Source organism: Polaromonas sp. P1_F8, assembly GCF_056405635.1.
In genome coordinates this window covers 1,296,591-1,521,307 of the sequence record NZ_JBFUBS010000001.1, presented here as the reverse complement: position 1 = coordinate 1,521,307, position 224,717 = coordinate 1,296,591, and the positions used below count along the sequence as shown (strand labels likewise).

The 224,717-nt window shown below is 62.2% G+C and carries 209 protein-coding genes, 4 tRNA genes and 2 pseudogenes (2 of these 215 cut by a window edge); 124 read left to right on the top strand and 91 right to left on the bottom strand.

All coding sequences use genetic code 11. The annotated features are described in order from the left end of the window. Positions 1-486, top strand: the 3' portion of a protein-coding gene (locus AC1D1J_RS07210) for a tartrate dehydrogenase (protein ID WP_457279828.1). 603 nt of this gene lie to the left of the window's left edge; the window shows 486 of its 1,089 coding nt (coding positions 604-1,089); its start codon lies off the left edge, out of view; its stop codon occupies positions 484-486. A 79-nt stretch (positions 487-565) separates the two neighbouring features. Next, positions 566-1,546, top strand: a complete 981-nt coding sequence (locus AC1D1J_RS07205) for a tripartite tricarboxylate transporter substrate binding protein (protein WP_477665499.1) — start codon at positions 566-568, stop codon at positions 1,544-1,546. An 89-nt stretch (positions 1,547-1,635) separates the two neighbouring features. On the opposite strand, the gene AC1D1J_RS07200 is transcribed toward AC1D1J_RS07205, so the two are convergent. Continuing rightward, positions 1,636-1,971 carry a DMT family transporter gene (locus AC1D1J_RS07200; RefSeq protein WP_477694268.1) on the bottom strand — a complete coding sequence of 112 codons (336 nt, stop codon included), beginning with the start codon at positions 1,969-1,971 and terminating at the stop codon, positions 1,636-1,638. Between the two features lie 127 nt (positions 1,972-2,098). Here AC1D1J_RS07200 and AC1D1J_RS07195 point away from each other — a divergent pair, with 127 nt between their 5' ends. Continuing rightward, entirely contained in the window at positions 2,099-3,457 is a 1,359-nt protein-coding gene (locus tag AC1D1J_RS07195) for a glycerate kinase type-2 family protein (protein ID WP_477694267.1), read from the top strand. 64 nt (positions 3,458-3,521) lie between these two features. On the opposite strand, the gene AC1D1J_RS07190 is transcribed toward AC1D1J_RS07195, so the two are convergent. The 3 genes from AC1D1J_RS07190 to AC1D1J_RS07180 form a co-directional block, all read right to left on the bottom strand. Then, complete coding sequence (locus tag AC1D1J_RS07190) at positions 3,522-5,039, bottom strand: amidase (protein WP_477694266.1); 1,518 nt, start codon at positions 5,037-5,039, stop codon at positions 3,522-3,524. A 289-nt stretch (positions 5,040-5,328) separates the two neighbouring features. After that, complete coding sequence (locus AC1D1J_RS07185) at positions 5,329-6,327, bottom strand: Bug family tripartite tricarboxylate transporter substrate binding protein (protein ID WP_477694265.1); 999 nt, start codon at positions 6,325-6,327, stop codon at positions 5,329-5,331. An 85-nt stretch (positions 6,328-6,412) separates the two neighbouring features. Beyond that, positions 6,413-7,546 (bottom strand): NAD(P)/FAD-dependent oxidoreductase, encoded by a 1,134-nt coding sequence (locus tag AC1D1J_RS07180; RefSeq protein ID WP_477694264.1) that lies wholly within the window; start codon positions 7,544-7,546, stop codon positions 6,413-6,415. 75 nt (positions 7,547-7,621) lie between these two features. Here AC1D1J_RS07180 and AC1D1J_RS07175 point away from each other — a divergent pair, with 75 nt between their 5' ends. After that, positions 7,622-8,233: a helix-turn-helix domain-containing protein gene (locus AC1D1J_RS07175; protein ID WP_477694263.1), complete on the top strand. Its 612-nt coding sequence runs from the start codon at positions 7,622-7,624 to the stop codon at positions 8,231-8,233. Positions 8,234-8,336: 103 nt separating this feature from the next. Here the strand turns inward: AC1D1J_RS07175 and rtcR are convergent. After that, positions 8,337-9,848 (bottom strand): annotated as a pseudogene (gene rtcR, locus AC1D1J_RS07170) (RNA repair transcriptional activator RtcR); the annotation flags it as partial. Positions 9,849-10,597: 749 nt separating this feature from the next. Here rtcR and AC1D1J_RS07165 point away from each other — a divergent pair. From AC1D1J_RS07165 to AC1D1J_RS07140, 6 genes are all read left to right on the top strand, one after another. After that, positions 10,598-11,749, top strand: coding sequence for a slipin family protein (locus AC1D1J_RS07165; protein WP_477688377.1), 1,152 nt, complete (start codon positions 10,598-10,600; stop codon positions 11,747-11,749). A gap of 210 nt (positions 11,750-11,959) precedes the next feature. Then, complete coding sequence (locus AC1D1J_RS07160; RefSeq protein WP_477694262.1) at positions 11,960-12,763, top strand: hypothetical protein; 804 nt, start codon at positions 11,960-11,962, stop codon at positions 12,761-12,763. Between the two features lie 40 nt (positions 12,764-12,803). Beyond that, positions 12,804-14,036, top strand: coding sequence for an RtcB family protein (locus tag AC1D1J_RS07155; protein WP_477694261.1), 1,233 nt, complete (start codon positions 12,804-12,806; stop codon positions 14,034-14,036). Continuing rightward, entirely contained in the window at positions 14,023-14,664 is a 642-nt protein-coding gene (locus tag AC1D1J_RS07150) for a hypothetical protein (RefSeq protein ID WP_477694260.1), read from the top strand. The genes AC1D1J_RS07155 and AC1D1J_RS07150 overlap by 14 nt, the downstream gene beginning before the upstream one ends. Before the next feature lie 16 nt (positions 14,665-14,680). Next, the gene (gene rtcA / locus AC1D1J_RS07145) at positions 14,681-15,739 is read left to right on the top strand and encodes an RNA 3'-terminal phosphate cyclase (protein ID WP_477688372.1); all 1,059 of its coding nucleotides are present in this window, start codon (positions 14,681-14,683) and stop codon (positions 15,737-15,739) included. A 120-nt stretch (positions 15,740-15,859) separates the two neighbouring features. Then, positions 15,860-16,792: a hypothetical protein gene (locus AC1D1J_RS07140; protein ID WP_477694259.1), complete on the top strand. Its 933-nt coding sequence runs from the start codon at positions 15,860-15,862 to the stop codon at positions 16,790-16,792. A gap of 26 nt (positions 16,793-16,818) precedes the next feature. Here AC1D1J_RS07140 and AC1D1J_RS07135 read toward each other — a convergent pair whose 3' ends face one another. Genes AC1D1J_RS07135 through AC1D1J_RS07115 form a run of 5 tightly spaced genes read right to left on the bottom strand, consistent with a single transcriptional unit; the run spans position 16,819 to position 20,984 of the window. Further along, entirely contained in the window at positions 16,819-17,445 is a 627-nt protein-coding gene (locus AC1D1J_RS07135) for a hypothetical protein (RefSeq protein WP_477694258.1), read from the bottom strand. After that, the gene (locus AC1D1J_RS07130; protein WP_477694257.1) at positions 17,442-18,074 is read right to left on the bottom strand and encodes an SCO family protein; all 633 of its coding nucleotides are present in this window, start codon (positions 18,072-18,074) and stop codon (positions 17,442-17,444) included. The genes AC1D1J_RS07135 and AC1D1J_RS07130 overlap by 4 nt, the downstream gene beginning before the upstream one ends. 35 nt (positions 18,075-18,109) lie before the next feature. After that, positions 18,110-18,709, bottom strand: coding sequence for a c-type cytochrome (locus AC1D1J_RS07125; RefSeq protein WP_477689171.1), 600 nt, complete (start codon positions 18,707-18,709; stop codon positions 18,110-18,112). A gap of 18 nt (positions 18,710-18,727) precedes the next feature. Then, complete coding sequence (locus AC1D1J_RS07120) at positions 18,728-19,330, bottom strand: cbb3-type cytochrome c oxidase subunit II (RefSeq protein WP_457279844.1); 603 nt, start codon at positions 19,328-19,330, stop codon at positions 18,728-18,730. Next, complete coding sequence (locus tag AC1D1J_RS07115; RefSeq protein ID WP_477694256.1) at positions 19,320-20,984, bottom strand: cbb3-type cytochrome c oxidase subunit I; 1,665 nt, start codon at positions 20,982-20,984, stop codon at positions 19,320-19,322. Before AC1D1J_RS07115 ends, AC1D1J_RS07120 begins: the two co-directional genes overlap by 11 nt. Positions 20,985-21,368: 384 nt before the next feature. On the opposite strand from AC1D1J_RS07115, the gene AC1D1J_RS07110 reads away from it, so the two are divergent. Further along, entirely contained in the window at positions 21,369-22,631 is a 1,263-nt protein-coding gene (locus AC1D1J_RS07110) for an Nramp family divalent metal transporter (RefSeq protein WP_477668127.1), read from the top strand. Here AC1D1J_RS07110 and soxR read toward each other — a convergent pair. Further along, the gene (soxR, locus tag AC1D1J_RS07105) at positions 22,628-23,104 is read right to left on the bottom strand and encodes a redox-sensitive transcriptional activator SoxR (protein WP_477694255.1); all 477 of its coding nucleotides are present in this window, start codon (positions 23,102-23,104) and stop codon (positions 22,628-22,630) included. The two genes, AC1D1J_RS07110 and soxR, sit on opposite strands and share 4 nt — an antisense overlap. Positions 23,105-23,204: 100 nt before the next feature. Between soxR and AC1D1J_RS07100 the strand changes: the two genes are divergently transcribed. Both AC1D1J_RS07100 and AC1D1J_RS07095 read left to right on the top strand, forming a co-directional pair. Continuing rightward, a complete protein-coding gene (locus AC1D1J_RS07100) occupies positions 23,205-23,543 on the top strand; it encodes an antibiotic biosynthesis monooxygenase (RefSeq protein ID WP_477665506.1) in 339 nt (112 codons plus the stop codon). Positions 23,544-23,715: 172 nt separating this feature from the next. After that, on the top strand, positions 23,716-24,057 hold the full coding sequence (locus AC1D1J_RS07095; protein WP_477668125.1) for a hypothetical protein: 342 nt from the start codon (positions 23,716-23,718) through the stop codon (positions 24,055-24,057). A gap of 62 nt (positions 24,058-24,119) precedes the next feature. Here the strand turns inward: AC1D1J_RS07095 and xdhB are convergent, their stop codons facing one another. Continuing rightward, positions 24,120-26,534 carry a xanthine dehydrogenase molybdopterin binding subunit gene (gene xdhB, locus AC1D1J_RS07090; protein WP_477694254.1) on the bottom strand — a complete coding sequence of 805 codons (2,415 nt, stop codon included), beginning with the start codon at positions 26,532-26,534 and terminating at the stop codon, positions 24,120-24,122. After that, on the bottom strand, positions 26,531-28,201 hold the full coding sequence (locus tag AC1D1J_RS07085; RefSeq protein WP_477694253.1) for a xanthine dehydrogenase small subunit: 1,671 nt from the start codon (positions 28,199-28,201) through the stop codon (positions 26,531-26,533). Before AC1D1J_RS07085 ends, xdhB begins: the two co-directional genes overlap by 4 nt. A gap of 70 nt (positions 28,202-28,271) precedes the next feature. On the opposite strand from AC1D1J_RS07085, the gene AC1D1J_RS07080 reads away from it, so the two are divergent. From AC1D1J_RS07080 to AC1D1J_RS07050, 7 genes are all read left to right on the top strand, one after another. Beyond that, positions 28,272-29,204: a LysR family transcriptional regulator gene (locus AC1D1J_RS07080; RefSeq protein ID WP_477665507.1), complete on the top strand. Its 933-nt coding sequence runs from the start codon at positions 28,272-28,274 to the stop codon at positions 29,202-29,204. Positions 29,205-29,280: 76 nt separating this feature from the next. Then, positions 29,281-30,864, top strand: coding sequence for an ABC transporter ATP-binding protein (locus AC1D1J_RS07075; RefSeq protein ID WP_477688363.1), 1,584 nt, complete (start codon positions 29,281-29,283; stop codon positions 30,862-30,864). Next, on the top strand, positions 30,861-31,970 hold the full coding sequence (locus AC1D1J_RS07070; RefSeq protein WP_477688362.1) for an ABC transporter permease: 1,110 nt from the start codon (positions 30,861-30,863) through the stop codon (positions 31,968-31,970). Before AC1D1J_RS07075 ends, AC1D1J_RS07070 begins: the two co-directional genes overlap by 4 nt. Further along, positions 31,970-32,890, top strand: a complete 921-nt coding sequence (locus AC1D1J_RS07065) for an ABC transporter permease (RefSeq protein ID WP_477673529.1) — start codon at positions 31,970-31,972, stop codon at positions 32,888-32,890. The genes AC1D1J_RS07070 and AC1D1J_RS07065 overlap by 1 nt, the downstream gene beginning before the upstream one ends. A gap of 100 nt (positions 32,891-32,990) precedes the next feature. Beyond that, on the top strand, positions 32,991-34,139 hold the full coding sequence (locus AC1D1J_RS07060) for a BMP family ABC transporter substrate-binding protein (protein WP_477694252.1): 1,149 nt from the start codon (positions 32,991-32,993) through the stop codon (positions 34,137-34,139). A 108-nt stretch (positions 34,140-34,247) separates the two neighbouring features. Then, positions 34,248-35,300: an adenosine deaminase gene (locus tag AC1D1J_RS07055; protein ID WP_477694251.1), complete on the top strand. Its 1,053-nt coding sequence runs from the start codon at positions 34,248-34,250 to the stop codon at positions 35,298-35,300. 58 nt (positions 35,301-35,358) lie between these two features. Next, a complete protein-coding gene (locus AC1D1J_RS07050; protein ID WP_477688360.1) occupies positions 35,359-36,645 on the top strand; it encodes a YbfB/YjiJ family MFS transporter in 1,287 nt (428 codons plus the stop codon). Between the two features lie 12 nt (positions 36,646-36,657). On the opposite strand, the gene AC1D1J_RS07045 is transcribed toward AC1D1J_RS07050, so the two are convergent. Continuing rightward, complete coding sequence (locus AC1D1J_RS07045; RefSeq protein WP_477694250.1) at positions 36,658-37,062, bottom strand: tautomerase family protein; 405 nt, start codon at positions 37,060-37,062, stop codon at positions 36,658-36,660. A gap of 133 nt (positions 37,063-37,195) precedes the next feature. Here AC1D1J_RS07045 and AC1D1J_RS07040 point away from each other — a divergent pair, with 133 nt between their 5' ends. The 4 genes from AC1D1J_RS07040 to guaD all read left to right on the top strand — a co-directional run bounded on the left by AC1D1J_RS07040 (position 37,196) and on the right by guaD (position 40,752). Further along, positions 37,196-38,080 (top strand): LysR substrate-binding domain-containing protein, encoded by an 885-nt coding sequence (locus AC1D1J_RS07040; RefSeq protein WP_477694249.1) that lies wholly within the window; start codon positions 37,196-37,198, stop codon positions 38,078-38,080. A gap of 260 nt (positions 38,081-38,340) precedes the next feature. Further along, on the top strand, positions 38,341-38,976 hold the full coding sequence (queE, locus tag AC1D1J_RS07035) for a 7-carboxy-7-deazaguanine synthase (RefSeq protein WP_477694248.1): 636 nt from the start codon (positions 38,341-38,343) through the stop codon (positions 38,974-38,976). A 23-nt stretch (positions 38,977-38,999) separates the two neighbouring features. Then, positions 39,000-39,362: a 6-pyruvoyl trahydropterin synthase family protein gene (locus AC1D1J_RS07030; protein WP_477689434.1), complete on the top strand. Its 363-nt coding sequence runs from the start codon at positions 39,000-39,002 to the stop codon at positions 39,360-39,362. Positions 39,363-39,468: 106 nt separating this feature from the next. Continuing rightward, a complete protein-coding gene (gene guaD, locus AC1D1J_RS07025) occupies positions 39,469-40,752 on the top strand; it encodes a guanine deaminase (RefSeq protein WP_477694247.1) in 1,284 nt (427 codons plus the stop codon). Positions 40,753-40,792: 40 nt separating this feature from the next. Here guaD and AC1D1J_RS07020 read toward each other — a convergent pair whose 3' ends face one another. Continuing rightward, entirely contained in the window at positions 40,793-43,009 is a 2,217-nt protein-coding gene (locus AC1D1J_RS07020; RefSeq protein ID WP_477694246.1) for a PAS domain-containing protein, read from the bottom strand. 295 nt (positions 43,010-43,304) lie between these two features. Here AC1D1J_RS07020 and dcd point away from each other — a divergent pair, with 295 nt between their 5' ends. Then, on the top strand, positions 43,305-43,877 hold the full coding sequence (gene dcd, locus AC1D1J_RS07015) for a dCTP deaminase (RefSeq protein ID WP_457279872.1): 573 nt from the start codon (positions 43,305-43,307) through the stop codon (positions 43,875-43,877). Between the two features lie 74 nt (positions 43,878-43,951). Here dcd and AC1D1J_RS07010 read toward each other — a convergent pair whose 3' ends face one another. Together AC1D1J_RS07010 and AC1D1J_RS07005 are read right to left on the bottom strand one after the other, a co-directional pair. Next, positions 43,952-44,848 (bottom strand): alpha/beta hydrolase, encoded by an 897-nt coding sequence (locus AC1D1J_RS07010; protein WP_477694245.1) that lies wholly within the window; start codon positions 44,846-44,848, stop codon positions 43,952-43,954. 115 nt (positions 44,849-44,963) lie between these two features. Beyond that, positions 44,964-45,386: a universal stress protein gene (locus AC1D1J_RS07005; protein WP_477688354.1), complete on the bottom strand. Its 423-nt coding sequence runs from the start codon at positions 45,384-45,386 to the stop codon at positions 44,964-44,966. A gap of 193 nt (positions 45,387-45,579) precedes the next feature. On the opposite strand from AC1D1J_RS07005, the gene AC1D1J_RS07000 reads away from it, so the two are divergent. Then, the gene (locus AC1D1J_RS07000; RefSeq protein WP_477688353.1) at positions 45,580-46,053 is read left to right on the top strand and encodes a hypothetical protein; all 474 of its coding nucleotides are present in this window, start codon (positions 45,580-45,582) and stop codon (positions 46,051-46,053) included. Positions 46,054-46,061: 8 nt separating this feature from the next. Here AC1D1J_RS07000 and AC1D1J_RS06995 read toward each other — a convergent pair whose 3' ends face one another. Further along, positions 46,062-46,967 carry a delta(1)-pyrroline-2-carboxylate reductase family protein gene (locus AC1D1J_RS06995; RefSeq protein WP_477694244.1) on the bottom strand — a complete coding sequence of 302 codons (906 nt, stop codon included), beginning with the start codon at positions 46,965-46,967 and terminating at the stop codon, positions 46,062-46,064. Between the two features lie 177 nt (positions 46,968-47,144). Between AC1D1J_RS06995 and AC1D1J_RS06990 the strand changes: the two genes are divergently transcribed. Together AC1D1J_RS06990 and AC1D1J_RS06985 are read left to right on the top strand one after the other, a co-directional pair. After that, positions 47,145-47,561: a hypothetical protein gene (locus tag AC1D1J_RS06990; protein WP_477688351.1), complete on the top strand. Its 417-nt coding sequence runs from the start codon at positions 47,145-47,147 to the stop codon at positions 47,559-47,561. A gap of 52 nt (positions 47,562-47,613) precedes the next feature. Next, complete coding sequence (locus tag AC1D1J_RS06985) at positions 47,614-47,889, top strand: hypothetical protein (RefSeq protein ID WP_477694243.1); 276 nt, start codon at positions 47,614-47,616, stop codon at positions 47,887-47,889. On the opposite strand, the gene pcp is transcribed toward AC1D1J_RS06985, so the two are convergent. Beyond that, a complete protein-coding gene (gene pcp / locus AC1D1J_RS06980) occupies positions 47,882-48,562 on the bottom strand; it encodes a pyroglutamyl-peptidase I (protein WP_477694242.1) in 681 nt (226 codons plus the stop codon). The genes AC1D1J_RS06985 and pcp overlap by 8 nt on opposite strands. A 148-nt stretch (positions 48,563-48,710) precedes the next feature. Then, positions 48,711-49,433, bottom strand: coding sequence for a DUF4136 domain-containing protein (locus AC1D1J_RS06975; protein ID WP_477694241.1), 723 nt, complete (start codon positions 49,431-49,433; stop codon positions 48,711-48,713). 153 nt (positions 49,434-49,586) lie between these two features. Here AC1D1J_RS06975 and ypfJ point away from each other — a divergent pair, with 153 nt between their 5' ends. From ypfJ to AC1D1J_RS06960, 3 genes are all read left to right on the top strand, one after another. Next, positions 49,587-50,462: a KPN_02809 family neutral zinc metallopeptidase gene (ypfJ, locus tag AC1D1J_RS06970; RefSeq protein ID WP_477688347.1), complete on the top strand. Its 876-nt coding sequence runs from the start codon at positions 49,587-49,589 to the stop codon at positions 50,460-50,462. A gap of 360 nt (positions 50,463-50,822) precedes the next feature. Then, positions 50,823-52,268, top strand: coding sequence for a DEAD/DEAH box helicase (locus AC1D1J_RS06965; RefSeq protein WP_477694240.1), 1,446 nt, complete (start codon positions 50,823-50,825; stop codon positions 52,266-52,268). A 182-nt stretch (positions 52,269-52,450) separates the two neighbouring features. Beyond that, the gene (locus AC1D1J_RS06960; RefSeq protein ID WP_477688345.1) at positions 52,451-53,371 is read left to right on the top strand and encodes a YihY/virulence factor BrkB family protein; all 921 of its coding nucleotides are present in this window, start codon (positions 52,451-52,453) and stop codon (positions 53,369-53,371) included. Here AC1D1J_RS06960 and AC1D1J_RS06955 read toward each other — a convergent pair. Then, on the bottom strand, positions 53,368-54,234 hold the full coding sequence (locus AC1D1J_RS06955; RefSeq protein WP_477694239.1) for a symmetrical bis(5'-nucleosyl)-tetraphosphatase: 867 nt from the start codon (positions 54,232-54,234) through the stop codon (positions 53,368-53,370). The genes AC1D1J_RS06960 and AC1D1J_RS06955 overlap by 4 nt on opposite strands. A gap of 23 nt (positions 54,235-54,257) precedes the next feature. On the opposite strand from AC1D1J_RS06955, the gene AC1D1J_RS06950 reads away from it, so the two are divergent. Together AC1D1J_RS06950 and AC1D1J_RS06945 are read left to right on the top strand one after the other, a co-directional pair. Continuing rightward, positions 54,258-55,595 (top strand): hemolysin family protein, encoded by a 1,338-nt coding sequence (locus AC1D1J_RS06950; RefSeq protein WP_477694238.1) that lies wholly within the window; start codon positions 54,258-54,260, stop codon positions 55,593-55,595. A gap of 173 nt (positions 55,596-55,768) precedes the next feature. Continuing rightward, entirely contained in the window at positions 55,769-56,611 is an 843-nt protein-coding gene (locus tag AC1D1J_RS06945) for a DUF2726 domain-containing protein (RefSeq protein ID WP_477694237.1), read from the top strand. 41 nt (positions 56,612-56,652) lie between these two features. Here AC1D1J_RS06945 and AC1D1J_RS06940 read toward each other — a convergent pair whose 3' ends face one another. The 9 genes and pseudogenes from AC1D1J_RS06940 to AC1D1J_RS06900 form a co-directional block, all read right to left on the bottom strand. Next, complete coding sequence (locus tag AC1D1J_RS06940) at positions 56,653-57,558, bottom strand: amino acid ABC transporter substrate-binding protein (RefSeq protein ID WP_477688341.1); 906 nt, start codon at positions 57,556-57,558, stop codon at positions 56,653-56,655. A 197-nt stretch (positions 57,559-57,755) separates the two neighbouring features. Then, positions 57,756-59,846: an O-linked N-acetylglucosamine transferase family protein gene (locus AC1D1J_RS06935; RefSeq protein WP_477694236.1), complete on the bottom strand. Its 2,091-nt coding sequence runs from the start codon at positions 59,844-59,846 to the stop codon at positions 57,756-57,758. Between the two features lie 379 nt (positions 59,847-60,225). Further along, positions 60,226-60,489 (bottom strand): annotated as a pseudogene (locus AC1D1J_RS06930) (IS21 family transposase); the annotation flags it as partial. Positions 60,490-60,964: 475 nt separating this feature from the next. Next, positions 60,965-61,040, bottom strand: a tRNA-Thr gene (locus AC1D1J_RS06925). Positions 61,041-61,063: 23 nt separating this feature from the next. Beyond that, on the bottom strand, positions 61,064-62,071 hold the full coding sequence (locus AC1D1J_RS06920; RefSeq protein WP_477694235.1) for a class 1 fructose-bisphosphatase: 1,008 nt from the start codon (positions 62,069-62,071) through the stop codon (positions 61,064-61,066). A gap of 60 nt (positions 62,072-62,131) precedes the next feature. Next, a complete protein-coding gene (locus AC1D1J_RS06915) occupies positions 62,132-62,989 on the bottom strand; it encodes a tetratricopeptide repeat protein (RefSeq protein ID WP_477694234.1) in 858 nt (285 codons plus the stop codon). A gap of 18 nt (positions 62,990-63,007) precedes the next feature. Then, positions 63,008-65,731 carry an aminopeptidase N gene (gene pepN / locus AC1D1J_RS06910; protein ID WP_477694233.1) on the bottom strand — a complete coding sequence of 908 codons (2,724 nt, stop codon included), beginning with the start codon at positions 65,729-65,731 and terminating at the stop codon, positions 63,008-63,010. Between the two features lie 68 nt (positions 65,732-65,799). Then, a protein-coding gene (gene prfB / locus AC1D1J_RS06905; protein ID WP_477694232.1) for a peptide chain release factor 2 occupies positions 65,800-66,904 on the bottom strand; the annotation gives its coding sequence in 2 pieces (ribosomal slippage) (positions 65,800-66,822 and positions 66,824-66,904; 1,104 coding nt in all). 74 nt (positions 66,905-66,978) lie between these two features. Next, positions 66,979-67,914, bottom strand: a complete 936-nt coding sequence (locus tag AC1D1J_RS06900; RefSeq protein WP_477694231.1) for an alpha/beta fold hydrolase — start codon at positions 67,912-67,914, stop codon at positions 66,979-66,981. A gap of 8 nt (positions 67,915-67,922) precedes the next feature. Between AC1D1J_RS06900 and AC1D1J_RS06895 the strand changes: the two genes are divergently transcribed. Further along, on the top strand, positions 67,923-69,731 hold the full coding sequence (locus AC1D1J_RS06895; protein WP_477694230.1) for an acetate--CoA ligase: 1,809 nt from the start codon (positions 67,923-67,925) through the stop codon (positions 69,729-69,731). 141 nt (positions 69,732-69,872) lie between these two features. Here AC1D1J_RS06895 and AC1D1J_RS06890 read toward each other — a convergent pair whose 3' ends face one another. After that, on the bottom strand, positions 69,873-70,538 hold the full coding sequence (locus AC1D1J_RS06890) for a YiaD family glycine zipper/OmpA-like lipoprotein (RefSeq protein WP_477688333.1): 666 nt from the start codon (positions 70,536-70,538) through the stop codon (positions 69,873-69,875). Between the two features lie 272 nt (positions 70,539-70,810). Between AC1D1J_RS06890 and AC1D1J_RS06885 the strand changes: the two genes are divergently transcribed. Genes AC1D1J_RS06885 through plsY form a run of 3 tightly spaced genes read left to right on the top strand, consistent with a single transcriptional unit; the run spans position 70,811 to position 73,087 of the window. Then, positions 70,811-71,872, top strand: coding sequence for an aldo/keto reductase (locus AC1D1J_RS06885; protein ID WP_477694229.1), 1,062 nt, complete (start codon positions 70,811-70,813; stop codon positions 71,870-71,872). A gap of 27 nt (positions 71,873-71,899) precedes the next feature. Next, entirely contained in the window at positions 71,900-72,412 is a 513-nt protein-coding gene (locus AC1D1J_RS06880) for an aminoacyl-tRNA deacylase (protein ID WP_477694228.1), read from the top strand. A gap of 36 nt (positions 72,413-72,448) precedes the next feature. Further along, a complete protein-coding gene (plsY, locus tag AC1D1J_RS06875; RefSeq protein WP_477688409.1) occupies positions 72,449-73,087 on the top strand; it encodes a glycerol-3-phosphate 1-O-acyltransferase PlsY in 639 nt (212 codons plus the stop codon). Positions 73,088-73,114: 27 nt separating this feature from the next. On the opposite strand, the gene AC1D1J_RS06870 is transcribed toward plsY, so the two are convergent. Next, on the bottom strand, positions 73,115-73,792 hold the full coding sequence (locus AC1D1J_RS06870; protein WP_477694227.1) for a retropepsin-like aspartic protease family protein: 678 nt from the start codon (positions 73,790-73,792) through the stop codon (positions 73,115-73,117). Between the two features lie 7 nt (positions 73,793-73,799). Next, a complete protein-coding gene (locus tag AC1D1J_RS06865; RefSeq protein WP_477688329.1) occupies positions 73,800-74,285 on the bottom strand; it encodes a YajQ family cyclic di-GMP-binding protein in 486 nt (161 codons plus the stop codon). 45 nt (positions 74,286-74,330) lie between these two features. On the opposite strand from AC1D1J_RS06865, the gene murB reads away from it, so the two are divergent. The 7 genes from murB to AC1D1J_RS06830 all read left to right on the top strand — a co-directional run bounded on the left by murB (position 74,331) and on the right by AC1D1J_RS06830 (position 86,532). Continuing rightward, the gene (gene murB / locus AC1D1J_RS06860) at positions 74,331-75,395 is read left to right on the top strand and encodes a UDP-N-acetylmuramate dehydrogenase (protein ID WP_477694226.1); all 1,065 of its coding nucleotides are present in this window, start codon (positions 74,331-74,333) and stop codon (positions 75,393-75,395) included. Next, positions 75,395-76,252 (top strand): glycine-rich domain-containing protein, encoded by an 858-nt coding sequence (locus AC1D1J_RS06855; RefSeq protein WP_477694225.1) that lies wholly within the window; start codon positions 75,395-75,397, stop codon positions 76,250-76,252. Before murB ends, AC1D1J_RS06855 begins: the two co-directional genes overlap by 1 nt. A gap of 310 nt (positions 76,253-76,562) precedes the next feature. Continuing rightward, positions 76,563-78,140, top strand: a complete 1,578-nt coding sequence (locus AC1D1J_RS06850; protein WP_477694224.1) for a class I SAM-dependent DNA methyltransferase — start codon at positions 76,563-76,565, stop codon at positions 78,138-78,140. Beyond that, entirely contained in the window at positions 78,130-79,440 is a 1,311-nt protein-coding gene (locus AC1D1J_RS06845) for a restriction endonuclease subunit S (RefSeq protein WP_477694223.1), read from the top strand. The genes AC1D1J_RS06850 and AC1D1J_RS06845 overlap by 11 nt, the downstream gene beginning before the upstream one ends. Beyond that, entirely contained in the window at positions 79,437-81,992 is a 2,556-nt protein-coding gene (locus tag AC1D1J_RS06840; protein ID WP_477694222.1) for an AAA family ATPase, read from the top strand. Before AC1D1J_RS06845 ends, AC1D1J_RS06840 begins: the two co-directional genes overlap by 4 nt. 5 nt (positions 81,993-81,997) lie before the next feature. Then, positions 81,998-83,311 (top strand): McrC family protein, encoded by a 1,314-nt coding sequence (locus AC1D1J_RS06835; RefSeq protein WP_477694482.1) that lies wholly within the window; start codon positions 81,998-82,000, stop codon positions 83,309-83,311. 32 nt (positions 83,312-83,343) lie between these two features. Beyond that, the gene (locus AC1D1J_RS06830; RefSeq protein ID WP_477694221.1) at positions 83,344-86,532 is read left to right on the top strand and encodes a type I restriction endonuclease subunit R; all 3,189 of its coding nucleotides are present in this window, start codon (positions 83,344-83,346) and stop codon (positions 86,530-86,532) included. A 9-nt stretch (positions 86,533-86,541) separates the two neighbouring features. Here AC1D1J_RS06830 and argG read toward each other — a convergent pair whose 3' ends face one another. Beyond that, the gene (gene argG / locus AC1D1J_RS06825) at positions 86,542-87,873 is read right to left on the bottom strand and encodes an argininosuccinate synthase (RefSeq protein ID WP_457279903.1); all 1,332 of its coding nucleotides are present in this window, start codon (positions 87,871-87,873) and stop codon (positions 86,542-86,544) included. Positions 87,874-87,971: 98 nt separating this feature from the next. Then, entirely contained in the window at positions 87,972-88,298 is a 327-nt protein-coding gene (gene ppnP / locus AC1D1J_RS06820) for a pyrimidine/purine nucleoside phosphorylase (RefSeq protein WP_477650163.1), read from the bottom strand. A gap of 220 nt (positions 88,299-88,518) precedes the next feature. Here ppnP and AC1D1J_RS06815 point away from each other — a divergent pair, with 220 nt between their 5' ends. Together AC1D1J_RS06815 and AC1D1J_RS06810 are read left to right on the top strand one after the other, a co-directional pair. After that, positions 88,519-89,094, top strand: a complete 576-nt coding sequence (locus AC1D1J_RS06815) for an RNA polymerase sigma factor (protein ID WP_477694220.1) — start codon at positions 88,519-88,521, stop codon at positions 89,092-89,094. After that, a complete protein-coding gene (locus AC1D1J_RS06810) occupies positions 89,094-89,864 on the top strand; it encodes an anti-sigma factor (RefSeq protein ID WP_477694219.1) in 771 nt (256 codons plus the stop codon). Before AC1D1J_RS06815 ends, AC1D1J_RS06810 begins: the two co-directional genes overlap by 1 nt. Positions 89,865-89,941: 77 nt before the next feature. Here AC1D1J_RS06810 and AC1D1J_RS06805 read toward each other — a convergent pair whose 3' ends face one another. After that, the gene (locus AC1D1J_RS06805) at positions 89,942-90,646 is read right to left on the bottom strand and encodes a glycine zipper 2TM domain-containing protein (protein ID WP_477694218.1); all 705 of its coding nucleotides are present in this window, start codon (positions 90,644-90,646) and stop codon (positions 89,942-89,944) included. A gap of 216 nt (positions 90,647-90,862) precedes the next feature. Next, positions 90,863-91,207 carry an ArsC family reductase gene (locus AC1D1J_RS06800; protein ID WP_477694217.1) on the bottom strand — a complete coding sequence of 115 codons (345 nt, stop codon included), beginning with the start codon at positions 91,205-91,207 and terminating at the stop codon, positions 90,863-90,865. A gap of 189 nt (positions 91,208-91,396) precedes the next feature. Between AC1D1J_RS06800 and pip the strand changes: the two genes are divergently transcribed. From pip to AC1D1J_RS06750, 10 genes are all read left to right on the top strand, one after another. Beyond that, positions 91,397-92,368 carry a prolyl aminopeptidase gene (gene pip, locus AC1D1J_RS06795; protein WP_477694216.1) on the top strand — a complete coding sequence of 324 codons (972 nt, stop codon included), beginning with the start codon at positions 91,397-91,399 and terminating at the stop codon, positions 92,366-92,368. Between the two features lie 138 nt (positions 92,369-92,506). Further along, on the top strand, positions 92,507-93,814 hold the full coding sequence (gene folC, locus AC1D1J_RS06790; RefSeq protein ID WP_477694215.1) for a bifunctional tetrahydrofolate synthase/dihydrofolate synthase: 1,308 nt from the start codon (positions 92,507-92,509) through the stop codon (positions 93,812-93,814). A gap of 91 nt (positions 93,815-93,905) precedes the next feature. Beyond that, positions 93,906-94,697, top strand: coding sequence for an SPOR domain-containing protein (locus AC1D1J_RS06785; protein WP_477694214.1), 792 nt, complete (start codon positions 93,906-93,908; stop codon positions 94,695-94,697). A 19-nt stretch (positions 94,698-94,716) separates the two neighbouring features. Then, positions 94,717-95,202, top strand: a complete 486-nt coding sequence (locus tag AC1D1J_RS06780) for a CvpA family protein (protein WP_477665548.1) — start codon at positions 94,717-94,719, stop codon at positions 95,200-95,202. Between the two features lie 34 nt (positions 95,203-95,236). After that, positions 95,237-96,757: an amidophosphoribosyltransferase gene (purF, locus tag AC1D1J_RS06775; protein ID WP_457279913.1), complete on the top strand. Its 1,521-nt coding sequence runs from the start codon at positions 95,237-95,239 to the stop codon at positions 96,755-96,757. 2 nt (positions 96,758-96,759) lie between these two features. Continuing rightward, the gene (locus AC1D1J_RS06770; RefSeq protein WP_457279914.1) at positions 96,760-97,974 is read left to right on the top strand and encodes an O-succinylhomoserine sulfhydrylase; all 1,215 of its coding nucleotides are present in this window, start codon (positions 96,760-96,762) and stop codon (positions 97,972-97,974) included. A 16-nt stretch (positions 97,975-97,990) separates the two neighbouring features. Then, positions 97,991-99,385 (top strand): glutamate--tRNA ligase, encoded by a 1,395-nt coding sequence (gene gltX / locus AC1D1J_RS06765; protein ID WP_477694213.1) that lies wholly within the window; start codon positions 97,991-97,993, stop codon positions 99,383-99,385. A gap of 74 nt (positions 99,386-99,459) precedes the next feature. Beyond that, a tRNA-Ala gene (locus AC1D1J_RS06760) sits at positions 99,460-99,535 on the top strand. 83 nt (positions 99,536-99,618) lie between these two features. After that, positions 99,619-99,694, top strand: a tRNA-Glu gene (locus AC1D1J_RS06755). A gap of 104 nt (positions 99,695-99,798) precedes the next feature. Next, positions 99,799-99,875: transfer RNA gene (locus AC1D1J_RS06750), tRNA-Asp, on the top strand. Between the two features lie 123 nt (positions 99,876-99,998). Here the strand turns inward: AC1D1J_RS06750 and AC1D1J_RS06745 are convergent. Together AC1D1J_RS06745 and AC1D1J_RS06740 are read right to left on the bottom strand one after the other, a co-directional pair. After that, positions 99,999-101,129, bottom strand: a complete 1,131-nt coding sequence (locus AC1D1J_RS06745) for an ABC transporter substrate-binding protein (RefSeq protein WP_477694481.1) — start codon at positions 101,127-101,129, stop codon at positions 99,999-100,001. A 137-nt stretch (positions 101,130-101,266) separates the two neighbouring features. Beyond that, positions 101,267-102,253, bottom strand: a complete 987-nt coding sequence (locus tag AC1D1J_RS06740) for a Bug family tripartite tricarboxylate transporter substrate binding protein (protein ID WP_477694480.1) — start codon at positions 102,251-102,253, stop codon at positions 101,267-101,269. 264 nt (positions 102,254-102,517) lie between these two features. Between AC1D1J_RS06740 and AC1D1J_RS06735 the strand changes: the two genes are divergently transcribed. The 11 genes from AC1D1J_RS06735 to AC1D1J_RS06685 all read left to right on the top strand — a co-directional run bounded on the left by AC1D1J_RS06735 (position 102,518) and on the right by AC1D1J_RS06685 (position 115,468). Next, positions 102,518-103,018, top strand: coding sequence for an Lrp/AsnC family transcriptional regulator (locus tag AC1D1J_RS06735; RefSeq protein ID WP_477694479.1), 501 nt, complete (start codon positions 102,518-102,520; stop codon positions 103,016-103,018). Between the two features lie 300 nt (positions 103,019-103,318). Then, the gene (locus AC1D1J_RS06730; protein ID WP_477694212.1) at positions 103,319-103,897 is read left to right on the top strand and encodes a sigma-70 family RNA polymerase sigma factor; all 579 of its coding nucleotides are present in this window, start codon (positions 103,319-103,321) and stop codon (positions 103,895-103,897) included. 99 nt (positions 103,898-103,996) lie between these two features. Beyond that, positions 103,997-105,064, top strand: a complete 1,068-nt coding sequence (locus AC1D1J_RS06725) for a FecR family protein (RefSeq protein ID WP_477694211.1) — start codon at positions 103,997-103,999, stop codon at positions 105,062-105,064. A 126-nt stretch (positions 105,065-105,190) separates the two neighbouring features. Continuing rightward, entirely contained in the window at positions 105,191-107,584 is a 2,394-nt protein-coding gene (locus AC1D1J_RS06720) for a TonB-dependent siderophore receptor (protein WP_477694210.1), read from the top strand. A 92-nt stretch (positions 107,585-107,676) separates the two neighbouring features. After that, a complete protein-coding gene (locus AC1D1J_RS06715) occupies positions 107,677-108,990 on the top strand; it encodes a lysine N(6)-hydroxylase/L-ornithine N(5)-oxygenase family protein (protein ID WP_477685067.1) in 1,314 nt (437 codons plus the stop codon). A gap of 21 nt (positions 108,991-109,011) precedes the next feature. Beyond that, the gene (locus AC1D1J_RS06710; RefSeq protein ID WP_477694209.1) at positions 109,012-110,250 is read left to right on the top strand and encodes an MFS transporter; all 1,239 of its coding nucleotides are present in this window, start codon (positions 109,012-109,014) and stop codon (positions 110,248-110,250) included. Next, on the top strand, positions 110,240-110,845 hold the full coding sequence (locus tag AC1D1J_RS06705) for a GNAT family N-acetyltransferase (RefSeq protein ID WP_477685069.1): 606 nt from the start codon (positions 110,240-110,242) through the stop codon (positions 110,843-110,845). Before AC1D1J_RS06710 ends, AC1D1J_RS06705 begins: the two co-directional genes overlap by 11 nt. Then, positions 110,842-112,725, top strand: a complete 1,884-nt coding sequence (locus AC1D1J_RS06700) for an IucA/IucC family protein (RefSeq protein WP_477694208.1) — start codon at positions 110,842-110,844, stop codon at positions 112,723-112,725. The genes AC1D1J_RS06705 and AC1D1J_RS06700 overlap by 4 nt, the downstream gene beginning before the upstream one ends. Next, positions 112,722-113,546 carry a siderophore ferric iron reductase gene (locus AC1D1J_RS06695; protein ID WP_477685071.1) on the top strand — a complete coding sequence of 275 codons (825 nt, stop codon included), beginning with the start codon at positions 112,722-112,724 and terminating at the stop codon, positions 113,544-113,546. Before AC1D1J_RS06700 ends, AC1D1J_RS06695 begins: the two co-directional genes overlap by 4 nt. A gap of 75 nt (positions 113,547-113,621) precedes the next feature. Further along, positions 113,622-114,776 (top strand): aromatic ring-hydroxylating oxygenase subunit alpha, encoded by a 1,155-nt coding sequence (locus tag AC1D1J_RS06690; protein WP_477694207.1) that lies wholly within the window; start codon positions 113,622-113,624, stop codon positions 114,774-114,776. 32 nt (positions 114,777-114,808) lie between these two features. After that, positions 114,809-115,468, top strand: a complete 660-nt coding sequence (locus AC1D1J_RS06685; RefSeq protein ID WP_477672843.1) for a DUF1345 domain-containing protein — start codon at positions 114,809-114,811, stop codon at positions 115,466-115,468. A gap of 46 nt (positions 115,469-115,514) precedes the next feature. Here AC1D1J_RS06685 and AC1D1J_RS06680 read toward each other — a convergent pair whose 3' ends face one another. From AC1D1J_RS06680 to AC1D1J_RS06665, 4 genes are all read right to left on the bottom strand, one after another. Then, positions 115,515-115,679: a hypothetical protein gene (locus AC1D1J_RS06680; RefSeq protein WP_477685073.1), complete on the bottom strand. Its 165-nt coding sequence runs from the start codon at positions 115,677-115,679 to the stop codon at positions 115,515-115,517. Next, positions 115,676-116,629: a DMT family transporter gene (locus AC1D1J_RS06675; protein ID WP_477694206.1), complete on the bottom strand. Its 954-nt coding sequence runs from the start codon at positions 116,627-116,629 to the stop codon at positions 115,676-115,678. Before AC1D1J_RS06675 ends, AC1D1J_RS06680 begins: the two co-directional genes overlap by 4 nt. Continuing rightward, positions 116,626-117,147 carry a methylated-DNA--[protein]-cysteine S-methyltransferase gene (locus tag AC1D1J_RS06670; protein WP_477685075.1) on the bottom strand — a complete coding sequence of 174 codons (522 nt, stop codon included), beginning with the start codon at positions 117,145-117,147 and terminating at the stop codon, positions 116,626-116,628. Before AC1D1J_RS06670 ends, AC1D1J_RS06675 begins: the two co-directional genes overlap by 4 nt. 215 nt (positions 117,148-117,362) lie before the next feature. Next, complete coding sequence (locus AC1D1J_RS06665; protein WP_477694205.1) at positions 117,363-118,871, bottom strand: DNA-3-methyladenine glycosylase 2 family protein; 1,509 nt, start codon at positions 118,869-118,871, stop codon at positions 117,363-117,365. A 224-nt stretch (positions 118,872-119,095) separates the two neighbouring features. On the opposite strand from AC1D1J_RS06665, the gene AC1D1J_RS06660 reads away from it, so the two are divergent. The 3 genes from AC1D1J_RS06660 to AC1D1J_RS06650 all read left to right on the top strand — a co-directional run bounded on the left by AC1D1J_RS06660 (position 119,096) and on the right by AC1D1J_RS06650 (position 123,234). After that, positions 119,096-120,481, top strand: a complete 1,386-nt coding sequence (locus AC1D1J_RS06660) for a phosphomannomutase/phosphoglucomutase (protein ID WP_477694204.1) — start codon at positions 119,096-119,098, stop codon at positions 120,479-120,481. Between the two features lie 318 nt (positions 120,482-120,799). Further along, positions 120,800-121,858: a lipopolysaccharide heptosyltransferase I gene (gene waaC, locus AC1D1J_RS06655; protein WP_477694203.1), complete on the top strand. Its 1,059-nt coding sequence runs from the start codon at positions 120,800-120,802 to the stop codon at positions 121,856-121,858. Beyond that, positions 121,855-123,234: a 3-deoxy-D-manno-octulosonic acid transferase gene (locus AC1D1J_RS06650; protein WP_477694202.1), complete on the top strand. Its 1,380-nt coding sequence runs from the start codon at positions 121,855-121,857 to the stop codon at positions 123,232-123,234. Before waaC ends, AC1D1J_RS06650 begins: the two co-directional genes overlap by 4 nt. Here AC1D1J_RS06650 and AC1D1J_RS06645 read toward each other — a convergent pair. The 10 genes from AC1D1J_RS06645 to AC1D1J_RS06600 form a co-directional block, all read right to left on the bottom strand. Then, entirely contained in the window at positions 123,231-123,674 is a 444-nt protein-coding gene (locus AC1D1J_RS06645; RefSeq protein WP_477685080.1) for a hypothetical protein, read from the bottom strand. The two genes, AC1D1J_RS06650 and AC1D1J_RS06645, sit on opposite strands and share 4 nt — an antisense overlap. Before the next feature lie 77 nt (positions 123,675-123,751). Then, positions 123,752-124,774 (bottom strand): cupin-like domain-containing protein, encoded by a 1,023-nt coding sequence (locus tag AC1D1J_RS06640; protein WP_477685081.1) that lies wholly within the window; start codon positions 124,772-124,774, stop codon positions 123,752-123,754. Between the two features lie 56 nt (positions 124,775-124,830). Then, positions 124,831-126,192, bottom strand: a complete 1,362-nt coding sequence (locus AC1D1J_RS06635) for a TolC family outer membrane protein (protein ID WP_477685082.1) — start codon at positions 126,190-126,192, stop codon at positions 124,831-124,833. 55 nt (positions 126,193-126,247) lie between these two features. Further along, positions 126,248-126,610: a rhodanese-like domain-containing protein gene (locus tag AC1D1J_RS06630; protein ID WP_477665565.1), complete on the bottom strand. Its 363-nt coding sequence runs from the start codon at positions 126,608-126,610 to the stop codon at positions 126,248-126,250. Positions 126,611-126,673: 63 nt separating this feature from the next. Then, positions 126,674-127,357, bottom strand: coding sequence for a protein-L-isoaspartate O-methyltransferase family protein (locus AC1D1J_RS06625; protein ID WP_477694201.1), 684 nt, complete (start codon positions 127,355-127,357; stop codon positions 126,674-126,676). Positions 127,358-127,419: 62 nt separating this feature from the next. Beyond that, a complete protein-coding gene (locus AC1D1J_RS06620; RefSeq protein ID WP_477694200.1) occupies positions 127,420-130,650 on the bottom strand; it encodes an efflux RND transporter permease subunit in 3,231 nt (1,076 codons plus the stop codon). 12 nt (positions 130,651-130,662) lie between these two features. Next, the gene (locus tag AC1D1J_RS06615) at positions 130,663-131,856 is read right to left on the bottom strand and encodes an efflux RND transporter periplasmic adaptor subunit (protein ID WP_477694199.1); all 1,194 of its coding nucleotides are present in this window, start codon (positions 131,854-131,856) and stop codon (positions 130,663-130,665) included. Beyond that, on the bottom strand, positions 131,853-132,554 hold the full coding sequence (locus tag AC1D1J_RS06610) for a TetR/AcrR family transcriptional regulator (RefSeq protein ID WP_477694198.1): 702 nt from the start codon (positions 132,552-132,554) through the stop codon (positions 131,853-131,855). Before AC1D1J_RS06610 ends, AC1D1J_RS06615 begins: the two co-directional genes overlap by 4 nt. Positions 132,555-132,730: 176 nt before the next feature. Next, a complete protein-coding gene (locus AC1D1J_RS06605) occupies positions 132,731-133,507 on the bottom strand; it encodes a YdcF family protein (protein ID WP_477694197.1) in 777 nt (258 codons plus the stop codon). A 74-nt stretch (positions 133,508-133,581) separates the two neighbouring features. Continuing rightward, positions 133,582-134,778, bottom strand: a complete 1,197-nt coding sequence (locus AC1D1J_RS06600) for an acyl-CoA dehydrogenase (protein WP_477685088.1) — start codon at positions 134,776-134,778, stop codon at positions 133,582-133,584. A gap of 138 nt (positions 134,779-134,916) precedes the next feature. On the opposite strand from AC1D1J_RS06600, the gene AC1D1J_RS06595 reads away from it, so the two are divergent. From AC1D1J_RS06595 to msrA, 3 genes are all read left to right on the top strand, one after another. Then, complete coding sequence (locus tag AC1D1J_RS06595) at positions 134,917-135,810, top strand: LysR family transcriptional regulator (RefSeq protein ID WP_477685089.1); 894 nt, start codon at positions 134,917-134,919, stop codon at positions 135,808-135,810. A gap of 134 nt (positions 135,811-135,944) precedes the next feature. Next, on the top strand, positions 135,945-136,223 hold the full coding sequence (locus AC1D1J_RS06590) for a hypothetical protein (protein ID WP_477685090.1): 279 nt from the start codon (positions 135,945-135,947) through the stop codon (positions 136,221-136,223). A 118-nt stretch (positions 136,224-136,341) separates the two neighbouring features. Then, positions 136,342-136,884, top strand: a complete 543-nt coding sequence (msrA, locus tag AC1D1J_RS06585) for a peptide-methionine (S)-S-oxide reductase MsrA (protein WP_477685091.1) — start codon at positions 136,342-136,344, stop codon at positions 136,882-136,884. Between the two features lie 314 nt (positions 136,885-137,198). Here the strand turns inward: msrA and AC1D1J_RS06580 are convergent, their stop codons facing one another. Beyond that, complete coding sequence (locus AC1D1J_RS06580) at positions 137,199-138,176, bottom strand: succinylglutamate desuccinylase/aspartoacylase family protein (RefSeq protein WP_477694196.1); 978 nt, start codon at positions 138,174-138,176, stop codon at positions 137,199-137,201. Positions 138,177-138,323: 147 nt separating this feature from the next. On the opposite strand from AC1D1J_RS06580, the gene AC1D1J_RS06575 reads away from it, so the two are divergent. The 3 genes from AC1D1J_RS06575 to AC1D1J_RS06565 all read left to right on the top strand — a co-directional run bounded on the left by AC1D1J_RS06575 (position 138,324) and on the right by AC1D1J_RS06565 (position 142,743). Then, entirely contained in the window at positions 138,324-142,082 is a 3,759-nt protein-coding gene (locus AC1D1J_RS06575) for a DUF2339 domain-containing protein (RefSeq protein WP_477694195.1), read from the top strand. Between the two features lie 143 nt (positions 142,083-142,225). Next, entirely contained in the window at positions 142,226-142,531 is a 306-nt protein-coding gene (locus AC1D1J_RS06570) for a hypothetical protein (protein ID WP_477694194.1), read from the top strand. A 38-nt stretch (positions 142,532-142,569) separates the two neighbouring features. After that, positions 142,570-142,743, top strand: a complete 174-nt coding sequence (locus tag AC1D1J_RS06565; protein ID WP_477694193.1) for a hypothetical protein — start codon at positions 142,570-142,572, stop codon at positions 142,741-142,743. A 36-nt stretch (positions 142,744-142,779) separates the two neighbouring features. Here AC1D1J_RS06565 and AC1D1J_RS06560 read toward each other — a convergent pair whose 3' ends face one another. After that, a complete protein-coding gene (locus AC1D1J_RS06560) occupies positions 142,780-143,361 on the bottom strand; it encodes a TetR/AcrR family transcriptional regulator (protein WP_477694192.1) in 582 nt (193 codons plus the stop codon). 102 nt (positions 143,362-143,463) lie between these two features. Between AC1D1J_RS06560 and AC1D1J_RS06555 the strand changes: the two genes are divergently transcribed. From AC1D1J_RS06555 to AC1D1J_RS06540, 4 genes are all read left to right on the top strand, one after another. After that, complete coding sequence (locus tag AC1D1J_RS06555) at positions 143,464-144,645, top strand: FAD-dependent oxidoreductase (RefSeq protein WP_477685097.1); 1,182 nt, start codon at positions 143,464-143,466, stop codon at positions 144,643-144,645. 92 nt (positions 144,646-144,737) lie between these two features. Next, positions 144,738-145,007, top strand: a complete 270-nt coding sequence (locus AC1D1J_RS06550; RefSeq protein WP_477685098.1) for a hypothetical protein — start codon at positions 144,738-144,740, stop codon at positions 145,005-145,007. A gap of 85 nt (positions 145,008-145,092) precedes the next feature. After that, positions 145,093-145,389, top strand: a complete 297-nt coding sequence (locus AC1D1J_RS06545) for a hypothetical protein (RefSeq protein ID WP_477694191.1) — start codon at positions 145,093-145,095, stop codon at positions 145,387-145,389. 35 nt (positions 145,390-145,424) lie between these two features. Beyond that, positions 145,425-145,829 carry a hypothetical protein gene (locus AC1D1J_RS06540; protein WP_477694190.1) on the top strand — a complete coding sequence of 135 codons (405 nt, stop codon included), beginning with the start codon at positions 145,425-145,427 and terminating at the stop codon, positions 145,827-145,829. Between the two features lie 49 nt (positions 145,830-145,878). On the opposite strand, the gene AC1D1J_RS06535 is transcribed toward AC1D1J_RS06540, so the two are convergent. Genes AC1D1J_RS06535 through AC1D1J_RS06520 form a run of 4 tightly spaced genes read right to left on the bottom strand, consistent with a single transcriptional unit; the run spans position 145,879 to position 148,662 of the window. Continuing rightward, a complete protein-coding gene (locus tag AC1D1J_RS06535; RefSeq protein ID WP_477694189.1) occupies positions 145,879-146,793 on the bottom strand; it encodes a metal ABC transporter substrate-binding protein in 915 nt (304 codons plus the stop codon). Positions 146,794-146,822: 29 nt separating this feature from the next. Then, complete coding sequence (locus AC1D1J_RS06530; protein ID WP_477694478.1) at positions 146,823-147,728, bottom strand: metal ABC transporter permease; 906 nt, start codon at positions 147,726-147,728, stop codon at positions 146,823-146,825. Next, positions 147,728-148,513, bottom strand: a complete 786-nt coding sequence (locus AC1D1J_RS06525) for a metal ABC transporter ATP-binding protein (protein ID WP_477694188.1) — start codon at positions 148,511-148,513, stop codon at positions 147,728-147,730. The genes AC1D1J_RS06530 and AC1D1J_RS06525 overlap by 1 nt, the downstream gene beginning before the upstream one ends. Further along, positions 148,507-148,662, bottom strand: coding sequence for a hypothetical protein (locus AC1D1J_RS06520; RefSeq protein ID WP_477694187.1), 156 nt, complete (start codon positions 148,660-148,662; stop codon positions 148,507-148,509). The genes AC1D1J_RS06525 and AC1D1J_RS06520 overlap by 7 nt, the downstream gene beginning before the upstream one ends. Before the next feature lie 176 nt (positions 148,663-148,838). Between AC1D1J_RS06520 and AC1D1J_RS06515 the strand changes: the two genes are divergently transcribed. From AC1D1J_RS06515 to AC1D1J_RS06475, 9 genes are all read left to right on the top strand, one after another. Next, a complete protein-coding gene (locus AC1D1J_RS06515) occupies positions 148,839-149,399 on the top strand; it encodes a Fur family transcriptional regulator (protein WP_477694186.1) in 561 nt (186 codons plus the stop codon). Then, complete coding sequence (locus AC1D1J_RS06510; protein ID WP_477694185.1) at positions 149,396-150,052, top strand: ATP-binding cassette domain-containing protein; 657 nt, start codon at positions 149,396-149,398, stop codon at positions 150,050-150,052. The genes AC1D1J_RS06515 and AC1D1J_RS06510 overlap by 4 nt, the downstream gene beginning before the upstream one ends. After that, positions 150,049-151,266, top strand: coding sequence for an ABC transporter permease (locus AC1D1J_RS06505; RefSeq protein WP_477694184.1), 1,218 nt, complete (start codon positions 150,049-150,051; stop codon positions 151,264-151,266). Before AC1D1J_RS06510 ends, AC1D1J_RS06505 begins: the two co-directional genes overlap by 4 nt. Before the next feature lie 6 nt (positions 151,267-151,272). Next, positions 151,273-151,557, top strand: a complete 285-nt coding sequence (locus tag AC1D1J_RS06500; protein WP_477668039.1) for a hypothetical protein — start codon at positions 151,273-151,275, stop codon at positions 151,555-151,557. Between the two features lie 69 nt (positions 151,558-151,626). Further along, entirely contained in the window at positions 151,627-152,208 is a 582-nt protein-coding gene (locus tag AC1D1J_RS06495; RefSeq protein ID WP_477685106.1) for a DUF3299 domain-containing protein, read from the top strand. A gap of 108 nt (positions 152,209-152,316) precedes the next feature. Next, the gene (locus AC1D1J_RS06490) at positions 152,317-153,279 is read left to right on the top strand and encodes an AEC family transporter (protein WP_477685107.1); all 963 of its coding nucleotides are present in this window, start codon (positions 152,317-152,319) and stop codon (positions 153,277-153,279) included. A 21-nt stretch (positions 153,280-153,300) separates the two neighbouring features. Beyond that, a complete protein-coding gene (locus tag AC1D1J_RS06485; protein WP_457279960.1) occupies positions 153,301-153,663 on the top strand; it encodes a DMT family protein in 363 nt (120 codons plus the stop codon). 170 nt (positions 153,664-153,833) lie between these two features. Further along, positions 153,834-154,481 (top strand): DUF47 domain-containing protein, encoded by a 648-nt coding sequence (locus AC1D1J_RS06480; protein WP_477659753.1) that lies wholly within the window; start codon positions 153,834-153,836, stop codon positions 154,479-154,481. 17 nt (positions 154,482-154,498) lie between these two features. Further along, positions 154,499-155,536, top strand: a complete 1,038-nt coding sequence (locus AC1D1J_RS06475; RefSeq protein ID WP_477646378.1) for an inorganic phosphate transporter — start codon at positions 154,499-154,501, stop codon at positions 155,534-155,536. 272 nt (positions 155,537-155,808) lie between these two features. Here AC1D1J_RS06475 and AC1D1J_RS06470 read toward each other — a convergent pair whose 3' ends face one another. Together AC1D1J_RS06470 and AC1D1J_RS06465 are read right to left on the bottom strand one after the other, a co-directional pair. Next, the gene (locus AC1D1J_RS06470; protein WP_477685108.1) at positions 155,809-156,285 is read right to left on the bottom strand and encodes a hypothetical protein; all 477 of its coding nucleotides are present in this window, start codon (positions 156,283-156,285) and stop codon (positions 155,809-155,811) included. A 7-nt stretch (positions 156,286-156,292) separates the two neighbouring features. Then, entirely contained in the window at positions 156,293-156,829 is a 537-nt protein-coding gene (locus tag AC1D1J_RS06465) for an N-acetyltransferase family protein (RefSeq protein ID WP_477685109.1), read from the bottom strand. Between the two features lie 186 nt (positions 156,830-157,015). On the opposite strand from AC1D1J_RS06465, the gene rpsP reads away from it, so the two are divergent. From rpsP to hisC, 7 genes are all read left to right on the top strand, one after another. Further along, a complete protein-coding gene (gene rpsP, locus AC1D1J_RS06460; protein WP_477685110.1) occupies positions 157,016-157,276 on the top strand; it encodes a 30S ribosomal protein S16 in 261 nt (86 codons plus the stop codon). Positions 157,277-157,301: 25 nt separating this feature from the next. Next, positions 157,302-157,910, top strand: coding sequence for a ribosome maturation factor RimM (gene rimM / locus AC1D1J_RS06455; protein ID WP_477694183.1), 609 nt, complete (start codon positions 157,302-157,304; stop codon positions 157,908-157,910). A gap of 58 nt (positions 157,911-157,968) precedes the next feature. Next, the gene (gene trmD, locus AC1D1J_RS06450) at positions 157,969-158,748 is read left to right on the top strand and encodes a tRNA (guanosine(37)-N1)-methyltransferase TrmD (protein ID WP_477694182.1); all 780 of its coding nucleotides are present in this window, start codon (positions 157,969-157,971) and stop codon (positions 158,746-158,748) included. Positions 158,749-158,891: 143 nt separating this feature from the next. Beyond that, positions 158,892-159,257, top strand: a complete 366-nt coding sequence (rplS, locus tag AC1D1J_RS06445) for a 50S ribosomal protein L19 (protein ID WP_077595343.1) — start codon at positions 158,892-158,894, stop codon at positions 159,255-159,257. A 66-nt stretch (positions 159,258-159,323) separates the two neighbouring features. Continuing rightward, positions 159,324-160,031 carry a CoA pyrophosphatase gene (locus tag AC1D1J_RS06440; protein ID WP_477694181.1) on the top strand — a complete coding sequence of 236 codons (708 nt, stop codon included), beginning with the start codon at positions 159,324-159,326 and terminating at the stop codon, positions 160,029-160,031. A 241-nt stretch (positions 160,032-160,272) separates the two neighbouring features. Continuing rightward, a complete protein-coding gene (locus AC1D1J_RS06435) occupies positions 160,273-161,301 on the top strand; it encodes a CobD/CbiB family protein (protein ID WP_457279969.1) in 1,029 nt (342 codons plus the stop codon). After that, positions 161,298-162,392 carry a histidinol-phosphate transaminase gene (gene hisC, locus AC1D1J_RS06430; protein WP_477694180.1) on the top strand — a complete coding sequence of 365 codons (1,095 nt, stop codon included), beginning with the start codon at positions 161,298-161,300 and terminating at the stop codon, positions 162,390-162,392. Before AC1D1J_RS06435 ends, hisC begins: the two co-directional genes overlap by 4 nt. Before the next feature lie 36 nt (positions 162,393-162,428). Here the strand turns inward: hisC and rsgA are convergent, their stop codons facing one another. The 3 genes from rsgA to AC1D1J_RS06415 are packed head-to-tail and all read right to left on the bottom strand — an operon-like array spanning position 162,429 to position 165,015. Further along, positions 162,429-163,412 carry a ribosome small subunit-dependent GTPase A gene (rsgA, locus tag AC1D1J_RS06425; RefSeq protein WP_477694179.1) on the bottom strand — a complete coding sequence of 328 codons (984 nt, stop codon included), beginning with the start codon at positions 163,410-163,412 and terminating at the stop codon, positions 162,429-162,431. Further along, positions 163,409-163,729 carry a 4a-hydroxytetrahydrobiopterin dehydratase gene (locus tag AC1D1J_RS06420; RefSeq protein WP_436157846.1) on the bottom strand — a complete coding sequence of 107 codons (321 nt, stop codon included), beginning with the start codon at positions 163,727-163,729 and terminating at the stop codon, positions 163,409-163,411. The genes rsgA and AC1D1J_RS06420 overlap by 4 nt, the downstream gene beginning before the upstream one ends. After that, positions 163,726-165,015, bottom strand: coding sequence for a M48 family metallopeptidase (locus AC1D1J_RS06415; RefSeq protein WP_477694178.1), 1,290 nt, complete (start codon positions 165,013-165,015; stop codon positions 163,726-163,728). Before AC1D1J_RS06415 ends, AC1D1J_RS06420 begins: the two co-directional genes overlap by 4 nt. Before the next feature lie 35 nt (positions 165,016-165,050). Here AC1D1J_RS06415 and orn point away from each other — a divergent pair, with 35 nt between their 5' ends. Then, complete coding sequence (orn, locus tag AC1D1J_RS06410) at positions 165,051-165,614, top strand: oligoribonuclease (RefSeq protein WP_457279974.1); 564 nt, start codon at positions 165,051-165,053, stop codon at positions 165,612-165,614. 380 nt (positions 165,615-165,994) lie between these two features. After that, positions 165,995-167,938 (top strand): DEAD/DEAH box helicase, encoded by a 1,944-nt coding sequence (locus AC1D1J_RS06405; protein ID WP_477694177.1) that lies wholly within the window; start codon positions 165,995-165,997, stop codon positions 167,936-167,938. Between the two features lie 202 nt (positions 167,939-168,140). Here the strand turns inward: AC1D1J_RS06405 and AC1D1J_RS06400 are convergent, their stop codons facing one another. From AC1D1J_RS06400 to AC1D1J_RS06385, 4 genes are all read right to left on the bottom strand, one after another. Further along, positions 168,141-169,037: an NAD(P)-dependent oxidoreductase gene (locus AC1D1J_RS06400; protein ID WP_477694176.1), complete on the bottom strand. Its 897-nt coding sequence runs from the start codon at positions 169,035-169,037 to the stop codon at positions 168,141-168,143. Between the two features lie 69 nt (positions 169,038-169,106). Continuing rightward, complete coding sequence (locus tag AC1D1J_RS06395) at positions 169,107-170,465, bottom strand: NAD(P)H-dependent oxidoreductase (protein ID WP_477694175.1); 1,359 nt, start codon at positions 170,463-170,465, stop codon at positions 169,107-169,109. A 4-nt stretch (positions 170,466-170,469) separates the two neighbouring features. Next, on the bottom strand, positions 170,470-171,351 hold the full coding sequence (locus AC1D1J_RS06390; protein WP_477685121.1) for a phytanoyl-CoA dioxygenase family protein: 882 nt from the start codon (positions 171,349-171,351) through the stop codon (positions 170,470-170,472). A gap of 30 nt (positions 171,352-171,381) precedes the next feature. Then, positions 171,382-172,068, bottom strand: coding sequence for a GntR family transcriptional regulator (locus AC1D1J_RS06385; protein ID WP_477685122.1), 687 nt, complete (start codon positions 172,066-172,068; stop codon positions 171,382-171,384). A gap of 136 nt (positions 172,069-172,204) precedes the next feature. Between AC1D1J_RS06385 and AC1D1J_RS06380 the strand changes: the two genes are divergently transcribed. Continuing rightward, positions 172,205-173,095, top strand: a complete 891-nt coding sequence (locus AC1D1J_RS06380) for an alpha/beta hydrolase (protein ID WP_477685123.1) — start codon at positions 172,205-172,207, stop codon at positions 173,093-173,095. A 9-nt stretch (positions 173,096-173,104) separates the two neighbouring features. Here the strand turns inward: AC1D1J_RS06380 and AC1D1J_RS06375 are convergent, their stop codons facing one another. From AC1D1J_RS06375 to AC1D1J_RS06360, 4 genes are all read right to left on the bottom strand, one after another. Continuing rightward, positions 173,105-173,494, bottom strand: coding sequence for a tautomerase family protein (locus AC1D1J_RS06375; protein WP_477646360.1), 390 nt, complete (start codon positions 173,492-173,494; stop codon positions 173,105-173,107). 73 nt (positions 173,495-173,567) lie between these two features. Further along, positions 173,568-174,545 (bottom strand): GMP reductase, encoded by a 978-nt coding sequence (locus AC1D1J_RS06370; protein ID WP_477694174.1) that lies wholly within the window; start codon positions 174,543-174,545, stop codon positions 173,568-173,570. Positions 174,546-174,823: 278 nt separating this feature from the next. After that, positions 174,824-177,829, bottom strand: coding sequence for a VIT domain-containing protein (locus AC1D1J_RS06365; RefSeq protein WP_477694173.1), 3,006 nt, complete (start codon positions 177,827-177,829; stop codon positions 174,824-174,826). A 78-nt stretch (positions 177,830-177,907) separates the two neighbouring features. After that, a complete protein-coding gene (locus AC1D1J_RS06360; protein WP_477694172.1) occupies positions 177,908-178,633 on the bottom strand; it encodes a hypothetical protein in 726 nt (241 codons plus the stop codon). A 233-nt stretch (positions 178,634-178,866) separates the two neighbouring features. On the opposite strand from AC1D1J_RS06360, the gene AC1D1J_RS06355 reads away from it, so the two are divergent. The 3 genes from AC1D1J_RS06355 to AC1D1J_RS06345 all read left to right on the top strand — a co-directional run bounded on the left by AC1D1J_RS06355 (position 178,867) and on the right by AC1D1J_RS06345 (position 183,354). After that, the gene (locus AC1D1J_RS06355; RefSeq protein ID WP_477694171.1) at positions 178,867-180,216 is read left to right on the top strand and encodes an NAD(P)/FAD-dependent oxidoreductase; all 1,350 of its coding nucleotides are present in this window, start codon (positions 178,867-178,869) and stop codon (positions 180,214-180,216) included. A gap of 254 nt (positions 180,217-180,470) precedes the next feature. Continuing rightward, complete coding sequence (locus AC1D1J_RS06350) at positions 180,471-182,903, top strand: UvrD-helicase domain-containing protein (RefSeq protein WP_477694170.1); 2,433 nt, start codon at positions 180,471-180,473, stop codon at positions 182,901-182,903. Positions 182,904-182,952: 49 nt separating this feature from the next. Next, entirely contained in the window at positions 182,953-183,354 is a 402-nt protein-coding gene (locus tag AC1D1J_RS06345; RefSeq protein WP_477694169.1) for a hypothetical protein, read from the top strand. Here the strand turns inward: AC1D1J_RS06345 and AC1D1J_RS06340 are convergent. Further along, positions 183,347-184,504: an ABC transporter substrate-binding protein gene (locus AC1D1J_RS06340; RefSeq protein WP_477694168.1), complete on the bottom strand. Its 1,158-nt coding sequence runs from the start codon at positions 184,502-184,504 to the stop codon at positions 183,347-183,349. The genes AC1D1J_RS06345 and AC1D1J_RS06340 overlap by 8 nt on opposite strands. A gap of 185 nt (positions 184,505-184,689) precedes the next feature. On the opposite strand from AC1D1J_RS06340, the gene AC1D1J_RS06335 reads away from it, so the two are divergent. Further along, positions 184,690-185,526 carry an IclR family transcriptional regulator gene (locus AC1D1J_RS06335; protein WP_477694167.1) on the top strand — a complete coding sequence of 279 codons (837 nt, stop codon included), beginning with the start codon at positions 184,690-184,692 and terminating at the stop codon, positions 185,524-185,526. A gap of 21 nt (positions 185,527-185,547) precedes the next feature. Here AC1D1J_RS06335 and AC1D1J_RS06330 read toward each other — a convergent pair whose 3' ends face one another. From AC1D1J_RS06330 to AC1D1J_RS06315, 4 genes are all read right to left on the bottom strand, one after another. After that, positions 185,548-186,267 carry a FecR family protein gene (locus AC1D1J_RS06330; RefSeq protein WP_457279991.1) on the bottom strand — a complete coding sequence of 240 codons (720 nt, stop codon included), beginning with the start codon at positions 186,265-186,267 and terminating at the stop codon, positions 185,548-185,550. After that, positions 186,264-187,100, bottom strand: coding sequence for a BPSS1780 family membrane protein (locus tag AC1D1J_RS06325; RefSeq protein ID WP_477694166.1), 837 nt, complete (start codon positions 187,098-187,100; stop codon positions 186,264-186,266). The genes AC1D1J_RS06330 and AC1D1J_RS06325 overlap by 4 nt, the downstream gene beginning before the upstream one ends. 137 nt (positions 187,101-187,237) lie before the next feature. Beyond that, positions 187,238-188,188 (bottom strand): homoserine kinase, encoded by a 951-nt coding sequence (locus tag AC1D1J_RS06320; RefSeq protein WP_477694165.1) that lies wholly within the window; start codon positions 188,186-188,188, stop codon positions 187,238-187,240. A gap of 50 nt (positions 188,189-188,238) precedes the next feature. After that, the gene (locus AC1D1J_RS06315; RefSeq protein ID WP_457279994.1) at positions 188,239-188,586 is read right to left on the bottom strand and encodes a hypothetical protein; all 348 of its coding nucleotides are present in this window, start codon (positions 188,584-188,586) and stop codon (positions 188,239-188,241) included. A 153-nt stretch (positions 188,587-188,739) separates the two neighbouring features. Between AC1D1J_RS06315 and polA the strand changes: the two genes are divergently transcribed. Beyond that, positions 188,740-191,571, top strand: coding sequence for a DNA polymerase I (polA, locus tag AC1D1J_RS06310; protein WP_477694164.1), 2,832 nt, complete (start codon positions 188,740-188,742; stop codon positions 191,569-191,571). A gap of 4 nt (positions 191,572-191,575) precedes the next feature. Here polA and AC1D1J_RS06305 read toward each other — a convergent pair whose 3' ends face one another. The 4 genes from AC1D1J_RS06305 to AC1D1J_RS06290 all read right to left on the bottom strand — a co-directional run bounded on the left by AC1D1J_RS06305 (position 191,576) and on the right by AC1D1J_RS06290 (position 194,199). Beyond that, on the bottom strand, positions 191,576-192,517 hold the full coding sequence (locus AC1D1J_RS06305; RefSeq protein ID WP_477694163.1) for an SAM-dependent methyltransferase: 942 nt from the start codon (positions 192,515-192,517) through the stop codon (positions 191,576-191,578). Positions 192,518-192,542: 25 nt separating this feature from the next. Then, complete coding sequence (locus AC1D1J_RS06300; RefSeq protein ID WP_477685135.1) at positions 192,543-192,965, bottom strand: hypothetical protein; 423 nt, start codon at positions 192,963-192,965, stop codon at positions 192,543-192,545. 60 nt (positions 192,966-193,025) lie between these two features. Continuing rightward, positions 193,026-193,547: a thiol-disulfide oxidoreductase DCC family protein gene (locus tag AC1D1J_RS06295; RefSeq protein WP_477694162.1), complete on the bottom strand. Its 522-nt coding sequence runs from the start codon at positions 193,545-193,547 to the stop codon at positions 193,026-193,028. A gap of 79 nt (positions 193,548-193,626) precedes the next feature. Then, complete coding sequence (locus tag AC1D1J_RS06290) at positions 193,627-194,199, bottom strand: GbsR/MarR family transcriptional regulator (RefSeq protein ID WP_477685137.1); 573 nt, start codon at positions 194,197-194,199, stop codon at positions 193,627-193,629. Between the two features lie 97 nt (positions 194,200-194,296). On the opposite strand from AC1D1J_RS06290, the gene AC1D1J_RS06285 reads away from it, so the two are divergent. The 8 genes from AC1D1J_RS06285 (at position 194,297) to AC1D1J_RS06250 (ending at position 201,088) form a co-directional block, all read left to right on the top strand. After that, on the top strand, positions 194,297-195,202 hold the full coding sequence (locus AC1D1J_RS06285; protein ID WP_477694161.1) for a helix-turn-helix domain-containing protein: 906 nt from the start codon (positions 194,297-194,299) through the stop codon (positions 195,200-195,202). Between the two features lie 158 nt (positions 195,203-195,360). Next, positions 195,361-196,161: a fumarylacetoacetate hydrolase family protein gene (locus tag AC1D1J_RS06280; RefSeq protein WP_477665594.1), complete on the top strand. Its 801-nt coding sequence runs from the start codon at positions 195,361-195,363 to the stop codon at positions 196,159-196,161. A gap of 143 nt (positions 196,162-196,304) precedes the next feature. Further along, positions 196,305-197,216, top strand: a complete 912-nt coding sequence (locus tag AC1D1J_RS06275) for a dienelactone hydrolase family protein (protein ID WP_477694160.1) — start codon at positions 196,305-196,307, stop codon at positions 197,214-197,216. A gap of 394 nt (positions 197,217-197,610) precedes the next feature. Further along, positions 197,611-198,447, top strand: coding sequence for a ZIP family metal transporter (locus tag AC1D1J_RS06270; protein ID WP_477694159.1), 837 nt, complete (start codon positions 197,611-197,613; stop codon positions 198,445-198,447). A gap of 165 nt (positions 198,448-198,612) precedes the next feature. Further along, positions 198,613-198,837: a hypothetical protein gene (locus AC1D1J_RS06265; protein ID WP_477694158.1), complete on the top strand. Its 225-nt coding sequence runs from the start codon at positions 198,613-198,615 to the stop codon at positions 198,835-198,837. Beyond that, the gene (locus AC1D1J_RS06260; RefSeq protein WP_477694157.1) at positions 198,837-199,022 is read left to right on the top strand and encodes a hypothetical protein; all 186 of its coding nucleotides are present in this window, start codon (positions 198,837-198,839) and stop codon (positions 199,020-199,022) included. Before AC1D1J_RS06265 ends, AC1D1J_RS06260 begins: the two co-directional genes overlap by 1 nt. 228 nt (positions 199,023-199,250) lie before the next feature. Further along, complete coding sequence (locus AC1D1J_RS06255) at positions 199,251-200,513, top strand: FAD-dependent oxidoreductase (RefSeq protein ID WP_477694156.1); 1,263 nt, start codon at positions 199,251-199,253, stop codon at positions 200,511-200,513. A gap of 392 nt (positions 200,514-200,905) precedes the next feature. Beyond that, positions 200,906-201,088: a hypothetical protein gene (locus tag AC1D1J_RS06250; RefSeq protein WP_457280007.1), complete on the top strand. Its 183-nt coding sequence runs from the start codon at positions 200,906-200,908 to the stop codon at positions 201,086-201,088. Positions 201,089-201,218: 130 nt separating this feature from the next. Here AC1D1J_RS06250 and AC1D1J_RS06245 read toward each other — a convergent pair whose 3' ends face one another. The 4 genes from AC1D1J_RS06245 to AC1D1J_RS06230 form a co-directional block, all read right to left on the bottom strand. Beyond that, positions 201,219-201,638 carry a hypothetical protein gene (locus AC1D1J_RS06245; protein ID WP_477685141.1) on the bottom strand — a complete coding sequence of 140 codons (420 nt, stop codon included), beginning with the start codon at positions 201,636-201,638 and terminating at the stop codon, positions 201,219-201,221. A gap of 43 nt (positions 201,639-201,681) precedes the next feature. Then, positions 201,682-202,581: a sulfurtransferase gene (locus AC1D1J_RS06240; RefSeq protein WP_477685142.1), complete on the bottom strand. Its 900-nt coding sequence runs from the start codon at positions 202,579-202,581 to the stop codon at positions 201,682-201,684. A 10-nt stretch (positions 202,582-202,591) separates the two neighbouring features. After that, positions 202,592-203,494, bottom strand: coding sequence for a DMT family transporter (locus AC1D1J_RS06235; protein ID WP_477685143.1), 903 nt, complete (start codon positions 203,492-203,494; stop codon positions 202,592-202,594). A 92-nt stretch (positions 203,495-203,586) separates the two neighbouring features. Then, on the bottom strand, positions 203,587-204,705 hold the full coding sequence (locus tag AC1D1J_RS06230; RefSeq protein WP_477685144.1) for an aromatic ring-hydroxylating oxygenase subunit alpha: 1,119 nt from the start codon (positions 204,703-204,705) through the stop codon (positions 203,587-203,589). Between the two features lie 278 nt (positions 204,706-204,983). Between AC1D1J_RS06230 and AC1D1J_RS06225 the strand changes: the two genes are divergently transcribed. The 6 genes from AC1D1J_RS06225 (at position 204,984) to AC1D1J_RS06200 (ending at position 212,210) form a co-directional block, all read left to right on the top strand. Further along, positions 204,984-205,244 (top strand): exodeoxyribonuclease VII small subunit, encoded by a 261-nt coding sequence (locus AC1D1J_RS06225; RefSeq protein WP_477667991.1) that lies wholly within the window; start codon positions 204,984-204,986, stop codon positions 205,242-205,244. A 69-nt stretch (positions 205,245-205,313) separates the two neighbouring features. Then, complete coding sequence (locus tag AC1D1J_RS06220; RefSeq protein ID WP_477685145.1) at positions 205,314-206,234, top strand: polyprenyl synthetase family protein; 921 nt, start codon at positions 205,314-205,316, stop codon at positions 206,232-206,234. A 65-nt stretch (positions 206,235-206,299) separates the two neighbouring features. Continuing rightward, complete coding sequence (gene dxs / locus AC1D1J_RS06215) at positions 206,300-208,210, top strand: 1-deoxy-D-xylulose-5-phosphate synthase (RefSeq protein ID WP_477694155.1); 1,911 nt, start codon at positions 206,300-206,302, stop codon at positions 208,208-208,210. A gap of 279 nt (positions 208,211-208,489) precedes the next feature. Then, positions 208,490-209,569: a TRAP transporter substrate-binding protein gene (locus AC1D1J_RS06210; RefSeq protein WP_477685147.1), complete on the top strand. Its 1,080-nt coding sequence runs from the start codon at positions 208,490-208,492 to the stop codon at positions 209,567-209,569. Positions 209,570-209,829: 260 nt separating this feature from the next. After that, the gene (locus AC1D1J_RS06205; RefSeq protein WP_457280016.1) at positions 209,830-210,909 is read left to right on the top strand and encodes a TRAP transporter substrate-binding protein; all 1,080 of its coding nucleotides are present in this window, start codon (positions 209,830-209,832) and stop codon (positions 210,907-210,909) included. A 221-nt stretch (positions 210,910-211,130) separates the two neighbouring features. After that, positions 211,131-212,210, top strand: a complete 1,080-nt coding sequence (locus AC1D1J_RS06200; protein WP_477685148.1) for a TRAP transporter substrate-binding protein — start codon at positions 211,131-211,133, stop codon at positions 212,208-212,210. Between the two features lie 265 nt (positions 212,211-212,475). Here the strand turns inward: AC1D1J_RS06200 and AC1D1J_RS06195 are convergent, their stop codons facing one another. The 5 genes from AC1D1J_RS06195 to AC1D1J_RS06175 all read right to left on the bottom strand — a co-directional run bounded on the left by AC1D1J_RS06195 (position 212,476) and on the right by AC1D1J_RS06175 (position 218,327). After that, entirely contained in the window at positions 212,476-212,973 is a 498-nt protein-coding gene (locus AC1D1J_RS06195) for a hypothetical protein (protein ID WP_477694154.1), read from the bottom strand. Between the two features lie 104 nt (positions 212,974-213,077). Further along, positions 213,078-214,619 (bottom strand): TRAP transporter large permease, encoded by a 1,542-nt coding sequence (locus AC1D1J_RS06190; protein WP_457280019.1) that lies wholly within the window; start codon positions 214,617-214,619, stop codon positions 213,078-213,080. A gap of 47 nt (positions 214,620-214,666) precedes the next feature. Further along, positions 214,667-215,206, bottom strand: coding sequence for a TRAP transporter small permease subunit (locus tag AC1D1J_RS06185; RefSeq protein WP_477685150.1), 540 nt, complete (start codon positions 215,204-215,206; stop codon positions 214,667-214,669). A 166-nt stretch (positions 215,207-215,372) separates the two neighbouring features. After that, positions 215,373-216,434, bottom strand: coding sequence for a selenide, water dikinase SelD (selD, locus tag AC1D1J_RS06180; protein ID WP_477685151.1), 1,062 nt, complete (start codon positions 216,432-216,434; stop codon positions 215,373-215,375). A gap of 126 nt (positions 216,435-216,560) precedes the next feature. After that, positions 216,561-218,327 (bottom strand): FimL-related protein, encoded by a 1,767-nt coding sequence (locus AC1D1J_RS06175; protein ID WP_477685152.1) that lies wholly within the window; start codon positions 218,325-218,327, stop codon positions 216,561-216,563. Between the two features lie 392 nt (positions 218,328-218,719). Here AC1D1J_RS06175 and senA point away from each other — a divergent pair, with 392 nt between their 5' ends. Continuing rightward, positions 218,720-219,976 (top strand): selenoneine synthase SenA, encoded by a 1,257-nt coding sequence (gene senA / locus AC1D1J_RS06170; protein WP_477694153.1) that lies wholly within the window; start codon positions 218,720-218,722, stop codon positions 219,974-219,976. Positions 219,977-220,011: 35 nt separating this feature from the next. On the opposite strand, the gene AC1D1J_RS06165 is transcribed toward senA, so the two are convergent. Further along, positions 220,012-221,124 carry a substrate-binding domain-containing protein gene (locus tag AC1D1J_RS06165; protein ID WP_477685154.1) on the bottom strand — a complete coding sequence of 371 codons (1,113 nt, stop codon included), beginning with the start codon at positions 221,122-221,124 and terminating at the stop codon, positions 220,012-220,014. A 167-nt stretch (positions 221,125-221,291) separates the two neighbouring features. Here AC1D1J_RS06165 and AC1D1J_RS06160 point away from each other — a divergent pair, with 167 nt between their 5' ends. The 5 genes from AC1D1J_RS06160 to AC1D1J_RS06140 form a co-directional block, all read left to right on the top strand. Continuing rightward, complete coding sequence (locus tag AC1D1J_RS06160; protein WP_477694152.1) at positions 221,292-222,038, top strand: ABC transporter permease; 747 nt, start codon at positions 221,292-221,294, stop codon at positions 222,036-222,038. After that, positions 222,035-222,724 (top strand): ABC transporter ATP-binding protein, encoded by a 690-nt coding sequence (locus tag AC1D1J_RS06155; protein WP_477694151.1) that lies wholly within the window; start codon positions 222,035-222,037, stop codon positions 222,722-222,724. The genes AC1D1J_RS06160 and AC1D1J_RS06155 overlap by 4 nt, the downstream gene beginning before the upstream one ends. Next, the gene (locus AC1D1J_RS06150) at positions 222,721-223,569 is read left to right on the top strand and encodes an ABC transporter substrate-binding protein (protein WP_477694150.1); all 849 of its coding nucleotides are present in this window, start codon (positions 222,721-222,723) and stop codon (positions 223,567-223,569) included. The genes AC1D1J_RS06155 and AC1D1J_RS06150 overlap by 4 nt, the downstream gene beginning before the upstream one ends. 140 nt (positions 223,570-223,709) lie before the next feature. Further along, on the top strand, positions 223,710-224,483 hold the full coding sequence (locus tag AC1D1J_RS06145) for a molybdate ABC transporter substrate-binding protein (RefSeq protein WP_477694149.1): 774 nt from the start codon (positions 223,710-223,712) through the stop codon (positions 224,481-224,483). A 223-nt stretch (positions 224,484-224,706) separates the two neighbouring features. Then, positions 224,707-224,717, top strand: the 5' end (the start) of a protein-coding gene (locus AC1D1J_RS06140; RefSeq protein ID WP_477685159.1) for a DUF2946 family protein. 370 nt of this gene lie beyond the right edge of the window; 11 of the gene's 381 nt are visible here — the first part of the coding sequence; its start codon is at positions 224,707-224,709; the stop codon falls past the right edge of the window.

Genomic DNA, 224,717 nt, shown 5'->3' with positions numbered 1-224,717 from the left:
GAGATCGCGCTGCAGATCAGCCGGGAGTTTCCGGACGTGACCTGGGACAAGGAACTGGTCGACGCCTGCACTGCCCGCATGGTCAATCGCCCCGCATCGCTCGACACCGTGGTCGCCACCAACCTGCACGCCGATATCCTGAGCGACCTGGCCGCTGCACTGGCTGGCAGCCTGGGCATTGCACCGACCGGCAACATCGACCCCGAGCGCCGCTTTCCGAGCATGTTCGAGCCGATTCACGGCTCGGCCTTCGACATCATGGGAAAAGGCCTGGCGAACCCTATTGGCACTTTCTGGAGTTGTGTCATGCTGCTGGAGCACCTGGGCGAAACCGGTGCGGCCGCGGTGTTGATGGCGGCGATTGAAAAGGCGACCGCGAACGCCGCCCTGCATACGCGCGACCTGGGCGGAAGCGCTACCACGGCGCAGGTCACCGAGGCCGTCTGTGCAGAGGTCGGCAGGCAGCGGCAACTGCAGGCCGCTTGAGCCTTTCAGTGAAAGCCGGTGCAACCAGGCTACGCATGACGGCGAGTTTTCCGCTTCAGAAACATTCAGGAGACACACCATGAAAGTTGAAGTGAAAAAGTGGATAGGCATTTTCTGCATGGTCGCAGTGCCCGCCGCGATGGCGCAGACTGCCGCACCCGCAGCGGGTGTGGTGTGCCCCGACAGGAACGTGCTGTACTGGCAGGCCTTTCCACCGGGTGGTGAGTCGGACCTGTCGGCGCGCCACCAGCAGGTCGTGCTCAAGAAAAAATGCCCGGCCGTCGACACCATCATCCAGTACAAGGCGGGCGCCGGCGGCGGCCTGATGTGGGGCCAGATGAACAGCCTGCCGGGCGACGGCCTCAATGTAGTGGGCATCAACCTGCCGCACATCGTGTTCCAGCCCATCGAGGGCGAGGTGCAGTACAAGACTGCCGACATCGTGCCGGTGTTCTGGTTTCACTACACCCCCGACGTGCTGGTGGTGCCCGAGAAAAGCCCGATCAAAACGTTTGCAGACTTCATCGCCGCAGCCAAAAAAGACCCCGGCAAGCTGAACCTGGGCGGCTCGGGGCTGAACTCCGCCAACCATGCGGCGCATGAGCGGCTCAACGCTGCCTTCGGCGTCAAGAGCACCTACGTGCCCTACAAGGGTACGGGCGACATGTCGATGGCCGTGATCGGCTCGCAGGTCGACGGTGCGATGACCTACACGCCGTTTGCCATCGGCAACAAGGGCAGGGTGCGCCCGCTGGCAGTCGCCATGGAAAAACGCCACCCGATGATGCCCGACGTGCCCACCTTCAGGGAGCTCGGTGTGGACTGGGTGGACGGCGCCTACCGCGGCATTGGCGTGCCCAAATCCACCCCGCTGGAGGCGCGCAGGCGCTTGTCCGACATGTGGGCCGTGCTGAACAACGACCCCGAGATGAAGGAACTCGCCGCCAAAAATGGCTTTGAACTCGTCAGCGTGGGCCTGGACCAGATGGACGGCTTCATGAAGGAGCGCATCCGTATCTACACCGAAGGTGCGAAGCGCCTGGGCCTGGGGAAAAAGTAGCTCCCGGCGCCGGTCGGTTATGGCTTCAACTCCAATGTCGGATCTTTGCCGTGAGATGAAAGTCCTGTCAGGGCCGCAAGACCGGGGCGTCAGTGGAGGCTGGTGGTGTTGGAAAGAAGGTTCAACACCACCACGCCGGCAATGATGAGCGCCATCCCCACCATGCCCCAGAGGTCAATTTTCTGCTGGTGAACGAAGAAACTGGTGATGCTGATCAGCACAATGCCCAGGCCCGACCAGATTGCGTAGGTCACGCCGGTGGGGATGGACTTCATCGTCACCGTGAGGAGATACAGTGCGGTGCCATAACCCGCGATGCTGATCAACGAGGGCACCAGGCGCGTGAAACTGTCGCTGGACTTGAGTGCCGTGGTGGCAATGACTTCGGCAACGATGGCGATGCCCAGGGCGAGGTAACCGTTCATGCTGTTTCTTCTTGGGTGGTGATGGGGCATTCTAGGCAAGCCCTGCCGGGCGCCGCCACGCAAATCCCCCAGCCGTGCCGGGTTACTGCCCGATTACCACGGCACAATCCGGGGTGGAGACATTTCAATGACTGCAGCCAAGACACCTACCCCCGGCACGCCCATCCCGGACGCCGCCACCCAGCCGCGCCAGTTCCTCGAGCACCTGTACGCCGCCGCCGTTGCGCGCGCGCTGCCGCTTGAGAACACCGCACGCTACCTGCCCAAACCGCCCACCCCCGAAAGCGGCGGCCGCACCATCGTGATCGGTGCGGGCAAGGCCGGCGGTTCCATGGCGCAGGCGGTGGAGGCACTGTGGCCCGCTGACGCACCGCTTGAAGGCCTGGTCGTGACCCGCTACCACCACATCCCGCCGCGCCCCGAGGGACTGAAACAGCGCATCGCGATTGTCGAAGCCGCGCACCCGGTGCCGGATGCGGCAGGGCTGGACGCTGCACAGCGCATCCTGGCCATGGTGCAGGGGCTGGGCAAAAACGACCTGGTGCTGTGCCTGATCTCGGGGGGCGGCTCGGCGTTGCTGACCCTGCCCGCTGAAGGCCTGACGCTGGAAGACAAGCAGCGCATCAACAAGGCACTGCTCAACAGCGGCGCCAATATTTCCGAGATGAACTGCGTGCGCAAACATCTCTCGCGCATCAAGGGCGGCCGCCTGGCCGCAGCCTGCGCGCCGGCGCGTGTGGTGACGCTGACCATCAGCGACGTGCCGGGAGACGATCCGTCCATCATCGCCAGCGGCCCGACGGTGCCCGACGCCACCAGTTGCGCCGAGGCGGTGGCCATCCTGCAGCGCTACGGCATTGAAGTGCCCGGCGCCATCATGAGCCTGCTGGAGCAGGGCGCACTCGAAACACCCAAGCCGGGCGATGCGGTCTTCCAACGCCATGAGGTGCACATGATTGCCACGCCGCAGCAAAGCCTGGAGGCCGCCGCCGCAGTAGCGCGCGCAGCCGGCCTGCAGGCGCACATCCTGAGTGACGAGATGGAAGGCGAATCCCGCGAGGTCGGCAAGGTGCATGCGGCGCTGGCCCGCGCCGTCGCATTGAAGGGGCAGCCCTTCAGCAAGCCCTGCGTGATCCTGAGCGGCGGGGAAACCACAGTGACCGTTCGCAAGCAAGCAGAAGGCACGCCGCGCGGCCGCGGAGGCCGTGCCGGCGAATTCTGCATGGGCCTGGCCTTGGCCCTGCAGGGCCAGCCGGGTGTGTATGCACTGGCGGCTGACACCGACGGCATCGACGGTGTGGAAGACAACGCGGGTGCCTATGTAGCGCCCGACACACTGCAGTACGCACTGGCCAAAGGCATGAAGCTGGACCAGTACCTGGACCGCAACGACGCCTACGGCTATTTCGAACCACTGGGCGGTCTGGTCATTCCCGGGCCCACACATACCAACGTCAATGACTTCCGGGCGCTATTGATTTTGTAGCTGCTCGCGCAGGTTCTGCCTGCGCTGCGGGCCTGTTTGGTACATAAAACAGGCAAAAGAATCCTCACACTGCCGTCAAACCACCCGTGCCGGGCGCCGCGCTGATCTCGGGCGGATGCGTGACGATGGATTTGAGTTCCGGCCGTGCCGTCTGCAAAGTTTGCAAATCGGGTTGCGGCCTGCGCAAGGTATCGCTGGCTTCAAAGACCTGTTCCAGCGCCTGGCATGCGGCCAGCAGTTGCGCATCGGCGTGCAGCCGTCCAATCACCTGCAGTCCGAAGGGCATGCCGTGTTCGTCTTTGCCGCAGGGCAGCGCGAGCGCCGGGTTGGTGGCCAGGGTCACCACATAGGTCAGGCCCAGCCAGTGGTAGTAGTTGCGCATGGCCTGGCCGTCGATGTTGCCGGCATACAGCTCCGTCCAGGGAAAGGGCGTGACCGGCGTGACGGGCGCCAGGATGATGTCGTATTGCTCGAAAGCTTTGGCAAAGCGGCGTGAAATGCGTGTTTGTTCCAGGTGCGCCCAGGCGCGGTCCGCCAGCGTGATGGCGGCCGCGATTTCCATGTTGGCGCGTACATTCGGGCCCAGGGTTTCGGGAGCGTTGCGGTAGGTGTCGGCGAATGCCGCTACAAAACTTTCTGCGCGCAGCGTGTCAAAGGCGCGGTCGGCATCGCCCAATTCAAGGTCTATCGGCTCGCAGCTCGCTACCAGCGGCCGGACGGCTTCCACGCGCTGGCGGAACACGCGCCGGATTTCCGGGTCCACGATGCACATGCCAAAGTCTTCCGTGGTGCCCACACGCAAGGTGGAAAGGTCCACCTGCTTCAAGGGCCAGAACGTGGAGGCATCCACCGGGTAGGAAAGCGGGTCGCGTGCGTTCGCGCCCACGCTGGCGGCAAAGAGCAGCGCCGTATCGGCCACGTTGCGCCCCATCGGCCCCAGCACGGAGATGACAGACCAGCCCAGCGGCCGGGCGTCGTTGGCCACCAGTCCGGGCGAAGGCCGCAGGCCGACCACACCGCAGAGCGAAGCCGGGATACGCAGCGAGCCCCCGGTGTCGGAGCCGGTGCAGATCGGCAGCATGCCGGCTGCCAGCGCCGCAGCCGAACCGCCGGAAGAGCCGCCGGCATTGAGCGTGGGGTTGAACGGGTTGCCCGTCGCGCCCCACACCGGGTTGCGTGAGTTGGCGCCGGCGCCCATGTCGGGCACATTGGTCTTGGCCGTGACGATGGCGCCGGCCCCGCGCAGTTTGGCCACCAGCGCGTTGTCTTTGGCCGGCACGTTGCCGCGAAGTCCTATGTTGCCGTAGGTGGTGAGCAGGCCCGCGGTGTCCTGCAGATCCTTCACCCCCAGCGGCAGTCCGTGCAAAGGGCCCAGCGGCCCGCCGCGCATCACTTGCGCTTCGGCTTCGCGTGCACCCTCGCACGCGCGCGTGAAGTCGGTCGCGCAGATCGCGTTAATGGCGGGGTTGAGGCGTTCGATGCGGTCTATGCAGGCGTCCATCAGCTCCACCGGCGATACCTCGCGGCTGGCGATCAGGCTGCGGAGTTCAACGGCGGAGATGTCTGGAAGGGTGGAGTGCATATCAATGTCTTGTGTCGAAGGAAATGGTCATGTTCCGCCGCCGGGCCGCCCCAAGGCGGAACGCGCCCCCTCGGGGGGGCAGCGAAGCACACGAAGTGGCGAGCGTGGGGGCCAGGTCTCGCCGCCGGGCCGCCCCAAGGCGGAACGCGCCCCCTCGGGGGGGCAGCGAAGCACACGAAGTGGCGAGCGTGGGGGCCAGGTCTCGCCGCCGGGCCGCCCCAAGGCGGAACGCGCCCCCTCGGGGGGGGCAGCGAAGCACACGAAGTGGCGAGCGTGGGGGCCGTCATGACTAATCTGTTTTGATCTGGGAGCGTTCGGCCAGCGCCTTCATGCGCGCGATCTCGGCCGTCACCAAGCCGGACCAGTCGGGAACCGCGGTATAGCCGGGTTCGAAGCCGGCGGCCTTGAGCTTGTCCAGTGTTTCGGTGCTGGCCATCACCGTGGCCAGGGCCTTTTCCAGCCGTGCCTTGACGGGCGCCGGCAAGCCCTTGGGCGCCACCACGGCCAGCCAGGCGTTCATGTCGACGGCCGGGTAGCCGGCCTCGGCCATGGTCGGCACATTCGGCAGCAGGGCCGAGCGCTTGTTCATGGCCACGGCCAGCACGCGGATCTTGCCGGACTTGAGTTGCTGCGATGCGGCGACCACGGTGTCGAAAGACACCGGGATTTGGCCGCCGATCAGATCGGTCATCAGGGGGCCGGAGCCTTTGTAGGGCACATGCGTCATCTTCAGGCCCGTGGCCGTATTGAACATCGCGCCGGCGAAGTTGGAACTGGTGCCGTTGCCGAAGCTGCCGTACAGGTATTTGTCCGGATTGGCCTTGGCCGCCGCGACGAACTGGTGCACGTCGGTGGCCGTGACCGACGGGTTCACCAGCATGGCCAGCGCCACCGAGCCCACCATGCCTATCGCCTCAAAGCCCTTGGCCGGGTCATAAGACAGCTTGGGTTGCAGCGCCGGGTTCAGCGTGAAGGTGGAGTTGGAGCTCACGAGCAGGGTGTAGCCATCGGGCTTGGCGTTGGCCACTGCGGCGGCGCCTATGGCGGTGCCGGCGCCCGGCTTGTTTTCAACCACCACGGGCTGGCCCAACTGGTCACCCAGGGCTTTGCCAAGGATGCGCGCCAGCACGTCGGCCGCGCCGCCGGCAGGGAAGGGCGCGACCAGCGTCACCGGACGCTCAGGAAAATCGGCGGCATGGGCGGGTCCAACCATGGCGGCAAGCCCGCAGGAAAAGAAGGCGCTGGCGATCAGCGTGCGGCGCATTGCTTTAAAGGACATGTGTTGCATGGTAGGCCTCGTTGAAGATTGGATCAATCGGAAGTGGGGATGCGGGAGTGTGGGGAAGGGGCGATTCTGAAAGGTGGCCGCAGGATTAACGCAACCGAGCAGGTGACAGCCTGGACGCATCAACGCCTTGCTGGTGCAGCTCTTCAGGCAGCGCCGCCTGGCGGATCAGCGCATCGGCCAGCGCACTTGCACCTGCCGCGCTCTGGATGCCGTAGCCGCCCTGCGCCGCGAGCCAGAAAAAACCGGGGCAGGCGTTGTCATGGCCAATCACCATTTCCCCGTCGGGTACAAAAGAGCGCAGGCCGGCCCATGTACTGGAAGGGCGGCGGATCGTCAGTGTCGACACGCTTTCGATCTGGTGGATACCCATGGCAATGTCCAGCTCTTCAGGAACCACGTCGTGCGGAACCGTCGGATCCGCATTGGCGGGCGAGCCTAGCAGCTGCCCGGCATCGGGCTTGAAGTAGTAGCTTTCATCCACACCCACCACGGCGGGCCAGTGTGAGGCGTCCATGCCCTCGGGCGCCTTGAAGGTAAAGGCGCTGCGCCGGTGCGGCACCAGGCCGATGGGCTGTGCGCCAAACATGGCGGCCAGCTCGTCAGCCCAGGCGCCTGCGGCATTCACCACGGTTTTGGCGCGCAGCGTCTCGCCGTCGCTGAATTGCAGGGTCCAGCGCTGTCCGTCATGCGTGGCCTGTGTCAGTGTGGCGGCGGTTCGCAGCTCTCCGTCGGTACCGGCCTTCTGGCGAAAGCCGCGCAGAAAGCCCTGATGCAGTGCATGCACATCCATGTCCTGCGCACCTGCGTCGTACAGCGCGCCGTGCACCACATCGGGCCGCAAGCAGGGCACATGGGCCAGCGTGGTGCCGGCGTCCAGCGTCACCAGGCCGGGGCAGCTTGCGGACAGTTCCTGGCGGGTGTGCGCCAGTTCTTCTTCCTGGCCGTGCGTGGCAAGGTAAAGCACGCCCCGGGGCTGTATCAGCGCCGGGTGAAACCCTTCCGGCGGCCGTTCGTAAAACCCGCGGCTGGCACGCGTCAGCGCCCGCACCATGGGCGGGCCATAGGTTTCCATGAACATGGCTGCTGACCGGCCGGTGGAGTGAAACCCCGGCTGGGATTCACGTTCGACGAGCGCAACGCTGCGTTGCCCGGCCAGGCGCCAGGCCAAAGATGCGCCCGCAATGCCGGCGCCGAAGATCAGGATGTCAAATTCTCTCATTTGAGAATTCTCACATGCGAGAATCGTGCCTGTCCAGCCCATTTACCGGGATTTTTCGAAAAAAGGGAAAACACCATGCCTGCACGCCCCGCCCGCAACCCTGCCGCCCCCCCCGAGGCGGACCGGGTGCGGCTCGGCCTGAGCCTGCGCGGGCACCGCAAGGTGCGGCGGCTGACGCTCAAGGACCTGTCCGGCCGTTCCGGCGTCGCGCTGTCCACGCTATCCAAGATGGAGCTGGGCCAGATTTCGGTCAGCTATGAAAAGCTGGCCGCCGTGGCGCGGGCGCTGTCGCTGGACGTGGGGCAACTGCTGGACGCGCGGGCCGCGGCGCCTCCGCCGGGCGCGGCGACGCCCGTGGTGGTGTGGTCCGAAGCAGGCGGTGCGCCGGCCTACAGCTCGGGCAACTATGACTACGGCGCGCTGGCCGCGGGTTTTCCGGGCAAGCGCATGACGCCGATGCACGGCCGCATTGTGGCGCGCAGCCGCAGCCAGTTCCCCGATTTCATCCGCCACGCAGGGCAGGAGTTCGTGATTGTGCTGTCGGGCCGCGTGCGCATCGAGTTCGAGACCGGTGAAGTCATCGAAGTGGGGCGCCATGAGTCGGCCTATTTCGACAGCGGCGTGGGCCACATCTACCTTTCACTGGGCCGCAGCGATGCGCAGGTGCTGGTGGTGATGAGCGAATAGGGCTGCCTGGCCTTGTGTCTCGGGTCTGTACCCGGGTTCAGGTCGACAGCTTCTCCCAGGTCAGGTCAAATTTCAGCAGATATTTGCGCAACCGGTCCGCATCGTTCACCACGCTGCGCTGGGTGCGCGATACATTGAAGAGTGCCCGCCCGGCGTCGCTGAGCGAGGCGCTTTTGCGGCAGACCTCAATCACGGCTTGAAGCTGCAGCTGTTCAAAATAGTCAAGTGTGTCCGCGGCGTCTCCCATTAATTCGGTGAGTGAGGCAGCGCCGCCGCTGGCTTCCTGTTCGGTGGCCTGCCATTGCCAGCGTAGCCGCGCGATCTCGGCCTCCACCAGGCTCGCGCCGATGCGGCCGTTGTCGCCCAACGTGGCAAGGCGGGTGATGGATGCGCTCAAGTCGCGAAAATTGCCGGCCCAGATGGCCTCGCCCGATTGTGCAAATCGCAGGTAGGCTGCGCGGGCTTCGGCGGTCATGCGGGTTTTCCTGCCCAGATCTTCGGAGGCGAGCATGAGTTGGTGGTCCATGTTGGGCTCGATATCCTCCCGGCGCTGGCTGAGGCCGGGCAGGGTGTAAGTCCACAGATTGATACGCGCAAAAAGGTCCTCGCGGAAGCGCCCGCGGGCCACTTCCAGACGCAAGTCCTTGTTGGTGCCGGCGATCAGCTGGAAGCTGCTTTCGACTTCTTTGTCGGCGCCTACGGGCAGGAAGCGCTTTTCTTCCACGGCCTTGAGCAGCATGGCCTGCTCGTCCAGGCCCAGCTCGCCAATCTCGTCAAGAAACAGCACGCCCTTGTCGGCGGTGCGCAGCAGGCCGGGACGGTCATTGGCCGCCCCGGTGAACGCCCCTTTCTTGTGGCCGAACAGCGTGGAGCCCGCACCGTCGCCGTGCAGCGTCGCGCAGTTCACGTCGACAAAGCTGCCGCTGACCTGGTGGCGTGACTTTTTGAGCTCGAAGATGCGCCGCGCCAGCATCGACTTGCCCGCGCCGGTCGGTCCGGTCAGCAGGATGGGCGCCTTGCTCTGGATGGCGATGTGTTCGATTTCCTCGATCAACTTGTTGAAGCGGGGGTTGCGTGTGGCGATGCCGCTTTTGAGAAAGGACACTGCATCTTGCTGCGCCACCGCAAGCCGCGTGTTGATCGCGTCATACCGCGAGAGATCCAGGTCAATCAGTTCATAGCTGCCCACACCCTGGCCTTGCCGCCCCCTGGGCGGCGCCGTCTGCAACAGAACGCCGGGAATGAAGCGCGCCTCGACCAGCAGGAACAGGCAGATCTGTGCTACATGGGTGCCGGTGGTGATGTGCGCCCAGTACTCTTCGCGCTCGGTGTCGAAGGCGTAGGCGCGCATCCAGTCATACAGCGCGCCATAGACCTCGCCGAAATCCCAGGGGTTGGCCAGATTCATCTCGACCAGGCGAACCTCGGTGCCGGGCGAGAGCTGAATCACGTCATCGCGCACGCGTTCGGCCAGCGCCTTGTTGCGCACGTCGTGCATCAACTCCAGCCTGTCGACGATCAGGTCCTCATGCTGTGCGATCGACACCGTCGGTCGCCATTTCTCCCAACGCGAAGCACTCAGGCCTGAATCCAGTTGGGTACCCAGGAAACCCATCACCACTTTTCTCTTCATATTTCTAATGTACTAGCTTTAAAGCTAAGTATGGCGAAATTTAAAGAAGGAAAGTTGACCTGTTAACTGCTCTATAGAGGGAAAATAATTAATGAAATCAACAATCTTTTAAGCGCGACCAGCGAGCCGCGCAAGCCTGGCACGTTGCCTGCAATAAAGAAGGTGTCAGATGAGAAAGTTGTTCGCTCACAAGCAGGGGTTTCCGGGAAACCGGGCCCCGCTGGTGCAGGAAGGCCCGGGTTGCCCTAGGTCTCCTGTATGCCGCGGCAACGAATGCGCTGGCACCAAGGCATGTGGTCAAGGGGCGGCTCAGGTAGAGGAGCCGCCCCGACAGGTTCGATTCCTGATGCCTAAATTCTGTAGCTCAGAAGGTAGAGCACCGTGTTTTTAACGCGACTGTCGCGGGTTCGAATCCCGCCTAACGCTGACGTAAAAAATCAGCTTACTTGGAAGTTAGTAGAACGTGCCGCGAGTGGGAAAAGTGGATGCAGGCTGCAACGGGAAACCGCGGCAGTGTGCAGGGCCAGCACCCACCGGCAACAGTTGCCAGTGCGAAGGTACTGCGACACCGGACAGTGAAGACGCCGGACGTGACATCGAGAGATCTCATGGCCAGGCCCCTCACCTGAAAGTGCCTGCACCCCGAGTCCGCGGCTGTTGCTGATGCGGACTATGTTTTTGTTGAATGAAAAAGAACAACGAAGAAAACGAAAAAGAAAACGGAGAAGAAAATGTTTGGAATAAAGCAATACAAGATCAAGAAAAACGAACGCGGCCTGTTGCTGCGCAACGGCGATTTCGAGCGCGTGCTGCAGCCCGGTAAACACTGGGTGTATGCCGGCGCCGACCAGGTCCGGGTGGAAACGTTCGCCATGGAGCAGGCGGCTTTCACGCACGGCCTTGCTGACTACTTCATGGCCAAAGAGCCGGCGGTGGTGGCGCAAGAGTTTGTGCTGGCTGCGCTGTCGGATTCGCAGGCAGGCCTGCGCTATGAGAACGGCTTGCTGGTCGAAGTGCTGGCGCCCGCAACCCGCAAGCTCTACTGGAAGGGCCTGAACGACATCCGTATCGACGTGGTCGATATCGACCAGGGCGTGGCGAACAGCGAAAAGCTGCCCGCCGGCCTCGTGGCCACACTGGGCCAAACGCAATTGCGCCAGCGCCCGGTGAAGGGCCTGGAGGGCGTGCTGCTGGTGCAGGTGCCCGACTTTCACGCCGGTGTGCTGACGCTGGACGGCAAGGTGACCGGGTTGCTCGGCGCCGGTGCGTATGGCTTCTGGCGCTACGGCCGCAAGGTCGAAGTCGAATGCATTGACCTGCGTTCGCAGGCGCTGGAAGTCAGCGGGCAGGAAATCCTCACCCGCGACAAGGTGAGCCTGCGCCTGAACCTGTCGGCTACCTGGCGTTATGACGATCTGCTGAAGGCCTTTGCCCAGTGGGGCAAGCCGTCCGAACAGATCTACCGCGAACTGCAACTGGGCCTGCGCGCGGCCGTAGGGACCCGCACGCTCGACGAGCTGCTGGAGAACAAGGCCGCGCTGGACGAGATCATTGCCGGGCACACCCGTGAACGGCTGGCGGGCGCCGGCCTGAAGCTGGAAAGCCTGGGTGTGAAAGACATCATCCTGCCCGGTGAGATGAAAACCATCTTGTCGCAAGTTGTGGAGGCCGAGAAGGCGGCCCAGGCCAACGCGATTCGCCGTCGTGAAGAAACCGCGGCAACGCGCTCGCTGCTCAACACGGCCAAGATCATGGAAGACAACCCGATTGTCCTGCGCATGAAGGAGCTGGAGACGCTGGAGCGTGTGGCCGAACGCATCGACAAGATCTCCGTATTCGGAGGTCTGGACCAAGTGCTCAACGGGCTTGTGAAGCTGCGTTGAGCGTTATTGAAAAGAGGATAAAGGGCGCGCTGGCACAGAAGGGAGCGCCACTGCCAAAAATGTTGATATTGCCGGCAGGCCGGGTAACACCGGGTGCGGCGGGAAAGCCGGTTGACGGGCAAGGTTGAGGATGCAGGTGCTGGCTCCGATGACGGGTCTGTCACTGGCGCGCGTTTCCAACCGTCAGCTGGGCCACAGGCGTCAAACACCGTGGTCGCCGTATTGATGCGGGTTCGAATCCCGCCGCGTCCACCATTGAAAATAGAGATCATGAAAAATCGAAAATTGACTCCCAAAGAAAAGCGACAGGCAAAGGAATCTGCGGTGCTGACCGCGGAGACCGTTGGCCTGGACCCCGTGCTGTACGCGGCGGCTTTGCGCTATCTTTTTGACCGGCCTGTACCTTCGGCAAACGAGCAAGAGTGGTACTGGAATATCGATGAGCCCGAGTTTGCCGCCACACCACTGGAGTGGACGCGCATCCAGACCGTGCTGTTTGCCAATGCGGGTGCCGACCTGGTTCCGTATAGCAACCAACAAGTGGGCATGGGCCTTAACCATGTGATGAGCAACAACGCGGGAAATATTCCACATATGGCAAACGACCCTTCGGTACCTCTGGCCGACGCCATGCAGATGATGCGGGCCTTTCCTTCCTTGTGGAGGGACTGCATAGGACCGCGACTGGACCCTGCAGAGGCAACGGAAGATGCCAGCGGCGTCACTCGCCTGGACTTTGTGTGCCATATGTGGTTTGACGTGTGGCCGACTTTTTGGAATGCAAAACACATTCCGGAGTGGCGCGACGCCGTGTGGCATGTGTTGTGCGAAATGCTGGATATGCCCTTTCGCGAAGTACAAAGATCCGCATTGCACGGAATTGGCCACACGGTGCATGACCTACAACGCAAGGAAGCTATCGACCAGCGCATTGCGCGCTTTATCACCACCGTGGCTAACGACGCCGAACTGGTGAATTACGCCCGTGCCGCCGCGGACGGTATGGTGCAATGAATTCAGAATAACGAACAAAAATCGAGAAAGAAGAAAAACAATGAACTACCAACAACACGAAGTCACCGGCGGTGTGCCGGTAAAAATGTGGACCAACGGTGTGCCGGTGGAAGCGCAGGCACTCAAGCAGCTGGAGAATTCCGCACGCCTGCCCATTGTGTTCAAGCACGTCGCGGTAATGCCCGACGTGCACTACGGCCTGGGCGCGACCATCGGCAGCGTGATCCCGACCTTCAAGGCGATCATTCCGGCCGCGGTCGGTGTGGATATCGGCTGCGGCATGATGGCCTGCAAGACCACGCTGCGCGCCGAAGACCTGCCCGACAACCTGGGCCCGCTACGCACGGAGATCGAGAAGGCCGTGCCGCACGGCTCGGCGCCCAAGACCTACCGTAGGAACGGTTCGGTGCGCGAGGTGGGTGCCTGGACGAACCCACCCAGCGCGGCTGATGCGGCCTGGGGGCAACTGGTCGATGAATTCGAGGCCATCTGCCTGGACTACCCGCGCCTGAAGAACACCAACAACCACCGCCACATGGGAACGCTGGGCGGTGGCAACCACTTTGTCGAAGTCTGCCTCGACGAAAGCGGCGGGGTGTGGATCATGCTGCACAGCGGTTCGCGCGGGGTGGGTAACGCCATCGGCACGCACTTCATCGAGCTCGCGAAGAAAGACGCCGAGCTGCATCAGCGCAACCTGCCGGACAAAGACCTGGCTTACCTTGAAGAAGGTTCGCAGTACTTTGGCGACTATGTGCGCGGCGTGGGCTGGGCGCAGAAGTTCGCGCGCCTGAACCGCGAGGTGATGATGCAGGCCGCCATCGGCGCGCTGCGCAAGGTGATCAGCAAGCCGTTTGAGACGCACCTGGAGGCGGTGAACTGCCACCACAACTATGTGCAGAAAGAAACGCACTTTGGGCAGGAAGTGTTTGTGACCCGCAAGGGCGCCGTGAGCGCCAAGGCGGGAGAGCTCGGGATCATTCCCGGCAGCATGGGCGCCAAGAGCTTCATCGTGCGCGGCAAGGGCAACCCTGACAGCTTCATGAGTTGCAGCCACGGGGCGGGTCGCACCATGAGCCGCACCCAGGCCAAGAAGCAGTTCACGGTGGACGACCAGATCAAGGCCACCGAAGGTGTTGAGTGCCGCAAGGACGCCGACGTGATCGACGAGATTCCGATGGCCTACAAGGACATCGATGCCGTGATGCTGGCGCAGAGCGACCTGGTGGAAGTGGTTTACACGCTCAAGCAGGTGGTTTGTGTCAAAGGATGAGGGAGGGGGTCAAAAGGACAAGGCTCTGCAGGCATTGTCCGGTCCTGCCCTGACGGCGCTTCGGGAAAAACTTGCCGAAGCTGGTTGCGTATTTGATTTTGCTGTTTACACGCTGGAGAAAGGCATTGATCCTTCTGCGGCGCTGCATCGGTGCGCGCTGGAGCTGCTGTTCGCGGACGTACGGGAGCAATGGTTGGTAAACCACCAGGAGGCCATCAAAAAATTTCCGCAATTTAGTGCGTCGAATTTTCATCAGCTCGACTACGACTGTGCCGCTGCGAGTCCGGAAATTTTGCCGGTGGAAAAAGTACGGGACCTCTTTTCCTGCGCGGCGCATCCAGCCGGTGCGTCTTGTTTGTTTTTGAGTTTTAGTGACCCACCCTACGGTTTCATGAAAGATGCTGACGCGAAGGCGCTGTTTGACCAGTGGTGTCAAATTTTGGGTTTGATACCTGACCATCTTCCTGAGGTGATCGACTGGGTTGGTGACCCCGACCTTGAGCCATCGCGCAGCGAATGGAGTAACTATTTTGAAGCCGGAAAAGAGTGGTGGGGCATCTGGTGCCTGACCATTTGGAATCCCGTTACCCGGACACTGGGTGTCCTGGCCGCCAGCGCCACTGACTGATGAAAGAAGAAGAAAAATGATTGAACTCGATGGCTCGCAAGGCGAAGGCGGCGGGCAGATATTACGCACCGCGCTGGCCCTCAGCTTGGTGACGGGCAAGCCGTTTCGCATGAACAACATCCGTGCGAAGCGGCCCAAGCCCGGCTTGATGCGCCAGCACCTGGCTTGCGTGAACGCGGCTGTGGCTGTGGGCGGCGGTGTGGACCAGACTTCTGCCGTCAATGCTACCGGCCAGGCCGTGCAGATTGGCGAAACCACGTTGCTGTTCACGCCCGGTGAGGTGTGCGCGGGCGACTACGAGTTTGCGGTCGGCTCGGCGGGCAGCTGCATGCTGGTGCTGCAAACCGTGCTGTGGCCGCTGCTCCAGGCCAAGGCGGCTTCGACGCTGCTGCTCAGCGGCGGCACGCACAACCCAATGGCGCCGTCGTGTTCCTTTCTGACCGCGCTGGCGCCTTATTTCGCCGGCAGCGGCGAGGCGCTGTTTGACATTGAACTGCGCCGCCACGGTTTCTACCCGGCGGGAGGCGGGGAGGCGCGCGTGCGCCTGAACCCGCCCGCGCAGGGCTTTTCGGCCATTCACCTCATGGAGCGCGGCGCGTTGCTGGAGGCTTATGCCGAATGCCTGCACGCTGGCCTGCCCAGAGGCGTGGCTGAGCGTGAGCTGGACGTGCTGCGCAAGGGGCTGGGTTGGGAAGAAGGCTGCCTGCGCGACCGCGGGCTGCGCAGTAACGAAGGGCCAGGCAATGCGCTACTGGCTGTCCTGCGCTATGAGCACATCACCGAGGTCTTTGCGGCCTATGGCGAAAAGAGCGTGAGTGCCGAGCAGGTTGCCCGCCGTGTGCTGCAGGAAGTGAAGGATTACCAGGCACACGAGGCGCCGGTAGGCCCGCACCTGGCGGACCAGCTGATGATTCCCCTGGCACTGGCGGGCCTGCAGGGACGGATGGGTCGCTATTGGGCGACGGAGCTGACCGAGCACACCCGCACCAATGCGCGGACCATCGAAGCCTTCCTGCCTGTGAAGTTCTCATGCGAGCCATGCGGTGGCGGAACGGTGATTTCGCTGCAGATGTGATGAATGGCCGGGTCATTCCTGGCCGATGCATGCCAGTATGGAAAGCTGCGGGACGTTGCTGGTGTTGAGTCCGGGACCAGAGAAGCCTTACAGTATGGGCTGGTCGCATGAGGAACCCGCATGTCCAACGGCAAAAATACACTACCATCCGGCGCCCTCGATAGAGCCCAGGTCGAGAACGCGATCGAAAAGGTCAACCGGCAGATCAAGATTCTGCGGGCCTTCAAAATATCGGTGACGCAAACCGGCTGGGATTCGAGCGTGGAGTCCCTGCAAAAGAAAGTCAACACCACCCTGGCCGACAGCTTTGGGGTGGGCACGCCCGAATACCGGCAGTTTGCCGTCGCGATACAGGATTTTCTGCTGGACAAGACTTTCGGCGACCGCTTCACGGAAGACGAACGCCAGCAAAAAGTCAGGCAGGGGATCGATCTGGCCATCATGCGTGTGAATGCGGCCAAGAAGCTGCTGAGCGACTACCTCAATGGCACTGCGGCGCCGATAGTTGAGCCGGTTGCGGAGGCGAAACCAGTGCCGCCGCCCCCACCAGCACCAGCACCGGAGCCGGAGCCGGAGCAGATTTCCACACCTTCACCTTCCATTCCACCGAGGATGCCCATGTCCAAGACCGATCTCCCTTCCTCTTCCGCCACCGCGCCGCAAGCCGTGTCCGGTACCCGCGTGGCTATCCTGGGCCTGGGCGGTGATGCCGTAGGCGATGCGTGCGAGTTCGTGGAGCAGCTGGGCCTGGAGGCGGCAATCCTCGACGCCGTCTCCATTGATCAGCTGGAGGGGCTGCGCAATGTGGCATTTTTGCTGCTCCTGCCGGGCAACAAGTCCGATGCGCCCGCGGCCATGCTGGCCATTGGATTCATGCTGGCCGCACTTGGCCGCAACCGCATAGCCTGCTTGCTGTCCGAAGACGACGCCTTGCCGGATGTCCTGAAGGGCGCCACAAGCATTTCGATCGACGAGGCAGGCCTGTGGCGGCTGCTGCTGGCACGTGAAATGAAGCGGGCAGGCGTGGAGGTGGATCTGAACCTTGCCATGTGAGTGGCGCCCCGGCGACATGAGTGGTGTCAGCGTGCCGTGGGTTTCGTTGCTGCATCGTCAGGCAGCATGGCAGCGTCTCTTTGCATCAAGGCACGGACCAGCCAGGCGAACCATGCACCGGCAATCGCCGCTGCAATCCAGACCAGCATCTGCCCCAGCCGGGCCTGGTCGTCCAGCAGGTAGGCGTTGCAGACCCGTACCGGCGAAGTTTCATACAGGTTGCCCACGACCGCCATCATCGGCAGCACATTGCCCAGAAAGAAACCCTGCACCAGCAGGCCCGCCGCTTGCCAGGACAGGCGCACGGCGGCGCCGCAGGCCAGCAGGGCCAGGCATTTCAGGATTTCGATGCGGCTGTCCACCAGCGCCAGGTCCAGTACGCGGGGGATCATCAGGATCGCGAGCATCATCGCGGCTGCAAACAAACCGCTGATGCCGTGGGCGTTCCACAGCCCCAGGCGTGCCAGCCAGCGTCCCGGCAGTGCTGCGGCGAGCAGATAGCCGGCGAGCGCCAGCAGGGGATACTGCACCAGCATATGAAGTGTCATGCTGGCTTCCAGCCCATGCCGCAGGCCGGGCAAGGCCAGCAGGCAAAGCAGGGCGACAGCCATAACCGCCAGGGTGCCGCGCGAGGGAGGCGCCAGCCTCTTCATGGCGGAGCCGCCTGCGCAAGGTGCTGCGCATAGTCGAGCGCGAGCTGCTGTTCCGCGTAGTCAAAAATGCGAACCAGCCGGCCTTTCTGATCGATGACCAGCAGCGCCGCGTTGTGTTCAAAATCGCCGCGGCCATCAGGAACCACCACGACCTGGAAATCGGCCAGCAGGCGCTGGGTGTCCCGCGGGTCCTGCACACGCACAAAGCGCCATAGCGCCGGGTCGGCGCTCAATCGCGCTGCATAGGCCTGCAGCACGGCGAGGCTGTCGTGACGCCCATCGAAGCTGATTGACAGCAGCTTGACCCTGCCGCCGCGCTCCTGCCTCGCCTGCAATATCTGCTGCATTTGCTGGAAGCTGCTGCCCATCGCCAGGCAGACGGTCTGGCAACGTGTGTAGATGAAATCCACCAGCGTGACGGACTGCCCGTCGGCGAGATGCTGCGACAGTGCCTGAGGGGCGATGCCGGGCCCATCGACGTTGACTGCGGGGGTTGCGACAGGTCGCAGCGCAACTTCGAGCCGACGGGCGCCCTCGGCGGTCCAGACCTGAAAGTCGTGCGTCAGCCACGCGGCAGCGGCATAACCTGCCAGGGCCAGCATGACGCTGAGCAGGGCGGTGCGAAGCATCAGGGCTGGCCCACCACGCTTGCTGCCCCTTCAGCTCAGGAGCTTTTGGCCGCCAGCGCCTTGAGCTCGGCGGCGCCGTTGAACGGTGTGGTGCGCGTGCCGGCCTTGCGTTCGGCTTCAAACAGCTCGGGCTTGATCGCACCCGCCTTGTTGGACCATTCGGCGCGGACGTAGCTTGCCACCGCGGCCAGTTCGGCATCGCTGAGCTGCGCGAACGCCGGCATGGCGCCCTTGAAGGTGTTGCCCATGACGGTGATCTCGCCCGTGACGCCGTGCAGCAGGATGTTGGCCACGGTGCGCTCGTCGCCGGTGACCCATTCGGAGCCGTCCAGCGGTGGAAACACCCCGGGCAGCCCTTTGCCGGTGGCCTGGTGGCAGGCCACGCAGTTGGCGGTGAACAGCTGTTTGCCGTTGGCCGCAGCGCCTGGTGCGGGGCCCGAGAGGTCCGCCAGGGTGCGCTTGTCCCCCAGGTCGGCGCGGCCGAAAGAGCCGGACAGCACGATGTAGCCCGCGCCCCACAGCACCAGGGCCAATGCCCCGACCAGGAAGATCAGCGGGATGGGCTGACTCTTTTCAGAGGGCTCCGCCTGTTCCCGCTCCTGGGCCCGGCTTTCAGATGTCTTGTCGTTCAACATGGGATGACCTTGTGTGGCTCAGGGCTTGGGGGCGGGTGGCAGCACCGGGTAGGTGTGGTTCAGGCCCTGCAGGTACTTGACCAGGTCCAGCGCCTGCGGCGAAGGCACGACCACCTGGCCGATGTTCGGCCCGTAGGCGGGTGGCAGGGCCAGCGGCTGCTCGCCCTCGCTTTCGGCGTCTTTGGCGTCCTTCACCGTGAAAAGATAGGGGTAGGACGGCATGATGGAGCCGGGCACATAGGCGCGCGGCTGGTACAGGTGGCCCAGGTGCCAGTCCTTGCTCGGCTGGCGCGCCCCGATGTTGAAGAGGTCCGGCCCGGTGCGCATGCTGCCCAGCAAATGCGGCCTGTCATAGAAATAATCGCCCGGCACCGAGGCCCGGCCCCAGCCGCGCTCCGCGTCGGGGCCGAAGTTCCGGTCACGCGGCTGCTGGCTGTGGCAATAAACGCAGCCATTGGCAATGTAGACCTCGCGCCCGCGGAGTTGGGCGCTGGTGTAGTTTTTCAGCTCCGGCGGCGGTTTGATGTCGCGTACCTGCATGTAGGGCATCACCACCAGGGCCGCCGTGGCGATGCCCAGGGCCACCATGGCGCCCGATGCCAGCTTGACTTCATTTTCCATGAGTGGCTCCCATTTCAGCGCTGCGTGCGTCGTTGGGCCAGAAGAGGGCGGCGCCCGCGCGGCCCGGCCCGAAGCGAAGCGCCATGGCCAGGAAATGGCCGACGAACACCAGATGGCTGAGTACCATCAGGCCGCCGCCCACGGATCGCCATTTCAGGTAGGGCAGGGTCAGCTCGACGGAAGCCATGAAGGGCTGGGCGGCATCCAGCATCGCCACACCTTGAAGCCAGCCGCCGATGGTGAGCCCGACAAAATATATCGTCACCCCGACAGCCGCCAGCCAGAAATGCAGGGTGATCAGTTTCGGGTACGGCCACTCCCAGTTCAGCACCCGGGGCATCATGAAATAGATGGCGCCGAACAGCACCATGGTGACGAAGGCATAGGCGCCCAGGTGCGCATGGGCCACCGTGAAATGGGTGAAGTGGGTGATCTGGTTGACGCTGCGCAGCGCCTCCAGCGAGCCCTGCAGCGATGAGGCCAGGTACATCAGCCCGCCGAACATCATGAAGCGCAGCGTCGGCGAATAACGCGCCAGGTGCATGCGCCCCTGCAGCGTGGCGCCCATGTTGATGCTGAAGGCGATCACCGGAATCACCATCATGACGCTCTGCACGATCGACAGTGTGATGAGCCAGCCGGGCACCGGGCCGCCGATGAGGTGGTGGCCGCCGACCTGCCCGTAGAAAAATGCCAGCGTCCAGAAGCCCAGCAGCGAGAGGTTGTAGGAGCGTATCGGCCGGCCGATGATTTTGGGCAGGAAGTAATAGATGGCGCCCACGCTCACGGGCGTGAACCACAGGCCCAGCACGTTGTGCCCATACCACCAGTTGGTGGTGGCCTGCTGCACGCCGGTGTGCACGCCGGGCATCTTGCCAACCAGGAAGAGCAGGGCAATCCACAGCAGCGCGGCCGTCATGTACCAGACGCTGACGTACAGGTGCGAGACCTTGCGGTTGACCAGCGTGAACAGCACCGGCAGGATGACGAGGGCAAAGCCGGCGAACATGAAGATCGCGATCTGCCATGGAATTTCCAGGTATTCCATGCCGTCGTTCCAGCCGGTCGCGATGGCGCCTATGCCGCCGGCGATGCCCATGTTGATGAGCGCCCCGCCCAGCATGACCCAGATGGCGCCGTAGAGCCGGGTGCGCAGCAGCCGCGGCAGCAGCCACACGATCATTCCCAGCGCCGCATTGGTGATCCAGCCGTAGAGCACGCCGGTCAGGTGCACGGTGCGTATCCGGCCGAAGGTCAGCCAGGCATAGTCGGTGAGCCAGTCGGGCTCATGCAGCTTGATGGACGACACCAGCCCCGCCATCGAGCCCACGATGAGCCACAGGCAGGCAAAGGTGATGAACATGAACACCGGAAACGCGGTGGAGCGGTCGGACGTGATGCGGTCCAGCAGTTCGGCGGCATCGGCGGCGTGTGTCTTGATGCCGCCTTCCTTCACTACCTTCTGCATTGACGCCTGTGCCGCGTCCTGTAGCGCGGGGTCGTCGACCTGGCCGATCTCGCCGTGCGCGAAGATGACGGAAGCCGCGACAGGGTTTTCTTGCAGCAGACCTTTGCGCAGCGACCAGATGAAGACAAAGAGTCCGATGATGGACAACAGGAAAGCACCCAGAAGGCTGAGGGCGGCGCTGTCCATCATGCAGCTCCCGCAGCCAACGCGCGCGGCATCGTCGGGTTCTCATTGCCCGCGCTCCGGGTTTCCAGAAAAAGCGGTGTCAGCCATCTGAACGACTGAGCCGGTCCGCCGCTTGTGCATGGTGCAACTGTCATGATTTCTCCGGTGTGAAAACCCGCAGACGCCATCTGCTGCCTGGCGCCGGGCGGGTGGGGCCGCGAGAACTTGCCGCAGGTGTTCCATACTACGCCTTTGATGGCTGCCAGCCTGGACGCCAGGCTGTATTCCAGTCATCTGCTACTGTTTTTATAGCTGCTTGCGCCCGTCTATATTGGTTTGCAGCCTGAATCAATGTATTGATATGGCTTAAGACAGGCCTCATCAAGCCGTGTTAGCCTCGCGGCCATGTTGAACCGCATCCCCTCTTTCCTGCGCCACGTCGGCCCAGGCGTTGTCACCGGCGCTGCCGATGACGACCCTTCCGGCATCGCTACCTACACGCAGGCGGGGGCGCAGTTCGGCACCGGGCTGCTGTGGACGGTGTTTTTGTCACTGCCCTTCATGATCGCCATCCAGCTGGTCAGCGCCCGCATAGGTCGTGTCACCGGCAAGGGTGTGGCGGCCAACCTGCGCGAGCACACGCCGCGGGCTTTCCTGATGAGCATGGTGTTTTTGCTGGTCATTGCCAACACCATCAACATCGCCGCCGACATTGCCGCCATGGGCGAGGCGCTGCAGCTGGCTGTGGGCGGCGGCGACCACTTTCATGCGGTGGCCTTCGGCATCATCACCGTACTGCTGCAGGTGTTTGTGCCTTACCGCAAGCTCGCACCCATTTTGAAATGGCTCACGCTCTTTCTCTTTGCCTATGTGATCGCCGTGTTCCTGGTGCAGGTGCAGTGGGCCCAGGTGCTGCATGACCTGGTCGTTCCCAAACTGCAATGGACCTCGGGCTACTGGATGATGATCGTCGCGCTGCTGGGCACCACGATTTCGCCTTACCTGTTTTTCTGGCAGGCCTCGCAGGAGGTCGAAGAGCTGCGCTTGAAGGGCGGCGTGCTGGGCGCTGAAAAGAAGATCCGCCGCGACCTTCGCCGCGTCAAGCGCGACACCTACATCGGCATGTTTTTCTCTAATGCCATCGCCTTTTTCATCATGGTGTTGGGCGGTGCGGTGCTGTATGCGGCCGGTATCCATGATGTGACATCAGCCGCGCAGGCGGCGCAGGCTTTGCGGCCACTGGCCGGCGATTTTGCCTTTGCGCTGTTCGCCGGCGGCATCATCGCCACCGGCCTGCTGGCCGTGCCGGTGCTGGCCTCGTCGGCCGCCTACGCCGTGGCCGAGGCCTTCGGCTGGCCCGAAGGCCTGGAGCGCCACTGGTACGAGGCCAAACGCTTTTACGCCATCATTGTCATCGCCACCATCGTAGGCACGGGCATGGACTTCACCAGCATAGACCCGATGAAAGCGCTTTACTGGAGTGCCGTGATCAACGGCGTGGTGGCCGTGCCCATCATGGCCGGCCTGATGCTGCTGGCCGGCCGGAAATCGGTCATGGGCAATTTCACCTCGGGCCTGAAGACCACGTGGTTCGGCTGGGGCGGTGTGGTGGTGATGGGCTTTGCGGTGGCGATGATGTTGCTGGATCTGATCCGCCCCTTGTTCTAGGCTTCCCGGCGACGAACCCACAAACGCTGCGGCCCCGCGCCCTGCCCGGCGAGCTGGTCATACGGGTTGCGCAGCCGGCATTTGTCAATCGACAGGCAGCCGCAGCCTATGCAGTCGTCCAGGGTGTCGCGCAGTTTTTTGAGCTGGGCCATGCGCTCGTCCAGGTCGGCGCGCCAGGCTGCCGACAGTCGGGCCCAGTCCGCGCGGCTGGGGGCCGCCTTCGCGGGCAGGGTGGCCAGGGCTGCCTCGATGTCGGCCAGCGCAATGCCCACCCGCTGCGCCACACGCACAAAAGCCACGCGTCGCAGCATCTCGCGTGCGTAGCGACGCTGGTTGCCTTCGGTGCGGGTGCTGCTGATCAGCCCCTTGGTTTCATAAAAATGCAGGGTGGACACCGCCACGCCGCTGCGGCGTGCCATGTCGCCGACCGAGAGTGTGGGAAAGATGCCGGCCTGTTCCAGTTCCGTGCCCATGGATTTCCTTGAAAAAATGCTTGACCTAAACTTTACTTGAGGTTTCAGACTCCTCATTTTCAGGCCAATCCGGCCCGCTTATTTCAAAGGAGTTGTTTTCATGTCCAGCGATTTATCAAGCCCCGCTTCCGCCTCCGTGTTCCGCGTCGACAAATTCGTCGTGCCCTCGCAATCGATCTCCGCTTTTGTCGAGCGCATTCACCAGGTCCAGCGCATGCTGGGCGAGCAGCCCGGCTGCCTGCAAAAACATGTGCTGACCCAGACGGGCGACAGCAGCGAGTTCGATGTGGTGACCGTGGTCGAGTGGGCCAATGCCGATGCGGTGGCCGCCGCCCAGACCGTCATGCAAAAGCAGCTCGCCAGCGAGGGCTTTGATATTCAGGCCTTCAGGAAGAAGCTGGGCGTGCGCGGCGACTCGGGGATGTACCGGGAGGCTTGAGCGTCAGGCCGGGTTCTGCCGTAAATGGAATACTGCGGCAACCTGGAGATCGAGGGCCGGTAGGCCTGTGAACGCCGCTATCGGGTATCGCGCTTACCGCGTACCCCTGTTAATCTCCGATAGGATGGCTGTTGTCGCCATCAGCGCGACTACAAATATCGGGGCCATAAGCATGCAGAACGAAAACAGCCAACCGTCGGAAGAAGAGGGCCCACCGGCCATCGCCCTTGTCTTTGCCGGCTTTCTCCTGATCGTCCTGGAGATATTTATGTTGGCATCAGGCGTGGCCGGGTGCTGGGGCGGGTGCAGCCTCGACGTCATCCCCAAAATTGTTTTTCTGTTTTTCCTTGCTGGAGCAGGGCTATGGATGACCTATCTGGTTTTCTCGGCGGGCAGCATCGTTGCCATGCTGTTTATCATTCCCACGAGTCTGGTATCGGGCGGCAGCATGTTGCTGGTCCTCTGGTTGTTCGCTGCCTCGGCAATCAGCCTGGTTGTGAAGGTCTTCAGCTAGGCGCGATGCAGGCGGCCGGGAAGGGTCAGGCTCTCTGCACCCGCCCCAATCCGACCTGCCGATTACCGGCGCCCAAGAGCGCTCAGCACATTCTCAGCCGTCGCCGGAGCGGTCAGCACCACGCGTTCATCCCCGGCCTTCACCGCGCCCACCGCATCGCGCAAAGCCTCATACACACTGATCGCCAGCATCAGCGGCGGTTCGCCCACGGCCTTGCTGCCGAAGACGTTGTCTTCGCGGTTGGGCTCGGGCCACAGATCGATCTTGAAATGCTCGGGTACATCGCCGGTCGCAGGAATCTTGTAGGTGCTGGGCGCGTGCGTGGTCAAAAGGCCCTTGTCGTTCCACACCAGCTGCTCGGTGGTGAGCCAGCCCATGCCCTGCACAAAACCGCCTTCGATCTGGCCGATGTCGATGGCCGGGTTGATGCTGGTGCCCACGTCATGCAGGATGTCGACTTTCAGCACGCGGCTTTCGCCCGTCAGGGTGTCGATGGCGACTTCGGTGCAGGCTGCGCCATAGGCGAAGTAGTAGAAAGGCCGGCCGGTCAGCGTGGCCTTGTCGTAATGGATTTTCGGCGTGCGGTAAAAGCCGTCGCTCCACAGCTGGATGCGGTTGGCGTAGGCCAGCTTCACGACTTCGGTGAACGGCCGTGCGCCAGTGGGTGTGATGACCTCGCCGCCCTCAAAACGAACAGCACCCGCGCCGCAGCGGTCCAGCCCCGCGACAAACTGCGCCAGGTTGTCGCGCACATTGCGCGCTGCGTACTGCGCGGCGCGCGCGTTCAGGTCGGTGCCGGCTGAGGCTGCGGTGGCTGAGGCGTTCGGAATCTTGCTGGTGTCGCTGGCCGTGGCCAGCACCTGCGCAAACGGCACGCCCAGTTCGTCGGCCACGATCTGCGCGACCTTGGTGTTCAGCCCCTGGCCCATCTCGGTGCCGCCGTGGTTCACCTGCACGCTGCCGTCGGTGTACACATGCACCAACGCGCCGGCCTGGTTGAAGAGGGTGGCGGTAAACGAAATGCCGAACTTCACGGGTGTGATGGCGATGCCGCGCTTGATGACCGGGCTTTGAGTGTTCCAGGCAGAAATTTTCTGACGGCGTTGTGAATAAAGCGCGGACAGCTCCAGTTTTGATAGCAGCGGCTCAAGAATGTTGTCCTCGACCTTCATCTGGTAGTGGGTGACGTCACGCTCGCCGATGCCGTAGAGGTTGCGTTTGCGCACGGCCAGCGGGTCCAGGCCCAGCGCGCGCGCGATGTCGCCCATGATGGCTTCAATCACGATCATGCCCTGCGGACCGCCAAAGCCGCGGAAGGCGGTGTTGCTTTGCGTGTTGGTCTTGCAGCGGTAGGACGCTATCTCCACGTCCTCCAGAAAGTAAGCGTTGTCGGCGTGGAAAACCGCGCGGTCGGCCACCGGGCCCGACAGGTCGGCGCTGAAGCCGCAGTTCACCGCCATCATGAGCTTGAGGCCGCTGAGCCGGCCGGTCTCGTCAAAACCCACGTCGTATTCATATGCAAACGGGTGGCGTTTTCCGGTGACCATGAAGTCGTCGTCGCGGTCCAGCCGCAGCTTGACGGGGCAATGCAGCTTGTGGGCAGCGATGGCGGCCCAGACGGCCATCTGGCCTGACTGCGTTTCCTTGCCGCCAAAGCCGCCGCCCATGCGCCGGCATTCGACGCGCACTGCGTGGTTGGCAATGCCCAGTGCGTGCGACACCCAGTGCTGGATCTCGCCGGGATGCTGGGTGCTCGAGTAAACCAGCCATTGCTGCTGTTCCTGCGGCACCACGTAGGCGACCTGGCCTTCGAGGTAGAAATGCTCCTGGCCGCCCACTTCGAGTGTGCCGTGCAGCGTGTGCGCGGCTTTCTTCAGGGCGTGCGCTGCATCGCCGCGTTTCACGAAGACCGGCGGCAGCACGTAACTTTCGGCCTTGAGCGCGTCGTGCACGGTCAACAGTGCGGGCAGAGGCTCGATATTGCACACCACTTTTCGCGCCGCCCGGCGGGCCTGCATGGCGGTGTCAGCCACCACCACGCCGATCACCTGGCCGATGTGCTGCACTGTGCCCTGCGCAAACACCGGCTCGTCGTGCGAGAAATTGCCCAGCACCGGGTCGCCCGGAATGTCGCGCGCCAGTATCACATCGCGCACGCCCGGCATGGCCAGCGCTGCGGCGGTGTCAATGCCCAGCAGCCTGCCGTGCGCCACGGTCGACAAAATGGGCGCCGCATGCAGCGTGCCGCGCACTTCCGGAATGTCGTCGACATAAGTGGCGGCACCGGCGACTTGCGCGCGGGCGCTTTCATGGGGTGTGGAGCGGCCGGCTGCCTGTGTGCCTGCTGGCTTTTGGGCCAGCGATGCTTTTTCCGCAAGGTCCGAGAGGGGCATCTCGCCAGCGTGAGCATTGGCGGCACGCACGTCCGGGTCGGCCACCGCATCGCGGCTGACGGAGATGTCTTTCGCGGCGTTCATGCGGCTTCCTCCAGCCGGAAGCTGGCCAGGTTGATCTGCTGCAGGCCCTGACTTTCCAGCCAGTAACGCTGCAGCAGGTTGCCCAGCACCTGGCTGCGGTAGGCGGCGGAAGCGCGCATGTCTGAAATTGGCGAGAACTCGGCACGCAGCGTTGCGATGGCGTGCCGTACGATGGCCTGCGTCCAGGGTTGGCCCCTCAGCGCCGCCTCCGTCTGGATGGCGCGCACCGGCGTGGCTGCCACACCGCCCGCACCGATGGAAGCAGCGACCACGGTGTTGTTTTCAATCCGCAGGTTGATCGCCAGACAGACGGCGGAAATGTCGTCGTCGTAGCGCTTCGAGATTTTGTAAACCTTCATCGCCTCCAGCGGTTGCGGCCTGGGCACCTTGACCCAGGCCAGTACTTCGTCGGGCGCCATCAGGTTCTTGCGGTAGCCGGTGTAAAGCGCTTCCAGCGGCATTTCGCGGTGGCCGCGCACGCTCATCAGCACGATGTTGGCCCCCAGCGCAATCAGCAAGGGCATGGAGTCGCCGATCGGCGAGCCGTTCGCGATGTTGCCGCCCAGCGTGCCGGAATTGCGTACCGGCAGCCCGGCAAAACGGGCCGCGAAGTTGTGCAGCTGCGGCCGGTCTTTCACCAGCGCTGCGTAGGCGTCGGCCAGAGTCACGGCGGCGCCTATGGCGACGTGCTGCGGGTAGTCTTCAATCCGGCGCAATTCCCGCACCCGGGTGACATCCAGCACTTCGCCAAACTGCATGTGCTGCTTGGTCACCCACAAACCCACGTCTGTGCAGCCGGCCACCAGCTGGGCATGGGGGTGGGCAGCGCGGGCCTGCAGCAAGCCTTTCAGTGTGGTGGGTGATTTGTAAGCCAAATCGGCCTGCAGCCCAAGAGGGGCGGGCGCAAGCAGCTTCAGTTTTTGTAGCAAACCAGCTTCGTCGACTCGCACCGGAGGCAGGCTTCCCATGGTCTGCGCGGCCTCCAGGATGGGCCGGTAGCCGGTGCAGCGGCAGAGGTTGCCCGAGAGTTCTTCCTGTGCGAGCTCCCGCGTGACAGGCTCGCCCTTGCAGACATGGTTCTGGTACATGCCGAACAGGCTCATCACAAAGCCGGGCGTGCAGAAACCGCATTGGCTACCGTGTTTGTCGACCATGGCCTGCTGGGCAGGATGTAGCGCTGGTTCAACCCCTTCTCCCTCGCCAGCAGGGGCCGCGGAACCGGCTTTGCCGGGCCGCAGGCGCAGCGCCCCTGAGGGGCTGGAGCCCGCGGCTTCAAGCCTGCCTGCGCAGGCTTGGACGGGCGACAGAGGCGAAGCGTCTCGCGAGCCGCGGCCTGCAAGGCCTCGCGCATTACACGAAGCCGAAGGCGAAGTGAGAAGCGTGGGGGCAATATCTTCCACGGTCCAGACGGCCAATCCGTCTATCGAATGCGCAAGCCGAATGCAGCTGTTGATGGCGCGGTATTCGACCTTGCCACCAGCCGCTTCCCCCAGCACCACGGTGCAGGCGCCGCAGTCGCCTTCGCCACAACCCTCCTTGGTGCCGGTGCAGGCCAGGTCCTCGCGCAGCAGCTCCAGCAGGGTGCGGCTGGGTGGTACATTGCTGACGGAAACAACTTCACCCCGCCTGACGAAGCGGATGGGTCTGGAAAAAGATGGGACAGCCATGCTTCAGGTTAAAACAGCCTTGCTGCGGCCGGCATACAAAAGTGCATATCAACCGCATGGGTGAAAAGGTATGAAAGACCAGGCGCTTTTCGACAAGATAGACCTCCATCTCATCAGGGTCTTGAACACCGTGCTTACCGAACGCAGCGTATCACGCGCCGCCCTCCGCCTGGGCATGTACCAGCCCGCCGTCAGCGCGGCGCTCAAGCGCCTGCGCACGCTGGCGGGTGACCCTATCCTGGTGCGGTCCGGCTCCGGCATGGTGCCTACGGATGCGGGCCTGCGCATGATCGAGCCCTCGGCCAGCATTTTGCGCGCGGCCGGCATGCTGTTCAGTGACGCGCGGGGGTTTGATCCGGCCACCGCCGAGACCACCTTTCGCCTGGCGGCGAGCGACTACCTGGACCCGTCTTTCCTGCCGCAACTGGTGGCACAGATCAAATCCCAGGCGCCGCTCTGCCATATTGAAATCCACCCGCTGTCCGCTGAATCCGACTACCGCATGCACCTGGCGCAAGGCCAGGCCGACATCGTCATAGGCAACTGGGCCGCACCGCCCGACGACCTGCACATGGCGCGGCTTTTCGGCGACGAAGTGGTGTGCCTGGTCGCCAAAGACCACCCGGCGGTGCGCCGCGGCTGGGATGCCGCGACCTGGCTGGAAGCCGAACACATCGCCCCTACCGCCACGCACCCCGGCGCCAAGGGTGTGATCGACGAGCATCTCGACACCCTGGGCATGGTGCGCAACATCACGGTGCGCTGCCCGCACTTCAGCCTTATGCCGTCCATGGTGGCATCAAGCTTGCTGGTGATGACCACCGGGCGCCAGTACTGCGAACGCTTTGCCAGCCTGTTGCCGGTGAAAATACTGCCTACCCCGATCGCCTTTCCCCGCATGATGTATTACCAGCTCTGGCACGAACGCACGCATGCCTCCAATTCGGCCCGGTGGCTGCGCGAACGTGTCAAGTCCGTGGCCTCAACGCTACGAAAAGAATAGCTGCTTGCGCCCGTCCTGTATGGGCTGCAGCCAGAATTACCTATAAATCGAAGACAAAACCGGATATCCAGAGACAATGACCGCAGCCCCGCCCCAGACTGACAGCCCGCCCGGCCAGCCGCCGCGGCTGCAGCTTTCCGGCATCACCAAAAGCTACCCGGGCGTGGTGGCCAACAGTGGCATTTCGCTGACGGTGCAGCCCGGTGAGATCCACGCCGTGCTCGGTGAAAACGGCGCGGGCAAATCCACGCTGATGAAGATCATTTACGGCTCGGTCAAGCCCGACGCCGGCAGCGTGGAGATGGACGGCAAGCCGGTGGTTGTGCACAACCCGCACGAGGCGCGGGCGCTGGGCATCAGCATGGTGTTCCAGCACTTCAGCCTGTTCGACACGCTGACGGTGGCCGAAAACGTCTGGCTGGGGCTGGACAAACACCTCACGCTGACCGAGGTCTCGCAGCGCATCATGCAGACAACGCAGGCCTATGGCCTGCAACTGGACCCGACGCGCCCCGTGCACACCCTGAGCGTGGGGGAGCGCCAGCGGGTGGAGATTGTCAGGGCGCTGCTCACGCATCCGCGGCTGCTGATTCTGGACGAACCCACGTCGGTGTTGACGCCCCAGGCGGTCGAAAACCTCTTTGTCACGCTGAGGACACTGGCCGCGCAAGGCTGCAGCATTTTGTACATCAGCCACAAGCTGCATGAAATCCGTGCACTGTGCACCGCCTGCACGGTGCTGCGCGGCGGAAAGGTTTCCGGTTTCTGCGATCCGCGCCAGGAGTCCAATGCCTCGCTGAGCCGTCTGATGATTGGTGCCGAGCCGCCCGCGCTGGAGCACCGCGAAGTGCGCGCCGGCGCCGTGGTGCTCGACGTGAAGCGGCTCGACGTGCAAAAAGAGGACCAGTTCGGTGTCGACCTGCACCAGGTCGCGCTGCAGGTGCGGGCCGGGGAAGTTGTGGGCATTGCCGGTGTATCGGGCAACGGCCAGAAAGAATTGCTTTATGCGCTGTCCGGCGAAGACACCCGCGCCGACAGCGATGCAATCACCGTCAAGGGGCGGCTGGTGGGCAAGCTCGGACCAGGCGGGCGGCGCGCGCTGGGCCTGCATTTTGTGCCTGAGGAGCGCCTGGGTCGCGGTGCCGTGCCATCGCTTTCGCTGGCGCGCAACCTCTTGCTCACGCGCAAGGAAGCTGTGGGCAAAGGCGGCTGGCTCGACCGTGGCGCGCTGAAGGCACAGGCCGCCCGCATCATTGCCGACTACAAGGTGAAGTCCGGCGGGCCGCAGGCGGTGGCCAAGTCCCTTTCGGGCGGCAACCTGCAGAAATTCATCATGGGCCGCGAGATTGACGCGCGGCCTGAGCTGCTGATCGTTTCGCAGCCGACCTGGGGTGTTGACGTGGGCGCGGCCACGCAGATACGCGGCGAACTGCTCAAGCTGCGCGATGCCGGCTGTGCGGTGCTGGTGGTGAGCGAAGAACTCGAGGAACTGTTTGACATCTGCGACCGGCTGTACGTGATGGCCAAGGGCCAGCTCTCGCCTTCGCTGCCTCGCGCCGACGCCACGGTGGAACTGGTGGGGCAGTGGATGAGCGGGCTCTGGGCGCCCGGCACACACCCAACAGAAACAACACACACCACGGCGGAGGCCTCGGCATGAAGCTCGAAATCCGTCCCCAGCCGTCTTCCTTCTGGAGCTATGCCTCCCCGGTGCTGGCCCTGCTGATTACCGTGCTGATCGGCGTAGCGCTCTTCGTGGCACTGGGCAAAGACCCGGTCAAGGGCCTGCAGGTGTTTTTCTGGGAGCCCATCAAGTCGCCGTATGCCGTCGGCGAACTGCTGGTCAAGGCCACGCCGCTGCTCATCATCGCGCTGGGGCTGGCCGTGTGTTTTCGCTCCAACGTCTGGAACATCGGCGCCGAAGGCCAGTTCGTCATGGGCGCGATCGCCGCAGGCGGCGTGGCGCTGCTGGCTGAAAAAACCACAGGCCCCTGGATCGTTCCGGCCATCCTGCTGGCAGGCCTGGCGGGCGGCATGGTGTGGGCCGGCATCACCGCCTTGCTGCGCGACCGTTTCAACGCCAATGAAATCCTGGTCAGCCTGATGCTGGTCTATGTGGCCGACATGGTGCTCAATTACCTCGTCTTCGGCCCCTGGAAAGACCCCAACGGCTACAACTTTCCGCAGACCAAAACCTTCGAGGCTGTGACGCAGATCCCGCGGCTCATGCAGGGTTCGCGCGTGAACATCGGCATTGTGCTCGCATTGCTGGGCGTGGCGGGGCTGTGGCTGTTCATGTTCCGCACGCACGCGGGTTTCCGGCATGAGGTCAGCGGCCTCGCACCGGCGGCGGCGCGCTATGGCGGCTTCTCGTCGCGCCGCGCCTTGTGGCTGGCGCTGCTGACATCGGGCGCCGCGGCGGGCCTGGCAGGCGCGCTGGAGGTGGCCGGCCCCATCGGCCAGCTCACGCCGTACGTGCCGGCGGGCTACGGCTTCGCCGCCATCATCGTGGCCTTTGTCGGGCGGCTGCATCCGGTCGGTGTGGTGTTCTCGGCCATCCTGATGAGCATGTTCTATATAGGGGGTGAGCTTGCGCAGTCGCGCCTGGGGCTGCCCAAGTCCATCACCGGCGTGTTCCAGGGCTTGCTGCTGTTCAGCCTGCTGGCCTGTGACACGCTGATCGCATACCGCCTCAAGCTGGCCAGGCCCGTTGCCCTTCCTGTAACCATGCCTTCTTCAACCGACGCCGTGAAAGGAGCCCACTGATGGACTCCACCGCATTGCTCATCGCGGCCACACTGAGCGCCGGCACCGTGCTGGCTATCGCGGCCTTGGGCCTGCTCATCAATGAGAAGGCGGGCATCGTCAACCTGGGCGCCGAAGGCATGATGCTGTGCGCCGCCATTGCCGGCTTTGCCACCGTGGTGCACACCGGCAACAGCTGGCTGGGCTTTGCGGCCGGCATGGCGGCGGGCGCATTCCTGGCCGCGGTTTTCGGTGTGCTGGTGATCTGGCTCAACACCAACCAGTACGCCACAGGCCTGGCGCTCAGCCTGTTCGGCGCGGGTTTTTCGGCCTTTGCCGGCATCAAATACGTGCAAGAGAAACTGCCCGAACAGTCGCAGTACCCGATTCCCTTCCTGGCCGATATTCCGCTCGTGGGCCCGGCGCTGTTCCGCCAGCACCCCATGGTTTACATCGCGATGGCGCTGACGGCCGGGTTGATCTGGTTTTTGTACCGCACGCGCGCTGGCCTGGTGTTGCGCTCGGTGGGTGAAAGCCCCGAGTCGGCGCATGCGCTGGGCTACCCGGTGCGGCGCATCCGGCTGGCGGCCGTGGTGGCCGGCGGTGCGCTGTGCGGGCTGGCGGGCGCCTATGTGTCGGTGGTCTATACGCCGCTGTGGGTGGAGGGCATGATCGCCGGCAAAGGCTGGATCGCGCTGGCGCTCACCACCTTTGCCACCTGGCGCCCGGCACGGGTTTTGCTGGGTGCTTACCTGTTCGGTGGCGTGACCATGCTGCAGTTTCACCTGCAAAGCCTGGGCGTCAACATGCCCACGCAGTTCCTGAGCATGCTGCCCTACCTGTCCACCATCGTGGTGCTGGTCCTGATCTCGCGCAACCCGTTGTGGATTCGCGTCAACATGCCCAGCTCCATCGGCAAGCCTTTTTACCCGGGGGCCTGATGGTGTATTGCCGGCCGATCCGCCGCATAATTGCTTTTTTTCGCCTTTCCGTTCCACTTTTTATTTCAATGTCATTTCCTAAAAACGAAAGCGAGTTCACATGACTGACCTGCAAAAACGTTCCCTGCTCAAGCTGGCGGCCCTGTCGGCCGTGGCGGGGGCAGCCCTGATGGGCTGCGGCAAGAAGGAAGAGCCGGCAGCGGCGCCTGCCGCACCGGCGGCGGCAGCGCCCGCCAAGGTCGAGCCCCTGAAAATCGCTTTTGCCTATGTCGGCCCTGTGGGCGACGGCGGCTGGACCTTCGCGCACGACAACGGCCGCAAGGCCGTGGAGAAAGCCTATGGCGACAAGGTAGTCACCAGCTTTGTCGAAAAAGTACCCGAGTCAGCCGACGCCGAGCGTGTGATCCGCGACATGGCAGCCCAAGGCAACAAGCTGATCTTCGGCACCACCTTCGGCTACATGGAGCCCATGCTCAAGGTAGCAGGCGACACCAAAGACGTGAAGTTCGAGCACGCCACCGGCTACAAGCAGGCCGCCAACATGCGCACCTATGACAGCCGCACTTACGAAGGCGCCTACATGGCCGGCGTGATCGCGGGCAAGATGAGCAAGACCGGCACGCTGGGGGTGGTCGGCTCGGTGCCGATTCCTGAGGTGGTGCGCAACATCAACAGCTTCACGCTGGGCGCGCAGTCGGTCAACCCCAAGGTCAAGACCAAGGTGGTGTGGGTCAATGAGTGGTTTAACCCACCCAAGGAAACCGAGGCTGCCACGGCGCTCATCAACGGCGGCGCCGACGTGCTGTTCCAGAACACTGATTCGTCCGCCGTGCTGCAGACCGCCGAAAAAATGGGCAAACGCGCATTCGGCTGGGATTCGGACATGACCGCTTACGGCCCCAAGGCCCACCTGGCATCGGCCATCATCAACTGGGGCCCGTACTACGTGAAATCCGTGGGTGAGGCCCTTGAAGGCAAGTGGACCGGCAACACGGCTTCGTGGTGGGGCGTCAAGGAAGGCGCCATTGACATTGTGTCGATTGCCGCCGATGTGCCGGATGACACCAAAAAGCGCATCGACGAAGTCAAGGCGGGCCTGAAGGACGGCAGCTTCTCGATCTGGAAAGGCCCGATCACCGACAACACCGGCAAGGAATTGCTGGCCAAGGATGTGGTGGCGGACGACAAATTTCTCGGCGGCCTGAAGACGTACGTCAAGGGTGTCGAAGGCAAGGTTCCCGGCAACTGAGGATAATGGACGCAGCGCCGTGCCTGGGGCAACAGTTCCCGGGCCGGAGCGCTCGCAACGTAGTTTCAAAGCTGCCTTCGGGCAGCTTTTTTTGTTTCTGGAGTTGAGATGACGCCCACACCATTCAATGTAAAACCCGTGTCCGCGGACCGCCTGCCTGAGTTGCTCAAAAGCATGCCCAAGGCCGAGCTGCATATGCACATTGAAGGCTCGCTTGAGCCCGAACTGATCTTTGCGCTGGCCCGCCGCAATGGCGTGAAGATTCCCTACGCCAGCGTTGAAGAATTGCGCAGCGCTTATGCCTTCACCAACCTGCAGAGTTTTCTCGATATCTACTACGCAGGCGCCAGTGTGCTCATCACCGAGCAGGATTTTTACGATATGGCCGAGGCCTACTTGCGCAAAGCTGCCGCTGACAACGTGGTGCACACCGAAATGTTCTTCGACCCGCAAACGCACACGACACGTGGTGTCAGCATGGAAACGGTCGTCAACGGCCTGCACCGCGCCTGCGTGGATGCACAGGCCGGGCTGGGTGTCAGCGCCTCGCTGATCCTGTGCTTTCTGCGCCACCTCAGCGAGGAGGACGCGTTTGAAACGCTGGAGCAGGCCTTGCCGTTTCGCGATAAATTCATCGGCATCGGGCTCGATTCGGGCGAGGTCGGCAACCCGCCCGAAAAATTCGCCCGCGTATTTGCGCGCTGCCGCGAGCTGGGCTTTCACCTGGTGGCCCACGCCGGGGAGGAAGGCCCGCCCGAATACGTCTGGACGGCGCTCGATGTGCTCAAGGTGGAGCGTGTGGACCACGGCGTGCGCTCCAGCCGCGATGCGTCGCTAATGCAACGTCTGGCGAAAGACCGCATTCCGCTGACCGTGTGCCCACTCTCCAACCTCAAGCTCTGCGTATTCCCGGACCTTGCCAGCCACAACCTGCGCGAGCTGCTCGATGCCGGGCTGGTGGCCACCGTCAATTCAGACGACCCAGCCTATTTCGGCGGCTACATGAATGAGAACTTCACGCAGACTTTTGCTGCGACGGGGCTGAATGCGCAGCATGCCTATGTGCTGGCGCGCAACAGCTTTGAGGCAAGTTTCATCGAAGCCTCGGCAAAGTCCCGCTATGTCGACCGCCTCCATCAGGCCTTCGAAACATTTCAATAAGCCTATCAGCGCGTTGCCCCAAGGTACGGCCTGAATTCAACATGACGGAGAACTGTGTATGGCGTTGACGCCAAAAGAAGGGCAAACCCCGGGCGCCCACAATCCCTGGCCCATCGCGCTGGCGGGGCTGGTAGCGTTGGCGGTGGCCATGGGTCTAGGGCGCTTTGCCTTCACGCCGCTGCTGCCGATGATGCTCAACGACGGCGTGGTCGATTTGCCGACGGCCAGCTGGCTGGCCAGCGCCAACTACTTTGGCTACATGCTGGGTGCGATTCTCTGCACGCTGCAGCCCTGGCTGTGGGCGCGCTTCAAGTGGCTGCCGCACCTGGCGTATTCGTCCCTGGTGCGCGCCGGTCTGGTTGCCACAGGCGTGCTGACGCTGGCCATGGGCTGGCATTTTCCGGCTGCATGGCCGCTGCTGCGCTTTGCCGCGGGCGTGACCAGCGCGGTGGTGTTTGTGTTTACTTCGGGCTGGTGCCTCTCGCAGCTGGCCAAGCGTGGCGTGCCCGCGATGGGCGGCATCATCTACGTCGGGCCGGGCGCCGGCATTTTGGTGAGTGGCCTGTTTGCCACTGGCATGGTCGCCTGGCACTGGACGGCCGCCACGGGCTGGATGATTTTCGGCGTGCTGGCGTTTGCGCTGACAGCCTCGGTGTGGCATGTCTTGCGCGGCGGCGATGAACGCCTGATTGCACTGGCGCCGCGCGCTGCTGCCCGGCCGGGTGATGCGCCGCAGCACCACGGCAATGCCGAGATGACCCTGCTCACGCTGGCCTATGGCCTGGCCGGTTTTGGCTACATCATTACCGCCACTTTTTTGCCGGTGATCGCGCGTGCGGCCTTGCCGGGATCGGCCTGGCTGGACATGTTCTGGCCCATCTTCGGCCTGGGCGTCATGGTGGGTGCGCTGCTGGCCACACGCCTGCCGCCGGGCAAAGATTTCCGCCTGTTGCTGGCCGGCTGCTACTTTTTGCAGGCGCTGGGTATTGCCGCCAGCCTCTGGAGCCCCAGCCTCGCGGGCTTTGCCATCGGTAGCCTGATGCTGGGCATACCGTTTACCGCCATCACTTTTTTTGCGATGCAGGAAGTGCGCCGCCTGAAGCCCGCCACAGCCGCCAGTTTCATGGGCCTTCTGACAGCCACCTACGGTGTCGGCCAGATCCTCGGCCCGCCGCTGGTGGCCGTGCTGCTGCGGCGCACACCCAACGCGGGTGCGGGTTTCACGATGTCGCTGGAAATTGCGGCGGCCTCGCTGCTGGTGGGCGCTGTGGTGTATGGGTGGATGGCGAAGGCTTATCCGGTACTGCCTGCGTTGACGGCTGGCGGCGTAGCGGCGCAGAAGTAAGCGCTTCGCTCATCAGTTAGGACCGGGCTGTTGCACCAGCGCCATGGCAAACTTGCCGCCGCCCACCGACCAGTCCGAATAGTCGTTTTCATGCATGAAGATGAAAACGTCATCGGCGGCAACACCGGCGTTGGTCTTTAAATTGCGCGCGATGGCCGCATAGAGTGCTCGCTTCATCGCGTCGCTGCGGCCGCGCCGCATCGTGATCTCGACGACCACCGGCTGCTCTGAACGTGCCATGCCGTTGAAGCTTCGGTTGAAGAAAAACTGCTGCGCATCGTAGCTGCTGACCGAATTAAAAAGCTCGTCTTCAGGCATGCCAATGCTGTCGACCAGCGCCTGGTGAATCCCGTCGACGATGCTTTGCCGTTGCTCGGGGCTGGTGCTGTGGTGGACGCTGGTGCGGACAAAAGGCATGTGATTTTTCCTCAATTTAAATAGACAACGATGAATTGAATTTTTCACCGAGCTAGCGCGAATTCTGGCAATCAATGACCGTCAGGAAAAGCGATTTGTTCGCAAGTCATATGTGCCATAAACTCACATAATGATGAAGCGTCATCTCCCACCCTTGAATGCCCTGCGTGCCTTTGAAGCCGCTGCCCGGCTGGGCCGCATGACGGCTGCGGCCGAGGAGCTGTCGGTGACCCCCGGCGCCATCAGCCGGCAGGTGCGCCAGCTGGAGCAGTCCCTGGGCGTGCCGCTCTTCGAGGGCGCCAAAAACAAGCCACAACTGACCGCTGCCGGCGCTGCGCTGTGGCCGGCACTTGCCGCTGCGCTGGATCAGATGGAAGCCGCCGTGCGTGAAGTGCGCAGCAGCGAGGCCGGAACACTGGACGTTTCCTGCTTCAGCACCTTCACCGTCAAGTGGCTGATTCCGCGTCTCTATGACTTCAATGCGCGCCATCCCGATATCGACGTCCGGCTCAGCGCCGCCGAGCGTGTGACCGGTGTGGACCGTGACCGTTACGACCTCGTCATCACGGTAGACGGGCGGGGCAGCGAAAAATCGGCCACCTTGCTGCCGCTGTTTGTGGAGCGCCTGGGGCCTGTCATGGCGCCTGCGCTCGCCGGTCAGTCGAATGTGCACAAAGCGATCGACCTGGCCCGCTTGCCGCTGCTGCACACCCGAACGCGGCGGGATGCCTGGCAGATGTGGTGCGAGTCGCGCGGCCTTGCCCTTCCTATTCAGGACGGTCCGGAGTTTGAGCACTATTACTTCACGCTGGAGGCGGCAGTGGCTGGCCTGGGCGTTTGCATCGCGCCCTGGCACCTGGTGATGGACGATATCCGCGCGGGGCGGCTGGTGGCGCCGCTGGGCTTTGAGGAAAGCAGCTACCAGTACGTGGCCAGGCGGCGGGCCGGGGCGAATGTGCGGCTGGACAAATTCTGCGATTGGCTGGAAAAACAGGCACACGAAGCTCCCGCGCCCTGAAGCCGCTATTGGCCGGTAAATCCCCCGAAATCCCGCTATTGGCCGCTGGCCGTTAAAATCAGGGCTTGCGTGCTGCCTCGGCGCGCCGGCATTTGCTTTGTTTCCGGGGCCATGTAGAGGACTACCATGTATAAAAACCTCGCGACCCCCGGTCTTTCGGCCTCAGTGGGCGCCTGTTTTATTTCTCCCGCTCAATGTCTCCCTTCGCCCCGGCAACTGCCTGTGGCGCGCTGCGGCCATGACGCTGCGAAAGCCGCGCCATGAGCTACCAGGTCAAGGAAATTTTCTACACGCTGCAGGGCGAGGGCGCCAATGCCGGACGGCCTGCGGTGTTCTGCCGTTTTGCGGGCTGCAACCTGTGGACAGGCCGCGAGCAGGACCGTGCCACGGCCGTCTGCCAGTTTTGCGACACCGATTTTGTCGGCACCAACGGCACGCTGGGCGGCAAGTTCGCTGATGCCGATGCGCTGGCGCAAAAAGTTGAAGCGCAGTGGCCGGCGGGCGACAGTGCGCACCGCTTTGTGGTGATGACAGGCGGCGAGCCCTTGCTGCAGGTTGACGCGGAACTGATTGCCGCGCTGCACGCCCGTGGTTTCCAGATTGCAGTGGAAACCAACGGCACCATCGCCGCGCCGGAAGGCATCGACTGGATCTGCGTGAGTCCCAAGGCCGGCGCACCTTGGGTGCAACGCGCGGGTCAGGAGCTCAAGGTCGTCTGGCCACAGCCAAGTTTCGACCTGGCCGAACTTGAGGCTGCCGACTTCACCCACCGCTACCTGCAGCCCATGGACAACCCCCAGCGCCAGCAGAACACCGAAACCTGCATCCAGCTGTGCATGGCACGCCCGGCCTGGCGCCTGAGCCTGCAGACCCACAAAATCACGGGCATCCGATGAAAAAGCTCCCCACGCCAGAACCCATGCGCTGCGAGATCAGCCAGACTTTCTACTTTGACGCGGCGCACACCCTGAAGCGCGTCATCGAGGCCGACAGCAGCAAGCGCGTGCATGGCCATACCTACAACGCCGAGGTTTTTGTCGCTGGCGAGCCCGACGCGGTCACCGGCATGGTGATGGACCTGGGACTGGTGCGGCGCGAGATCGAGGTGCTGCGCGAGGAACTGGACCACCACCTGCTCGACGACGTGAAAGATCTGGGCCCGCCCACACTCGAAAACCTGTGCCAGTTCATCTTCCGCAAGCTGGACGCACGCCTGCCGGGCCTGACTTCGGTACGTGTCTGGCGCGCTTCGCTGGGCGACGGCTGCCGGGTAAGCCGCTGAACCCGGCTGTCCGGCTGGCAACAAGCCCAAAAATCCTGATAAGCCCTATAGGCCTTATCGGGTTCTGAGTATTCAGCCCGCCGGCGACTGGGTTAATCTTGCAGCCATGAAAGCCTATCGCGCCGCCCTCCTGTACTTTGCCGCGCCTGCGCAGGCCGTTTATGAGGCTGATGGCCTGCTGGTAACCGGGCCCGATGCCGAAGGCCGCCAGGTGGTGCAAGCCGTCGGCAGCTACCACGCGCTGGTTTCCGGGTTTGCCGAGGTGCCCACCGAACACCTGCCGGGCCGCCTCATCGCGCCGGGTTTTGTCGACATGCACGTTCACTATCCGCAGCTGGACGTGATCGGCTCGCCTGCCGAAGGGCTGCTGCCCTGGCTTGAAAACTATACTTTTCCAGAAGAAAAACGCTTCGCAAGCAAGGACCACTGTGCGCAAGCAGCTACGTTTTTCATAGCAGAACTGCTTCGCAACGGGGTCACCACGGCACTGGCCTTCGCGACCTCGCATGTGGAATCCGTCAACGCGCTGTTCGCCGAGGCACAGAAAAACCAGCTGCGCCTCATGACCGGAAAATGCCTGATGGACCAGAATGCCCCGGACGGCGTGCGCGACGAAACGGTGCAAAGCCTGCGGGACACCGAAGCGCTGATCCAGCGCTGGCATGGCGTAGACCGGCTGGGCTACGCCATCACGCCGCGTTTTGTGCCCAGTTGCAGCGAAGCGCAATTGCGCGGCGCCGGCGAGCTGGCCGCGAAATACCCGGACGTGTGGATCCAGTCGCACGTGGCGGAGAACAAGGACGAGATCGCCTGGGTGCGCCAGCTCTATCCGAAGGCGCGCAGCTACCTCAGCGTCTATGAACAGTTCGGACTGCTGCGCCCGCGCGCCGTATATGCGCATTGCATCCACATCGACGACGAAGACCGCGCCCTGATGCGCGGCACCGGCACGGCGGCAGCCGTGAGCCCGACCAGCAACCTGTTTCTGGGCAGCGGCTTTTTTGACTACGAACGCGCAGACCGCATCGGTTTCCCCTATGGCCTGGCCAGCGACGTGGGTGGCGGCACGTCGTTCAGCCCCTTCCACACCATGCTGGCCGCCTACTACGTGGGAAGGGAAGGGCAGACCAAAACCGGCCTGTCGCTCAAGCCGCCGCACCTGTGGTGGCAGCACACGGCGGGTGCGGCGCGTGCACTGGGCCTGGAGGGTATCGTCGGTAACCTGCAGCCCGGTTGCGAAGCCGATTTTGTTGTGCTCAACCTCCAGGCCACCCCGCTGCTGGCGCGAAAGACGGCGCAAGCCGCCAGCCTGGACGAGTTGTTGTTCGCGCTGATTGTGTTGGGTGATGACCGGTTGGTTGAGAAAACGGTCATTTCTCAGGCCATTTAGTGCACCGGTGTCTCGTGAGGGCGGCGCAGTACCAACCAGTTCAATGAACCTGCGCGGTAGCGACGGGAACCTCCAGGATGAACGATGCGCCTTTTCCAGGCCCGTCGCTGTGGACGTGCAAGCTGCCGCCCATTTCCTGCGCGGCCAGAACGCAGCTGTGCAGACCAAAGCCATGCCCGTTTTTGCGGGTGGTGAAGCCGTGGGAGAAAACGCGCGTCAGGTTCTCCGGTGCAATGCCTTCCCCGTTGTCTGTCACCGTGATGCGCAGCATGGGCCCTTCCAGCAAAACGGCATTGAGCGTAATGAACGGGCGCTTGTCGGTAATCGTGCCAAAAGCCTGCTTGGCGTTGCTGATCAGGTTCACCAGCACCTGCAACACGCGTTGCCGATCCAGCAAAAGGGTGGGCAACGTTGCGTATTTTTTTTCAACATCCACTTTGTGGCGTGTCAGTGCATCCGCATTCATGCGCAGTGCGTCGTCCAGCAACTCATCCACCTTTGCGGATTCGACGACACGCGGGGTGCCTGCGTATGATTGCTGGGTCGCGATGACCTGTTTGATATGGTCCACACTGCTGCAAAGTGCGTCGAGTTCTTTAGCGATGGATTCATGCTCTGCCTCCAGTGTCCGCGCCAACTCGCGCAGATAGGCGGGTAACAGCTTGCCCTTGCTGTCCCGCGTCAAAAACTCCCCCAAATCCCCGATGTGGGCGTCCATCAAACCCACAGAGCGGGCGAGCCCCTTGAGCTTGGACGTCCGCAACTGGCTGCCAATCAATTCGGCCGACACGTTGACGCTGTTGAGAACGTTTCCCACGTTGTGCAACACGTTGGTTGCGATCTCTGCCATGCCCGCCAGGCGCGCCGTGGTGAGCAGCTGGGCTTGAACCTCTTCAATTTTTCGTTCCGCTTCCTTCAATTCGGATATGTTTTTCGAAGTTCCGAAGGTTCCGATCAGTGTGCCGTTCCTGTCTCTCCAGGGGCCTTTGGTGGTGAGGTACCAGACGACACGCCCGTCAGGATGAACGGTTTTTTCGCTCTTTTCGAGGATGGGTTTCCCCGTCCGGATAATCTCTTCTTCGTCGTGGCTAAATTCACTCGCCCTGTCCTGGCCGTAAATGTCTGCATCGGTTTTACCAATCACATATTTTTCAAACTCCTCCACACTGGCCAAATGCGGTGGAAGTGCCTCCTCACCCGTGTCCGGATGTGCTGCGCGATAGCGGCTGATCGATAGCCGCAGGAGGTTGTGAACCTCCGAGCGGCTGACTTTTACCAAACGTGATTTCAGATCCTTGAAGAAGATGGAATCTGGTGAGCTCTCCATGAGCGTAGCCAGCAAATCATGGTGGTGCGCCAGCGCTGCTTCAGTCTGCTTCAGGGCAGTAATGTCCTTGGAAATACCGAAGGTACCAATGATGGCTCCGGCGTTGTTGCGCAGCGGCATCTTTGTACTCAGCTTCCAGGATTCACCGCGCCCGTCTTTCCAGGTTTCCTTCTCCACTTTGCCGATGATCGGCTGACCTGTGCGCAGGATTTCCTGTTCATCCTCGTAGGCGGGGCGCGCATGCTCTTCGGAAAAAAAATCGTGATCCGTCTTGCCCACCAGCTCCTCCGGTGATGCCCCAAACTGTAGCGCCTGTGCCTTGCTGCATTTGAGAAAGCGGGACTGCGCATCCTTGAAATAAATGTGATCGGGAGCGTTGTCCAGAAGCGTGCGCAACAAATCCTGCTCGTTGATCTGGGAGGCAGCCGCCGGGTTTCCCTTCTCCGTGGCATCCGCCTCTGGGTGCCCGCCTGGATGAGACCCGGCGAGTTGTTGCAAATGCCACTTCTCTGCCAGGGAATACGCCAATTGGATGACTTCTACAGTATCAAGCGGCGTCTTGAGCACCACCCACCTGCTATTCATGGCTCCCATGGCTGCGAACAGTGCATCAGAAGAAAGATCCAGCCGCTCTGCGCACACCACTATCTGGACTCCCGGATCAAGCGCCCATATTTGAGGTGCTATTTCAAGCGCATTTCCTCCCGCAGTACCAGAAACACCGATAAATGCCAGGACGTAGGGACGCGAAGCCAGAAGCGACTGTTGTACCAGGGCCAGCGCCTCGCGTGCGTTGTGGGCACCATCCAGTTCGAATTTCCCTTGCACATTCTCATCTTCAACAAGCATGTTGTGGAAGGCATCGTGAACGCCGGGACTGCCGTCCAAGACAAGAATACGGTCCTTGTTCTGGGTAGAACTTGTTTTCATAGTGGGGCGCCTCGCATGAACCGGCTTCAGATATGGGACAACGGCACTTCAGCTTGCACCTGTGCCTGTCGTGGGGGCAACGTTACGCGGAATGTGATGTCTTGACCAGCGGCACTTTCCCCGTCCATGCGTCCCTAGCGTTTTATCGGATTGTGGGGCAGCGATAGCCCTCAGCCCGTGCCTTTGCCGACGGGCCCTCTGGTGAGGAAGGGCCGGCTGTCTCCGGATTGGCGGTTAGTGGGGATTGCACTCCAGCCCCAACTTACAATCACAGCCACAACAGGAGCCCCATCCCATGAGCATCAAGAGCGATAAATGGATACGCCGCATGTCCGAGCAGCACGGCATGATCGAACCTTTTGAACCCGGCCAGATCCGCCAGCGGGACGGCCAGAAAATCATCAGCTATGGCACCAGCAGCTACGGCTACGACATTCGCTGCGCGCCTGAATTCAAGGTTTTCACCAACATCCACAGCACGGTGGTGGATCCGAAGAATTTCGACGAAAAAAGTTTTGTCGACTTCCATGGTGACAGCTGCATCATCCCGCCCAACAGCTTTGCGCTGGCCCGCACCATGGAGTACTTCCGCATCCCGCGCAATGTGCTGACCATCTGCCTGGGCAAAAGCACCTATGCGCGCTGCGGCATCATTGTCAACGTCACCCCGTTCGAGCCCGAATGGGAAGGTTATGTAACGCTGGAGTTCTCCAATACCACGCCGCTGCCCGCCAAGATTTACGCGGGTGAGGGCTGCGCGCAGGTGCTGTTCTTCGAGAGCGACAAGGACGATGTCTGCGAGGTCAGCTACAAGGACCGCGGCGGCAAGTACCAGGGGCAGGTTGGGGTGACCTTGCCGAAGGCGTAACGGACATCTACGCGCCTGATTTGGACGGACGCCTGCAAAGGGCGTCCGTTTTTTTGCTTCTGCCCTCCACAGCATCAGGGCTTGGCGACCTGGGGGCGGCTGGCAAAGCCGCTCATGTACTTGATGGCGTCGCCAATGGTGTCGCGCCACACCGGCCATTCATGATCGCCATCGACGACGCGGTACTCCACCAGCTTGGGCTGGTATTCAAACAATTTCTGGAACAGGCCGGCCGAGTGGTAGGCAATGGAAAAGGTGTCATGGTCGCCGCTGTTGATGTACAGGGGCACCACGATTTTTTTGCTTTTGTAGGCTTCCCAGCTGGCGGTGTAGTTCAGGCGGTCCCACGAGGCCTGGTCAAATTTGCCGCCTGCCTGGAACGGCGCCACCTGCATGGCCGAAGAGTGACCCGGGGGTGTTGGTGAATAGATCGCCGGGCTCAACGCCGCGGCGGAAACAAACAGCTCGGGGTACTTGAAAACGGCGTTCACCGTGCCGAAACCGCCGGCGGACAGCCCGGCAATCATGCGGCCTTCACGTGCGGTGATGGTCCTGAAATTGGTGTCGATGTGCGGAATGAGCTCCTTGATGAGCGCGGTCTCGGCCTTGTCCTTGTTGCCGTCCACCCACCAGGTGGAGCCGCCGCCCGGCATCACGATGATGGCCGGCTGGACGCGGCCTTCCCGGACCAGCGTGTCCATGGTCGCCTGGACCTGTCCTTTGACCAGCCAGTCATTGTGGTCGCCGCCGTTGCCGTGCAGCAGAAACAGCACCGGGTAGCGCAGCCGGCCGCTCTCGTAGCCGTCGGGCAGGTAAACGGTGTAGCGGTAGTCTGCGCTCAAGGCCTTTGAGTTCAAGGACCTGACGGTGACCTCGCTGGCAAACGACAGTGGTGCGCCAGCCGCAACAAGCGCCAGTAAAAACCAGCCCAGCAGTTTTCGAATCGATTTGAGCCCCATGCCTGTCTCCATCTTGATCTCCTTGTTGTGTGATGGTGAGTATCCGGCAAATCGCGGACGCATGAACCCGCGCTTTCGCGGCGGCGCCAGCGGATGCCGGGCGGGGACGCAGCCGCAGTGAAGCCTGCTACTTGACCAGCAGCACCGGAATGTCGCACTCGGCAACTACGCGCTGGGCCACGCTGCCGATCAGCGCGCGGCTGAGCAGGCCCTGGCCGTGTGTGCCCATCACGATAAGGTGCACTTTTTCTCGCTTGGCGGCACGCAGTATTTCGGCGGTGGGCGAGCCGACCACGGCGAGGGTTTTAAACGCCATCTTGTGGCGCTGCAGGAAACGCTCGATCGGCGCCAGCACCTTTTGCGATTCTTCGGCGTGGTAGGCGGTGACGTTGGCCGAACCCAGCATGGTCTTGACGCGCCCCGGCACGGGAGCCTGCACATTGATCACCACCACTTCGCCTTCGGCACCGGCGAGTTCATCGTGGTTGACCAGAAAAGCCAGGGCCTTTTTGGTGTATTTGCTGCCATCGGCGGCGAACAGAATCTTCATGGGTGGTTCTCCTGTGTGAAACGAACCAGCGTAACACCCGGGCTGCACCTTGTGTTTTTTCGCGGCTGCCATGAGGGCGAAAAGGCAATGGCCATAAGAGCCAGAAGCCTCTTCATATGGTGCTGAAACATCATGTTACATTTACTGCGGTGCCAAGGTACTGAACAACTAACTATCACTAAGGGAGACTTGAATGTCCGTTCGCTTGTATTCCATCGTTTTCGCTTGTGTGGCCATGACAGGTTGCGCATCTATCACTAATGACACCACCACGCCGGTTCGTTTTGAGGCCTTCAATGCGGCCGGCGTTGAAGTCAAGGACGTGGAGTGCACGCTGGAAAACGACTACGGTCAGCAACTCATCAAGACGCCCGTCACGGCCAACGTGCGCCGCTCGTCCAAAGACCTGCATGTCACATGCACCAAAGCCGGTGAAACCGACGGCCGCGGCGTGGCGATTTCCCGCGCCAATGCGGGCATGGCCGGCAATATCATCTTCGGCGGCGGCATAGGCGCCATCATTGACCACAACAAGGGCACCGCCTACACCTACCCTCAGTGGGTTCAGGTCGTCATGGGCAAGTTGTTGACTTTTGACCGCAAGGCCGACGTTGAGGGGCAGCCCAACAAGGGCGCGGAATTGCCGGCGCCGGTCGCCACCAAGTAAGCGGCTTTTCAGGCCAATGCGGCGCGTGCCGCGGCCAAGTCCCAGCCCGCCCAGCCGCAGCTTTTAAACAGCACCGGCCCGGCGGGTTTTTTGAGGTCCTGGCGGATCACATCGGCCAGTGTGGCGAAGCGGGCCACGTCCAGTCCGGCCTGCAGCAGGTCCCCTGCCTCGTGGATGGCATCAGCCGTGTCGATAAACACCGAACCCTTCGCCGCGAAGTATTGGCATAGCGCGGCGCTCAGTTCCATCATGGCCGGGGTGAAAGCCCCAACGGCGCTGATGAAGCCGTCAGGCCGGGGCAGCGCGCTGAGGACTACGGCGGCAGCCGGCGTGCAGGTAACGGCCAGCGGGCAGTCGGCCAGCGCAGCATCGGCGTCGTGCACCACGCGGGCGTTCAGGCCCAGCGCCTCTGCATGCTGCACCAGGGCCTGGGCGCTGGCGTAGCTGCGCGAAGCGATGCGAAATTCGTGCACGCCCAGGCCTTCGGCATAAGCCTCCAGGTGCGCAAGTCCCTGGACACCGGCACCGACGATGAGCATGGGGCCGTGCGTGTTGGGCGCCAGCCGCTGCGCGGCCAGCAGTGAGACGGCTGCCGTGCGCCGGGCGGTGACGGTGGGCCCGTCGAGCATCAGCCGGCGACTGCCGGTGGCCACGTCAAACACCACAACGTCGCCCTGGATAGTGGGTCGGCCGGTGCCGGCATTGCCAGGCGTGAAGGTGATCAGTTTGGTGATCGCGGTGCGGTCGTCCAGCGCAGGCATCACAAACAGGCTGCCGCCCCCAGGCAGGGGCTGCACCACGCGCGGCGGCACCTGGACGGAACTGTCCTTGAGCAGGTGCGTCAGCTCGCTGACCAGCAATGGGTAAGGCAGGCGGGCGGCGGTCTGGGCGGGGTTGAGCAGGGTGGGCGTCATGGGGCGATGGTAAAGCGAGGAAGGAAGTGGAAGGGCGAGACGAGAGGGTGTCGGTGCGCCGCGTTACGTCGCGTAAAAAAATGAAAGGTTTTTATCCTACATATTCCCGGGAAAAGTGCTGGATGGAAACCGCAAACGCTTCCCTAGGATGAAAACAGGTTCACAGGGAGGCCTGCCATGTTTTCTGACCAGTTGCAAAAATTCGACAAAATGCCTTACAAGACGCTGCTCTGGGTAGCGGCTGGGCTGGTGTTTGTTTGCCAGCTGGCAGCCTTCGCGTTTGTGGCGGACGGGCAAGTTACCAAAGCCAGGATCCGCGACTATCAGCGCCAGGCTGAAGTGCAGGCGATTGCGCAGTGCATCGAAAACACCGCCGGTGCCGCCCGCCAGGGTTGTATCCAGCAGGCCCGCGTCGCGGCCGCCTCAGCCTTGCCGCCCGTCATCACCAGCGCGCAAAAGGGTCAGGCTGTGGCCGATTCATCGGGGGAATCCAGCGGTGTGATGGCCAGCAACGCAGCAGGCGCCACTGTCAGCAGCATGCTGCCAATGCAGCCTGCACAGGGCTTTATGCCGGCGTCCTTCGCCATCCGCTGATTCAGCAATCATCGGAAGGTTTTCCGGCCGGTGCGGTTAGCATGTGGCCACGATGGATTTGTCACGCCTGTTGCGTCTTTACCAGCCGCGAAACCCCCTGTTCTGGCTGATGCTCGTGCTCAACGGGCTGTCTCCTTTGCTGGCCTGGGTGGTGCACAACCGTCCCTTGAATTCCTGGGCCACGGTGCTGGTCACCTGTTTTGCGCTGGGTAACGCCGTGGTTGGCACATTCCTGCTGTGGCGCCTGCTGCGCGATGAGCCTGCCGTGCCCACGCAGAATGCCGGCGCGCAAGACGCTAACCCTAACCCTAACGCTAACGCTAACTGACGGCCCCGGCGCCTTTGATGAGGTCGTGCGGTGTGGCCAGCGCCGCCGCTATGGCCAACCGCAACCCGCGCACGATCTCACCGAGCGGCAAGCTGGGCGCGCCCTGTTCGGGCACATAGGGCACATGGATAAAGCCGCCGCGCGTGCGCCTGAAGCCGCGCTTTGTGGCCAGGGCATGCATGAGCGCATAAAACACATGGTTGCAGACAAAGGTGCCCGCGGTCTGCGATACCTCGGCAGCCACGCCCGCCTCCTGCAGCGCCTGCAGCATGGCCTTGATGGGCAGGCTGCTGAAATAGGCCGCCGGCCCGCCCGCCACTACCGGCGTGTCGACGGGCTGACTACCGATATTGTCTGGAATACGGGCATCGTTGACGTTGATGGCAATGCGCTCCAGCGAAATCGCGCTGCGCCCGCCCGCCTGGCCGACGCAGATCACCAGTACCGGCTTATGCAGCGCGAGCAGCCGGATGAGTTCTGCGATGGAGGCCTGAAACACGGTGGGCAATTGCGCCGCCACCAGGAGGTGGCCGCCTATGCGCTTGCCACCCAGTGCCTGCACCGCCAGCCAGCTGGGGTTGAGGGGCAGGCTGCTGTGTCCGGTGTCGCCGAAGGGGTCGAAGCCGGTGAGCAGGACACGGGGGAGCGAAGAAGCAGAAAGGGCTGTGCGCATGCCGCCATTGTGAAGGACGGCAGTGTTTTGGCTACCCCAACCATCCGGACATTTCCGCGCTGGTTGCCGCGCCCCGGAAAAGGTACCAGCCTTCCGGGGTGGGGTGAAACGGGAGACCGGGCCCCACTCGATTGCTCGGCGGTTGAGCTTACTTTTTGATCACCGCGCCGGTTTCGCTGTCGAACTTCACGACGCGCACCTGGCCGTTCTGACCGGGGAAGTTGTCAAACACCGCGCGAACCAGGTAAGGCACGACCAGCGGAAGGTCGCCGCTGCCGCCTTCGTACACGGCGCGCGACTCGAACACCGTGCGCGGCGGCTTGCCGGGGGGCGTGCGCTGGGTGTCAAGTAACCGCACGCGCAGGCTGTTGGTGTAAATCGTCATGTTGAGCGGCCTGTCGCCTACATAGCGCGGCCCGAAAGGGTCGGGAACCCAGCCGCCTGCGTATACGCGGCCCGCGGCGTCGCGGTAAGGCGGCAGGAAGACAAAGTTGTCCTGGTAAACCGGCTGCAGAAAGGTTTTCTCTTCGCTGCGGCTGCTGGCCGCCACGTCGACATGCAGGCGCCCGGTCTGCCCTTCCGGCGCGCGTTTGAGGCCGCGTTTTTCCAGTTCGGCCTGCACATAGCCCTCATAGGTGGCTTGTTCCAGCTGCCGTGTCGAGTCCACCGGCGTGATGTAGCTGAAGGTAGCGCCTGCCGTATCGACCGGCCACTGGTTGAAGCTGGTCACGCGGGTGGTGATGGGGCTGGCGCAGGCCGTCAGCAGCGCGGCCAGCAGCACCGCAAGCGCCAGGCGTAGCGGGAAAAACATGGAAATGGCGCCGTCCTGGGTGCCGGGGCCCGCGGGCGTTGGATGGGCAAAAGTAGTCATGACGAATGGATACACCAAGGTTCAATTTTGTTCCACGGCGGGGGGCCGCTCAAGTAAAGTCGGCGCATGCGCTGACAGCGGACCGGGCTTTGGGGCAGGTGCCGCAGCGGGCCGGAAAGGCCAGTATGCACGGATGACAGACAGGGAGACACCATGAAGTGGGAAGGCAATCGCGAATCCGACAACGTTGAAGACCGGCGCGACGGCGGTGGCGGGGGAGGTGGCTTCGGCTTTGGGGGCCGCAGCGTCGGCATCGGCACCATCGTGGTGGCGCTGGTGGGCGGCTGGATTTTCGGCATCAACCCGATGACCATCCTGAGCCTGCTCAGCGGCGGCGGATCCCCTGCACAGGTACAACAGGGCCCGGCCCCCAAGCCGCCGGCCGATGACCGTATGGCGAAATTCGTTTCTACCGTCCTGGCAGACACTGAAGATGTCTGGACCGACGTGTTTGCCAAGGGCGGCGGCACTTACCAGAAGCCGCGGCTGGTGCTCTTTCGTGGCGCCACACAAACGGCCTGCGGCCAGGGCCAGGCCGCCATGGGGCCGTTTTACTGTCCGGGCGACCAGAAGGTCTACATCGACCTGGGCTTTTACGAAACCCTCCGTAGCCGGTTGGGAGCACCCGGCGACTTCGCCCAGGCCTATGTGATCGCGCATGAGGTGGGCCATCATGTGCAGAACCTGCTGGGCATCAGTGGCAAGATGGACCAGATGCGTGGCCGCGTCAGCAAGGCCGAATACAACGCCCTGAGCGTTCGCCTTGAGCTCCAGGCCGACTGTTTTGCCGGCGTCTGGGCGCACAACGCACAGAACGCGCGCCAGATACTGGAGCAGGGCGACGTGGAGGAGGCCATGAACGCGGCCGCCAAAATCGGCGACGATGCCCTGCAGCGGGCCGGTGGCGGCGCGGTGGTGCCTGAAAGCTTCACCCACGGCACCAGCGCCCAGCGCCAGCGCTGGTTCGACACCGGCCTGAAAACCGGCAGCATGAAGGCCTGCGACACCTTTAGTGCCCGCAGTATTTAGCCGGCAGTCAACAATTTAGAGTGAAATCGGGCCGTAGCCCTTTACTGACGTGCGCGAGCAGCTATAAAATAAATAGCAATAAAGGGGCATTGCCCCAGTGGCTGCCCTGGCCCAAATGGCCCTGAAAGCGCAGTGGGCCGGCAAAACCGGCATCGGGGCCCAAAGTGCGACAATAGACGGCTGAGGAAGCGCTGCAACAGCCCCATCATGGTCGCTGACCGTGCCACGCCGGGCGGCCTGCCGCGCTCCCTTTCTTGCCAATGGTGCAGCGGTGCCGTTGGCTGCCAGCGCGCCGGTCCGCGATTTCCGGTTCGTACACCCTTCGCAAGACAACCCGCAGAATACCGCCGAGCCATCTTTATGACATCCTCTTTTTCCAATCTTTCGCTGGCAGAACCGCTGGCCCGTGCCGTGGCCGAAATGGGCTACGAAACCATGACCCCCATCCAGGAACAGGCCATCCCGGTCGTCCTGCAGGGTAAAGACGTCATGGGCGCTGCGCAAACCGGCACCGGCAAGACCGCAGCCTTCGCCTTGCCCCTGTTGCAGCGCATGATGAAGCACGAAAACGCCTCGACGTCGCCTGCCCGCCACCCGGTGCGCGCACTGGTGTTGCTGCCCACGCGTGAACTCGCCGTGCAGGTCGCCGAGCAGGTCAAGCTGTATGCCAAATACACCAACCTGAACAGCGCCGTTGTTTTCGGCGGCATGGACATGAAGCCGCAGACGGCCGAACTCAAAAAAGGCGTCGAAGTGCTGGTGGCCACGCCGGGCCGGCTGCTCGACCATATCGAAGCCAAGAACGCTGTACTCAACCAGGTCGAATATGTGGTGCTCGACGAGGCCGACCGCATGCTGGACATCGGCTTTTTGCCCGACCTGCAGCGCATCCTGAGCTACCTGCCCAAGCAGCGCATCACCTTGCTGTTTTCGGCCACTTTTTCGCCTGAAATCAAACGCCTGGCCTCCAGCTACCTGCAGGACCCGGTCACGATTGAAGTGGCGCGCTCCAACGCCACGGCTTCTACCGTCGAGCAGCATTTCTACAGCGTGGGCGCTGACGACAAGCGCCGTGCCCTGCACCAGATCCTGAAACAGCGCGGCATGAAGCAGGCTTTTGTGTTCGTCAACAGCAAGCTCGGTTGCGCACGGCTGGCGCGTTCCCTGGAACGTGAAGGCCTCAAGACCACGGCGCTGCACGGCGACAAGAGCCAGGACGAACGCCTGAAAGCGCTGGAAGCCTTCAAGAAGGGCGAAGTCGACCTGCTGGTTTGCACCGACGTGGCGGCCCGCGGTCTGGACATCAAGGATGTGCCCGCGGTGTTCAACTTCGATGTGCCCTTCAATGCCGAAGATTACGTGCACCGCATCGGCCGTACCGGCCGGGCCGGCGCATCGGGCCTGGCTGTGAGTTTTGTTGCCAGCAGCGACCAGCGCCTGGTGGCTGATATTGAAAAACTGATCAAGACCAAGATCGAACTGGAGCCCATCGAGTTCGAGGAAGACCAGCCCCGCATCAGCGAGCAGGGCCGTATCAATGACGGCCGCCGCATGTACCGCGAAGGTGAAGAAGGCGGCCATGCGCGTGAAGCGCGCCAGCCGCGGGAGCGGCGAGAATACACGCCGCATCGCCAGCCGGCGGCGCCGCGTGACCCGTTCTTCGACCAGCCCTACGAACCAACCGCTGCGCCCGATGCCACGCCCGCCTGGGAAGCCGCCGCCAAGGCCGCCCCCGCGCGCAGCAGTGTGTCGGCCAACATCAAGCCGAAGAAAAAAGTCGCAGCGCTGTTCAAGACAGCCGGTTAAGACAACCGGCTAAGACAATCGGTTAAGGCGCACCGGTCCAGCACCGGTTCATTGCGGGACGCTGAGCAGCGCCCCTACCCGATTTCCGCTACCCAATCTCCATACGCCCGTCGGTTCACGCCTACGGTGCGGGGAGCTGCTGTCCGGTTGGGTCTTTGCTGCGGGTTTCCTAAGCTTTCGGGATGATGGAGAAACCCGATTCGCATGTTCAGGCCCCGCCAGCCTTCGCGCATTTTTCCCTTCAGAAGATTTTCAGGCATCTTTACCGGCCCCTGTGGCAAGCCATCGACCACTGGATTGATGCAGGCGGCATGCGCATGAGCGCGGCCATGTCGTTCTACGGCATCCTCAGCCTGGCGCCGTTGCTGGTGCTGATGGTCGCAGTGCTCGGCTGGTGGCTGGACCGCCGGTATATCGAAACCAGCCTGGTGGATCAGATCCGTAGCGTCATCGGCGCGCAGGGCGCGCAGGTGGTGCAACAGGCACTTTCAAGTGCCCAGGCGCCTTCAGAGGGCATCACGGCTTCGCTGTTTGCTTTTGCGCTGCTGTTGTCGGGTGCGACCGGCGTCTTTGCCGAACTGCAGGATGCATTTGAGCGCCTGTGGCGGCAAGGCAGTGGTGAGCTGCCGCAGCAGAAATGGTGGCACAGCGCTTCTTTGCGGCTGCGAGGTGTGGCCTACATCCTGGCCTTCGGTTTTCTCTTGCTGGTTTCGCTGGCGATCTCGACTTTTCTGAGTCTTCTCTCAGGCTGGGCAGGCGGCTATTTGCCGATTGAGAAAATCGCCTGGGTCCTCAATGAGGTCGTGTCTTTCTGCTTTTGCGTGGTGCTCTTTGTGGCACTCATGAAAATGAGCGTGGGCCCCAAGCCCGCTTTACGCTATCTGGTGATGGGTTCCGCCGCGGGGGCCATCCTGTTTGCGGTCGGCAAGCACCTGATGGCTTTTTATCTTTCGACCGCTGCGATTGTGTCGGCCTATGGCGCGGCGGGCTCACTGGTGGTGATCCTGATGTGGATCTATTTTTCGTCGGCTGTGCTGTTGCTGTCAGCCAGCGTGGCCCGGGCCTGGGCGGACGAGGCAAGTGCCGCGCGGCAACCGGTTTAAGCCGACTTGCCGGCCTTGCCGGGTTTTTGCGCTTCTTCGCATTGCACACTGACCAGTTCAAACTCGCCGGGCGCCGCTCCTAATCTGGCTGCCGTGAGGCAGCCGCCCCACACGCAGCCGGTGTCGAGTGGCAAGGTGTTGTTGCGCAGGGCGGGTGTGCTGTTCTTGCCGCTGGCCAGTGTGGACCAATGGCCAAACGCCACCGGTGTGCCGAGTGTCGCGCGGCCCGGGACATCAAACCAGGGCAGGTGGCCCGCGGGCGCGCTGCCGGGGCCGTCGGTACTGCTGAAGTCCATCACGCCTTCGGGTGTGCAAAAACGCAGGCGCGTGAGCGCGTTCACGATGACCCGCAGCCTGTCGGCGCCCTGCAGGCTGTCGCTCCAGTGATCAGGCGTGTTGCCGTACATGGCCTGCAGAAAGTCCTTGAGATGGCCGCCGCGCAGCACCTGCTCCACCTCTGAGCCCAGCGCCACGGTTTGCGCCGCATTCCATTGCGGCAGCACGCCCGCATGCACCATCAGCCAGCCGTGGCGATGGATGGCCATGGCGCGGTGGCGCAGCCAGTCGAGCAGCGTCTGGCTGTCCTTGGCCTCGAGGATGTCCTGTACGGTGTCGCTGCGGCCCGGCTTGCGCACGCCTTGCCACACAGCCAGCAGGTGCAGGTCGTGGTTACCGAGCAGGCATTGCGCAGCGTCGCCCAATGCCGAGAGGCTGCGCAGCACCTGAAGGGAGCCGGGGCCGCGGTTGACCAGGTCGCCAAGGATGTTGAGGGTGTCGCGGCTCGGGGAGAAGTCGACCTTGTCCAGCAATCGCTGAAAAGGTGCGTGGCAACCCTGCAGGTCGCCGATACAGTAAAGTGACATGTGTTTATTTTGCGCCAGGCCCCATGGACTTTTTCCTGATTGCTTTTCTGACCTTGCTCAACGGTGTGTTTGCCATGTCGGAGATGGCGCTGGCTTCGAGCCGCAAAGCCCGGCTCTCGGCCATGGGCGAATCCGGCGACAAGGGGGCGCAGGCGGCGCTGGGATTGCTGGACAACCCTACGCAGTTTCTTTCGTCGGTGCAGGTCGGCATCACCTCCATCGGCATGCTCAACGGCATTATTGGCGAGGCGGCCTTCAGCAGCGGCCTGGCGGCGTGGATTCAGACCTTCGGCGTGCGGCCGCGCGTCTCCGAGATCACCGCTACCGCGCTGGTAGTGACCGTCATCACCTTCATCACCATCGTCTTTGGCGAGCTGGTGCCCAAACGCATCGGGCAGCTCTACCCGGAAACCGTTGCACGTCTGGTTTCAAGGCCCATGATGTGGGTGGCGACGGGCTTCAAACCCTTCGTCAGGCTGTTGTCCATCAGCACGCAGGCGGTACTCAAGCTGCTGCGGATCGACAACAGCGCCGGCCGGGCCGTCACCGAAGAAGAAATCGCGGCCAGCCTGGAGGAGGGCGTGGACGCCGGCCTGATTGAGGAGCATGAACACCAGATGGTGCAGAACGTGTTTCTGCTGGATGACCGCCTGCTCACTTCACTGATGCTGCCGCGTTCCGACATCGAGTGGCTCGATGCTTCCGACACCATTGCCCAGGCCATCGACAAGGCGGGCGCCACTGGCCACTCGTGGTATCCCGTGTGCCGCGGCAGTCTTGATGACGTGGTGGGCGTGGTCAATGTGGCCAAGCTGCTCGCGCTGCGCGGCCAGATCCAGCCCGCCGCTTCCGGCCAGAGCTCGGGCGCGGTACCCTCGGTGACCGACCGCATAGGCGCTTATGCAGTGCCGGCGGTCTTCGTGCCGGAAACGCTCACGGGCATGGAGTTGCTGGAGCAGTTCCGGGCCCGTTCCACCCGCATTGTGTTTGTAGTCGATGAATACGGGGTTGTGCAGGGCCTCATGACCCCCATGGACATGCTGGAAGCCATTACCGGTGAGTTGCAGCCCGGCGCGCAGATGGACGCATGGGCCACCGAAAGGGAGGACGGCAGCTGGCTCATTGACGGTGTCATGCCTGTCTCTGAACTCAAAGCCCGTCTGGATATCAGGGAGCTGCCCGAGGAAGGCCGGGGCCGCTATAACACGGTGGCCGGCCTGCTTCAAAGCGTTTCGGGGCGGTTGCTGAAAACGGCCGAGCGGGTGGAATGCGCGGGCTGGCGCTTCGAAGTCCTTGACCTTGATGGCAAGCGGATCGACAAGATCCTGGCCAGCCCTATCCCGGTGGAATCCGATATGTAAGTATTTGTGTCTCCTGGTGGGGTGCCCGGGTTGTATCGGTGGAACATATATGTGAAAAAAGGCCGCTTTTAGGTAGATTGGATTCAACATGAGTCGCCTTCACAACACCTTCATACGTAAATAGTTGTAACTTGGCGGTGCTGTGTTTAAACTGAAAAAAAGTTAAGGCACTCATGTTTGATGTTTTTGTGTTGGCGCTCACTGCGACAGCGGTGTCTGCAATGGCGACGGGAGCAGCCTGCCACCATGGTTGGCTGGCGCGTTCCGCGCGCAAAAAAAGGCGCCTTCCCTCGCAATGGCACTTGCAGCCCAGGCCTTTGTTGCTGGAGTCCGAACAGGACGTATGGCATTGGCTTCAGCGGGCCTTTTTTGACCACCATGTCCTGATCAAAGTCCCTGTCATCCGCTTCGTCTCCCCACGGACCGAAGCCGAGGGGCAGCGTTCCTTTGAATTGCTCAAAACCGTTTACTGCACTTTCACTGTATGCGCCGCGGATGGCACCGTCATTGGTTGCCTGGATGTTCCCGGGCCCCGTGGGCTCAAGGCCAGCAACCGTGACCTCAAGCGCAAGCTGTTCGAGGAATGCGGGATTGCCTACGCCGTCGTGCGTGCGAGCAACCTTCCCACCCTGGAAGATGTTCGCGCGGCGTTCCTCGGGGAAATCGACCTGACCGACGACGAACCCGCCGTGCTCGGCGAGCCTCCCCTGGCCTTATCTGTCGAGGTGGATGCGGACGCCGATGCCATGGCCACCGTGCCCGATACCATGCGTGCAGCCAACGGAACACTCCTGGAGGACGCGCCAAAAGTCGCCAGCATGGACATCGCGGCGGCCCGAAGCAGCCTGCAAGCCAAGCTGGAACGCAACCGCAGGATACGGTTCACAAATTTCGACCCGCTCAGCACCGGTTCCGGCATTGTTCATGACAACGCCGACCACAATTTTGCTGTGCAGTGGGAAGACTCTTTCATCACACCGGAAGAGCCGGATACGCCGAACGGCACCAACGCCTGAGCGTTTAAAGCCGCAGCGCTGTTGCGGTCTTCAGGCTTTACTCAATTTGCTTTCGCGGTGTCAAACAATGCCTTCGTTTCCGCCGGCATCACGGTTGTCAGCGGTTTGCCGCCCGGTTTCAGGGGCTTTAAAAACCATTGTTCATACCAGCCTTGCGCTGCACCGCTGCGCATGGATTCCTTGATAGAGGCGTTCACCAGGTCACCCATGACTGCATCCCCCTTGCGGTAGGCAATGGCAATAGGCTCTACCGACAGGCGTTCGGGCAGGATCAGGTAGTCGCCTGCATTGGGCAGGCTCGCCAATTGCGCGGCGAGCGCTACACCGTCGCGGGCGTACCCTGCCACCCAGCCCAGTTGCAACTGTCCGAGGGCGGCATCCGCGTTGACTGCTTTGGCGTGCTGCCACTTCAATGAATGCTGCTGCGCGTAGAGATCCAGTGCGGGAACCACGGTGGTTCCGGCAATGCCCACAATGCTTTTGCCTTGCAGTTGGTCGAGCGCACTGAGTTTGTCCTTGGTGCGCACCGCCACCTGGATGGCTTCGATAAAAATCGGTGTCGAGAAATCCATCCGCGCCCGGCGCTCCGGTGTGTCGGTCACGTTCTCGCACAGCAAATCCACACTGCCTTCAGACAGCAAGCGTGTACGGGCGTCCACATACGTTTCGATATACCGTACCGGCAGGTTCGGCTTGCCGGCAGCCTGGCGGAGCCGTTCGATGATGGGTTTGCAGAATTCGATGCTATAGCCCAGAGGCTTTTCCGCCGTCTGGTGAAACGAGAAGGGCGCGGAGTTTGCGCGGTAGCCCACATTGATCTGCCCGCGGCTCTTGATTTTCTCCAGTGTGGCCTGCGCTTGGGCCCACTGCGGTACGGCAATCGCCGCTATGGCCAGGACGGCCGGAAACAGCCGTTGTCGAAAAGGACGAAGCGGAATTATCCCCATACGAATCCCCCTGTTGCTGGGTTTGATTCTTATGGAAAAGGGCCAGGTTCGCAAACAATGCGGGGGGATGACTTTCCCGGTACGACCAAGGTACTCATTGTGTTGCAATCATCGGCGGCTATGAATAAAAAAAGCCCAGGATCGCACCCACTGTTGATTTCCAGGGTGCCTTCAGTCCGGCAATGACCGCTGCAGAACTATTGCTGAACGTAAATGCATGCAGGCGGCAGGTCGCTCTGATAGCGCTCATACATTGCCGTGTAAGCAGCCTCGATGTGACTGACGAACAAAGGCGTGTCAAACAGCGGTGTTGTCAGCCTGTTTCGAGCCAGTTTTTCCTTGATCTGTGCCAGGCGCCGGGGGACGGTCGCCAGCTCAATCGCTGAGGTCTCATAGTCCGTCATGTTCGAGGTAATCAGCTCGGTCAAGCCAACCGTATGCAGCAGGCTTGCGGCCACCCGGCTGGCGAAAGATTCGCCCATGCACGTCAATACGGGCAGTCCCGTCAACAGGGCATCATTGGCTGTTGTGTGCGCGTTGTAAGGCAGCGTATCCAAAAACAGGTCGGCCAGGCGATGCCTTGCAAGGTGGTCGGCGGAGGATACTCGCTTTGCAAAAATCAGCCGTTCCGAGGCAATGCCTCTTTGCAGCGCTTCTTCAGTCAAATTGGCGGTGGCTTTTGGGTTGTCCTCAAGAAGCCAGAGGACGCTTCCTTCCACGGCCTTCAATATTCGCATCCAGCAATCGAAAACTTCAGGCGTAATCTTGAAATTGTTGTTGAAGCAGCAGAAGACGAAACCGTTTGAGGGCAGGCCAGCTTCCCCGCGGCTCAGTGCCTTGTCTGTAATAAAACGCTTGCTGTCGTTTGGCTGATAGCTATTGGGAAGGTAGACGATCTTTTCGCTGTAATGCTGTTGGCTGGACTCGGGGATGACTGTTTTATCTGCAATCAGATAGTCCATGAAATCGGCGCCCATCGTACCCGGATAGGCGAGATAGTTCACCTGAACAGGCGCAGCTCTCAGGCTAAAGATATCCGGCCGGCTTCCCAGTGTGAAACCACTCAGGTCGATGGCAATATCTATTTCCAGGTCCATTGAAAGTTGTACGACGGCTTTATCGGATTGGAGCCGTACATCAAAAAACTTGTCGAAAACTGCCGAAACCCTGTTCCTCATTGCGTCCTTCTTGTCGGGACCAAATGAGAAGGCGTACAGCTCAAACCTGGATCGATTGTGTCTCTCAAACAACTCAGCCATTAAATGCATGGTTGCATGGTCGTGAAAGTCAGCGGAAAAGTATCCAACCCGGATTTTTTCGTGCCGCTGGCGTTTGGGGATGGAGCTGACGGTGGCTGAGTTTGGGCATCTATCTTTGACCCATATTGCGGCCGCTTGCACCTGCAACGCCAAGTCCGTTGTGAGCCCCAGGATTTCGAACGGCATTGCCACCTTCTTCCCATGCTCGATTTCCTGGAAAATTTTTGGCAGATCGGAGGCAAGTGAATGCCAGTCGCAAACTTTCATTTTTGCGTGCAATAGCGAGCCAAACACGAATTCGACATTCGCATCCAGCTCCATGCTCCGCTTGTAACAGTCGGCGGCTGCATCATGCCGCTTCATCTCATTGAGGGTGATTCCCAAATTGATCCACACGTCGGGCAGATTTGGCGCAAGCGCAATCGCTTTGGCATATGAGGATTCGGCTGCCTCATGCTGCTTCAGTCCGTTCAACGCGACGCCCAGGTTGAGCCAGGCCTCGGCTGAATCTGGCGCCAGTTCGGTCGCCTTGCGGCAGGCCGCTTCGGCGGCTTCGTAATTCTTCTGGTCGCTCAATAAACCACCAAGATTGACATAGGCTGGTACCAGATCCGGATTCAATGCAATTGCGGTCCTGACGGACGCTTCGGCATCTTCCAGGCGTCTTTGTTTGCTCCGAAGTTTGCCCATGTTGGAGTGAGCAAACGCATAGTCAGGAGCCACTGCCAGTGCTTGATTCAGACATTGTTCCGCTTCTGCGTATGCGCCCAACTCTGTTAGCCGCAGGCCGATGCTGTTTTGCGCGTCCGCCGAATTGAGTGTCCGAATCCGGGCCTTTTCAAAGGCGGCTACCGCCTCAGATCTCTTGCCCATCCCTCCGAATGCGGTTCCCAGGTGATACCAGGCCTCTGGCAGGTCAGGGGCCAGTTGAAGACTGCGTTGGCACCACTCAGCAGCGACGGTGTATTCACCGCGGGCGTTGGCCGTGCCGGCATTGCTGATGTAGTGGGAAAGAAGCTGTTCCAGCATTTTGATTTTTTGGTTTCCGGGAGGCTATATCTTCGCATGCCCTTCACGCGCAAACAGGCGCGACTGAGGCCAAGGCTGGGGCTAATCCCCTTTTTTCGACGTTCACGCAATTGCCAGACGAGGGCGTCCTTACCTCACTATTGAACAAGACGGGTGTGCAACTTAGGGGCGCTGTAGTCGAGTCGGACTTTCAATTGGTTCCGAAGAGATGCTTTCATATATCTAACAGGAGCCTTTAAGCTGTCAATTTTTAAGGGCAGCTTGTTGAATTCCACTGAAGTCTGACCCGAGTTTTCCATCGAATATTGACCCACACTCTTTGTGAGCAGAAGGTGCTCACGATGTGGATAAGTTCTTGGTTTTCTCCTTTTTAGGCTGAGTCTGTGTGGATCTGCCTCAAAGTGCGCCGCTGTTTCCGCGATTTTGTTGCCTCGATATCCAGCCAGGTGGCCAGCTTCTCGGCGTAGGGATCGAGCTTGCTTGAGCTGACCCGCCTTGGGTACTTGGGCTCGCTCTCTTCCGATCGCAGGTGCTTCTTTATTGTGTTGCGAGCCAGGCCTGTACGCCTTGAGATCTCGCGGATGGACATCTGATCCCTCAATGCCCAACGTCTGATGACATTCAATGTCGCCACGTCTATCACTCCTAATTTCCCTCTGCTTTTAAAACAAGCAGGGTAGTGCCTACGTGGGTCAGTTTTGGATGGAAATTACTGCGTTAAGTGGATCAGATTTCGACGGAATTCAACATGCCTATGTGGTGCTTGACAAGTTCACTTACCCTTCTGGTTTGGTAAACGAATATAGAGCAACCTTCTTTGTTCCCATAGGCGTTCCTGAGCCCAGCGGTGACATCGGTCATTCAGCGTTTTACGATTTTGGAACCCTCACTGTAGTGTGTACCGCTGCGAGAGCTGCTGCGAGAACAGGTTTTGTGTCTTGCTGATGAGAGGGCAGCAGAAATCAACAAGGTTTGGGTTGAGTCGGCGGTAAATGCTTGCCTACCGAAAAGAAAAAGCCTCCACAAAGGAGGCATTTTTAATGCGGAAAATCGACTGTCACCAGAAGTGACCTCAGCGATCACCGGTAAGTGACCACTATCGCTATTTCCGCCTGAATTGGTGCCGGAGAGATGAATCGAACACCCGACCTTCTCATTACGAATGAGCTGCTCTACCGACTGAGCTACACCGGCTTTTTATGAAATACAGCCTTCAATTATAGCCCGGAGTGGTAGGAGGTCACCCGTTCGACCTCATTTTTGGAGCCGAGGATCACGCTGACCCGTTCGTGCAGCTTGGTGGGCTGCAGGTCCAGGATGCGCTGTTTGCCGTTGGTGGCGGCGCCGCCGGCCTGCTCGATGAGCCAGCTCATGGGGTTGGCTTCGTACATCAGGCGCAGTTTTCCGGCCTTTTCGGGCTCGCGTTTGTCCCAGGGGTAGAGGAAGATGCCGCCGCGGCACAGGATGCGGTGCACGTCGGCCACCATGGCGGCGATCCAGCGCATGTTGAAGTCCTTGCCGCGCGGACCGTCTTTGCCGGCCAGCAGCTCGTCCACGTAGCGCTTGACCGGCTCGTCCCAATGCCGCATGTTGCTCATGTTGATGGCGAACTCTTTGGTGTCGGCCGGGATCTGCACGTTTTCCTCGATCAGCACAAAGGAGCCCTGCTCACGGTCCAGCGTGAACATGGCGACGCCGTCACCGACGGTCAGCACCAGGGTGGTCTGCGGGCCGTAGATGCAGTAACCCGCCGCTACCTGCTTGTGGCCGGCCTGCAGGAAGTCGCCTTCATCCACACCGCGATCGCCCTCGGGCATTTTCAGCACGCTGAAAATGGTGCCAATGCTGACGTTGATGTCGATGTTGCTGGAGCCGTCGAGCGGGTCGAACAGCAGCAGGTATTCACCTTGGGGGTAGCGATTCGGCACCACGTAAATGCCCTCCATTTCCTCGCTGGCCATGCCGGCCAGGTGGCCGCCCCATTCATTGGCCTCAATCAGCACTTCGTTGGCAATGATGTCCAGCTTCTTCTGGATCTCTCCCTGCACGTTCTCGCTTTCGGCGCTGCCCATGCCGCTGCCGAGCGCACCCTTGTTGACGGCCTGGCTGATGCTCTTGCAGGCGCGGGCGACCACTTCGAGCAGCAGGCGAAGCTGCGAGGGAATGTGACCGTCGATGCGCTGCTGCTCGATCAGGTAGCGGGTCAGGGAGATTTTTTGGGACATAGGGGGCTCCGTTCGATTGAGGGATAGTTCGTTTGGGCGGCGTATGGCTGGGCGGGGCGCTTAGCCAGGCTCGCCTTGCTGTTCGCGTTCTTCAAATTCGGCAAGCGTGGTCAGGGCGTCGTCCAGCAGGTCCTCGTCGTCCTTCGCACGGGCAATGTCCACGCGTTGCTGGAAGAGGGCGCGCGCTTCGGCGGGCTGGTCCGTTTCGTGCGCGAGCACGCCGAGCTGGAACAAGGTGTCCAGCACGATGTCGGTGTCCTGCAAGGCCTGGCCCAGCGCCAGGCGCTGTTGCAGCCAGGCCTGCGCCTGCGCATGCTCGCCGAGCTCGTAGGTATTTTGCGCCAGGTTGTTGATGAGGCCGGAGAGGCGCTTGTCCGTGCTGGAGCCGAAGGCGCTTTGTGCATCTGCCAGCAGTTGCCGGTTGTGTGCCAGCGCCTCGGCGAAGCGGCCGGCCTCGTGCAGGGCATAGCCGATCTCTTCGCGGATGCCCAGCTTCTGGTCGGCGCCCAGCGTGGCGCCTTCGTGCGCGGCCCAGTGAGCCGACTGCTGAAGGTGTTCGACGGCGGTGTCATATTCCTCGACTTCCAGGGCCGACTCGCCGATGGCGTAATGCTGTTCGTAGCGCTCGGTGGGCGTGAGGCTGCCCTTGGCAGCGCGGATGGCCAGGGCGCGCAGGCCCAGGGGCAGGCCCTCGGCATCCAGCTGGCGTTTGCGGAACACCACGAACTGCAACCACAGCAAGTCAGTCAGCTCGACGGAGTCGGCGCCCAGGGCCTCGGCCAGAGGCTCAAGCGCGGCCAGGTCGGCTGACATGCGCGAACCGCTGAACATGCCGCTGGCGTCGTACACGGTGTCGCGCAGCGGGTTGAACTTCTTCGCAAACCGCTGTGCGGGGGTATTGAATGTGAAGAATGCCATGGCGGGTGCCGTACGCGTTCAGTCGGCCAGTGCGCGAGAGACGACTTCGTGTGTGTCTTTGCTCAAATCAGTCTTGGCCGCGACGCGCGCAATCGCCTCGCGCGCCGCGCTGCGGTAGGGCTCGGCCAGCTTGCTCCAGCGGTCCAGCGCGCGCGCCAGGCGGGCGGCCACTTGCGGATTGATGGTGTCGAGCTCCATCACGCGGTCGCTCCAGAACACATAACCCGCGGCGTCCGCGCGGTGGAAGGCGGCCGGGTTACCCTGGCAGTAGGTGCTGACCACGCTGCGCGCGCGGTTGGGGTTGCGCAGGCTGAAGTCGGCATGCTTCATGAGTTGCTTCACGGCTGGCAGGATGTTGCCGTTCCGATCCGGCGCGCCGGCCTGCAGACCAAACCATTTGTCGATGACCAGGGCTTCGTCCTTGAACATGGCGTGGAACAGCGGCAACGCCTCGGCGGCCAGGGCATGGCCGCTGGAGACCAGCGCGGCCAGCGCGTTGAAGCGGTCGGTCATGTTGCCGGCGTCCTTGAAGCGCTGCAGGGTCTTGCCCGGCCAGACGGTATCGCCAGAGGCCTGGGCCGCCAGGCACAGGTGCGTGAGTGCCATGCCCGCGAGCGCGCGGCGGCCCGAGGAGGCCGGGTCAGGCGTGTAAGCGCCGGTATCGTGGTTGGCCTCGTACACGGCTTGCCAGTCGGCTGCCAGGGCTGTGGCCAGCTGCAGGCGCATGGCTTCGCGCACTGCATGAATGCGCTGCGGGTCCACCACATCCAGCTGCTCGGCCAGGTAGGTTTCAGACGGCAGGGTCAGCACCAGTTCTTTAAATGCAGAGTCCAGCGCGGGGTGGCGCAGCACCTGGCGCATCGCATCAAGATAAGCATCGTCGAGCACCGCAGCCATTACGGGGCCTGCGCCACCAGCTATTGATTTGATAGCGCGGTTGACCGCCAGGCGTTGTCCGGCTTCCCAGCGGTTGAAGGGGTCGCTGTCATGCGCCAGCAGGTGCAGCAGCTGGGCATCGGTGTAGTCAAACTCCAGCACCACCGGGGCGGTGAAGCCGCGCAGGATGGAGGGAACCGGCTCGGCATCGATGTTGACGAAGGTCAGCGTTTCGCTGGCCTGCGTCAGCACCACGGTGCGGGTGCGGGCAGGTGCCTGGCTCTCACCGGCCAGCTGCAGCGGCAAGTCCTGGCCGTCTGCGCCCAGCAGGCCCAGGCCGACCGGTATGACAAACGGCTCCTTCACGGCTTGCCCTGCCGTGGGCATGCAGCTTTGCGACAAGGTCAGGGTGTAGGTGCGCGCCGCCGCGTCATAAGCACCCTGCGCGTGCACACGCGGCGTGCCGGCCTGGCTGTACCAGCGCTTGAACTGCGGCAAGAGGCGCGCCAGGTCCGACATCGGGTTGGCGTCGGCAATCGCCTGCGCGAAGTCGTCGCAGGTCACGGCGTGGCCGTCGTGGCGTTCAAAGTAGAGCGTCATGCCGCGGGCAAAGCCCTCACGGCCCACCAGTGTCTGCATCATGCGGACGACTTCGGCGCCCTTTTCATAAATGGTGACGGTGTAGAAGTTGCTGATCTCGACATAGCTGTCGGGTCGCACCGGGTGGGCCATGGGGCCGGCATCTTCGGGGAACTGCGCGGTGCGCAGCACGCGCACGTCTTCGATGCGTTTGACGGCGCGGGCTGAGGCCTCGCCGCACAGGTCTTGTGAAAACTCCTGGTCGCGGAACACCGTGAGGCCTTCCTTCAGGCTGAGCTGGAACCAGTCGCGGCAGGTCACGCGGTTGCCCGTCCAGTTGTGGAAGTACTCGTGGCCGACCACGCTTTCAATGTTGGAGAAATCAACGTCGGTGGCGGTGGCCTGGTTGGCCAGCACGTACTTGGTGTTGAAGATGTTCAGGCCCTTGTTTTCCATTGCGCCCATGTTGAAGTCGCTGGTGGCGACGATCATGAAGCGCTCCAGGTCCAGCGGCAGGCCGAAGCGAGCCTCGTCCCAGGCGACCGAATGCATCAGCGAAGTCATGGCGTGCTCGGTTTTGTCGAGGTCGCCGGGGCGCACATAAACCTGCAGCACGTGCTCCTTGCCTGCGCGGGAGGTGATGCGCTGCTCGCGGGCCACCAGCTGGCCGGCCACCAGGGCAAAGAGGTAGCTCGGTTTCTTGTGCGGGTCTACCCACTTGGCAAAATGCCGCGCGCCGTTGGGGCCGGGCTCCAGCGGGCCCTGGCTGACCAGGTTGCCGTTGGACAGCAGCACCGGGTACTGCACCTTGTCGGCGCGCAGGGTCACGGTGTAGCTGGCCATCACATCCGGGCGATCCAGGAAATAGGTGATACGCCTGAAACCCTCGGCCTCGCACTGCGTGAAGAAGGAGTTGTTGCTGACGTACAGGCCCATCAGCTTGGTGTTTTTGGCGGGGCAGGTGGTGGTGAAAATTTCCAGCTCGAAGGGCTCGGTGCCTTCTGGCAGGTTTTCCAGCACCAGCTGGTTGCCTTCCATCTTGAATGAGGTGCCCTGGCCGTTCACCAGAACGCGGGAGAGATTGAGCTCTTCGCCGTCCAGCTTCAGGGCTTGTGCCGGCACGTCCGGGTTGCGGCGCAGGCTCATCTTGTTGAGCACGCGCGTTTTCTGCGGGTCCAGGTCAAAGCACAGATCGACCGTGTCTATCCAGTAGGCGGGCGCGACGTAGTCGGCGCGGTTGATGACCACCGCGGCGCCGGGGCTCGCTCCGTCAAGCATATGCAGCATGGTTAATTCCTGAAAATCAAAATTTCACAACTTCCGGAGCGCGTCGAAAGGCACACGCTCACACGCCCTCACACACCTTGTTTGAGTGAGGCTTCAATAAACACGTCCAGGTCGCCGTCCAGCACTTTCTGCGTGGCCGAGACTTCCACGTTGGTGCGCAGGTCCTTGATGCGGCTGTTGTCCAGCACATAGCTGCGGATCTGGTGGCCCCAACCCACGTCGGTTTTGGTGTCTTCGAGTTTTTGCTGCGCTTCCTGCTGCTTGCGCAGCTCGAAGTCATACAGCCGTGAACGCAGGCGCTTCCAGGCCACGTCGCGATTGCTGTGCTGGCTGCGGCCGTCCTGGCACTGCACCACAATGCCGGTCGGAATGTGCGTCAGGCGCACGGCCGAGTCGGTCTTGTTGATGTGCTGTCCGCCGGCGCCGCTGGCGCGGAAGGTGTCGGTGCGTACGTCTGAAGGGTTGATCTCGATCTCGATGGAGTCATCGATCTCGGGGTAGACGAACACCGAAGCGAACGAGGTGTGGCGCCCGCCGGAAGAGTCAAACGGCGACTTGCGCACCAGGCGGTGTACGCCGGTTTCCGTGCGTAGCAGGCCAAAAGCGTATTCGCCCTCGATTTTGATGGTCGCGCCCTTGATGCCGGCGGTGTCGCCGGGCGATTCGTCTTCGACCGTAGTCTTGAAACCCTTGCGCTCGGCGTACTTGAGGTACTGGCGCAGCAGCATGCTGGCCCAGTCGCAGGCTTCGGTGCCGCCCGCGCCGGCCTGGATGTCCAGGAAGCAGGGCAGGGGGTCGGCCGGGTTGTTGAACATCCGGCGGAATTCCATCTTTTCGACTTCAGCGGCCACCTTGGCGGCTTCGCCTTCAATCGTCTGCATGCCGGCGGCGTCGCCTTCGGCTTTCGACATCTCGAAGAGCTCGGTGTTGTCCGCCAGCTCGGCGCTCAGGCGGTCGATCACATGGACCACGTCTTCCAGCGATTTCTTTTCCTTGCCGAGTTCCTGCGCGCGTTTGGGGTTATCCCAGACCTTCGGGTCTTCCAGTGCGGCGTTGACTTCGTTCAGCTTTCGTTCTTTGGCAGGGTAGTCAAAGATACCCCCGAAGTTCATTGACCCGGTTGCTGAGGTCCACGAGCTGGTTGCTGATGAGGTTGATGCGTTCTGCGTCCATGATTTTTTTGTCCTGAAATGGGTGATCGCCGCATTGGCGGCTGAACCCGCTATTTTCTCATGATGCGGTGCCTTTCAGTCCAGAAAGCCCTCAATCAGTGTTGCCAGCTGTTCCGGCTGGTCGTGGTGCAGCATGTGGCCGGCATCCTGGATCACGGCGACACGGGCTTCGCGCACCTGTTTGAGCCGTTTGTGGTACTCGGCCAGGGAGTATTTGCCCTGCCACCAGGTGGCCAGCGAATCGTCGGACGCCTCGACGGCCAGCACCGGCGCGCTGATGCAGCGGTAGACCTCGAGGGCTTCATCGACGCGGTAGAGCTGCGCGCTGGTGATCTTGTGGGCAGCTTCCCCCAGAATCTCCCATTTCCCTTCGGCATTTTTCCGGGACCAATGGCTGGCCAGCCAGCCGGCCTTGTCGGCGGACAGGCGCGGGTTGGTCCTCATCAGGCGGCGTGCCACGCCTGTCACGTCGGCATAGGCTTTGAGTTCCAGTTCACCCCGATGCAGGCTTTTGAGTTCATTCATCCATTGGGCATAGCGCCCGGGAGCCTGCCCAGCCTGACTGGACGGCAGGCCAAAGCCTTCCAGATTGACCAGCCTGCGGATGCGCGCCGGCCGCACGCCCGCGTACAGCATGGCGACATTGCCGCCCATGCTGTGGCCTACCAGGTCAACGGGTTTGTCGCCTGCGTAATGGTCAAGCAGAAAGTCCAGGTCGGCCAGGTAATCGGGAAACCAATAATTGTCAGCAGGGTTGCCTGCGGGGCCGGAGCCGGTCAACCCGAAACCGCGCCAGTCGGGCGCGATGATGGTCCGGCCTTGCACGAAGACGTCCGACAGCGCGTCCACCATGAACTGGTAAGAGGCTGCCACGTCCATCCATCCATGAACCAGAACCAGCGGCGGCAATGCCGGGTTCGCGCCTGCTGCGCTTTCCCAGAGCCACACGTGGTAACTCAAGCCACGTATAGGGACAAACTCGCTGCGTGATGATCGTTTTTCTTTGTACATTGGTTCCCATGATAAAGAGACACGAATCGAAACGCAGTCAAGGCAGCGACAAGACCGGTGGCGGCAGGAATTCCTCGGAAAGTGGACCGGTTGACCTGTACGCAGCGCTGCACGCCGGCTTCCGCTGGCAGGTTGACGAGCACTTCAACATCGCCGAAGTGTGTTGCAGCCGCTGGGCCAGGGGTGAAGGTGCAACGGCGGGCGCTACTAAAAGAATAGCTGTTCGCGCTCACCAGCCGGGCGCTGCAGCCGTTTCTTATACCTATTCGGAACTGCAGAGCGCTGCCGATGCCTTGAGCCACGTGCTGGCCGGCCTGGGCGTTCAGCGCGGCGACCGCGTTGCCATCGTGATGCCGCAACGTTTTGAAACCGCTGTGGCTTATATGGCGGTGTTCCAGATGGGGGCGGTCGCCATGCCGCTGTCCATGCTGTTCGGCCCTGACGCGCTCGAATATCGTCTGCAGGACAGCGATGCGGTGCTGGCCATTTGCGATGAGAGCTCGATTGACAGCCTGAATGCCATCCGCGGCAACTGTCCGGCGTTGCGCACGGTGGTGGCTGCAGGTACGGCGCAGGGCAAAGGTGACGTGGACTACGAAACTGCGTTAGCGACACATGGGAGCGCCTTCACCGCCGTCAGGACCAAGGCCGACGAAGGCGCGATCCTGATCTACACCAGCGGCACCACCGGCCCACCCAAGGGTGCGCTGCTGCCGCATCGCGCCTTGATTGGCAACCTGCCTGGCTTTATCTGCAGCCAGAACTGGTTTGGCTTTGACGCCCGGACGAATAAAAAATCCGACGCGGTTTTCTGGTCACCGGCAGACTGGGCGTGGACGGGCGGTCTGATGGACGCCTTGCTGCCCAGCCTGTACTTCGGCCGGCCCATCGTTGCTTTCAATGGACGCTTCAGCCCCGAGCTGGCCTTCAGCCTGATGGCGGAGCAGGGCGTCACACACACCTTTCTGTTCCCGACGGCGCTTAAAGCCATGATGAAGGCCTACCCCCGGCCCAGGCAGCATTTCAAGCTGAAACTGCAGGCCATGATGAGCGCCGGCGAAGCCGTGGGCGATGCCGTGTTTGCGTACTGCAAGGAGCAGCTGGGCGTCACCGTCAATGAAATGTTCGGGCAGACCGAGATCAATTACGTCGTGGGCAACTGCAGCCGCTTCTGGCCTGCCCGGCCTGGCAGCATGGGCAAAGGCTACCCGGGCCACCGCGTGGCGGTGATTGATGACGAAGGCAAGGAATGCGCGGTGGGCGTGCCGGGCGATGTGTCGGTCAACCGCTACGACATCCACGGCGACCCCGACCCGATTTTCTTTCTCGGCTACTGGAAGAAAGACGAGTCCACCCGCGGCAAGTTCACCGGCGACTGGTGCCGCACCGGCGACCTGGCAAGGCGCGATGCCGACGGCTACCTCTGGTACGAAGGCCGCGCAGACGATGTCTTCAAGGCAGCCGGCTACCGCATCGGCCCCGGCGAGATCGAGAACTGCCTGGTCAAGCACACAGCCGTCGCCAACGCCGCCGTGGTGCCCAAGCCCGACCGCGAGCGTGGCGCAGTCGTGAAGGCCTATGTGGTTCTTGCTCCTGATTTGATAGCTGCTCGCGCCCGTCACCCGGGCGGTACAGCCCGATTTGATGATGAGTTGACGCTGCAGCTGCAAGCCCACGTCAAGACCATGCTGGCGCCGTACGAGTACCCGAAAGAGATTGAGTTCATTGATGCGCTACCGATGACGACCACTGGCAAGGTGCAAAGGCGTGTGCTGCGGTTGCAGGAAGAAGAACGTTTCAAAGCATCAAAAGCGTAGCAGCGAACCGCCATAAAAAAAGCACCCGAAGGTGCTTTTTTTGTTCCAGTGGGCGACGCGGAACTGGCTTTGCCAGGTCGCAGGCGCCGTCCCCTGCAAGGGGAGAACGCACTACACGAAGTGAGTGCGGACAGGGGTGTGTCAACGTCCAGCGACTTGCTCAGCCACGTAGATTTCAACGCGGCGGTTCTTGTCACGGCCCTGCTGTGAGTTGTTGTCGGCAACCGGCTCGCGCGAACCGCGGCCGTCCGTCACGATGCGGGTACGCGCCACACCGCGGCTGACCAGGTAATCGCGGGCCGAATCGGCACGGTCAATGGACAGCGGGTTGTTGATGGCGTCAGAGCCGGTGTTGTCAGTGTGGCCGATGATGGTCACGGTCGTCACCGGGTTCTGGTTCAGGCTGGTGGCGAACTGGTTCAGGATGGGGGCGAAGTTTGGCTTGATGGCGGAACGGCCCACGTCAAAAGAAACGTCGCTGGGGATGTCGAGCTTCAGGCGGTTGTCGGTGGTCTGGCTGACGGCCACACCGGTACCGACGGTCGCTTTTTCCATGGCGGCTTTCTGGTCCTGCATTTTCTTGGACCAGATATAACCACCGCCGGCGCCTACAGCGCCGCCCAGAACAGCACCGGTGGCGGCGCCTTTGGATCCGCCGGTTGCGGCACCCAGCACGGCCCCTGCCACAGCGCCAATACCGGCGCCCTTGGCGGTGCCCTGTTGTGTTTCGCTCATGTTGGCGCAGCCGGAGAGGGTCAACGCAGCCAGCGCCGCACAGGTAATGGATGTGATGGTCAGTTTGTTCATGAAATGCTCCTCGGAAAGTGAATGTAGTTAATCTAGGTATCGGAGTGAAGGAGAAAGGTTGTCGGTCTCACTTCAATCAGCAGCGCATTAAAGCGCGGGTGTGTGAATACTAGGCATGCAAAAAGTGAGCAGTTGTAAGACAAGGGCGCGATATAGGCGCGCCTGCACGCCGTTTACGGAGACCTTAAACTAGCCGTTTTGTCAATTCCGTGAATTCCGTCACAGCGTTTTTGCTGTCGTACGGCCTCTTCAATCTCACATGTGACTCCTCCATGAATAAAGTTCAACTCGGCTCCAGCGACCTTCACGTGACCCCCATTTGCCTGGGCACCATGACATTCGGCGAGCAGGTGGATGAGCCCACGTCCCATGCCATCCTGGACCGCTCACTGGAGCGCGGCGTCAACTTTCTCGACACCGCCGAAATGTATTCGGTGCCGGCGCGCGCCGAGACCTGCGGTTCGACCGAAACCATTATCGGCAACTGGTTTGCCAAAAATCCTTCCGCACGCAACAAGCTGGTGCTTGCTACCAAGGTAGCCGGACCTTCGCGCGGCATGCCCTGGGTGCGTGAAGGCAGCGGCATGACGGCCCAAGACATTCTGGCTTCGTGCGATGCCAGCCTGAAGCGGCTGAAGACCGATGTCATCGACCTCTACCAGATTCATTGGCCTGAACGCCACGTGCCGGCGTTTGGCGCGCTGTATTACAACCCTGCGCAAGAGCGCTCGGCCACGTCGATCCATGAGCAGCTCGAGGCACTCGGCGCTTTGGTGAAAGCCGGAAAGGTGCGTTTTATCGGGCTTTCCAACGAAACCCCGTATGGCGTGCACGAGTTTGTGCGCCTGGCCGAGCAGCATGGCCTGCCGCGTGTGGCGACGGTGCAGAACCCATACTGCCTCGTCAACCGCACGGTGGAAAATGGCCTGGACGAAACCATGCACCGCCTGGGTGTCTCGTTGCTGGCCTATTCGCCCCTGGGCTTCGGTTTGCTCACAGGCAAATACGACCAGTCCGGCACTGAAGGCCCGGCCGCGCCCAAAGATGCACGCATCGCAAAATTCGAGTCGGTGCGCAAACAACGCTGGGGTCGCCCCGAGGCACTGGCCGCCGCACGGCGCTACAACGCGCTGGCGCGTGACAACAAGCTGACCCCGACCCAGCTGGCGCTGGCGTTCTGCTACACCAAGTGGCATGTGGCCAGCACCATCATCGGCGTGACGACGGTCGCGCAACTGGACGAAGACCTGGATGCCTGGGGCACCAAGCTCACGCCGGAAGTACTTGCCGAAATTGACAAAATCCGTTGGGAAATGCGCGACCCAGCCTTGTAAGCTGCGGTCTGTTGCGCACGTCGCGTCATGGCAAAAAAAGATCACGTCAGCGAAACCCAGGCTACCGCCTTGCTTAAGGCCAGCAAGGTCGCCTTCACTGAGCACCCCTACGAATACCTTGAGCACGGCGGAGCGCAGCATAGCGCCGAGGTGCTTGGCTTCGATCCTTTCACTGTCGTCAAAACATTGGTCATGCAGGACCAGGACGCCAAACCGTTGCTGGTGCTGATGCACGGCAACCGCAAGGTCTCGACCAAAAGCCTGGCGCGGCAGATCGGCGCCAAGTCGGTCGAACCCTGCAAGCCCGAAGTCGCCAACCGCCACAGCGGCTACCTGGTCGGCGGCACATCGCCTTTCGGCACGCGCAGGGCGATGCCGGTGTATATCGAGGAAAGCATCCTGGCCTTGCCCAAAATCGCCATCAATGGCGGCCGACGCGGCTACCTGATTGGTATTGACCCGCAGGTTTGTGTCACCTTGCTGGGTGCAAAATCAGTCAACTGCGCATTGAGTATGGACAACGCAACGGGCCACGGCTGAAATGCCGGTGGCCACCACATAACAAGGGAGATGAATTTGGACTACGTGTATTCAGCCGGCGCGACCTTGCTGGCCTACCTGATCGGCTCGCTGTCGTTTGCCGTCATCGTCAGCCGGGTGATGGGTTTGAGTGACCCCCGCAGCTACGGCAGCAAGAACCCCGGCGCCACCAACGTGCTGCGTTCCGGCAGCAAGGCAGCGGCGGCAATCACGTTACTGCTGGACGGCCTCAAGGGTTGGGTGCCGGTGGTGCTTGTCAAATGGTTTGGCGGTGACTATGGCCTGGGTGAAGGCACGATGGCTGCCGTCGGTCTGGCCGCCTTTCTGGGCCATCTTTACCCGGTGTTTTTCCAGTTCAAGGGCGGCAAGGGTGTGGCGACTGCAGCGGGGGTGTTGCTGGGCGTCAGCTGGGTATTGGGTGTTGCCACGCTGGCAACCTGGCTGATCGTGGCCTTTTTCTCGCGCTATTCCTCACTGGCATCACTGGTGGCAGCCGTTTTTTCGCCGCTGTATTACCTGTTTGGCGACCGAGCCGCCTGGTATGTCGACAAGAGCCTGCTGGCCATGATGGTCGTAGTCAGTGCGCTCCTGATCTATCGCCACCGCGAGAACATCAACAAGCTGATCAAGGGAACGGAGTCGAAGCTCGGTGGTTCAAAACAGGCCGCCAAGTAGGCGAGGGCCGTAACACGCTGCGGCAGGCTAGTAACGCTTGTCCAGCGTCATCAGGTTGTTGTCGCGCTTCATCTGAAAACGCGATAAAAAGCTGTTGCCCAACAGCAGAAAAGGCATGGGTTGCGGTGTCACCACGGCATCGACATCAAAGACTTCGACATCGCCCACGCGCACCGAGTTGAGCTTGATGCGGTAGCCCGGTGTAACACCGTTGGCTGTCGACATGCGCACCGGCTGGCCCTCTTTATAGTTGATGCCAGCGCGTTCGGCGTCAGCGACACTCATGGCAACGTTCGTGGCGCCGGTGTCAACCATGAACTGCACGGCCTTCCCGTTGATCTGCCCGGCCGTCATGAAGTGGCCGCCACCGCTTTCGCTGATGGTGATTCGCGTCCCCCGTCCGGCCGAGGCAGTGTTGCCACCTGAGTTCACCGGGGCATCGCCCACCCGCAAGGTGTGGCGCTTGCCGCCCTGCTCAATGACCGCCTGGTCGCTGGTGGTGGAAATAATCTTCACGCCCTGGTGTGTTTCACCGGGCGCGACACTCTTGGGTGAACCGCCGTTGACCACCAGCAGGGCCTTGGTGCCCATCATGCCGGCCAGAGCCACTGACTGGCCTTCGCTCTGCGCCTGGGCGGCGCCGTGCAGCAGCAAAGACGCGGACAGCAAAAATGCTGCTTGGGTGAGGGTAGGCAGAAGATTCATGGCAATCCTAATCGCGACGGTTGTCAAAACTCAGCGGAAAGTCCTTCATCTCCGACAGGATCAGCGCCATGGCGGCCTGCAGGTCGTCGCGCTTGGCGCCCGTGACGCGGACTTTTTCTTCCTGGATGGCGGCCTGCACCTTGAGTTTGCTGGTCTTGATGGCGGCCTGGATCTTCTTGGCGGTTTCGGTGTCGATGCCATTGCGGACCTTGTTGGTCTGCTTGACCTTGTCGCCGCCGATTTTTTCGATCTTGCCGGTGTCCAGAAAGCGCACGTCAACGCCTGCCTTCGCGAGCTTGGAGCGCAGGATGTCATTGATCTGGTCGATCTGGAAGTCGCCGTCGCCGACGAGGATGATGTCCTTGTCCTTCAGCTCGATGGAGGCCGAGGTGCCCTTGAAGTCAAACCGATTGCCGACTTCCTTGCCGGTGTTTTCCACGGCGTTTTTGACCTTGACCAGATCGGCTTCAAGAACGGTGTCGAAAGAGGGCATGGTGCAAGTCTTTTTTACGGGGGTTGGAGTGAGACAATCACCCGGATGTTAGTCGAGAAAAACGTTCCACTCCAGCATTCCAACACCTTTGGCATCGTCGCCAAGGCACTCAGCCTGGTGCGGGTGACAAAGGAGGCCGATATTGCCGCGTCTTTGCAGGACCCGGCCCTGAAGGCTGCCCCCAAGTTTGTGCTGGGCGGCGGAAGCAATATCGTGCTGACCGGCGACGTCAAGCCGCTGGTGCTCAAGGTCGAAATCATGGGTAAACGGCTGCTCAGGGAAGACGCGAAGGCCTGGATCATTGAGGCGGGTGCCGGTGAAAACTGGCACGACCTCGTCACCTGGACGCTGCAAAACGGCTACCCGGGCCTGGAAAATCTGGCATTAATTCCCGGAACGGTCGGTGCCTCACCGGTGCAGAACATCGGCGCCTATGGCGTGGAATTGCAAGACCGCTTTGAGTCGCTCGACGCCATCGATTTGACGACCGGCCAGCCATTTACCCTGAATGCCGCGCAATGCGCGTTTGGCTACCGTGATTCGGTGTTCAAACACAGCAGTTCGGCGCCGGAGTCAGCTACCCATGGTTTTGGGCTGGAGGGCAAGGCGTTTATCACGCGGGTGCGCTTTTCCCTTCCCAAGGCGTGGAAGCCGGTGCTGGGCTATGCCGACATCGACAAAAAAATGGCGCAATCCGGCATTCAGGCACCCGACGCTCAGCAAATTTACGACTGGATCTGCGAAATCCGCAAAGCCAAGCTGCCTGATCCTCAGGTGATTGGCAATGCCGGCAGCTTTTTCAAGAACCCGACCGTCTCGCCCGAGCAATGCGCCGACATCATCCAGAGGGAGCCCAAAATCGTTCACTACCACCTCGCCGACGGCACGGTCAAGCTGGCCGCCGGATGGCTCATTGACGCCTGTGGCTGGAAGGGCAAGACCATCGGCAATGCCGGTGTTTATGAAAAACAGGCACTGGTGCTGGTTAACCGCGGCGGCACGGCCGACCCGGTCACGGGCGGCGAGGTCATGACGCTGGCCAAGGCTATCCAGACCAGTGTGTACGAACGCTTTGGCATCCTGCTGGAGCCTGAACCGGTGGTGGTCTGATGGCGACCGCCACAAAGGTCTACACCGGGCCCGATATCGCGCTCTGGCGCCGCCTGGTGCTGCGCCATGCGCGGCAGCTTGCGGTCGTGCTGATCGTCCTCTGGGTGGTGCTGATGATGGCCGGCGAGGCCGGCTGGCGCAAACCGACGGGGCTGGCAACCGGAATATTTGGGTTGGTCGCCGCCATGGTGGTGCTGGCTGTGTGGGCAACGCGTGAACGCGAACGCCTGGTGCGCGAGGCGCCGCTGCCGCAGTTCCTCAAGCGCAAGCTGCGCGACACCTATCCGCACTTAAGCGTAAAAGACACCGAGCTGGTCGAGCGCGGGCTTCGGCAGTTTTTCCTGGCCTGCGTGCGCAGCAAGGGCAAGTTTGTGGCGATGCCGTCGCGCGTGGTCGACAGCATGTGGCACGAATTCATCCTGCACACGCGCGCCTACCGTGAATGGTGCGACCTCGTTCTGGGCCGTTTTATGGACCATGTACCGGCTGAAGTGCTGGGCCGCCGCGCTTCCAGCAACGACGGCCTGCGGCGCGCCTGGTACTGGGCCTGCCGCGACGAGGCCATCAAACCACGCTCGCCCAGCCGCCTGCCGCTGCTCTTTGCCCTGGATGCGAAGCTGGCGATCCCCAACGGCTTTCATTACCTGCCCGACTGCAGCCAGCCTCAGCGTGACGACGGAACAGGCGGCTCGGCAGGAGCTTATTGCGGCGAAAGCTTTTCCGACGGCAGCTACAGCGGCGATGCGGATGGGTTCGGCGGCTCCGAGGGCAGTAGCGCCGGTGATGGCAGCGGAGGCAGCGATGGCGGTAGCGACGGTGGTGGATGCGGCGGAGGTTGCGGCGGTGGGGGCGACTAGCGCGTGCCGAGGGACCAGAGGCCAACGAAAAGCCGCCTGAAGGCGGCTTTTTGACGTTTGCTATGTTTTTAATAGCTGCTTGTGCCCGTCAGATGGGCATTTCAGGTACTTTTCATGCCTGAAATGAAGATTGTGGAACGCCAAAACACTTTTTCGGCCGTTTTATGCCCTGCCCAAGCAGAAGCGGCTGGATTAACGAGGGGCGTGGGGTGAAAAGCAACCCGTCGTCATAATCGGCTGCGAAGTGCCATCAGATAGTGCCCATTTGGCGCATTGACCTCATTCCCATTGGCTCCAGAAACCACTATTCATGCTCGACGATATTAAAAAAACACTCTGGGCCGCGGCCGACAAGCTGCGCGCCAACATGGACGCCGCCGAATACAAGCACCTGGTGCTGGGCCTCATCTTCGTCAAATACATCTCCGACACTTTTGCCGCCCGCCGTGCTGAAGTCGCGGCACGGCTGGCTGATCCCAAGGATGACTACTTTTTCGAAGACGCTACGCCTCACAAGATCGCTTTGGAGCTGGAAGACCGCGACTATTACAAATCGGTCAACGTCTTCTGGGTGCCAGAAGCCGCGCGCTGGGAAAGCCTTCGCGCAGCGGCCAAACAACCCGACATAGGTAAACGCATTGACGACGCGCTGACGCTAGTCGAAGTTGAAAATCCCAAGCTCAAAGGCATTCTCGACAAGCGTTATGCGCGTGCGCAATTGCCCGACGGCAAGCTTGGTGAACTGGTAGACCTGATCTCGACGATCGGCTTCGGCGACAACCCTTCCATAGCGCGCGACATTCTGGGTCAGGTGTACGAATACTTCCTTGGAATGTTTGCAAATGCCGAAGGCAAGCGCGGCGGGCAGTTCTACACACCCGCAAGCATTGTGAAAACATTGGTGGCCGTGCTGAATCCACACAGTGGAAAGGTGTATGACCCGTGCTGCGGCTCGGGCGGAATGTTTGTACAAAGCGAGCAATTCATCGAAGCACATGGCGGCAAGCGTGGCGATGTTTCCATCTACGGGCAGGAGGCCAATCCCACCACCTGGCGCCTGGCTGCTATGAACCTGGCCATTCGCGGTATTGACTACAACTTGGGCAAAGAGCCCGCAGACACCTTCACACGCAACCAGCACTCCGACCTGCGCGCCGATTTCATTCTGGCCAACCCGCCCTTCAACATCAGCGACTGGTGGCACGGCAGCCTGGAGGGCGACGCGCGCTGGCACTATGGCGACCCGCCGAAAGGCAATGCCAACTACGCCTGGCTGCAACACATGTTGCACCACCTCAAGTCCACGGGACGCGCTGGCATCGTTCTAGCCAACGGCAGCATGAGCTCAAGTCAGAACAACGAGGGTCAGATACGGGCCGCCATGGTGGGAGCCGATGTGGTCGAGGTGATGATTGCACTGCCCGGGCAGTTGTTTTTCAATACACAAATTCCGGCGTGCTTGTGGTTTCTAGTCAAAAAGAAAACTCACCGAAAAGGCGAAGTACTGTTCATAGACGCCCGCAAACTTGCCACGATGATTTCCCGGGTGCAAAGCGAGCTCACCGATGAAGTCATTGCGCGCATTGCTAACACCGTCGCAGCTTGGCGCGGCGACGAACCCATCGCTCCAATATTTGTAGAAGGACGAGGCGCCTATGCGGACATCCCCGGTTTCTGCCGCAGCGTCAAGCTAACTGAAATCGCCCAGCACGGCCACGTGCTCACCCCCGGCCGATACGTGGGCGCGGAAGAGGCGGAAGACGACGACGAAGCCTTTGCCGACAAGATGACCAAGCTGACCGAGAAGCTGGGTGAACAAATGGCCAAGGGCGCGGAGTTGGACGCGCTGATTAGACAGAAGCTGGGGGGGATGGGGTATGAGTTTTGACCTGACAGTTCTGCCGCTTGAAGACTGTATTGATGCGTTGATCGACTACCGAGGAAAGACCCCGGTAAAGACGGAGTCCGGTATTCCGCTAGTTACGGCGAAGATCATCAAAGGCGGACGCATTGAAACGCCAACAGAGTTCATTGCAAAAGACGATTACGTCGCTTGGATGCGCCGGGGTATGCCCAAAGAAGGCGACGTTGTTTTGACGGTTGAAGCGCCGCTCGGTGAAGTGGCGCAACTCGGTCCAGAAAAGATTGCACTTGCCCAGCGTGTCGTGACCTTACGTGGCAAAGCAGGGGTGCTTGACAGCACTTATCTGCTGTACTTGCTGCAAACTGAGGAAATGCAGTCGCAACTAAAGTCTCGCGCAACGGGCACGACGGTGCTCGGCATAAAGCAGAGTGAATTGCGAAAGGTAGCATTGAGTCTGCCTCCGTTTGATTTGCAGTTGAGCGCAGCAGCAACGCTCAAAGCCCTCGATGACCGCATCACCCTCCTGCGCGAAACCAACGCGACGATGGAAGCCATCGCCCAGGCGCTGTTCAAGTCGTGGTTTGTCGATTTCGACCCCGTGCGCGCCAAGATGGAAGGCCGCCCCCCCGAAGGCATGGACGAGGCTGCTGCGGCACTGTTCCCAGATGGGTTTGAGGAGTCGGAATTGGGCTTAGTGCCGAGCGGGTGGCGCGTGTTACCGATTGGCGACGCGGTTGACGCAGTCGGCGGCGCTACGCCCGATACTAAAAATCCCGTTTACTGGGAGCCCGCAATCCACTGCTGGACAACACCTAAAGACCTTTCTGGGATTTCTGCCCCCTTGTTGCTGGACACAGAGCGCAAGCTCAGCGACGAAGGTTTGGCGAAGATAGGTTCAGGTGCTCTACCCACTGGTACGTTGCTCCTGTCGTCGCGTGCACCGATTGGCTACCTGGCGCTGGCTCAAGTGCCTTTGGCCATCAACCAAGGCTATATCGCCATGTTGCCGGGTGGTTTGCTACCGCCGTTGTACATGTTGTTCTGGTGTCAGCAAAATATGGATGTCATCAAGGGTAGAGCCAATGGCTCTACCTTCATGGAGATTAGCAAGAAAGCGTTTCGACCAATTCCAGCACTAGTTCCATCAGTAAATGTCGTTCAAAAATTCGCAGAAGTAGTGGGCGTTCTATTTGATCGACTGATAGAGAACGAGAGGCAGGCCCAAACCTTGGCAACCCTCCGCGACACGCTTCTCCCGCGCCTGATCTCGGGGCAACTGCGGTTGCCTGAAGCCGTTGAAACTGTAGAAGAGGAAGTCCTGTGAACGAACCGATTCAAGAACGAGAAGCGCACTGGACTGAGTTTCGCAAACTATGGCCGCTTGAGCGCCTGGAGCGGTTGACAATTGCCGAATACACCAAAAACAAGTCGAAGGACTCGTTTATTTATTGGGTAGAAATTGAAACGAACGACTTGGGTGGCTACAAAGGTGGCGGTGCCTTCAAGTTTGGGATTTACCACCGAGACCAAGCACCAAAAGAAAAGCGGGCTCACTTCATGCACGGCAAGGAGTACTCATGGCTTAAGAAGTACGGTGACGATGAGAATATCGTGTTTGCAAATGTCATGAAGCAGATAGTTTCCGTTGCGCGTGCCGCAGAAGCTGGTGACTTCGTTGCAGTTGAAAAGGCCGATCTTGGTGTTGGGTACAAGTGGAAGATCGCGTTTCTATATCAAAGTCGTGAAGCTCCAAGTGTTCTTCCGATTTTTAAGCCTGAGAGCTTGCGCACTGCTGCGGGCATCAAGAAAAAAATTCCGCAGCAGGAGATGTATGCAGCCCTGATGGCTGCGAAGGGTGATGAAAATATCTTTACCTATGCGGATGAGCTTTGGGCCAAAGTGGTTGCGCTTCAAGCTGCAAAGCTGACCACCGAGCAGGCGTATGAATTTCTATTGGTCTCTGAGCGCTTCAAACCAACTAAGTCGCCTACGGACAAGATGGCTGGCTTCGAATCAGAGGCCGGCTTGCAGCTTGCCTTGGTGCTCGAAAACAAAGCGCCTACCATTTTCTTGAGTGATGGACCTTGGCGTGATCTGGTGAGCGAAAAACTCACCAAAATTACCCTGTACGACAAGAGCAAGCCGCGCAACAGCAACCTGGCGGCCAACGCATCAACACTCGCTGAGGGTAATGTTGCCGTAAGCGTGCAAGTTCCGACCGAAGCAGCCCTTATTGTTCTTTGCGAAGCTTACGATGCACCCGAGTTTCTGGATATCCCCAATGCATTGTTGGAAAGCAACTTGTCTATGACCACTATTCCGCTAAATCAAATTCTCTATGGCCCTCCGGGAACGGGAAAAACCTACCGCACCATCGACGAGGCCGTGAAAATTCTCGATGGAGATTTCTTCCGGACCCATGTCGATAATCGTGCCGTGCTTAAAGGCCGCTTTGATGAACTAACGAATGATGGGCACATTCGATTTGTCACATTTCATCAAAGTTTCAGCTACGAAGACTTTGTGGAGGGTTTGAGGGCGAACAATGATGGTGACGGGCGTCTGCGGTATGAGGTGGTGGACGGCGTTTTCAAAGCATTGTGTGATTCTGCTGCGGCGCGGGTGACCAAGCAGGCAGAAGGGCCGATTGATCTCAGTGGGCGAAGAATCTGGAAAATGTCCCTGGGCAATACGAACGGGCGGGACGCTTACATCTACGACGAATGCATAGACCAGGGGTATGCATTGCTGGGCTACGGCGGGGATGTTGACTTCAGTGGATGCAAGACCCGCGATGACGTTTTGCAGCGCTTTCGGGAGAAAGATCCGGCAGTCAAAGATGGCGACTATGAGGTAACGGCAGTCTCTACTTTTCTGCTTCGAGTGAAAGTTGGCGACTTGTTGGTGGTGACTGATGGTCTTACCAAATTTCGCGCAATTGGTCAGGTAACCGGTGACTATTCTTGTGTGATTCGATCGGAGGGAGATGGTTACGGTCAACGCCGTCAGATGAAATGGCTGCGCGTGTATTCACCGTCGCTCGCGCATGAGCAACTTATGAATAATCAGTTCAGCCAGGCAACAATCTATGAGGTGAGGCCGCATGCAATCAACATGGCAAAGCTTGGTGATTTGCTGGGATCAGAGGGGTCCGCGCAACCAGGCAATGCCAGAAATGGTGTTGATGTGGCTGGCGTGGGAACCCCTAAAGTGCTGATCATTGACGAGATAAATCGGGGCAATATCTCCCGAATATTTGGCGAACTTATTACGTTGATTGAGGCAAGTAAACGTAGTGGCCGACCGGAAGCGCTGGAAGCTACCCTTCCATACTCTAAAAAACCGTTCAGCGTTCCCGAAAATCTGTATCTCATAGGAACCATGAACACCACGGACCGCTCGCTGGCAGGATTGGATATTGCGCTAAGGCGACGCTTCTCATTTATCGAGCTGCCACCTCAGCCCGAGTTGCTTAAAGGTGTCAGCGTTGGTGGAGTTGACCTGCAAGAAATGCTGGAGACTATCAATGAACGGATCGAGATTCTCCTGGATCGTGACCACCGCTTGGGGCATGCCTATTTCATGTCACTGACGTCAAGCTCTGAGTTTTCAGCTCTGGCAGGAATATTCAGGCAGCAGATATTGCCATTGCTCCAGGAGTACTTTTTTGAGGACTGGGCGAGGATTTCCTGGGTACTTAATGATCACCGAAAGACTAATAAGGAACACCGTTTTATTGATCGTCCCCAGAACAAAGTGTCCGAGCTGTTTGGGAATGTGGGTGATGCGAGACTTCAAGACAACCGTTGGCTGATTAATGAAAAAGCCTTCAAGTTGCCAGAGAGCTATCAGGGCATAACCAAGGTGCTTTCTTGACCCTTGTGACCGTGCGTGAGTATGCACGGTTGACCACAGCTGAGAATTACCGTTCGCTGGACGAGCACACAGTGACGGAGTCGGCGTTTAACTATCTATGCCAACTGTCAGCTGGTTTTAGACTTGGTGGCGCTAACTTGCTGCAGATGGAAGATCGCATCTCGTTAAGGCTTGATAGTTTTGTTGGTGTGGTTGAAACGCCTTGCGGTACCGTCCTGGAAATCCTTCCAAAGCATGCAGACCATGCCGATGATGCGGACTGGGCGCGAGTGCTGCTCAAAAAAGTATTGCCATGTGCGCTGGATTTGGCAACTCGAGACGTAAGCACCGCAAGCATTGAGTTATTTAAAAGCCCGATTTCCGAGTGGGTAATGGCTCAATTTCTGCAGTCGCTTGATCACCTCGTAAAGCGCGGCATGCGCTTTGATTATTTGCGGGTTGAAGAAGAGCAGCGCTTTTTACGAGGGCAGCTTGACGTTGCCCGGCAGATGCGTCAACCGCCCGGGCGACGGCATTTTTTTCAAATTCGGCACGATGTATTTTCACCCGATCGCCCTGAAAACCGTTTGCTTAAAAGCGCGCTGCACAAGGTTTGCAAACATACGCAGGAGGCCGGCAACTGGCGTCTAGCGCATGAGTTGGCTTCCTTGTTGGCAGAGATACCCGCTTCAACCGACCAAGGGGGCGACTTCCGCTGCTGGCGCGGCGATCGCCTGATGGCTCACTATCAGCCAGCCAAACCATGGTGCGAGTTGGTGCTGGGGGAACACATGCCACTGGCGCTCAAGGGCAAGTCGCATGGCATCAGCATGTTGTTTCCAATGGAGAAGCTGTTTGAGCGCTATGTTGCGAACAGGCTGCAGAGTTGTTTGAATCCTGGCGCAGCGTTAAACACTCAGGTTAGCCGGAAGTCACTTTGCAAACATGAGGGTAGCGATTTTTTCCGACTCAAGCCGGATCTGTTGTTGACGTATAGCGGAAAGACTTGGGTACTTGATACCAAATGGAAGCGATTGGATGGCATCTTGCGAGCCTACGGCGATGACGATGGCGCGCGGAAGTACGGCCTGAGTCAGAGCGATTTTTATCAGCTCTTTGCGTATGGGCATAAATACCAGGGCGGCAAAGGTGATGTCGTGTTGATCTACCCGGTGACCAGGGAATTCGGCAAGCTGTTGCCGGTTTTCAAATTTTCTCCGGAGATGAACTTGTGGGTGATGCCTTTTGATCTGGAGAATGACACGCTCCTCCATGAAGAGGTGCCGCTGCCGCTGGCGAGCGCAAGTGGGATTGAGCAACGCGCCACCCTGCCGTGTTAGATTGCCCGAGTCGAAGCCTTTGAGGTGACCTAATGACCGAAGACCAACTCGAACAAGAAACCTTGGGCTGGCTCACAGACGTGGGTTACGTCCACCACTTCGGACCCGAGATTGCCCACGATGGCAGCAATCCCCAGCGCACCGATTACCGTCAGGTCGTATTGGCCAAGCGTCTGCGCGCGGCCATCGCGCGGCTGAACCCAGCGATTCCCGCTGCGGCGCAGGAAGATGCGGTGGGGCAGGTGCTGAATCTGGGCATTCCGTCGCTGCTGTCGGCCAACCGGGCTTTTCATAAACTGCTGGTGGGTGGCGTGCCCGTGCAGTACCAGAAGGGTGGCGATACCCGTGGCGACTTTGTACGCCTGATCGACTGGGCAGATGCATCCCGGAACGACTATTGGGCCGTCAATCAGTTCAGCATCAAGGCGGCACACCACACCAGGCGGCCCGATATCGTGCTGTTTCTCAACGGGCTGCCGCTGGTCTTAATCGAGCTGAAAAACCCGGCTGACCTGAACGCGGATGTGTGGAAGGCCTACGATCAGATCCAGACTTATAAGGAACAGATTCCCGACGTCTTCCAGACCAACGAGATGCTGGTGATTTCGGATGGCACCGACGCGCTGCTGGGCTCGCTATCAGCCGACCCGGAGCGCTTCATGGCCTGGCGCACGATTGACGGCGACACGGTTGATCCGCTGGGCCAGTTCAACGAGTTGCAAACGCTGGTGCGCGGTGTGCTGGCGCCCAAATACCTGCTGGACTACCTGCGCTACTTTGTGCTGTTTGAGGACGACGGCACACTGGTCAAGAAGATTGCCGGCTACCACCAGTTTCACGCGGTGCGTGCGGCCATCACCCAGGTGGTAGCGGCATCGCGCCCCGGTGGATCACACAAAGGTGGCGTGGTCTGGCACACCCAGGGCAGCGGCAAGAGCATCACCATGACGTGCTTTGCGGCGCGGGTGATGCAAGAGACGGCGATGGAGAACCCGACCATCGTGGTCATCACCGACCGCAACGATCTGGATGGTCAGCTTTTTGGCGTGTTCAGCCTGGCGCAAGACCTGCTGCGCGAGCAGCCGGCGCAGGCGACAACGCGGCAAGAGCTACGCACCCTGCTGGGCAACCGACCGTCGGGCGGCATTGTGTTTGCCACCATCCAGAAGTTCATGCCGGGGGAAGATGAGGACAACTTCCCGGTGCTTTCGGACCGGCACAACATTGTGGTGATTGCCGACGAGGCGCACCGAACGCAATACGGCTTTGAGGCCAAACTCAAGACTCGAAAGATCAAGCCGGAGGGAGGTAAGAGCCCGGCCGTGGCGGCGGTTGCGACTGATGGCGAAGTTCACACAACTGCAGCAACCGCTGACTTTGCATCACCCGAATACAGGGTGAGCTACGAGGCGGGTTATGCCCAGCACCTGCGTGACGCCTTGCCCCATGCCACCTTTGTGGCGTTTACCGGCACGCCGGTCAGCGGCACCGACCGCGACACGCGCGCGGTGTTTGGCGACTACATCCATGTCTACGACATGCAGCAGGCCAAGGAAGACGGGGCTACGGTGGCCATCTATTACGAGAGCCGTCTGGCCAAGCTGCGCCTGAAGGACGAAGACCTGCCCACCATTGACGACGAAGTGGATGAGCTGGCGGAGGGCGAGGAAGAAAGCGCCCAGGCCCAGCTCAAGAGCCGTTGGGCCGCGCTAGAAAAGGTGGTGGGCGCCAAACCCCGAGTCGAGAGCGTTGCCGCCGATCTGGTTGCCCACTTTGAGGAGCGCAACAAAACCCAGTCCGGCAAAGCCATGGTGGTGGCGATGAGCCGCGACATCTGCGTACAGCTGTATGACGCGATTACCGCGCTCAAACCCGACTGGCACGACACCGATCCTGAAAAGGGGGCCGTCAAGGTCATCATGACCGGCGCGGCATCTGACCGCCCCCTGCTGCGGCCCCACATCTATAGCGGCCAGACCAAGAAGCGGCTGGAAAAGCGATTCAAAGACGCCAAAGACCCGCTCCGCTTGGTGATTGTGCGCGACATGTGGCTGACTGGCTTTGATGCGCCTTGCGTGCACACGCTGTATGTGGACAAGCCCATGAAGGGGCACAACCTGATGCAGGCCATTGCCCGCGTTAACCGCGTCTTCAAGGACAAGCAGGGCGGCCTGGTGGTGGACTACATCGGCATTGGCAACGAGCTCAAAGCCGCGATGAAGGAATACACCGCCAGCAAGGGGCGCGGGCGTCCCACGGTGGATGCGCATGAAGCTTACAGCGTGCTGGCGGAAAAAATGGACGTGCTGCGCGCGATGCTGCACGGGTTTGACTACAGCGGCTTCTTGACCGGCGGGCACAAGACACTGGCGGGTGCGGCCAACCATGTGTTGGGTATCAAAGAGGGGAAGAAACGATTTGCCGACGTGGCGCTGGCCATGAGCAAGGCGTTCACCTTGTGCTGCACGTTAGACGAGGCAAAAGCAGTGCGCGAAGAGGTGGCATTCCTGCAGGCGGTCAAAGTGATTTTGACCAAACGGGATGTAGCAACGAAAAAGCGTACCGACGAAGCGCGGGAGTTGGCGATCAAGCAGATCATTGACTCTGCAGTAGTGTCCGAAAGTGTCGTGGATATTTTTGACGCGGTGGGGTTGGAGAAACCCAACATCGGCCTATTGGACGATGAGTTCCTCGCCCAGGTGCGCAACCTGCCGGAGCGCAACCTGGCCGTGGAGCTGCTGGAGCGGCTGTTGGAAGGCGAGATTAAAAGCAAATTCGCCAGCAACATCGTGCAGGAGCGCAAGTTCTCCGAACTGCTGACCAACGTGATCGCGCGCTACCAGAACAGGTCCATCGAGACGGCGCAGGTGATGGAGGAACTGGTGGACATGGCCAAGAAATTCCGCGAAGCCGCGAGCCGCGGCGAGGTGCTGGGTCTCAACGACGATGAGGTGCGCTTCTATGACGCGCTGGCCACCAACGAATCTGCGGTGCGGGAACTAACAGACGAGACCTTAAAGAAGATTGCCCACGAGCTGACCGAGAACCTGCGGCAGAACATCTCCGTAGACTGGTCAGAGCGAGAGAGCGTGCGCGCCAAACTGCGCCTGATGGTCAAGCGCATTCTCCGCAAATACAAGTACCCGCCCGATCTGCAAGATGCAGCAGTCGAGCTGGTGCTTCAGCAGGCCCAGGCTTTGGGCGAAAGCTGGGGCGAGTAGCGCGGAGGCTTACTTTCCCAACTTCAAAAAGTCATCCCCCTTACCCAACTCCAGCATCCCCGCGTTGGAATAAATCCCCAGCTTGGCCCGCGTATCCGTGATGTCCAAGTTACGCATCGTCAGCTGCCCAATCCGGTCGAGTGGCGAGAACGGCGCGTCTTCGACCTTTTCCATGCTCAAACGCTCAGGCGCGTAAGTCAGGTTGGGCGACTCGGTGTTCAGCAAGCTGTAGTCGTTGCCGCGGCGCAGTTCCAGCGTCACGGTGCCGGTGATCGCGCTGGCGATCCAGCGTTGGGCGGTTTCGCGCAGCATGATGGCCTGGCTGTCGAACCAGCGGCCCTGGTACAGCAGGCGGCCCAGCTTGCGGCCGTTGTCGCGGTATTGTTCGATGGTGTCTTCGTTGTGGATGCCGGTGACCAGGCGCTCGTAGGCGATGAACAGCAGGGCCAGGCCGGGGGCTTCGTAGATGCCGCGGCTCTTGGCTTCGATGATGCGGTTTTCGATCTGGTCGCTCATGCCCAGGCCGTGGCGGCCGCCGATTTCGTTGGCCTTGAGGATCAGGCTCACGAGGTCGGGGTAGGCGACGCCGTTGAGCGCGACGGGGCGGCCTTCTTCAAAGGTCACGCTGACTTCTTCGGCCTTGACGACGCAATCGTCCTTCCAGAACGGCACGCCCATGATGGGGTTGACGATCTTGATGCCGCTGTTGAGGTTTTCCAGGTCTTTGGCTTCGTGCGTGGCGCCCAGCATGTTGCTGTCGGTGCTGTAGGCCTTTTCGGCGCTCATCTTGTAGCCAAAGCCGTTGGCCGTCATGAAGGCGCTCATCTCGGCGCGGCCACCCAGCTCGTCGATGAACTGCTGGTCCAGCCAGGGTTTGTAGATCTTCAGCGCGGGGTTGGTCAGCAGGCCGTAGCGGTAGAAGCGCTCGATGTCATTGCCCTTGAAGGTGGAGCCATCTCCCCAGATGTTCACGTCGTCCTGCTTCATGGCAGACACCAGCATCGTGCCCGTTACAGCGCGGCCCAGCGGCGTGGTGTTGAAGTAGGTGACGCCTGCGGTGGTGATGTGGAACGCGCCGCTTTGCAGCGCGGCAATGCCTTCGGCGGCGAGCTGTGGGCGGCAGTCGACCAGGCGCGCCTTGATGGCGCCGTATTCCATGGCCTTGCGCGGGATCTCGTCGTAGTCGGCTTCGTCGGGCTGGCCCAGGTTGGCGGTATAGGCGTAGGGCAGGGCGCCCTTCTGCTTCATCCACAACAGCGCGGCGCTGGTGTCCAGGCCGCCAGAGAACGCGATGCCGACCTTTTGGTTGGCGGGGATGTTTTGCAGAATGGTGTTGGACATGTTTTAGGCCTGAATATCGCTGAAAGCCGCGCAGAACGGGTGCGAGCAGCTATGAAAAAAGGAGCGGAGGATCGGTTTGGGGTGGATCTAGACGCTTTTTAACCGAAATGGCAGATGTAGTGGTAAGCCGCTTCGCCCGCTGCAACGCGGATTTCGAATTTGGCGTTACCGGGCACGCTGAATTTTTCGCCTGCCGAAGACTTGACCCAGCTGTCGCTGCCGGCCAGCTTGTATTCGCACGCGCCGGCCACGCATTCCATGATTTCGGGCGCGCCGGTGTTGAAGGTCAGGGTGGCCGGCAGGATCACGCCGACCGATTTTTTGGTGCCGTCGGCCAGCGTGATGCCGTGGCTCACGCATTTGCCGTCAAAGTAGACGTTGGCCTTGGTGATCACGCTGATGTTGTCGATTTTTTCGGTTGGCATGGGAATGTGCTGAAAAGAGACTGAAAGAGGCGGGAAGAGAAGAAAGGGGCCGTTCCGGGCGGCGGGAAAGCACCGCGTGGCGCCCAAACCGTTGATTTTAGGTCACCCGGAGCCCTTCGCCGGGCCCGCAGTGAATCCGGTTGGCCCTTTGTGGCGTATCCCCAATGCGAGCCGCTTGCCGGTGTTTCCCGATAGCCACCAATACCTGACAATGTTCTTCATGAAGCCAGAAAGCCCGGACAGACAATTGATCGCGCTGATTGACCGCGTGGCCCAGGCCGATGAGTCGGCCCTGCGGGAGCTGTATGAGCTGACTTCGTCCAAGCTCTACGGTGTCGCGATTCGTGTGGTGACCAACCGTGAATGGGCTGAGGACGTGCTGCAGGAAGCTTTTTTGAACGTCTGGCGCATCGCAGGCGACTACAAGGCGACCCTGTCACCGCCCATGGCCTGGATGGCCCTGGTGGTGCGCAGCCGCGGCCTGGATTTTTTGCGGCGCCGGGCTTCGGACCGGGCCGACCTGATGCAGGAACTCGACGATGTGATTTCCGACACCGTGGCCGGCGACTCGCCCAATCCGATGGACACGACACAGGCCAGCGAACAGGCCTGGGCGCTGCACCAGTGCCTCGGCCAGCTGGAACACAAACAGCGCGAGGTGGTGAGCCTGGCGTATTTGCGGGATTTGAGCCATGGCGAGCTGGCTGAGCAGCTGAAGCTGCCTTTGGGTACCGTTAAAACCTGGATCCGGCGCGGACTTGAACAGCTGCGCGGTTGCATGGCAAGGTTTGCCTGATGAATATCCAAAATAACCCCGCCCTTATGGACCAACTGGCGGCCAGCTATGCGCTGGGCACCTTGCGCGGCGGCGCACGTCGCCGGTTTGAGACGCTGGCACGTGACAACGCGACCTTGCGTGCTGCGGCGCTGGTCTGGCAAAGCCGGCTGTCGTCGGTCGCCGAATTGCAGCCGCAAGAGGCGCCCAGCCCGGTGGTCTGGAAACGCATTGAAAACCTGGTGAGAGCCGACAAGGAGGCGCGCGCCATGCAGGCGGCGCGGGCCGCTCCGAGTGCCATGGGTTGGTGGTCCAGCCTGGGTTTGTGGCGCGGCGGGGCCGTGGCGGGCGCACTCGCGACTGCGGCGGCGGTTGTCGTGGGGCTGAACGTGAACGGCCGGCTGAGCGGGCAGGTGAGCGAGCTGACCGCCAAACTGACAGCCACGCCCGAGATCGAATACGTGGCCGTACTGACCGATGACAAGGCTTCGGCGTCGCTACTGGTGACGTTTGACCCGAAGAACAAAACGCTGGTGCTCAAGCGTGTGGGCAGCTTCAGGGAGCAACCTGACAAGTCGCTGGAACTCTGGGCCTTGCCGCCCGGCGCGGCGCCCAAATCACTGGGCGTGATGGGCGCAGACCCTGTGGTTCGGCTGACCGCAGCAGGCACTGACATGCGCCAGGTACCGACGCTGGCGATCACTCTGGAGCCCAAGGGTGGTGTGCCGCCTGGCAGCGGGCCGACCGGGCCGGTGCTGTTCAAGGGCGCCCTGATTGAAACGCCCAAATAGCAACAGTCAAATATTCGCGGACAGCAAAAAGGGGCGTTGCAAACGCCCCTTTTTTTTGTTCAGCCCGCCAGTTGGTCTTAGCGCCAGTGGCGGTGGCCATAGCCCCGGCTGTAGCCGAAGTTCAGCGACAGGCCGATAGGTGCGTAGTACGGCTGGTAGTAGGGGCGGGGGTAGTAAGCCGGGTAAACCACCGGCTGCTCCACATACGTCACAGCAGGCTGGACATACACCGGCTGGGGTGCCGGTTGCACATAGGTCTGGGGCTGCTGCGGCGCTGACTGGAAAGTCTGCGGCGCAGGCGCCATGGCGCCGACCGGCGTGACCTGCAGGCGCACATACTGGCCCGGGTCGGTGGCCATTTGCGTGCTGTACTGCGTGCCCTGGTATTCGTACACCACGTTGTAGTGGCTGGGGCGGTTTTCGTAATAGGTTTGTGTTGTGCACTGCTGCACGTTTTGAACCTGGTTGTTTGAGCCTTCGATGCGGTCGCCAACGATGGCGCCGCCCACCAGCCCGATCATGGTGGCAACCGCACGGCCGCCGCCATTGCCGATGGCGTTACCGGCTGCACCGCCTGCCAGAGCGCCCATCAGCGCGCCTGCGCCCGAGTTCGGCTGCTGGACGACGACGGGTTGGTTGCTGCAGACCTGGCGCGGCACAGCCACTTGCTGCACCACCGGCGTGCTTGAAATCACCCGGGCCAGGATGTCCATGGCGGAGGCGGGTACAGCTGCCAGCCCGGAGGCGGCGGCCAAAGCAGATAGAACAAGCGCTTTTTTCATGATTCAACCCTTTTCAGCACGTGGCTGAAGTTGCACCGCCAAAGGGCTCACCCTGGTCGGGTGATGGCTCGGGTGGCAAACGTAATTTTAGTAAGTCAGAGTCATTTTGGGGCGCGGAGTTCGGTAAATCGACGGTAAAGCTGGTCTTTTAGTCTCTTTAAGGCCCTCTGGAGGCAAAACAGGCTGCAAAACGTGACCGGTTGGCCTGCCGTGCGTTCAAACCCTCGCCGCCCAGCCCTGGGCGTCAAAACCCACTGTGATGTCTTTGCCCCAGTCCACCACGGGCCGCTTGATGACGCTGGGGTTGGCCAGCATCAGCGTTTGGGCGCTGGCGCTGTCATGCACGCCGGCCTGCAGCGCCGGGTCCAGCTTTCGCCAGATGGTGCCCTGGCGGTTCAGCAGCTTTTCCCAGCCTGCCGCCTGGGCCCATCGCGCCAGCTGGTCGGGCGGCACGCCCTGCTTCTTGAAATCGTGAAACTGATAGTCAACACCTTGTTCGCCGAGCCATGCACGGGCTTTTTTGACGGTGTCGCAGTTGGGGATGCCGTAAAGAATGATCATGGCCTGATTTTCGCAGATTTGAGGGAAATAGGCCTTTCGGCCAAGCAGGACGAGCGCGAGCAGCTATCAAATTGGTAGCGTTGTCGTAAAGACAGGCAAGGGCGTGGACGCGTGGGCGAGTCTTTGGCAAGGCTGGAATAATGAAGAACGCCGACCGGCCCAACCTTTTTTGTATGGATGCCTTGCCTCATGACCGCTGCTTCAGCCACGCGCACTGCCCCCGCCGTTCTTTACCCGCCTCTCGAACCCTTCCGTACGGGCATTCTTGAAACGGGTGACGGCCATTCGGTGTATTGGGAGTTATGCGGCAACCCCAAAGGAAAGCCGGCGGTGTTTTTGCATGGCGGCCCTGGCGCGGGCTGCTCGCCCGAGCATCGCCGCCTGTTTGATCCCGAACGCTATTGCGTGCTGCTGTTCGACCAGCGCGGCTGCGGCCGTTCCCGCCCCAGTGCCTCGCTGGACAACAACACGACCTGGCACCTGGTGGCCGACATCGAGCGCCTGCGCACCCTGCTGGGCGTGGAGCGCTGGCTGGTGTTCGGCGGCTCCTGGGGCAGCGCGCTGGCACTGGCTTACGCCCAGGCCCATCCGGCCCGGGTGTCGGCGCTCATCGTGCGGGGCATTTTTGCGCTGCGCCGTGCCGAGCTGCTCTGGTACTACCAGGAGGGGGCGTCCTGGTTGTTCCCTGATTTGTGGGAAGAGTTCATCAAACCTATCCCGCAGGCAGAGCGCGGCGACCTGATTGCCGCCTACCGCAAACGCCTGGTGGGCGCCGACCGTACTGCGCAACTGGCGGCTGCCCGCGCCTGGAGCCTGTGGGAAGGCCAGACGATTACGCTGTTGCCCGACCCGTCTTTTACCGCCCAGCACGGCGACGACGCTTTTGCGCTGGCGTTCGCCCGCATCGAAAACCATTATTTTGTGCACGCCGGATGGCTCGAAGAGGGGCAACTGATTCGCGATGCGCACAAGCTGGCCGGGATTCCCGGCGTCATCGTGCAGGGCCGCTATGACGTGGCCACGCCGGCCAAAACCGCCTGGGACTTGCACCGTGCCTGGCCGGAGGCTGAATTCCACATGGTGGACAACGCCGGCCACGCCTTCAACGAGCCTGGCATCCTGCGCCAGCTGATCGCAGCAACCGACCGTTTCGCAGGCTGACCTCCTGCTTCTTTGCCAGCAGGTGCCGCGGAACTGGCTTTGCCAGGCCGCAGGCGCCGCCCCCTGCAAGGGGGGAGGGCGCTACACGCCAGTGAGCGCCAACGGGGGTATTCGAGCTACGCGACAATAGGGGGCTGTATGCAAAACCTCACAACCCTCGACGACTGGCTCGCTTACTGCGAGCACCTGCACCCCGTCGGCATCGACATGGGCCTGACGCGCATCAGCGCTGTGGCCAAGCGCATGGGCCTGGCCTTTGACTGCCCCATCATCACGGTGGCGGGCACCAACGGCAAAGGCTCGACCTGCGCGATGCTCGAAGCGATCTTGCTGCAGGCCGGCTACCGCACCGGCGTCTTCACCTCGCCGCACCTGGTGCATTTTGAAGAGCGCTGCCGGGTGCGCGGCGACATCGTGAAGGCTGACGAGCTGGTTGTCCAGTTCGCGCGCGTCGAGGCGGCGCGCACGCAGGGCGAGGCGATCTCTCTCACCTACTTTGAATTCACCACCCTGGCCATCCTGCAACTGCTGGCCGATGCGAAGCTCGACGTGGTCATCCTCGAAGTCGGCCTGGGTGGCCGGCTGGACGCCGTCAACATGCTGGACGCCGACTGCGCGGTCATCACCAGCATCGACCTGGACCACATGGAATACCTGGGCCCCGACCGCGAAAGCATAGGCCGCGAAAAAGCCGGCATCATGCGCGCCGGCAAGCCGGTCATCGTGAGCGACCCGGTGCCGCCGCAAAGCATCATTGATTACGCGGCCGCAGTGGGTGCTGACTTGTGGCGTTTCGGCACCGACTTTAATTTCTCGGGCGACAAACAGCAATGGGGCTGGGCAGGGCGCGGGCGCCGGTATGCCGGCCTGGCGTACCCGGCCTTGCGCGGCGCCAACCAGCTTGTCAACGCCTCGGGCGTGCTGGCGGCGCTGACGGCCTTGCGTGAGCGCCTGCCGGTCACCGCCCAGGCGGTGCGCAACGGGCTTTCGATGGTCGAGCTGCCGGGACGCTTCCAGATCGTGCCCGGCCAGCCCACGCTGGTCCTGGACGTGGCGCACAACCCGCACTCGGTGGCGGCGCTGGCCGAAAACCTCGACGCCATGGGCTTTTATCCCTGCACACACGCGGTGTTTGGCGCCATGGCCGACAAAGACCTGGCCCCCATGCTGGCGCGCGTCGCACCGCTCATCGACAAGTGGTATTTCACCGATTTGCCGACGCCGCGGGCAGCTTCTGCCGAAGATTTGCAGGCCAGGTGGACGGCGGCCAATACCCGGCCTGATGCAAGCGCCGGCACTTACAAATCCCCCGAAGCGGCGCTGCAGGCGGCGGTCAGGGCCGCAACCCCCGCTGATAGAATTGTCGTGTTCGGCTCCTTCTACACGGTGGGCGGCATTTTGAAGGACGGTGTGCCGCGTCTTTCGGCCCCGCACCTGGCCGCCTGAGACCTGACAAGCGGCCCGCAACGCGTTCAAAAAAGGGCCGTCAGCCCGCGTTCACCGTTAACGTCACCCCTTATCGGATCCAAGCCACACCATGCCGTTTTTCAACTTCCGCCGGGGCGGCTCCAACGCTGCCTCCAATGCCGGGTCAGCCGCTCAAACGGAAAGCGTGGAAGTGATCCGCAAGCGTGCCAAACACCGGTTGATCGGTTCTGCCGTGCTGGTGCTGATCGGCGTGTTGGGTTTCCCGCTGCTGTTTGACACCCAGCCACGGCCTATTCCGGTCGATATCCCGATTGAAATTCCCGGCAAAGGCACGGTCAAGCCCCTGGTGATTCCCGGGCCCGGTGCCCCGGCAGCCACTTCCGCATCTGCCCCCAAGGTGGCCGACAAGCCCGCCGAAAAAGTAACCGCTGACGCCAGCCTGGCACCCAAGGAAGAAATTCTCTCATCAAAACCGGCTCCAGCCCTTGCTGCATCTGCGCCACCAGCTATCAAAAATGAAGCAAAGCCGGAGGCCAAACCTGAGGTGAAGCCTGCGGTCAAACCGGAACCCAAGCCGGCCAAGCCCGCTGCGAATGACGACGCCACACGTGCCGCCGCGCTGCTGAACGGCACCGCCGCGCCGGCCGCCAAACCGTCTGCCAGCGAGGCGGACGGCCGTTTTGTGGTTCAGGTCGGCGCGTTTGCCGATGTGGCCAAGGCCCGCGAAGCGCGCCTGAAGGTGGAAAAGGCGGGCCTGAAAACCTATACACAAGTGGCGGAAACCAAAGACGGCAAGCGCATCCGGGTCCGCGTGGGCCCGTTTGCCACCAAGGCCGAGGCCGACAAGGCGGCGACCAAGATCAAGGCCCTTGATTTACCCGCTGCCATCCTGACCTTGTAAGCAACGCAGTTGGTGTTTAGTGACGGCTGTTGACTGGATTTTGCTGGGAGTGCTGGTTTTTTCCATGCTCCTGGGCGCCTGGCGCGGGCTGGTGTATGAGGTGTTGTCGGTGCTGGGCTGGGTGGTGTCGTTTTTTGTGGCGCAATGGTTTGCGCCCGACTTGGCCACCCGCTTGCCGGTGCAGTCTGCTTCTGACCCGGTGCGTTATGCGGCGGCGTTTGTGCTGATCTTTATCGCTGCCGTATTCGCGGCAGGGCTGCTGGCCTTTGTGGTGAAGAAGCTGGTAGCTGCCGTCGGCCTGGCGCCTGTGGACAGAGTATTCGGAGCCGCTTTTGGTGTGTTGCGCGGAATTGTTTTGCTGCTGGCCGCGACCGTTGTGATCGACATGACGGCGCTGAAGTCCAGCAGTTGGTGGCGGGAATCAAAGGGCGCGCCGGTGTTGACGGCCACGCTCAAAGCCCTGAAGCCGGTATTGCCCGAACAGTTTGCCAAGTATTTAATTTAACTTTGAAGAGTCAACTCATCATGATCGGAACACCATGTGCGGGATAGTCGGCGTCGTCAGCAAAGCCCCGGTCAATCAGCTGATTTATGACGGCCTGTTGCTGCTGCAGCACCGCGGCCAGGATGCCGCAGGCATCGTCACGCAGCAGGGGCGCAAGTTCTACATGCACAAGGCCAAGGGCATGGTGCGCGACGTGTTTCGCACCCGCAACATGCGCGCGCTGCCGGGCACGGTGGGCCTGGGCCAGGTGCGCTACCCCACGGCCGGCAACGCCTACAGCGAAGACGAAGCCCAGCCGTTTTACGTCAACGCGCCGTTCGGCCTGGTGCTGTCGCACAACGGCAACCTGACCAATGCGGCCGAGCTGAAGGCCGAGCTCTTCAACACCGACCACCGCCACATCAATACCGACAGCGACTCCGAAGTGCTGCTCAACGTGCTGGCGCATGAGCTTGAAAAAACCACTCGCGGCTTGCCGCTCAAGCCGGTTGATGTGTTTGCTGCCGTGCGCGGCGTGCACAAGCGTGTGAAGGGCTCTTATGCTGTCGTCGCGCTGATCGCCGGTCACGGCTTGCTGGCTTTCCGTGATCCCTTTGGCATCCGACCGCTGTGCATCGGCCGCGGCGAGAATGAAAACGGCACGACCGTCATGGTGGCCAGCGAATCGGTGGCGCTCGAAGGCACTTCGCACCAGTTCGAGCGCGACATCGCCCCGGGCGAAGCCGTGTATGTAGACATGGAAGGCGTGGTGCACGCCGAGCAGTGCGCACCCAACGCCAAGCTCAATCCCTGCATCTTCGAATTTGTGTACCTGGCGCGCCCCGACTCGGTGCTGGACGGCATCTCGGTCTACCAGGCCCGCCTGAACCTGGGCGAGACGCTGGCCAAACGCGTGGTCTCTACCGTGCCGCCCAGCGAGATCGACGTGATCATCCCGATCCCCGAATCCAGCCGCCCCAGCGCCACGCAGCTGGCGCACCTGCTGGGCATTCCGTACCGCGAAGGTTTCGTCAAGAACCGTTATGTGGGCCGCACCTTCATCATGCCGGGGCAGGGCGTTCGCAAGAAGTCAGTGCGCCAGAAGCTCAACGTGATCGCCAGCGAGTTCAAGGGCCGTAACGTGCTGCTGGTCGACGATTCCATCGTGCGCGGCACCACCAGCCGCGAGATCGTGCAAATGGCGCGTGACGCCGGTGCGCGCAAGGTCTACCTTGCCAGCGCTGCGCCGCCCGTGCGCTTTCCCAACGTGTACGGCATTGACATGCCCACGCCGGACGAACTCGTGGCCCACGGCCGCACGATTGAAGAAATCCGTGAAGTCATTGGCTGCGACGCATTGATTTACCAGGACGTGGAAGGCATGAAGCGCGCCATTGGCTCACTCAACGGCAAGCTCGACGGCTTTGACGCCTCGTGCTTTGACGGCGTTTACATCACGGGCGACGTGACTGCAGAGACCATCGCAGCGATGAATTCGCAGCGCGCAGATACCGCCGGCGAAGAGGGCGACGTGGACGTGTCCCGCCTGGCGTTGCCCAATCCGCAAGAAGCCTGAGCATGACGAAAAGAAAACTGCCCGACAACCTGCACCGCGACACGCTGGCCGTGCGCGTGGCGCTGGAGCCCAGCCAGCACGGTGAAAACTCCGAAGCGCTGTACCTGACCAGCGGCTTTGTGCAGCCCGATGCCGAAACCTCGGCGCGGCGCTTTGCCGACCCGACGGAAGGCTATACCTACGGCCGCACCTCCAACCCGACGGTTACCAGTTTTGAGCGTCGCCTCGCCGCCATGGAAGGTACCGAAGCCGCCATCGGCGCCTCGACCGGCATGGGCGCGATCCTGATGATGTGCATGGGGCTGTTGAAGTCCGGCGACCATGTCATTTGCTCGCGTTCCATGTTTGGCTCGACGATCGCCCTGATAGGCCGCGAGTTCGGGAAGTTCGGCGTTGAAACGACGTTTGTGTCGCAGACCGACGTGAGTGAGTGGAAGGCCGCATTGCGACCAGGCACCAAGCTGCTGTTTGCTGAAACCCCGACCAATCCGCTGACCGAAGTCTGCGACATCCGGGCACTGGCTGATCTGGCGCACAGCGTGGGCGCCTTGCTCGCGGTGGACAATTGCTTTTGCTCACCGGCGCTGCAGCGTCCGGTGGAATTCGGCGCCGACCTCATCATGCATTCGGGCACCAAATACCTGGACGGCCAGGGCCGTGTGATGGCGGGTGCGCTCTGCGGCTCGTCCAAACTGATCGTTGATGTGTTCGGCCCGATCGTGCGCACCGCCGGCATGACGCTCGCGCCCTTCAACGCCTGGGTCGTGCTCAAGGGCCTGGAGACGTTGAACATCCGCATGCAGGCACAGAGCGCCAACGCGCTGGCCGTTGCCAGGTGGCTTGAAACGCAGCCTGCGGTTGCGCGCGTTTATTACCCTGGTCTTGAGTCGCATCCCCAGCATGAGCTGGCCATGCGCCAGCAATCGGGACTGGGTGGCGCGGTGCTGTCGTTTGACGTGCTTGGCGACACACCGGAAGCGGCACGCGCAAATGCCTTCAAGGTGATCAACAGCACGCAAGTGCTCAGCATTGCGACCAACCTGGGCGACACCAAGACCATCATCAGCCATTCAGCCACCACCTCGCACGGGCGCCTCAGCGAAGAGCAGCGCCAGGCCGCCGGCATAGGCCAGGGCCTGGTTCGCGTGGCCGTCGGGCTGGACCACGTAGACGACATCAAGGCCGACCTGTCCCGCGGCCTGAGCCTTATCGTATGACTGCATGACTGCCCCAATGACCCAAAAGACAAGAACCCGTTTCGCCCCTTCCCCGACCGGATTCATCCATCTCGGCAATATCCGCTCAGCGCTTTACCCCTGGGCTTTTGCCCGTGCCACCGGCGGCGACTTCGTTCTCCGCATTGAAGACACCGATGTCGAACGTTCCAGCCAGGAAGCCGTCGACGTGATCATCGAAGGCATGCGCTGGCTGGGCCTGAACCACGACGAAGGCCCGTTCTTCCAGATGCAGCGCATGGACCGCTACAAGGCCGTGCTGGCGCAGATGCAGGTTGATGGCCTGGTCTACCCCTGCTACATGAGCGTGGCCGAGCTCGACGCCTTGCGTGAAAAGCAGATGGCCGCAAAAGAAAAACCGCGCTATGACGGCACCTGGCGCCCCGCGCCCGGCAAGACCCTGCCCACCGTGCCCGAAGGTGTGCAGCCCGTGCTGCGCTTCATGAATCCGCAAGGTGGCAGCGTGGTCTGGGACGACAAGGTCAAGGGCCGCATCGAGATCAGCAACAACGAACTCGACGACCTGGTGATCGCGCGGCCCGACGGCACGCCGACTTACAACTTCTGCGTGGTGGTCGACGACATCGACATGGCCATGACCCACGTGATCCGCGGCGACGACCACGTGAACAACACGCCGCGCCAGATCAACATCTTCAAGGCCCTGGGCAAAGAGCCGCCGGTGTATGCCCATCTGCCGACCGTGCTCAACGAGCAGGGCGAAAAACTCAGCAAACGCAACGGCGCCAAGCCGGTGACGCAGTACGCCGCCGAGGGTTACTTGCCCGACGCCATGGTCAATTACCTGGCGCGCCTGGGCTGGAGCCACGGCGACGACGAAATCTTCAGCCGCGAGCAGTTCATTGAATGGTTCAACCTTGATCACCTGGGCAAGAGCGCCGCGCAGTTCGATGAAGCCAAGCTGCGCTGGGTTAATGCCCAGCACCTGAAAGCCACTCCTGATGACACACTGGCAACGCTGGTGCAGCCCTTCCTGGCAGCCCAGGGCATTACCGGCGTGGACCCGGTATGGGTGACGCGCGGCTGCGGGCTTTTTAAAGACCGCTGCAGCACACTCGTGGAGCTGGCCGGCTGGCTGCAACTGCTGGTGACCGGGGGCAAGCCCAGCGCTGAAGACATCAGCACGCACGTCACGGAGGCAGTGCGCCCGGCCATTGCAAAACTGAGCAGTTCGCTGGTGGCCTGCGAGTGGAGCAAGGCCGCGATTTCGGCGGCCATCAAACAGGTGCTGGCCGACACGGGCCTGAAGATGCCGCAGCTGGCAATGCCCGTACGCGTGCTGGTCATGGGCACGCCGCAAACCCCGTCCCTCGACGCGATTCTGGAGCTCATGAAGCGCGAAGATGTGATCTCCCGGTTGAAGCTTGTTTGAGGATTTGAAATAGGCCAATTTTTCGGGCTATAATTCAAGGCTCGACAATTGCAGGGAAACCTCAATAACTTGACGGGGGTATAGCTCAGCTGGGAGAGCGCTTGCATGGCATGCAAGAGGTCAGCGGTTCGATCCCGCTTACCTCCACCAAAAGTTAAAAGTTAGTCGGGAAGAATTTGAAGTTTTGTGGGTCCGTGTGAAAGCAGGGGCTCATCCGGAAGTTCCAAGGTTTTGACCCTATCGTCTAGAGGCCTAGGACACCACCCTTTCACGGTGGCTACAGGGGTTCGAATCCCCTTAGGGTCGCCAGAATTCATCGCACCTTGTGTGTGGTGCCCAAGGCGCAAGTTGACAACCGCCGGCCCGCAAGGGCCAAGCGACTTGGCTCGAAAGAGCGAATGTTGTCACTACCAGGAGTGGTAGTTCAGTTGGTTAGAATACCGGCCTGTCACGCCGGGGGTCGCGGGTTCGAGTCCCGTCCACTCCGCCAATATTGATAAGGGTTAGCAGGTAAGTATCTGCTAACCCTTTTCTCTTTTCCGGCCCTTGTTTCCTGACTGCGTCCTCAAGATTGGGTGAGTGTCGCAAAGCAGCGGTATCGGCCCTGCTTTTGCTATTGCCGGATTCTTCCGTTTCCACTGACGATCGTCATCTCCACGAAGCGCGAACCATTGCGCATCCCCGGGCGAAATCCGATGACATATCCTCCCAGGTCAAAGCTGTCCAGTCCATCCAGAGCGGAAGCAAAACCTTCACGGGTCACACGCGAGCCTTGCCGCCGGGCCGCTTCAACAATCACCTTGGCCGCGATGAAGCCTTCCATCATTGCGTAGCTGATCGGAACATCCTGCGCGCCGGCCGTTGCCGCGATGTCGTTGAACTCCTTGGAAAGCCGATTTGTCAGTTTGTAGGGACTGGGCGTAACCTGGGCGATCGCGATGCCTTGCATTTGCTCGTCAGAAAGCCGTTTCGCCATCTGCTCAATGTCCGCGCCCGAGTGTGCAAACAGCTGAGCCGTTCCTCCGGCCGAGCGGTACTTCTCTATAAAACCGGAAGCAGCGCCTCCGCTTGCAATCATGATGATCGCCTGCGGCGAGGCTTGCAGCATGGCGTCAGCGGCGGCAGTCACGCGGCTGGTCCCGGCGTCATAACCCGCCGTTTGCACGATCCTCGCCTTGGCATTCGCCGCTGCTTCCTGTGCGGCGGCGATGAGTGGCGCAGCACCGGAGCCGTTTTCGTAAAACAAGCCAAGCCTGGTGATTCCGACTGTCGCCAGGTGCGCCGTGATTCTCGCAAGTTCGTCTCGCAATGTGGCGCGCACGCCATAAAGTTGTGGCACGTCCAGATTCAGTTCGGTCGCGCGAAAGCCGACCAGCACGATGCGCTCGCGCTCAAATACGCCCGCGCTGACCAGTTGGGCGATATTGCGGCTTCCAAAATAGCCGGCAAGCACCACGGGCTTGTCCTCGGCCAGAAGCGCGCGCGTTTGGGTGAGTGTTTCATCGGGGCGTCCAGCGTCGTCGCGGCGCGCCAGGATGAAGGTGTTTCCGTTGACCCCGCCCGCCTTGTTCACGGCGTTGAAATGCAACTGCATTCCAGCCGCGTAGGCGCGGCCCTGGCTCGCGTCAATGCCGGTCAACGGCGCCACCTGACCGACTACAAGCTGAGCGGCCAGCACGGACGACGCTATACCGCTTGCGATAACCAGGCCCGCCAAGCGGGCAATCAACTGACCAGTTCTCATTTTCAGTTTCCTTAACGCGGTCCAACTCGCACGTGCAACGCTTTCACCTGTCAAGCCTGAGGCTGTAGATAGTGAATCCAGCCCCATGGGTAACAATCAATCGGAGAAGGCCACGAGGTCCTTGCCGGCCGCCACTTTCAATCGATCCGGATGTTGGAACGCAGGGCAATCACGCGCATGCGGGGCAGCTCGTTTTCGATGCGCGCCGCAACCGTGGCAGCGGGCTCCCAGGCGTATTCGAGTCCGTTCGCGACGAGTTTTTCGCGAAGCTCCGGATCCTTCATGGTTTCAGCCAGCGCCTTCTGCAGCTTGGCTTTTACATCCGCCGGCACCCCCTTGGGCGTGGCAATGGCCAGCCAGGAATCGGCCGAGAAACCTTTGAAACCGCTCTCCGCCACAGTCGCCACCGTGGGCATTTGCGTCGCGCGGCTTTCGCCGGTGACGGCGATGGCTTTGATCCTCGGCTTGGCCGCCTTCAGCTGCGGCAGCGCCGCCGCGACGGTGTCAATCGAGAAGGGGATTTGGCCGGCCATCAGGTCGGTCATCGCTGGTGCGCTGCCTTTGTAAGCGATGTGCTGCAGCTTGATGCCAGCGGCGCTCCAGAGCATTTCACCGGCGAAGTGCCCTGTGGTGCCGTTGCCGAACGATCCGTACACGTACTTGTCCGGTGCGCGTTGCACCGCTGCGATCAGCTGCTTCAGGTCGTTGATCGGGACATCGGAGTTGGCCAGAAGAACAAGGGGAACGCGCGCCACCATCCCGACAGGCTCGAAACTCTTGATCGGGTCGTAAGGCAGCTTGGGCATGAGTGCCGGGTTGACCGTGAAAGTGGATCCCGAGCTGATAAGCAGCGTGTAGCCGTCCGGCGCCGCCTTGGCAACAAAAGCGGCACCGACGATGGTGCCGGCGCCCGGCCGGTTGTCGATGACCACAGGTTGCCCCAGGCGCTCACCCAGCTTCTTGGCGACCAGCCGTCCGGCGATGTCGGTGGCGCCACCCGGCGGAAAAGGAATGACCAGTTGGACCGGCTTGGACGGATAGCCCTGCGCGTGAACGCTGGCCCATGGGGCCAGCAAGACCAGCGCCATGGCCAGGAATAAGCGCTTCTCATACCTTGGTTTCATCATCGTATTGCTCCTCTTTGATACGGCACGGGCCGCGTTGATCAACCGTTGCGAAACAGGAAACTGCAGGCATTGCGTTTCGACGTAACCAGAATCCCAAGCGGCAAAGTTGGAGGGCATGTCGGAAATCCGCTTGAGGAGTCAAGGAAAGTCTATCGCCGAGGCCGCGCAACAGGGTTGCAACATAATTGACTTTTAAGATTAGGTATTCGAATAATTGGATATAAAAACTTGGAGAAGTGTGTGATTAAAGAAAAAAGAGAAATAAAAGTGCGTTTACAGAATGAAACAACTGCCCCGAGGCCTGACCTGGACCGGGTGGATCGCGTGATCCTGCGCTTGCTTCAGCGCGATGCATCGATTTCCAATGTGGCACTGGCGGCCAAGGTGCACCTGAGCCCCGCAGCCTGCTTGCGCCGGGTGGAGCGCCTGAAATCGATGGGCCTGGTGCAGCGCATCGTCGCGTTGCTCAATCCTGCCTCGCTGAACCTTGGCATGCTGGTTGTGATCGGTGTGGTGTTGGACCGGTCCACACCGCAGTCCTTCGCCGACTTCGAAAAAGCGGTGCAGAAGGTGCCGGGCTGCCTGGAATGCATGGTGGTGACGGGCGAGTTCGACTACTTCGTCACCGTCCGCACGCAGGACAACGAATCGTTTAACCGCCTGCATGCCGCGGAGCTGCTCTACCTCCCGGGGGTGAGGCAGATCCGCACCTTCGTCGTGCTGAAGCAGGTGCTCTCAACGACGGAACTGCCGGTTATGTAGTTTTCGGGGGTTAACAAACCTGATGGAAATTGCCGCATACCCGATTGGGGCCGTCGCGCATTTCCTCGCTGGCTTCTCACGATGTCTCAGGCCTTCAAGACTCGCATGTGAATTCAAGAGCGACCGTTCAACAGGGCAGTGGTGGTATCAATGGTAACGATGGTCCCCGCAGCAGAGTCCGATAGCGTGTTTCGTTCATAATGAGAATAATTCCCATCTACGACGCGCGCCTGGTCAGCCACCGCCACATCTCGTCTGCCGCTTGAAGGGATCCGTCACTTCCATGGCAATGACCGACCTGTGCTTGAGCGCTATTACCAAGAACTGCTGAACTTCTGTTCCCGCACGGTGCGAAACCGCGATGCCGCGGCCGATGTCGTGCAGGAGAGCTATGCGCGCGTCCTGGCAGTGCAGCATTCGGGCCAGGCGGTGCCGGAGCCGCGCGCACTGCTCTACCGCACAGCACGCAACCTGCAGATCGACCAGCACCGCCGCAGTGAAGTGCGCGGCGAGGCGCTGCATCCCGATGCCGAGGCCTCGGCCGCCGAGCTCGAGAACCTCGCGGCGCCGCTGGCCTGCGAGCCCGATGCGGCTGCGTCTTCCGCGCAGGGGGTGAATGCCCTGCTGGCCACGATCGATGCCCTGCCTTTGCGCTGCCGCGAGGCCTTTATCCTGCACAAGTTTGACGGTCTGCCGCATTCGGAGGTGGCCGAGCGGATGGGCATCTCGCGCAAGATGGTCGAGCAGCACATCAAGCTGGCCATGGACGCCTGCAGGCGTTGCAAAGACGCGCTCGACGGGGCGCCCGCCGCCGCCGGCCCAACTTCTACCCCCATCTCTACCCCGGTGCTCCGACGAAGAAAACCTGCCCGCGAATGACTTTCGGCTTTCGAATGAATTTTTATTTGTACTCTTGCTTTCCCGGCATAGGGTTTCAGCTTGTTCGTGCGTCTACATCCAAGAGCCGATAAGCACACCATGAACACCCCGCCGCCAGCCCACCCGCCAGCCGCACCGTCCACAGAGCCCGACGAAGCGGCGCTGGACTGGTTCGTGCGGCGTACCGGTGGGCAGCTCGGGGCGGCGGACGAGGCTGCGTTCCTGGCCTGGCTGGCGGCGGACAGCGCCCACGGCGCGGCCTTTGCGCGCCACCAGCGTGACTGGCGTTTGCTCGACGCGCTGCCGGCAGATGGCTTGCGCACGCTGAGACAGAACCTCGCCGACGACAAAGCTGCTGCCGCCGTCCGTACCGCGCCGCGCCGGCGCGCCTGGTGGCAGGGGCTGTCTGCCTGGGTGCCGCAGGGCGCACTGGCCGCCGTGGCGTTGATGGTTTCCTGCGGGGGCTATATGGCCTGGAGCCTCTGGCAACAGCAGCCGGTGTTCGAGCAGAGTTTTGCCACCACGCGAGGCCAGCAGCTGGAGGTGGTCTTGCCGGAAGGCAGCCGCCTGAGGCTGGACACCCTGACCACCGCCGACGTCACGCTTTACCGTGAGCGCCGTGAAGTGCGCCTGCCGCAGGGAGAGGCAATGTTCCAGGTCAAGGGTGACCCGGCGCGTCCTTTCGATGTGCTGGCCGGGCCCTTGCGCATCACGGTGGTCGGCACGCGGTTTTCTGTGCGCTACACGCCCGGTGTGCCGGGCCGTGCGGGTGTGCAGGTCGCCGTGGAAGAAGGGCGTGTGCGCGTGGCGCGCGCCGAACGGTCCGCTACCGATGCGGTGGTTGAGCTGGTCGCCGGCCAGCAGATCGCGAGCGACATGTCGGGATTGCTGGGCGCGGTGTCTGCCTTGCCCGCAGCCGGGATTGCGCCCTGGCGTGAAAGCCGCGTCAGTTTTGACAACACGCCTCTGAACCAGGCTCTGGCCGAGTTCGAGCGTTACGGCCCGGTGCATCTGACGGTGCGGGAGCCGGCCGTGGCCGCGCTGCGCGTGACGGGCACGTTCGACCCGCGGCGGCCGGGCAACTTCGCCCGCATCCTGCCGCAGGTCTTGCCGGTGCGGCTGCGCGAGCAGGGCGGCGAGGCCGAGATCGTCGCCGCCGGTCATTAGTCATTAGCCCGGACGGGGCTGACATCAGGACACAAAAAAACTTTGTGCCCGACCTAGGGTTTCCCGGGACCCACGCGTCTACATGAGAAGGATTCTTATTTAAACCTTCTCCCGGAGATTGCACGCATGCCTCGTTCCCGCTTCCACCTGCCCCCATTGGCCCTGATTCTGGCCCTCGGCAGCTCGGTGGTTTACTCCCAGGGGGCCGCCAGCGCGCGTGCCGCCACCCCCATGCAGATCAGCCTCGCGGCGCAGCCACTGGCTCAGGCGCTCAACAACCTGGCGCAGCAGGCCGGGCTGGAGTTGATGGTCCAGCCCGCTCTGGTGGCTGGCAAGACGGCGCCCGCGGTATCGGGCCGGTTGACGCCGCAGCAGGCGCTGGACCGGTTGCTGGCCGGCAACGGCCTGGCGGCGACCATCGACGGCAATGTGTTTGTGGTCAAGCCTGTTTCAACGTCATCGGGCGCGGCAACCTTGCCGCTGGTGACCGTGACGGCCGGCGCGGAGCAGGAAACGGCCACCAGCGGCGGCAACGGCTACGTCGCCAAACGCAGCGCATCGGGTTCCAAGACCGACACTCCCATCATCGAGACGCCGCAGTCCATCTCGGTGGTGACCAAGCAGCAGCTGGAAGACCAGAAGCCGCGCAGCGTTTCCGAGGCCTTGAATTACTCGCCCGGCGCCTTCACCGGGCTGGTGGGCGCGTCCAACCGCTACGACTACGTGGCGCTGCGCGGCTTCAAGGACAGCAGCGTAGACAGCACGCTGCTTGACGGCCTGCGCATGCTGAGCGACCAGGGTAGCTACACCTCGATGCAGGTGGATCCTTATTTCCTGGAGCGCATTGACGTGGTGCGTGGCCCGGCCTCTGTGCTGTACGGGCGCGCGTCGCCGGGCGGCCTGGTGGCGCTGACCAGCATGACACCGCAGTTCCAGCCTTACCGGGAAGTGCAGCTCACCATCGGCAACCGCAACCGCCGGGAGGCGGCTGTCGATCTTTCGGGGCCCATCGACAAAGACGGTGTGATGGCCTTTCGCCTGTCGGCACTGACGCGCTCGCTCGACTCACAGTTCAGCACGGTCAAGGAAGAGCGCCAGGCAATCGCGGCATCTCTTGCCATCAACCCGTCAAACGACACGCGCCTGCTGCTGCAGGCTTATCTGCAGGACGACCCTGAGGGCAGCTACCACAGCGGGGTTCCGGCGGACGGTAGCCTCAATGCCCGCCACAACGGCCGGTTGATCTCGCGCTATTTCTTTGATGGAGATTCCAGCGTCGAGAAATACCAGCGCAAGCAACGCTTCCTCGGCTACCAGTTCGAGCACGCCTTTAACGATGCGTGGAAGTTCCGGCAGAACTTCCGCCATGTGACGGCAGACACCACGCTGCGCCAGATCTACGGCTACGGCTGGGCCAGCGCCAATGAGTTGACGCGCTACTATTCCGGCGCCACGGAGTCGACACGCGGCAACACGGTCGACAACCAGCTCGAAGGCCACTTCCAGACCGGCGCGCTCAAGCACACCCTGCTGACCGGGCTGGACTACCAGAAGCGCCGCGTCAGCGGGAGCTGGGAATCGGGCAGCGCACTGCCCATCAATGTGTTCAACCCGAGTTACGGCGCCCCGGGCCTGACCGGCGTGACCAGCGACCCGATCGACCGCAAGCTGGACCAGACCGGCCTCTACCTGCAAAACCAGACCGAGCTGGACCGCTGGCGCTTCACGCTGGGCGGCCGCATGGACTGGGCCAAGGCCTCCAACCAGTATGGTTCGGGAAATCCGGCGCAGTGGAGCGGCTCCAAATTCACCAAGCGGGCCGGCGTTGTCTATCTGTTTGACAACGGCGTTGCGCCCTACGTGGGTTATTCGGACGGCTTTAATCCCAGCCTGCGCAATGACCGGCAAGGCAACAACCTGCCGCCCGCGGAGACCCAACAGCTGGAAGTCGGCATACGCTACCAGCCCAAGGACTCCAACACCTTGCTGTCGGCGGCGGTGTACGACCTGTCGCAGAAAAATGTCGCCACACGCCCGGTAGGCGCCACCTACTTTGAACCTACCGGGAAGGTGCGCTCGCGCGGCCTGGAACTGGAGGCCCGTTCGCAGCTGAGCCGCAAGGTCTCGGTGATGGCGAGCTACACCTATACCGACATGAAGTTCACCGAATCGTCGGACGGCTTCACCGGCAACACGCCGTACCAGGCGCCGCGCCATATGGCCTCGGTCTGGGGCGACTGGAACTTCTCGCAAGGCTACACCATGGGTGCGGGCGTGCGCCATGTGGGCTCGAGCTGGGTCGACAACGCCAACAGCATGAAGGTGCCGCCCTACACGCTGGTGGACCTGATGCTGCGCGTCGATCTGGCCCAGCTGAATCCGTCGCTCAAGGGCGCCAACCTTCGCCTGAGCGTCAATAACCTCCTCGACAAGACCTATGTGGCGTCGTGCCTGAGCCAGCAGTACTGCTACTGGGGCGACGCGCGCAGCGTCAACGCGACCGTGACGTATCAGTGGTAGGAACGCGGCCCGGTGCTGTAGTCAGCGGCGGGCATTCTTTTGATCACCATGCGCCACCGGATGGCGCACCAGAAATCAGGGAGTTCAGTGCAATGAAAAATGATGTCTATGACTTTATTGCGATCGGGCTTGGACCCTTCAATCTGAGCCTGGCCTGTCTGGCGGAGCCGATCACCGAGGTGAACGCGGTTTTTCTGGAGCGCAATGCGGAGTTCAACTGGCACCCCGGGATGCTGATTGACAACACCACACTGCAAAACCCCTTCCTGGCCGACCTGGTGAGCCTGGCGGACCCCACCAGCTGCTTCAGCTTTCTCAACTACTGCAAGGAAGAAGGGAAAATCTATTCGTACTACTTCCGCGAGAGCTTCTACCTGACGCGGGCTGAGTACAACGCCTACTGCCGCTGGGCGGCGGCGCGCCTGTCCAACGCGCGCTTCGAGTATGACGTGCAGGAGATCGTCCACGACATCGAGAACGGCTGCTATGTCGTGACCGGTGTGCAAGGCCCGCAGCGCGAGCCTTTTGTCATGCGCTGCCGCAAGCTGGTGCTGGGCGTTGGCTCCAAGCCCCGTTTCCCACAATGTTGCGCGCCGGGCGGGCATCGCTACCTGCATACCGCCGACTACATCACCCGCAAGGCCGAGCTGCAGAAGAAGCGCTCCATCACCATCGTCGGCAGTGGCCAGAGCGCGGCCGAGGTCTACCACGACCTGCTCAAGGACGCCGACGGGCACGACTACAGCCTGACCTGGATCACCCGCTCTTCGCGCTTCTTCCAGATGGAGACCACCAAGCTCACGCTCGAGATGTTTTCTCCCGACTACATCGATTACTTCTACAACCTGGCCGATGGGAAGAAGGAGCGCATCGTGCGCGCGCAGGACAGCCTGTACAAGGGCGTCAATGCCAGCCTGATCAACCAGATCTATGACCTGCTGGACGACAGGCGAAAGCAGGGGCCGCTGCGCACGCACCTCATTACCAATTGCGAGTTGCAGGGGTGCCGTTACGACGCCGGAAGCGACAGCTACGAGATCGAATTCCGCCAGCTTGACTGCGACGCACGTTATGCGCATCGCAGCGAGGGGCTGGTCTTCGCCACGGGCTACCGCGAGAACATCCCGTCTTTCGTTGACGGCATCCGCCACCGCCTGCGTTGGGACGAACAAGGCCGCTATCGCCTCGCGCGCAATTACGCCGCCGATTTCAACGGCAACGAGATATTCGTGCAGAACGCCGGCCAGCACACCCACGGCATGACCAACCAGGACCTGGGCATGAGCTGCTACCGCAACTCCTACATCCTGCGCGAACTCACGGGCGTGGAGCACTACAAGATTGAGCGTCGCGTCGCGATCCAGGATTTCACTATTCCGTCCACAGCGGACTTCGTCCTGCTCTGAGGCCTGAGGCGCACAACAAACATGAACCTGAGATTTCACATCATCACGATGACGGTACTGGCCGTTATCAGCGACGCCATCCTGATTCCCTTCTACCCGCAGTTTTTCAGCGCGCGCTACGGTATCGACAGCCCTGTGCACGTGGGCGCCTACGTGGCGGCGATCTCCATCGCCGTGATGTGCACCCTGCCATTGTGGGCACGCGTGGCACGCCGCGTCGAACCGCTGCACCTGCTGGTCTACACGCAGTTTGCCGCCGGCACCTTCAGCCTGCTGAGCGACTGGGCGCCTACCGTGGAGATCTACTGGGTACTGTCGATGCTGATGTTCATGTGCAAGAGCAGCTACCTGCTGATGTACCCGTACATGATGCGCCTGACCCCCAAAGAGCAGCATGCGGCCACCATTGGCATTCTGTCGGTGGTAGTCCACTTCGGCGCCATCTTCGGCGCAGTGGTGGGTGGCTTTGTGCTACAGACCTGGGGGCCGCGCGCCAGCATTTTTGCCATGGCGGCCGGCGACTATTTTCAGATGGCGGTCTGCTTCTACCTGATCCGCAGCGGAAAGATCATTCGCGTCAACACCGGGGAGCAGGCAATGGCCGAAGCCACCGAAGCGCGCCGCGTCGGGCTGCTGGCCCGCCTGCCCATCCTGAAGCTGGCGCTGGTGATGCTGATGTTTGACTTCAGCGCCTACCTGATCCGCCCCTTCTTCGCGCTGTACTGGCAGAGGATCACTGGCAACGACAGCGAGCTGCTGTCGGGCATGGCCTTCGCCATTCCGGGTGTGGTGGCCATCGTCGCGCTGCGCTTGCATGCCTGGATACGGGCACGCGGCGGGGACCTGCCCGACCACACGGTGGGCAACCTGCTGCTGGGTGCGGTCGGGTTGCTGCTGCATGCCGCACCTGATCCTTTCCTGGTCGTGCTGGGGCGCGTGCTGTACGGCTGGGCCTTCTTCCAGATCATTGTCAAGCTGGAGGTCAACCTGTTCCGCCTGTCTACGCCGCAGCGCTATGCGCAAGACTACAGCATCACCAACTTCTTCCAGAACATGGGCGTGTTGCTGTCCTCGTTTGCGGCGGGCGCGATTGTCAATCGCTACGGGCTGCATGTGCCCTTTCTGCTGGCGGCCGGCGGCTTTGTCCTCACCGCACTACTGGACCGCCTGATCCTCAAAGTGCCCAGCGCCGGACATCTGGACGAAACCGGAAGCGTCACAAATTCTTCATCTTTAAAGGAGCCCGCCCATGCTAACTGACACGCTGCACCGCCGCGCCGACGCCGTGCAAAGGCCGTACCGCGACGAGACGGGTTTTGTGTTCCGCCCGTTGCGGATACCGGAGGACATCCCGACTTTGCATCGCTGGTTCATCCAGGAGCGTGCCGCCTTCTGGCTGATGCAGGACAAGACCGAGGACGAAGTTCGTGAGGCTTACCAGCGCATGATGGATTCCGGCACCGCCACACCCTACATCGGCTGGCACGAAGGGCGGCCAGCTTTCCTGGCTGAGTGCTACGACCCCGCGCAGGACCGCATCAAGGCCTTCTACACGGTGCGGCCCGGCGACCTGGGCATGCACATCTTTATCGGCCCGCCCCAGCAGCGCATCGCCGGGCACTCGCGCACGGTGTTTTACGCGCTGATGCGCTTCATGTTCGAGCACCTGGGTGCGCAGCGCATCGTCGTGGAGCCCGACGCCACCAATCACAAGGTCCATGCCTTGAACCGGTCGGCAGGCTTTGCCTACGACCGTGATGTGGTCTTCCCCGAGAAGATCGCCAGCCTCGCCTTTTGCACACGGCGGGATTTTGAACAGGCTACGGCCGCCACCTTAGAGGAAGTCCATTCATGAACGTCACCATCGCCCACCAGATCGCGCACGACCCGGCCCAGTTCGCCGCCCACCTGACGCCGGAGGTCTGGGCCCAGGCCAACCGCCTGCTGCTGCGCAAAGCCATTGCCGAATATGCCCACGAGATCATCATCGAGCCGGAGCTGCTGCGTGCCGGCCAGGGCGGCTTCGCGCTGTACCAGGTGTGCTCGGACGACGGGGCCGCGTGCTACCAGTTTGAGGCACAGCGACTGGCGCTGCGCCATTGGTACATCAAACCGGAATCCATCCGCAAACAAGTGAATGGCGCAGACCAGTCGCTGGACGCGCTCCAGTTCATCATCGAATGCCGCCAACGTCTGGGCATACGTGATGAGCTGCTGCCCATCTACCTCGACGAGATCAGCAGCACGCTCTTCGGTAGTGCCTACAAGCGCATGAAGGCAGACGCACCCAGCAGCGCCCAGCTGGCCGACGCCACCGACTTCCAGACCATTGAGGTCGCCATGACCGAAGGCCATCCGGGGTTTGTCGCCAACAACGGGCGGCTGGGTTTCACCGCAGCCGACTATCAGGCCTACGCGCCTGAGGCCGGCTCGGAGATTCGCGTCATCTGGCTGGCCGTGCACAAGGACCATGCGGCTTTCTCCAGCATCTCCACGCTCAGCTACGAACAGCTGCTGGCCGAAGAGCTGGGGCAGGAGACCGTGGACGGCTTTACCCGTGAAGTGGCAGCGCTGGGCGTCGATCCAGTCGACTACAACTTTATGCCGGCCCACCCGTGGCAGTGGTTCAACAAGCTGTCGATCGCCTTCGCTGGTTATGTGGCCCAGCGCAAGATCATCTGCCTGGCCTACGGCCGCGACACCTACATCGCCCAGCAGTCGATCCGCACCTTCTTCAACACCAGCGACCGCAGCAAGCGCTATGTGAAGACCTCCCTGTCCATCCTGAACATGGGCTTCATGCGCGGCCTGTCGCCTTATTACATGTCGGGCACACCGGCTATCAATGAGTTCATCAAGGACCTGGTGTCGGGCGATGTCTTCCTGCGCGCGAACGGCTTCACCATCCTGCGGGAGGTCGCCTCCATCGGCTTTCGCAATCACTACTATGAGGCCGCAATACCGGTCGATACGCCCTACAAGAAGATGTTCTCGGCGCTGTGGCGTGAAAGCCCGCTGCCCTTGCTCAAACCGGGCGAACGCCTGATGACCATGGCCGCGCTGCTGCATGTCGACAAGGACGGCCACGCGCTGCTGCCTGAACTGATCCGCCGTTCCGGCCTGAGCACAAAGGCCTGGCTGAAAAGCTATCTGGCGTCTTACCTCACGCCGCTGCTGCATTGCTTCTACAAGCACGACCTGACCTTCATGCCGCATGGCGAGAACCTGATCCTGGTGCTCGACAAGCATGTGCCGGTGCGCGCCATCATGAAAGACATCGCCGAGGAATGCACCATCCTCAATATCGAAGCGAAGGCGCTGCTACCGGAGCGCGTCAATCGCCTGGCGGTCGATGTGCCCGACCACTTCAAACTGCTGGGCATCTTTATCGACGTGTTCGACGGCGTGCTGCGCCACATCAACCAGGTGCTGGTGGAAAACGCCTGCTGCAGCGAGGGAGACTTCTGGCAATCGGTGGCCGACTGCGTATCCGATTACCAGGATGCCCACCCCGAGTTGGCCGCAAAGTTCGCGCACTATGACATGTTCGTGCCCGAGTTCCTGCATTCCTGTCTGAACCGCCTGCAACTCGGCAACAACGTGCAGATGGTCAACCTGGCCGACCCCGCTTCCAGCCTGAAGATGGCCGGCAATCTCGTGAACCCGATTGCCGGGCTCCGCCGCCGCGCCGCGCACCGGGCCGAGGCAGAACCGGTTGCGGAAAGCGTTGCATGAGCTTTGACATGCGGGCGGAGGACACGGTGCGCGACGGCGCGCCGCTGCAGGCGTGGGCGTCCGCGCCCAACGATGACCTCGCCCGCGTGTTGCAACTGGCCGGGCGCATCGCACCCTCGCTGCGCGGCGAGCAGGGCGATGTACCACTGCCCAGCGCACTGCGTCATGGCGACGACGCAGCGGCCAGGCCGGGCCCGTTGCGGGCGCTGTGCCGGCACTGGGCAGAGGCCTACCCCGAAGCCGGCGCGCACTATGTGGCGCTGCGCTGCTGGGGCCTGACGATCTGGCAACCGGTTTACCTCAGCGTGATCGCCGCGCATCTTGATACGCATGTCCCACGGCTCGCAGGCCTGGCGCAGCCCGTGGTGGACGGCTTCCCCAACGGCTTTCAATTGCCGGTGCACGCGCCCATGAAGGCCGCGACGCTGCCTTCGCGCATCCGCCTGGCAACAGGCGAGCTGCGCGAACTGTGCCAATCCACGCGCGCGGCACTGATGCCGCTGGTGGCGCTGCATGCACGCGCCGCCGACCGGCTGCAGGCTGAGTGTGTGCTGGGCGCGCTGCTGCTGGTGCATCGCAGCCGGTCAGTTCTGGCCGATAGCGAGGTCGCCGCGGTAGGTGAGGAATGGCTGGCCCGGCTCGGCATCAGCGGCGGCTGCGGCTTTTTTGCCTACCGGGCGCGTGACGGGACGCCCGCACTCGCCCTCGACCGCAAGGTGTGCTGCCACTACTTTCGCCGCCATGACGGCGAGAAATGCAGCACCTGCCCCAAGCTCCCGCTCGACAAGCGTATCGCCCGACTGCTGGCCGATCCTTCGTAGTCCGGGCCATTGATTCCGCGATGCGGCTGTGCCTTTCTCAAGGCCGGTGTGCTTCGCCACGCCCTGGAGAGTTCCATGAACGATATCGCACGCCTGGTGCATGTCATGCCGGCCGATCCGCAGCTGCCCGTAGGCGCGTATTTCGACGAAGCCCTGTTCGCGCGAGAACAGGCCTTGATCTTCAACCAGTCCGCCCGCTACCTCGGCCATGAAAAAGCCGTGCCGCAGGTCGGCGACTGGCACCGGCTCGCGCAGGAAGGCGGAGGCCGCGTGCTGGTGCGTAATCCGCAGGGCGTGGAGCTGTTGTCCAACGTCTGCCGGCACCGGCAGGCGCTGATCCTGGGCGGTGAAACCGGCAACGTCAGCGGGCCGGCCAACCCCAAAGGCAACCTGTCGGCTGCCGGCGGGAACATCGTCTGCCCGCTGCATCGCTGGACTTACAACAGCAGCGGCGAGTTGCTGGGCGCGCCGCAGTTCGAGCAAAAACCCTGCAAGAACCTGCAGCGTTTTCCCTTGCGGAACTGTCACGGCCAGCTGTTCGAAGGCCCGCGCGACCCGGCTCAGGATATGGCGCCGCTGTTCGAGCGGCCCGAGTTCGATTTTTCGGATTACGTGCTCGACCACGTGGAAATTCACCAATGCAACTACAACTGGAAGACTTTTATCGAGGTCTATCTGGAGGACTACCACGTCGCCCCTTTCCACCCCGGTCTGGGCAGCTTCGTCAGCTGCGACAACCTGAGCTGGGATTTTGCCGACTGGTACAGCATGCAGCGCGTGGGCGTGCACGATTCGCTGAACGCGCCGGGCTCGGACATCTACCGCACCTGGCACGACCGCCTGCTGAACTACCGCACCGGAACACCACCGGATTTTGGCGCGATATGGGTCACCTACTTTCCTACCCACATGATCGAGCTGTACCCGCACGTGCTGGTGCTGTCCACGCTCTACCCCAAGGGGCCGCAGGACACGGTCAATATGGTGGAGTTCTACTACCCCGAAGAGATCGCCGCCTTCGAACGGGAGTTCATTGAAGCGCATCGCGCCGCCTACATGGAAACCGCCCGGGAGGACGACGAGATCGGCGAGCGCATGGATGCGGGCCGGCGCGCGCTGCTGGCGCGGGGCGTCTCGGACACCGGGCCCTACCAGTCGCCGCTGGAAGACGGCATGCAGCATTTCCACGAGTGGTACCGGCGGACCATGGGTGCCTCATCTCCCCCTTGAAGCCAGGATGCCGCTAGCCTCACAATGCAGCCATGCGCAAACATTTCTCCGAAACCACCGGCCCGCAGCGGCTCACCCTGGGCCTGGTGACCGGGCTGATCGTGGCGGCGCTGCCGCTTCCCCTGGGCTGGCAGTTTTGCGGCCTGCTGGGCTGGTGTGCCGGCGTCGGCGTTTACCTGTGGCTGGCCTGGTGGCTGTGCGTGCGTTTCGACGCCAAACGCACGCGCGAGCGCGCGCAGGCACAAGATGAGCCCAGCGTGGTGCTGTTTTTGCTGATGCTGCTGGCTACCATGGCCTGCGTCGCGGCCATCACGGTCATGATGCAGCAGTCCAAAAATCTGTCAGGGATGGAGCGCACGCTGCGCATCGTGTTGTCAGTCGCGGCACTGGCCGCCTCCTGGCTGTTCATGCAGACCATTTATGCGTTTCGCTATGCCCATCGCTATTACCACGAAGAAAAACTCGGAGAGCCCGATGGGCCTGGCCTGTGTTTTCCCGGTGGGCTGGATCCGGACTATTTTGATTTTTTGTACTACGCCCACGTGGTCGGCATGACTTCGCAGGTCTCCGACGTGCAGGTCACCTCGCGCGAGATGCGCCGGCTCACGCTGGTGCATAGCGTGCTGTCCTTCGGCTTCAACATGCTGATTTTGGCGCTCAGCATCAATGTGGTGGCGGGGGCGCTGCAATAAGCGGCCGCAACGCCCGTCGGACGCCCGTGCCCAGGCGCGCCGGTTTCTAAATTCGAAGCAACTGCTTGTTCAGCGCCATTTTTTCCTTCTTGCGCAGGCTCGCTTCGGATTTGCGATGCGAGCCCGCCTTGCGTTGCGCTGCGAGCGCCACCAGCGGGTTGCGAGGCTTGGGCGCAGTCAGCTTGAGTTTGGTCTTGCGGGCGGAGGTCATACCTTTTGCTGTTCAGGTTTGCGGCCCAGCTTGAGCAGCCCGGTTGACAGCGCGGTGCCAATCACAATCACCACGGCGCAGATCACCATCCAGGCCGTCACATGCTCACCGAGGAAGATCACGCCATAGATCACCGCAAACACCGGCACCAGGAAGGTGACCGACAGCGCGCGCGGCGGGCCGGCGTTTTCGATCAGGCGAAAAAACAGGATGTAGGCCAGCCCGGTGCAGACCACACCTACGGCCAGCAGCGCCAGCCAGGCATGCGCGCCCGGCATCTGCGCCGGCCACAGCCAGGCGGCGGGCAGGGCCAGGCCGAGGGTTGCGCCAATCTGGCTGCCCGCCGCGGTGACCAGCGGCGGCATGCCTGACAGATAACGCTTGGTGTAGCTGGCGGATATGCCGTAGCAAATGCAGGCAAAGAGGCAGGCCAGCACGGCCCACCCTGGCGCTACGCCCGAAGCATCGGGCTTGAAGGTGGCTTTGTCCCAGGCCAGCATGGCTACGCCGGCAAAACCCACGAAGAGGCCCAGCACGCGTGAGGCATTGGGTTTGTCTTTCAGCCAGAGCCAGGCCACCAGGGCGCCGAACATCGGCACCGTGGCATTGAGGATGGCCGACAAGCCGGTGGTGATGGACAGCAGGGCAAACGAAAAGCACGCAAACGGGATGCCCGAATTCAGTATGCCGATGAAGAAAATCCGTTTCCAGTTTTTCTTCAGGTCAGGCAACAGGCCGCGCAACCATACGATGGGCAGCAGGAACAGCGCCGCAATGCCCACGCGCACTGCGGCGGTGGGCAGGGGACCGAACTCCACCGTGCTGATGCGCATGAAGAGAAAGGAAGAGCCCCAGATGGCCGCCAGCATCACAAAATCGGCAGCCCAGTTTTTGGGCTTGGTGAGGGCCGCACCCACCGGCGCGGCGATACCGGAGGGACTGGAACTCACAGCGTGCTCTCCTGAAGTGCGCCTTCGAGTTTAAGCAAGGCGGTTTTGCGGTGCAGGCCGCCTGCGTAGCCTGTGAGTGAGCCATCGGAGCCCAGCACCCGGTGGCAGGGCACGATCACGCTGACCGGGTTGCGCCCGACTGCTGCGCCCACGGCGCGCACGGCTTCCGGCTTGCCGATACGCTGGCTCACCTGGCCGTAGCTGAGGGTGCCGCCCTGCGGGATGGCCAGCAGCGCCTGCCATACCGACTGCTGGAAGGCCGTTCCGTGACCCAGGTCCAACGGCAGGTCAAATCCGGTGCGTGTGCCGGCATAGTATTCCGTGAGTTGCTTGATGGTCTGCTTGAGCACCGGGTGGTCCGGGTCTTCGCGCCATACATAAGGTTTCACGAGTTGCGGCGGCAGGTGACGCTGGCCGGCAAACCAGGTGCCGGCCAGGCCTTTGTCAGTCGCGGCAATGATCATTTCCCCCAAGGGGCTGTGGAAGGTCGTCTGGACGATGGAGTTGTCGAATTTCATCTTGTTCACCTTTGAATGGTTTCGAGTTTCTGCCTTATCAGGTCTTTTCCGGGCCTGAATAGGCGGCTTAAGCTGACTTGTCTCTTTTACGGGCAAAGACTGGCTCGATCATTCACCGGCGATGTTCGCGCCAAGGCGCTGGACCGTCCAATGAAATCGAAGCGCCGCATTCATTCCCCGAACGCATGAATCGCCATGTTGTCGCTGTGGCACCGTCAGCCGGGGCGCTCCAGCGTGCCGCTCCAGGCGCGTATCACCGCATAGCTGCGCCAGGGTTTCCATGCATCCGAGGCCAGTTCAGCCTCCCGCGCCGGGTTCTTTTTTCCCTGCACACCCAGCGCCTTGTGCAGCGCCACGTCGCCCGCCGGAAAGGCATCGGGCCAGCGCAGCGCCCGCATGGCGATGTATTGCGCCGTCCAGTCGCCGATGCCGGGCAGCGCTTTCAGCGCGGCCACTGTCGTGTTGACGTCAGCGCCGCTGTGCAGTTGCAGCCGCTTGTCCACCACCGCCTGCGCAATGCCCACGATGGCGGCCTGGCGCTGCCTGACGATGCCCAGTTGCCCGAGTGCGTCGCCGCTGGCCGCGGCCAGCACGGCCGGCGCGGGGAAGAGGCGCGTCAGCTGTGGCCACGGTGTTTCCACGGGTTCGCCAAAACGGTCGACCATGCGCTGCGCCAGCGTGCGTGCGGCGGCCACGGTGATCTGCTGGCCCAGCACGGCGCGCACCGCCAGCTCGTAGCCATCCAGCGCACCCGGCACACGCAGGCCGTCGCCTTCGGGGAAACTTTCGTGCAGTACGCTGTTGATAGTGGCCGGATCCGCGTCCAGGTCAAAGGTGGTGCGCACGCGGCGTATCACCAGCGGCAGAACTTCGCGCAGCGAATCGCTGACGCGCAGCACCAGCTGCGAACGGCTTTCATCAAAGCTTGCGAGCAGCCAGCCGGCATGCAGCTTGCCACCCGACTCAATGCTGAAGGTCCGGCCCAGCGCGGGCTGCACAGCGTCCGCGTCAATGAATTCAATGGCGCTGATGCAGCGCTTGCTGAAGAAGGCCAGCATGGCCTGCACGTCATAGGGCGGGCGGTAGCCCAGCCGCACGATGACGCCTTCACCCACCTCACCGACCCGGGCCGGGCCCTGGCGTCGCAACTGCGTGGGGTTGAGTTTGTAGTGCTCCACAAAGGCTGCGTTGAAGCGCCGCACGCTTGCAAAGCCGCTGATCAGCGCAATCTGCGTGATGGGCAGATTGGTGTCGGCCAGCAATTGTTTGGCGGTGTGCAGCCGGTGCGTCTGCAGGTATTGCATGGGCGAGACCCCGAACTGTGCCTCGAAAATCCGCCGTACGTGGCGGTCGCTCACGCCCAGCCTGGCGGCCAGCTTTTCTACAGAAGGTGCTTCCTCGGTCCACACCTCGGGCTCATCCAGCAGGCGCGCCGCCTGGTGCGCCAGGATGTAGGACGCATCCTGTATTGACCACACCACTGAATGCGGCGCCAGCTCGGGCCGGCAGCGCAGGCAAGGTCGAAAGCCCGCGTTCTCGGCCTGGGCGGCATGGTGGAAGAAACGGCAGTTCTCGCGCTTGGGCGTCTTCACGCTGCAGACCGGACGGCAGTAGATGCCGGTGGAGGTCACGCCGGTGAAAAAGCTGCCGTCAAAACGGGCGTCCCGCGCCTTCAGGGCGAGGTAGCAGTCGTTGTCGGCAAGAGGGGTGGTTTCGCGGTTCATGAGGGAAATGATACGCCGCAGGGTGGCTTTCACTAGCCGTTTTCGGACATGTTCCTGAGGGCCTGAAACCCTCTGTTTTGGGGCCGGCCTGGCTGGTTTTTGAGGCGCCGCAATAGTCTGAACGGACCTGCCGGAAAGGGCTACGGCCTACAGCTGGCGCATAGGCCGGCACCTACAATGAAAATCAACCTTCTTTCTGCTTGTCTTTCCAGGAACCGCACCCGATGCAAATCAACCCGTCCATTTTCAAGGCGTATGACATTCGCGGTGTGGTGCCGTCCACCATCCATGAAGACATGGCCGAGGCCCTGGGAAAAGCGTTTGGCATGGCCGCGCTGGCAGAAGGTGAAAAGGCGGTAGCTGTTGGCCGCGACGGCCGGATCAACGGGCCTGCGCTCAGCGCGGCGCTGATGCGCGGCCTGGCCGCCACCGGCATTGATGTGATTGATGTGGGCATGGTGACCACACCCATGCTCTATTTCGCGGCCAGCACGCTGGCCGGCTCGGGCATCCAGGTCACAGGCAGCCACAACCCCAAGGACTACAACGGCTTCAAGATGGTGTTGGCCGGCCGCGCCATTTACGGCGAAGAGATTCAGGGTTTGCGCCGCGTGATTGAGGGCGACAAGTGGGTGCTGCCTTCACAGGCCGGCGCCATCCGCCAGGTTGACGTGGGCACGGCCTACCGTGACCGCATCGTCTCTGGCATCAAGCTGGAGCGCCCGATGAAGATCGTCATCGACTCCGGCAACGGTATTGCCGGCGCGTCGGCGCCCGCCATCTTCCGCGCGCTGGGCTGCGAAGTGACGGAGTTGTTCAGCGAAGTGGACGGCAACTTTCCCAACCACCACCCCGACCCGAGCAAGCCCGAAAACCTGCAAGACCTCATCAAGGCCTTGCAAAGCGGCGACGCCGAACTGGGTCTGGCCTTTGACGGCGATGGCGACCGCCTCGGCATCGTCACCAAAGACGGCCAGAACATTTACCCGGACCGCCAAATGATGCTGTTTGCCCGCGACGTGCTCTCGCGCGTGCCGGGCGGCACCATTTTGTTTGACGTGAAATGCTCGCAGCGCCTGGCGCCCGAGATCGAGGCCGCCGGCGGGGTAGCGATGATGTACAAGACCGGTCACTCGCTCATCAAAGCCAGGATGAAAGAGGTCAACTCGCCCCTGGGCGGCGAGATGAGCGGCCACATCTTCTTCAAAGAGCGCTGGTACGGTTTTGACGACGGTACCTATGCCGGCGCGCGCCTGCTCGAAATTTTGAGCCGCGTGCCCGACGCCGGCATCGTGCTCAATGCCTTGCCGACCAGCTTCAGCACGCCTGAACTCAACGTGGCCTGCAAGGAAGGCGAGCCGCACACGGTGGTGGAGGCCTTGATCAAATCCGCGAAATTCGCGGCACCCGCCAAAATCTCGACCATCGATGGCGTGCGCGTTGACTGGCCCGACGGCTTTGGCCTGATCCGTGCGTCCAACACCACGCCGGTGCTGGTGCTGCGCTTTGAGGGCCACACCCAGCAGGCGCTGGAGCGTATCGAGGCTGACATGCTGGCCTTGTTGCGCAGCGTTAAGCCCGACGCCAGCTTTGCTGCAGCGAGTCATTGAACACCCCCGTCCAGACTCACTTCGTGTAGTCTGTTCCCCCCTCGAGGGGGCGGCGCCTGGGGCCGGCGAAGCCGGACCCTCGGCCCCCGCTGGTGGAATACCTCGTTAGTTACGCCCATCGGCCTCTTCAGCCAGGGTGCCGTGGAACCGGCTTTGCCGGGCCGCAGGCACCGTCCCCTGCAAGGGGAAAAGGGCTACACGCAGTGAGCCCGATAGGGGTGTGCCAGTTTTTCGGCTTTGCCGGGCCACAGGCGGGCGGCCCCCTCGGGGGGCAGGGAGTTACGCGAAGCGAACGACCGTGGGGGCCTAAAATACCTCATGAAAATTTTGCTGGTCAAGCTGTCCTCGCTCGGCGATGTGGTGCACACCCTGCCGGTGGTGCAGGACATCCACGCCGCGCTCCCGGACGCGCAGATTGACTGGGTAGTGGAAAAGGCCTTTGCCCCCTTGCTGGCGCGCCACAAAGGTCTGCACCGCGTGATTCCCTGTGAGATTCGGCGCTGGCGCAAATCATTCTGGACGCTGGCCACGCGAAACGAATGGCGTGCCTTCCAGCACGAACTTCAACGTGAAGCCTATGACGCCGTCATCGACCTGCAGGGCTTGACCAAGTCGGCGCTGGTGGCGCGGCTTGCCACGGTGGCGCCCGGCGGCAAGCGCTACGCCCTGGCCAACCAGACCGAGGGCTCGGGCTATGAGGCGCCTACCCGCTGGGTGGCCGACGTGGCCATCACCCTCCCACCGCATATTCACGCGGTGCAGCGCTCGCGCGAGCTGGCGGCGCGTGCGCTGGGCTACACCCTGAAAGGCGCATCGGATTTTGGATTAAAAATGCCTGCAGCCCATGAGGGACGGGCGCAAGCAGCTCCTGAAAAGATAGCGCCTGCAGCGTCGAAAGGCCGGGTGGTGCTGGTCCACGGCACCTCGCGCGCCGACAAGGAGTGGCCGCTGGACCACTGGATCACCCTGGGGTGGCGCCTCCATGCGGCCGGCTATCCGGTGGCACTGGCGCACGGCAATGCGCACGAGCTGGCCACCAGCCAGGCCATTGCGCAGGCGCTGACCAAAACCGCCGAGGACATAGCCCTGGTGCTGCCGCTGCTGCCGCTCGATGCGCTCACCGAAGCGCTGGCGCAGTGCGCCGGTGTCATTGGTGTCGACAGCGGTGTCAGCCACATTGCCGTGGCATTGGATTTGCCGCATGTGCAGATCTACAACTTCGACACGGCGTGGCGCACCGGCCCCGGCACCCTTGACCACGGGGGGCGGCAGGTCAGCGTGTTTGCGCGCCCGGCACCCACGGTGGAAACCGTCTGGCAGGCCTGGCTGGCTTGCTGGGCGGTGAGCAGCCCCGCCAGGGCCGGAGGGGCGAAATGAGCGCGCTGGCCCTGAAGCTTTATTCGCTGCTGATGTGGCTGGGCCAGCCGCTGCTGCGCCGCAAGCTGGCGCGCCGCGGCAGGCGGGAGCCCGGTTACCTTCAGGCGGTGCAGGAACGGTTTGGCCATTATGCCCAGCCGGCAGAAACTGCCTCGGAGCTGGTCTGGCTGCATGCCGTTTCGCTCGGCGAAACGCGCACAGCGGCCATGCTGCTCAAGGCGCTGCGCGCGCAACATCCCGGTTTGCGTATTTTGCTGACGCACGGCACGGCCACGGGGCGCGCCGAGGGCGTCGGCCTGCTGCAGCCCGGCGACGTGCAGGTGTGGCAGCCCTGGGACAGCCCGGGCGCAGTGGCGCGGTTTTTTGGCCACTTCAAGCCGCGCGTGGGCCTGCTGATGGAAACCGAGATCTGGCCCAATATGGTGGCCGCAGCCCAGGCGCGTGCCATGCCGCTGGTGCTGGTGAACGGCAGGCTGTCCGAGAAATCCCTGCAGCAGGCACTGAAAATGTCGCCACTGTCGTTTCCGGCTTACGCGGCGTTGTCTGCGGTGTATGCCCAGACCGATGACGACGCCCGGCGGTTTCGCCAGGCGGGTGCTTCGGTGAGCGGCGTGTTTGGCAACCTCAAATTTGACGCTTCGCCTGACGACGCCCAGCTGGAAAAAGGCAAGGTCTGGCGCCGGACGCTCGGGCTTCCGGTGCTTATGTTTGCCAGCTCACGTGAAGGCGAAGAGCAGGAATTTTTAAAGCAATTAAGTGCCACAGCCCAATCTGAACGGGCGCAACCAGCTATCAATTCTGTAGCAGATGAATTGCGGGAAGGCGCACACAAGGAGGGGCCGGGAAGCCAGTTCAGGGTGTTGCTGGTGCCGCGCCACCCGCAACGCGTCAACGAGGTGGAGGCGCTGGTGCAGCAGCACGGCCTGCGCGTCTCGCGCCGCTCGCACTGGCCCGATACGGAGGGCGGCCCGGCCGTGAACGACGATGCGTTGCACGCGGATGTGTGGCTGGGCGACTCACTGGGTGAAATGGCGCTGTATTACGCGATGAGCGATGTCGCGCTGCTGGGCGGCAGCTTCGCGCCGCTCGGCGGGCAAAACCTGATCGAGGCGGCTGCCTGCGGCTGCCCGGTCGTCATGGGCCCCCATACCTTCAACTTCACCGAAGCAGCCGAGCTGGCCATCGAGGCGGGGGCAGCCCGGCGTGTGGTCGATATGGAACAAGGCGTGCGCGCCGCCCGAAAGCTGATGGACAAACCCGAAGCACGCGCTGCCGCGGTGGCCGCCGGGCTGGCTTTCGCCGACAGCAATCGGGGTGCGACGGTGAAGACGGTGGATGCGCTCCGGACCTATTTAAGTCGCTTTAACGGCACCTAAGCCGCCTGGTCGTCAATGAGCTCCAACAGCTCAATTGCACTCTTGGCTCGCGCACCCGTGCCGTTAGCGAGTGGTGCAATGCGGTGGCGCATTGAGTGGATGAACGCATTGAGTGTTGCTTTGACCGAGGCTCCAAGATATGTGTCGTAACCTTTTTCAGGGACGAATGAGCCACCAAGATCTATTAATGACTCCATAACTGCTCGCTGCGCCCACTCTTTCCCCTTCATGAGAATCTGTTCAATCTCCGGAAGGACACCCAAGACGACCGGATAGTACGTACCCCTGTGGTTGTTTCCAGTTGCCCAGAGAAGCGCATCGTAGGCGTCATTTGCGGTCGATTCGTCGTATGCATTCCAGAGCGCGTCGAGCGCGGCTTCCACGCTACCGGCCGCGTTAGAGTCCGGCTGGGGAAAGTGATCGAGATCGAGCGGCTTCATGGTTGTTTTGGTGGTCCAGCGATTGACATCAACACGGGGGCAAGTGACGTTTTGCTGAAAGGCGTTCGTTCGATGGCCTAGCGCTTGCCCAGCACCTGGTGGCAAGTGCAATTGCCCCACGCGTACATGCGCAGGTGATGCGCCCAATCGCGCAGCGTGGCCCAGGCGCCGCCGGTCGCCACTTCATAGGGTGTCAGGCCGAACATGCCGAGGCTGATGGAGGGCTCCACTGACACCACGGAGTGCCAGGTTCGCCTCGGGATGAACAGTGCATCGCCGGCCTCAACGCGGGCGTGGTAGCCATGGGCTTTTTCGAAGGAGGCGAGTTCGCGGACTTGCTCGGGCAGGCGCGAGACGTTGATGTCGCTGAGCGTGGCACCCCAGTCGTATTTGGCGGCCGGGCACATGTGCTGGCGCTGGTCGGGTGAGAAAAGGATGAACTCCTTGACGCCCTGGAGTTGCACAAACCAGTTGTGCGGGAAATCGTTGTGCAGGCCGGTCACGGTATTGGCCGGGCCCATGAACACGTATTCCCAGGTCATGCGGCCGGGCCACAGGCTCTTGATGAGCAGGTCGCGCCGCAGCTCGGGGTATTTTTCGAGAATGTCCCACTGCGCGAGGTACAAGGTCGTCGGCTTGAACGACTGCATGTGGGCCCAGTTCAGGTGAAAGCGCTCGCCGGGTTTGTAGCTGTCCCGCACCGGCTTGGGTAGCAGGCCGGCCATGGGGTCCGGTGTGCGTTGCGCCGCCTTGCCGAGTTCCCGCAGGTAGGGCGCAACCGGAAGGAAGGGGCGGCCCTTGGTCACGCCCTGTTCGACCAGGCCATCGGTGAACTTGACCGGCACCTCGGCGCCCTTGCCGGCACAGACGTCGGCGAGGAATTCAAACGACCATTTTTTCCAGGCCGGCCAGTGATGGATGCCGCCCTTGACCAGCACGGGTTTGTCAAACGGTTGCCGGCGGCCCGCGCGCTTGAGTTCTTCCCAGGTGGTTTCCTCGATCAGCTCGAAGCTGGGGCCTTTGGGGATGTGTAGCGGCGCATCGGTCACGCGTTCAGCCTCTATCGGCAAGGGCAGGGGATTGTGTGCGGGCATCAACATGGAAATTCTGGCCCCGGGCCGGGCCTTTGTTGGAGTGTTGTGAAGCGTATCGCGATTTACCTGGCCAGCAGTGCGTTGATTTTTTGCAGGTCTTCCGGTGTCAGCGTGCCATTGGCCTGGCGCAGTTTCAGGTCGCCCAGCAGCACGTCGTAGCGCGCTTTGGCCAGGTCGCGTTTGGTCTGGAACAGCTGGCTCTGCGAGTTGAGCACGTCGATGTTGATGCGAACGCCGACCTGGTAACCCAGCTTGTTGGCATCCAGTGCGCTCTGGCTTGACAGTTCGGCCGCCTCCAGCGCCTTGACCTGTCCCTGGCCCGATTGCACACCGAAGTAGGCGGTGCGCGTGGCCTGCGCCACGGTGCGCCGCGCGCCTTCGAGATCGCTTTGAGCCTTGTCGCGCAGCGACAGGGTTTCGCGCACGCGGTTCTGCGTGGCGAAACCCGCAAACAGCGGCACATTGAGCAGCACGCCAACGGTGGTGGTGTTGGTGCGGAAGGCAAACGGCGGGATGGTGGTCGCCGTGCCCGAGGGGTTGCGCGTGACGTTGTAGCTGGCTGTCGCGTCAAGCGTGGGCTTGTGGCCGGCTTCGGCCTTGTTGACCTCCAGTTCCGCGATTTCCACATTGCTTTGCGCCTGGCGGATGCTGGGATGCACCAGCTCGGATTGCGAGACCCAGATGCCGACGTCGGCCGGCGTCACTGTGGGCAGGCCGACCGGGTTTACCAGGGGCTTGGGCTGGGTTTCCGTTTTGCCGACCAGCGTGTCCAGCGCGAGTTTCTTGACACGCAGGTCGTTCTCGGCGGCGATCTCCTGGGCAATGACCAGGTCGTAGCGGGCCTGCGCCTCGCGGGTGTCGGTGATGGTGGAGGTGCCCACCTCGAAGTTGCGCTTGGCCGACGCGAGTTGCTCGGCCACCGCAGCTTTCTGGGCCCGTACAAAGGTCAGGGTGTCCTGCGCGGCCAGCACATCGAAATAGGCCTGGCTGGTACGCACGATCAGGTCCTGGTCGGCGGCCTCCAACTGGGCCTTGGCCAGGTCCACCTGCCTGGATGCCTGCTGGTAGGTGGCCCAGTTGGCCGGGCGGTATAGCGGCTGAGAGAGGTTGAGCGTGGCATTTTGCGTATTGAAGCTGCGCTCGATCACCGGTGCGGTGTTTTCAAAATTGGTGCGCGACACGCCCGCCGAGATGCCGGCTGTCGGCAAGATGCCGGCCTTGGCCTGGTCGGCCCTGGCGAGGTTGGCGTCGTATTGGAGCTTGGCGGACTGGTAGGCGGCGTCGAAGGCGCGGGCCGACTCATACAGCTCCACCAGGCTCTGGGCCTGCGCGGCCGGGGCCGCCATCATCAGCGCCGCAGTGACGGCAATCGACAGGGGCAACATCGACAGGCGTAGCGCCGGCGGTTTCTTGGGCGTGGTCATAAAGGTCCTGAGGAATGGGTGAATCGGCGATAGGGAGGTATGCGGTGCGCGGAGATCAGTACACGGGGACCGACGGGTCCACCTGCTGCGACCAGGCGTCAATGCCGCCCTGCAGATTGACGACCTCGGTGAAGCCGCTTTGCGTCAAAAAGTTGGCCACCTGCAGGCTGCGCATGCCGTGGTGGCAGAGGCAGGCGATCGGCTGGCCGGTGCCGGCTCCGATTTCCTGCAGCTCAGCCAGGCGCGTGGGTATTTCCCGCATCGGGATATGCACCAGCCTGAAGCCGTCCTCCTTGACCGAGGCCGTCTGCAGTTCCCAGGGCTCGCGCACGTCCAGCACCACAGGCAGGGCGGGCGCGCCTTCCCCGGCGTTGTTGCGCCACTCGGCGAAGTTGGCGGGGCTCAGTTGGGGAATCATGGTCGGCTGTCCTGCGTTGGAATGCGTGCTTGGCGTTGGTGAAGTCGTGTACGGCGGCCAGGCTCAGAAGCTGAATTTCGAGGGCTCAGGGAAATTCAGCAGGCGCGGCGCCACGGTGTCCCAGGCCTGGGTGGTGCGCCAGGCGTCTTCGGCCACGCGTGTGACCAGGGTGGCGCGCATCATCGGCTCAAAACCCACGATGGCGCTCAGGCGGCCGCCCACCTTGAGCAGGGACAGCAGCGAAGCCGGCACCTCGGCGACCGAGCCGCTGAGCACGATCACGTCAAACGGTCCACGAAGCGGGTCGTTGCTGGAAACGGCCTGGGCGATTTTTGCCGCGCCGTCGCCGGTGCGCACTTCGGCGTTGTAAAGGCCTGCCCTTTGCAGGTTGTCGCGTGCGGTCTGTGCCAGCTTGGGATCGATCTCCAGCGTGATCACCTGCTGCGCGCGGTGGGCCAGCAGTGCGGCCATGTAGCCGGAGCCGGCGCCGATTTCCAGAACCTTTTCATGCTTTTGCACGGCCAGTTCCTGCAGAATGCGGGCTTCGACCTTGGGCGCCAGCATGCACTGGCCTGCTCCGGTGCCCAGCGGGATTTCCATGTCGACAAAGGCCAGTGCCTTTTGGGTGGCCGGCACAAAGTCTTCGCGCTTGACCACGGCCAGCAGGGAAAGGACCTGGTTGTCCAGCACTTCCCAAGGGCGGATTTGCTGCTCAATCATGTTGAATCGGGCTTGTTCGTAGTTCATGGCGGACCTGTAGGTTGGCGAAATGGGGGAGGGTGAGCTGTACACGAGATAAACCTTTGATTTTAACGGTCGCCCATGACGGCGGCCGGCGTTGCAGCAGGCATGTCTGCGGGGTCTTGCGGCGGTGTTCTGGGGCCGAATTTGCGCTTGAACCACTGGCCCAGGTCGTCCAGGTAGCAATACGTCACCGGCACCACCACCAGGGTCAGCAGCGAAGAGGTGATGACACCGCCGATCACGGCCTGGCCCATGGGCGCACGCTGCTCCGAGCCCTCGGTCAAGGCAAAAGCCAGCGGCACCATGCCGAAAATCATCGCCAGCGTGGTCATCAGGATGGGGCGCAGCCGCACCTTGGCGGCATGCAGCAGCGCATCGCTGCGGTTCATGCCCGGAATGCGGTGGCCATCCACATCCACCTGGTCGGCACGCATGCGAATGGCAAAGTCCACCAGCAAAATGGCGTTCTTGGTCACCAGGCCCATCAGCATCACCACACCGATGATGGAAAACATCGAGAGCGTGGAGCGGAACAGCAGCAGGGCCAGCACCACACCGATCAGGGTCAGCGGCAGCGAGGTCATCAGCGCCATCGGCTGCAAAAAACTCTTGAACTGGCTGGCCAGGATCATATAGATGAACAAAATGGCCATCACCAGTGCCGACACCGCGTAGCCAAAGGATTCGGCCATGTTCTTGGTGGAGCCGCTGAACTGGTAGCGATAACCGGGCGGAAAGCTGAAGTTCTCCAGCGCGGCCTTGATGTCGTTCGACACCTCGCCGGCCGAGCGGTTGTAGACGTTGGCGTTGATGGCGACTTCGCGTGCCATGTCGCGCCGGTTGATCTGGTTGGGCCCGGTGGATTCCTTCACGGTGGCCACCTGGTTGAGCCGGACCATGTGCGCGGCGCCGTCGGCACTGCTGCCGGGTGTGCTCATGAAGGGCAGGCGCTCCAGGTCTTGCGGCGCGTTGCGCGCATCGGGCGCCAGGCGCACGTTCACGTCGTAGGTCTGATCGTCGGGCGCGCGCCAGTTGCCTACGGTTTGCCCGGCCACCAATGTGCGCAATGAGGCAGCGATCTGCGACACCGACAGGCCCAGGTCGGAGGCCGCGTCGCGTCGCACATCAATTTCAATCACCGGCTTGTCGGCCTTGACGCTGGAGTCCAGGTCCACCAGACCGGGGATGCCGCGGATCTTGTCGTTGATGGCGCGCGTGAGGCGTTCCAGCTCTTTCAGATCCGTCCCCTGCAGCGAGAACTCCACCTGCTTGTTGCCGCCTACCGCGTCGAGCAGCCCGACGTGCGTCACGGTGATGCCCGGCACCTGCTTGAGGCGTTCGCGCAACACGCCCGACATTTCGTCGACGCTGCGCGTGCGTGCCTTGCGGTCCACCAGGCGCACGTAAATGCTGGCGTACATCTTGCCCTGGGCGTTGCCGGTGTTCAGGGTGGCCAGCGTGTACTTCACTTCGGGGAATTCGCGGATGATGGCTTCCACCTGCCGCGCTTTGGCTTCGGTGGTTTCCAGCGACGAGCCCACGGGCGTGTAGAAGTTGAGTGAGGTTTCCGAGAAGTCGGCCTTCGGCACGAACTCGGTGCCCAGCAGCGGAACCATGAAAATGCTGGTGACAAAAATCACCACAGCCAGTGCCAGCGTGGCCAGTTTGTGGCCCAGCGACCAGCGCAGGATTCCCTGGTAGCTGTTGCTTAGCGAGTCGGTGGCGTGGTCGAACCAGCCGGTGACGCGGCCTATGGTCTTGTCGTAGAAAGTGACGGGCGCATGGCGTTTGCCGTGCGCTTCGATGGAAGGATCGTGCCAGATGCTGGAGAGCATCGGGTCCAGCGTGAAGCTCACAAACATCGAGATCAGCACCGCCGCCACGATGGTGACGCCGAACTCGTGGAAGAACTTGCCGATGATGCCGCCCATGAAGCCGATAGGCAGGAACACGGCGACGATGGAGAACGTGGTGGCCAGCACCGCCAGGCCGATCTCCTGCGTGCCGTCCAGCGAGGCCTGGTAGGGTGCCTTGCCCATCTGCACATGGCGCACGATGTTCTCGCGCACCACAATCGCGTCGTCGATCAGCAGGCCCACACACAGCGACAACGCCATCAGCGTGATCATGTTGATGGTGAAGCCGAACAGGTTCATGAACAAAAAGGTGCCGATGATGGAGATCGGCAGCGTGAGCCCGGTGATCACCGTGGAGCGCCACGAATTCAGGAAGAGGAAAACAATCAGCACCGTCAGCAGCGCGCCTTCAATCAGCGTGCGGCGTACGTTTTCAACCGCCACGCGAATCGGCCGCGAGCCGTCGGTGATCAGCTCCAGCCGCGCGCCGGGCGGCAACTGCGGCTGGATGTCCTTGATGGCCTGGTTCAGGCCATCCACCACGGCAATGGTGTTTTCGTCCTGCGCTTTTTGCACCGACAGCAGCAGCGTGCGCTGGCCGTTGTACAGCGCCAGGCTGTCGATTTCCTGCGCGCCATCGGCAATGCGCGCCACCTGGTCCACCGTGACCGGCGCAGCGCCCTTGCGTGCCACAATGATTTTTCCGAAATCTTCGGGGCGCTTCATGCGTGCATCGATCTTGACGACCCGCTCCTGCTGCAGCGAGCGGATCGCGCCCACCGGCAGGTCCTGGTTTTCGTTGCGCACGGCATTGACTACCTGGTCGGCCGTGATGCCCAGCGACTCCATGGCCTGCGGATTCAGGTAGACGTTGATCTCGCGCTTGGTGCCGCCCACCAAAGTAACGGAGCCTGCACCGCGTACGTTCTCCAGGCGCTTTTTCAAGACCTGGTCGGCCCAGTTGGTCAGCTCCACGGCCGACATGGCATTGCCGCTTTGGGCATTGGGCAACACCGCAACGGACCAGATCGCCCGGCTTGCCGGGTCGAAGCGCAGCACGCGCGGCTCTTTCACTTCGTCGCGGAAGTTGGGGCGGATGGCTGCGATTTTTTCGCGCACATCTTCGGCGGCGCGGCGCCCGTCGACGTAGAGCTGGAACTCCATGATGACGACCGACTGGCCTTCGTAGCTGCGCGAGGTCAGCGCGTTGATGCCGGCGATCGAGTTGACGCCTTCTTCAATTTTTTTGGTGACTTCGCTTTCAACGATTTCGGGCGAAGCGCCCGGGTATTCGGCGGTAATGACGACCACCGGGAAGTCGATGTTCGGGAACTGGTCGACCTGCATGCGCTGGTAGGAGAACAGTCCCAGCACCACGATGGCCAGCATGACCATGGTGGCGAACACCGGGTTCTTGAGGCTGACCTGCGTGAACCACATGCGCGCGAGTCCTCAGGGCGCCGGCTTGGCCGGTGCACTGGCCGCTTGCGCCGCAGCCGGAGGCTGTGTGAAGCGCACCTTGGTGCCTTCGCGCAATGCACCGATTTCGCCGCGGATCACCACCGCGCCGTCGGCCAGGCCCTTGACGGCGACCACGCTGTCTTTGCCTGCGGTGCCGCGCGCGCCGAGTTCGACGCTCTTGTGCACCACCGTGTCGTTTTCAACCGCCTGCACATAAGGCGTGGGTTTGTCGGTGCGCACGGCGCTGACCGGCACCGACAGCAGCGAAGCGCTGGCCGTGCCCAGCGTGCCCTGGGCAAACAGCCCCTGGCGCAAGGGCGGCGCGCCGGCGTCGCCTGCTGCGCCCGGGTTGTCGATGCTGAGGTAAGCCATCACACTGCGGCTGCCGGCCTGCGCCGTGGGATTGATGCGCACCACCTTGGCCGTGACGGGCTGGCGGCTGCCTTCAATCTGCAGCTGCGCGGTCTGGCCCACACGCACGTCCATGGAGTCGGTGGCGCTCAAGGTGGCTTCCAGTTCGAGCCGGCTCAGGTCCACCACCTCGACGATTTTGGTGTCGATGCCCACGCGCTCTCCGGGTTGCGCCAGGCGCTGCGATACCTGGCCGGAGATGGGGGCTTTGAGAATCGTGTCGTCCACCGATTTGGCCGCGACCTCGGTGGCAGCCACCGCCGCCTTGTAGGTAGATTGCGCGGCGTTGAGGTTGGCCAGCGAGGTGTCGAGCGCGGTCTTCGAGATGAAACCCTGGTCAACCAGCGCCTTGTTGTTGTCGTACTGGCGCTGCACCACATCCACCTGTGCCTTGGCCGACTCGGCCTGCTCCCTGGCTTGGCGCACGCGTGACTGGTATTCGGTGGCATCGATGCGCGCAATCACCTGGCCAGCCTTGACCACGTCGCCTTCGCGAACCGTGAGGCCCTGCAGCTCGCCGGCCACGCGTGCCTTGATGACAGCGGAGTTGACGGCCTTGAGCGAGCCCGACACCGGCAGCCCCTGGACCACGTCGCGCGTCTGGGCCTTGACCACATCGGTGGCGGCCAGCTCGACCTGCCCCATGTCCTTGACGGCGGAGCTGGCGGCGAGTGCCTGTTGCTGGGCCTTGCGCGCGGACAGCGCACGCAGTACCCCGCCCACGATGAGCAGCACGATGAGCCCGGCGACCCCCCACTTGACCCATCGCTTCATGCTGCGGCTTTCCTGTTGGACCGTGCGGCGGCACCGGCCGGTGCGGATATGCCGTTCAGGATGGTTTCCACCTGGAAGGCGATGTATTTTTGCGGATCCAGGTCTGCGTCGCTGCTGATGCAGATGCCGGCGGTGTGCCTGGACAGGATCAGGAAAATCATGGGAGCGACCACCAGATAAACCGCATAGTCCAGGTCCATGGGCCGGAACTCGCCGCGGTCCATGCCGCGTTGCAGGATGCTGCGGATCAGCCCGTGGCCCGGCATGATGACTTCCTGCTGGTAGAAGGCCGCGATGTCGGGGAAGTTCTTGGCCTCGCTCATCATCAGCTTGGTCAGGCCCGAGGCGCGCGTCAGGCCCACGCGCTCCCACCAGCTGTTCATGCAGTAAGCCAGCAATTCAGGGGTGGTGCCTTCAAAGGTGTCCAGCTCGGCGCGCCATTCCGTGAAGCGGCCCGAAATGTTTTCGCGCACCACGGCCTTGAATAGTTCTTCCTTGCTCTGGAAGTAAAGGAACAATGTGCCTTTTGATACTCCTGCGCGGGCGGCCACTTCTTCGGCGCGGGTGGCGGCAAAGCCTTTTTCCACGAACAGGTCAAGCGCGGCGTCCAGCAGTTCGCCGGGGCGTGCTTCCTTGCGGCGCTCGCGTTTGGCGGCGACCGCGGAGGTTTTGTCGCAAAATAATTTGGAAAGTGACATAGTTACTGACTGACTGGTTAGTAATATATCTGCTTACTTTCCGACCGTCAACCAAAACTGCCTAGGCTACACCGTAGCGGGGGAGGCGGTAGCTCCCAGAAAGGTAAACCCGCGGTAAAGCCGCCAGGTGACGGGCTCAGGTTCGGTTCGCTGCCGCCGTCTGTGGGCCGGTCTGCCTAAACAGGCGTGAACCGGCCGACCATCAGCGCCAGCCATTCACGCAGTACCTGCTGCGAAACCACCAGGCCCGACGCGGAAGGCACCCATTCCATCAGGTCGTGCTGTGCGGGCCGCACCTGGCCCATGGGGGCGGGTGTCACCGTCAGGCCCGCGCGCTTAAAGGCCGCTATGGCGCGCGGCATGTGCCAGGCGTCGGTGACCAGCGCGATGCGCTGCACGCCGCTTTGCTGCAGCAGCGGCGCCAGCAGGCGGGCATTGCCCGCTGTGTCGCGCGACTGGGCTTCGTTCCAGCGCAGTGTCATGCCGTAGTCCTGCTGCACCATGCGTGCGGCCACCACGGCTTCAGAATCGGTCTGTGCGCTGCTGGCCGCCCAGCCCATGCCGCCGGTAAAGGCCAGCGGCAAGCCCGACTGCCGCGCCAGCCACACACCGTAGCGCAACCGCGCCGCCGTGTGTGCGCCCGGCTGGCTGCTGCCGTATTCAGCCGCCTCGGGCAGCACACCTCCGCCCAGCACGACGATGGCTTGTATCTTGTGAGCCCTGAGGCTGGCCACCGGCATGGCGGCAAACTGCGGCAGCACGGTGCGCGCCAGCCATACGGCCGTGCCGTGGCAGCTGAGCAGCGCCAGCAGCAGTACCGAAAAGGTTGCCAGCGCCAGCCCGGCCTTTTTATTTCGCCAGGCCAGCACCAGGCCAAGCAGGGCCAGCAACAGCAGCAAGGCTGGCGGCAGTGCCAGGCTGGTTAGCAAAGGCTTGAGCGCGCCGAATTCCATGCGTTGTATTTATTTGCTATGAAAAATATAGCTGCTCGCGCTCGTCCTGATTGGGCTGGAGCCCTGAAAGGTCATCAATAAAAGGCTTGCAGGCCGGTCTGGGCACGGCCAAGGATGAGCGCATGCACGTCATGCGTGCCTTCGTAGGTGTTCACCGTTTCGAGGTTGATCATGTGGCGGATCACATGGTATTCGTCATGGATGCCGTTGCCGCCGTGCATGTCGCGCGCCAGGCGGGCGATGTCCAGTGCCTTGCCGCAGGAATTGCGCTTGATCAGCGAAATCATTTCCGGCACGGACTTGTCTTCATCCATCAACCGGCCCACGCGCAGGCAGCCCTGCAGGCCCAGCGTGATTTCGGTCTGCATGTCGGCCAGCTTCTTTTGAATCAACTGGTTCTGCGCCAGCGGGCGGCCGAACTGAACGCGGTCCATGGTGTACTGGCGGGCACGGAACCAGCAGTCTTCCGCCGCACCCAGAGCGCCCCAGGCGATGCCATAGCGCGCCTTGTTGAGGCAGCCGAACGGGCCCTTCAGGCCGCTCACGTTGGGCAGCAGGTTGGCTTCAGGCACAAACACGTCGTCCATCACGATCTCGCCGGTGATCGAGGCACGCAAGCTCATCTTGCCTTCGATCTTCGGGGCGGAGAGGCCCTTCATGCCCTTCTCAAGCACAAAGCCGCGGATGCTTTCCTGGCCGCCAACCTTGCCGTCGGGGTCTTCCAGCTTGGCCCAGACGATGAACACGTCGGCGATCGGGCTGTTGGTGATCCACATCTTGGCGCCCTTGACGATGAAGCCGCCGTCGACAGGCTTGGCACGCGTCAGCATGCTGGCCGGGTCGGAGCCGTGATTCGGTTCGGTCAGGCCGAAACAGCCCACCCATTCGCCGGTGGCCAGCTTGGGCAGGTATTTTTGCTTCTGCGCTTCGCTGCCGTAGGCGTTGATGGGGTGCATGACCAGCGAGCTTTGCACGCTGATGGCGCTGCGGTAGCCGCTGTCGACGCGTTCCACTTCACGGGCCACCAGGCCGTAGCTCACGTAATTGAGGCCGGCGCAGCCATAGCCTTCAATGGTCGAGCCCAGGAAACCCATGGCGCCGGCTTCGTTCATGATTTCGCGGTCGAACTTTTCGTGGCGTGCGGCCATCAGCACGCGGGGCTGCAGTTTTTCCTGGCAGAAAGCGTGGGCGGCGTCGGCAATGGCGCGCTCGTCTTCGCTCAGCTGCTCCATAAAGAAAAACGGGTCTTGCCAGTTGAATTGGGTTTTCATGGGTTGTCTCCGAAAAAGGTGGCTTGGTTTGCAGTGTAGGGCGCGTGGCTGGGATGCCCGCGGGCAGCTCGATTGTTTGACAGGCATGAATAGTTGTCTAATATCAAATATCGATCCAACGATATAAAAAACATATTCATGGAATTTCGTCACCTCCGCTATTTCCTTGTCCTGGCCGAAGAGCTGCATTTCGGCCGGGCGGCCCGGCGCCTGTCGATTTCCCAGCCGCCGCTGTCGCTGAACATCCAGCAGCTTGAAGCCTCGGTCGGCGCCAAGCTGCTCACGCGCAACAGCAAATCGGTGCAACTCACCGCCGCCGGGCAGGCCTTTGTGCCGGCGGCGCGCGCCTTGCTGGATCAGGCCGCGCAGGCCGCCGGCCATGCACGTGACGTGGGGCAGGGCATGGCCGGCAGTCTGGCCATCGGCTTTTCAGGAACCATGCTGTACAGCGGCCTGCCGGAGATACTGGAGCGCTTCCAGGCCAGCCACCCCCTGCTGCGGCTGACCCTGAAGGAGCTCAGCTCCAGCGAGCAGCTGATCGAGCTCGCGCATGACCGGCTTGACCTGGGGTTTGTGCACACCACGCACGTGCCGCCCGAGCTTTCGCAGGTGCTGGTGTCCAGCCAGGCCTTTGTGTGCTGCCTGCCGGCCGGACATGCGCTGGCGCGCAAGCGCTCGGTGTCGCTCAGGCAATTGCAAGGTGAGCCGTTTGCCGTGGTGTCGCGCGCGGTTTCGCCTGATTACCACGAACGCATCCTCGCGATCTGCACTGAAGCCGGGTTTTACCCGGAGATCCGCTACGAACTGCGGCATTGGCTCAGTGTGGTGTCGCTGGTGTCGCAGGGCATGGGCGTGGCGCTGGTGCCGGCTGCGCTCAGGCAGTCGGCCATGGCGGGGGCGGCCTTTGTGCCGCTCGACGCCGCCACCACACCTTATGAAACGCATTGCCTCTGGAAAACCGCACGCGACCACCAGGCGCTGGCCGCGTTTGTGAAGGCGGTGCGTGCAATCGCCCCGGCGGCGAAGGCATGAAGATTCCATCCCGCCAGGTGCCCTGGGGAATGACCTTGGTAAAAGTATGTCCCCCGCTGGGCAGGTAAAGCTGTCACCATGGGGCAGTTCATAGTCTTCAGGAGAACGGCATCAACCCGTATATCTGGTGTGCGGTGGGTGCCCTTCTCGGCGGGGCCGCCTGCCTGCTCGCGGGCTCCCGCGAAAAAATCCTCATCCTCGAAAGCCTCGGCGTCGGCATGTTCGGTGCTTTCATCGGCGGCGACTTCGTGGCGGCCCTGATCAGCCATGGCAAGACCAACGACACGGTTTTCAGCATGAGCTCGCTCGGCATGGCTGTTGGCGGTGCCGTTGTAGCGCTGGGCCTGCTGCGGCTGATGCGCCATGCAGTCGGTCCCCAGCACGTCACCAAAGGCCCGCGCCGTCGCGACTGAGCCGGGCGCGTTTTCCGCTTCTTTTCAGGGGTCCATGTGTGGGCCTCTGCGCAGGCTCGCGGGCCCGGCGTAAGATTGCCGCTCCCCGTACGACCAACGGATTTCAGCGGAGATTTCCATGCCTTCTTCCCCCCAAACCATCACGCTCGGCGGCGGCTGCTTCTGGTGCACCGAGGCGGTGTACGTCAAGGTGCGCGGTGTCACCGACGTTGAGTCGGGCTACAGCAACGGCCAGGCCGCACGGCCCAGCTATGAAGAGGTCTGCACAGGCCGCACCGGCAGCAACGAGGTCGTCAAGCTCACCTACGACCCGGCCGACATCACGCTGCGCGAGATCCTTGAAATTTTCTTCGTCATCCACGACCCGACGAGCCTGAACCGCCAGGGCAACGATGCCGGCACGCAATACCGCAGCGGCATCTATTACTCGACGCCGGAGCAGAAGACGGAGATCGACGACTTCATCCGCCAGGTCAGCCAGGACAAGACCTTTGGCAAACCCATCGTCACCGAAGTGCTGCCGCTCGAAAACTACTGGCCCGCCGAGTCCTACCACCAGGACTATTTCGAAAACAACCCCAACCAGGGTTACTGCGCCTTTGTAGTGGGCCCCAAGGTTGAGAAATTCCGCAAGACCTTTGCGTCACGTGTGAAGGACTGAGCGGGTTGGGGCGTGAGCGCTGTCAGTTCGCTATCAAATAGATAGCTGCTTGCGCTCGTCAGCATTGGGCTGAGGCTAGTTTTGATACTGAAAAATCGTGTTTTGCGGCGGCTGGGGCTGCTTGAAACCGTTTTTTCGGGGTTTCAAACGGGTTTTAGCCCGTTTTGACGCAAAAAAGCCCTTCATTTAGCCATCAAATTGGCCTGTAAGCCAATAGGGTCGGGCGCAAGCAGCTATTAAATAGATAGCAATGTCGGGGCCTTGCGGCAAGCCGTAGCCACCCCCGCAACGGCGCTGGCCCGGCCCATCCGGGCTCAAACCCGCCGCTGCGCGAAATAAAACCACTCCTGGCCAGCTTCGCTGCGCGGGTTGGGAAACACCACAAAGCCGTCTACCGGCGCGGTGATGGGCTCGCCGCCGTGGCGCGTGCCGATCACTTCGCCCCGCTGGACCGGGTCAAAGCTGCGCCACTCGCGGGCAAAGGTGTCGCCCGCATGGTCGCGGTCCACCACCTCGACCAGCCGCAGGATCTCCCGCTCCGCCGGTTCCGGCGCGGGCGGCTTCGCAATGAGGCGCAGCAGGCCCAGCGTCTGCGAAATCGCGTGCCGCGCCACCTGCACCGCCTGTGGGTCGTCATGCTGGCCGCACTCCAGCGTCACGCCGTAGCCGCCGCGCGAGCGCATGTATTCGGTCGTACCCACGCCGTAGTTCGGGTTGGTCACCAGGGCCTGCTTGCGGTCGCTGGCGCCGGCGCTGGCGGCTTCCGCCCGCCGTTTCACACCGCGCGCATAGGTGTCCAGCCAGCCTTCCACAATCCGGTGCGGCCCGGTGTGCAGTGCCAGTTGCATTTCTTCCGCGGCATGGTCAAAAGGCTCCAGCGCCCCGGTATTGTTCTGCGGGCCGATCATCACAAACGGCGCGCCGCCCGTGTGAAAAGAGTGCAGGTCCAGCAACACATCATGCGCATCCAGCAGCGGGCACAGCACGTTCGCGATGCGGTCCTCAAAGTCCTGGGGAATCGCACTCGGCGCCATATTGCGGTTGAGGTTGCGCTCACCCATGCGCTGCTTGAGCCGGTAGGCCAGAGGGTTGGTCACGGGCACAAATGTCACCGTGCCGCGCTCGATGCGCAACTGGCCATTGTCGATTTCTTCCAGCAGCTGCGTGATGGCGCGCGTGCCGCAGGTCTCGTTGCCGTGCACGGCGCCGGTGACCAGAAGGCGCGGGCCGGGGGCGAGGCCGTGGAAGGTGTGGCTGCGCAGGTGGGTGGGGTGCTTGGAGTGGGTTGTCATGTGCGATAGGTGTCGTGAGCAAGGGCGCCCATGGGATTGTTTATACCGCTTGCCGGCTAGGCTGGCATGGCCGCGGCTGTCCTTCAATCAGAGGATACGTTTTGATACGTTTTCCGCCTATGATGAATCGCCTCTTGCGCTACGGCTTTGTCACGGGCTTCGCCGGCCAGCGACGGCTACGGCGTGGTGACAGGCGTGTTTTATTTTTTACCGGGCTTGTCCATGCTCTCTACCCTGTTCGTCATCTCGGCTGTATGCCTGTTCGGATTGCTCTTTGCCTTTGAGTCAGCCGGCGATTCCTCGCAGCCGAAGTTCAGGCCAGCCGGCCTCATCACCTGGCTGATTTCAGGCAACTGGCCGGCCAAGGTCGGGGCCGGCCTGCTCATCCTTGGCGTCGGCGCACTGCTGCGCTATGCCTTGTTGAACATTGACGTTCCTCCGGAGCTCAAGCTGGGAAGCGGCTTTGTCGCCGCCGCCGTGCTGGGTGCCGCCGCGCTGGCCCTGAAGTCCCGCCCCGAGCGCCGCGCCATATATCTGGCACTCGGCGGCACGGCGTTTGCCGTCGCCTACCTCACGGCTTATGCCGCCTACGATTTTTTCCATTACCTCAACGACGTCAGCGGACTGGCGCTGATGGTGGTGGTGTCTTTGGCGGCGGGATTGTTTGCGGTGTCCGCGCGCGCCATGTCGGTGGCGGTCCTGGCCATGGCGGGCGCATACATTGCGCCCAAATTTGCCATTAACGCCCCCGACCCTGGCGTGCTTTACGGCTATTACCTGGCCGCCAGCGCGGTGACTTTTGTCATGGTGCGCCTGCGCGGCTGGCGCCCGTTGATTCATCTGAGCTTTTTGTTCACGCTGGCCGGCGGTCTCTTTTTTGCATGGACCCACCAGTTTTACCGGGCCGAGCATTACCAGGCCATGCAGCCGCTGCTGCTGGCCCTGGTGGCGTTGCACCTGGCGATGCCGATCGCCGAGCATCGCGGCACGCCTTCACGCTGGCTTGCCCGTTTTGACTTGGGCTATTTCGTGTTGCTGCCGCTGGTGGCCGCAGGGCTGACGCTGAAGATCGCGCCTCAGGTTTCCCGCGAAGGTGCGATGGGGTTGGGTATGCTGGCGCTGCTCTGGGGTGTTGCCACGGTGGTGCTGGCTTTTCTGCAGCGGAAGCCGGAGGCGGCAAAGCATGCCTGTGTGGCCGGGCTGTTGGCGATTGCGGCGGGTGCACTGGCCGCCACAGATGTGCCCTGGCTGATGCTGGGCCTGGCGCTGGCCGTCATGGGCCTGGTTGCCGCTCCGCGACTGGGATGGTCCACGCGCGCGCAGGAGTTACTGTGCGGCGGTGCCATGCTGGCCGGTGCGCTGCATATGGTGTTTTCGATTTTCCAGTCGGCGGCAGGCCAGCCGTTTGTCAACGAACTCTTTGCGCAGCGTGCGCTGGCCAGTGCCTTGATGGGCCTGGGCGCGTGGTTTGCGAGCCGGGGCGAGGTATCGTTCGGCCGCATGCTGGGCGCCATGGCTGCGGCCTGGGGCTGCCTTGCGGTCGCGGCGGAGTTGCTGCGCCTGCACGTGGACTTTTTGCCCCAGCTGGCTTATGGCGCGCTGCTGGCTGTTGCGCTGGTGGCATCGTTTCCGCGCCGTCTTTTGCATACAGCGCCGGTCTGGGGTGCCTTGCTGCTGTTCGCCGTCACCGGGGTCAGTTTCTGGGCCGCGACCGATGCGGCTTTCGAGATAGCCGTGGTATTTGCCGCAGGCACGCCGTTGGCCTTCCTGTGGATTGCCTCAAATGCCGGATCCACCCAGGCAAACAAGGCAAGCCAGGAGGATGACCTCGCCTTCTCCGTGGCGCTGGGCTTGCTTCCGCTGGCTTGGGCACCCTGGGTATTTGCCCTCGCGCCGGAATTCGAGGCAACCGGCAACTGGCTGGAAATGTCGGTGTTGGTGGGCAGTGGCTTTGCCGTGATGCTGGCCGCCAGGATGTGGAGCCCGGCAGGATCCGTCTGGTATCGCCATATCTCGCTCGTTCACTTTGGCGTGGCCAGTGCGGCACTCCTGTATGCCGTGCTTTTCCATATCGAGCGCGGGCTTTGGCCGGTCGTGTTTGAGGTGCTGGCGCTGGCCTACATGGCGATGTTTGTCGGCTTGCACAGGAACCCCGCCGGAGGGGCACAAGGCGTGGTCGTCATCATTGCGGCATTCCTGGTTGTTCAGGCCATGCTGCTGCGTATCTTCGGACCTGACCGCATCATGAGTGCGGCCGATATTCTGCAGATGAAACTGCCCGCGGTGGTGTCTCTGCTGTGGGGCGGCCTCGGTGCCGGCCTCGCGTGGTGGGGCACCAAAGTCAAGTCGCGCGGCCAGTGGAGTGCCGGCGTCGCGCTGTTGGCGTTGACTGCCTTCAAGCTGGTCTTCAGGGATTTTGGCGCGCTCGACCAGCTGGGCAACATCCTGGCGCTCATCGGTGCGGGGCTGCTCTTTCTCGCGGTCGCATGGTTTGCGCCGATTCCTCCGGCCGTATCGCGTTCGCAGCGGGAAGCCCGGCGTGAAACACCCCCCGCAGCGCAGCACAACGAAGCGCCTGCACAGCCTGAGGATGAAGACTACGAGCAGACACAGCCGAGCCCGCTGCAAGGTCAGCCCGCGGCCCCGAGCCCATTTGAAAAACCCGCGGGCATCGCTGCAGCGGCTGTTGCCGTTCCCGCCGATTTCACCTCTGTGCCCGCTGCGGCGCCTGGTGCGGAACGCCCCGCCGTCCGTTCCGCGCCGCGGACCGCTGCGCCGGCGGGTGGCTTTAACTGGTTGCTGGTATTGGTGATCGGCTTGCCCCTGGGGATCGCCGTCCTGGGGCAGCAATGGTGGACGCACCATCACCGCAACACGCGTCAAGCCGTCGAAATGAAACTTGCGAGCGAGTCCGCCGCACAATCGGCAGCGACGGCAGCGGAGCGGGCCGTCGCCCGGACAGTCCAGGCGAATGCGCAGGCCGCCCCGCCCGTGAAGACGGCATTGACGGAGAACCGCAACCCGCCGGTCATCGTGCCGTCAAGCAGACCATCAACTGCTGCAACACCGATCAACATATCGGATGCCTGCACAGTGTTTGCCGGCCAGTTGCCGCCAGATTACGTGCTCTACGCCGGTGGCGCATACAGCGGAAGCAAACTCGATTTCCAGATCGACCAGTCCGGCCACGAAGCCACCCGTTTCGATGTCCTGGTGAATGAACCGGGCAAGAAAGTGGTTCTTGCGCTGGGCGCTTACGAGCCCTCTGTCTGGAACATTCGCTGGTCACCGGGAACCGTGGTGGCCGGTGTGCTGGTGTCGGGCTATCACCGGCAGGCTGTAGCAGGACTGGGCACCGAGGTGCCGGTGCTGAATGCCAGCTATGAAAACCGGTCACCCTGTGGCTATTTCTACCTTGACCGCAATGATGTGACCAAAAGCGATGTGATGGTGAGGAAGGTGTTTGGCCGCTCCGCCGAAACCTATTTTGCGGCCTCAGGCGGCCAGGTCACGTTTGGCAACCAGGCCTCTTCCTATGTTCAGGGATTGGGGCCGACCGTCAGCAGCTACCGGGACAAGGATGCCCCGCTGGCCGGGCAACCCGGCATTGAGCAATTGCTTCGGGAAGGCAAGTTGCGCATGGCGACGCCGCAGGACCTGTCTGCATGGCGCGATGCCATCAGCCGGTCCCAAAACCTGCCGCGGGTCCGTGTGATTGGGGAGGAGTCGGAAATGTCTTCCGGCAATTTTCTACGCGGGAGGGCGTATGTCGTCCTCAAGCCCATGCGTTATCCAGCGGGACTCTATGGTGCGCACTCCGTCACCTTCTTCGTGGCTGCGGGCGTGCCGCGGCCAGAAGGCAATCCCGGGCATTCCGGGGTGTACGACATGAATCAGCCCCGGTAAGCGGGCCTGACAGCAGGCCGGGCTTTGGAGTTCGGAGATTTTGCATGGGTCACGTGGTTTTCTGGATCGGATGGGCCGCATTGGGATACGCCGCGTGGTCCGCATGACTGCAACGCGCATGCCCTCACGCAGGCTGCAGTTTTATGCTGGTGGCGCCGAAACTGCTGGAGCTGATGGTGCCATTCATGGTGTGGGGCGCGGTTGGCGTGGCAGCCTCCATCGGCATCGGGCTGATGCGCGGCCGGCGCAGACCGCCCGCTGAGAGCAGGGTGCAGGCAGCGCCTTCGCCATTGCCCGATGCGGTGCAGGCGCCGGTGAGTGCTGAAGCGTTGATGCATGAGCTAGGCATCACATTCGATGGACGCCTGTATGGGTTTCGTGAGTACCGTTATGAAAAGCTGGCGGATGCCATTGCCTATGCAAAGCTAGCGCAGCGGCGCAATGGCTGACTGAACCTGGAAACCTGGAAACCTGGAAAGGACTCACCATGTTTCTGCTAACTCCCGCTGACAGTGACGCCACCGCCCGCATTTATCAAAGCGACGTAGAGCAACAAGGCTTTGTGATGAACTTCAGTCACCTGTGGGCATGGCGGCGTGAGGTGTGTGAGGCTTTTGGCGCGCTGCGCACGCAACTGACGGGCAATTCGACTTTGTGGTGACGTTTGGGCGCCCGGTGGCGGAGCGTCCCTAGCCTCTCAGTTGTCGTACAGGTAGGCCTGAACGGTAGCGCCCACGCGGCGCACGATGTCCGGGCGCTTGAGCCCGACCACCGGCGGCAACCTCAGCACATAGCGGCATAAAGCCAGGCCCAGGATCTGAGTGGCGATCAGCCCTGCGCGCGCGGCGGCTGCCGGGCGCGGCTCGCCGCTCAGCTGGGCAATCAACGGGGCCATCTGTGTAGCGAAGATCTCCTGCAGGCGCGCTGCTGCCGCCTCGTTGGTGACGGCAGTGCGAAGCAGGGCCATCAGCGTTTCGTCATTCTCCCAACGATTGAGGAAATGCTCCACCAGCGCGGCGCCCACGTCTTCGCGCGGCACATCGCTCAAGTCGGGCAGGCGCAAATCGAACTCGGCGGCTGCCGCGAATAGCTTCTCCTTGTTGCCGAAATAGCGCATGACCATGGCGGGGTCGATTTCGGCCGCCGTTGCGATGGCGCGGATGGTGGCCGCCTGATAACCCACGGCGGCGAATTGCTCGCGGGCGGCCGCCAGGATGGCGGATTTGGTGGCGTCGGAGCGGCGGGGTGGGGGAGGTGGACTGGGGGGCGTTTCGGTCATGTCAACAAGTATAGGCCAACACGTGTTGACTTTTTGAAAAATGCCAATTATGATTGCCAACAGTTGTTGACCAACACTTGTTGACTTTTTTTGGAGCAAACCATGACCTTTCCCTCAAGCAATCCCATTTCCCCCGCCTCATCCGCGGGTTTTGACGCCGACGTCCTGATCGTCGGCGCCGGGCCCACGGGCCTCACGCTGGCGGCATCGCTGCTGGCGCGCGGCGTGAGTACCTGCGTCATCGACCGGCAGGCCGAAGGCGCCAACACCTCGCGCGCGGCGGTCGTACACGCCCGCACGCTGGAGGTGCTGGAGCCCCTGGGTGTCACGCGGCGCCTGGTTGCGCTGGGCATACAGGCACGGCGATTCACCATCCGCGACCGCGACCGGGTGCTGATGCCTATCGGTTTCAGCGAGTTGCCGACGCAGTACCCGTACACGCTGATGGTCTCGCAGGCAGTCACCGAGAGCGTGTTGCTGCAACGCCTGGTGGAGCTGGGCGGGCAGGTGCTGCGTCCACGCACATTGGCTGCGCTGGTGCAAGACGCGTCGGGCGCTACGGCCACGCTGGACGACGGCAGTCGCCTCCGTGCGCGCTATGTTGTGGGCGCCGACGGCATGCACAGCGCCGTGCGCGAGAGCGCGGGCATCACCTTCAACGGTGGCAGCTATGGTGAATCGTTTGTGCTGGCAGACGTACGTTTGAGCGGCGGCGTCCCGTCGGACGAAGTGATCCTCTACTTCTCGCCTGCCGGCATGGTGGTGTTGGCTCCCCTGTCTGATGGTGTGCATCGCGTGGTCGCAACGGTCGACGACGCGCCGGAGCAACCTGATGCCGCGTATGTGCAGGCGCTCCTGGATGCACGCGGCCCGCAGCGCGAACGCGCCGAAGTGCATGAGGTGGTGTGGGGCTCCCGCTTCCGCGTGCACCACCGCGTGGCTGAAAATTACCGCGCCGGCTGCATCCTGCTGGCGGGTGACGCTGCCCATGTGCACAGCCCGGCCGGCGGCCAGGGCATGAATGCCGGCATTCTCGACGCGATCAGCCTGGCGGATGCGCTGGAGAAGGCATTGGCCGGCAGCACCACCGCACTTGATGCCTACGGTGCAGAGCGGCAACCCGTGGCCCGCCAGATCGTCGCCCTGGCTGACCGCCTGACGCGGCTGGCCACGGTCCGGCCCGGGTTGCGTGCGTTGCGCAACCTGGCGATGTCGGTGGTGTCGCGCCTGCCGCAGGTACGCAAGCGCCTGGCGTGGCAGCTGTCGGGTTTGATCTACCGCTGATGAAGCGCCCGCTGCGTGCCGCCCCGCCTGCGGTTGCCTATGATGTCAGGGGCCGCACACTCTGAACATCTGATGTTGAATCTGGAGGCACCATGGACGCAGACCTTGAGGGCTTGTCACGTGAGCAACTGATTGAGGAGGTCAAAAAGCTCCGCCAGGGCATTCGCGAGCACCGCGACAGCACAGGCCACGAACTGTGCTGGCACCACCCGGCGCTGTGGGCGCTGCTGCCGGAGAAGACCGACCCGGTGCCCGTTGTACCCGACTGGCCGCAGTTTTTTCGCGGCTGTATCCGTTACCGCCAGTCGCTGGATGAACAGTTGCCGGATGCGCCGCGAAGTAATGAACCCTATCGTGACTGAACACATTTGACTGTCGATATCCGTGTATTCGTGGTGCGCTGCAAACGGCCAGATTTTCGAGAGTAAAAAATGAGTGAGATTGGCAATGAACTTCACCGTTAACCGTTGGGTGTCATGGGTGCTGATCCCGCTGTTGGTGGCCCTGCCTCTGGCTTTTTTTATGTGCTACGGAGCGCTTGATCACAACCCGCAGGAAGAGTTCTGTTCTTATGTGGCCCGCGACGTATCTGCAAATTATTCAGTCCAGGGCGAAAACTGCAACATCAAATGGGGTGCAATAGGTCTGTTGTTTGCGGTCTGGATTTTTGCGCAACTGGCGGTCTTGACGGTGGTGCGCCTGATGCTGTCCGCATTTCGCGATGACAAACGCGGTCTTTCCTGATTTCGGATAAACGACGGATAAACAAGGACGAATCAATGATGCCTGTTCTGCCTGAACTTCGTTACCCGCTGCGCCTGCTCTTTGCCCTGCTTTTCTGCGTGTGCGGCGCAAGCCATGCTGCGCCAGCCTGCGATGCGGTGGCATTGCACGCTGACGGATACGCCCGCTCCGTGAAATCAGTTCAGCATTTGCCTGAACTGGTCGCATGGGTCCGTTCGCACAAGTTTCCTGTTGTGTACGGCCAATCCACGGACAAACAAGCGTTGATGCGCGGCCATTGCTACTGGTCGGTATCCGTTTATGCCAATCGGCCGGATCGCCTGGAGCTTTGGCATGTTTTCTATGTAGAGGTCACTGGCAAGCAGTTGCTTGTTCAGGATCCGGTTTCAGGGACGGCCATCCCGCTGCAGAAATGGCGCGCCAAAGGAAAGGGCGCGTGACTGACGGCAAGCAGGCATTCATCGAATGGGCAGCCGCGTTATTCCGTGTTCAGTTCTGCCTGATCCCCGCCACCAGCTGCGTCACGTTGTGCCGCATCAGCGTGAGGTAACTGTTGGCCGGGCCGCCGGCTTTTGACAAGGCATCGACATACAACGCGGGGCCGGGCGTCACGCCAGCGTCCTTGCTCAGCTGGGCGAGCAGCTTGGGGTTGCTCATGTTTTCAAAAAACACGGCCTTGATCTTTTCGCGCTGGATCTGCCGTATCAACTGGGCGACTTCTTTTGCGCTGGGTTCGGCTTCGGTGGAGATTCCTTGCGGTGCCAGGAAGCTGACCTGGTAGTGAGCGCCGAAATAACCGAAGGCGTCGTGTGAGGTGATGACCTTGCGTTTGGCGGGCGGCACGGCGCTGAGCTGCTCTTTGGCCCAGGTGTCCAGCGCCTGCAATTCCTTCACGTAGGCTTCGCTGTTGTCTTTGTAAGTGGCGGCGCCGGCGGGGTCGAGCCGGGCGAGGGCTGCGGCGATGTTGCGCACGTAGATCACGACGTTGGCTGGATCCTGCCAGGCGTGCGGATCGGTTTCTTTCCCGCCTTTTTCACCGGGCATGGTGCGCGCCTTCACGCCTTGCGAAGCGACCGCCGCCTGGCCCTTGTAGCCGGCGGATTTGACGAGTTTTTGTGCCCACGGTTCAAAGCCCAGGCCGTTGCTGACCAGAAGCTTGCTTTGCAACAGGTTTTTGGCATCAGCGGGTTTGGGTTCGAACACGTGTGCGTCTTCATCGGGGCCGACCAGCGTGGTGACAGCGACGCGGTCACCGCCGACTACACGGACGAGGTCGCCGAGGATGCTGAAGCTGGCGACTACAGGGATTTTGTCGGCGGCCATGCTGACGGTGGCGGCGGTCAGCAGTGCGGCCCCGACCAGGGGTGTCAGCAGTTTGCGCGCCAGGTGTTGGATGGATGTCATGGAAGCTCCGGGGTGGTAAAAAAATGGGCTCAGGCAACACGGTGCACGCGCGTGAATGTGCGCGGCAGCCAGCCGCCGGGCGCCAGCAGCAGTGAGGCTAAGTACAGCGCGCCGGCGCAGCCGATGATGGTCGGGCCCGAAGGTGTATCGAAGTGGTAAGACAGCAGCAGCCCGGCGTAGCCTGCCGCCATGGCCTGTGCGCCAGCATTGGCGAGCTGTGCGGGCAGGGTGTCATGCCAGAGGCGCGCCGACACCGCGGGCAGCATCATCAGGCCGACGGCCATCAGTGTGCCCAGGGTCTGGAAACCGGCCACGAGGTTGATGACGACCAGCATCAAAAAGCCCTGCTGCCACGCCCATTTGAAAGAGGCGCTGCGGCCCGTTGCAGCCAGGAACACCGGGTCAAAACTCTCCAGCACCAGGCCACGGTAGGCTGCCGCCAGCGCGACCAGGCTGATGCTGGCCACGCCGGCCACCAGCAGCAGGCCCGGCGTGTCGACGCCCAGCGCGCTGCCGAACAGGATGTGCAGCAGGTCAAGCTGCGTGCCGTGGCCGGAAATGAGCGTCACGCCCAGCGCCAGCGCCACCAGGTAAACGGCAGCCAGGCTGGCGTCTTCTTTCAGCGTGGTGGCGCGGCTGATGAAGCCGGCCAGCGCGGCCACCAGCATGCCGGCCAGCACGCCGCCCGCGGCCATGGCCGTGAGCGACAGGCCGCACAGCATGAACCCGATGGCGACGCCCGGCAATATGGCGTGGCTGAGCGCATCACCCAGCAGGCTCATGCGCCGCAAGGTCAGGAAAACGCCCAGCGGCGCGGCGCTGAGCGACAGCGCCATCGTGGCCACCAGCGCGCGGCGCATGAAGGCATATTCGGCGAACGGCGCAAAAAGAACGGCCCAGGCGCCGTGAAGGATGGAATGCTGCGCGGCTTCCATCACGCAGCGGCCTTGTGCAGCGCGGGCGCGTGCAATGCCGTTGGGGTGGCCAGTGCCTTGTCGTCGATGCGGCAGGCTTCGGCGCTTTCGTCCCATGCCTCGGCCATCGCACGGGCGCGCGCCAGGTTGCTTTCGCTCATGACCTGTGCCGTGGGGCCCCAGGCAATGGCCTCGCGTGCCAGCAGCAGCGTTTGCGGAAAATGTTCGCGCACCTGGGCATCGTCGTGCAGCACGGCAATCACGGTGCGCCCCTGGGCATGCCACTGACGAATCAACGCCAGCAAGGCGGCGGTGGTCTTGCTGTCTATTGCGTTAAAGGGCTCGTCCAGCAGGATCAGGCGGGCGTCCTGCACCAGCAGGCGGGCAAACAGCACGCGCTGGAACTGCCCGCTGGAGAGTGTGCCGATGGGCCGCGCTTCAAAACCTTCCAGGCCAACGGTGCGCAAGGCCGTGCCGACGGCGGCCCACTGCGCCTCACTGACACATCCCCATGCGCCCTGTGAAGGCCAGCAGCCGAGCAGCACGGCGTCGCACACGTCCATCGGAAAGCTCCGGTCCAGCTCAGCCTGTTGCGGCAGATAGGCGATGCGCGCGCGCGGCGTTACCGTGGTGACCTGTCCGCCCGAACGGGGCAGCAAACCCATGATGCTTTTGCACAGCGTGCTTTTGCCGGCGCCGTTGGGGCCGACCACTGCGGTCAGCGAACCCGCCGCGAAGTGACCGCTGACGTGGTGCAGTGCCGGATGCTGCCGGTAGCTGACGGTGAGGTTGTCCAGCGTCACCATGGGGCGATCTCGGCCGAAGCCCAGGCGACCGCCAGCCACAGCAGCGCCACGGCCGGCAATACCGCGAGCACCCGGCGCCAGGCCGGACAGGCGAGGATGCTGCGGCGGCGCAGAGGCGGTGGAGGGAAAGGAGGGGGTGAAGCTGGCAAGGGAAGTTGTCTTTACAAACAAGCGGGCTGGGGGAGTCAACAAAAGCCACTCGGTTGCGGTAATAATGCAACTGAATTGCTTTATAGTTTAATGCAACATTGTTGCGTTATGCGCGCGCATGGTGAAAATACACCGCGCGCACTCTTGCCAAACTCTTTTCGAATGGCTTCATCCCATGGCATCCGTCCAACCTGTCAGGCGTTCCAGAACCGGCCCCGGCATCACCGCCGACGCAGACCCGATCGATGTGCTGCTGTCAGCCCACGGCCTGCGCCGCACCAGCGCTGCGCGGCTGGTGCTGGGCTGGCTGCTGGCCCACCCGGACACCAGCTACACGCACGCGCAGCTGCAGGCGGCATTGGGCGGTGACGATGATGCCGGCGAAGGCGTGACACTGGACCGCGTCACGCTGTACCGGCTGATTGACCGGCTCACGCAGGTGGGCTTGCTGCTGTGCCGCGTGGACGCCAACCGTGTACGGCGCTACCAGGCCATGCCGAGCAGCGTGCATGCGATTCCCCATTTTGAATGCCAGAGCTGCCACCGCGACAGCCCCTTGTCGGGTGCGTTGTCGGGCAAGCGTTCGGGTGCGCTCAAGGCCAGCACCAAAGACCTGGAGCGCGCCGCGCAGACCGCGCTGGAAGCATTGAAGGCGCTGGGCTACCAGGGCATGAGCATGGACTTTGCCGTGCGGGGCGTGTGCGCCGACTGCGCCACCGGCACGGCCTCTTCATGATCAGCACCCGGCAACTGGCTTACCGTTATGTCAACGGCCCCGGCCTCCAGTTCGGGGATGTGGACGTTGCTCAAGGCGGTGTGCTGCTGCTGCGCGGTGCGTCGGGATCGGGCAAATCCACCTGGCTGGCGCTGGCGGCGGGTTTGCTGGCGCCCAGTGAGGGCGACATCACGGTGGCCGGCCAGTCCATCAAGGCGCTGGGCGGGCGTGCCGGTGACGCGTGGCGGGCCCAGACCATTGGTTTTTTGCCGCAGAAACTTCACCTGAGCCCGGCGCTGACGGTGCAGGGCAACCTGGCCATGGCGCAGTGGGCCGCCGGCCAGCCGGATGATGAAGGCCGCATCGCTGAGGCGTTGGACGCGCTGGACGTGCGCGCGTTGGCTGATCGCAAGCCGTCTCAACTATCAGGCGGGCAGGCGCAGCGTGTGGCACTGGCACGTGCGGTGCTGCTGAAGCCGCGCGTGATCCTGGCCGATGAACCCACGGCCAGCCTGGACGACGACGCGGCCGCGGCGTCGCTGGCCTTGCTGCAAAGCGCGGCGCAACAGCAGGGCGCCACGCTGGTGATTGCCACGCACGATGCGCGTGTCCAGGCCTTTTTTAAAGATAAAAAAGGCCTGCAGTCCTTATTGGTCGGGCGCAAGCAGCTATGAAAACGATAGCATTCAAAACCGTTGTGTTTTCATGGCGCTACCTGTGGTCGCGGCCGCTGGCGGCAGCGCTCAACCTGCTGCTGCTCACCCTGGGGCTGGCTTCCATCACTTTTCTGCTGCTGGTCAGCCACCAGATCAGCCAGGCGTTTGACCGTGACGTGGCCGGCATTGATGTGGTGGTGGGCGCCAAGGGCAGCCCGATGCAGCTGATTTTGTCGGGCGTGTTTCACCTCGACGTGCCGACGGGCAATGTGCCGCTGGCGGCGGTGAAGGAGCTGGAAAAGCATCCGCAGGTCGCCAAGGTCATCCCCATCAGCCTGGGCGACAGCTTTCGCGGCTTTCGCATTGTGGGCACCACGCCCGACTACATCCACCATTACGACGCGCAGCTGGCGCAGGGCGCGCTCTGGTCCAAACCCATGCAGGCAGTCATTGGCGCGCAGGTGGCGCAGCAAACCGGCCTGAAAGTGGGCGACAGCTTTACCGGCACGCACGGCCTGGGGGGCGGCGGTGAAGAGCACAAGCTGAGCCCTTATGTGGTGTCGGGCGTCCTGGCCGGCAGCCACACGGTGCTGGACCGCCTGGTGCTGACGGCCACCGAGTCCGTCTGGCAGGTGCATGAAACCGACACCGCGCTGGACGACGACGACCGCAAGGTACTGGAAGAAGAACGCGAAATCACGCTGGCGCTGATCCAGTACAAGACGCCGCTGGCGGCCGTGACCTTTCCGCGCTACATCAACAGCAGTACCGAGATGCAGGCCGCTGCGCCGGCGCTGGAGATCACGCGCCTGCTGAGCATGGTGGGGGTGGGCACCGACGTGCTGCGGGCGCTGGCCGGCGTGCTGCTGCTGACGGCGGGTCTGAGTGTTTTTATTGCGCTGTGGGGCGCCGTGCGTGAGCGCCGGGCCGACCTGGCGCTGCTGCGCATGCTGGGCGCACCGCCGGCCCGCGTGGCCGGCCTGCTGCTGTGCGAAGCGCTGTGGCTGGCGCTGCTGGCCACCGTGCTGGGCGTGCTGGCGGGGCAGGGCCTGACGGCGCTGCTGGCCTGGGCGCTGCAACTTGAAAAATCTGTCCTGATCGGTGCGCTGTCATGGCCGGTCGAGCTGGTCAGTGTGCCGGTACTGGCCTTGGGTGTGGCGCTTGCGTCTGCGTTGCTGCCTGCCTGGGAAGCCTACCGGGTCAGTGTGTTTGAACTTCTCCAATCAAGGTAACTTCTTATGACAAACCTCTCTTCGATCAAAAAATTCCTCACCCTGTCTCCTGTTGCAGCTGCGTTTGCAGCGGTGGCCCTGAGCGCCACGTTCTCGCTGGCCCATGCGCAGCACAACGACAAGGAAACCAAGGAAGACATCCAGCGCCACCGCGCCATGGCCGCCGCCCATGAAAACGCCGCCAAATGCCTGGAATCGGGCAAGAAAGACGAAGTTTGTGAAAAAGAGCTGCAGGCCGCTTGCAAAGGCCTGGCCGTCGGCAAATACTGCGGGATGAAGCACGTTCATTAACGTCCACTGACGTCACCGGGACGCCCCTGAAGTGGCCTCACCTTTTGTCTGGATTTTCTGGAGTACTGCATGACCGCCTCTTTTCGCCCTCGCACACCAAGCCTTTACGGACTGAGGTGGGCATTGGCCTGCAGCACGCTGCTGGCCGCTGCTGGCCTTTCGGCGCAAACGCTGTCTTCACCGCTGGCGAATGGCGGCAAGCCTGCCGCGGCAGGGCCGGCGTTTGACATACCGGTCGGGCAGGGTGCGGGCGTGCATGGCGCCAACAGCCCGTTTCCGCCGCTGGCAGCCCGCACGGACGTGGTGCCCTGGTCGGTGCTGACCGCCGTGAAAACCAAAACCGAGAAAAACCGCATCCTGCCGGTCTTCACCCTCGACCAGATGGCGCTGAACCAGAAAACCCAGCGCATCCAGGGCTTCATGATGCCGCTGGACCCGGGCGAAAAGCAAAAGCATTTTTTGCTGTCGTCAGTGCCGCTGACCTGCGCCTTCTGCCTGCCCGGCGGGCCTGAGAGCATGGTCGAAGTCAAAACCAAAACGCCGGTGAAATACAGCATGGAGCCGGTGGTGGTGGAGGGGCGCTTCCTGGTCCTGAACGACGACTCTTACGGCCTTTACTACCGCATCACGGATGCCACTAGCGTCAGGTAAGAGCCGCGCACAAAACTGCCGTGGCTGAAGCTTTTCAAGCGGAGCCGTCCCGCAAAATACGGAGACGGCACCGCGACGGCCTGGCAACCCGCACGCTAAGATTGCGCAATGAACCAGCTTGTCTTCGTGTCCCTGCTTCCCGTCGTGTTGTTGATTGCTACAGGTTTCATAGCTGGTCGCGCACAGTGGATAAGGCCCGGAGCGATAAAAGACCTTTCAAACCTGATCTTCCTGCTGCTTACGCCGGCTTTGTTGTTTCGCACCATGAGCCGGGTGCATGTGGAGGAACTGGACTTCAAGCCGGTGCTGGCTTACTTTCTGGCGGTCGTGGTGCTATTTGGCGGCACCTTGCTGCTGCAGGGCTTTAACCGCCGCGCAGCGGTGCTGGCGCTGGCCAATACCTTTTCGAACACCGTGATGATCGGCATTGCGCTGATCGGGCTGATGTATGGACCGCAAGGTCTGATTACGCTGTTCACGTTGGTCTCGGTGCATTCGCTGGTGCTGCTGACCAGCGCCACGGTGGTGCTGGAGCTGGCGGTGGCGCATGAACAGAAGCTAGGCACGTCTGATGAAGTCACCACTGCGCCGCGCCACCCGGTGGCCACGGTGTTGATGGCCGTGAAAAACGCGTTGCTGCACCCGGTGCCGCTGCCCATCATGGCCGGCTTGCTGTTTGCGCAGACGGGTCTTACGATTCCCGTGGTGGTCGACAAGCCGCTGGAACTGCTGGCCAATGCTTTCGGTCCGCTGGCGCTGGTGCTGGTGGGCGTGACGCTGGCCAACACGCGCGTGGGTGAGCACTGGCGGCCGGCGCTGGCACTGGCCGGCGTGAAAAACCTGCTGCACCCCTTGCTGGTGTTCGGCCTGTGCCGCCTGCTGGGTGTGGGCGGCGTGCCGATGGCCGTCATGGTGGTGGCTTCGGCCCTCCCCATTGGCGCCAATGTGTTTTTGTTTTCCCAGCGCTACAAGGTGGCGGAAGACCTGATTACCGCCAGTGTCGTGGTGTCTACCGCGCTGGCCCTGGTGACGCTGACCATTGTGCTGCTGCTGGTCGGGCGGTTTGTCTAAATCTCATTCACGGAGCCATTGATGCAGTTCCTACAGTCCCTTCCGGTATCGGCGCAAACCATCGGCCTGCTCCTGCTGTCCAACGTGTTCATGACCTTTGCCTGGTACGGACACCTGAAAAACCTGGCCACCTCACCCTGGTACATCGCAGCGCTGATCAGCTGGGGTATCGCACTGTTTGAATACCTGCTGCAGGTGCCAGGCAACCGCATCGGCTTTACCCAGTTCAGCGTGGGCCAGCTCAAGATCATGCAGGAGGTGATCACGCTGAGTGTGTTCGTGCCTTTTGCAGTGTTCTACCTGAACGAGCCGTTGAAGCTTGACTATCTGTGGGCCGCGCTGTGCATGGTGGGCGCTGTCTACTTCATCTTCCGAAGTGCCTAAAAAGGCCCCCTAAACCCAGCATGAGCCGCGGAACCGGCTTTGCCGGGCCGCAGGCGGGCGGCCCCCTCGGGTGGCAGCGACCCACACGAAGTGGGGGAGCGTGGGGGCACGTTACACTCCCGGCAGTCACAAAAACGTCATACTTTTGACATATTTCCTGAGGAACTGACATGCTGTTTGGCAAATTGCTGCCGCGCGAAGGCAATTTTTTCGAGATGTTCAACCAGCATGCCGAACGCATCGTCGAAGCCGCCCATGCGTTTTCGAACCTGGTCGCGAACTACGCTGACGTGCAAAAGCGCGAAGCTTTCAACCGCGAAGTTGACCACGCCGAGCGCGCCGCCGACCGCATCACGCATGAAGTCAACCGGGCGCTACACAAGACTTTCATCACCCCGATCGACCGCGAGCAGATCCACAAGCTGATCAACACCATGGACGACGTGGCCGACCTGATCCAGGATTCGGCCGAAACCATGGCGCTGTACGACGTGCGCCACATGACGGAAGACATCGTGCGGCTGACCGACCTGAGCGTCAAATGCTGCGAACGCCTGCAGGACGCCGTGGCGCTGATCGAAAAAGTCAGCGATGCCGCGACGGCCGAAGCCGCCCTGAAAACCTGCGAGGAAATCGACAAGCTCGAGTCCGACGCCGACCGCGTCATGCGCTCCGCCATGAGCCGGCTGTTCCGCGAAGAGCCCGATGTACGGGAAGTGATCAAGCTCAAGGCGGTGTACGAACTGCTGGAAACCATCACCGACAAGTGCGAGGACGTGGCCAACCTGATCGAGGGCATCGTCCTCGAGAACTCCTGATCACGGGCGGCTGAACCATGCAAACCGTACAGGCTGCCCTGTGGGTGGTGTTCCTGCTGGTCTTCCTGGCCATTGCGTTCGACTTCATGAACGGCTTTCATGATGCGGCCAACTCGATCGCCACGGTGGTGTCGACGGGCGTGCTCAAGCCGGGGCAAGCGGTGCTGTTCGCCGCTTTCTTCAACTTCCTGGCGTATTTCATCTTCCACCTGAGCGTGGCGGCGACCATCGGCAAGGGCATCGTGATGCCGGGCGTGGTGGACACGCATGTGGTGTTTGGCGCACTCATGGGTGCCATTACCTGGAACATCGTGACCTGGTTTTACGGCATTCCCAGCAGCTCTTCGCATGCGCTGATAGGCGGCATCGTGGGGGCCGTCATCGCCAAGGCCGGTGCCAGCGCGCTGATCGCCTCGGGCGTGTTCAAGGTGGTGGCATTTATCTTTGTCTCGCCGCTGCTCGGATTCTTGCTGGGCTCGCTGATGATGGTGGCGGTGGCCTGGGTGTGTCGCAGGACGACCCCGTCGAAGGCCGACCGGTGGTTTCGCCGGCTTCAGCTGGTGTCCGCCGGCGCCTACAGCCTGGGGCACGGCGGCAACGACGCGCAAAAGACGGCCGGCATCATCTGGCTGTTGCTGATTGCCGCGACCACCAGCAATGTGCAGGGCTTGCCCGTGTGGATGATGGCGACCACGGAACACCTGCCGATCTGGGTGGTCATCGTTTGCTACATCGCGATCGGCTTCGGCACCATGTTCGGCGGCTGGCGCATCGTGAAAACCATGGGCCAGAAGATCACCAAGCTCAAGCCCGTGGGCGGCTTCTGCGCCGAGACCGGCGGGGCGCTGACGCTGTTCCTGGCGACCGGGCTGGGTATTCCTGTCTCCACCACGCACACCATCACCGGCGCCATCGTGGGTGTGGGCTCCACGCAGCGCGCTTCAGCCGTGCGCTGGGGCGTGGCCGGCAACATCGTCTGGGCCTGGATTTTCACGATCCCGGCTTCAGCATTCGTGGCAGCAATCGCGTACTGGGTCAGTCTTCAAGTCTTTTGACCCACCCCCGTCCAGACGCACTTCAGAAATAGGCCGACCCCCGTCCAAGCTCACTGCGTGTAGCTTGTTCCCCCCTCAAGGGGGCGGCGCCTGCGGCCCGGCAAAGCCGGTTCCGCGGCTGCCCGCTGGTGAAATACCACCCCACTGGTTATCCCCTGAGTCTTCAAGTCAGCATGAGCCGTGGGCCGGACCACAGGTGGGCGGCCCCTTTTGTGATGAAAGGGGCAGGGAGAAAGGCCGCAGGCCACACGAAGTGAGCGACCGTGGGGGCCCTACTGCGATATCTTCTTGGCCTCTTCGACTTGGTATTCAAAGTAGCGCTGGAAGCTGAAGACGATGCTGGACATCAGCGAGATGGTGCCGAACAACAGGGCAAACACCACCGCGCCTATGGTCAGCCAGTTGGTGTTGCCCGCCTGGGTATCGGGCGTAGCCGTGTTGTGCAGCGCGTTCCATTTGTCGGTCGACATCAGGCCGTAGTAAATCGCGGTGAGCGCCGTACCGGCCAGCGTAAAGCCCAGCAGCGGAATCAGCACCCAGGCGAGGTGGTCGTCCTGCCCATAAAGCCGTACACGTTCCACGCCCCACCAGCCCAGCGCGGCGGCGATGGGGTGCAGCCAGGCCCAGACGTCGCCCAGGCCGAACAGGTAAAGACGGTGCACGCCGAGCTGGCCGGTGATGAAGGCGAGCCAGGCGGCGAGGGTTTTGTTTTTGGGCGCTTTAGGGGCTGTGGAGGCAGTTGCTTGCATGCGGCGATTATGCGGCGGGTGCATCCACCGGCGGCTGCGTGTCGCCTGCGCCCAGGGTCTTTTCCATGATGACGATGTCGCGCCAGGCGCCGAACTTCCAGCCGCAGGAGGCAATGGTGCCGACCTCTTTGAAGCCAAGCGAACGGTGTACGCCCACCGAGCCGGCGTTGGCCGAATCACCGATCACGGCCATGGCCTTGCGTACGCCCACCGCTTCAAGCTGTGCCAGCAACTCGGCCAGCAACGCGCGGCCCAGGCCCTTGCGGTGCAGGTCAGGCGCCAGGTAGATCGAGTCTTCCACCGAGAACCGGTAGGCCGGGCGCGGCTTGAACCAGTTGCCGTAAGCGAAGCCCACAATTTTCCCGTCTTCCTCGGCGACCAGGTAGGACAGGCCCTTGGACAGTACGTCGGCCCGGCGGGTCGTCATGTCGGCCACACTGGGAGGCTCGGTTTCGAACGTTCCTGTGCTGTGCAGGACGTGATGACCGTAAATGGCCGTGATGGCGGGAATGTCTTCTTCGCGGCTGGGACGTATGAGGGGCATGTCTGTCGTGGTTTCGGGGATAGGAGAAGGGCGGGGAGGTGAATTTGGGCCAAAACCGTTCCGCAGGCTATAATCTCAGGCTTTGCAGCAATTCGCTGGCCGGGTGGCCATGTCGTGTGTCTCAAGCGCTGCAGAACATTGGGGTATCTACCTTACCGGTAAGCCCCACCACCCGAAGGATAAATCATGGTCGTCATTCGACTTGCACGCGGCGGTTCCAAACACCGTCCTTTTTTCAATATTGTTGTGGCTGACAAACGCGTTCGCCGCGACGGCCGTTTCATCGAGCGCATCGGTTTTTACAACCCGATTGCCAAAGGTGGCGAAGAAGGCCTGCGCATTGCGCAAGACCGCCTGACCCACTGGATCGGTGTGGGCGCCCAGCCGTCTCCTACCGTTCTGCGCCTGGTCAAGCAAGGTGCTACGGCTGCTGCCAAAACGGCCTGAAGAACTCGGTCTGATTTAGAGATTGATGCAGCCCGGCCTTCAATCGTCGGCAGGCTTGACACCCTCAAGCCTTCCGCACGACGCCATCGAAGTCGGGCGCATCCTGGATGCCTGGGGCGTCAAGGGCTGGGTGAAAATCCTGCCGCACAGCACCGATCCAGAAGCGCTTTTCGCGGCCAAATCCTGGTTTTTGCAGGCGCCTGACGCCAAATTCCGCCCGGGGTTTACCGTGTTCTCCGGCACCGTCACGCTCAGCGTCGACGAAGCCAAAGTCCACTCCGATTCCGTCGTCGCCAAGTTCATGGGCCTTGATGACCGCAATGCGGCCGAGGCCTTGCGTGGCGCGCGTATCTTCCTGCCCCGCAGCAGCTTTCCTGCAGCCTCCAAGGACGAGTACTACTGGGTCGACCTGATCGGCCTGAACGTGGTCAACCGCGAAGGCGTGCCATTGGGCCTGGTGCGTGACCTGATGGCCACCGGCCCGCACTCTGTCCTGTGCGTGGAGTACACCGTCCAGCAGGAAGACGGCTCGAGCGTGACCGCCGAACGCATGATTCCGTTTGTCTCCGTGTATGTCGACACGGTGGATATCGCCGGCAAATGCATCACGGTTGACTGGCAGCCGGACTACTGATTTTTATGGCCCAAAGGGGCTGTTGCCCCGAAGCGCCGGGCTCGCACACAATAGCCCCATGCGCTTCGACATCATCACACTTTTTCCCGAGCTTTTTGCCCCCTTCCTGGTCAGCGGCGTGACCCGCCGCGCCTACGAATCAGGCCTTGTTGAGGTCAAGCTCTGGAACCTGCGGGACTTTGCCGACGGCAACTACCGCCGCGTGGACGACCGCCCTTTCGGCGGCGGCCCCGGCATGGTGATGATGGCTGAGCCGCTGGCACTGTGCCTTGAAAAAATACAGGCTGATCGTGCTGCGAGCGGTGCGCCCAAGGTTCCCACAGTGCTTTTTTCTCCCGTGGGCAAGGCGCTGGATCATGCCGGTGTTGAAGGCTGGTCGGCCAGCGCCGGTGCGGTGTTGATCTGCGGCCGCTACGAAGGGCTGGACCAGCGCTTCATCCAGGCGCATGTTGACTTGCAGGTCAGCCTGGGCGATTTTGTGCTGTCGGGCGGGGAAATTGCCGCCATGGCCTTGCTCGATGCGGTGGCCCGGCTCCAGCCCGGCGTGCTCAATGACGAGGGCAGCCACCAGCTGGACAGCTTTAATCCTGCACTCGACGGCTTGCTGGATTGCCCCCATTACACGCGGCCCGAAAGCTGGCGCGGCCAGCCTGTTCCGACCACCCTGATGTCTGGAAACCACGCCCACATTGAGCGGTGGCGGCGCGAACAACGCCTGGCGCTGACGCAGCGCCAACGCCCGGAATTGGTGCAAATGGCACGGCAGAGTGGGAATTTGAGCGAAAGTGACGAGGCTTTTTTGGCCGATTTGGTCGAAAACCCGGACAAAGACGCTTGAAAAAGCAGTGACTTGCTATAATCAAAGGCTTTTCGATCCTCTGGCGGCCACTGCAACCATCTGAATCATCTTCGGGTGAATCCATGGATTTGCGGTCTTTAGCGTAGCGCGTGTATGAGCGAAGAAGTTAGATGGAATAAACCATGAATCTGATCCAGACCCTTGAGCAGGAAGAAATTGCCCGCTTGAACAAGACCATTCCCGTTTACGCTCCCGGCGACACCGTGATCGTCAGCGTCAATGTGGTGGAAGGTACGCGTAAACGTGTGCAGGCTTTTGAAGGTGTGGTGATTGCCAAGCGTAATCGCGGCCTCAATTCCAGCTTTATCGTTCGCAAGATCTCCAACGGCGAAGGCGTGGAACGTACGTTCCAGGTTTACAGCCCGCTGATCGCGAAGATTGAAGTCAAGCGCCGTGGTGATGTGCGTCGTGCCAAGCTGTACTACCTGCGTAGCCGCAGCGGCAAATCCGCACGTATCAAGGAAAAGCTGGGCGCCAAGGCTGCCTAAAAGCACCTCCGCCCTGAAAAGCCGCTCTGTCGAGCGGCTTTTTTTTGCCTGCTAACCTCTCATTCCATGAACAACACCCGGCCCCTGCCGAAGTTTGACCCGCGCAGCATCCCGGTGCTGGGCATTGATGACCATCTGGCGGGGGTCCCTTCGGCGCACCTTTCACCGGAGGCCCTGCGCCAGCGTTTTCGGCATCCGCCTGTGTGGACTCCCGAACACAGCGTCGAAAAGAAATTTACCGATCGCACGCCCGCACTGGCTGCGGTGCTGATTCCGCTGGTCATGCGGGACGAGCTGACGCTGCTGCTGACGGAGCGGACCACCAACCTGTCCACGCACTCAGGCCAGGTCGCCTTGCCCGGCGGCCGCACGGATGAGGCCGACCGCGATGCAGTGGACACCGCGCTGCGGGAAGCGCACGAGGAGGTTGGTCTGCCGCGCGACCATGTGGAGGTGCTGGGCACCTTGCCGACCTACGTCACCGGCACCGCTTTCATCATCACACCGGTCGTGGCGCTGGTGAGGCCCGGCTTCGTGCTGCAGCCCAACCCCGGTGAAGTCGCAGATGTCTTCGAGGTGCCGCTGGGCTACCTGATGAACCCGGCCAACCATCGCCGCCACGAGATGGAGTTCGACGGCGCCCTGCGCCAATGGCTTTCCATGCCGTACTCAGACCCCTCCATGGAAGGTGATGGCAACGAGGCCAGGGAGCGCTATATCTGGGGCGCGACGGCCGGCATGCTGCGTAATCTCTATCGTTTTCTGGTGGCCTAGCACCCCTGTCCGGACTCACTTCGTGTAGTCCGTTCCCCCCTCTAGGGGGCGGCGCCTGCGGCCCGGCGAAGCCGGTTCCGCGGCCCCCGCTTGGACGGCCCACGCTGGCAGCGCCCCAAAGAATTCTGCAAGCCAGCATGAGCCGCGGGGCTGGCTATGCCAGACCGCAGGCGGGCGGCCCCCTCGGGGGGCAGGGAGCTACACGAAGTGAGCGACCGTGGGGGCCAAGTTATGATTCCTCATGAGCTTTTTTGCTGTTTTGTTTGCACTCATCATCGAACAGGCCCGTCCGCTGGCCCGCGGCAACTGGATTCATGCGGGATTCCGGGGCTGGGCGCGCTGGACTAATCGCAGCCTGGATGCCGGCAAACCGCACCATGGCTGGATCGCATGGACGGTCGCCGTGCTGGTGCCGGCGCTGGTCACCTTCCTGATTCACTGGCTGCTGTGGACTATCAATCCCGTGCTGGCTTTTGCGTGGAACGTGGCAATCCTCTATGTCACGCTGGGCTTCCGGCAGTTCAGCCACTACTTCACGGACATACGCGATGCGCTGGATGACGGCGACGAAACGACAGCGCGCGAATTGCTGGCGCAGTGGCGCCAGGTCGATGCGAGCGAGCTTCCGCGCAGCGAAATCGTCCGCCACGTGATTGAATATTCGGTGCTGGCCGCGCACCGCCATGTGTTCGGCGTGCTGGGCTGGTTTTCGGTGCTTGCTGCGCTGGGGCTGGGGCCCGCGGGCGCCGTGCTCTACCGCATGAGCGAGTTCGTTTCACGCTACTGGGCCTATAAAAGAAGGACCGCCGCCGCGGCAGGCGAGGGCGCCAGTACGGCGCTGCAGCTCGCCGCAAGCCGTGCCTGGGGCGTGATCGATTTTGTGCCTGCCCGTGTCACCTCGCTGGGTTTCGCGGTGGTCGGCAGTTTTGAAGACGCCATTGATGCCTGGCGCAACTACACGCACCGGTTTCCGGTTGGCACACCTTCGGCCTCTGAAAACCGCAACGACGGGATCATCCTGGCTGCTACGTCCGGTGCCGTGAACGTGCGCCTGGGCGGCGAAGCGCTCAAGACCACGTTTTCAGCGGACACCTCGCAAAGTTTCCAGGCGGGTGGCCTGGACGCGGAAGACGGCATCGCCACAGAAGCCACGCCTGGCCGTGAACCCGAAGTGGCGCACCTGCGAAGCATCGTGGGGCTGGTGTGGCGTTCCGTGGTCCTGTGGATGGTCTTGCTGGCGCTGCTGACCCTGGCACGCCTGCTCGGATGAGCGGCAGCCCGCCTTCCGCCTTGCCCTTCGGGCAATCCTTCTGGAGCCCTGCGGTGCGCGGTCTTGTGCCGTATGTGCCGGGGGAGCAGCCCGGCGTTGCGGACCTGGTCAAGCTCAACACCAACGAGAACCCTTACCCACCGTCGCCCCGTGTCGTTGCCGCCATCACGGCAGCGGCTCAAAACGGCCTGCAGCTTTATCCCGACCCGCAGGCCAACGCACTCAGGCGGGCGATTGCCGGCTGCCACGGCATAGATCCTGATCAGGTGTTTGCCGGCAATGGTTCGGATGAAGTGCTGGCGCACGCTTTCTGCGCATTTTTCCGCCACGGCCAGCCGCTGTTGATGCCGGATGTCAGCTACAGCTTTTACAAGGTGTACTGTGGGCTCTATGGCATTGAGGCCGGGCTCGTGCCGCTGGATGCGTCTCTGCGCATCGATGTGGCGGATTACACCGCACCATGCGCAGGCGTGGTGATTGCCAACCCGAATGCGCCCACCGGCACCGGGCTGCCACTGGCGCAGATCGAGCAATTGCTGCAGCAACAGCCCGAGCGGGTTGTACTGGTAGACGAGGCCTATGTGGATTTCGGCGGTGAAACCGCCATCGGACTGATTGCGCGCTATCCCAACCTGCTGGTGGTGCACACGCTGTCCAAGTCGCGCTCGCTGGCCGGGTTGCGCGTTGGTTTTGCCGCCGGCCAGCGCCACCTGATCGAAGCCCTTGAGCGGGTGAAAGACAGCTTCAATTCCTATCCGCTGGATCGCCTGGCCATCGCCGGCGCCGTGGCCGCTTACGAGGACCGTGCTTATTTTGAAGCGACCTGCACGGCCGTGATCCAGAGCCGCGATCTGTTAAGCCGGCAGCTGCAAGGCCTGGGCTTTGACGTCTTGCCCTCGCAAGCCAACTTCGTGCTGGCTCGTCATCCTGGCCACGACGCAGCGGCCTTCGCGGTCGGCTTGCGCGAGAAAAACATCCTGGTGCGGCACTTCAGGCAAGCACGCATCGATCAGCATTTACGCATCAGCGTGGGCACACCGGCGCAATGTGAGGCACTGGTGCAGGCCTGCCGCGAGCTGCTCAAGGCCTGACGTTATTGCCCGGCCAGCCGCTGCCCGTCAATTCCGTCAATAGCGGGGTTGCGACAGTTCGGCAAACAATTCGCTATACAAACGATAGCGGCTCGCGCTGATTCCGTCAGGGCTGGGCCCCGATTTGACCTTTGCAATCACGCCACAACCCGGCTCATGCAGGTGGGTGCAGTTGTAGAACTTGCAGTCTTGGGCGTGCGCCTTGAGGTCGGGCATGTAGTTGGCCAGCTGCACTGGGTCAATGTGGTGCAGGCCGAATTCCTGAAAGCCCGGCGAGTCGATCAGCGCAGTGGTCCTCTGGTTGCCCGTGCCGATATTCACCCAATACAGCGTGGTACTGGTGGTGGTATGTTTGCCTGAATTCAGGGCCTGCGATATTTCCGCCGTCAGCACCCGTGCATCGGGCACCAGCAGGTTGGTCAGGCTGCTTTTACCGGCACCCGAAGGTCCCAGCACCAGCGTCTTCTTGTCCCGCAACAAATCCGTCAGTTCCTGCAATTCCGGATGCGGGGCATCGGCCGGCCCGCTTGTCGCTGTTTTGGGCTTGATGGCCAGCGAGAGCATTCTGTAGCCCATGGCCCGGTAGGGTGCCAGCTTGGCCCAGGCGCGCCCGAAAGGCTCGGTGAGGTCGCTTTTGTTCAGGGCGATGATGGGGGTGATGCCCTCGGCTTCAGCGGCAATCAACGCGCGGGTCAGCTGGCTTTCCGAGAACTCTGGCTCGGCTGCGATGAGGATCAGCACCTGGTCGAGGTTGGCGGCGAAGGACTTGGTGCGCATCTCATCCTGCCGGTAAAACAGGTTGCTGCGCTCTTCAATTTTCTCGATGGTGCCTTCGTCTTCGGAAGGCAGCCAGCGAATGCGGTCTCCCACCACGGCCTGGCTTTTTTTGCCGCGCGGGTGGCAGATGAGGCGTTCGCCGGTGTCGGTTTCTACCAGCACATGGCGGCCAAAACCCGCCACCACCAGCCCGGGCCGCGTGCCTGCGACGGGCGCGGCGGCAGGGCGTGCCGGTTTGCTCAAGCCAGCAAGGCGTCAACCTTCGACGCACAGAAAAAATCACTGACAGAGACACCATCGACGTCGTGCGTGTTGAAACGCACCGTGCATTTGCCGTAGCTCACGGCCAGGTCGGGGTGATGGTCTTCGGCGTTGGCAATGAAAGCCAGTGCGTTGACGAAGGCGATGGTCTCGTAGTAGTTCTTGAAGCTGTAGGTTTTTTCCAGCGACCCGTCAATCAGGCGCCAGCCCAGGGCCTGCTCGCCATTGAGCTTGCTCAGCTGGGTGACGATTTCCGTGGCGCTCAGGGCGCGGCGGTTTTGGTGGATGGGGTTGCTCATGTCGCGGTGCTTTCAACAGAAGGGATCATGCGGCCCAGCCGTTCGGAGGCGGGCGGATGCGAATAGTAAAACTTCACAAATACCGGGTCGGGCGTGAGGGTGCTGGCATTGTCCTGGTAGAGCTTGAGCAGGGCGCTCTGCAAATCCTTGCCGTCCGTCTGTGCCACGGCATAGGCGTCGGCCTCGAACTCGTGTTTACGCGAGAACTGCGCAAACACTGGCGAGATGAAGAAGCTGAAGAGCGGCACCACCAGCAAAAAGAGCAGCAGCGCCAGCGCGTCGTTGGCGCCGGTGAGGTTGGGCCGCACGCCCAGGCCGGTGTAGAACCAGACCTGTGACGACACCCAGCCCAGCAAGGCAAAACCGGCCAGGCTCATGGCAAACATTGAGACGATGCGTTTGATGATGTGCTTGTGCTTGAAATGGCCCAGCTCATGCGCGAGCACGGCATCCACTTCACCGGGGTTCAACTGTTTGAGCAGGGTGTCGTAGAACACCACGCGCTTGGCTGCGCCGAAGCCGGTGAAATAGGCATTGGCGTGGGCCGAGCGTTTGCTGCCGTCCATCACGAAGAGGCCTTTCGCCGCAAAGCCGCAGCGCTGCATCAGCGCTGTCACGCGCGCCTTCAGCGTTTCGTCTTCGAGCGGTTTGAACTTGTTGAACATCGGCGCGACGACGGTGGGGTAGAGCACCAGCACCAGCAGGTTAAAACCCATCCAGGCGCCCCAGGCCCATAGCCACCACAGGCTTCCCGCGCTGCCCATCAGCCACAGGATGAGCGCCACGATGGGCAGGCCGATGACGATGCCGACCAGCGTCGACTTCACCAGGTCGGCCAGCCAAAGTTTCAGGGTCATCTTGTTGAAGCCGAAACGTTCTTCAATGCGGAAAGTGCTGTACAGGGTGAAGGGCAGGTCGAGCAAACCGCTGATGAGGCCAAAGGCGGCCAGCAGGGTCAGCTGCGGCACCAGCGCGCCCCAGGCGGCCAGGCCCGAACCGGCTATCGCCTGGTTCAGCGTGTCGATGCCGCCCAGCAGCGTCCAACCCAGCAGCACGGCGGCGGCGAAGGCCATTTCCAGCATGCCAAAGCGTGCCTTGGCGATGGTGTAGTCGGCGGCCTTCTGGTGCGCCTGCAGCGAAATCGTGGCCGCAAAGGCGGTGGGCACCGTATCCCGGTTTCGTGCCACATGGCGGATCTGCCGCGAAGCCAGGTAGAACTTCGTGAGCAGCCCCAGCACCAGAAAGGCAGAAAACACCCCGGTGAAAACAAGCGAATAGTCGGTCATGGCTGGCAGTTTAGGCGATCAGCGAGAATCGCAAGATGCCTGAAACTGAACCCCTACTCAAAAAATCAGACCAGAACCTCGTCTGGCTGGACTGCGAAATGACCGGCCTCGACCCGGAAAAAGAGCGCCTGATCGAAATCGCCGTCATCGTCACGGGCCCACAACTCACGCCGCGCATTGAAGGCCCGGTTCTGGCGATCCACCAGACCGACGAGTTGCTGGACCAGATGGACAACTGGAACAAAGGCACCCACGGGCGCAGCGGCCTGATCGACAAGGTCAAGGCCAGCACCGTGGACGAGGCAGATGCTGAAGCGCAGATTCTGGCTTTTTTGGCCCGATACGTTCCCAAGGGTGTTTCGCCGCTGTGCGGCAACACGATCAGCCAGGACAGGCGCTTCCTGGTCAAGTACATGCCCAAACTCGAAGCCTTCCTGCATTACCGCAACGTGGACGTCAGCACCTTCAAGGAACTGGCCAAGCGCTGGAGTCCCGAGGTTTACAGCGCCTTCAAAAAGCGCCAGAGCCATACCGCCCTGGCCGATGTGCATGAGTCGATTGACGAGCTTGAGCACTACCGGCAACACTTTCTGAAGTGAACGTGGCTTAAGCCTTTTTTGGGATTTGGCGAGGCAGGACGGGCGCAAGAGGCTATTGAAATGATAGCAAATCAGCGTGCATGCGGCTGCGGCAGGAAGCCGCAATGGACTCGTTTGGTCAGGGGGACTGGTAGAAACCCGCAAAGCACGCTATAATCGTGGGCTTGCAGTGCACTGGGTGCCCTGCATTTGTACATCTACCTCACACTTTTGACTCCAATAACGGAGTCACCGCTTCGGGCACATTTCTGCTGTCTGGACCGCATATTCGTTTGATGGTTGATGTTTTATTAACCATGAACGAATCCTCCGCATCGCGGGGGTGAAGTTTCCTGTTCCCTCGCCAAAAGCGTTGCGCACAGGTGATTAGTGAGAAAAACATGACTGACTCTTTTGAGGCTCGTGGCGACGTTTTGCCCGACACAAATATTGATACCACCGCTGAAGCCGTGATCCACGTGATTCCGGACTTCTCTTCGGACGAGCCCTCGATGGCTCCCACCTCCCTGGAAGCCGTAGTAGCCGAACCCAATGGTTTCGTGAAGCTGGGCCTGGCCAAGGAACTCCTGCAAGCTGTCGCCGACATGGGTTTTACCCAGCCGACGTCCGTGCAGATGGCCACCATCCCCAAGGCCATGCAGGCCCTGGACCACGACGCCAAAAGCGACCCCAAAGCCAAGTTCACCGACCTGCTGGTTTCCAGCCAGACCGGTAGCGGCAAGACCGCGGCCTTCCTGCTGCCCGTGCTGCACACCCTGCTGAAACAGCAGGAAGAAGCCGAGCGTTTTGAGCGCTCCGAATTTGAACGCCTGAGCGCAGAAGCCGTAGCCCGCGGCGAAGCACCCCTGAAAAAACCCAAGCGCAAGGACCCGACCAGCCCGCGCAACTTCAAGGCAGCCACGCCCGGCGCACTGATCCTGTGCCCGACGCGTGAATTGGCCCAGCAGGTTTGCGCCGACGCAATCGACCTGGTTCGCCATTGCCGCGGCCTGCGCATTGCCAACGTGGTGGGCGGTATTCCTTACCAGCTGCAAATTGCCAAGCTGCAAAATGCCGACCTCGTGGTAGCCACCCCCGGCCGCCTGCTCGACCTGCAGCGCAGCATGCAGATCAAGCTGGACCAGGTGCAGTTCCTGGTCGTCGACGAAGCCGACCGCATGCTGGACCTCGGCTTTGCCGATGACCTGACCGAAGTCAACCAGCTCACGATCGAGCGCAAGCAAACCATGATGTTCAGCGCCACGTTTGCGCCGCGCATCATGCAACTGGCCACGCGCGTGATGCGCCAGCCGCAGCGTGTTGAGATCGACTCGCCGCATGAAAAACATGCGTCGATCACCCAGTCGCTGCTGTGGGCCGACAACATGACCCACAAGCGCAAGCTGCTGGATCATTCGCTGCGCGACACCACCATGAACCAGTCGATCGTGTTTGCCTGCACCCAGGTTGAATGTGACGGCCTGGCCAATGACCTGGTGCAGGAAGGTTTCAGCGCCGTGGCGCTGCATGGCGCGCTGGGCCAGGGCCTGCGCAACCGCCGCCTGATGGCTTTCCGCGATGGCCGCGTCCAGATCCTGGTCGCGACCGACGTGGCCGCCCGTGGCCTGGACGTTCCGTCGATCACCCACGTGATCAACTACGGCCTGCCGATGAAAGCCGAAGACTATGTGCACCGCATTGGCCGCACCGGCCGTGCCGGCCGCGAAGGCCAGGCGATCACGATTGCCGAATTCCGCGATCGCCGCAAGATCCAGGATATCGAGCACTACATGCAGCAGAACCTCAAGCCCAGTGTGATCGCCGGCCTGGAGCCACAGCAGCGCTTTGCCCCGACCTCCGACCGCCCCCGCGGCAACTTCGGTGGTGATCGCGGCGACCGCGGTGGCCGCAGCTTCGGCGGCGGCGGTGGTGATCGTGGCGGCTATGCCGGCCGCAAGCCCGCAGGTGGCTTTGGTGGTGGCGCTGGCGGTGGCGGCTTCGGCGCTCCCCGCCACAACGACCGTGACGACCGCGCTCCCTTCCAGGGTCGCGCGCCCGGACCACAAGGTGGTTATGGCGACCGTTCCGGTTTCAATGACCGCGGCCCGCGCCGCCAGGATGACCGCGGCTTCGGCGGCGGCAACAATGCCGGTTTCGCCCCGCGTGAAGACCGCAACTTCGCTCCGCGCAACGAAGGCTTTGCTTCCCGCAACGAAGGTTTTGCACCGCGCCCTGACTTCGCCAATCGCAAGCCCGGCGGCTTTGCCAAGCCAGCTGGCAAGGTATTTGTGCCCCGTGACGCGGCCAAGAAGGCCGGCAAGTTTTCCAAGCCAGCGCGTGACTGAACGCTAAAGGACGGTCCCTGGTGACCGCCTCAGAAAAATGCCGCTGCGGAGCAATCTGCAGCGGCATTTTTCATGGGCGATGCCAGCGCGGATCATATGGAATGCTATGAATTCGATAGCTGCTTGTGCCCGTTGGTATTGGATTTCAGGCCATTTTTATAAAGAATTTCAGGTGCCTCTAAGCCTGCATGGGTGGCACAAGTCAGCTCATGCCGTTGCGGCTGGCCAGCTCGACAAACAACGCCGACTGGTCCAGATCGGTCAGGCCGTTTTCAACGCCTTCGGCATAGAGCCGCTCAAAGAGTGCCGTGACCGGCGCTTCAAAGCCGATCTCCTGTGCGGTGGCCAGCGCATTGCGCATGTCCTTGAGCTGGATGTCCATGCGGGCGCGCGGCGCGAAGTCGCGCTCCAGCATGCGCTGGCCGTGCAGCTGCAGCACGCGGCTGTCGGCAAAGCCGCCGGTAATCGCTTCCTTGACTTTGGCCATGTCGGCCCCACCGCGCGCGGTGAACAGCAACGCCTCGGCTACAGCGCCAATCGTGATGCCCACAATCATCTGGTTGGCCAGCTTGGTGAGCTGGCCGCTGCCGTGCGGACCCACATGCACGGCGTGGCCGAGGTGCTTGAGTACAGGCAGGGCCCGCGCAAAATCTTCCGCCTTGCCGCCGGCCATGATGGCCAGCGTGCCGCTTTGCGCGCCGCCCGGGCCGCCTGAAACCGGCGCATCCACATGGGCGATGCCCAATGCGCCCAGGCGAGCTGCATGGTCGCGCGCTTCGCGCGGCTGGATGGACGCCATGTCTAAAAAAAGCGCGCCCGGTTTCATCGCGGCGGCCACGCCCTGCGTGAACAGCACGTCTTCCACGACCGGGCCGCTTTCGAGCATGCTGATGACGATGTCGGCTGCGGCCACCGCGGCACTGGTTTGCGTATGTTGCGTGGCGCCTAGCGCCGCCAGCGAGTCGGCCTTGCCCGGCGTGCGGTTCCATGCCTGCAGTGTGTAGCCCGCTTCGCACAGGCGCCTGGCCATGGGCAGGCCCATGATGCCCATGCCCAAAAACGCGATACGGGGCAGGGGCGTGTCACTTGTGATGGTCAATTCATGTCCTCGGAATGGCGTTGAACCATCATGAAGGAACCGGCGGGTAGAAGGCTGTCAGGCAGCTTTCTAGGCGGCTTTTTTCATCGCCGGCGCAAACATGCTTTCCATCTCCTGGCGCACTTTCCAGGCGTGGGTCGATGTGTCCATCGCCACATCGGCCCAGCTCAGACTCTGGCCTTTCTTGACCGCGCGCACGACCTTGACGTTATGCGCCAGGCCCAGCGGCAGCCCGCCCATCTTCATCGAGGTGTCGGCCGGTAGCAGCTTGCCCCACACGGTATAGCCGCCTTCGCCGTCCAGCATGTCGCCGGGCTGCAGGTCGCGTTTGGCCGTGGCCACCACGTCAGCGTTCCAGCAAGTCGCCACGCCGGTGGGTTCACCACGCAGCGCCACACTGGCGACCGATACGCCGACTTCCAGCCCGATCAGGTGCCAGCGCTTGTACAGGGTGAAATAGCGCCCGCTCGGGTCGGTGTGGGCGTTGTATTCCTCAAAACAGTTCTTGATGTAGTCGGTCTCGGCTTCAACGGTGACCCAGACACCCATGCGAATGTCGTAGGGAATCTTGCGGCCGTTGGCTTCCAGTGACGAGATCACTTCGACCATGCCCTTGCGCTCGAGCACGCCGCCTTCGCTGATAGGTCTTGTCACGTAGGGAATGTCTTCCACGCTGGCGGGCGGGTAGAGCAGGCCGTTGCTGGGCACGGTCAGGCCCGTGGCGTTGGCCACGGCGGTTGATTCGATCGAGGGCTTGGAGCCGTCGAGAAAGCTGTTGAACATCTTCGGGTTCAGCCCGCCGCGTGCGGCCTGTTCGGGCGTGAGGCCGTAGTTGCCCCACACGGTTTCGGGTGTCGATTCACAAAAATGCGGCAGCCACTTGTGGCCGCGTCCTGCCGCCACCACCGGAAAGCCACAGGTGCGCGCCCAGTCCACCAGGTCGCAGATCAGCGCCGGCTGGTCGCCGAAGGCCAGCGAATACACCACGCCGGCGTCGGCAGCCTTGCGCGCCAGCAGCGGGCCGCAGAAGGCGTCGGCCTCCACCGTGACGTTGACCACATGCTTGCCGTGTTCAAAGGCCTTCAGGCAATGGTCCACGGCCGCGATCGGGTTGCCGGTGCATTCCACAATGATGTCGATCTGCGGATGCGTGACCACCGCCTGCCAGTCGTCGGTGATCCAGGTTGCTCCTGTTTTGATAGCTGCTTGCGCAGATTCTGCTTGGGTTGCAGCCGGATTCCATCCTACACGGGCGAGGTTGGCGCGCGCTGCGTCGGGTGACAGATCGGCAATCGCCACCAGGTGCACGCCCGGCGTCCGTGGAACTTGCGCCAGGTACATGGAGCCGAATTTGCCGGCGCCTATCAGGCCGATACGCACCGGTTTGCCTTCGGCCGCGCGTTGCTGGAGTTTTGTATAGAGGTTCATGAATTCAGGCCGCCTTGCGCTCAGGCGCAATCTCTTCCATCGACGTCTGCAACGCCGTGGCGGGCACACCGTCCTTCCACGGCAGATCCACCGGGTAGTCTTTGAGCAGGCAGTCGTCGGGCAGGCATTCGATCGGCGTGAAGTCGCGGTGCGCGATGTATTCGGGGCGTTTGTGGCGACGGATGTGATTGCTCACCGCGCACAGGCTCAGGTAGACGCTGACACGGTTGAAGGGTGAGAGGTTGCTGCCCGAGGCGTGCACCAGGCAGGAGTGAAAGAGGATCATCGAGCCTGCCGGGCCCTTGGGGCTGACGATACCACCTTGCTTTCCACCGGCGCGTTGCACCAGCTGGCGGATCAAATCGTTGTCCACCGTCCAGAGCGGGTAGCTGGTGGTCGTCAGGTCGTGCTTCGCATCGACCACGCCTTTTTTGTGGCTGCCGGGGATGAACATCAGTGGGCCGTTGTGCTCGGTCACGTCGTCCATGAAGATGGCCACGTTCATCGCGCGCTCGGTCGGCATCATGTCGTCATTGAGCCAGGTGCCGTAGTCCTGGTGCCACTGCCAGACGTCGCCTTCAAACGCCATCTTGCCGTTGATCTTGAACTGGTGCATGTAGAGTTTTTCGCCCAGCAGGTCTTCCACCGGTTCGATCATGCGTGGGTGCCGCGCGAGCCGCGCGAATGGCTCGCTGTACATGTGCGCGGCGAAATTGGTGCGCACCGCGTCCTTGCCTTTTTCACGCACGTTGTAGTCTTCGCGCCGGCTGTAGAGCTCAGGCACGGCCTCGTTGAGCACGCGGGTTTCTTCGGGCGTGAAGAGGCCGGGGAAAAACAGGTAGCCGTCGCGGTCGAATTGCGCGAGTTGCTCCGGGGTCAGTTTCATCGCATGTCTCCTGGTGTGTGTTGTCGGGTGTCAGGGCGCTGCGCGAGCGCCGGTCTGGCTGAGTGCGCTGGACAGCAGGTTTGCCAGGTTGTGGCCCGCTTCCTCGCCATGCTCGCGGATCAGTGCTTCGGCCCGGGTTTCATCACCGGCCGCGATGGCCTCGGCAATGGCTTCGTGCTCATCCCAGATCGATTCCCGCATGGTCGAGACCTGCAACACAGCACCCATGGCGCGGCGGATGTGGTGCCAGTGCAGCTGCGCGCTCTGGGCGATCAGCGGGTTGCCTGAGGCGGCGTAAATGGCCGCGTGAAATTGCGCGTCGGCCGCCATCATGGCCTTGACGTCGTGGCCGCGCGCGGCCTTGCGGCCCTGGCCGATCAGTTGCGGGTCGAGCCGGCAGCGGCCTTGCGCGGCCAGCCGGGCGGCCAGCGCATCGAGTGCGCTGCGCACCTGGTAGATCTGTACCAGCCATGCCACGTCCAGTGGCGCCACCAGCACGCCGCGCCCCGGGGCGTCCAGTACAAAGCCGTCTTTTTTCAAGAGGCGCAAAGCCTGCAGCACCGGTTGTCGCGACACCGCGAGTTGCTCGGCAATGTCCTCCTGCATGATGCGCGCACCCGGTGCCAGCGAACCTTCGCTGATGGCGTCCAGCAGGCTGCGGTAGACCTGGTCGACGAGGTCGGGAGTGGATTCGATTTTGATCAGTTGTTGCGGCATATTCGTACTCTGTATACAGAATACACCGCTATCAAAGGCGTGAAATTGCGGGTTTACCCGGAAATGGCTGCGGGTGGCCGGGCTGTGCCAAGATGGCACCCATTGAAGCCGTTTTGACACTTTCAGGAGAAGAACAATGACCCAGCCCGATCCCGCCTGGCTTGACCGCATGTACAACAACCGGGCTTTGGTACCGGACCACGGGGTGTATTTCGCTCGCTGGGCTGACAGCTCGCAGGCCATTCGCAAGCGCGTGCCCTGCCAGATCGATATTCCCTATGGCAACCATGCGGGTGAAATGCTCGACGTGTTTCCGGGGGGTGATTTCGCCACCCATGGCGGCACCCACGGGCAGGCCGGTACGCCGGTGCTGGTGTTCATTCACGGAGGGTACTGGCGGTCTCTCGACAAGGCCGACCATTCCTTTGTGGCACCGGCCTTTACGCAGGCCGGCGCTTGTGTCGTGGTGCCGAACTATGCGCTGTGCCCCGCAGTGACCATTCCCCAGATCACGATGCAGATGGTGGCGGCGCTGGCCTGGACCTGGCGCCATATTGCCCATTACGGCGGGGACCCATCCCGCATCACGGTGGTGGGCCATTCAGCCGGCGGCCACCTGGCAGCCATGCTGATGGCATGCGACTGGCAGGCCTATGCCCGCGACCTGCCGGCAGATCTTTTGAAAAATGCCTTGTCGATTTCCGGCCTGTACGACCTTGAACCCATGCGCCACACGCCTTTCCTGAAGGATTCGCTGAAACTCACGCCTGAACAGGTGCTCAAGGCCAGCCCGGCCCTGCTGCCGGCACCAAGCCGCGGCACCTTGTACAGCGTGGCCGGCGCCGATGAAAGCGCGGAGTTCCTGCGCCAGAACGTGTTGATCCAGCAGGCCTGGGGCGCCGGGGTGGTGCCGGTCTGCGAATCCCATCTGGGGCGCAACCATTTCAGCATCCTGGAGGCGCTGACGGAGCCGTCTCACCGCCTGCACCAGCTTGCATTGCAATTGCTGGCGGCTGGCCGGCGTTAGCTAGCCAGCCTAGATATCGACGTCGTACTCCAGCACCACGTCGGACGCCGGCAGGCCGCCCCGGATCGCCCAGTTTTCGCGCGACGCTTCACGCAGCAGCACTTTCACGTGGTCTGCGGGAATGCCGCACAGCCCGAGCTTTTGCACAATGGCCTGGTACAGGGCGCGTTTTGTTTCCAGGGATCGGCCGACGAAGCAGTCGATCGTCACCAGCGTGTAGCGGTCGCCTTTGTCCGGCGGCGCGCGAAAGCGCTGCGGCTCATGGACAACCAGCCGGATGGAGGTCGTCCAGAGCGGCACTTTCAGCGCAGAGGTCAACGCCTCCTGGACGGCGTCCATGAGGGCGGATTCTTCTTCACCGGAATAGGGCCGGCGTACTTCAATGGCTGCGGTGGGCAAGGGGAGTGAGTCTCTTCAGGAACAAGGCTTATTGTCGCCGGAGCCGGCCTTGCTACTATTTGTTACCACCGGCCTACATCAGCAGGTGTTCACCGGCGTTGTCGCCGCCCAGGGTCACATAGTTGACTTTGCGAATGTCCAGCAGCTTCGTGCCGCCGGCATAACTGATGGAGCTCTGGATGTCTTCTTCCATCTCGCGCAAGGTATCGGCCAGCGTGCCCTTGACCGGCTCCAGGATGCGCTTGCCTTCGACGTGCTTGTACTCGCCCTTGTTGAAGTCCGAGGCGCTGCCGTAGTATTCCTTGAAGAGCTTGCCGTCCACCTCGACGGTCTTGCCCGGGCTTTCTTCCAGGCCCGCCAGCATGGAGCCGATCATCACCATGGTGGCGCCAAAGCGCACCGACTTGGCAATGTCGCCGTGTTCACGAATGCCGCCGTCGGCAATGATGGGTTTGGTCGCCACGCGCGCGCACCACTTGAGCGCCGAGAGCTGCCAGCCGCCGGTGCCGAAACCGGTTTTCATTTTGGTGATACACACCTTGCCCGGGCCGATGCCGACCTTGGTCGCGTCGGCGCCCCAGTTTTCCAGATCGATCACCGCCTCGGGCGTGCCCACGTTGCCAGCGATCACGAAGGACGCCGGCAGCTTCTGCTTGAGATAGCCGATCATTTTCTGCACCGTGTCGGCATGGCCGTGCGCGATGTCGATGGTGATGTAGTCGGGCACCAGGCCCTCGGCGGCCAGGCGGTCCACCGTGTCGTAGTCGGGCTTCTTCACGCCCAGGGATATCGAGGCGTAGGCGCCGCGCGCCTTCATGTCTTTGACGAACTGCACGTTGTCCAGGTCGAAGCGGTGCATCACGTAAAAGTAGCCGTTCTTCGCCATCCAGGCGCAGATCTCCTCATTGATGACCGTCTTCATGTTGGCCGGCACAACGGGGATGCGAAAGCTGCGCCCGCCCAGCGTCGCGCTGGCGTCGCATTCGGAACGGCTTTCCACACGGCATTTGCGCGGCAGCAGCAGGATGTTGTCGTAGTCGAAGATTTCCATGATTCCCAAGCCTTTGAAAAAACTGTTGAAGAAACAGAAGGCGCTTGGACTGGACCGGCTTTCGCTGCCTGGCGGCAACAAAAAACTCTCGCAAGAGAGTTTCAGCGGAAGCTGACAATTGCCCGAAGGGCTTGTCATGCTGAAGCTAAAACCGGGCGCAATTGCTTGGGCCCGGTGATTGATTCTATGCGCCTCTCAAGCGGGCGCTACCCCGCAAAGCGGTATAGCCTTTATATGCATAGTGGCATCTTGATAGCCTGGGCTTGAGGCGCCAGGCGTCAGCGCACTTCGACCTCGGCCACGCGCACGGTTTCCTGGCCGCGCGCCAGGCGCAAGGTCGTCCACTCATCACGTGCCTGCGGCGTGCCGAACCCGGTGGTAACGCGCACCATCACCGTGGTCCCGCCCGACAGCACCTGCTGACGATGTCCGTAGAACTGCGCTTGCACGGTGTACTTGCCGGTTTTGGCGGTCTTTAGCGAAAACTCCTCCGGCCCGTAACCGCCCCTGGCGTCGGGGCTCATCGCGCCGCCCTGATGGGTCAGCCGGTTGGCATAGCTGGCCCTTTCACCGTTCGGGTCGCTCACCCACATGTCGATGTCGGTGTCGTCGGTATCCCAGGCCATGACCACGCGCAGGGCCAGCGGCAGGTTGCGGCGCAGGCGCGTGTCGACAAGGCTCATGTCCAACGCCGGCTGGCCGCTGGCGGCAGGCTGGGCAGCAATCGCGTTGAGTTCGGCCAGCGCGATCATGTTGATGCCGGCGAAGCGGCCGTTCCAGGGCTGCGACACGACTTCCCACAAGGCGTTGACGGCGCGCTGCGGCTGGCCGCTCTCGGCCAGTGCCAGGCCCAGGTCGCGCCAGGATTGCGGCTCGTTGGGCGCCAGTTCGCTGATGCGTTCGAACACCGGCACGGCCAGGTCGTTGCGGCGCGCCTGCACCAGGCGGTAGGCATAAAGGCGCAGCAACTGGCGGTTTTCCAGGTTCATCTCCGCCAGGTTGGAGAGCACGCGCAGCCCCAGCTCCGGCAGGCCGCGGTCAAAGAACACGCCCGCTGCATCCATGTAGAAAGAGCTGCTGCTGAGGTAGGCGGCGCGTTCGTCGAGATAGACGCGGTAGAGCTCGTCCTTGCCGGCATTCTGCAGGCGCTTCATGTAGGGCGCGTCGGGCACCCAGGCCTGCAGCGCGATGGTGGCTACGGGCGCGGCGGCAACCGCCTTGGCACTGCGTTTGTCCATGGCGTCGGAGCGTGCTTCGGCCATCATGGCGGGTGCGGCTGCGGGGGCTGCAGCGGCAGGGGCGAAGGAAGGAGCCGCTACGGGTGCGCCCTGGGCTTGCTCGCGTGAGCGCACTGTGCCGGCCAGACTGCCCAGGCCGCCCTGGCTGATGTGCTTCTCGGTCTTGGGCTCCGCATGTTTGCGCGCTTCCTTGGGAAAGTCCCTGCCCCACCAGCGCTGCTTCTCGTCAAACTGCCCCACCATGGCCTCGATGTGCGCCTGCCGCGTCTGCGCGGCCTGTGCGAGTTGCTGCTGGCCCAGCCGCGCCACTTCATCTGCCAGCTCGGGCGGGGCAGGGAGGTTGTAGCGTGCATAGTCGGTGGCAAGCTCCAGCACGATCAGCGAGCTGTTGGGCCCCACGACGCCATGCGCCGCCGCGATGCGCTGAAGTTCTGCGCTGTGCAGGCCGGCATTTTCGGCCAGCTTGGCGCTGCGCCACTGGGCCCACTGCTGGCCCGGCCAGTGGCCGCTGACCGGCTTGGCGCTGACTTGCAATACCAGGGTGCGCTTGCGTCCGTCCGGGTGCGCCAGCGTGATATCGATGCGGGCGGTGCAGTCCAGCAACTCGCCTGCCACCGAGACGCGGCCCTGGTTGATCCGCGTCGTCGGCGTCACGAGTTGCCGCGCGGACAGGCTGTCCAGCTTCTCAATGCGCCAGCCGTGCATCAACATGGCTTGCGCGCCCTCGTCGGGCGATTGCAGCGCAGCATCGACCAGCGCACCGCCGGTGCGGTCGGCCAGCCTGGCCAGGCGCGCCATGTCGGCGGAGGCTGCGCCGTTGATCACCATCACCGGTGCCGTGTGGGTGTAGCGAATGAGTTTTTTACCGTCCGTCATCAGGCCGTCGGTCACCATCAGGGTGGTGTCCACGTCGGCGGGAATGGGCAGGTCGTCAAAATTGCTGGAGCCGTCGAAGGGCTCTGCGCGCAATGCATCGGCCAGTTCACCAAAGCGGCCTGGGGTGACGGTGAAGCTGCGTACAGTCTCGACCTTGTTGCGCACCACGAGCAGGCTGAGCTTGACGGGCTTGCCCAGCTTGCGGAAGTAAGCCTCCAGCACCGGCAGCACCCGGGCCTGCCCGGCGGCCGAAGCCGATGCGTCCCACACCAGTGCGATGTGGGCAGGGGCGGGCCGCTTCACCAGTTCGTCGCGCACGTCGAGTTGCCCGGCAAAGAACGGCTTGCCGCCGGTTTCGCCCACCATGACCTGCGGCTTGCCGGTGCGGCGCAGCGACAGCTGCAGCCAGCCCGCAGGGCCTTGGGGTGCCTGCCAGTGGTTTTTTTGCAGGCCCAGCTCCGTGCCGGTGGCGCCGGCGCTCAGCTCGGTGCCGGCGGGCGCCTGCAGCAGTTCCACGTCCCGGTGGGCGGCGCCGTGGGCGCGCACTTTCACCTGCAATTGGTCCACGCTTGACGCGAACACCAGCGGCACCCTCAGTACACCCGTATCGCGCTGGCGCGGCAGGGTCTCGTTGAATGTGATGAGCACGCGGCGCTCCCCCTGGGCCGGGATGGGATAAACGCGCAGCTTGTACTGGTTGCCGGCGGCGGCTTCCAGCAGGCCCGGGTCTACGCGCCGCCGGCGTATGTCTTCAAAGATCTCCTGCCCTTTGGCCTTGGGTACAGGTACTGCGTCGCGCAATTGGCCGTTGATATCCAGCGCGAAGCCGGTCACGACCTGGCCCTCCTGCAGCGGGAACTGCAGTTCGCCTTCCAGCACGCGGGGGTTGGGGTTGAAAAGGCGCAGCTCAACGCTGGTACGGGCCTGGTCGCCGAAGAGGTCGACTTCGATGGAAACGGCCCGCAGCTGGATGGGCTGGCCTGCATGGTTCACAGCGATGACCGGCGGCCGCCAGTCGGGCGGCGGCGCGAATTTCCCGTTGGGGAAAGGCTGCGGCATCGGGCTGAGCGCCAGCGCCTGCAGACTGAAGCAGGCTGCGGCGGCGGCCTGAAGGAGGCGGGCGGCAGTCAGCCGGGTGAACCCGCGAAAGACGTGAAAGCCGTTTGGCATGAAAACCCCTTTTGTTGTTGGCGATGCACCGTTAAACGGCGCACGCAACACAAAGGGGTTAAATGGCGCGAAATATTTTCAAGGCACGCAGCGCGACTGCGCCGCGGCCACCACCAGGCCTTTTTCGTTTTCCACCCAGCCCACCACGCGCATCCGGTCCGGGTTGGCGCCCTCCGCAATGCTCATGGAGCGTGCATCAAAGAACCGTTTTTGCTCTGTTTTTGATAGCTGCTTGCGCCCGTCCCAATTGGTCTGGAGCACGTTTCGAATCAAATTCCGCTCGACCGGGGAGCCCTCGGTGCCGGCCGGCAAGGTTTCGACCAGGGCAAGCCAGGCTGTCCATTGGCGGCCCTTTGCGGCGGCCGGGACGGGCTTGAGCTCGATGGATGCGCCCAGATAGCCGCTCAGCGGCAGGCCATGCGCCACACGCAGGGTGCCACCCCTGATGGTTTTGACGGGCGAGGTGTTGGCCAGGCTCTGCGCGGGGACAGGCTGGCGCAGCGCCTCCAGCCGTTGCAATCCTTCGCTTGCGGCGACGGCGGACAGTGGTGCGTCGCTGCCCTTGTCGCCAGGAACCACCCAATCCAGCGCAACCTGGCCGGCCGCGGCCTTCGGAGTGGCCGGGTCGGCCCAGCAGGTGTCGCAGTTGGCGTTGATAAAACGCTCAAGCAGCATCACCGGCCGTCCCTGGCCGTCGCTGGAGCAGGACGACTGCGCACGCGCCATGCCGGCAAACCCGAGACCCGCCGCCAGAAAGCAGGCCGCCAGCCAAGCCGGCCCTGATCGGCCCAAACCTGTAGTCATGAAAACCCCAAATACGGCTATGTTCGCAGAAGCTGCAGCCGGGCGGGGATTTACGGGTTTCCCGTCCGCAGCCCGGCGTATACCCGGCGGGTGCAGAAGAAACTGAACCATACAATTTCAAAAGAGGCAATGTTGAACCCGCGGCGCGAGCGGTGTTACCCTGCGCGCAGTCTTTCACAATTGCAGCGGCGTGCCTGACGAGCCGTTGCGCGAACCCATAGCCAATGCCTGCCATGAACGAAATCCCCGCTTCAGCTCCTGCCTCCACCTGTGACGTACTGATTGTGGGCGGCGGCCCGGCCGGCTCCACCATTGCTGCACTGCTGGCTGCCCAGGGGCGCGACGTGGTGCTGCTCGAAAAAGCGCACCACCCGCGATTCCACATCGGTGAATCGCTGCTCCCGGCCAATGTCGAGCTTTTCGAACGCCTGGGGGTGCGCGACCAGGTTGACCGCATCGGCATGCCCAAATGGGGCATTGAGTTTGTTTCGCCCGAACACGCGCACTGCAGCTACATCGAATTCGCCGACGCCTGGGACAAATCGATGCCTTCGGCCTGGCAGGTGCGGCGCTCCGACCTGGACGAACTGCTGTTTCGCAACGCGGCGACGCGTGGGGCAAAAACGCTCGAGGGCTGCACCGTGCGCGATGTGGTGTTTGACGCGGAAGGCGCCACCGTGCAGGCGGAGCTGGACGACGGCGCGAAGCGCAGCTGGCGGGCCCGTTTTGTAGTGGACGCCTCTGGGCGAGACACGCTGCTGGCGAACAAGCTGCGCTCCAAAGCCAAGAGCAAGGAGCACAACAGTACGGCGCTGTTTGGCCATTTCACAAACGTCGAGCGGCTGCAGGGCAAGCGCGAAGGCAACATCAGCATCTGCTGGTTTCCCCACGGCTGGTTCTGGTTTATCCCGCTGGCTGACGGCACCACCAGCGTCGGCGCGGTGTGCTGGCCGTATTACCTGAAGTCGCGCGAAAAGCCGCTGCGCGAATTCTTCATGGACACCATCGCCCTGGCACCGGAGCTGAAACGGCGCCTTGCCAATGCCACGCTGGTCGATGACGCGGTGCACGCCACCGGGAATTTTTCGTACAGCAGCACCCACGCCACCGGCGATCGCTACCTGATGCTGGGCGATGCATTCACCTTCATCGACCCGATGTTCTCGTCAGGCGTTTACCTCGCGATGCACAGCGCTTTTGACGGCGCTGAACTGGTGGCAACGGCGCTTGACCAGCCGGCCGACCTGCCCGCTGTGCGCAAAAGCTTCGAAGCCATGATGCGCAAGGGACCCAGGGAGTATTCGTGGTTTATCTACCGCGTGACCAACCCGACCATCCGGCACATGTTCATGCACCCGGCCAACCCGCTGCGCGTCAAGGAAGCCCTGCTGTCACTGCTGGCGGGCGACATTTTCGGTAAGACGCCGTTCTGGGGACGGCTGCGCATGTTCAAGGCGATCTATTACGGTATTTCGCTGGCGAATTTCCGCCGTACCTGGGACGGCTGGAAGCGCCACCGCATGGCCATCCGCGACGTGGGAGCGCTCAAGGGTGAGACCATCCTGAAGACGGACGGCAGCTAGAGCCCCCACGGTCGCTCACTGCGTGTAGCCCCGAGGCCTTGCAGGCCGCGGCTCGCTAGAAGCTTCACCTCTGTCGCCTGTCCAAAGCTGCTCAAGCAGCTTTGGAGCCGCAGGCTCCAGCCCCTCGGGGGCGCTGCGCCTGCGGGCTGGCAAAGCTAGACCCGCGGCCCCGGCTGGTGAAGAGAAATTTGCCCCGGGCGTACGGGGAGTATCCCGGCACCGTGCCGGTGCCGTTGATCTTTCTACAATGGGGGATGTTCCCAGAAGCCTCCAGCTCCCCTCTCCTGCAAAACCTCAATCCGGAGCAACTCGCAGCGGTCACGCTGCCCAACACGCATGCGCTGATTCTGGCCGGCGCCGGGTCCGGCAAGACCCGGGTGCTGACGACACGCATCGCCTGGCTGCTGCAAACCGGCCAGGTGTCGCCAGGCGGCATTCTGGCGGTGACGTTCACCAACAAGGCCGCCAAGGAAATGATGGCGCGGCTGTCGGCCATGCTGCCGGTGAATGTGCGCGGCATGTGGATAGGCACCTTCCACGGCCTGTGCAACCGGTTTTTGCGCGCGCACTACAAGCTGGCCAACTTGCCGCAAAGTTTTCAGATCCTCGATACGCAGGACCAGCTCTCGGCCATCAAGCGACTGTGCAAGCAGTTCAATGTGGACGACGAACGTTTTCCTCCCAAGCAGCTGATGTGGTTTATTGCCGGCAACAAGGAAGACGGCTTGCGTGCCAAAGACGTGCAAGTGCGCGACGAAGAAGGCCGCAAGAAGGTCGAAATTTATGCCCTGTATGAAGAGCAGTGCCAGCGCGAAGGCGTGGTGGATTTCGGTGAACTCATGCTGCGCAGCTATGAACTGCTGCGCGACAACGCCCCCGTGCGCGAGCACTACCAGCGGCGCTTTCGCCACATCCTGATCGACGAGTTTCAGGACACCAACAAGCTGCAGTACGCGTGGATCAAGATGCTGGCAGGGCAGGGGCCCGATGCGACCCAGGGCGCGGACGCCATGCCGGGCGGCTCGGTGGTGGCGGTGGGCGACGACGACCAGAGCATTTACGCTTTTCGCGGCGCGCGCGTGGGCAACATGGCCGACTTTGTGCGTGAGTTCGAAGTGACACACCAGATCAAGCTCGAGCGCAACTACCGCAGCTTCGGCAACATTCTCGATTCTGCCAACGAGCTGATCAGCCACAACAGCAAACGCCTGGGCAAAAACCTGCGTACCGAAGCGGGGCCGGGCGAGCCGGTACGTGTGTACGAATCAACCAGTGATTTTGCCGAGGCCCAGTGGTTTGTGGATGAAGTGAAGCAACTGGTACGTGACGGCACCGAGCGCAAGGAGATCGCGCTGCTGTACCGCAGCAACGCACAAAGCCGGGTGATGGAGACAGCGCTCTTCAATGCCGGTGTGCCCTACCGCGTCTACGGCGGCCTGCGCTTTTTCGAGCGCGCTGAAATCAAGCATGCGCTGGCCTACCTGCGCCTGCTGGAGAACCCGCACGACGACACGAGCTTTATGCGTGTCGTCAATTTTCCGCCGCGCGGGATTGGCGCGCGCAGCATTGAGCAGCTGCAGGATATTTCGCGTGCGGCCGGCTGTTCGCTGTACGACGGCGTGAGCGCCGTGCCGGGCAAGGCCGGTGCGAACCTCGGCGCCTTTGCCGCCAAAATCCAGGTGCTGAGCGAGCAGACCACAGGGCTGACGTTGCGGGAGATCATTGAACTGGTGCTGCAGCACAGCGGCCTGGAAGAACACTACAAAACCGAAAAAGAAGGCCAGGACCGGCTGGAGAATCTGGCCGAACTGGTCAATGCAGCAGAGTCTTTCGTCAGCCAGGAAGGCTTTGGCCGCGATGCGGTGGCGCTGCCGGTTGACGAGCTGGGCGCTCGCCTCACGCAGTCGCCGGCCAGCCAGGGGTTGGACCCGTCCGCGCCGCTCGTCAGCGAGCCTTTGCCCGAGGCCCTGGCGCCCGACACCGAGACCGGCGAAACGCTGTCGCCCCTGGCGGCCTTCCTCACGCACGCCGCGCTGGAGTCTGGCGACAACCAGGCCCAGGCCGGGCAGGATGCGGTGCAGCTCATGACCGTGCATTCGTCCAAGGGGCTGGAGTTTGACTGCGTGTTCATCACCGGTCTGGAGGACGGCATCTTTCCGCACGAGAACTCCATGAGCGACCGCGACGGCCTGGAAGAAGAACGCCGCCTGATGTATGTCGCGATCACGCGCGCGCGCAAGCGCCTTTATCTCAGCCATTCGCAGACGCGCATGCTGCATGGCCAGACGCGCTACAACCTCAAGAGCCGGTTTTTTGACGAGCTGCCCGAAGCCGCGCTCAAATGGATCACGCCGAAGAACCAGGGTTTTGCCTCGGGCATGGGTTCCGGCGGATGGGCTGGTGCTAGCAATTCAGGAGCTGGTGGCGCCCGTGGGGATTGGGCCAGTGGCGTTTTCTCTTCAAAAACTGGCGGCGCAGAGCGTTTTGCCAACCCACCGGTGCCGCCTCAGAAGAGTGCGCCTTCGCATGGGCTCAAAAGCGGCATGGAAGTGTTCCATGCCAAGTTCGGCGAAGGAAAAGTGCTGATGCTGGAGGGCAGCGGCGACGATGCCCGGGCGCAGATCAACTTCACGCGGCACGGCGTGAAGTGGCTGGCCCTGAGCGTGGCCAAACTGACGGTGGTGTAGTTGCCGCGCTGCTGGCGGCATTTTGTTGAATTCAAACTGACGGGAAAAAATGACAGAGACAAATTCCGAAACCGGAATCGAGACCGGAAAAAATGAAGGCACTGAAAACCCTGAAAGCCCGTCAGCGATTTACGTTCCGCACCAGGAATTCCGCACCGGCCTGCCGCACGGCCGGTTCCGCGTGATCGTGAATCCGGAGCGTGCGCAAAAATACGTCAAGCACCGGCTCTTTGTGGTCGGCATTTCCTTGCCCCTCCTGGGCATCGGTGTGGTGCTTTCCATGTACGGCTACCTCTGGGTGGGCCTGCCGATGGTCGTTGTCGGCGTGTTGATGCACAGGGTTATCAAGGCCCATGCGCCCAGGATTCTGCTGCACCTGGCGCTGAGCGACGCCAAGACCTACGAGGAAGCGATGGAGTACGAGATCCTGGAAGTGCGCCGCGCTACTTGAGCAACCTGCCGTCGCGGCCGATCACGGTGACTTCAACAAACTTCGAGCCGACGCGGTTCTCCGGCGAAAAGCTTACCTTGAAACCTCCTGCGTCATAGCTGTTCATCTTCTCCAGCTGGGTGATGATTTTCTGGCGCGTTGGGTCGGCGCCGCTGCGGCGCATGGCTTCAACAAGAATCTTGGCTGCAATGAAGGACTCCATGCTGGCATAGGAGACCACCTTGTCCGGCTGGTATTTGGCCATCAGGGTCTGGAACTCGCGGGCCACCGGTGCCAGGGTGGAATAAGGGTAGGGCATGACCTGGGAAATGCCGATGCCGCGGGCGTTGTCCTCCCCGGCATTCTTCAGCAGTTCCTTGAAATTCACCACCGAGATACTGAACAGGCGAGCCTTGCTGCCTTGCGCCCGCATCTTCTTGATGAAAGCGGCGGAGGCACGGTTGACTGAAACCATGATGATGGCGTCCGGATTGGCCGGGGTGATGGCCGCGACCGCTGCATCAACTTCCTCGGGCTTGGTGCGGTCGTAGTTACCCGTGGCCACGGCCGTCATGCCAAGTTTTTTCAGTGCACTTTCCGCACCTGCCAGGCCGCTTTTGCCGAAGGGGTCGTCCTGGTACATCACCGCGAAGCGGCGCAGGCCAATGGTGTGCAGGTGTTCCACCATGCGGGCAGTTTCGTCGGCGTAGCTGGCCCGGATGTGAAAAATCAGGGGGTTGACCGGGTCACGCAAATCCTGAGCGCCCGTGTAAGGTGCCAGCAGGGCGATGCCCGCTTCCTCAAGCACCTTGTTCTTGTTCAGGGCCAGCACGTTGCCGGTTCCGACAAAACCAAACAGGGCCAAAGGCTTTTCCTCGGCCAGCAGTTGGCGCGTCAGGGCAAGGGTCTGTTCCGGCTTGTAGCTGTCGTCCTTGAGGGCGACGCGAATCTTGCGGCCATAAATACCGCCGTTGTCGTTGATATAGGCGAAATATGCTGCGCCGCCGGCCACGTATTCGTTACCGGTTCCGGCGATGGTGCCTGTCAGCGGCGCCACCTGACCTATCACCAGATCTTCGCGTCCCGGCGCTGCGTGCCCGGAAAGGACAACCGCCAGCAGGGCGGTAAAGCCCAAGGCTTTGACCATGAGATGAATTTTTTTGTTTTCCATCAGTCTTCCTGGTTAATTAAGATTACTTACTTGTTCTGCATTGCAGAACTGTTTGCTTGATTATTCATTCAAATTGTGAAACATTAAGATACATTTTTACTAGTGGATTTCCCTTGAGTGAGATGTCCGATGCTGCCTGGGTGCCACAATCGCTGGACTTTTTATTCCGCAATGCAGAACTAGCAATGTCTCAATCTCCTGTTCCCAACAGGTCGGCCCCCGGAACGGTCAGCCCCGTTCATGCCAAGGAGGATCGGCACTTTGTGACGGCATTGGCACGCGGCCTGGATGTGCTCAGTGCTTTTCGCTCGCGAGACCGGTCCTTGGGCAACACGGAACTGGCACGCCGCTGCGGCCTGCCCAAGTCAACGATTTCGCGTTTGACCTATACGCTGACCAAGCACGGCTACCTGGAGCATGCGCAGGACGCCAGCGGTCGCGCCGGTTATCGCCTGGGTAGTGCGGTACTGGCGCTGGGCAGCGCCATGCTGGCGCGCATGGACATGCGGCAGCTCGCCAGGCCGCTGATGCAGGATCTCGCCGACAGTTCGCAGGCCATGGTGTCGTTGGGGATACGCGATCGCCTGAGCATGATTTATGTGGAAAACTGCCGCAGCGAATCTGCACTCACGCTCAGCCTGGACGTAGGTTCGCGCATTCCACTGGCCAGCACTGCGATGGGGCGAGCCTACCTGTGCGGCTGTTCGGATAAGGAGCGTGAAACCCTGCTTGAGCGTATTCGGGTCCAGGACGAGGAAGCGTGGCCTAAAACCCGCGAGGTGATGGCGCTGGCGCTGGCACATTACCGCGATCACGGCTGCTGCGCCTCTTTTGGTGATTGGCAGAAGGACGTTAACGCTATCGCTGCTGCATTCCGGCCACCGGGTAGACGCTCCGTCATGGTGGTGAGCTGCGGTGGCCCGGGGTTCAATCTTTCGCCGCATTTCCTGATGACGCAGGTGCAGCCGCAACTGGTGGCATTGGTCAGGCGGCTGCAAGACGCATCCGGCGATGCCCTGTAGGCAGCGCTGGCGCGGCCGGAATCAGTAGGTCATTTTTCCGCTACCGTCCTTGATGCCTTTCCTGCCTGCAATTTGCCAGGAGGTCCGCTGATCGATCAGGCCGGCGAGGAATTCCAGTTCCTCGTCACTGTGATTGATCGCGTTGGCGGGGGTGAGGCGGCGGCCGTTTTTGGGCTCCACTTCGCCCCAGAATGACTGGTGGTAACTTGACTGTGACACGGTCTTTTCCCCGTTCGACTCCATGTCAACCGTACCATAGCAGTTGCAGAAATAGCTGCGGTTGCCCTGGTCGGCGAAGACCTCGGCATAGACGCCCGTGCCGCGTATGCCGGCCGTCAGCGTGGGCAGGACAATGGCGCGGCTGCTGCCCTTGCCCCAGACGCTGACCACGGCGCCCGTGAGCAGGCGCAGCAGGCTCACGGTACTGAGCGAGCTGCCGCGTTCCACCTTCATCATGGAGTTCTCACGCACCTGGAATGCCGAGTTGCCGATGACAAACATCAGGTTGGAACCCGGGCCGGTCTGGATCTGGTCACCGGTGAGGATGGTTTGGCCGGTCTGCAGCCGGTTGCCGTTGAGCAGGGCATCGCCCCTCAGCTCGACGATATTGCTTCGCTGCTGGGCCATGGCTGCAGGCAAACCTCCCATCGCTACCCAGGCGGCTGCTGCCTTGAGCGTGTCACGCCGTTGAAACCACAAAATTTCCTGTTCGGTACGGCCTTGCAGCTGGTGCTGGGTCATGAAGAATCTCCTGGGGTAGCGGGGTCGTTGTTGGTGTTTTCCGGGTTATTGGCGCCGTCCGGCGAGTCACCGGGTAGCGTGGCCACGAAGCTATCACGAAACGTGAAGTAAATCGAGGTGGAAAACATGGCTGCGATGAGCAAGCCCAGGGGCATCATTGCCGCGGCCATGAATTCAGCGCTGCCTGTCAGGCCGGCAAGCACGCTCAGCACGATGACCATGCCCATGGATACGCCGAGCCAGCCCAGCCCGAACATCAGGAAGGCCCCCGCGTTGCGAACGCAGGCGACAACGCTGAAAAAGAGGCTTTTGACCGGAGAAATGCCGTGCCAGTGGACCAGGGCGGGTGCGTGCCAGAACAGCAGCAACACGGGCAGATAAAGCAGCAGGGACACCGACATGTTCTTTGCCATGGCCAGCTGGAACTGCGGCGTCATCATCGCCTCGCGGCTCGCGTCGGCGGCAACAGGGGGGTCCACCAGCATCGGTACGATCCAGTTGATCAGCACGCAGAACGCCGTATAGATCGCGCCAAGGACAAGCATCGCGCCCAAACGCTCGCGTCCCGCGCGAAAAGCGCTGAGAAGCACCGTGGGCATGGGAAATTTTCCCTTCACGGCTTCCTGTGTGGCGGCCATCAGGCCCAGCATGGCAGCGGGAACAATCATCAGCGCCAGGATCAGTCCGAAAAACGGCAGCAAGGAAAGCACTGTGACTGCGGCCAGGTACAGGAAAAACAGGCCCGACATGGCCAGGGGCTGCTGCATGAAAGTCTTGATGCCCAACCTGACCCAGGTTATGCCGGTGCTTGCGGGAACAATATTAAGTTTCATGGTCTTCAGCGGGAAATGGGGCCGGACGAGACCGGGATATTGCAGGAGGGCAGTTTGCCTGAAAGCAGCGACGCTTGGCGCTGGCCCTCAAACGGGCCTTTGGCCAAAGGGCAATCAAGCCTGCGGGATGGCTTTGGCTAGAGGACGTAAGGGTGTGTGAGCCGCTCGCGCAGGACACGCTCGAAATGGCTGGGGTCGTGCGGCTTGAGCACTGCAGCTTCACGGGGCAAATGCAAGTCCCACAGCCGCGACAGCCAAAAGCGCAGGGCTCCGGCGCGCTGCATGGCAGGCAGGAGCCTGTGCTCCTGCGCCGTCAGGCGCCGCACGCTTTCGTAAGCCCTCATGAAGGCCGCCGAACGGGCTTCGTCCTGTACGCCGGTTTCCAGGTCTATGCACCAGTCGTTGAGGCACACACCAATGTCAAACAGGAAGGTGTCGCAGCCGGCGAAGTAAAAATCAAAAAAACCGGTGAGCCGGCCGTCTTCGAACATCACGTTGTCGCGAAAGAGGTCGGCGTGTATGGCGCCGCGCGGCAGGCTGCCAAAGGCGGATGAAGCCGCTACATGGTTCTGGTAGGCCAGCTCGCCCAGAATAAGGCTGCGCTGTTCGGGTGTCATGTAGGGCAGCACGACCGGAACGGTCTCGTTCCACCAGGCCAGGCCCCGCAGGTTGGGCTGGCGCCGCGGGTATTCGAGGCCTGCGAGGTGCATGCGCGCCAGTGTTTCCCCGACACCGGCGCAGTGGCCGGCTGTGGGGGCCAGTTCACTGTGGCCGCGCAGCTTGTTGACGACGGAGGCCGGTTTGTCTTTCAGGCGGTGAAGAATGCTCCCTTTGGGGTCGGCTGCGGGATCAGGCACCGGAATGCCGTGTGCCGCCAGGTGCTTCATCAGGTGCAGGTAAAACGGCAGTTGCTCGAATGTCAGGCGCTCGAACAGGGTCAGCACATACTGGCCCCTGTCGGTGTCCACAAAGTAATTGGTGTTTTCGATGCCGCCTGCGGCACCTTTGATAGTTTGCAGCTGCCCCAGATTCAGGGCGTTCAAGAACGCTGCAGCCTCGTCAAACGAGACTTCGGTATAGACGGCCATGCCTGAAACTGGATCCTGGAGTTCTTGGAGTACGTGGGAGCTGCGAAAAATCAGAACTTCAGCACGTTCCAGACGCGTGAGCCGTTGGTGTCGTTGTTGGTCGACGCGGGGGCGGTGCCCCGGGCGCCTTCTGCGGGCTTGATTTCGTAAGCCGCACCGCCGACTTTGGGCTGGACCAGGATTTGCTGCGTTTCGCCGCCCACACGGAGTTCGTCGATCCGGCTGCCCGCGTCTTCAGTGCGAATGCGCTGGATTGCCTTGTCCGGCCGGCCTGCAGGCGCCGGGGCCTCCGCGGTCACGGGCGGCACTGCGTTTTGTGCAGGCGCTTGAGCCATGGCCGCAGCCAGCGGCAGCACCGCAAACGCGGCGGCAAGAAGAGGGCGGAAAGCGTGGTTCATGCCTGCATTGTAGGCCGCAGGGCCCGGCCGACAAGCCCGGCATGTCGTAATAAGGGGGCTGCGGCTGTAGGCGGAAAGCTTCCCCGCAGGCCAGCACTGGGCGCTATCGGCGCCGCGGGCGGCTGCGGGCCGATATCCCCGACAATCGGCTTCATGAGTACCGACAAAAAAACACTGCTGCTGGTGGACGGCTCCAGCTACCTGTACCGCGCCTTTCATGCCATGCCCGACCTGCGCGCCAACCCGGGCGACCCGGCCAGTCCGGCGACCGGCGCCATACGCGGCATGGTCAACATGATGCAAAAGCTGCGCAAGGACGTGCGCGCTGACTTTGCTGCCTGCGTGTTCGACGCCAAAGGGCCGACCTTTCGCGATGCGCTGTACCCTGAATACAAGGCCCAGCGCTCACCCATGCCCGACGACCTGCGCAGCCAGGTCGAGCCCATCCACGAGGTGGTTCGGCTGTTGGGCTGGAAGGTACTGGATGTTCCGGGCGTGGAGGCCGACGACGTGATCGGCACGCTGGCCTGCATTGCTTCAAAGCAGGGGATCGAAGTCATCATCTCCAGCGGCGACAAGGACTTGAGCCAGCTGGTCGACGAAAATATCACCGTCATCGACACCATGAACGACCGCCGGCGCGACCTGGCCGGGGTGGAGGCTGAATTCGGCGTACCGCCGCGCCTGATGGTCGATTACCAGGCACTGGTCGGCGACGCGGTCGACAACGTGCCCGGCGTGCCCAAGGTCGGCCCCAAGACGGCCGTGAAGTGGCTGCTCGAATACGGCTCGCTTGATGCGCTGGTGGCACGCGCCGGCGAGATCAAGGGCGTGGTGGGTGAGAACCTGCGCCAGTCACTCGATTGGCTGCCCAAAGGCCGTGAGCTGCTGACCATCAAGAAGGACTGCGAACTGGACGGCTACATCCCCGGCCTGCCCGCCCTTGATGCCATCACCATCGGCGGCCAGCAGACGGAACCCCTGAAAGCCTTTTATGAAAAGTATGGTTTCAAAGGCCTGGTCAAGCAGATCGAAATCGAAAGCACGCCGCCGGAATTGATTGGCGGACCTGAAGGCAGGCACAAGCCCGCGCCCGCCGGCGGTTCAGGCGGCCGTTCGGACTCGCCGGGCCTGTTTGACGAAGCGCCCCTGACCGACACGCCGCCGGCTGAACGTGCCAGCAACCTGAATTACGACACGGTGCTCACCTGGGAGGCGTTTGACCGCTGGCTCGCCAAAATCGAAGCGGCTGAGCTGGTCGCGCTGGACACGGAAACCACTTCCCTTGATGAGATGCAGGCCGAAATCGTTGGCCTGAGCTTCAGCGTCACGCCCGGCGAAGCGGCCTACATTCCGCTCACGCACGACTACCCCGACGCGCCCGCGCAATTGCCGCGCGACGAAGTGCTGGCTCGCCTGAAACCCTGGCTGGAAAATCCAGCCAAAGCTAAGCTGGGCCAGCACGTCAAATACGACCGCCATGTGTTTGCCAACCACGGCATTGAAGTGCAGGGCTATGCGCACGACACCATGCTGCAAAGCTATGTGCTGGAAGTGACCAAGCCGCACGGCCTGGCCAGCCTGGCCGAGCGGCATGTGGGCCGCAGCGGCATCAACTATGAAGACCTGTGCGGCAAGGGTGCGCACCAGATCAAGTTCAATCAGGTCGACATCGCCAAGGCCGCCGAATATTCCTGCGAAGACTCCGACCAGACCCTGGACGTGCACCGCGTGCTGTGGCCGCAGCTCGAGGCCAACGAGAAGCTGCGCTTTATCTATGAGCTGGAAATGCAGAGCAGCGAAACGCTGTACCGCATTGAACGCAACGGCGTGATGATCGATGCGCCCACGCTGGCCGCGCAGAGTCACGAGCTGGGCCAGCGCATCATCCAGCTGGAAGCCGAGGCCTACGAGATCGCCGGCCAGCCCTTCAACCTGGGAAGTCCCAAGCAGCTCGGCGAGATTTTCTTCGACAAGCTCGGCATGCCGGTCATCAAGAAGACCCCCAGCGGCGCGCGCAGCACCGACGAGGAGGTGCTGGAAAAGCTGGCCGAAGACTATCCGCTGCCTGCCAAGCTGCTCGAGCACCGCTCGCTGAGCAAGCTCAAGGGCACTTACACCGACAAGCTGGCGCAGCTGGCATTGCCCCGCACCGGCCGTGTGCACACCCACTATGCACAGGCTGTCGCGGTGACTGGGCGGCTTTCCAGCAACGACCCCAACCTGCAGAACATCCCTATCCGCACTGTGGAAGGCCGGCGCGTGCGCGAGGCCTTCATTGCACCAGCGGGCAGCGTGATCGCCAGCGCCGACTATTCGCAGATCGAGCTGCGCATCATGGCGCACATCAGCGGCGACGAGGCGCTGCTCAGCGCCTTCACCAACGGCCTGGACGTGCACCGCGCCACGGCCGCGGAGGTCTTCGGCGTCGCGCTGGACCAAGTCAGTAGCGAACAGCGCCGCTATGCCAAGGTCATCAACTTCGGCCTGATCTACGGCATGAGCAGCTTCGGCCTGGCGCGCAACCTGGGCATAGAAACCAAGGCCGCGGCCGCCTACATCGACAAATACTTCCAGCGCTATCCCGGTGTCAAGAACTACATGGACCAGACCGTGGTGTTTGCCCAGGAACACCATTACGTCGAAACCGTTTTCGGCAGGCGCCTCTACCTGTCGGAGATCAACGGCGGCAATGGCCCTCGCAAAAAAGCGGCCGAGCGCCAGGCCATCAACGCGCCCATGCAGGGCACGGCGGCCGACCTCATCAAGCTCAGCATGAACAAGGTGCAGGAAGTGCTCGACGCGGAAAAGCGCGCCACCAAAATGATCATGCAGGTGCATGATGAGCTGGTGTTTGAAGTGCCCGAAGCCGAAGTCGAGTGGCTGCGTACCGAGATCCCGCGCCTGATGGCCAGCGTCGCTGAGCTGAAAGTGCCGCTGCTGGCGGAGATTGGCGTTGGGCCCAATTGGGACAAGGCGCACTGATTAGTTAACGCGGCGATGCGTCGCCGTTCGCAGGTTTGCGCGCGGTGACCATGTAGTAGCCAAAACCCGGCAGCCACACGCCCAGGAGGAAGGCCGCATAGGACGCCACGATGTGGCCACGGCGCAGTGGCGAAAGATGGAACCGGGCTCGCCATAATTCTCGCAACGCAAAGCGCGTGGCGAACAGCGGAATCTGCAAGGCGCTTGGCGCCAGGCGCAGGCTGATGTCCTGGAACCGGATGTCGGTGAACCCCTGGCTGGCGAGCGCGGTGTGAAGCGCCTCTTTCTCGGCCAGCTCGTTCACCGCCCAGTGATGGCACCAAAGCCTGTAGATCCGCTCCATGAACCCTGGCAGCGGTTTGTTGTTGCGGCGCAAGGCGTCGGCAATTACCAGCGTACCGCCGGGGCGCAGCAAGCGGGCCGCTTCCCGCACCAGGGCGCGCTTGTCGGCGCCCGGTGCGTGGCAGGCACTTTCAAGCGCGTAGACACCGTCGTACGCACCCGTGCGCAAGCCGGTGTCTACATAGTCGGCCAGGTGAAAGCGGACCTGGTTGGGCAAGGCCGCGGCCTGGTTGAGTTGGGCGCCCTGGACAATTTGCTGCGCTACCAGTGTGACGGCGTCCACCGTGCTGTGCTTGCGGCTCTGGACGATGGACCGCGCCGTGGCGCCAGCGCCGCAGCCTAGGTCCGCAAGCAGGACGGCGCCACTGTCTGGCAAGGCCAGCCGCTCAAGCACCTCCCGGTTCATGCGCTCCAGCATGGCTTCGCGGGCCAGGGGGTTGACCTTCCAGGTCCAGTAACCGAAGTGCATGTTCATGCCGGGGCTCCAGGCCCGGTAGTCCTCGGCCACGGCGTTGTAGTAGGACCGGATGCCCGCCAGCCGTGCTTCACCTCCTTTGGCGGGCGGGGTGATGGCGCGGGGCGTGGCAGGTGTTGCGGTGATCATTTCTGTTCTCCGTTCATGAGCCTCTTCAGGCGGGCCAGCCGGCCGTGGAGGATTCATCGGACACAGCCGATCCGGCGGGCCTGGCGATGCGGGCACCTTGCACATGGGCAGCGAGCTCTTTCGCCGCCAGCCATTGCCGCACCTGCATCCACACATTGCGCGAAATGATCGCCACGGTGACAAACACGCCCGCCAGCACCAGCCACAGCGAACGCCGCACGGTATCGATGACGCTGCTGCGGTCATTGAATTCGCCGAAGGTCAGCATCAGCAGCAAGGTGCCCGACACCGCCAGCAGGTAGGCGCAGCGTATCCAGAACTCCGCGCCACCGTCGGCATCGCACAGCATGCGCAGCACCTTGTAGAGGATGGGTTTGAGGTAAGTGATCGCAACGACCGGGCCGACCAGCGCAATCAGCAGGGAGACAAAAAACAGGTTGGCACTCATGATGGTTTCCTTTCGCTTCGTGTTTGCTCGGAGGGTGGGGGTGAAAAGGTGAGGGGCTGCTTAACGTGAGCAGGTTCCGGTATCGCAGCGCGCCAGGGCCGAGCGTTCGGCCGCGCGCCGCACCGCGCCTTCAAACAGCAGGCGCACAAAGCCGCGTGGGATGCGGTGGCGGTTACGCGCCAGCACCGGGTAGCCCCATTCGGCCAGCGGGCGCAGCAAGGGCATGCGCATGGCGGAGCTGACCCAGCCCAGGCCGACAGCCTCGTACGCCAGCCGGAACACTTCAACGCCCTTGAGTACGCGGCCATCCGCGGTCCGTGCATGGATCAGCGCCAGCAGATCTTCCATCGTGGCGCCGGCGGGCACGTCGTTGAAGTCCGGCGCCGAGACGTCGGCAAAGCGCAGGTGCCCTTCGGTGTCACGCAGCATGAGGTTGCTCATCTCGGCGTTGCACAGCGGGCAGGCGGATTCGTAGAACAGAGTCAGCGGGTAAATGGTGGGATCCAGCCCTGCCTTGAAGCTGTTGTAACGGGTATTGCCGAAGTCGGGCACGCTGCGGATTTTCGGTCGGATGCTTGTCATATTTCTCTCCTTTAGAAATTTCAGTACAAACAGAAATCAATAGTCAAAAAAAGGGCCAAAACTGGCCAGGTCCTTTAAATCAAAAAGTAGGCGGTAAAAGTTCGGAGGGGTCCATGGGTTTGGCGTCGCTGTCGCCGCGCACGAACTTCTGCACGCTGGCGCCCATGCGCAACACCTTTTCAAGTGTGGTGGGCGACAGCCGCAGCATCTCGTCGGCCCACAAGCCCAGGGATTCCATCAGGCGCAGCGTTTCCCGTACCCGGTCCTGGGCATCGGCGGACTCGGCCTCAAAGCCGTCTTCCTTCACCAACTCGCGCAGCATGCGCACGGTCGGGTCAAACTCGCGCTCCTTGCGTTCGCGCACCACGGTGCGAAAGAGTTCCCAGACGTCGAGCGAGGTTTCGTAATAGTCGCGCCTGTCGCCCAGCACATGGGTCGCACGGATCAGGTTCCAGTTCAGCAGCTCCTTGAGGCTGGTGCTGACGTTGGAGCGCGCCACTTCCAGCGTATCGGCGATGTCTTCGGCATGCAGCGGGCGGCCGTGGAAGAAAAGCAGGGCGTGGATTTGTGAAACGGTGCGGTTCACGCCCCAGGCGGTGCCCATTTCTCCCCAGTGGACGACGAATTTGCGGGCGACGGGGCTGAGTTCCATGGCTTTGAATATACGCCGTCTGAAATTTCTGTCAATACAGAAATAAAAGATTCTGAAAAGAAACAACAGCCAAGGCCCAAGCCCGAGAATACGGCGCATGACAGACATCAAGACCTACGGCATGTCCGAGCGGGCCGACCACCTCGACTTCGACATCCGGTCCCAGCTGGTGCGGCCGCCGCTGGTACGTCCGCACCGGCATGAGTATTTCCAGGTCCAGATCAGCCTGCAGGGCGACACTGAACAGAATGTAGCCGGCACGGTGCGGCCTTTCCGGCGCGGCTATTTGAGTTTTATCCTGCCTTACCGCGTGCATGTGATCCCGCATCCCGAGGGCTCGCGCTACGTCATCATTAACATGTCGCAGCAGTTCCTGCGCCCCGGCCTCGATGTGGATCCGCTGGATCTGGAAGACGTGCCCTTGAGCCGCGCGCCCGAACTCGCGCCCTTCCTGTTCCAGGAATACGCTGACTTCTATTTTTCCGAGGAAGAGTTTCCGGAGATCGAAGTGCTGCTGGAAAAACTTGCGTTGGAGAACGCGCATCGCCGCTTCGGCTCCATCGAGATGATCCGCGGCCTGATGCTGCAGCTGATCGGCATGGTCTGCCGCAAGTACGAAGCCGACTTGCTGCGTTTTTCGGCCAGCCAGGCGCAGCAGGGCAGCCGGCGTGCCAGCCTGCAGCGCGCGGTGCGTTACATCCGCGACCACCTGGCCGGCGAGGTCACGCTGGCCGACGCGGCGGCGGCCGCCTTCCTCTCGCCCAACTACCTTGCGCACCTTCTGAAGAAAGAAACCGGCAAGACTTTCACCGACCTGGTGACAGAGCGGCGCCTGGAGTTTGCGCAGGAACAGCTGGCGCACAGCAGCCAGCGCATCGCCAGCATCGCCCATGCCTCGGGCTTTGCCGATGAGGCCTATTTCGCACGGCGCTTCCGTCAGCGCTTCGGACAGACGCCCAAGGCCTACCGCGACAGCGTGCGAGCAAAAATCTCCGGCGCCTGATCCATCCGCATCTGCTGCGGTGCAGCAGCACTGCATTGAATCGTCCGGTTAATGCGTAATTGCGTCCTCCCATAGAAGCCATGCCCGTCCTAAGCTTGATGGTTGGAGAAAAAACGCTGACAACAAGCTCCAGCTTTTATCAATCCCAGGAGACACACATGACACAACCAGACATGAGCAAACGCGGAATTCTGCAAACAGGCGCCCTGATGGCGACAGGCGCTGTCGTCGGCTGCGCCACGCCGGGCACGGCGGCCAATGCGCCGGCCACGCCTTTCACGGTGGCTGAGACCTACATCCCCATCGCGGGCAGCGCCGAAATGTTTCCGGTGCGCCGCATTTACTGCATAGGCCGCAACTACGCAGCACATGCAATCGAGATGGGTTCGGATCCGAGCCGTGAACCGCCGTTCTTCTTTCAGAAGCCGACGGACGCCATTCAGGTGGTGCCGCCCGGCAAGGTCGCAGACCACCCGTACCCCACGCTGACCAAAAACTACCACTACGAAGTCGAACTTGTGGCGGCGCTGGCCAAAGGTGGGCGCAACATCCCGATGAGCGAGGCGCTGGATCGTGTTTACGGTTACGCGCTGGGCCTGGACATGACGCGCCGCGACCTGCAGCGCGGCATGGGCGACCAGAAAAAGCCCTGGGAAATCGGCAAGAGCTTTGACATGTCGGCTCCCATCGGTCCCATTCACAAGGTTGCGCAGACAGGCCACTACACCAAGGGCGCAATCTGGCTCAAGGTCAACGGCCAGGTCAAGCAGAACGCCACGCTCAACCACATGATCTGGTCGGTGGCCGAGCAGATCTCCAAGCTGTCTGAAGCGTTTGAGCTCTTTCCCGGCGACATCATTTACTCGGGCACGCCTGAAAACGTCGGCCCGGTGGTCAAGGGCGATGTCATCGAATGCCATATCGACGGCCTGCCGGAGCTCAGTGTCAAGATCGTTTGAGTTTGAGTTTGAGTGTGGGGCAGGGCGGTGGGCAAGGGAAAACACCAGCGTCATTGCCTTGCGGTGGCAAGAACTTCCGGGGCCGCATAGACTCCGACTGTTTGCCTTTTGACAACCTCCCACAATCTACCGAGGAAACCGCCATGCTTGAACACGACCAGAAGAAAGACTTCGACGCCCTGCTGCCCGGGCGGTCCACCGAAGCCGGCGCCAGCCGCCGCACCGCGCTCAAAACGGCCCTGGGGGTCGGGTATGCCGCCACCGCCATGCCCATCATGGCGCAGACAGCCATCAAAACTTCCTCAGAAGGCCTGAAGACCGGCGAAACCACCTATGAAGTCAATGGCTTCAAGGTGCCCGCGTTTTTCGCGGCGCCGGCCGGCAAGACCAACCTGCCGGTGGTGCTGGTGATCCAGGAAATTTTTGGCGTGCACGAATACATCGCCGACACGGCCCGGCGCTTTGCCAAAGCCGGCTACCTGGCGATTGCCCCCGAGCTCTATGCGCGCCAGGGCGACCCGAGCAAGTACAACGAAATGGCCAAGCTCATGGCCGAAGTGGTGTCCAAAGTGCCTGACGAACAGGTCATGGCCGACCTGGACGGCGCCGTGAAGTGGGCAGCCGCTAACGGTGGAAACGCCAAAAAGGTCGGCATCACCGGTTTTTGCTGGGGTGGCCGCATCACCTGGCTGTATGCCGAACAAAGCAAGAACGTCAAAGCCGGCGTGGCCTGGTACGGCCGCCTGGTGGGCCAGCCATCGGCGTTGACGCCCAAGCACCCGCTGGACCTGGCCGCCAACCTCAAGGCACCCGTGCTCGGCCTCTACGGCGGGCAGGACGGCGGCATCCCGCTGACCACCGTCAACCAGATGAAAGACGCCCTGGCCGAGGCTGGCGCCAAGGACAACAAGGCCGCGGCCGCCTCCGAGTTTGTGGTCTATCCGCAAGCTCCCCACGCCTTCCATGCCGACTACCGCCCGAGCTACCGCAAAGATGCGGCTGACGACGGCTTCAAGCGTGCGCTGGAGTGGTTCAAGGGCCACGGCGTAGCCTGATTCCCCGCCTGCAGGCCGCAAGCCGCCAAGCCCGAAAGGGCCGGCGGCTTTTTTATTACGGCCCCACCAGTTGCGCCCAAAGAATTCTTCAAGCCAGCATGAGCCCCGGAACCGGCTTTGCCGGGCCGTAGGGCGGGCGGCCCCTCGGGGGCAGGGAGTTACGCGAAGCGAACGACCGTGGGGCTCAAGTTCTGCGGCCCCCTCGGGGGGCAGGGAGCTACACGCAGTGAGCGACCGTGGGGGCTAACCACTTGACAGGCTTGATAAGATTGAAACAACCCCGGCCGCAGGCATTGGATGCCGCGCCCGGGGTTTTGTCGTCTGTGGTGTAACCTCTGCGGATAATTTTGAGTGATTTCGGGCCTTAGCCCAATAAATACGAGCGCAAGCAGCTATGACTTTGATAGCAATCCTGGTGGGAACCCTGGCCGCCGGCATCGGCAGCGTGTGGCTGGCGGCGCTGCTCAGCTTTGGCGTGCTGGCCCGCTATACCCAGCACATGCTCAGCCTGGCGGCAGGTGCGTTACTGGCCACGGCCTTCATGCATTTGCTGCCCGAGGCCTTTGAAAGCCAGGCGGGTGCGAAAGAACTGTTTGCTACCCTGCTGGTGGGGCTGGTGTTTTTCTTCCTGCTCGACAAGGCCGAGCTGTGGCACCACGGCCATGAGCACCATGGCGGCGAGCACCATGGCCCCGAGGTGGCTGCGCATGCGCAGCATGACCATGCGGAGCACGTCCATGCCGCACACAGCCACCACAACCATGCGCATGGCGAAGCCAAAAGCGGCAGCTGGGCTGTGCTGGCCGGCGACAGCGTGCACGCTTTCGGCGACGGCATCCTGATTGCGTCGGCTTTCATGGCCGATTTGCGGCTGGGCGTGGTCGCAGCCCTGGCGGTGCTGGTGCATGAAGTGCCCCACCACATGGGCGACCTGGTGGTGCTGCGCCAGACCTCCAACAACCGCCGCGCCGCCTTCATCAAGGTGTCGCTGGCCGGTGCCGTCACCGCGCTGGGCGGCGTGGTCGGCTACGCGCTGGTCGACCAGCTGTATGACTACCTGCCGTTTTTCCTGATCATGGCGTCCAGCAGCTTTATCTATGTCGCGTTGGCCGACCTGATTCCCCAGTTGCAAAAGCGCGTCACTGCCCGGGAAACCATGGCGCAAATCGCCTGGCTGGGCATCGGCATCGGCCTGGTCACGCTGATCAGCGGCCTTGCGCACCACCATTGAGCGGCAAGGCGCAGCTGCGGTTGCGGCTGCTGTCAGACGGCGCCTGACAAGTACAAGGCCTGGCGACCTATAGGCGGGTTTCGGGCGGAGCGGGAAGATAAGGCCAGGCATCTTCCTGATGCCCCGTTGCGTTGTGCAAAACACTGTGCAAAAGGCAGACCCGCCATGAACTTCCATTCAGACTCCACCACGGTTTCCAGCGCCTTCCGCCCCTCGGCCTACGATGTCAGCGGCGAGTTGGCTCATGAAGCGCCACAGCGCAAGCCGCGGAGTTTTCACCGCCCGCGCGCAGCCGCGTACATCGCTTTTTTCATTACCGTTTTCGCCAGCATGGCAGCCGCTGCTGCGCTGGCAATCCATGACATGCCGTTGATGGTGGTGGGCCTGTGATGAGCGGCACGCGCAAGCGGCCGGGCAATGAAGAGCCCGAACCGACGTCGGAGGCGGACCTGCCATCCGACGGCCGGGACGAAAAAGGTGAGGCGATGATCCGCGACTTGCCCAAACAGGCCGGATTCCCGCAGGCTCCAAAGTCTCCCGGCAGGCTGCCGAAAGAATCCGGAAAAGGGAAGTAGCCATGGCCACCAACCCGAACGTTCCGCCACCCGAGCCCCTGCCGCCCCTGGACACCCCGCCGGACCCGGGTGAAGTGCAGACTACCCCCATGCCAATGACGCTGAAATAGGCGAAAACAGCTCCGCAAGAGATGTTGACGGGTCTGGGCGGTGGCTGCCCCGCCTGGAGCTTGCAAGGGCCATCAAGCCTGGATATGGTCGGAGGATTTTCATCCCCGGGGAGACACCATGGCCGACGTAATGAATGTCCGCTGCTGCATCGCCGGCGGCGGCCCGGCCGGTATGATGCTGGGCCTGTTGCTGGCACGCGCCGGGGTGCAGGTGCTTGTGCTGGAAAAGCACGCCGATTTCCTGCGTGACTTTCGCGGCGACACCGTGCATCCCTCCACACTCGAAGTGATCCACGAGCTGGGCCTGCTGGAGAAATTCCTGGCGCGCCCGCACGACGAAGTAAGCGAGTTGCGCGCCGTGGTCGGCAACACCGAACTCGTGCTGGCCAGCTTCAGGCATTTGCACCTGCGCTGCAAATTCATCGCGATGATGCCCCAGTGGGAGTTCCTGGATTTTGTGCGCGATGAGGCGGAGCTGTACCCCGGTTTTCGCCTGATCCAGAACGCCGAAGTGACCGGCGTGATCCAGCAGGGCGGCGTTGTGACGGGCGTGGAGGTCGCCACGCCCGGGGGCGCCTTGCAGGTGATGGCGGACCTCGTGATCGGCGCCGATGGCAGGCGGTCCACGGTGCGCAGTTCGGCGGGGCTGGTCGTGCGCGATCTGGGCACGCCTATTGATGTGCTGTGGATGCGCCTGCCCAAGATGCCGGGCGATCCTTCCACGACGGGTGGGCGCATTACCAACGGCATCTTCCTAGCCATGATTGACCGCCGTACCTACTGGCAGTGCGCCTATGTGATTCCCAAGGGCGGCATCGAGGCCGTTCGCTCGCAGGGGCTGGAGGCTTTCCGAACAGACGTGGTGAAAGTGGCGCCACTCTTTGCCGACCGTATCGCCACCCTGGCCAGCTGGGACGACATCAAGCTTCTGAGTGTCACGGTCGACCGGCTGGAGCACTGGTACAAGCCCGGCCTGCTGTGCATCGGCGACGCTGCACATGCCATGTCGCCCGTGGGCGGCGTGGGCATCAATCTGGCGGTGCAGGATGCCGTGGCGGCGGCCAACGTCCTGGCCGCGCCCCTGGCAAATCCGCAGCTTGACCGCGCCGCGCTGACACCCTTTCTGGCGCAGGTGCAAAAACGCCGGCTGTTTCCCACGCGTGTCACGCAGGCGGTTCAGGTCGCGATCCAGAACCGCCTGCTCAGCCCGGTACTGGCGGCGCGGGGGCGCGACGGCCCGCCCATGGCGCTGCCCTGGCCGCTGAAGCTGATGCGGCGCTGGCCCCTGCTGCAGGCGCTGCCGGCCTATGCGGTCGGCGTGGGCGTGCGGCCCGAGCATGTGCGCTCGCCTGCGCAGCCGGTGGCTGCCGATACGGACTGAATGGTCGTAGTTGCTATTGATTTGATAGCTGGTTGCGCTCGTCCCATAAGGACGAATGGCAGTTTTTATTTGAATTTGTGAGGATTTTCGGGACGCCCGGCCTTTTCCCTACCTGTATCGGCCTTCTTTTTCTACCTTCCATTTTCCAGTGGGGATTTGAACGCTGGTGTCCGAGCGGAAAAGACGGAAGAAGATGGTTTGTAGGTTTGTTCCTACGCAATCCACAGGCATTGCCTACATTCCCGGGCAGGAGCGGTGCCTACAGTGAATAGGGCAGGCACAGGTGCGTAGCAGGTGTGCAAGCGCCGCAAACCACCCCCAATCCCACTCAACAGTCTGCACCTCGCTACGGCTTTCCTGCCGCACGCAGAGGTGACCTTCAGGAGACCGTCATGAAAACCACCGCAGAGACACTTCACTCCCACAGGCCCGAACCCAGCCCTTCGAAAGGACGCCTGGGTGACAGGCCCGACAACGGCTCGCGGAGCAGTCGCGGTGCCGGCCCTTCGTCGGGTTCACGGCTTGACAACCCGCACAAGCGCATCCGGCTGTCCGGCCACGCACGCGCGCATTGATGCGGGTGCTTTTTCATCAAACGTTCGCGTACGTATCAGGCGAAAAACGCTTACAGCCCTGTGGGACACCGTCTCATGGGGTAAGCCCGATGTACCGGGCTAAATTGAATTCCGGCTGACGTTCAGCCACTCACCGTTCAGCCATTTCATCTTCAAAAAAGGAAACCGACATGCACGCATCCAAATTCAAACCTGCTGCCCTTACCGCCGTTGCCCTGGCCGCTTTGCTGGCACTGGGAGCCTGTGGCAAAAAGGTGGAAGACACCGGCGCGTCGCCTTCGACACCAGCCGCTTCACCTTCGACCACACCTTCGCCGTCGACCACGCCATCCCCAACAGGCAGCAGCTCTTCGATGGGTACGTCCACAACCGGTAGCACCCCAATGGGAACCAGCACAGCCCCAATGACGGGTGATGCGGCGACACCTGGTACGGCAGCAAGCGCTCCGGCCAAATAACAGACAGGGAAAGCCGGCAATGGGCCGGCGCTTTTTGAGCGGGTCTTGCGCGGCCGCTTCAACATGAAAAAAACCTGCATGCCGGAAAGCATGCAGGTTTTTGTGTTTCTGGCGGGGCCGTGAAGCAGGGTGGCCTCAGCCCTGCGCGACCGGATGCGCAGGGTCGCTGCACCAGTCGCTCCAACTGCCGGCGTAGAGCCCGCTTCTTCCGAGGCCGGCCAGCTCCATGGCAATCAGGTTGGGAACGGCGCTGACGCCGCTGCCGCAGTGGTGCACCACGGTGGCCGGGTTGCGGCCCGCCAGCAGGGCTTCAAACTCGGCCTTGAGTTGCGCTGCCGGCTTGAACTTTCCGTCGGGCCCGAGGTTCTGGCCGAAGGGGCGGTTCAATGCGCCGGGGATGTGGCCGGCCACCGGATCCAGTGGTTCCACCTCGCCCTTGAAGCGTGGCGTGGCGCGTGCATCAACCAGTGTTTGTGCCGGGCGGCCCAACTGGCTCGCCACGGTCTGGGCCGACACCAATGTGGCTTTTTCCGGCGCCAGGAGGAAGCTGGCCTGGAAATGCGCAGGTTCTTCGCCGCTGTTGACGGCGCCGCCGGCGGCCTGCCAGGCTTGGAGCCCACCGTCGAGCACCGCCACGTTTTCATGACCGGCCCACTTGAGCATCCACCACAGGCGCCCGCAGTAGTTGGCGCCGTTGCGGTCATACACCACCGCCTGCATGTTGTTGGCAAAGCCGACGCTGGAAAGCCAGGTGGCGAACTTCTCGCGGTTGGGCAGCGGGTGGCGTCCACCTGACGCCGGTGCATCAGCGCCGCTGGCCGTGATCACGCCATGGGCGCCCGCCACGCCATGCTTGGCACTCAATGCGGTGTCCAGGTTGGCATACACGGCGCCCGGAATGTGCGAGGCCAGGTACTGCTCCTGGCCGGCGTTGGGCTTCATCAGGTCGAAGGTGCAGTCGAAGATACGCAGGGGCTTGGCCGATGCCATCAGGGCTTGCAGTTGTTCGGCAGAAATCAGGGTGGTGTAGCTCATGGAAAGCTCCTTAGTGTTCTTCGGCGGGGGCATTGGGCGCAGCGCGGGCGCGCAAAACAGTTGCGGCAATCGCGCTGACGATGATGAGGCCCATGCCGGCCCAGCCGATCAGGGGGATATTGTCGCCAAACAGGATCAGGCTGTAGATAGCCGCGAACACAATGCCGGAGTACTGCAGGTTGGCCACCATCAGCGTGCCGCCATGGTTTTCAGACATGGAATAAGCCTTGGTCATGGACAGCTGGCCCAGCGAAGCCAGGATGCCGATGGGCGGCAGCCATAGCGCGTGTTCCCAATTCCAGGGTGTGATGCCCATGACGCACATGCCGAGCGCGCCGGCAACCGCCGTGCCCACGGCAAAATAAAACACGGTGCGCGTTTCGGGCTCGCCCATGCGTGAAATCGCCATGACCTGCATGTAGGCAAAGGCCGCACCCAGGCCCGACATCAGGCCCACCAGCCCGGCAAAGGTCTGGTTCTGGTCGATGGCAGGGCGCAGCAACATGACGACGCCGGCAAAGCTGGCGAGGATGGCCATGACGAGAGGCCCCTGGCTGGGCCCTTTCTGGCCGGCCTTGCCCAGCATCAGCGCGCCACCAACCAGGAAGGCCGCAATCCACACGCTGCTCATGTAGTTGAGCGTCATGGCGGTCGCCAGCGGCAAATGGGCAATCGCATAAAACCAGGCCGACAGCGACATCACGCCGATCACGCTGCGCCAAGCGTGCATGGCCGGGTAGCGGGTGGCCAGGGTGATGCCGCGGGCGCGGGCGTAGGCGGCCATGAAGACGATGCCCAGGATGCCGCGGTAGAACACCAGTTCGGCGCTGTTGAAGTGTTCTGACGCGTACTTGACGCAGACCCCCATCGTGGCAAACAGGAGCGAGGAAAGGACCATCCAGACGGCTTGCATTGTTTTCAGGCAGTTATTTTTGGGTAAAAAGTGGCCGTAGCCCAATGAGTACGTGCGCGAGCAGCTATCAAATTAATAGCATGCGGGCACCCTCAGATCATCTGGGTGGTTTTGCTGGCGCCCATTTCGCGGCGGTACCACTCGTGAAAGTGCTGCATGCCGTCTTCCATGGGGCTTTGGTAGGGGCCGAACTCGTTGTCGCCGCGAACCATCAGGGCCTTGCGGCCGGCGTCCATGCGCAGGGCGATTTCGTCGTCTTCCACGCAGGTTTCCATGTAGGCGGCTTGTTGCGCTTCGATGAATTCACGCTCGAAGGCGCAGATTTCTTCGGGGTAAAAAAACTCGACCACGTTGAGCGTCTTGTCGGGGCCCTGTGGATGCAGCGTGCTGACCACCAGCACATGCGGGTACCACTCAACCATGACGTGCGGGTAGTAGGTGAGCCAGATGGCGCCGTATTTGGGCGGTACGCCCTTGCGGTACTGCAGCACCACGTCATGCCATTTCTTGTAGGTGTCGGTGCCGGGCTTGCCCAGCTTGTCTGACACGCCCACGGTCTGCACTGAATAGTTTGGTTCAAGTTGCCAGCGCAGATCGTCGGTGGTGACAAAGCCGCCCAGGCCGGGGTGGAAGGGGCCGACGTGGTAGTCCTCCAGGTAGACCTCGATGAAGGTCTTCCAGTTGTAGTGGCACTCATGCAGGTGCACCTTGTCGAGCTGGTAGCCGGAAAAGTCGAGGTCGGCGTAGGTGGCCAGCTGCGACATCTCGGCCGCCACGTCGCGGCCGGTGTCCTCGAACACCAGGCCATTCCAGGTCGTGGTCTTGTAGCGGTTCAGGTTCAGGCAGGGGTCGATCTCGAAGTGCGGTGCGCCTATGAGTTCGCCTGAGGTGTTGTAGGTCCAGCGGTGCAGCGGGCAGACGATGTTGCTGCCGGTATTGCCGCGGCCCTGCAGCATGGTGGATTGGCGGTGCCGGCAGACGTTAGAGATCAGCTCGATGCCTGAGGCGTTGCGCACCAGTGCCCGGCCTTCGCCCTCATGCGGCAGGGCGTAATAGTCGCCCAAGTGGGGCACGGCCAGTTCATGGCCCAGGTAGCGCGGCCCGCGGGCAAACAGCTTTTGCTGCTCCCGCTGGTACAGGCCCGCATCAAAATAGCTGGAGATGGGGAGCTGGCTGGTGGCCTGCAGGAGACGGAGGCTGAGATCAGACATGCAAATTTCGGTGAACATGCCTCCGCGCCAGGGCGGTGGAGGCTGTTGACAAGCGGGTAGGCAGGCTGAGCGACAGCCCACGGAGAAAACAAGGCCGGATATCCCGCAGCAGGGGCACTGCTGTTATCGAGAACTGTTATCAATTGTACCCGCGCAGGCTTTTTTACGGGTCTTCGCGCGCTGCCACCGGATAATAGAGATGTATGGATTCGTAGCCTCGGGCGCCGGGGCCGCAACCTGCCTGCAACGGCCTAAAATCAGCCTTCATCCAAATCACCATGGCCAAAAGTCCTTCGTCCACCGCTGCTGCTTCCGCTTCCGTTGTTCCGGCATTGCCCGCCAGCTATGAGGCCGCATTGCAGGAACTCGAAGGGCTGGTTGACAGCCTGGAATCCGGGCAGCTGCCGCTGGACCAACTGCTTACCGGCTACCAGCGCGGTGCACAGCTGCTGAAGTTCTGCAGGGACAAGCTTGAGGCCGTGGAAACCCAGATCAAGGTGCTGGAAGGCACGGAACTCAAACCGTGGGTGCAGGAATAACCGGCGCAGCCGACGCCCGGCGCATTGCAGGCAGAACATTCCTTCACCCCCTAAAAAAGAGACCCACGATTGAACGCCCCTGAAAAACTGCCCCTGTTTACCTTGAGCGCCTGGAGTGCCGGGCAGCTTGCCAATGTCGAGAGCGCTTTGTCGCGCTGGGTTGCCTGTCCCAGCGATGCGCCTGCGCCTGCGGGCCTTGGCGACGCCATGCGTTATGCCGTGCTCGACGGTGGAAAACGCCTGCGGCCGCTGCTGGTCATGGCGGCCTGTGAGGCCGTGCAGGGTAATGCGCAAGCCGCCCTGCGGGCTGCCTGCGCGGTAGAACTGATCCACGCCTATTCGCTGGTGCACGACGACATGCCCTGCATGGACAACGATGTGCTGCGCCGCGGCAAGCCTACGGTGCATGTCAAGTTCGGCCAGGCTCAGGCACTGCTTGCCGGCGACGCCCTGCAGGCGCTGGCATTTGAATTCCTCACGCCCCCCGACGATTCAGTTGATGCGGCCACGCAGGCGCGCCTGTGCCGCATGCTGGCCCAGGCGGCCGGTTTTCAGGGCATGGCCGGTGGCCAGGCCATTGATCTGGCCAGTGTGGGCCTGCCGCTGACGTCCGTCCAGCTGCATGAAATGCACCGGCTCAAAACCGGTGCGCTGCTGCAGGCCAGCGTGATGATGGGCGCGGCCTGTGGCGCTGCGACGCTGGCCGCTCAAGACGCCTTGCGCGATTACGGCGCTGCTGTCGGCCTGGCTTTCCAGGTAGTAGACGACATCCTCGACGTCACCGCCGATTCCGCCACACTGGGCAAGACGGCCGGCAAGGACGCTGCCCAGGACAAACCCACCTTTGTATCGCTGATGGGGCTGGAAGACTCCAAAGCCTATGCGCAGCAACTGCTGGGCAAGGCACTGCGCAGCCTGGACGCCAGCGGGCTGGGCCACACCGATGCCCTGCGCGCACTGGCGGACATGCTTGTGAACCGTCATCATTGAAGCCGTCATCAGGATTGAATACCGCGGACCGGGAAACCGGCCTTGCCATAAACAGCGACACCACGATGTACCCATTGCTTGAAACCATCAACAGCCCCGCCGACCTGCGGAGCCTGCCCCGAGTTGACCTGAAACCCCTGGCTGACGAACTGCGTGCCTACGTGCTTGACAGCGTTTCAAAAACCGGCGGCCATCTGAGCTCGAACCTGGGCACCGTGGAGCTGACGGTGGCTCTGCATTACGTCTTTAACACCCCCGAAGACCGCCTGGTGTGGGACGTAGGCCACCAGACCTATCCGCACAAAATCCTCACGGGCCGGCGCGAGCGCATGGACAGCCTGCGGCAGTTTGGCGGCCTGTCGGGGTTTCCGCGCCGCGACGAAAGCCCCTACGACACCTTCGGCACGGCCCACTCATCGACCTCGATTTCCGCTGCACTGGGCATGGCGCTGGCTGCCCAGCAAAAAGGCGAAGACCGCCATGCGGTGGCCATCATTGGCGACGGTGCCATGAGCGCCGGCATGGCCTTCGAGGCCCTGAACAATGCGGGTGTGCACGACCATTGCAAGCTGCTGGTGGTGCTTAACGACAACGACATGAGCATCAGCCCGCCGGTGGGCGCGCTGAACCGTTACCTGGCCCAGCTGATGAGCGGACGCTTTTATGCGTCCGCCAGGCACATGGGCAAGCAGGTGCTGCGCGTGGCGCCGCCGCTGCTCGAGCTGGCCAAGCGCCTGGAGTCGCATGCCAAGGGCATGGTCGTGCCTGCCACGCTGTTTGAAAACTTCGGCTTCAATTACATCGGCCCCATCGACGGCCATGACCTGGAGTCGCTGGTCCCTACGCTTGAGAACATCAAACACCTGATGGATACCAAGGGCGGCCCGCAGTTCCTGCATGTAGTCACCAAAAAAGGCCAGGGCTACAAGCTCGCCGAAGCCGACCCCATCGCCTACCACGGCCCCGGCAAGTTCGATCCGGCCATGGGCCTGCAAAAGTCCAGTGCACCGGCCAAGCAGACCTTCACCCAGGTGTTCGGCCAGTGGCTGTGCGACATGGCCGAGCACGACAGCCGGCTCGTCGGCATCACCCCAGCCATGCGAGAGGGCTCGGGCATGGTTGAGTTCCACAGGCGCTTTCCCGAGCGTTACCACGACGTCGGCATCGCCGAGCAGCATGCGGTGACCTTTGCCGCGGGCATGGCCTGCGAAGGGCTCAAGCCCGTGGTTGCGATTTACTCCACCTTTTTGCAGCGCGGCTACGACCAGCTGATCCACGATGTGGCACTGCAAAACCTGCCTGTCGTGTTTGCGCTGGACCGCGCCGGACTGGTTGGCGCCGACGGCGCCACGCATGCGGGTGCCTATGACATTCCTTACCTGCGCTGCATTCCCAACATGAGCGTAGCCTGCCCCGCCGATGAAAATGAATGCCGCATGCTGCTGAGCTCGGCTTTCGAGCAAAACCATCCGGTGGCTGTGCGCTACCCGCGCGGCGCCGGCGCGAGTATCCAGCCGGGAACCGGCCTTGAGGCGCTGCCCTTCGGCAAAGGCGAAGTCCGCCGTGAAGGCGCGGGTGTTGCCATCCTGGCTTTCGGCACCTTGCTATACCCGGCCCTGCAAGCCGCCGAAAAAATCGGCGCCACCGTCGTCAACATGCGCTGGGCCAAACCGCTGGACACCGAACTGCTGCTCAAAGTAGCAGCCAGCCATGAAGCCCTCGTCACGGTCGAAGAAGGCGCCATCATGGGCGGTGCCGGCAGCGCGGTCAGCGAAGCGCTGCAAGCCGCAGGCATCAACAAGCCCGTACTGCACCTGGGCCTCAAAGACGAATTCATTGAACACGGCGACCCGGCCAAACTGCTGGCCTTGCAAGGCCTGGACGCCGCCGGCATTGAAGCGTCCATCACGGCACGTTTTGCCTCACTGCTGCAGTCTGGCAAATCCCCCAAGCCCGCACTCAAATCCGTCGCTTGATCACGGATTCAGTCAGACCCTGAAAGGCTCTTAAATCAAGCAGGGGCCGCGGGACTGGCTTTGCCAGACCGCAGGCGCAGCGGCCCCCTCGGGGGGCAGGGAGCGACACGAAGTGCGCGACCGTGGGGGCCACATAGACAGCTTCCCGTCAGCTCTTCAAGGGTAAACCCGGCCGGGTCCCTCTCCCCTCATTTTTAGAATTCCCAAAGACCTGCAAAACGGTCTGGCTGGTGCCTGAGCCCAGTGGAATTTTCATTTTTACCTTTCGGAGTCAACCTGATGGATCGTCGTTCACTCATCAAACACGCCGGCATTGCCGGCGTTTTGGCAGCAGGCGTTGCGCCTGCTGTTCACGCACAGGCCGCTGTTCGCTGGCGCCTGGCATCCAGCTTCCCCAAGTCGCTGGACACGATCTATGGAGGTGCTGAAACGTTTGCCAAGCATGTCAAGGCGATTTCAGGCGGCAAGTTTGAGATTTCAGTCCATGCCGCAGGCGAACTGATGCCCGCGTTTGGTGTGGTCGACGGCGTGCAGCAAGGCTCCATCGAGGCAGCCCATACGGCGCCTTACTATTTCTTCGGCAAGGACGAAACCTTTGCCATCGGCGGCGCCATTCCTTTTGGCCTGAACAGCCGCCAGATGAGCGCCTGGACCTTTGAGGGCAACGGCTTGAAGCTGATGCGCGAGTTCTACGCCAAATACAACATGATCAGCTTTCCGTGCGGCAATACCGGCGCGCAAATGGGTGGCTGGTTCCGCAAGGAGATCAAGTCCATTGCCGACATGAAGGGCCTCAAATTCCGCGTCGGCGGTTTTGCCGGCAAGGTCATCGAGCGGCTGGGCGGCGTGCCGCAGAACATCCCCGGCGGCGAGATCTACCAGGCGCTGGAAAAAGGCACCATCGATGCCGCCGAATGGATCGGTCCCTACGATGACCAGAAGCTGGGCTTCAACAAGGTGGCACCCAACTACTACTACCCCGGCTGGTGGGAAGGTGGCCTGCAGCTGGACCTGTACATCAACCAGAAAGCCTACGACGCGTTGTCGCCCGAATACAAGGCGATTGTGGAAGCGGCCAGCGCCGCCGCACACGTCGACATGCAGGCCAAATACGACACCAAGAATCCGACGGCCCTGAAGCAGCTGGTGGGTGCTGGCGCCAAGCTCCGGCCGTTCCCCGCCGATGTCATGAATGCCGCTTTCAAGGAGTCGATGAAGCTGTATGAAGAGCTGTCGGCCAAAAATGAAAACTGGCGCAAGGTCTATGCGGACTATTCGAAATTCCGCGGTGACCAGAACCTGTGGTTCCGTTTTACCGAGGCGACCTTCGACCGTTTCATGCAGAGCCAGAAGCTGTAAAGCCATCAGCTTGATCAGATGGGGGCGAGCGGCTTGCAACTGGCAAGCCGCTCGCTGAAACGTTTTCGTCAAAAAGCCGCCTGCCCAGGCGGCTTTTTTGTGCGCGATCTACGGGTAAAAACGGGGTGTTTTTATGCAAAAGAGTGACAAAGTATCCATGCTCCGCCGATTCAATCTAGGCAATGCAATTCAACTGTTGTAGCAGGCCTAACCGATCTGGCAGATCAACGCAAAATTCGATAACTTCAGGAGAGAGTTTTATGGATCGTCGCTCACTTATCAAAAACGCCGGTATTGCCGGTGTGCTGGCGGCAGGTGTAGCACCTGCTGTTCATGCGCAGGCTGCCGTTCGTTGGCGCCTGGCCTCCAGCTTCCCCAAGTCCCTTGACACCATTTTTGGGGCCGCCGAAGTATTTGCCAAAGCCGTCAAGGCCATGTCGGGCGGCAAGTTCGAAGTGTCGGTTCATGCCGCTGGGGAATTGATGCCCGCTTTTGGCGTGGTCGACGGCGTACAGCAAGGCTCTGTCGAGGCGTGCCACACGGCCCCTTACTATTTCTTCGGCAAGGATGAGACCTTTGCCCTTGGCTGTGCCATTCCCTTCGGCCTGAACAGCCGTCAGATGAGCGCATGGATGTACGAAGGCAACGGCCTGAAGCTGATGCGCGAGTTCTATGGAAAATACAACATCGTCAATTTCCCCGGCGGCAACACCGGCGCGCAGATGGGCGGCTGGTACCGCAAGGAAATCAAGTCGCTGAAAGACATCAAGGGCCTGAAAATGCGCATCGGCGGATTCGGCGGCAAGGTTCTGGAGCGTATCGGCGGTGTGCCGCAGAACATTCCCGGTGGTGAGATTTACCAGGCCCTCGAAAAAGGCACGATTGACGCCGCCGAATGGGTGGGACCTTACGACGACCTGAAACTGGGCTTTAACAAGGTGGCCCCGTTTTACTACTACCCCGGCTGGTGGGAAGGCGGCCCCGAACTGGACTTCTTCATCAACAACAAGGCTTTTGACGCCCTCACCCCTGAGAACAAGGCCATTGTCGAAGCAGCTGCGGCCCAGGCCCATGGCGATATGCAGGCCAAATACGACGCAAAAAACCCCGGTGCGCTCAAGCAGCTCGTGGGTGCGGGTACCAAGCTCCGTCCATTCCCGACCGACGTGATGAACGCTGCTTTCAAGGAGTCCATGGCGCTTTACGAAGAGATCAGCGCGAGGAACGAAAACTGGAAGAAGATCTACGCCGACTACTCCAAGTTCCGCGCCGAGCAGAACCTGTGGTTCCGCTTCACGGAAGCCACGTTTGACCGCTTCATGCAAGCCCAGAAGCTCTGAACCCGGCCCATCGGTCATCCAGAAAGCCGCCTCTTGCAGGCGGCTTTTTTACGTCTGTCCCGATACGGTAAAAACGGGTTGGGCAAGCGGTGGGAAATGCTGACAAAATAGGTCTCTGCCCTCTTGCTCAAAACCGCGGCTTGCAGCCGTCGATTGCCAGCTGGGCGCCCGCAGGTCCATTCGGACCGCAAACCCGACCACCCTTCAGGAGATAGCATTTAATGGATCGTCGTTCACTTATCAAAAACGCCGGCATTGCCGGTGTACTGGCCGCCGGTGTGGCACCTGCTGTTCACGCGCAAGCTGCCATCCGCTGGCGCCTGGCTTCCAGTTTTCCCAAGCCGCTTGACACCATTTACGGCGGTGCCGAAGTGTTCGCCAAGAAGGTCAGCGAAATGACTGGCGGCAAGTTCCAGATCAGCGTCCACGCCGCCGGCGAATTGATGCCTGCCTTTGGTGTGGTCGACGGCGTCGGCCAGGGTTCCGTGGAAATGTGCCACACCGTGCCTTACTACTACTTCGGCAAGAACGAAGCGTTTGCCATCGGCGCAGCGATTCCCTTCGGCATGAACTCGCGCCAGATGTCGGCCTGGATGTACGAAGGCAATGGCCGCAAGCTCATGAATGAGTTCTACGCCAAATACAACCTGGTGAGCTTTCCTGGCGGCAACACGGGCACCCAGATGGGTGGCTGGTTCCGCAAGGAAATCAAGACCGTGGCCGACCTGAAAGGCCTGAAGTTCCGTATTGGCGGCTTTGCCGGCAAGGTGGTGGAGCGTCTCGGCGTGGTTCCGCAGAACCTGCCTGGCGGCGAGATTTACCAGGCCCTTGAAAAAGGCACGCTGGATGCCGCCGAGTGGGTGGGCCCTTACGACGACCAGAAACTGGGCTTCAACAAGGTGGCTCCGTTTTACTACTACCCCGGCTGGTGGGAAGGTGGCCCTGAGATTGATTTTTTCGTCAACAACAAGGCGCTGGAAGCCCTGCCCGCAGAGTACCGCGCGATCATTGACGCAGCCGCCTCACACGCCCATATCGACATGCAAGCCAAGTACGACGCACGCAACCCGACCGCATTGAAACAGCTGGTGGGCGCCAAAACCAAGGTCTTGCCCTTTCCCAAGCCCGTGCTCGATGCCTCGTTCAAGGCGTCGATGGAGTTGTATGCCGAGCTGGCCGAGAAGAACCCTGACTGGAAGAAGATCTACAGCGACTACCGTGCTTTCCAGAAGGACCAGATCCTCTGGTTCCGTTTCGCCGAGTCGCGCTTCGACACCTACATGCAGGGCGTAACTCTGTAAGAGTGGCCCGCGCAAGAAAAAACCGCGATATGTCGCGGTTTTTTTTCGCCTGAAGCAGGTGTCGGAGCTCAGTGCAAGCAGGGTGCCGCGGGACTGGCTTTGCCAGACCGCAGGCACCGCCCCCTGCAAGGGGGGAGGAGGCTACACGAAGTGAGCCTCAACAGGGGTGTGCCAATTATTTACCGCGGGACTGGCTTTGCCAGACCGCAGGCGCCGCCCTGCAAGGGGAGGAGGCTACACGAAGTGAGCCTCAACGGGTGTGTGCTTACCGCTGGCTGCGAAAGGTCTTTAGTTCGCTGACAAGCCGTTCAAATTCCGCGACCATCTCGGGCGAGGCGGCGTAGAACACCGCGAACTTCCCCATCAAGGTACGCACATACAGACGTGGCGCGATCAGCCATTCGAGTCCGCGCACGCGGATCAGCTTGCCGTAGGCGAGTTCGCGCAGCTCCATGTGCTTGTCCCAGACCCAGCTCTGGTAGAGGCCTTGCTCGTCGAGGCGCGTGACGCTGCGCAGGATGTGCCACCACGTGTAGCTCACCATCAGCAGCCCGGCGATGAACCACCCCCCGCCCGCAGCCGCGCCTGAGGCCCTCCCAGCCAGCCAGGCCTGGACAAAAGCTGCGGCCAGGGCCAGCACGATGGTGGTGGCCAACACCTTGAAGGGCACGGAAAACGCCTGCCCAGAGATGCTCCCACCTGTCGGGGTGAACTTGAAGGGCGGCGGGCCGAAATAGGTGCTGGGGGCGGGTACGGGGTCCATGGAGTGCTCGCGGTATGAAAAGGAAAAACTGACAGTATGGGCTGCCAATAAAAACGCCCCTCGCGAAAGGGGCGTTGGACGCTGGCCTGGAAGGCTGCGATCGGTTATTTGGTCTTGAACAGTTCGTCGAGTTTTTTCTGTTCGTCATCGGCATTCGGCTCCGCTGGCGGCGCCAGCGGGTCTGTGCCTGCTGCACCGCTGGCCCCGCCCGCGGGCGGGGTCGCGCTCTCGTCGACGGGTATCTCGATCTTGACCTTGTCCAGGTCAACCACCTCGGGTTTGTCGAGGAAGATCGTCACCGTTTGCGGCACGAAGATGACGATCGCTACCAGAATCAGCTGCATCGCCACCCAGGGGATGGCGCCCAGGTAAATGTCGTTGGACTTGATCGGCTTGGGAATGCGTCCTTCCTTGAACAGGGTGTCGGCGATCCCTCGCAGGTAGAACAGCGCAAAGCCGAAGGGCGGGTGCATGAAGCTGGTCTGCATGTTCACGCACAGCAGCACGCCGAACCAGATCAGGTCAATGCCCAGCTTGTCGGCGACGGGGCCCAGCATGGGCAGGATGATGAAAGCAATCTCGAAGAAGTCGAGGAAAAAAGCCAGGAAGAAGATGAACAGGTTGACGGCGATCAGGAAGCCGGTCTGGCCGCCGGGCAGGCCGCTGAGCATGTGCTCGACCCACTTGGCGCCGTCCACGCCCTGAAATACCATCGAGAAGACGCGTGCACCTATCAGGATGAAGACCACCATGGCTGTCAGGCGCATCGTGCCGCTCATGGCTTCCCAGATCAACGCCGGGGTCAGGCGTTTGTGCATGGCCGCCAGGATCAGCGCACCCACCACGCCCATGGCGCCGGCTTCGGTTGGCGTGGCAATGGCGGTGTTGATGCCGGGCAGGCCACCCATGGAGCCGAGCACGGCAAAAATCAGGATGGCCGACGGGATGATGCCGCGCAGGCATTTACCCCACAGTGCCCAGCCGTTGAGCGTGCGCGCGGTTTTCGGAACGCCGGGAACATGGTGCGGCTTGAACACGCCAAGCATGAAGGTGTAGCCCGCGAAGATCAGCACCTGCAGGATGGAGGGGCCCCAGGCGCCCTTGTACATGTCACCGACGGAGCGGCCCAGCTGGTCGGCCATGACGATCAGCACGAGTGACGGTGGCACCAGCTGGGTGATGGTGCCGGAGGCCGCCAGCACGCCGGTGGCGTAGCGCATGTTGTAGCCATAGCGGATCATCACGGGCAGCGAGATCAGCGCCATGGCGATCACCTGGCCAGCCACCGTGCCGGTGATCGCGCCCAGGATGAAGCCGACGATGATCACCGAGTAGCCGAGGCCGCCCTTGGCGGGGCCGAACAGCTGGCCCATGGAGTCCAGCATGTCTTCGGCCAGGCCGCACTTTTCAAGGATGGCGCCCATGAAGGTGAAGAATGGAATGGCCAGCAGCAGCTCGTTCGACAAAATGCCGAACATGTTGAGCGGCAGGTTGGACATGAAGCTGGCAGGAAACCAGCCCATCTCGATGGCCAGGAAGCCCGAGGCCAGCCCGAGGGCGGCCAGCGAGAAGGCGACGGGAAAGCCGATCAGCATGATCAGCACGAGGCCCGCGAACATGATCGGGGCAAAATTTTCCATCTGCATGGGGTAGTCCTGAAAGTATTTTTATGGGAACGAGCGATGCAAACGGATCACTGAACCGGTTTTTCGTAGTGCGTATCCATCTCGAATTTGCCCTGGAGATAGCAGATGCGCTTGATGATTTCCGAGAGGCCCTGTACGAACATCAGACCGAAGCCCAGCGGCAGCAGCAGCATCGCCGGCCAGCGGATCAGGCCGCCGGCGTTGCCTGAGACTTCACCTGAGCGCAGCATGCTCACGAACAGCGGCCAGCTCAGGTAGGCCAGCAGGCCCATGACCGGGAGCAGGAAGACGGCCAGGCCGAAGATATCCACATACACCGGCCCGTTGCCCTTGAGCTTGCCGTAAATGATGTCGACCCGCACATGCTCGTTGAGCTTGAGGACCACAGGTGCGCCCAGCATCACGGTGGCGGCGAACAGGTACCACTGGATTTCAAGCCAGCCGTTGGAACTGATGTCCAGGCCGTAGCGCACAAAGGCGTTGCCGGCGGAAATCATCGCGGCGAGCAACACCGTCCAGGCGGCGATCTTGCCAAGTCGCGTGGTCAGCCAGTCGTAGGCCAGTGCGAGTTTGAGGAGTGCGGACACGGGATGTCTCCGATAAGTTCTTTTGAATGAGAAAGTACCCACCCGGGTACGTCGAGGCATGAATGGTACGACGGATGCCCGCTCCCGCACTGAATAAAGACTGACAAAAAATTTCCGGGTTTACCCTAGGGTTTTACGGCTTGTGCCAGACTCTCGCGCATTTTTTTCAGCGTACGGCCAGCCCGTAGCCGGCGGTGACCTCCCCGATGACCGCTGCCTCGGCAAAGCCCTGGGCGTGGAAAATTGCCAGAACCTCGGCGGCGCTGTCTGCATTGCAGGACACCAGCAGGCCTCCGGAGGTTTGCGGGTCACTGAGCAGGGCTTTGTCTACGTCGGCAAAGGCGGCGGGCAAACGCACTTCATTTCCATAGCTGGCCCAGTTGCGCCCCGAGGCGCCCGTCACACAGCCTTGTGCCGCGAGTTCGCGCGCGCCACTGACCAGCGGCACGCGATGCCAGTCGATACGCAGCTGGACGCCGGCCCCGCGGGCCAGTTCCAGGCCGTGGCCTGCCAGGCCAAAGCCGGTGATGTCGGTGAGTGCATGCACGCCTTCCATGCGTGCCAGCTCGATACCCGGCTTGTTGAGCTGTGTGGTGAGCGCGATCATGCGGGCATAGCCCTCGGCATCCAGCTGTTCTTTTTTCAGCGCCGCTGACAGGATGCCGATGCCCAGTGGCTTGCCCAGCACCAGCACGTCACCGGCGCGCGCGCCGGAATTCTTCTTGACCCGCGAAGGGTGCACCAGGCCCAGCACCACCAGGCCGTAAATCGGCTCGACCGAGTCGATGGTGTGGCCACCCGCAATCGGAATGCCCGCATCGCGGCAAACGTCCTGCCCGCCGCGCAGGATGGCGCCTATGGTCTCCAGCGGCAGCACATTGATGGGCATGCCCACCAGTCCCAGCGCCATGATGGGCGTGCCGCCCATGGCGTAGACGTCGCTGATCGCATTGGTGGCGGCGATGCGGCCGAAGTCGTAGGGATCGTCGACGATGGGCATGAAGAAATCGGTCGTCGCGATCAGCGCCTGCTCGTCATTGAGCAGGTAAACAGCCGCGTCGTCGGCGGTTTCAATGCCCACCAGCAGCTGCGGCGGAATCGGGAGGTTGCTGGAGTTTTTGAGAATTTCACTCAGCACGCCAGGCGCAATCTTGCAGCCGCAACCGCCGCCATGCGACAGGCTGGTGAGCCGGGGTGGGGTGCCCGGAAGTGTTTCAGGGGCGTTCATGGCTTGCTTTCAATGGCGTTCCCGCGGTACCGGCGGTGCGCGAGGCAGCCAGTTTAAAACAAGGGTGTTTTCTCGGGCATTTCACCTGCTGCCCTCAGGCGCAGTCCCGGCCGCGCTCCTGGCGGTTCAGTTGTCCTTGTCTGCCTTCAGTTCGCCTTTCACCGCGTCGTACACAAACAGCTTTTTGGCCAGGCCGGGCTGGTAATTGAGCATGTCAATCAGGAAGCTCAAGGCTCCGAGGTTATTGCCGAGGCGATCGACCGATCCTGCCATGTGGGCCTGCTGCTCATTGGCACCAGGTTTGAGCATCTGTTCCACGAGTTCGCGCATGTGCATTACCGCCAGGGCTGCCTGGTCTACCCCCAGCATGGACAGCACGCCCTGCATCTGCGCGAGTTGCCCTGGTACCACGGCCAGGGGTTTTTTGTCCTCCGGCGTGCGGAAAAAGCTGTCGAGGGATTTTTCCAGCACACCCAGGGCCACGCGCAGTTCACCCACCACGCTTCCCATGGTCTGTTTGTCGTTGACGCGTTGATACAGCTCCTCCATCCACGATTCCGGTGGTTGTGGCTGTCCGCCCGTCCTGGCGCTTTCGAGCCGCTCCGCAAGCCGGGCTGTCCGGGCCCACAGGCGCGGGTCGTTGGGGTCGAAATCGTCAAACACGGCTTCCAGGTACAGCACGGCGGTTGCCACCTCCAGCGCCAGTTCGGGGCTGGGGGCCTGACCCGAACTGACCGTCGAGGCGATCACGCGCGTCAGCGACCGCGCCATCGGCTCGCTCGGCGGATGCAGTTTGACCAGTGAATCCGTCACCAGGCTGAACTGGTCGTTCAAGAATTTGAACTTGCTCAGGTCTCCAGCGGTGGCTGCAGACCATGTTTCCTTTGCCGAGCTGATGCGCTTGCGGGCCTGCGCGATCAGGGCCGGGGCGAAGCGGCCGAACTGGACCGACTCATAGTCAACTGGCTTGAACCGCGTGAGGCCATAACTCGAGCGCACTGCCGACAACACCGGCGCGTCGCTGGAGCGTGGGACTTTCGCCTGGGAACACAGGAAAAGCAGATCTTCCGCAAGCCGGGCCGACGCCTCCGTACCCTTGGCCAGCCAGACATACTGCAGCAGGATGCGCAGGGTTGCACGCTTTACATAGAGATCGATCTTCAGCAGGCCTTTTGCCAGTGCTTCGAAATACGCCGCTGCAATTTTCCAGAAGGTCCTGGGCTCAATGCCGGTCTGACCCTGGGCGAACCCCAGGCACACATCGCTGAGGCTCTGCGCGGCTTCTGCATCACCGGTCCGGATGAGGGTCAGCATCAGCCGGTCCAGCAGTTGCCGGGATTCCCCGCCGTACGCCCTGGCATCGACGGTGATATTGAGGACCGGCTCTATCCAGCGCCACTGGAACACCCAGAGATCCGCCGGATGGACGCGGTCGGCGCCAACCAGGCCCTGGATGTCGCGGTACTGGGGGAAAAGTGACACCGCAGACACCGGTTTGCCGGCCAGCACGTCTTCGAGGTAATGCGTCAGGGAAAAACCGGCCAGTTCGATTTTGGTCGCAGCGTCCTGTGTGCATTGCCCCGGTGTCTGGATGAATTTTTGCACCGCCGTTTCCATGGCCCGCAGCACCAGCGCAGGCGCGCTCATGCCGACCATCTCCAGCGCGCCAACCGCCTGGTGCAACTGCTGGCGGGCGGTGCGTAACTGGCCGGCATCCAGCGCGGCAAGGTCGGAGTTGCTGACACCTTCAGCCTCCCGCAAAAAGCGTTTCAGGGCTTTGTTGGAGCCTTCCAGCGACTTGCGCAGTTCTTCCAGCACCCACGCCAGGGGCCCGAGGTCCAGGAGCGTCATGTCGAGCTCGGCGGGCGATGAGTTCAGATCGTGTGGTTGCATAAGTGGCGTGCTGGTGAGTGAGTCAAGGGGCGGGGTCAAGGGGCAGTCGATGCGTCCTCCAGACACCTGCAGGCATTCTCAAGATACGGGGCGACTGGCCGGAGTCTATCCGTGTACTTGTTGTTACAAAAGGGGGTAAGTCGCCGTGGCGCGACACCTTGCCATCAATATTTCGTCGGGTTGGCAGGCCCCTTGTTTGTCCTCGAGCCCAGTATGCAACCTAAACACTTATGCGCGCCAGCCGGTCGTCCGTCTGCTATTCTGGCCTCAATCGGCGCGCGGCTTTGATGGTGTCTTGTTTGTGTCCATTCGTGTCAGTGCTTGTCAGACTTTGTGCGGGTTCAAGACGCTACACCTTTTCATTACTCCCGCCAGCAATCATTTTTTTCGCGATGGACCGCCAGATCGATTCGCCCCTCATGCGCAGCGCCGGCCGTGACGTCCTGTCGCTGGCGCTGATGGATGCCCGCAATCACACCTTGCGGATTTTTGGCCAGTACCAGCAGGCGCTGGAATCCGTTGGTTTTGCCGTGCCGGCCTCCCCACTGCTGAGCCCTCCGCTGTGGATGCTCGGCCATATCGGCTGGTTCCAGGAATGGTGGATCGGCCGCAATGTGCAGCGTGCACAGGGAATACGCTGCGCACCGGGGCACGCCCGCCTCGCTTCGATGGAACCCGATGCCGACCGCTGGTGGGACCCTGCGAGTGTTCCGCACAGCCAGCGCTGGTCGCTTGGCCTGCCCGATGTGGAAGTTTGCCGTGCCTATCTGCTCGACACGCTGGAAAGCACGCTGGAATTGCTGGGCAAAGCCGGGGAGGACGGCGACGCGCTCTACTTCTACCGCCTGTGCCTCTTTTATGAGGACATGCAGGCCGAAGCCTTGACCCATGCGGCACAAATGCTGGGTGTGCCCATGGACAAGGATTTGCTGCAAGCCTTCACACCCCCGCCCATGGCACTGCGGGGCGCGCTGTTGATCCCGGCTACCACCTGGGAAATGGGCTCTGCCGCACCGTCGGACACTGCAGGCTTTGCGTTCGACAACGAACTGGCGCAGCATGACATCAGCGTGCCCGAGTTCGAGATCGACGCGCAGCCGGTGAGCTGGGCGCAGTTCGTGGAGTTTGTCGATGACGGCGGCTATGACCGGCCCGAGTTCTGGCAGCCCGAAGGATGGGGGTGGTTGCAGGCCACCGTGAAAAGTGAAGGCAGGCGCGGCCCGCGTTACGTTGAGCAGATTGGCGTGGCCAGTGGCGCCGTGATGCTGACCCGCTTTGGCAAGGCCATGCGCATGCTCGGCAACCAGCCGGCCATGCACATGAGCTGGTGGGAGGCTGACGCCTGGTGCCGCTGGGCCGGGCGCCGTTTGCCTGCGGAGGTGGAATGGGAAACCGCTGCGTGCACGGCCGCCCACAGGGGCTTTCGCTGGGGCGACGTGTGGGAGTGGACGGGCACCACCTTTCGCGCTTACCCGGGTTTTGTGCCCGGCCCTTTCGCGGCCTATTCCGAACCCTGGTTCGGCAGCCACAAGGTTCTGCGCGGCGGCTCGTTCGCCACGCGTGCGCGCCTGAAGCATCCCCGGTTCCGCAACTTCTGCCTGCCTGGCCGGGATGATATTTTCTGTGGCTTCAGGTCCTGCGCGCTATAAAAAGAATAGCTGCTTGCGCTCATTCATAAAGGGTTTCAAGCACTTTTCGCCAATTTTTCCTTGCGGTACGTCCACCAGGGCAAGGTGGCGCGCAGGGACAGCACCTTGCCGCTCTGGGCCGTTTCGCCGCTGTAGCCGGGCAACTCTTCCAGCGTGGCCTGCCAGTCGCTGCTCTGGAGCTCCTTGAGCAGTGCCTGCACCTGCGGTGTGGGCAGTTCGGACTTCAGGCACACCAGGTGGTAGCGCTCCTGCGCCAAGGGGACGAAGCCCAGGCCTTTCTCGCGCGCTGCCGTTTCAATGCCAAGGCCGGCATCGGCGACGTTGCTGGCAATCGCCTGGGCTACGGCCGTATGGGATGGCTCCTGGCTCTGGTAGCCCTGGATATCTGAAGTCGCCACACCGGCTTTGCCCAGCAGTTCGTCCAGCAACACGCGCGTGCCGGTGCCTTCCGCCCGGTTCACGTAACGCACGCCCGGCCTTGCCAGGTCGGTGATGCCGGCGATCTGCAGCGGGTTGTTTTTTGCCACGATCAGGCCCTGCTTGCGATGGGCGAAACCGATCAGCTTGTGCAGTCCGGGCTTGAGCAGGTTGCGGTAGGTCAGGGCTGTCACGGACTGGCTGCCAGGCTGGTCCAGCGTGTGAAATCCGGCCATCATGCAGCGCCCCGCGTTCAGGGCGGCAATGGCGTCCACGCTGCCCATGAAGCGGATGTCCAGATGCAGCCCGCGCGGGCTGGCCTGCTCCCGCAATGCAGAAAGTGCTGCGTCGTGGCTGGCGTAAAGCGTGAGCACATGGGCGTCGTCGTCAAAGGCGGTGGAAAAAGCCCGCTCGATGTCGCCCCGCAGCGCTTCGATCTGGGGCGCCAGCCGAGCCTGTGCCTGCCGTTCGGCCCAAAGCAGTTTCTCGCCGAATTCCGTGAGCCGTGCCCGCTGGCCCTTGTCCCAGACGATCAGTGTTCGTCCCAGGGTCTGCTCCCAGTCTTTGAGTGCACCCCACACGTGGCGGTACGACAGGTCGAGCGCCTTGGCGGCTTTGGAGATGGAGCCCTGCTCACGCACCGCATGGAGCATGTCCATCAGCGGATTGCGTATCAGGGCATTTTTGCCGCGCTGTGGCGTGAGCAGGTAAGAGAGTTCGACTTTATGCATGGCAGGGCGGAGGGTGCATGGATTATCAGTGCATCGGCTAGGGGAGAAAGATGGCGCGGCGCGCATGGCGGCTCGCCTGGTCAACCTATGCAAATCAATTCATAGCGATGATTCCTGATGCAAATCAAGGACTTAGGCCCTAGGCTAGAGTGCCGCACAGCTTTTACATGAACACCTTCTCAGACAGCGCCGCCACGGCGTTCGCCCTCATCACCTCGCTCGATCCCATGCTGGCCAGCATCGTGGCCCGTTCATTGGCCGTGAGCGCCGCCGCCTGCCTCATTGCCTGCAGCGGCGGTTTGCTGCTCGGTGCCTGGCTGGGCGTGTCGCGCTTTCGCGGCCGGGGTGCGGTTCTGGCTGTGCTCAACACCGCGTTGGCCCTGCCCTCGGTGGTGGTCGGGCTGGTGGTGTACCTGTTGCTTTCGCGAACCGGGCCGCTCGGTTTCCTGGGCTGGCTGTTTTCCTTCAAGGCCATGGTGCTGGCGCAGGCCGTGCTGGTGCTGCCGGTCGTCACCGCGCTGGTTCGCCAGGCCATTGAAGATGCCGACCGTTCCCATGGCGAGCAATTCCAGTCGCTGGGCGCAGGCCGCTTCGTGCGAGGCCTCATTCTTTTGTGGGACGAGCGTTATGCGTTGCTGACGGTGCTGATCGCCGCGTTCGGCCGGGCAATCTCGGAGGTCGGTGCGGTGATGGTGGTGGGCGGCAACATTGACGGCTTCACGCGCGTGATGACGACCGCGATCGCGCTGGAGACCAGCAAGGGCGATTTGCCGCTGGCGCTTGCGCTCGGTATCGTGCTGCTGGGGGTGGTGCTTCTGCTCAACATCCTGATAGCGCTGGTGCGGCGCTGGCGCGAGCAGTTCGACGACCGCCTGCCGGATGTGGCGCTGGCCGCCGGGGGTGCGCAGCCATGACGCAGGTTTTCAACCTGCATGCCATCGGTGTGCAGTTCGGCCAGGTGCAGGCGCTCAGCGGCTGCAGCCTGCGTATCAAGGCCGGCGAAAGGCTGGCACTGGTGGGCGCCAACGGCAGCGGAAAGAGCACGCTGCTGCGAACCCTCAACGGCCTGGTATGGCCTTCTGCCGGCAGCTTTCAACACGACGTGCAATTGCGGCAGGCCATGTTGTTCCAGCGGCCCTACATGCTGCGCGCCAGCGTGCTGAACAACGTGGCACTCGGACTGTGGCTGGGTGGTGTGCGCTGGAAAGAGGCCAAAGTCCAGGCATTGGCTGCCCTGGAGCGCGTGGGGCTGGAAGACCTGGCCACACGCAATGCCAAGGCGCTGTCGGGCGGGCAGCAGCAGCGTGTGGCGCTGGCGCGTGCCTGGGCGCTCAAGCCGCAGGTCCTGTTGCTCGACGAGCCCACGGCCAGCCTGGACCCCACGGCCAAGCGCGAGGTCGAGCGCCTGATGGCGGAATTTGCCGATGCCGGCATGACGCTCATTTTCAGCAGCCACAACCTGGGGCAGGTCAAGCGGCTGGCCAGCCGGGTGATTTACCTTGAGCACGGCCGGCTGGTAGCCGACTTGCCGACTGCGGCCTTTTTCACCGGTCCTGTCCCCGCAGCGGCAGAAGCATTTTTAAAAGGAGAACTTGCATGAACAGCTTGAGCATGGTGTCGGGAATTTTCGGGTCGATCAGGGCTTTGGCGCTTGTCCCGCTTGCGCTGGCAGCTACTGTTTCGATAGCACAAACCAGCACTATCGTGATGGCGTCAACCACCTCGACCGAGCAGTCAGGCCTGTTTCCCTACCTGCTGCCCGAGTTCAAAAAAGCCACGGGCATTGACGTGAAAGTAGTCGCTGTCGGCACCGGCCAGGCTATCGATATGGGCCGCCGGGGTGATGCTGACGTGCTCTTTGTGCACGACCAGGTGGCGGAAGAAAAAGTCGTGGCTGAGGGCTTTGCCATCAAGCGTTTTCCCGTGATGTACAACGACTTCGTGCTGATCGGCCCCGCAGCTGATCCAGCCAAAACCAGGGGCAGGGACATTGTCGAAGCGCTGAAAAAACTCAGCGCCGCCAATGCTGGTTTTATCTCTCGCGGTGACAAGAGCGGCACGCACGCCGCCGAACTTCGCTACTGGAAAGCCGCAGGCGTCGAGACACCGGCCGACAAGCCCGCCTTCACCAATTACAAAGCCTGCGGCTGCGGCATGGGCCCGGCGCTCAACATCGCGGCCAGCAGCGGCGGCCATGTGCTGGCCGACCGCGGCACCTGGCTGTCCTTCAAAAACCGCGGCGACCTGGTCGTGCTGGTGGAAGGCGATACCAAGCTGTTTAACCAGTACGGCGTGATGGTGGTGAACCCCGCCAAGCATCCGCAGACCAAGGCTGCCGAGGCACAGAAGTTTGTGGACTGGGTGATTTCACCAGCCGGCCAGAACGTGATTGCCGGCTACAAGATCAACGGCGAGCAGCTGTTCTTCCCCAACGCAACCAAATGAGTACCCCCCTGTCCAAGCTCACTGCGTGTAGCTTGTTCTCCCCTCCAGGGGACGGCGCCTGCGGCCCGGCAAAGCCGGTTCCGCGGCGCCTGCTGGTATGGGCTGCTGCGGCGGTGGTTGTTTTTTCAGGAGGCCTGAATATGGCTCATGCCCAGTCGCCCGCAGCATCTGCTGAAGGCGCCGCGCCGCTGCGCGTTTATGCGGCGGGCAGCCTTCGTGAAGCGCTCACTGAAGCGGCACGCGCGTATGAAGCCCGCACAGGCGTGAAAACCCAGCTGACCTTTGGCGCCTCTGGCCTGCTGCGCGAACGCATCGAGAAGGGCGAGCCGGCGCAGGTGTTCGCATCGGCCGACACGCAGCATCCCCTGCGCCTGCATGCCGCAGGGAGAAGTTCATGGGCGCAACCCACGCTGTTTGTGCGCAACCAGCTGTGCGCGTTGGCCGTGCCGCAGCTCAATGCCGATTCGGGAAAGTTGCTCGACCTGATGCTGGACCCCGCCGTCAAACTCGGTACCTCCACACCGAAGGCGGACCCGTCGGGCGACTATGCGTGGGAAGTGTTCCGCAAGGCGGAAGCACTCAAGCCCGGTGCTTACACGGCACTGGACGCCAAGGCACTCAAGCTCACCGGTTCACCCGAAGCGCTCCAGCCTCCAGCAGGCCGGGGGGTTTATGAGTGGCTGATTTCGGAAGGGCGTGCTGATCTGTTTCTGACTTATTGCACCAATGCTGTGGCGGTTCGCAAAGAAGTGCCGCGGATGAACGTGGTGCAGATGCCGCCGGCCCTGCAGGTGAGCGCTGCCTACGGGCTGACTGCGCGAAGCGGTGATGCTGCTGCTGGGCAGTTTGCTGCCTACTTGTTGACGCCGGAAGCGCAGGAGGTGTTTCGGCGGTTTGGGTTTGGGGCGCCCTAGCAAGACACCCACCCCGTCCAGTCTCACTGCGTGTAGCCTGTTCCCCCCTCGAGGGGGAGGCGCTTGGGGTCTGGCAAAGCCAGTCCCGCGGCTGCCCGCTTGCACTCATTAATCCAGCATGAGCCGCGGAACCGGCTTTGCCGGGCCGCAGGGCGGGCGGCCCCCTCGGGGGGCAGCGACCCACACGAAGTGGGGGAGCGTGGGGGCTACATATAATCACCCCGTGCCCCACCA

Excerpts from the sequence above, each read along its gene's own strand:
- gltX (WP_477694213.1), top strand. The coding sequence starts at position 97,991 with ATGACCCAAAAGACAAGAACCCGTTTCGCCCCTTCCCCGACCGGATTC.
- guaD (WP_477694247.1), top strand. The coding sequence starts at position 39,469 with ATGAAAGCCTATCGCGCCGCCCTCCTGTACTTTGCCGCGCCTGCGCAG.
- AC1D1J_RS06290 (WP_477685137.1), bottom strand. The coding sequence starts at position 194,199 with ATGGAACTCAGCCCCGTCGCCCGCAAATTCGTCGTCCACTGGGGAGAA.
- AC1D1J_RS06190 (WP_457280019.1), bottom strand. The coding sequence starts at position 214,619 with ATGCAGATGGAAAATTTTGCCCCGATCATGTTCGCGGGCCTCGTGCTG.
- AC1D1J_RS06635 (WP_477685082.1), bottom strand. The coding sequence starts at position 126,192 with ATGACCACGCCCAAGAAACCGCCGGCGCTACGCCTGTCGATGTTGCCC.
- AC1D1J_RS06645 (WP_477685080.1), bottom strand. The coding sequence starts at position 123,674 with ATGAAGCCGCTCGATCTCGATCACTTTCCCCAGCCGGACTCTAACGCG.
- AC1D1J_RS06845 (WP_477694223.1), top strand. The coding sequence starts at position 78,130 with ATGAGTTTTGACCTGACAGTTCTGCCGCTTGAAGACTGTATTGATGCG.
- AC1D1J_RS06700 (WP_477694208.1), top strand. The coding sequence starts at position 110,842 with ATGAACGTCACCATCGCCCACCAGATCGCGCACGACCCGGCCCAGTTC.
- AC1D1J_RS06270 (WP_477694159.1), top strand. The coding sequence starts at position 197,611 with ATGACTTTGATAGCAATCCTGGTGGGAACCCTGGCCGCCGGCATCGGC.
- AC1D1J_RS06955 (WP_477694239.1), bottom strand. The coding sequence starts at position 54,234 with ATGTCACTTTACTGTATCGGCGACCTGCAGGGTTGCCACGCACCTTTT.
- AC1D1J_RS07190 (WP_477694266.1), bottom strand. The coding sequence starts at position 5,039 with ATGCACTCCACCCTTCCAGACATCTCCGCCGTTGAACTCCGCAGCCTG.
- AC1D1J_RS06885 (WP_477694229.1), top strand. The coding sequence starts at position 70,811 with ATGAATAAAGTTCAACTCGGCTCCAGCGACCTTCACGTGACCCCCATT.
- msrA (WP_477685091.1), top strand. The coding sequence starts at position 136,342 with ATGCCTTCTTCCCCCCAAACCATCACGCTCGGCGGCGGCTGCTTCTGG.
- AC1D1J_RS06800 (WP_477694217.1), bottom strand. The coding sequence starts at position 91,207 with ATGATCATTCTTTACGGCATCCCCAACTGCGACACCGTCAAAAAAGCC.
- AC1D1J_RS06615 (WP_477694199.1), bottom strand. The coding sequence starts at position 131,856 with ATGAAGCGATGGGTCAAGTGGGGGGTCGCCGGGCTCATCGTGCTGCTC.
- AC1D1J_RS06485 (WP_457279960.1), top strand. The coding sequence starts at position 153,301 with ATGCAGTTCCTACAGTCCCTTCCGGTATCGGCGCAAACCATCGGCCTG.
- folC (WP_477694215.1), top strand. The coding sequence starts at position 92,507 with ATGCAAAACCTCACAACCCTCGACGACTGGCTCGCTTACTGCGAGCAC.
- AC1D1J_RS06680 (WP_477685073.1), bottom strand. The coding sequence starts at position 115,679 with ATGACCTCCGCCCGCAAGACCAAACTCAAGCTGACTGCGCCCAAGCCT.
- AC1D1J_RS07050 (WP_477688360.1), top strand. The coding sequence starts at position 35,359 with ATGGCGTTGACGCCAAAAGAAGGGCAAACCCCGGGCGCCCACAATCCC.
- AC1D1J_RS07010 (WP_477694245.1), bottom strand. The coding sequence starts at position 44,848 with ATGGAGACAGGCATGGGGCTCAAATCGATTCGAAAACTGCTGGGCTGG.
- pcp (WP_477694242.1), bottom strand. The coding sequence starts at position 48,562 with ATGCGCACAGCCCTTTCTGCTTCTTCGCTCCCCCGTGTCCTGCTCACC.
- AC1D1J_RS06325 (WP_477694166.1), bottom strand. The coding sequence starts at position 187,100 with ATGAAACTTAATATTGTTCCCGCAAGCACCGGCATAACCTGGGTCAGG.
- AC1D1J_RS06340 (WP_477694168.1), bottom strand. The coding sequence starts at position 184,504 with ATGGAAAACAAAAAAATTCATCTCATGGTCAAAGCCTTGGGCTTTACC.
- AC1D1J_RS07205 (WP_477665499.1), top strand. The coding sequence starts at position 566 with ATGAAAGTTGAAGTGAAAAAGTGGATAGGCATTTTCTGCATGGTCGCA.
- xdhB (WP_477694254.1), bottom strand. The coding sequence starts at position 26,534 with ATGAACGCCGCGAAAGACATCTCCGTCAGCCGCGATGCGGTGGCCGAC.
- AC1D1J_RS06355 (WP_477694171.1), top strand. The coding sequence starts at position 178,867 with ATGAACGAAATCCCCGCTTCAGCTCCTGCCTCCACCTGTGACGTACTG.
- AC1D1J_RS06975 (WP_477694241.1), bottom strand. The coding sequence starts at position 49,433 with ATGACTACTTTTGCCCATCCAACGCCCGCGGGCCCCGGCACCCAGGAC.
- AC1D1J_RS06650 (WP_477694202.1), top strand. The coding sequence starts at position 121,855 with ATGAGCGCGCTGGCCCTGAAGCTTTATTCGCTGCTGATGTGGCTGGGC.
- AC1D1J_RS06440 (WP_477694181.1), top strand. The coding sequence starts at position 159,324 with ATGAACAACACCCGGCCCCTGCCGAAGTTTGACCCGCGCAGCATCCCG.
- AC1D1J_RS06945 (WP_477694237.1), top strand. The coding sequence starts at position 55,769 with ATGTTTGATGTTTTTGTGTTGGCGCTCACTGCGACAGCGGTGTCTGCA.
- AC1D1J_RS06320 (WP_477694165.1), bottom strand. The coding sequence starts at position 188,188 with ATGGCCGTCTATACCGAAGTCTCGTTTGACGAGGCTGCAGCGTTCTTG.
- AC1D1J_RS06745 (WP_477694481.1), bottom strand. The coding sequence starts at position 101,129 with ATGAGAACTGGTCAGTTGATTGCCCGCTTGGCGGGCCTGGTTATCGCA.
- selD (WP_477685151.1), bottom strand. The coding sequence starts at position 216,434 with ATGAACGCCCCTGAAACACTTCCGGGCACCCCACCCCGGCTCACCAGC.
- AC1D1J_RS06210 (WP_477685147.1), top strand. The coding sequence starts at position 208,490 with ATGGATCGTCGTTCACTCATCAAACACGCCGGCATTGCCGGCGTTTTG.
- AC1D1J_RS06580 (WP_477694196.1), bottom strand. The coding sequence starts at position 138,176 with ATGACAACCCACTCCAAGCACCCCACCCACCTGCGCAGCCACACCTTC.
- queE (WP_477694248.1), top strand. The coding sequence starts at position 38,341 with ATGAGCTACCAGGTCAAGGAAATTTTCTACACGCTGCAGGGCGAGGGC.
- AC1D1J_RS06495 (WP_477685106.1), top strand. The coding sequence starts at position 151,627 with ATGACCGCCTCTTTTCGCCCTCGCACACCAAGCCTTTACGGACTGAGG.
- AC1D1J_RS07120 (WP_457279844.1), bottom strand. The coding sequence starts at position 19,330 with ATGGAAAATGAAGTCAAGCTGGCATCGGGCGCCATGGTGGCCCTGGGC.
- AC1D1J_RS06380 (WP_477685123.1), top strand. The coding sequence starts at position 172,205 with ATGACCCAGCCCGATCCCGCCTGGCTTGACCGCATGTACAACAACCGG.
- AC1D1J_RS06625 (WP_477694201.1), bottom strand. The coding sequence starts at position 127,357 with ATGAACTACGAACAAGCCCGATTCAACATGATTGAGCAGCAAATCCGC.
- AC1D1J_RS06690 (WP_477694207.1), top strand. The coding sequence starts at position 113,622 with ATGAACGATATCGCACGCCTGGTGCATGTCATGCCGGCCGATCCGCAG.
- AC1D1J_RS06420 (WP_436157846.1), bottom strand. The coding sequence starts at position 163,729 with ATGAGCAACCCCATCCACCAAAACCGCCGCGCCCTGAGCGCCACGGAA.
- AC1D1J_RS07130 (WP_477694257.1), bottom strand. The coding sequence starts at position 18,074 with ATGCTTCGCACCGCCCTGCTCAGCGTCATGCTGGCCCTGGCAGGTTAT.
- AC1D1J_RS07175 (WP_477694263.1), top strand. The coding sequence starts at position 7,622 with ATGCCTGCACGCCCCGCCCGCAACCCTGCCGCCCCCCCCGAGGCGGAC.
- AC1D1J_RS06465 (WP_477685109.1), bottom strand. The coding sequence starts at position 156,829 with ATGCCCCTCATACGTCCCAGCCGCGAAGAAGACATTCCCGCCATCACG.
- AC1D1J_RS06985 (WP_477694243.1), top strand. The coding sequence starts at position 47,614 with ATGGATTTGTCACGCCTGTTGCGTCTTTACCAGCCGCGAAACCCCCTG.
- AC1D1J_RS06935 (WP_477694236.1), bottom strand. The coding sequence starts at position 59,846 with ATGCTGGAACAGCTTCTTTCCCACTACATCAGCAATGCCGGCACGGCC.
- AC1D1J_RS06830 (WP_477694221.1), top strand. The coding sequence starts at position 83,344 with ATGACCGAAGACCAACTCGAACAAGAAACCTTGGGCTGGCTCACAGAC.
- AC1D1J_RS06260 (WP_477694157.1), top strand. The coding sequence starts at position 198,837 with ATGAGCGGCACGCGCAAGCGGCCGGGCAATGAAGAGCCCGAACCGACG.
- AC1D1J_RS07100 (WP_477665506.1), top strand. The coding sequence starts at position 23,205 with ATGTCCAGCGATTTATCAAGCCCCGCTTCCGCCTCCGTGTTCCGCGTC.
- AC1D1J_RS06480 (WP_477659753.1), top strand. The coding sequence starts at position 153,834 with ATGCTGTTTGGCAAATTGCTGCCGCGCGAAGGCAATTTTTTCGAGATG.
- purF (WP_457279913.1), top strand. The coding sequence starts at position 95,237 with ATGTGCGGGATAGTCGGCGTCGTCAGCAAAGCCCCGGTCAATCAGCTG.
- rplS (WP_077595343.1), top strand. The coding sequence starts at position 158,892 with ATGAATCTGATCCAGACCCTTGAGCAGGAAGAAATTGCCCGCTTGAAC.
- AC1D1J_RS06855 (WP_477694225.1), top strand. The coding sequence starts at position 75,395 with ATGGCGACCGCCACAAAGGTCTACACCGGGCCCGATATCGCGCTCTGG.
- AC1D1J_RS06605 (WP_477694197.1), bottom strand. The coding sequence starts at position 133,507 with ATGGAATTCGGCGCGCTCAAGCCTTTGCTAACCAGCCTGGCACTGCCG.
- AC1D1J_RS06685 (WP_477672843.1), top strand. The coding sequence starts at position 114,809 with ATGCGCAAACATTTCTCCGAAACCACCGGCCCGCAGCGGCTCACCCTG.
- AC1D1J_RS06565 (WP_477694193.1), top strand. The coding sequence starts at position 142,570 with ATGTTTCTGCTAACTCCCGCTGACAGTGACGCCACCGCCCGCATTTAT.
- AC1D1J_RS06890 (WP_477688333.1), bottom strand. The coding sequence starts at position 70,538 with ATGAACAAACTGACCATCACATCCATTACCTGTGCGGCGCTGGCTGCG.
- AC1D1J_RS06540 (WP_477694190.1), top strand. The coding sequence starts at position 145,425 with ATGATGCCTGTTCTGCCTGAACTTCGTTACCCGCTGCGCCTGCTCTTT.
- AC1D1J_RS06265 (WP_477694158.1), top strand. The coding sequence starts at position 198,613 with ATGAACTTCCATTCAGACTCCACCACGGTTTCCAGCGCCTTCCGCCCC.
- AC1D1J_RS07085 (WP_477694253.1), bottom strand. The coding sequence starts at position 28,201 with ATGGCTGTCCCATCTTTTTCCAGACCCATCCGCTTCGTCAGGCGGGGT.
- AC1D1J_RS06350 (WP_477694170.1), top strand. The coding sequence starts at position 180,471 with ATGTTCCCAGAAGCCTCCAGCTCCCCTCTCCTGCAAAACCTCAATCCG.
- AC1D1J_RS06900 (WP_477694231.1), bottom strand. The coding sequence starts at position 67,914 with ATGTACAAAGAAAAACGATCATCACGCAGCGAGTTTGTCCCTATACGT.
- AC1D1J_RS06205 (WP_457280016.1), top strand. The coding sequence starts at position 209,830 with ATGGATCGTCGCTCACTTATCAAAAACGCCGGTATTGCCGGTGTGCTG.
- AC1D1J_RS06740 (WP_477694480.1), bottom strand. The coding sequence starts at position 102,253 with ATGAAACCAAGGTATGAGAAGCGCTTATTCCTGGCCATGGCGCTGGTC.
- AC1D1J_RS06365 (WP_477694173.1), bottom strand. The coding sequence starts at position 177,829 with ATGCCAAACGGCTTTCACGTCTTTCGCGGGTTCACCCGGCTGACTGCC.
- AC1D1J_RS06165 (WP_477685154.1), bottom strand. The coding sequence starts at position 221,124 with ATGCATAAAGTCGAACTCTCTTACCTGCTCACGCCACAGCGCGGCAAA.
- AC1D1J_RS06435 (WP_457279969.1), top strand. The coding sequence starts at position 160,273 with ATGAGCTTTTTTGCTGTTTTGTTTGCACTCATCATCGAACAGGCCCGT.
- AC1D1J_RS06920 (WP_477694235.1), bottom strand. The coding sequence starts at position 62,071 with ATGTCCCAAAAAATCTCCCTGACCCGCTACCTGATCGAGCAGCAGCGC.
- AC1D1J_RS06280 (WP_477665594.1), top strand. The coding sequence starts at position 195,361 with ATGACACAACCAGACATGAGCAAACGCGGAATTCTGCAAACAGGCGCC.
- AC1D1J_RS06950 (WP_477694238.1), top strand. The coding sequence starts at position 54,258 with ATGGACTTTTTCCTGATTGCTTTTCTGACCTTGCTCAACGGTGTGTTT.
- AC1D1J_RS07165 (WP_477688377.1), top strand. The coding sequence starts at position 10,598 with ATGTTTGGAATAAAGCAATACAAGATCAAGAAAAACGAACGCGGCCTG.
- dxs (WP_477694155.1), top strand. The coding sequence starts at position 206,300 with ATGTACCCATTGCTTGAAACCATCAACAGCCCCGCCGACCTGCGGAGC.
- AC1D1J_RS06490 (WP_477685107.1), top strand. The coding sequence starts at position 152,317 with ATGAACCAGCTTGTCTTCGTGTCCCTGCTTCCCGTCGTGTTGTTGATT.
- AC1D1J_RS06155 (WP_477694151.1), top strand. The coding sequence starts at position 222,035 with ATGACGCAGGTTTTCAACCTGCATGCCATCGGTGTGCAGTTCGGCCAG.
- rtcA (WP_477688372.1), top strand. The coding sequence starts at position 14,681 with ATGATTGAACTCGATGGCTCGCAAGGCGAAGGCGGCGGGCAGATATTA.
- AC1D1J_RS06670 (WP_477685075.1), bottom strand. The coding sequence starts at position 117,147 with ATGAAATTCGACAACTCCATCGTCCAGACGACCTTCCACAGCCCCTTG.
- AC1D1J_RS07020 (WP_477694246.1), bottom strand. The coding sequence starts at position 43,009 with ATGAAAACAAGTTCTACCCAGAACAAGGACCGTATTCTTGTCTTGGAC.
- AC1D1J_RS06880 (WP_477694228.1), top strand. The coding sequence starts at position 71,900 with ATGGCAAAAAAAGATCACGTCAGCGAAACCCAGGCTACCGCCTTGCTT.
- AC1D1J_RS07195 (WP_477694267.1), top strand. The coding sequence starts at position 2,099 with ATGACTGCAGCCAAGACACCTACCCCCGGCACGCCCATCCCGGACGCC.
- AC1D1J_RS06175 (WP_477685152.1), bottom strand. The coding sequence starts at position 218,327 with ATGCAACCACACGATCTGAACTCATCGCCCGCCGAGCTCGACATGACG.
- AC1D1J_RS07125 (WP_477689171.1), bottom strand. The coding sequence starts at position 18,709 with ATGTTGAACGACAAGACATCTGAAAGCCGGGCCCAGGAGCGGGAACAG.
- AC1D1J_RS06630 (WP_477665565.1), bottom strand. The coding sequence starts at position 126,610 with ATGATTCCCCAACTGAGCCCCGCCAACTTCGCCGAGTGGCGCAACAAC.
- AC1D1J_RS06300 (WP_477685135.1), bottom strand. The coding sequence starts at position 192,965 with ATGAGTGCCAACCTGTTTTTTGTCTCCCTGCTGATTGCGCTGGTCGGC.
- AC1D1J_RS06145 (WP_477694149.1), top strand. The coding sequence starts at position 223,710 with ATGGCTCATGCCCAGTCGCCCGCAGCATCTGCTGAAGGCGCCGCGCCG.
- AC1D1J_RS06470 (WP_477685108.1), bottom strand. The coding sequence starts at position 156,285 with ATGCAAGCAACTGCCTCCACAGCCCCTAAAGCGCCCAAAAACAAAACC.
- AC1D1J_RS07045 (WP_477694250.1), bottom strand. The coding sequence starts at position 37,062 with ATGCCTTTTGTCCGCACCAGCGTCCACCACAGCACCAGCCCCGAGCAA.
- AC1D1J_RS06395 (WP_477694175.1), bottom strand. The coding sequence starts at position 170,465 with ATGAACCTCTATACAAAACTCCAGCAACGCGCGGCCGAAGGCAAACCG.
- AC1D1J_RS06500 (WP_477668039.1), top strand. The coding sequence starts at position 151,273 with ATGACAAACCTCTCTTCGATCAAAAAATTCCTCACCCTGTCTCCTGTT.
- AC1D1J_RS06235 (WP_477685143.1), bottom strand. The coding sequence starts at position 203,494 with ATGCAAGCCGTCTGGATGGTCCTTTCCTCGCTCCTGTTTGCCACGATG.
- pepN (WP_477694233.1), bottom strand. The coding sequence starts at position 65,731 with ATGCTGCATATGCTTGACGGAGCGAGCCCCGGCGCCGCGGTGGTCATC.
- AC1D1J_RS07075 (WP_477688363.1), top strand. The coding sequence starts at position 29,281 with ATGACCGCAGCCCCGCCCCAGACTGACAGCCCGCCCGGCCAGCCGCCG.
- AC1D1J_RS06510 (WP_477694185.1), top strand. The coding sequence starts at position 149,396 with ATGATCAGCACCCGGCAACTGGCTTACCGTTATGTCAACGGCCCCGGC.
- AC1D1J_RS06770 (WP_457279914.1), top strand. The coding sequence starts at position 96,760 with ATGACGAAAAGAAAACTGCCCGACAACCTGCACCGCGACACGCTGGCC.
- ypfJ (WP_477688347.1), top strand. The coding sequence starts at position 49,587 with ATGAAGTGGGAAGGCAATCGCGAATCCGACAACGTTGAAGACCGGCGC.
- AC1D1J_RS06525 (WP_477694188.1), bottom strand. The coding sequence starts at position 148,513 with ATGGTGACGCTGGACAACCTCACCGTCAGCTACCGGCAGCATCCGGCA.
- AC1D1J_RS06475 (WP_477646378.1), top strand. The coding sequence starts at position 154,499 with ATGCAAACCGTACAGGCTGCCCTGTGGGTGGTGTTCCTGCTGGTCTTC.
- AC1D1J_RS07000 (WP_477688353.1), top strand. The coding sequence starts at position 45,580 with ATGTCCGTTCGCTTGTATTCCATCGTTTTCGCTTGTGTGGCCATGACA.
- AC1D1J_RS06620 (WP_477694200.1), bottom strand. The coding sequence starts at position 130,650 with ATGTGGTTCACGCAGGTCAGCCTCAAGAACCCGGTGTTCGCCACCATG.
- AC1D1J_RS06595 (WP_477685089.1), top strand. The coding sequence starts at position 134,917 with ATGGAATTTCGTCACCTCCGCTATTTCCTTGTCCTGGCCGAAGAGCTG.
- AC1D1J_RS07110 (WP_477668127.1), top strand. The coding sequence starts at position 21,369 with ATGTTGAACCGCATCCCCTCTTTCCTGCGCCACGTCGGCCCAGGCGTT.
- AC1D1J_RS06600 (WP_477685088.1), bottom strand. The coding sequence starts at position 134,778 with ATGAAAACCCAATTCAACTGGCAAGACCCGTTTTTCTTTATGGAGCAG.
- AC1D1J_RS06200 (WP_477685148.1), top strand. The coding sequence starts at position 211,131 with ATGGATCGTCGTTCACTTATCAAAAACGCCGGCATTGCCGGTGTACTG.
- orn (WP_457279974.1), top strand. The coding sequence starts at position 165,051 with ATGCCTGAAACTGAACCCCTACTCAAAAAATCAGACCAGAACCTCGTC.
- rpsP (WP_477685110.1), top strand. The coding sequence starts at position 157,016 with ATGGTCGTCATTCGACTTGCACGCGGCGGTTCCAAACACCGTCCTTTT.
- murB (WP_477694226.1), top strand. The coding sequence starts at position 74,331 with ATGTTAGTCGAGAAAAACGTTCCACTCCAGCATTCCAACACCTTTGGC.
- AC1D1J_RS06660 (WP_477694204.1), top strand. The coding sequence starts at position 119,096 with ATGCAAATCAACCCGTCCATTTTCAAGGCGTATGACATTCGCGGTGTG.
- senA (WP_477694153.1), top strand. The coding sequence starts at position 218,720 with ATGGACCGCCAGATCGATTCGCCCCTCATGCGCAGCGCCGGCCGTGAC.
- AC1D1J_RS06335 (WP_477694167.1), top strand. The coding sequence starts at position 184,690 with ATGTCTCAATCTCCTGTTCCCAACAGGTCGGCCCCCGGAACGGTCAGC.
- AC1D1J_RS06815 (WP_477694220.1), top strand. The coding sequence starts at position 88,519 with ATGAAGCCAGAAAGCCCGGACAGACAATTGATCGCGCTGATTGACCGC.
- AC1D1J_RS07200 (WP_477694268.1), bottom strand. The coding sequence starts at position 1,971 with ATGAACGGTTACCTCGCCCTGGGCATCGCCATCGTTGCCGAAGTCATT.
- AC1D1J_RS06405 (WP_477694177.1), top strand. The coding sequence starts at position 165,995 with ATGACTGACTCTTTTGAGGCTCGTGGCGACGTTTTGCCCGACACAAAT.
- AC1D1J_RS06225 (WP_477667991.1), top strand. The coding sequence starts at position 204,984 with ATGGCCAAAAGTCCTTCGTCCACCGCTGCTGCTTCCGCTTCCGTTGTT.
- argG (WP_457279903.1), bottom strand. The coding sequence starts at position 87,873 with ATGTCCAACACCATTCTGCAAAACATCCCCGCCAACCAAAAGGTCGGC.
- ppnP (WP_477650163.1), bottom strand. The coding sequence starts at position 88,298 with ATGCCAACCGAAAAAATCGACAACATCAGCGTGATCACCAAGGCCAAC.
- AC1D1J_RS06960 (WP_477688345.1), top strand. The coding sequence starts at position 52,451 with ATGATGGAGAAACCCGATTCGCATGTTCAGGCCCCGCCAGCCTTCGCG.
- polA (WP_477694164.1), top strand. The coding sequence starts at position 188,740 with ATGAGTACCGACAAAAAAACACTGCTGCTGGTGGACGGCTCCAGCTAC.
- AC1D1J_RS06330 (WP_457279991.1), bottom strand. The coding sequence starts at position 186,267 with ATGACCCAGCACCAGCTGCAAGGCCGTACCGAACAGGAAATTTTGTGG.
- AC1D1J_RS06570 (WP_477694194.1), top strand. The coding sequence starts at position 142,226 with ATGCTGGTGGCGCCGAAACTGCTGGAGCTGATGGTGCCATTCATGGTG.
- AC1D1J_RS06610 (WP_477694198.1), bottom strand. The coding sequence starts at position 132,554 with ATGTCACTTTCCAAATTATTTTGCGACAAAACCTCCGCGGTCGCCGCC.
- AC1D1J_RS06555 (WP_477685097.1), top strand. The coding sequence starts at position 143,464 with ATGACCTTTCCCTCAAGCAATCCCATTTCCCCCGCCTCATCCGCGGGT.
- AC1D1J_RS06315 (WP_457279994.1), bottom strand. The coding sequence starts at position 188,586 with ATGAACCACGCTTTCCGCCCTCTTCTTGCCGCCGCGTTTGCGGTGCTG.
- AC1D1J_RS06965 (WP_477694240.1), top strand. The coding sequence starts at position 50,823 with ATGACATCCTCTTTTTCCAATCTTTCGCTGGCAGAACCGCTGGCCCGT.
- AC1D1J_RS07095 (WP_477668125.1), top strand. The coding sequence starts at position 23,716 with ATGCAGAACGAAAACAGCCAACCGTCGGAAGAAGAGGGCCCACCGGCC.
- AC1D1J_RS06865 (WP_477688329.1), bottom strand. The coding sequence starts at position 74,285 with ATGCCCTCTTTCGACACCGTTCTTGAAGCCGATCTGGTCAAGGTCAAA.
- AC1D1J_RS06240 (WP_477685142.1), bottom strand. The coding sequence starts at position 202,581 with ATGAGCTACACCACCCTGATTTCTGCCGAACAACTGCAAGCCCTGATG.
- AC1D1J_RS06505 (WP_477694184.1), top strand. The coding sequence starts at position 150,049 with ATGAAAACGATAGCATTCAAAACCGTTGTGTTTTCATGGCGCTACCTG.
- AC1D1J_RS07030 (WP_477689434.1), top strand. The coding sequence starts at position 39,000 with ATGCGCTGCGAGATCAGCCAGACTTTCTACTTTGACGCGGCGCACACC.
- AC1D1J_RS06530 (WP_477694478.1), bottom strand. The coding sequence starts at position 147,728 with ATGGAAGCCGCGCAGCATTCCATCCTTCACGGCGCCTGGGCCGTTCTT.
- AC1D1J_RS06560 (WP_477694192.1), bottom strand. The coding sequence starts at position 143,361 with ATGACCGAAACGCCCCCCAGTCCACCTCCCCCACCCCGCCGCTCCGAC.
- AC1D1J_RS06295 (WP_477694162.1), bottom strand. The coding sequence starts at position 193,547 with ATGACAAGCATCCGACCGAAAATCCGCAGCGTGCCCGACTTCGGCAAT.
- AC1D1J_RS06150 (WP_477694150.1), top strand. The coding sequence starts at position 222,721 with ATGAACAGCTTGAGCATGGTGTCGGGAATTTTCGGGTCGATCAGGGCT.
- AC1D1J_RS06385 (WP_477685122.1), bottom strand. The coding sequence starts at position 172,068 with ATGCCGCAACAACTGATCAAAATCGAATCCACTCCCGACCTCGTCGAC.
- AC1D1J_RS06415 (WP_477694178.1), bottom strand. The coding sequence starts at position 165,015 with ATGACCGACTATTCGCTTGTTTTCACCGGGGTGTTTTCTGCCTTTCTG.
- AC1D1J_RS06195 (WP_477694154.1), bottom strand. The coding sequence starts at position 212,973 with ATGGACCCCGTACCCGCCCCCAGCACCTATTTCGGCCCGCCGCCCTTC.
- AC1D1J_RS06715 (WP_477685067.1), top strand. The coding sequence starts at position 107,677 with ATGAAAAATGATGTCTATGACTTTATTGCGATCGGGCTTGGACCCTTC.
- AC1D1J_RS06370 (WP_477694174.1), bottom strand. The coding sequence starts at position 174,545 with ATGGAAATCTTCGACTACGACAACATCCTGCTGCTGCCGCGCAAATGC.
- AC1D1J_RS07005 (WP_477688354.1), bottom strand. The coding sequence starts at position 45,386 with ATGAAGATTCTGTTCGCCGCCGATGGCAGCAAATACACCAAAAAGGCC.
- AC1D1J_RS06995 (WP_477694244.1), bottom strand. The coding sequence starts at position 46,967 with ATGACGCCCACCCTGCTCAACCCCGCCCAGACCGCCGCCCGCCTGCCT.
- AC1D1J_RS06535 (WP_477694189.1), bottom strand. The coding sequence starts at position 146,793 with ATGACATCCATCCAACACCTGGCGCGCAAACTGCTGACACCCCTGGTC.
- AC1D1J_RS06705 (WP_477685069.1), top strand. The coding sequence starts at position 110,240 with ATGCTAACTGACACGCTGCACCGCCGCGCCGACGCCGTGCAAAGGCCG.
- AC1D1J_RS07055 (WP_477694251.1), top strand. The coding sequence starts at position 34,248 with ATGACGCCCACACCATTCAATGTAAAACCCGTGTCCGCGGACCGCCTG.
- AC1D1J_RS06285 (WP_477694161.1), top strand. The coding sequence starts at position 194,297 with ATGACAGACATCAAGACCTACGGCATGTCCGAGCGGGCCGACCACCTC.
- AC1D1J_RS07140 (WP_477694259.1), top strand. The coding sequence starts at position 15,860 with ATGTCCAACGGCAAAAATACACTACCATCCGGCGCCCTCGATAGAGCC.
- AC1D1J_RS06710 (WP_477694209.1), top strand. The coding sequence starts at position 109,012 with ATGAACCTGAGATTTCACATCATCACGATGACGGTACTGGCCGTTATC.
- AC1D1J_RS07040 (WP_477694249.1), top strand. The coding sequence starts at position 37,196 with ATGAAGCGTCATCTCCCACCCTTGAATGCCCTGCGTGCCTTTGAAGCC.
- AC1D1J_RS06810 (WP_477694219.1), top strand. The coding sequence starts at position 89,094 with ATGAATATCCAAAATAACCCCGCCCTTATGGACCAACTGGCGGCCAGC.
- AC1D1J_RS06785 (WP_477694214.1), top strand. The coding sequence starts at position 93,906 with ATGCCGTTTTTCAACTTCCGCCGGGGCGGCTCCAACGCTGCCTCCAAT.
- AC1D1J_RS06245 (WP_477685141.1), bottom strand. The coding sequence starts at position 201,638 with ATGCTTTCCGGCATGCAGGTTTTTTTCATGTTGAAGCGGCCGCGCAAG.
- soxR (WP_477694255.1), bottom strand. The coding sequence starts at position 23,104 with ATGGGCACGGAACTGGAACAGGCCGGCATCTTTCCCACACTCTCGGTC.
- AC1D1J_RS07155 (WP_477694261.1), top strand. The coding sequence starts at position 12,804 with ATGAACTACCAACAACACGAAGTCACCGGCGGTGTGCCGGTAAAAATG.
- AC1D1J_RS07115 (WP_477694256.1), bottom strand. The coding sequence starts at position 20,984 with ATGGACAGCGCCGCCCTCAGCCTTCTGGGTGCTTTCCTGTTGTCCATC.
- AC1D1J_RS06250 (WP_457280007.1), top strand. The coding sequence starts at position 200,906 with ATGAAAACCACCGCAGAGACACTTCACTCCCACAGGCCCGAACCCAGC.
- trmD (WP_477694182.1), top strand. The coding sequence starts at position 157,969 with ATGCGCTTCGACATCATCACACTTTTTCCCGAGCTTTTTGCCCCCTTC.
- AC1D1J_RS06990 (WP_477688351.1), top strand. The coding sequence starts at position 47,145 with ATGTTTTCTGACCAGTTGCAAAAATTCGACAAAATGCCTTACAAGACG.
- dcd (WP_457279872.1), top strand. The coding sequence starts at position 43,305 with ATGAGCATCAAGAGCGATAAATGGATACGCCGCATGTCCGAGCAGCAC.
- AC1D1J_RS06850 (WP_477694224.1), top strand. The coding sequence starts at position 76,563 with ATGCTCGACGATATTAAAAAAACACTCTGGGCCGCGGCCGACAAGCTG.
- waaC (WP_477694203.1), top strand. The coding sequence starts at position 120,800 with ATGAAAATTTTGCTGGTCAAGCTGTCCTCGCTCGGCGATGTGGTGCAC.
- AC1D1J_RS06665 (WP_477694205.1), bottom strand. The coding sequence starts at position 118,871 with ATGAACCGCGAAACCACCCCTCTTGCCGACAACGACTGCTACCTCGCC.
- AC1D1J_RS07065 (WP_477673529.1), top strand. The coding sequence starts at position 31,970 with ATGGACTCCACCGCATTGCTCATCGCGGCCACACTGAGCGCCGGCACC.
- AC1D1J_RS06805 (WP_477694218.1), bottom strand. The coding sequence starts at position 90,646 with ATGAAAAAAGCGCTTGTTCTATCTGCTTTGGCCGCCGCCTCCGGGCTG.
- AC1D1J_RS06345 (WP_477694169.1), top strand. The coding sequence starts at position 182,953 with ATGACAGAGACAAATTCCGAAACCGGAATCGAGACCGGAAAAAATGAA.
- AC1D1J_RS06515 (WP_477694186.1), top strand. The coding sequence starts at position 148,839 with ATGGCATCCGTCCAACCTGTCAGGCGTTCCAGAACCGGCCCCGGCATC.
- AC1D1J_RS07070 (WP_477688362.1), top strand. The coding sequence starts at position 30,861 with ATGAAGCTCGAAATCCGTCCCCAGCCGTCTTCCTTCTGGAGCTATGCC.
- AC1D1J_RS06360 (WP_477694172.1), bottom strand. The coding sequence starts at position 178,633 with ATGACTACAGGTTTGGGCCGATCAGGGCCGGCTTGGCTGGCGGCCTGC.
- AC1D1J_RS06640 (WP_477685081.1), bottom strand. The coding sequence starts at position 124,774 with ATGTTGATGCCCGCACACAATCCCCTGCCCTTGCCGATAGAGGCTGAA.
- AC1D1J_RS06545 (WP_477694191.1), top strand. The coding sequence starts at position 145,093 with ATGAACTTCACCGTTAACCGTTGGGTGTCATGGGTGCTGATCCCGCTG.
- AC1D1J_RS06915 (WP_477694234.1), bottom strand. The coding sequence starts at position 62,989 with ATGGCATTCTTCACATTCAATACCCCCGCACAGCGGTTTGCGAAGAAG.
- AC1D1J_RS06940 (WP_477688341.1), bottom strand. The coding sequence starts at position 57,558 with ATGGGGATAATTCCGCTTCGTCCTTTTCGACAACGGCTGTTTCCGGCC.
- AC1D1J_RS06305 (WP_477694163.1), bottom strand. The coding sequence starts at position 192,517 with ATGATCACCGCAACACCTGCCACGCCCCGCGCCATCACCCCGCCCGCC.
- AC1D1J_RS06255 (WP_477694156.1), top strand. The coding sequence starts at position 199,251 with ATGGCCGACGTAATGAATGTCCGCTGCTGCATCGCCGGCGGCGGCCCG.
- AC1D1J_RS06895 (WP_477694230.1), top strand. The coding sequence starts at position 67,923 with ATGATAAAGAGACACGAATCGAAACGCAGTCAAGGCAGCGACAAGACC.
- AC1D1J_RS06160 (WP_477694152.1), top strand. The coding sequence starts at position 221,292 with ATGAACACCTTCTCAGACAGCGCCGCCACGGCGTTCGCCCTCATCACC.
- pip (WP_477694216.1), top strand. The coding sequence starts at position 91,397 with ATGACCGCTGCTTCAGCCACGCGCACTGCCCCCGCCGTTCTTTACCCG.
- rimM (WP_477694183.1), top strand. The coding sequence starts at position 157,302 with ATGCAGCCCGGCCTTCAATCGTCGGCAGGCTTGACACCCTCAAGCCTT.
- hisC (WP_477694180.1), top strand. The coding sequence starts at position 161,298 with ATGAGCGGCAGCCCGCCTTCCGCCTTGCCCTTCGGGCAATCCTTCTGG.
- AC1D1J_RS06870 (WP_477694227.1), bottom strand. The coding sequence starts at position 73,792 with ATGAATCTTCTGCCTACCCTCACCCAAGCAGCATTTTTGCTGTCCGCG.
- AC1D1J_RS07180 (WP_477694264.1), bottom strand. The coding sequence starts at position 7,546 with ATGAGAGAATTTGACATCCTGATCTTCGGCGCCGGCATTGCGGGCGCA.
- AC1D1J_RS06720 (WP_477694210.1), top strand. The coding sequence starts at position 105,191 with ATGCCTCGTTCCCGCTTCCACCTGCCCCCATTGGCCCTGATTCTGGCC.
- AC1D1J_RS06390 (WP_477685121.1), bottom strand. The coding sequence starts at position 171,351 with ATGAAACTGACCCCGGAGCAACTCGCGCAATTCGACCGCGACGGCTAC.
- AC1D1J_RS06725 (WP_477694211.1), top strand. The coding sequence starts at position 103,997 with ATGAACACCCCGCCGCCAGCCCACCCGCCAGCCGCACCGTCCACAGAG.
- AC1D1J_RS06275 (WP_477694160.1), top strand. The coding sequence starts at position 196,305 with ATGCTTGAACACGACCAGAAGAAAGACTTCGACGCCCTGCTGCCCGGG.
- AC1D1J_RS07135 (WP_477694258.1), bottom strand. The coding sequence starts at position 17,445 with ATGAAGAGGCTGGCGCCTCCCTCGCGCGGCACCCTGGCGGTTATGGCT.
- AC1D1J_RS07185 (WP_477694265.1), bottom strand. The coding sequence starts at position 6,327 with ATGCAACACATGTCCTTTAAAGCAATGCGCCGCACGCTGATCGCCAGC.
- AC1D1J_RS06550 (WP_477685098.1), top strand. The coding sequence starts at position 144,738 with ATGGACGCAGACCTTGAGGGCTTGTCACGTGAGCAACTGATTGAGGAG.
- AC1D1J_RS06695 (WP_477685071.1), top strand. The coding sequence starts at position 112,722 with ATGAGCTTTGACATGCGGGCGGAGGACACGGTGCGCGACGGCGCGCCG.
- AC1D1J_RS07060 (WP_477694252.1), top strand. The coding sequence starts at position 32,991 with ATGACTGACCTGCAAAAACGTTCCCTGCTCAAGCTGGCGGCCCTGTCG.
- AC1D1J_RS06230 (WP_477685144.1), bottom strand. The coding sequence starts at position 204,705 with ATGTCTGATCTCAGCCTCCGTCTCCTGCAGGCCACCAGCCAGCTCCCC.
- AC1D1J_RS07080 (WP_477665507.1), top strand. The coding sequence starts at position 28,272 with ATGAAAGACCAGGCGCTTTTCGACAAGATAGACCTCCATCTCATCAGG.